The sequence below is a fragment of the Pinibacter soli genome, assembly GCF_029961145.1.
Lineage (GTDB): Bacteria > Bacteroidota > Bacteroidia > Chitinophagales > Chitinophagaceae > Pinibacter > Pinibacter soli.
In genome coordinates, this window is sequence record NZ_JASBRG010000001.1 from 1 (window position 1) to 230,686 (window position 230,686).

General features: G+C 40.5%; 188 protein-coding genes and 7 tRNA genes (1 of these 195 cut by a window edge). 58 read left to right on the plus strand and 137 right to left on the minus strand.

Annotation, left to right across the window (positions count from 1 at the left end; genetic code table 11):
* Positions 1 to 363: 363 nt before the first annotated feature.
* From QJ048_RS00005 to QJ048_RS00040, 8 genes are all read right to left on the minus strand, one after another.
* Positions 364 to 1,119: a DUF1573 domain-containing protein gene (locus QJ048_RS00005; RefSeq protein WP_282332204.1), complete on the minus strand. Its 756-nt coding sequence runs from the start codon at positions 1,117 to 1,119 to the stop codon at positions 364 to 366.
* Positions 1,120 to 1,198: 79 nt separating this feature from the next.
* Complete coding sequence (locus QJ048_RS00010) at positions 1,199 to 2,227, minus strand: discoidin domain-containing protein (RefSeq protein WP_282332205.1); 1,029 nt, start codon at positions 2,225 to 2,227, stop codon at positions 1,199 to 1,201.
* A gap of 29 nt (positions 2,228 to 2,256) precedes the next feature.
* Complete coding sequence (locus QJ048_RS00015) at positions 2,257 to 3,561, minus strand: BT_3987 domain-containing protein (RefSeq protein WP_282332206.1); 1,305 nt, start codon at positions 3,559 to 3,561, stop codon at positions 2,257 to 2,259.
* Between the two features lie 24 nt (positions 3,562 to 3,585).
* Positions 3,586 to 4,611 (minus strand): glycoside hydrolase family 18, encoded by a 1,026-nt coding sequence (locus QJ048_RS00020; RefSeq protein WP_282332207.1) that lies wholly within the window; start codon positions 4,609 to 4,611, stop codon positions 3,586 to 3,588.
* 25 nt (positions 4,612 to 4,636) lie between these two features.
* The gene (locus QJ048_RS00025; RefSeq protein ID WP_282332208.1) at positions 4,637 to 6,256 is read right to left on the minus strand and encodes a SusD/RagB family nutrient-binding outer membrane lipoprotein; all 1,620 of its coding nucleotides are present in this window, start codon (positions 6,254 to 6,256) and stop codon (positions 4,637 to 4,639) included.
* Between the two features lie 22 nt (positions 6,257 to 6,278).
* Entirely contained in the window at positions 6,279 to 9,584 is a 3,306-nt protein-coding gene (locus tag QJ048_RS00030) for a SusC/RagA family TonB-linked outer membrane protein (RefSeq protein WP_282332209.1), read from the minus strand.
* Positions 9,585 to 9,855: 271 nt separating this feature from the next.
* Positions 9,856 to 11,043, minus strand: a complete 1,188-nt coding sequence (locus QJ048_RS00035) for a FecR family protein (protein WP_282332928.1) — start codon at positions 11,041 to 11,043, stop codon at positions 9,856 to 9,858.
* A gap of 80 nt (positions 11,044 to 11,123) precedes the next feature.
* Complete coding sequence (locus QJ048_RS00040) at positions 11,124 to 11,729, minus strand: RNA polymerase sigma factor (protein WP_282332210.1); 606 nt, start codon at positions 11,727 to 11,729, stop codon at positions 11,124 to 11,126.
* A gap of 389 nt (positions 11,730 to 12,118) precedes the next feature.
* Between QJ048_RS00040 and QJ048_RS00045 the strand changes: the two genes are divergently transcribed.
* Positions 12,119 to 13,351 (plus strand): purple acid phosphatase family protein, encoded by a 1,233-nt coding sequence (locus QJ048_RS00045; protein WP_282332212.1) that lies wholly within the window; start codon positions 12,119 to 12,121, stop codon positions 13,349 to 13,351.
* 670 nt (positions 13,352 to 14,021) lie between these two features.
* On the opposite strand, the gene QJ048_RS00050 is transcribed toward QJ048_RS00045, so the two are convergent.
* Positions 14,022 to 14,095, minus strand: a tRNA-Pro gene (locus QJ048_RS00050).
* Between the two features lie 255 nt (positions 14,096 to 14,350).
* On the minus strand, positions 14,351 to 16,498 hold the full coding sequence (gene metG, locus QJ048_RS00055) for a methionine--tRNA ligase (protein WP_282332213.1): 2,148 nt from the start codon (positions 16,496 to 16,498) through the stop codon (positions 14,351 to 14,353).
* A gap of 206 nt (positions 16,499 to 16,704) precedes the next feature.
* On the opposite strand from metG, the gene QJ048_RS00060 reads away from it, so the two are divergent.
* The 3 genes from QJ048_RS00060 (at position 16,705) to QJ048_RS00070 (ending at position 22,405) form a co-directional block, all read left to right on the plus strand.
* The gene (locus QJ048_RS00060; RefSeq protein ID WP_282332215.1) at positions 16,705 to 17,730 is read left to right on the plus strand and encodes a S66 peptidase family protein; all 1,026 of its coding nucleotides are present in this window, start codon (positions 16,705 to 16,707) and stop codon (positions 17,728 to 17,730) included.
* Between the two features lie 898 nt (positions 17,731 to 18,628).
* A complete protein-coding gene (locus tag QJ048_RS00065) occupies positions 18,629 to 19,744 on the plus strand; it encodes a helix-turn-helix domain-containing protein (RefSeq protein WP_282332217.1) in 1,116 nt (371 codons plus the stop codon).
* A gap of 282 nt (positions 19,745 to 20,026) precedes the next feature.
* On the plus strand, positions 20,027 to 22,405 hold the full coding sequence (locus tag QJ048_RS00070; protein WP_282332219.1) for a 3-hydroxyacyl-CoA dehydrogenase/enoyl-CoA hydratase family protein: 2,379 nt from the start codon (positions 20,027 to 20,029) through the stop codon (positions 22,403 to 22,405).
* Positions 22,406 to 22,490: 85 nt separating this feature from the next.
* On the opposite strand, the gene QJ048_RS00075 is transcribed toward QJ048_RS00070, so the two are convergent.
* Positions 22,491 to 26,909 (minus strand): T9SS type A sorting domain-containing protein, encoded by a 4,419-nt coding sequence (locus tag QJ048_RS00075; protein WP_282332222.1) that lies wholly within the window; start codon positions 26,907 to 26,909, stop codon positions 22,491 to 22,493.
* A 274-nt stretch (positions 26,910 to 27,183) separates the two neighbouring features.
* Between QJ048_RS00075 and QJ048_RS00080 the strand changes: the two genes are divergently transcribed.
* The 3 genes from QJ048_RS00080 to QJ048_RS00090 all read left to right on the plus strand — a co-directional run bounded on the left by QJ048_RS00080 (position 27,184) and on the right by QJ048_RS00090 (position 29,881).
* Complete coding sequence (locus tag QJ048_RS00080; protein WP_282332224.1) at positions 27,184 to 27,849, plus strand: peptidase M10; 666 nt, start codon at positions 27,184 to 27,186, stop codon at positions 27,847 to 27,849.
* A 147-nt stretch (positions 27,850 to 27,996) separates the two neighbouring features.
* The gene (locus QJ048_RS00085) at positions 27,997 to 28,887 is read left to right on the plus strand and encodes an ABC transporter ATP-binding protein (protein ID WP_282332226.1); all 891 of its coding nucleotides are present in this window, start codon (positions 27,997 to 27,999) and stop codon (positions 28,885 to 28,887) included.
* A 178-nt stretch (positions 28,888 to 29,065) separates the two neighbouring features.
* Positions 29,066 to 29,881: an ABC transporter permease gene (locus QJ048_RS00090; protein WP_282332227.1), complete on the plus strand. Its 816-nt coding sequence runs from the start codon at positions 29,066 to 29,068 to the stop codon at positions 29,879 to 29,881.
* A 122-nt stretch (positions 29,882 to 30,003) separates the two neighbouring features.
* On the opposite strand, the gene QJ048_RS00095 is transcribed toward QJ048_RS00090, so the two are convergent.
* Positions 30,004 to 30,966: a TIGR01777 family oxidoreductase gene (locus QJ048_RS00095; RefSeq protein ID WP_282332228.1), complete on the minus strand. Its 963-nt coding sequence runs from the start codon at positions 30,964 to 30,966 to the stop codon at positions 30,004 to 30,006.
* A gap of 138 nt (positions 30,967 to 31,104) precedes the next feature.
* Here QJ048_RS00095 and QJ048_RS00100 point away from each other — a divergent pair, with 138 nt between their 5' ends.
* Positions 31,105 to 32,238, plus strand: coding sequence for a toxin-antitoxin system YwqK family antitoxin (locus tag QJ048_RS00100; protein WP_282332229.1), 1,134 nt, complete (start codon positions 31,105 to 31,107; stop codon positions 32,236 to 32,238).
* Between the two features lie 129 nt (positions 32,239 to 32,367).
* On the opposite strand, the gene ftsZ is transcribed toward QJ048_RS00100, so the two are convergent.
* The 13 genes from ftsZ to mraZ all read right to left on the minus strand — a co-directional run bounded on the left by ftsZ (position 32,368) and on the right by mraZ (position 49,562).
* The gene (ftsZ, locus tag QJ048_RS00105) at positions 32,368 to 34,308 is read right to left on the minus strand and encodes a cell division protein FtsZ (protein ID WP_282332230.1); all 1,941 of its coding nucleotides are present in this window, start codon (positions 34,306 to 34,308) and stop codon (positions 32,368 to 32,370) included.
* A 150-nt stretch (positions 34,309 to 34,458) separates the two neighbouring features.
* Entirely contained in the window at positions 34,459 to 35,934 is a 1,476-nt protein-coding gene (gene ftsA, locus QJ048_RS00110; RefSeq protein ID WP_282332231.1) for a cell division protein FtsA, read from the minus strand.
* On the minus strand, positions 35,903 to 36,973 hold the full coding sequence (locus tag QJ048_RS00115; RefSeq protein WP_282332232.1) for a cell division protein FtsQ/DivIB: 1,071 nt from the start codon (positions 36,971 to 36,973) through the stop codon (positions 35,903 to 35,905). The genes ftsA and QJ048_RS00115 overlap by 32 nt, the downstream gene beginning before the upstream one ends.
* 271 nt (positions 36,974 to 37,244) lie before the next feature.
* Entirely contained in the window at positions 37,245 to 38,615 is a 1,371-nt protein-coding gene (gene murC / locus QJ048_RS00120) for a UDP-N-acetylmuramate--L-alanine ligase (protein WP_282332233.1), read from the minus strand.
* Between the two features lie 82 nt (positions 38,616 to 38,697).
* On the minus strand, positions 38,698 to 39,792 hold the full coding sequence (murG, locus tag QJ048_RS00125) for an undecaprenyldiphospho-muramoylpentapeptide beta-N-acetylglucosaminyltransferase (protein ID WP_282332236.1): 1,095 nt from the start codon (positions 39,790 to 39,792) through the stop codon (positions 38,698 to 38,700).
* 113 nt (positions 39,793 to 39,905) lie between these two features.
* The gene (locus QJ048_RS00130; protein WP_282332238.1) at positions 39,906 to 41,156 is read right to left on the minus strand and encodes an FtsW/RodA/SpoVE family cell cycle protein; all 1,251 of its coding nucleotides are present in this window, start codon (positions 41,154 to 41,156) and stop codon (positions 39,906 to 39,908) included.
* 70 nt (positions 41,157 to 41,226) lie between these two features.
* Complete coding sequence (gene murD, locus QJ048_RS00135; RefSeq protein WP_282332240.1) at positions 41,227 to 42,567, minus strand: UDP-N-acetylmuramoyl-L-alanine--D-glutamate ligase; 1,341 nt, start codon at positions 42,565 to 42,567, stop codon at positions 41,227 to 41,229.
* 143 nt (positions 42,568 to 42,710) lie between these two features.
* Positions 42,711 to 43,985 carry a phospho-N-acetylmuramoyl-pentapeptide-transferase gene (gene mraY, locus QJ048_RS00140; protein WP_282332242.1) on the minus strand — a complete coding sequence of 425 codons (1,275 nt, stop codon included), beginning with the start codon at positions 43,983 to 43,985 and terminating at the stop codon, positions 42,711 to 42,713.
* Positions 43,986 to 44,075: 90 nt separating this feature from the next.
* The gene (locus tag QJ048_RS00145) at positions 44,076 to 45,542 is read right to left on the minus strand and encodes a UDP-N-acetylmuramoyl-L-alanyl-D-glutamate--2,6-diaminopimelate ligase (protein WP_282332244.1); all 1,467 of its coding nucleotides are present in this window, start codon (positions 45,540 to 45,542) and stop codon (positions 44,076 to 44,078) included.
* Positions 45,542 to 47,650 (minus strand): penicillin-binding protein, encoded by a 2,109-nt coding sequence (locus tag QJ048_RS00150; protein WP_282332246.1) that lies wholly within the window; start codon positions 47,648 to 47,650, stop codon positions 45,542 to 45,544. The genes QJ048_RS00145 and QJ048_RS00150 overlap by 1 nt, the downstream gene beginning before the upstream one ends.
* A 4-nt stretch (positions 47,651 to 47,654) precedes the next feature.
* Positions 47,655 to 48,014 carry an FtsL-like putative cell division protein gene (locus QJ048_RS00155; protein WP_282332248.1) on the minus strand — a complete coding sequence of 120 codons (360 nt, stop codon included), beginning with the start codon at positions 48,012 to 48,014 and terminating at the stop codon, positions 47,655 to 47,657.
* A gap of 91 nt (positions 48,015 to 48,105) precedes the next feature.
* A complete protein-coding gene (gene rsmH / locus QJ048_RS00160; protein WP_282332250.1) occupies positions 48,106 to 49,071 on the minus strand; it encodes a 16S rRNA (cytosine(1402)-N(4))-methyltransferase RsmH in 966 nt (321 codons plus the stop codon).
* A 26-nt stretch (positions 49,072 to 49,097) separates the two neighbouring features.
* Positions 49,098 to 49,562 (minus strand): division/cell wall cluster transcriptional repressor MraZ, encoded by a 465-nt coding sequence (gene mraZ / locus QJ048_RS00165; protein WP_282332252.1) that lies wholly within the window; start codon positions 49,560 to 49,562, stop codon positions 49,098 to 49,100.
* Between the two features lie 358 nt (positions 49,563 to 49,920).
* Between mraZ and QJ048_RS00170 the strand changes: the two genes are divergently transcribed.
* On the plus strand, positions 49,921 to 51,177 hold the full coding sequence (locus tag QJ048_RS00170) for an S-adenosylmethionine:tRNA ribosyltransferase-isomerase (protein ID WP_282332254.1): 1,257 nt from the start codon (positions 49,921 to 49,923) through the stop codon (positions 51,175 to 51,177).
* 265 nt (positions 51,178 to 51,442) lie between these two features.
* Here the strand turns inward: QJ048_RS00170 and QJ048_RS00175 are convergent, their stop codons facing one another.
* Positions 51,443 to 52,810, minus strand: coding sequence for a sensor histidine kinase (locus tag QJ048_RS00175; protein WP_282332256.1), 1,368 nt, complete (start codon positions 52,808 to 52,810; stop codon positions 51,443 to 51,445).
* 267 nt (positions 52,811 to 53,077) lie between these two features.
* Between QJ048_RS00175 and QJ048_RS00180 the strand changes: the two genes are divergently transcribed.
* Positions 53,078 to 53,629: a YqgE/AlgH family protein gene (locus tag QJ048_RS00180; protein ID WP_282332258.1), complete on the plus strand. Its 552-nt coding sequence runs from the start codon at positions 53,078 to 53,080 to the stop codon at positions 53,627 to 53,629.
* A gap of 90 nt (positions 53,630 to 53,719) precedes the next feature.
* Here the strand turns inward: QJ048_RS00180 and QJ048_RS00185 are convergent, their stop codons facing one another.
* Together QJ048_RS00185 and QJ048_RS00190 are read right to left on the minus strand one after the other, a co-directional pair.
* Positions 53,720 to 55,045, minus strand: coding sequence for an NCS2 family permease (locus QJ048_RS00185; RefSeq protein WP_282332260.1), 1,326 nt, complete (start codon positions 55,043 to 55,045; stop codon positions 53,720 to 53,722).
* A 119-nt stretch (positions 55,046 to 55,164) separates the two neighbouring features.
* Entirely contained in the window at positions 55,165 to 56,439 is a 1,275-nt protein-coding gene (locus QJ048_RS00190) for an ABC transporter permease (RefSeq protein WP_282332263.1), read from the minus strand.
* 387 nt (positions 56,440 to 56,826) lie between these two features.
* Here QJ048_RS00190 and QJ048_RS00195 point away from each other — a divergent pair, with 387 nt between their 5' ends.
* Positions 56,827 to 58,062, plus strand: coding sequence for a T9SS type A sorting domain-containing protein (locus QJ048_RS00195; protein WP_282332265.1), 1,236 nt, complete (start codon positions 56,827 to 56,829; stop codon positions 58,060 to 58,062).
* Positions 58,063 to 58,158: 96 nt separating this feature from the next.
* Here QJ048_RS00195 and QJ048_RS00200 read toward each other — a convergent pair whose 3' ends face one another.
* From QJ048_RS00200 to QJ048_RS00295, 20 genes are all read right to left on the minus strand, one after another.
* Positions 58,159 to 58,590, minus strand: a complete 432-nt coding sequence (locus QJ048_RS00200) for a hypothetical protein (RefSeq protein ID WP_282332267.1) — start codon at positions 58,588 to 58,590, stop codon at positions 58,159 to 58,161.
* A gap of 94 nt (positions 58,591 to 58,684) precedes the next feature.
* On the minus strand, positions 58,685 to 60,073 hold the full coding sequence (locus QJ048_RS00205; RefSeq protein WP_282332269.1) for an NADH-quinone oxidoreductase subunit N: 1,389 nt from the start codon (positions 60,071 to 60,073) through the stop codon (positions 58,685 to 58,687).
* Positions 60,074 to 60,194: 121 nt separating this feature from the next.
* The gene (locus QJ048_RS00210; protein WP_282332270.1) at positions 60,195 to 61,661 is read right to left on the minus strand and encodes a complex I subunit 4 family protein; all 1,467 of its coding nucleotides are present in this window, start codon (positions 61,659 to 61,661) and stop codon (positions 60,195 to 60,197) included.
* Positions 61,662 to 61,816: 155 nt separating this feature from the next.
* Positions 61,817 to 63,703, minus strand: coding sequence for an NADH-quinone oxidoreductase subunit L (gene nuoL, locus QJ048_RS00215; RefSeq protein ID WP_282332271.1), 1,887 nt, complete (start codon positions 63,701 to 63,703; stop codon positions 61,817 to 61,819).
* Positions 63,704 to 63,793: 90 nt separating this feature from the next.
* Positions 63,794 to 64,132, minus strand: a complete 339-nt coding sequence (nuoK, locus tag QJ048_RS00220) for an NADH-quinone oxidoreductase subunit NuoK (RefSeq protein WP_282332273.1) — start codon at positions 64,130 to 64,132, stop codon at positions 63,794 to 63,796.
* 212 nt (positions 64,133 to 64,344) lie between these two features.
* Positions 64,345 to 64,845 carry an NADH-quinone oxidoreductase subunit J family protein gene (locus QJ048_RS00225; RefSeq protein WP_282332274.1) on the minus strand — a complete coding sequence of 167 codons (501 nt, stop codon included), beginning with the start codon at positions 64,843 to 64,845 and terminating at the stop codon, positions 64,345 to 64,347.
* 167 nt (positions 64,846 to 65,012) lie between these two features.
* Entirely contained in the window at positions 65,013 to 65,555 is a 543-nt protein-coding gene (nuoI, locus tag QJ048_RS00230; protein ID WP_282332276.1) for an NADH-quinone oxidoreductase subunit NuoI, read from the minus strand.
* 52 nt (positions 65,556 to 65,607) lie between these two features.
* Positions 65,608 to 66,672, minus strand: a complete 1,065-nt coding sequence (nuoH, locus tag QJ048_RS00235) for an NADH-quinone oxidoreductase subunit NuoH (RefSeq protein WP_282332278.1) — start codon at positions 66,670 to 66,672, stop codon at positions 65,608 to 65,610.
* A 203-nt stretch (positions 66,673 to 66,875) separates the two neighbouring features.
* Entirely contained in the window at positions 66,876 to 67,958 is a 1,083-nt protein-coding gene (locus QJ048_RS00240; RefSeq protein WP_282332280.1) for an NADH-quinone oxidoreductase subunit G, read from the minus strand.
* A gap of 70 nt (positions 67,959 to 68,028) precedes the next feature.
* Positions 68,029 to 68,442 carry a four helix bundle protein gene (locus QJ048_RS00245; protein WP_282332282.1) on the minus strand — a complete coding sequence of 138 codons (414 nt, stop codon included), beginning with the start codon at positions 68,440 to 68,442 and terminating at the stop codon, positions 68,029 to 68,031.
* Positions 68,443 to 68,466: 24 nt separating this feature from the next.
* Positions 68,467 to 69,819, minus strand: coding sequence for an NADH-quinone oxidoreductase subunit NuoF (gene nuoF, locus QJ048_RS00250; protein WP_282332284.1), 1,353 nt, complete (start codon positions 69,817 to 69,819; stop codon positions 68,467 to 68,469).
* 86 nt (positions 69,820 to 69,905) lie between these two features.
* On the minus strand, positions 69,906 to 70,403 hold the full coding sequence (nuoE, locus tag QJ048_RS00255; protein WP_282332286.1) for an NADH-quinone oxidoreductase subunit NuoE: 498 nt from the start codon (positions 70,401 to 70,403) through the stop codon (positions 69,906 to 69,908).
* 161 nt (positions 70,404 to 70,564) lie between these two features.
* Complete coding sequence (locus QJ048_RS00260; RefSeq protein ID WP_282332288.1) at positions 70,565 to 71,806, minus strand: NADH-quinone oxidoreductase subunit D; 1,242 nt, start codon at positions 71,804 to 71,806, stop codon at positions 70,565 to 70,567.
* A gap of 196 nt (positions 71,807 to 72,002) precedes the next feature.
* Positions 72,003 to 72,533, minus strand: a complete 531-nt coding sequence (locus tag QJ048_RS00265; RefSeq protein ID WP_282332289.1) for an NADH-quinone oxidoreductase subunit C — start codon at positions 72,531 to 72,533, stop codon at positions 72,003 to 72,005.
* 203 nt (positions 72,534 to 72,736) lie between these two features.
* A complete protein-coding gene (locus tag QJ048_RS00270; RefSeq protein ID WP_282332291.1) occupies positions 72,737 to 73,318 on the minus strand; it encodes an NADH-quinone oxidoreductase subunit B in 582 nt (193 codons plus the stop codon).
* 102 nt (positions 73,319 to 73,420) lie between these two features.
* Entirely contained in the window at positions 73,421 to 73,825 is a 405-nt protein-coding gene (locus QJ048_RS00275) for an NADH-quinone oxidoreductase subunit A (protein WP_282332292.1), read from the minus strand.
* A 224-nt stretch (positions 73,826 to 74,049) separates the two neighbouring features.
* On the minus strand, positions 74,050 to 75,735 hold the full coding sequence (locus QJ048_RS00280; RefSeq protein ID WP_282332294.1) for a tetratricopeptide repeat protein: 1,686 nt from the start codon (positions 75,733 to 75,735) through the stop codon (positions 74,050 to 74,052).
* 50 nt (positions 75,736 to 75,785) lie between these two features.
* The gene (locus tag QJ048_RS00285; RefSeq protein ID WP_282332296.1) at positions 75,786 to 76,721 is read right to left on the minus strand and encodes a PstS family phosphate ABC transporter substrate-binding protein; all 936 of its coding nucleotides are present in this window, start codon (positions 76,719 to 76,721) and stop codon (positions 75,786 to 75,788) included.
* The gene (locus QJ048_RS00290) at positions 76,718 to 76,951 is read right to left on the minus strand and encodes a hypothetical protein (protein ID WP_282332298.1); all 234 of its coding nucleotides are present in this window, start codon (positions 76,949 to 76,951) and stop codon (positions 76,718 to 76,720) included. The genes QJ048_RS00285 and QJ048_RS00290 overlap by 4 nt, the downstream gene beginning before the upstream one ends.
* Before the next feature lie 376 nt (positions 76,952 to 77,327).
* Positions 77,328 to 78,161, minus strand: a complete 834-nt coding sequence (locus QJ048_RS00295; protein ID WP_282332301.1) for a TonB family protein — start codon at positions 78,159 to 78,161, stop codon at positions 77,328 to 77,330.
* A gap of 281 nt (positions 78,162 to 78,442) precedes the next feature.
* On the opposite strand from QJ048_RS00295, the gene QJ048_RS00300 reads away from it, so the two are divergent.
* Positions 78,443 to 78,901, plus strand: coding sequence for a low molecular weight protein-tyrosine-phosphatase (locus QJ048_RS00300; RefSeq protein WP_282332302.1), 459 nt, complete (start codon positions 78,443 to 78,445; stop codon positions 78,899 to 78,901).
* A 163-nt stretch (positions 78,902 to 79,064) separates the two neighbouring features.
* On the plus strand, positions 79,065 to 80,432 hold the full coding sequence (gene hisS / locus QJ048_RS00305; protein ID WP_282332303.1) for a histidine--tRNA ligase: 1,368 nt from the start codon (positions 79,065 to 79,067) through the stop codon (positions 80,430 to 80,432).
* A gap of 53 nt (positions 80,433 to 80,485) precedes the next feature.
* Here the strand turns inward: hisS and QJ048_RS00310 are convergent, their stop codons facing one another.
* Positions 80,486 to 81,679, minus strand: coding sequence for a thiolase family protein (locus QJ048_RS00310; RefSeq protein ID WP_282332304.1), 1,194 nt, complete (start codon positions 81,677 to 81,679; stop codon positions 80,486 to 80,488).
* Between the two features lie 236 nt (positions 81,680 to 81,915).
* Here QJ048_RS00310 and rlmN point away from each other — a divergent pair, with 236 nt between their 5' ends.
* The 3 genes from rlmN to QJ048_RS00325 all read left to right on the plus strand — a co-directional run bounded on the left by rlmN (position 81,916) and on the right by QJ048_RS00325 (position 85,023).
* Positions 81,916 to 82,971 carry a dual-specificity RNA methyltransferase RlmN gene (rlmN, locus tag QJ048_RS00315; protein ID WP_282332306.1) on the plus strand — a complete coding sequence of 352 codons (1,056 nt, stop codon included), beginning with the start codon at positions 81,916 to 81,918 and terminating at the stop codon, positions 82,969 to 82,971.
* Positions 82,972 to 83,079: 108 nt separating this feature from the next.
* Positions 83,080 to 84,228, plus strand: coding sequence for a pseudouridine synthase (locus QJ048_RS00320; protein ID WP_282332308.1), 1,149 nt, complete (start codon positions 83,080 to 83,082; stop codon positions 84,226 to 84,228).
* 84 nt (positions 84,229 to 84,312) lie between these two features.
* Complete coding sequence (locus QJ048_RS00325) at positions 84,313 to 85,023, plus strand: RluA family pseudouridine synthase (protein ID WP_282332309.1); 711 nt, start codon at positions 84,313 to 84,315, stop codon at positions 85,021 to 85,023.
* Between the two features lie 95 nt (positions 85,024 to 85,118).
* On the opposite strand, the gene QJ048_RS00330 is transcribed toward QJ048_RS00325, so the two are convergent.
* The 9 genes from QJ048_RS00330 to QJ048_RS00370 form a co-directional block, all read right to left on the minus strand.
* Positions 85,119 to 86,729, minus strand: coding sequence for a hypothetical protein (locus QJ048_RS00330; protein ID WP_282332310.1), 1,611 nt, complete (start codon positions 86,727 to 86,729; stop codon positions 85,119 to 85,121).
* Between the two features lie 83 nt (positions 86,730 to 86,812).
* On the minus strand, positions 86,813 to 87,547 hold the full coding sequence (locus tag QJ048_RS00335; RefSeq protein WP_282332312.1) for a TolC family protein: 735 nt from the start codon (positions 87,545 to 87,547) through the stop codon (positions 86,813 to 86,815).
* Positions 87,548 to 87,557: 10 nt separating this feature from the next.
* Positions 87,558 to 89,054, minus strand: coding sequence for an O-antigen ligase family protein (locus tag QJ048_RS00340; protein WP_282332314.1), 1,497 nt, complete (start codon positions 89,052 to 89,054; stop codon positions 87,558 to 87,560).
* Positions 89,055 to 89,227: 173 nt separating this feature from the next.
* A complete protein-coding gene (locus QJ048_RS00345) occupies positions 89,228 to 90,469 on the minus strand; it encodes a glycosyltransferase (RefSeq protein WP_282332316.1) in 1,242 nt (413 codons plus the stop codon).
* A 30-nt stretch (positions 90,470 to 90,499) separates the two neighbouring features.
* On the minus strand, positions 90,500 to 91,666 hold the full coding sequence (locus QJ048_RS00350; RefSeq protein ID WP_282332317.1) for an acyltransferase family protein: 1,167 nt from the start codon (positions 91,664 to 91,666) through the stop codon (positions 90,500 to 90,502).
* A gap of 79 nt (positions 91,667 to 91,745) precedes the next feature.
* A complete protein-coding gene (locus QJ048_RS00355) occupies positions 91,746 to 93,944 on the minus strand; it encodes an exopolysaccharide transport family protein (protein WP_282332319.1) in 2,199 nt (732 codons plus the stop codon).
* Positions 93,945 to 94,027: 83 nt separating this feature from the next.
* Entirely contained in the window at positions 94,028 to 100,441 is a 6,414-nt protein-coding gene (locus tag QJ048_RS00360) for a fibronectin type III domain-containing protein (RefSeq protein WP_282332320.1), read from the minus strand.
* 558 nt (positions 100,442 to 100,999) lie between these two features.
* On the minus strand, positions 101,000 to 101,395 hold the full coding sequence (locus QJ048_RS00365) for an RNA-binding S4 domain-containing protein (RefSeq protein WP_282332321.1): 396 nt from the start codon (positions 101,393 to 101,395) through the stop codon (positions 101,000 to 101,002).
* A gap of 116 nt (positions 101,396 to 101,511) precedes the next feature.
* Positions 101,512 to 102,876 carry a dipeptidase gene (locus QJ048_RS00370; protein WP_282332322.1) on the minus strand — a complete coding sequence of 455 codons (1,365 nt, stop codon included), beginning with the start codon at positions 102,874 to 102,876 and terminating at the stop codon, positions 101,512 to 101,514.
* Positions 102,877 to 103,204: 328 nt separating this feature from the next.
* Here QJ048_RS00370 and QJ048_RS00375 point away from each other — a divergent pair, with 328 nt between their 5' ends.
* The 3 genes from QJ048_RS00375 (at position 103,205) to QJ048_RS00385 (ending at position 105,678) form a co-directional block, all read left to right on the plus strand.
* Positions 103,205 to 103,441: a hypothetical protein gene (locus tag QJ048_RS00375; protein ID WP_282332323.1), complete on the plus strand. Its 237-nt coding sequence runs from the start codon at positions 103,205 to 103,207 to the stop codon at positions 103,439 to 103,441.
* Positions 103,442 to 103,446: 5 nt separating this feature from the next.
* The gene (locus QJ048_RS00380; protein WP_282332324.1) at positions 103,447 to 103,728 is read left to right on the plus strand and encodes a type II toxin-antitoxin system RelE/ParE family toxin; all 282 of its coding nucleotides are present in this window, start codon (positions 103,447 to 103,449) and stop codon (positions 103,726 to 103,728) included.
* A gap of 153 nt (positions 103,729 to 103,881) precedes the next feature.
* Complete coding sequence (locus QJ048_RS00385) at positions 103,882 to 105,678, plus strand: mucoidy inhibitor MuiA family protein (protein WP_282332325.1); 1,797 nt, start codon at positions 103,882 to 103,884, stop codon at positions 105,676 to 105,678.
* A gap of 97 nt (positions 105,679 to 105,775) precedes the next feature.
* Here QJ048_RS00385 and QJ048_RS00390 read toward each other — a convergent pair whose 3' ends face one another.
* The 3 genes from QJ048_RS00390 to QJ048_RS00400 form a co-directional block, all read right to left on the minus strand.
* Complete coding sequence (locus QJ048_RS00390; RefSeq protein ID WP_282332326.1) at positions 105,776 to 106,765, minus strand: cation diffusion facilitator family transporter; 990 nt, start codon at positions 106,763 to 106,765, stop codon at positions 105,776 to 105,778.
* A 159-nt stretch (positions 106,766 to 106,924) separates the two neighbouring features.
* Positions 106,925 to 107,686, minus strand: coding sequence for a superoxide dismutase (locus QJ048_RS00395; protein ID WP_282332327.1), 762 nt, complete (start codon positions 107,684 to 107,686; stop codon positions 106,925 to 106,927).
* Positions 107,687 to 107,784: 98 nt separating this feature from the next.
* Positions 107,785 to 109,212 carry an LptF/LptG family permease gene (locus QJ048_RS00400; RefSeq protein WP_282332328.1) on the minus strand — a complete coding sequence of 476 codons (1,428 nt, stop codon included), beginning with the start codon at positions 109,210 to 109,212 and terminating at the stop codon, positions 107,785 to 107,787.
* Between the two features lie 34 nt (positions 109,213 to 109,246).
* On the opposite strand from QJ048_RS00400, the gene QJ048_RS00405 reads away from it, so the two are divergent.
* Positions 109,247 to 109,852, plus strand: coding sequence for a hypothetical protein (locus tag QJ048_RS00405; protein WP_282332329.1), 606 nt, complete (start codon positions 109,247 to 109,249; stop codon positions 109,850 to 109,852).
* A 44-nt stretch (positions 109,853 to 109,896) separates the two neighbouring features.
* On the opposite strand, the gene QJ048_RS00410 is transcribed toward QJ048_RS00405, so the two are convergent.
* On the minus strand, positions 109,897 to 110,277 hold the full coding sequence (locus tag QJ048_RS00410; RefSeq protein WP_217794083.1) for an START-like domain-containing protein: 381 nt from the start codon (positions 110,275 to 110,277) through the stop codon (positions 109,897 to 109,899).
* Between the two features lie 307 nt (positions 110,278 to 110,584).
* Here QJ048_RS00410 and QJ048_RS00415 point away from each other — a divergent pair, with 307 nt between their 5' ends.
* From QJ048_RS00415 to rimM, 4 genes are all read left to right on the plus strand, one after another.
* Positions 110,585 to 111,460 (plus strand): sigma-70 family RNA polymerase sigma factor, encoded by an 876-nt coding sequence (locus QJ048_RS00415; RefSeq protein WP_217794082.1) that lies wholly within the window; start codon positions 110,585 to 110,587, stop codon positions 111,458 to 111,460.
* Between the two features lie 223 nt (positions 111,461 to 111,683).
* Complete coding sequence (gene ffh, locus QJ048_RS00420) at positions 111,684 to 113,006, plus strand: signal recognition particle protein (RefSeq protein ID WP_282332330.1); 1,323 nt, start codon at positions 111,684 to 111,686, stop codon at positions 113,004 to 113,006.
* Between the two features lie 225 nt (positions 113,007 to 113,231).
* Positions 113,232 to 113,684, plus strand: coding sequence for a 30S ribosomal protein S16 (gene rpsP / locus QJ048_RS00425; RefSeq protein ID WP_217794080.1), 453 nt, complete (start codon positions 113,232 to 113,234; stop codon positions 113,682 to 113,684).
* A gap of 184 nt (positions 113,685 to 113,868) precedes the next feature.
* Positions 113,869 to 114,384, plus strand: a complete 516-nt coding sequence (rimM, locus tag QJ048_RS00430; RefSeq protein WP_282332331.1) for a ribosome maturation factor RimM — start codon at positions 113,869 to 113,871, stop codon at positions 114,382 to 114,384.
* Here the strand turns inward: rimM and QJ048_RS00435 are convergent.
* The 3 genes from QJ048_RS00435 to QJ048_RS00445 all read right to left on the minus strand — a co-directional run bounded on the left by QJ048_RS00435 (position 114,347) and on the right by QJ048_RS00445 (position 116,262).
* Complete coding sequence (locus QJ048_RS00435) at positions 114,347 to 114,946, minus strand: DinB family protein (RefSeq protein ID WP_282332332.1); 600 nt, start codon at positions 114,944 to 114,946, stop codon at positions 114,347 to 114,349. The genes rimM and QJ048_RS00435 overlap by 38 nt on opposite strands.
* A gap of 144 nt (positions 114,947 to 115,090) precedes the next feature.
* Entirely contained in the window at positions 115,091 to 115,675 is a 585-nt protein-coding gene (locus QJ048_RS00440) for a Crp/Fnr family transcriptional regulator (RefSeq protein ID WP_282332333.1), read from the minus strand.
* A 113-nt stretch (positions 115,676 to 115,788) separates the two neighbouring features.
* Positions 115,789 to 116,262, minus strand: coding sequence for a hypothetical protein (locus QJ048_RS00445; RefSeq protein WP_282332334.1), 474 nt, complete (start codon positions 116,260 to 116,262; stop codon positions 115,789 to 115,791).
* Between the two features lie 271 nt (positions 116,263 to 116,533).
* On the opposite strand from QJ048_RS00445, the gene dinB reads away from it, so the two are divergent.
* Entirely contained in the window at positions 116,534 to 117,742 is a 1,209-nt protein-coding gene (dinB, locus tag QJ048_RS00450; RefSeq protein WP_282332335.1) for a DNA polymerase IV, read from the plus strand.
* Positions 117,743 to 117,766: 24 nt separating this feature from the next.
* Here the strand turns inward: dinB and QJ048_RS00455 are convergent, their stop codons facing one another.
* The 8 genes from QJ048_RS00455 to QJ048_RS00490 form a co-directional block, all read right to left on the minus strand.
* Entirely contained in the window at positions 117,767 to 118,873 is a 1,107-nt protein-coding gene (locus tag QJ048_RS00455) for a WG repeat-containing protein (protein ID WP_282332336.1), read from the minus strand.
* A 204-nt stretch (positions 118,874 to 119,077) separates the two neighbouring features.
* The gene (locus tag QJ048_RS00460) at positions 119,078 to 119,755 is read right to left on the minus strand and encodes a hypothetical protein (RefSeq protein ID WP_282332337.1); all 678 of its coding nucleotides are present in this window, start codon (positions 119,753 to 119,755) and stop codon (positions 119,078 to 119,080) included.
* 783 nt (positions 119,756 to 120,538) lie between these two features.
* Positions 120,539 to 121,204 (minus strand): hypothetical protein, encoded by a 666-nt coding sequence (locus QJ048_RS00465; protein WP_282332338.1) that lies wholly within the window; start codon positions 121,202 to 121,204, stop codon positions 120,539 to 120,541.
* A 4-nt stretch (positions 121,205 to 121,208) separates the two neighbouring features.
* On the minus strand, positions 121,209 to 123,269 hold the full coding sequence (locus tag QJ048_RS00470) for a hypothetical protein (RefSeq protein WP_282332339.1): 2,061 nt from the start codon (positions 123,267 to 123,269) through the stop codon (positions 121,209 to 121,211).
* An 11-nt stretch (positions 123,270 to 123,280) separates the two neighbouring features.
* Complete coding sequence (locus QJ048_RS00475) at positions 123,281 to 124,759, minus strand: T9SS type A sorting domain-containing protein (RefSeq protein WP_282332341.1); 1,479 nt, start codon at positions 124,757 to 124,759, stop codon at positions 123,281 to 123,283.
* A 41-nt stretch (positions 124,760 to 124,800) separates the two neighbouring features.
* A complete protein-coding gene (locus QJ048_RS00480; protein ID WP_282332342.1) occupies positions 124,801 to 126,102 on the minus strand; it encodes a hypothetical protein in 1,302 nt (433 codons plus the stop codon).
* Positions 126,103 to 126,233: 131 nt separating this feature from the next.
* The gene (locus QJ048_RS00485; RefSeq protein WP_282332343.1) at positions 126,234 to 127,763 is read right to left on the minus strand and encodes a transglutaminase domain-containing protein; all 1,530 of its coding nucleotides are present in this window, start codon (positions 127,761 to 127,763) and stop codon (positions 126,234 to 126,236) included.
* Positions 127,764 to 127,794: 31 nt separating this feature from the next.
* Positions 127,795 to 129,621: an O-antigen ligase family protein gene (locus tag QJ048_RS00490; RefSeq protein WP_282332344.1), complete on the minus strand. Its 1,827-nt coding sequence runs from the start codon at positions 129,619 to 129,621 to the stop codon at positions 127,795 to 127,797.
* A 532-nt stretch (positions 129,622 to 130,153) separates the two neighbouring features.
* Between QJ048_RS00490 and QJ048_RS00495 the strand changes: the two genes are divergently transcribed.
* Complete coding sequence (locus QJ048_RS00495) at positions 130,154 to 130,792, plus strand: peroxiredoxin (protein WP_282332345.1); 639 nt, start codon at positions 130,154 to 130,156, stop codon at positions 130,790 to 130,792.
* A gap of 190 nt (positions 130,793 to 130,982) precedes the next feature.
* Here QJ048_RS00495 and uvrA read toward each other — a convergent pair whose 3' ends face one another.
* A complete protein-coding gene (gene uvrA, locus QJ048_RS00500) occupies positions 130,983 to 133,799 on the minus strand; it encodes an excinuclease ABC subunit UvrA (RefSeq protein WP_282332346.1) in 2,817 nt (938 codons plus the stop codon).
* Positions 133,800 to 134,103: 304 nt separating this feature from the next.
* Here uvrA and QJ048_RS00505 point away from each other — a divergent pair, with 304 nt between their 5' ends.
* A complete protein-coding gene (locus QJ048_RS00505; RefSeq protein ID WP_282332347.1) occupies positions 134,104 to 134,688 on the plus strand; it encodes an RNA polymerase sigma factor in 585 nt (194 codons plus the stop codon).
* 360 nt (positions 134,689 to 135,048) lie between these two features.
* Here the strand turns inward: QJ048_RS00505 and QJ048_RS00510 are convergent, their stop codons facing one another.
* The 7 genes from QJ048_RS00510 to QJ048_RS00540 form a co-directional block, all read right to left on the minus strand.
* A complete protein-coding gene (locus QJ048_RS00510; RefSeq protein ID WP_282332348.1) occupies positions 135,049 to 137,013 on the minus strand; it encodes a protein-disulfide reductase DsbD family protein in 1,965 nt (654 codons plus the stop codon).
* A gap of 105 nt (positions 137,014 to 137,118) precedes the next feature.
* Positions 137,119 to 137,574 (minus strand): protein-disulfide reductase DsbD domain-containing protein, encoded by a 456-nt coding sequence (locus QJ048_RS00515; RefSeq protein WP_282332350.1) that lies wholly within the window; start codon positions 137,572 to 137,574, stop codon positions 137,119 to 137,121.
* 218 nt (positions 137,575 to 137,792) lie between these two features.
* Positions 137,793 to 138,458, minus strand: a complete 666-nt coding sequence (purQ, locus tag QJ048_RS00520; protein ID WP_282332352.1) for a phosphoribosylformylglycinamidine synthase subunit PurQ — start codon at positions 138,456 to 138,458, stop codon at positions 137,793 to 137,795.
* Positions 138,459 to 138,604: 146 nt separating this feature from the next.
* Entirely contained in the window at positions 138,605 to 139,591 is a 987-nt protein-coding gene (locus QJ048_RS00525) for a hypothetical protein (RefSeq protein WP_282332353.1), read from the minus strand.
* Between the two features lie 43 nt (positions 139,592 to 139,634).
* A complete protein-coding gene (locus QJ048_RS00530) occupies positions 139,635 to 141,179 on the minus strand; it encodes a hypothetical protein (RefSeq protein WP_282332354.1) in 1,545 nt (514 codons plus the stop codon).
* 238 nt (positions 141,180 to 141,417) lie between these two features.
* Positions 141,418 to 142,554, minus strand: a complete 1,137-nt coding sequence (darB, locus tag QJ048_RS00535) for a dialkylresorcinol biosynthesis protein DarB (RefSeq protein WP_282332355.1) — start codon at positions 142,552 to 142,554, stop codon at positions 141,418 to 141,420.
* Positions 142,555 to 142,688: 134 nt separating this feature from the next.
* Positions 142,689 to 143,609, minus strand: a complete 921-nt coding sequence (locus QJ048_RS00540) for a hypothetical protein (protein ID WP_282332356.1) — start codon at positions 143,607 to 143,609, stop codon at positions 142,689 to 142,691.
* A 213-nt stretch (positions 143,610 to 143,822) separates the two neighbouring features.
* Here QJ048_RS00540 and QJ048_RS00545 point away from each other — a divergent pair, with 213 nt between their 5' ends.
* From QJ048_RS00545 to QJ048_RS00555, 3 genes are read left to right on the plus strand one after another with little or no spacing between them, the layout of a single operon-like run.
* The gene (locus QJ048_RS00545) at positions 143,823 to 144,080 is read left to right on the plus strand and encodes a phosphopantetheine-binding protein (RefSeq protein WP_282332357.1); all 258 of its coding nucleotides are present in this window, start codon (positions 143,823 to 143,825) and stop codon (positions 144,078 to 144,080) included.
* Between the two features lie 5 nt (positions 144,081 to 144,085).
* Positions 144,086 to 145,297: a beta-ketoacyl-[acyl-carrier-protein] synthase family protein gene (locus tag QJ048_RS00550; RefSeq protein WP_282332358.1), complete on the plus strand. Its 1,212-nt coding sequence runs from the start codon at positions 144,086 to 144,088 to the stop codon at positions 145,295 to 145,297.
* Positions 145,290 to 146,354 carry a beta-ketoacyl synthase chain length factor gene (locus tag QJ048_RS00555; RefSeq protein WP_282332359.1) on the plus strand — a complete coding sequence of 355 codons (1,065 nt, stop codon included), beginning with the start codon at positions 145,290 to 145,292 and terminating at the stop codon, positions 146,352 to 146,354. Before QJ048_RS00550 ends, QJ048_RS00555 begins: the two co-directional genes overlap by 8 nt.
* Before the next feature lie 254 nt (positions 146,355 to 146,608).
* Here the strand turns inward: QJ048_RS00555 and rplL are convergent, their stop codons facing one another.
* From rplL to rpsU, 19 genes are all read right to left on the minus strand, one after another.
* Positions 146,609 to 146,977, minus strand: a complete 369-nt coding sequence (gene rplL / locus QJ048_RS00560) for a 50S ribosomal protein L7/L12 (protein ID WP_282332360.1) — start codon at positions 146,975 to 146,977, stop codon at positions 146,609 to 146,611.
* Between the two features lie 139 nt (positions 146,978 to 147,116).
* Positions 147,117 to 147,641, minus strand: coding sequence for a 50S ribosomal protein L10 (rplJ, locus tag QJ048_RS00565; RefSeq protein WP_282332361.1), 525 nt, complete (start codon positions 147,639 to 147,641; stop codon positions 147,117 to 147,119).
* A gap of 47 nt (positions 147,642 to 147,688) precedes the next feature.
* Complete coding sequence (gene rplA / locus QJ048_RS00570; protein ID WP_282332362.1) at positions 147,689 to 148,381, minus strand: 50S ribosomal protein L1; 693 nt, start codon at positions 148,379 to 148,381, stop codon at positions 147,689 to 147,691.
* A 26-nt stretch (positions 148,382 to 148,407) separates the two neighbouring features.
* The gene (gene rplK, locus QJ048_RS00575) at positions 148,408 to 148,851 is read right to left on the minus strand and encodes a 50S ribosomal protein L11 (protein WP_217794057.1); all 444 of its coding nucleotides are present in this window, start codon (positions 148,849 to 148,851) and stop codon (positions 148,408 to 148,410) included.
* Between the two features lie 236 nt (positions 148,852 to 149,087).
* Entirely contained in the window at positions 149,088 to 149,771 is a 684-nt protein-coding gene (locus QJ048_RS00580; RefSeq protein ID WP_282332363.1) for a DUF3575 domain-containing protein, read from the minus strand.
* A gap of 5 nt (positions 149,772 to 149,776) precedes the next feature.
* Positions 149,777 to 150,535 carry an LVIVD repeat-containing protein gene (locus QJ048_RS00585; protein ID WP_282332364.1) on the minus strand — a complete coding sequence of 253 codons (759 nt, stop codon included), beginning with the start codon at positions 150,533 to 150,535 and terminating at the stop codon, positions 149,777 to 149,779.
* Between the two features lie 10 nt (positions 150,536 to 150,545).
* Entirely contained in the window at positions 150,546 to 151,076 is a 531-nt protein-coding gene (locus tag QJ048_RS00590) for an LVIVD repeat-containing protein (RefSeq protein ID WP_282332365.1), read from the minus strand.
* Between the two features lie 332 nt (positions 151,077 to 151,408).
* The gene (locus QJ048_RS00595) at positions 151,409 to 152,623 is read right to left on the minus strand and encodes a hypothetical protein (RefSeq protein ID WP_282332366.1); all 1,215 of its coding nucleotides are present in this window, start codon (positions 152,621 to 152,623) and stop codon (positions 151,409 to 151,411) included.
* A gap of 141 nt (positions 152,624 to 152,764) precedes the next feature.
* Positions 152,765 to 153,328 (minus strand): transcription termination/antitermination protein NusG, encoded by a 564-nt coding sequence (gene nusG / locus QJ048_RS00600; RefSeq protein WP_282332367.1) that lies wholly within the window; start codon positions 153,326 to 153,328, stop codon positions 152,765 to 152,767.
* On the minus strand, positions 153,328 to 153,528 hold the full coding sequence (gene secE / locus QJ048_RS00605; protein ID WP_282332368.1) for a preprotein translocase subunit SecE: 201 nt from the start codon (positions 153,526 to 153,528) through the stop codon (positions 153,328 to 153,330). The genes nusG and secE overlap by 1 nt, the downstream gene beginning before the upstream one ends.
* A 170-nt stretch (positions 153,529 to 153,698) precedes the next feature.
* Positions 153,699 to 153,769, minus strand: a tRNA-Trp gene (locus QJ048_RS00610).
* Between the two features lie 91 nt (positions 153,770 to 153,860).
* On the minus strand, positions 153,861 to 155,048 hold the full coding sequence (tuf, locus tag QJ048_RS00615; protein ID WP_217794050.1) for an elongation factor Tu: 1,188 nt from the start codon (positions 155,046 to 155,048) through the stop codon (positions 153,861 to 153,863).
* A 327-nt stretch (positions 155,049 to 155,375) separates the two neighbouring features.
* Positions 155,376 to 155,447, minus strand: a tRNA-Thr gene (locus QJ048_RS00620).
* Between the two features lie 87 nt (positions 155,448 to 155,534).
* Positions 155,535 to 155,607: transfer RNA gene (locus QJ048_RS00625), tRNA-Gly, on the minus strand.
* A 100-nt stretch (positions 155,608 to 155,707) separates the two neighbouring features.
* Positions 155,708 to 155,790, minus strand: a tRNA-Tyr gene (locus tag QJ048_RS00630).
* Positions 155,791 to 155,893: 103 nt separating this feature from the next.
* A tRNA-Thr gene (locus QJ048_RS00635) sits at positions 155,894 to 155,966 on the minus strand.
* 410 nt (positions 155,967 to 156,376) lie between these two features.
* Positions 156,377 to 156,679 carry an HPF/RaiA family ribosome-associated protein gene (locus QJ048_RS00640; RefSeq protein ID WP_282332369.1) on the minus strand — a complete coding sequence of 101 codons (303 nt, stop codon included), beginning with the start codon at positions 156,677 to 156,679 and terminating at the stop codon, positions 156,377 to 156,379.
* A 176-nt stretch (positions 156,680 to 156,855) separates the two neighbouring features.
* Positions 156,856 to 157,755, minus strand: coding sequence for a tyrosine-type recombinase/integrase (locus tag QJ048_RS00645; protein WP_282332370.1), 900 nt, complete (start codon positions 157,753 to 157,755; stop codon positions 156,856 to 156,858).
* A 63-nt stretch (positions 157,756 to 157,818) separates the two neighbouring features.
* Positions 157,819 to 158,013 carry a 30S ribosomal protein S21 gene (gene rpsU, locus QJ048_RS00650; protein ID WP_217794047.1) on the minus strand — a complete coding sequence of 65 codons (195 nt, stop codon included), beginning with the start codon at positions 158,011 to 158,013 and terminating at the stop codon, positions 157,819 to 157,821.
* 202 nt (positions 158,014 to 158,215) lie between these two features.
* Between rpsU and QJ048_RS00655 the strand changes: the two genes are divergently transcribed.
* From QJ048_RS00655 to QJ048_RS00675, 5 genes are all read left to right on the plus strand, one after another.
* The gene (locus QJ048_RS00655; RefSeq protein WP_282332371.1) at positions 158,216 to 158,812 is read left to right on the plus strand and encodes a riboflavin synthase; all 597 of its coding nucleotides are present in this window, start codon (positions 158,216 to 158,218) and stop codon (positions 158,810 to 158,812) included.
* A 138-nt stretch (positions 158,813 to 158,950) separates the two neighbouring features.
* Entirely contained in the window at positions 158,951 to 159,553 is a 603-nt protein-coding gene (locus tag QJ048_RS00660) for a LemA family protein (RefSeq protein WP_282332372.1), read from the plus strand.
* 19 nt (positions 159,554 to 159,572) lie between these two features.
* Positions 159,573 to 160,031: a TPM domain-containing protein gene (locus tag QJ048_RS00665; RefSeq protein ID WP_282332373.1), complete on the plus strand. Its 459-nt coding sequence runs from the start codon at positions 159,573 to 159,575 to the stop codon at positions 160,029 to 160,031.
* A 41-nt stretch (positions 160,032 to 160,072) separates the two neighbouring features.
* Positions 160,073 to 160,864: a TPM domain-containing protein gene (locus QJ048_RS00670; RefSeq protein ID WP_282332374.1), complete on the plus strand. Its 792-nt coding sequence runs from the start codon at positions 160,073 to 160,075 to the stop codon at positions 160,862 to 160,864.
* 94 nt (positions 160,865 to 160,958) lie between these two features.
* A complete protein-coding gene (locus QJ048_RS00675) occupies positions 160,959 to 161,270 on the plus strand; it encodes a Dabb family protein (protein WP_282332375.1) in 312 nt (103 codons plus the stop codon).
* A gap of 111 nt (positions 161,271 to 161,381) precedes the next feature.
* Here QJ048_RS00675 and QJ048_RS00680 read toward each other — a convergent pair whose 3' ends face one another.
* Positions 161,382 to 162,098, minus strand: a complete 717-nt coding sequence (locus QJ048_RS00680) for a 3-ketoacyl-ACP reductase (protein WP_282332377.1) — start codon at positions 162,096 to 162,098, stop codon at positions 161,382 to 161,384.
* Positions 162,099 to 162,329: 231 nt separating this feature from the next.
* Entirely contained in the window at positions 162,330 to 164,822 is a 2,493-nt protein-coding gene (locus QJ048_RS00685) for a M1 family aminopeptidase (protein WP_282332378.1), read from the minus strand.
* Between the two features lie 117 nt (positions 164,823 to 164,939).
* Between QJ048_RS00685 and QJ048_RS00690 the strand changes: the two genes are divergently transcribed.
* The 4 genes from QJ048_RS00690 to lysA all read left to right on the plus strand — a co-directional run bounded on the left by QJ048_RS00690 (position 164,940) and on the right by lysA (position 169,204).
* On the plus strand, positions 164,940 to 166,349 hold the full coding sequence (locus tag QJ048_RS00690; protein ID WP_282332379.1) for a proline and serine-rich protein 1 family protein: 1,410 nt from the start codon (positions 164,940 to 164,942) through the stop codon (positions 166,347 to 166,349).
* Between the two features lie 60 nt (positions 166,350 to 166,409).
* Positions 166,410 to 167,045 carry a SanA/YdcF family protein gene (locus QJ048_RS00695; protein WP_282332381.1) on the plus strand — a complete coding sequence of 212 codons (636 nt, stop codon included), beginning with the start codon at positions 166,410 to 166,412 and terminating at the stop codon, positions 167,043 to 167,045.
* Positions 167,046 to 167,134: 89 nt separating this feature from the next.
* Positions 167,135 to 167,899, plus strand: a complete 765-nt coding sequence (gene truA, locus QJ048_RS00700) for a tRNA pseudouridine(38-40) synthase TruA (RefSeq protein WP_282332382.1) — start codon at positions 167,135 to 167,137, stop codon at positions 167,897 to 167,899.
* A 93-nt stretch (positions 167,900 to 167,992) separates the two neighbouring features.
* Positions 167,993 to 169,204, plus strand: a complete 1,212-nt coding sequence (lysA, locus tag QJ048_RS00705) for a diaminopimelate decarboxylase (RefSeq protein ID WP_282332383.1) — start codon at positions 167,993 to 167,995, stop codon at positions 169,202 to 169,204.
* A 190-nt stretch (positions 169,205 to 169,394) separates the two neighbouring features.
* Here the strand turns inward: lysA and QJ048_RS00710 are convergent, their stop codons facing one another.
* The 4 genes from QJ048_RS00710 to QJ048_RS00725 are packed head-to-tail and all read right to left on the minus strand — an operon-like array spanning position 169,395 to position 172,777.
* Positions 169,395 to 170,366: a DUF5777 family beta-barrel protein gene (locus QJ048_RS00710; RefSeq protein ID WP_282332385.1), complete on the minus strand. Its 972-nt coding sequence runs from the start codon at positions 170,364 to 170,366 to the stop codon at positions 169,395 to 169,397.
* Between the two features lie 20 nt (positions 170,367 to 170,386).
* Positions 170,387 to 170,944, minus strand: a complete 558-nt coding sequence (locus QJ048_RS00715) for a YceI family protein (protein ID WP_282332386.1) — start codon at positions 170,942 to 170,944, stop codon at positions 170,387 to 170,389.
* Between the two features lie 41 nt (positions 170,945 to 170,985).
* Positions 170,986 to 171,636, minus strand: a complete 651-nt coding sequence (locus tag QJ048_RS00720; protein WP_282332387.1) for a hypothetical protein — start codon at positions 171,634 to 171,636, stop codon at positions 170,986 to 170,988.
* 25 nt (positions 171,637 to 171,661) lie between these two features.
* Positions 171,662 to 172,777 (minus strand): c-type cytochrome domain-containing protein, encoded by a 1,116-nt coding sequence (locus tag QJ048_RS00725; RefSeq protein ID WP_282332388.1) that lies wholly within the window; start codon positions 172,775 to 172,777, stop codon positions 171,662 to 171,664.
* Between the two features lie 264 nt (positions 172,778 to 173,041).
* On the opposite strand from QJ048_RS00725, the gene QJ048_RS00730 reads away from it, so the two are divergent.
* A complete protein-coding gene (locus tag QJ048_RS00730) occupies positions 173,042 to 173,440 on the plus strand; it encodes a hypothetical protein (RefSeq protein ID WP_282332389.1) in 399 nt (132 codons plus the stop codon).
* A 65-nt stretch (positions 173,441 to 173,505) separates the two neighbouring features.
* On the opposite strand, the gene QJ048_RS00735 is transcribed toward QJ048_RS00730, so the two are convergent.
* Entirely contained in the window at positions 173,506 to 174,108 is a 603-nt protein-coding gene (locus tag QJ048_RS00735) for a hypothetical protein (protein ID WP_282332390.1), read from the minus strand.
* 147 nt (positions 174,109 to 174,255) lie between these two features.
* On the opposite strand from QJ048_RS00735, the gene QJ048_RS00740 reads away from it, so the two are divergent.
* The 4 genes from QJ048_RS00740 (at position 174,256) to QJ048_RS00755 (ending at position 178,580) form a co-directional block, all read left to right on the plus strand.
* Positions 174,256 to 175,887 (plus strand): C1 family peptidase, encoded by a 1,632-nt coding sequence (locus QJ048_RS00740; protein WP_282332391.1) that lies wholly within the window; start codon positions 174,256 to 174,258, stop codon positions 175,885 to 175,887.
* Positions 175,888 to 176,079: 192 nt separating this feature from the next.
* Positions 176,080 to 176,574: a thioredoxin family protein gene (locus QJ048_RS00745; protein ID WP_282332392.1), complete on the plus strand. Its 495-nt coding sequence runs from the start codon at positions 176,080 to 176,082 to the stop codon at positions 176,572 to 176,574.
* 47 nt (positions 176,575 to 176,621) lie between these two features.
* On the plus strand, positions 176,622 to 177,110 hold the full coding sequence (locus QJ048_RS00750) for a DUF4442 domain-containing protein (RefSeq protein WP_282332393.1): 489 nt from the start codon (positions 176,622 to 176,624) through the stop codon (positions 177,108 to 177,110).
* A gap of 66 nt (positions 177,111 to 177,176) precedes the next feature.
* A complete protein-coding gene (locus QJ048_RS00755) occupies positions 177,177 to 178,580 on the plus strand; it encodes an MBL fold metallo-hydrolase (RefSeq protein ID WP_282332394.1) in 1,404 nt (467 codons plus the stop codon).
* 138 nt (positions 178,581 to 178,718) lie between these two features.
* Here QJ048_RS00755 and QJ048_RS00760 read toward each other — a convergent pair whose 3' ends face one another.
* The 3 genes from QJ048_RS00760 to QJ048_RS00770 all read right to left on the minus strand — a co-directional run bounded on the left by QJ048_RS00760 (position 178,719) and on the right by QJ048_RS00770 (position 184,402).
* Entirely contained in the window at positions 178,719 to 182,225 is a 3,507-nt protein-coding gene (locus tag QJ048_RS00760) for a PKD domain-containing protein (RefSeq protein ID WP_282332395.1), read from the minus strand.
* Positions 182,226 to 182,615: 390 nt separating this feature from the next.
* Positions 182,616 to 183,785, minus strand: a complete 1,170-nt coding sequence (locus tag QJ048_RS00765) for an O-succinylhomoserine sulfhydrylase (protein WP_282332396.1) — start codon at positions 183,783 to 183,785, stop codon at positions 182,616 to 182,618.
* A gap of 188 nt (positions 183,786 to 183,973) precedes the next feature.
* Positions 183,974 to 184,402: an OsmC family protein gene (locus tag QJ048_RS00770; RefSeq protein ID WP_282332397.1), complete on the minus strand. Its 429-nt coding sequence runs from the start codon at positions 184,400 to 184,402 to the stop codon at positions 183,974 to 183,976.
* 85 nt (positions 184,403 to 184,487) lie between these two features.
* Here QJ048_RS00770 and metX point away from each other — a divergent pair, with 85 nt between their 5' ends.
* On the plus strand, positions 184,488 to 185,510 hold the full coding sequence (metX, locus tag QJ048_RS00775) for a homoserine O-acetyltransferase MetX (protein WP_282332398.1): 1,023 nt from the start codon (positions 184,488 to 184,490) through the stop codon (positions 185,508 to 185,510).
* 74 nt (positions 185,511 to 185,584) lie between these two features.
* Here metX and QJ048_RS00780 read toward each other — a convergent pair whose 3' ends face one another.
* Positions 185,585 to 186,886, minus strand: a complete 1,302-nt coding sequence (locus QJ048_RS00780) for a vWA domain-containing protein (protein WP_282332399.1) — start codon at positions 186,884 to 186,886, stop codon at positions 185,585 to 185,587.
* A 220-nt stretch (positions 186,887 to 187,106) separates the two neighbouring features.
* Between QJ048_RS00780 and QJ048_RS00785 the strand changes: the two genes are divergently transcribed.
* Positions 187,107 to 187,742 (plus strand): hypothetical protein, encoded by a 636-nt coding sequence (locus QJ048_RS00785; RefSeq protein WP_282332400.1) that lies wholly within the window; start codon positions 187,107 to 187,109, stop codon positions 187,740 to 187,742.
* Positions 187,743 to 187,893: 151 nt separating this feature from the next.
* Here the strand turns inward: QJ048_RS00785 and QJ048_RS00790 are convergent, their stop codons facing one another.
* The 5 genes from QJ048_RS00790 to QJ048_RS00810 all read right to left on the minus strand — a co-directional run bounded on the left by QJ048_RS00790 (position 187,894) and on the right by QJ048_RS00810 (position 191,194).
* Positions 187,894 to 188,622, minus strand: coding sequence for a tetratricopeptide repeat protein (locus QJ048_RS00790; protein WP_282332401.1), 729 nt, complete (start codon positions 188,620 to 188,622; stop codon positions 187,894 to 187,896).
* 217 nt (positions 188,623 to 188,839) lie between these two features.
* Positions 188,840 to 189,478: a toxin-antitoxin system YwqK family antitoxin gene (locus QJ048_RS00795; protein ID WP_282332402.1), complete on the minus strand. Its 639-nt coding sequence runs from the start codon at positions 189,476 to 189,478 to the stop codon at positions 188,840 to 188,842.
* Positions 189,479 to 189,719: 241 nt separating this feature from the next.
* Complete coding sequence (locus tag QJ048_RS00800; protein WP_282332403.1) at positions 189,720 to 190,631, minus strand: homing endonuclease associated repeat-containing protein; 912 nt, start codon at positions 190,629 to 190,631, stop codon at positions 189,720 to 189,722.
* Positions 190,632 to 190,832: 201 nt separating this feature from the next.
* Positions 190,833 to 191,042 carry a hypothetical protein gene (locus QJ048_RS00805; protein ID WP_282332404.1) on the minus strand — a complete coding sequence of 70 codons (210 nt, stop codon included), beginning with the start codon at positions 191,040 to 191,042 and terminating at the stop codon, positions 190,833 to 190,835.
* 80 nt (positions 191,043 to 191,122) lie between these two features.
* A tRNA-Glu gene (locus tag QJ048_RS00810) sits at positions 191,123 to 191,194 on the minus strand.
* 305 nt (positions 191,195 to 191,499) lie between these two features.
* Between QJ048_RS00810 and gap the strand changes: the two genes are divergently transcribed.
* The 3 genes from gap to QJ048_RS00825 all read left to right on the plus strand — a co-directional run bounded on the left by gap (position 191,500) and on the right by QJ048_RS00825 (position 194,205).
* On the plus strand, positions 191,500 to 192,513 hold the full coding sequence (gap, locus tag QJ048_RS00815; RefSeq protein ID WP_282332405.1) for a type I glyceraldehyde-3-phosphate dehydrogenase: 1,014 nt from the start codon (positions 191,500 to 191,502) through the stop codon (positions 192,511 to 192,513).
* A gap of 76 nt (positions 192,514 to 192,589) precedes the next feature.
* Positions 192,590 to 192,943, plus strand: a complete 354-nt coding sequence (locus QJ048_RS00820; protein WP_282332406.1) for a hypothetical protein — start codon at positions 192,590 to 192,592, stop codon at positions 192,941 to 192,943.
* A 62-nt stretch (positions 192,944 to 193,005) separates the two neighbouring features.
* Positions 193,006 to 194,205, plus strand: a complete 1,200-nt coding sequence (locus tag QJ048_RS00825) for a phosphoglycerate kinase (RefSeq protein ID WP_282332407.1) — start codon at positions 193,006 to 193,008, stop codon at positions 194,203 to 194,205.
* Positions 194,206 to 194,299: 94 nt separating this feature from the next.
* Here QJ048_RS00825 and QJ048_RS00830 read toward each other — a convergent pair whose 3' ends face one another.
* The 3 genes from QJ048_RS00830 to atpG form a co-directional block, all read right to left on the minus strand.
* Positions 194,300 to 194,902 carry an LURP-one-related/scramblase family protein gene (locus tag QJ048_RS00830; protein ID WP_282332408.1) on the minus strand — a complete coding sequence of 201 codons (603 nt, stop codon included), beginning with the start codon at positions 194,900 to 194,902 and terminating at the stop codon, positions 194,300 to 194,302.
* Positions 194,903 to 195,037: 135 nt separating this feature from the next.
* Complete coding sequence (scpB, locus tag QJ048_RS00835; RefSeq protein WP_282332409.1) at positions 195,038 to 195,955, minus strand: SMC-Scp complex subunit ScpB; 918 nt, start codon at positions 195,953 to 195,955, stop codon at positions 195,038 to 195,040.
* 362 nt (positions 195,956 to 196,317) lie between these two features.
* Positions 196,318 to 197,205: an ATP synthase F1 subunit gamma gene (gene atpG / locus QJ048_RS00840; protein ID WP_282332410.1), complete on the minus strand. Its 888-nt coding sequence runs from the start codon at positions 197,203 to 197,205 to the stop codon at positions 196,318 to 196,320.
* Between the two features lie 217 nt (positions 197,206 to 197,422).
* On the opposite strand from atpG, the gene QJ048_RS00845 reads away from it, so the two are divergent.
* Both QJ048_RS00845 and secA read left to right on the plus strand, forming a co-directional pair.
* Positions 197,423 to 198,667: a thioredoxin family protein gene (locus tag QJ048_RS00845; RefSeq protein WP_282332411.1), complete on the plus strand. Its 1,245-nt coding sequence runs from the start codon at positions 197,423 to 197,425 to the stop codon at positions 198,665 to 198,667.
* 328 nt (positions 198,668 to 198,995) lie between these two features.
* Positions 198,996 to 202,322 carry a preprotein translocase subunit SecA gene (secA, locus tag QJ048_RS00850; RefSeq protein ID WP_282332412.1) on the plus strand — a complete coding sequence of 1,109 codons (3,327 nt, stop codon included), beginning with the start codon at positions 198,996 to 198,998 and terminating at the stop codon, positions 202,320 to 202,322.
* A 164-nt stretch (positions 202,323 to 202,486) separates the two neighbouring features.
* Here secA and QJ048_RS00855 read toward each other — a convergent pair whose 3' ends face one another.
* The 3 genes from QJ048_RS00855 to QJ048_RS00865 form a co-directional block, all read right to left on the minus strand.
* Complete coding sequence (locus QJ048_RS00855; RefSeq protein WP_282332413.1) at positions 202,487 to 202,696, minus strand: hypothetical protein; 210 nt, start codon at positions 202,694 to 202,696, stop codon at positions 202,487 to 202,489.
* 355 nt (positions 202,697 to 203,051) lie between these two features.
* Positions 203,052 to 203,360 (minus strand): hypothetical protein, encoded by a 309-nt coding sequence (locus QJ048_RS00860; protein WP_282332414.1) that lies wholly within the window; start codon positions 203,358 to 203,360, stop codon positions 203,052 to 203,054.
* 297 nt (positions 203,361 to 203,657) lie between these two features.
* A complete protein-coding gene (locus QJ048_RS00865) occupies positions 203,658 to 204,317 on the minus strand; it encodes a response regulator transcription factor (protein WP_217794007.1) in 660 nt (219 codons plus the stop codon).
* A gap of 476 nt (positions 204,318 to 204,793) precedes the next feature.
* Between QJ048_RS00865 and QJ048_RS00870 the strand changes: the two genes are divergently transcribed.
* From QJ048_RS00870 to QJ048_RS00880, 3 genes are all read left to right on the plus strand, one after another.
* Positions 204,794 to 205,156, plus strand: a complete 363-nt coding sequence (locus QJ048_RS00870) for a hypothetical protein (RefSeq protein WP_282332415.1) — start codon at positions 204,794 to 204,796, stop codon at positions 205,154 to 205,156.
* 771 nt (positions 205,157 to 205,927) lie between these two features.
* Positions 205,928 to 206,767, plus strand: coding sequence for a sensor histidine kinase (locus QJ048_RS00875; RefSeq protein ID WP_282332416.1), 840 nt, complete (start codon positions 205,928 to 205,930; stop codon positions 206,765 to 206,767).
* A gap of 163 nt (positions 206,768 to 206,930) precedes the next feature.
* Positions 206,931 to 207,581 carry a response regulator transcription factor gene (locus QJ048_RS00880; protein WP_282332418.1) on the plus strand — a complete coding sequence of 217 codons (651 nt, stop codon included), beginning with the start codon at positions 206,931 to 206,933 and terminating at the stop codon, positions 207,579 to 207,581.
* 361 nt (positions 207,582 to 207,942) lie between these two features.
* On the opposite strand, the gene QJ048_RS00885 is transcribed toward QJ048_RS00880, so the two are convergent.
* From QJ048_RS00885 to aspS, 8 genes are all read right to left on the minus strand, one after another.
* A complete protein-coding gene (locus QJ048_RS00885; RefSeq protein WP_282332419.1) occupies positions 207,943 to 208,362 on the minus strand; it encodes a hypothetical protein in 420 nt (139 codons plus the stop codon).
* A 66-nt stretch (positions 208,363 to 208,428) separates the two neighbouring features.
* On the minus strand, positions 208,429 to 209,376 hold the full coding sequence (locus tag QJ048_RS00890) for a hypothetical protein (protein WP_282332420.1): 948 nt from the start codon (positions 209,374 to 209,376) through the stop codon (positions 208,429 to 208,431).
* A 288-nt stretch (positions 209,377 to 209,664) separates the two neighbouring features.
* On the minus strand, positions 209,665 to 210,117 hold the full coding sequence (locus QJ048_RS00895) for a GNAT family N-acetyltransferase (protein ID WP_282332421.1): 453 nt from the start codon (positions 210,115 to 210,117) through the stop codon (positions 209,665 to 209,667).
* A gap of 112 nt (positions 210,118 to 210,229) precedes the next feature.
* Positions 210,230 to 211,495 (minus strand): replication-associated recombination protein A, encoded by a 1,266-nt coding sequence (locus QJ048_RS00900; RefSeq protein ID WP_282332422.1) that lies wholly within the window; start codon positions 211,493 to 211,495, stop codon positions 210,230 to 210,232.
* A 117-nt stretch (positions 211,496 to 211,612) separates the two neighbouring features.
* Positions 211,613 to 212,176, minus strand: a complete 564-nt coding sequence (locus QJ048_RS00905; protein ID WP_282332423.1) for a hypothetical protein — start codon at positions 212,174 to 212,176, stop codon at positions 211,613 to 211,615.
* Positions 212,177 to 212,416: 240 nt separating this feature from the next.
* Positions 212,417 to 212,995 carry an outer membrane beta-barrel protein gene (locus QJ048_RS00910; RefSeq protein ID WP_282332424.1) on the minus strand — a complete coding sequence of 193 codons (579 nt, stop codon included), beginning with the start codon at positions 212,993 to 212,995 and terminating at the stop codon, positions 212,417 to 212,419.
* A 348-nt stretch (positions 212,996 to 213,343) separates the two neighbouring features.
* Positions 213,344 to 213,835: a hypothetical protein gene (locus tag QJ048_RS00915; RefSeq protein WP_282332426.1), complete on the minus strand. Its 492-nt coding sequence runs from the start codon at positions 213,833 to 213,835 to the stop codon at positions 213,344 to 213,346.
* Between the two features lie 161 nt (positions 213,836 to 213,996).
* Positions 213,997 to 215,820, minus strand: coding sequence for an aspartate--tRNA ligase (gene aspS / locus QJ048_RS00920; protein ID WP_282332427.1), 1,824 nt, complete (start codon positions 215,818 to 215,820; stop codon positions 213,997 to 213,999).
* A 265-nt stretch (positions 215,821 to 216,085) separates the two neighbouring features.
* Here aspS and QJ048_RS00925 point away from each other — a divergent pair, with 265 nt between their 5' ends.
* The 4 genes from QJ048_RS00925 (at position 216,086) to QJ048_RS00940 (ending at position 219,860) form a co-directional block, all read left to right on the plus strand.
* The gene (locus tag QJ048_RS00925; RefSeq protein ID WP_282332428.1) at positions 216,086 to 216,931 is read left to right on the plus strand and encodes a zinc-dependent peptidase; all 846 of its coding nucleotides are present in this window, start codon (positions 216,086 to 216,088) and stop codon (positions 216,929 to 216,931) included.
* A gap of 95 nt (positions 216,932 to 217,026) precedes the next feature.
* The gene (locus QJ048_RS00930) at positions 217,027 to 217,428 is read left to right on the plus strand and encodes a hypothetical protein (protein ID WP_282332429.1); all 402 of its coding nucleotides are present in this window, start codon (positions 217,027 to 217,029) and stop codon (positions 217,426 to 217,428) included.
* A 234-nt stretch (positions 217,429 to 217,662) separates the two neighbouring features.
* Complete coding sequence (abc-f, locus tag QJ048_RS00935) at positions 217,663 to 219,252, plus strand: ribosomal protection-like ABC-F family protein (protein WP_282332430.1); 1,590 nt, start codon at positions 217,663 to 217,665, stop codon at positions 219,250 to 219,252.
* Between the two features lie 137 nt (positions 219,253 to 219,389).
* On the plus strand, positions 219,390 to 219,860 hold the full coding sequence (locus QJ048_RS00940; protein WP_282332431.1) for a DinB family protein: 471 nt from the start codon (positions 219,390 to 219,392) through the stop codon (positions 219,858 to 219,860).
* Positions 219,861 to 219,980: 120 nt separating this feature from the next.
* Here QJ048_RS00940 and QJ048_RS00945 read toward each other — a convergent pair whose 3' ends face one another.
* The 7 genes from QJ048_RS00945 to QJ048_RS00975 form a co-directional block, all read right to left on the minus strand.
* The gene (locus QJ048_RS00945) at positions 219,981 to 220,418 is read right to left on the minus strand and encodes an SRPBCC family protein (protein ID WP_282332432.1); all 438 of its coding nucleotides are present in this window, start codon (positions 220,416 to 220,418) and stop codon (positions 219,981 to 219,983) included.
* 833 nt (positions 220,419 to 221,251) lie between these two features.
* Positions 221,252 to 222,715: a glycoside hydrolase family 30 protein gene (locus tag QJ048_RS00950; RefSeq protein ID WP_282332433.1), complete on the minus strand. Its 1,464-nt coding sequence runs from the start codon at positions 222,713 to 222,715 to the stop codon at positions 221,252 to 221,254.
* Between the two features lie 293 nt (positions 222,716 to 223,008).
* The gene (locus QJ048_RS00955) at positions 223,009 to 223,872 is read right to left on the minus strand and encodes a hypothetical protein (RefSeq protein WP_282332434.1); all 864 of its coding nucleotides are present in this window, start codon (positions 223,870 to 223,872) and stop codon (positions 223,009 to 223,011) included.
* 45 nt (positions 223,873 to 223,917) lie between these two features.
* Positions 223,918 to 225,609: a RagB/SusD family nutrient uptake outer membrane protein gene (locus QJ048_RS00960; protein ID WP_282332436.1), complete on the minus strand. Its 1,692-nt coding sequence runs from the start codon at positions 225,607 to 225,609 to the stop codon at positions 223,918 to 223,920.
* 24 nt (positions 225,610 to 225,633) lie between these two features.
* Complete coding sequence (locus tag QJ048_RS00965) at positions 225,634 to 228,495, minus strand: SusC/RagA family TonB-linked outer membrane protein (protein ID WP_282332437.1); 2,862 nt, start codon at positions 228,493 to 228,495, stop codon at positions 225,634 to 225,636.
* A 32-nt stretch (positions 228,496 to 228,527) separates the two neighbouring features.
* Entirely contained in the window at positions 228,528 to 230,447 is a 1,920-nt protein-coding gene (locus tag QJ048_RS00970) for a RagB/SusD family nutrient uptake outer membrane protein (protein ID WP_282332438.1), read from the minus strand.
* A gap of 24 nt (positions 230,448 to 230,471) precedes the next feature.
* Positions 230,472 to 230,686, minus strand: partial view of a SusC/RagA family TonB-linked outer membrane protein gene (locus QJ048_RS00975; protein WP_282332439.1) — the 3' portion only. It continues 3,490 nt past the right edge of the window; the window shows 215 of its 3,705 coding nt (coding positions 3,491–3,705); the start codon falls outside the window, past its right edge; it ends in the stop codon at positions 230,472 to 230,474.

A 230,686-nucleotide genomic window follows, 5' to 3' on the forward strand; every position in this document is an offset into this window, starting at 1 on the left:
GAACGATAAACTATAATCCTTCTGGGTCCTTTTTAGATTACCACTCTTTGTTGCTTTCATTGTATAAGTCAACTTTTGTGTCAACTTATTTCAGGACGAGGCAAGTCCTAAAATAAAAAAGTCCGTTGAGAATCACTCAACGGACTTTTTCAGCCCTCCTCACTGGACAATTTTCGAACCGGTTTATTGCAACTACATTGTTATTGGTTGGCAACATACTTCGGTTCGACCCTGACGATTGAACCAATGCTAATACAGGTTCATTATGGTTGCTCTAATCAAAAGCAGTGACACAGATGTTGCATAAGACCCAAAATCGCAATGTCATGCCGGCGAAGTAAACATCTTCTTAAATTATTGCAGCTAATTGGCGATTGAGGCTTTCCGTTTGTTACTATTCAACACTTTTATATCCAACGATTCTTTTGATTGTTTACCGTTAATCGTCGGGTATAAGCTCAACAATACATCATTCTTTGTGTCAGGCATGGTGAAAGTAAATGTCATTACACTTCTTTGTTTCGGTTTTAATTTGCCCGGGTTGGTAAATTTTAAGCCGGGATTTTTTCCTTTTGCAGTGAAGGTCAGGTTGATTGATTTGCTTGTATTATTTGCATAATGCAATTGCATTTGTTGGGTTTCTCCCGGCTTCATATAACCGAATGCCATCACTTTCAATCTGAGATAGATCCCGTTGCCGAAGTTGTAAGGATAATCTTCTTCCACCGGATGTTCCGCAGGTGTTACATTTCCCTGTACCCAAATGCGATTATAGTCTTGACTATTGTTGCTATACACAATGATCTCTTTGGAAAAAAAACCGGATTTGTATTCGGGGTCGAAGGTGATGACAACGCGTCCTTTCTCTCCCGGTTTCACAGGGTCTTTGGAAATAATTTTGCCTATGCATCCGCAGTCGCTTCGAATATCATTGATAACCACAGGTGTTTTGCCGTTGTTCTTAAACACAAATGCATGCGTCACTTTTCCGTTTTTTTCAAGCACAGTTCCGAATTCATGCGTACGTTCTTCAAAACTGATAACTGAAGAAGGCGTTTGCGCATGCAGGCATTGAACAAACAGAAAAACACTTATAAAAATTGAACAGCAAAGCTTCATAGAAAGTTGTGAGTAATGAGTTTTGAGTAATGGGTTTGAGTAGTGAGTAACTCAAAACTCACTACTCAAAACTCATTACCTATTGAGCATACACATCAAACTCCACTACTCTATAGTTTTGAGTATTGGTAGATGTTGGGTAAGATAGTTTCAATCTCACATACCTGGCCTGAATCGCCTGATAAAACAAGATGTAATTATAGCTCGATGCATATGTAAGATTGGCTTTTAACGGCGCACCGATGTAGTCATAGTTAATACCATCGTTACTCAGGTACACACCTATCTGTGAAGGCACATAAGTAGCGGAGTTAGCCGTATACAAACGTATGCCTGTTACATTTTTAGATGCCTGCATATCCACATCGATTTGACCCGGTGATGCGGACCATCTTGAGTAGGTTGTTAAAGAAGCATCCGTAACGCTGCCGGTTGTTGTCAACGCGGGCGAAAAAGATGCGACCCACGATGTACGTGGTGTTATCAACGCACCTATCACATCACTTGTAGTAGCTAAGTATTTTATTCTTCTTTGCTCAACGTTTGCTACAACGTATGTTATTTGTGTGGTGGTGTTGTCTGTTATTTTACCTGCGCTATTGTTTGATAACGTTGTCAGTTTTATAGGGGCCATGTACGCCACACCGGTCATCGCTCCCAAATTAGCAGGATCGGTAGGAATCGTAATTGAGTCCGTAGACATGGTATTGCCTTTGGCAATGTGTGCAAGTAATCCGTCCGTTTTTAATATACCGGCCGGAAACGGCAAGTAATTTGTGTTATGCGCAGCATTGTATGCACTGATCAATGATGTATCCAATACGGCACTAATCGTAGCGTCAGCCGTTGTAGCCTTTGTTGCAAGCACCGGAAATTGTATGTTAGCCGGTAGCGTTGATGACAGGTTTACCAAGCCGCTGCCGGCAGTATTTGGAATGTTTACCAAACTATAATTCAATGAATTTTGCGGTGCATTTCCCGGGCTTGTGATATTGGTGAAGAATTTTGTTTCTGTGTCACCCTTCACATCGTAGTTTGTTTCTTTGGTACATGATGCCATCACCAAACCTGACATGATACAAGCGGCAAAATATTTTCTGTTTAACATGTTTGCAGTTTTTGAATTTGATGATAGAATTATTGGCTGCATTTATTCAATGCATCGTTGGTCCATATTACATACTGGGATTTATCGGCAAGTGTCAGCTTATCATCACCCAAAGCATTCGGATCCCAATATACTTTTGTCCAGTCCATATCATACTTAGCCCCTGTTGCTGTTGCGGCATTGTGGAATATACTTCCGGCGCCTTCGTTCAATTTCCAATACGCCAGCAAACCGTTTGATCCCGGATCAGCACCGCAAAGGTTCAGCTTGATTTCGCTTGCAGTTAAAGCACGATTCCATACGCGGCACTCGCCAATCCTGCCATTCACGTATTGTTTAGTATCATAACCTCCCCATACTTGTCCGAAGGTCATACGGGAAAATTCCAATACCATGGAGCCGGTTACTTCTGCCTGTTTTACACCATCTACATACATGGTGCACTTGTTGCCGTCATACGCTAAGGATATCATGTACCATTGATTGGCATTGAAGTTATACGCGTATGCGCTACCTAGCGAACCTATCAATTGCAAAGAGTTGTTCGGGCTTCCTAATTCTGCGTAGCGCAAACCAATATCGGAACTCTCCATTTGATTTTGCCAATGCACCAATGTTTGTATCGGTTGCGGGTTGGTATTACCATCGCCTGTACGATAAGCATAAATAAGGTTCTTGATCTCCAATGTAAAGTTTGGTAGCAATACAGGGTTTGCTGGATCGAACAACGCGGAGGCATTGAAGCGACCACGTGTGCCGGGTGTGCCTGTGGTGCCTGCGTTTGAGTTGTTCATAGATACTGCATTGAAGCTGTATATCCTTGCTATTCTTAAGAAGATGGTTCTTGAAGATTCAAGCACGGTTGCATTTCCGCCGGTAACGGTTCTAATACTTAAAGGAATTAAGTAAGAACGACCGTCCAGTAATGGTGCAGTAGAAATTACTTTCACTGTTACCGCTGATGACACAGATGAACCCACTTTGATTACTGTTGTCAAATTGGATATATCGATGGCTGCAGCCGGCGCAGCAAAGTATGTTGTGTTATGTTCTTTATTGTATATGGCAACAGCCGCTGTATCCAATGCAAACGTAACAGTTGTATTAGCTGTTGTTTTGTAAGTGGATGTTGCGGTAACCGAGTATTGAGACGGTGTATTTTCCACCGCAAATTTTACGATGGGGCTTACTTCCGTACCGGTAGCAAGTATCACGGGTTGTCCGAAATCACCTCCGACTCCGGCCGTTTTTTTGGTACAATTAGAAAGGGTCAGCAACATGCAAGCTAACAGCAAGATGTTTGTGCCCAAGGATTTTTTTATATTGATATTCATATACCGTTTTTTTGATATTAAGTATTAATGAGCTGCCGGATTTACGATCTGAATACATCTTCTTACGTTGTAATACGGCCCCATGCTCGAGTAATAATCACGATCGAAATAAAATGCACCGAAACCGGCTTTCTTTCCTTGTGTAGGACTCCAACGTGCCATACCTTCCATCGAATACATTTGTGTGCCGTCTGTTGTTAGCGTATTGCCGTTAGCTTCCGTAAAAGGAGTACCGCCATTGGCAGAAAAATCACCAAAGTTTTCCTGCACAATAAATTTTCCCGGAGGAATTGCTGCGGCATTACTATTGTAATAGTTCTGAAGGTTGGTTGCATTTTGTACGCCGCCCGTTCCTTGTGAATATGCCTGGCGAACAAAGTAACTTGCATATTGCCCTGTTGCAGCAGGAGGATTAGATGAATAGAAATCGATACACAACAACTTACTTGGATCTTTGCCCATCGCCCCGAAAGATTGGCCCACGTATTTTATCAGGATCACAAAATTGTTGGAAGTGGTCCACACGCCTGACGATGGTTCATAGTCAAAGTCAACTCCGTCGATGTTGTTATTATTTACCTGGTCAATTACGTATTGGCCATACGCTACTATGGACGCGCTGTCTTTTATAGCCACGGTATCACCCGGTGCACGTACAAACTTCGATATGTTGCTTGCATCCATGTGCGCTACAAAGCGGGTGCCTTTCTTTTCTCTGCAATACTGCATATCGGAAAGCGCAAGTGGTTGCCAGTCTTTTGTGGGAATCCCCATCCACAGGTTTACTATGTCCAAACTATCGGGAAGTCCCATAATGCGCTCTCCCCAGGAGGCGGATTCTTTATTACCGGTAGCTCCCGCAATGGGTGCATACGCCGCATAATAGCCATAGAACATCTGGTGATTTGTTTGCTTGTATGCCTTTAAATTGGCATAGTATTGATCGTCGTAAGTGAAAGGCTTTTGTATATCCAAAGCCTTGGTGTCTTTATTGCAAGCCGTTACCGAAAGCAGCAATAGTGACAATATGAAGAATGAAAATATTTTCATAACAATTCGTTTTGTATGCAATTGATTATTTTTTATCCCACCACAATTTTGTTCCGCCGCCGTCTGCACCGCCTAAAAGGCTTACACCGGTTTTTACTCCAGCAGCATTGTTGTTATATTCCGATTGCGGAAAAGGAATGCGACGTACCTGGGTTGCGGTATTAATGGTACCATTGCTGTTATTGGCAACAACGGGCAGTAGTTTAGGATAACCGGTACGACGGAATTCTGCCCAACCTTCCGGCCCGTCGGGATAAAGCGCTAACCATTTTTGCGTGATGATCCTTTCCAGATTTGTTTCAAAAACATCGCTTGCATTCCATGCAATTTTAATGGTGCTCGGTGCAGTAATGTTGTTGCCTGATTGTCCGCTGTTGTCCGTAAATGCTGCGGGCAATGCTGTATTGTTTGCTGCATATGCAGCGGCATCTGTAGCTTGCAGGCCGTTCTCTGCAAATGATGCAGCGATACCCTGATTGTAAAAATCCTGTGCAATACCGCCCATGTTCCATCCGCGCAGTGCACCTTCTGCTCTTAAGAAATAAGATTCCGCAGCCGTCATCCAAACAATCGGTGTGGTACCCATGTTCATGTTTAAGCTTGAAATATTGGTGCCCGTGTAGGGTGTCCATGTAGTGGTAACGATACCCTGGCGCACGCCGTGATAGTTTCCGTCGGCCGCTTTGGTAAAGTAAGCAGGTCTGCGCGGGTCCGCATATCCGTTCATGAATGCATCCATTGATGCGCTCATGCGTGCCTCTCCGGCATTAAATGAATACGCAATTTCATACAACGGATGATAGTAGTTGATGAGGCTGTGTTGTATAACGGCCCTATCGTTTGTGCTTGTAATAACACCGTAAGGATTGGCAATTGATTTTTCTGCTTCGGCTTGCGCCAATGCTGCATTTGCATATACTACGCGCATTGCCAAACGCAAGCGAAGTGTGTTGGCAAATTTTATCCATGCGGCCACGTTACCGCCATAAATAAAATCGTAGCTTTTAAGCAATGTTGCAGAAGGATTGCCTTGCGCAAAAGGCGTCAACACATTGATAGCTGAATCCAATTCATTAAAGAATTTTGTATACACATCCTGCAATGAACTGTAGTTATTTTGCAAAGAACCGCTTTGGTAGTTGTTGTAAGGAATGGGCCCGTAAGCATCTGCTACGCGATGCATGGCTTCCACTTTTACGATAGTTGCCATCGCTGTTATTTCCGGCAGGCCATCTGCAGTTGCAGCCGTTTTAACGGATTGCCATGCCGGCATTATAGACGCAAATCCGGATGTGAATGTTCTTTCTATCCATGACTGAATAAAATAGTAGGAACCGTTGTGTACCCCACCGTACCATGTACCGGTAGGCGCTATATAATTGGAATACACATCGCTTGTTAAACCTTGTGCTACCTGGTAATCGCTGGAAAGATTAGAACCGTCTTTAAACAATACCACGTTGCGCTGCATTTGAGCAAAAAAGGTACCCGTTTTTAAATTATCGGTGGCCATCATCTCTTCTGTTGCCTCGTTTGGATTGGTATTGTATTCCGAAAAATTCTTGGTACAGCCGGCACATAATATCATTAACAATACACCCGAAAGTGTACGATATTTTTTAAAAATTGTTTTATCTGTTATCATAATAAAGATAATTGTCGAATGATCAGAAATTAAGTTTTACAGAGAACCCATATGAGCGAAGGCTCGGCATCATGAAATAGTCGATACCCTGGAAATACGTTTGCGTATTCGCCGTTAATTCAGGATCGAACGGAGCTTTGTTGTACAACATAAGCAGGTTGCGTCCGATAAATGATACGTTTGCTCCTTTTAAAAAGCTGGTCCATTTTGTTACCGGGAAGTCATATCCCAATACCAACTCTGCTAAACGAACGTTCGTAGCATCATAAGTGTACATAGATGCAATACCCCCTGTAGCGCCTGCACCAATAGTTGAATAATAATCTTTAGCGGGCACTTTATATCCGTTCAACATTGCTCCGCCCGCATCACGTGCATCTGCGGAAGCTTTTGAAACACCGAACGCATCCATAATAGCTTGTGTGTTGGATACAACAATTCCGCCTACACGTGCCGTGAACAGGAAGTTCAGGTTGATGCCCTTATATTTTAAGTCGTTTCCCCAACCCACATTGTACAGTGGATTGTTGTTGCCTGCATACACAAATTTGTTAGGCTCTGCAATTACTTTTTGAGAACCTGGGTCCACATAATATGCGCCGTGCTCATCTACCCTTAATGTATTTACATAAATATCTCCCATGGAGCCGCCTTCTTTCAACACCATTTTATAACTACCGGTACCACTCATATCCAATTCATGCAATGATGTTACCTGGCCCGTGAGAGGATTTGTCCAACCCGGCAATAGTTCTACGACTTTGTTTCTGTTGAGAGAATAGTTTACATACGTGCTCCAATTCAAGTGATTGAATTTTGTGGAGTATCTTACTGTTGCTTCCAGGCCTTTATTGTCTATACGGCCGCCGTTTACAATAACACTTTCAGAACCTGATGTAGAGCTTAGCGAAGGCTCAAAGTATTGATTGAAGGTACGTGAACTGTATGCTGTCGCATCAATCTTTAAAGCACCCTTGAACAATACCACATTCAAACCGACTTCCAATGATTTTGTCAACTCGGGTTTCAAATCAGGATTTGGCAAACGTATTTGTGTTCTGGGGTAACCGCCTGCCAGTGCGTACGTAGGAATGGTTAAGAATGGATCAGGTTCATTACCTACTGCGGAATAAGAAGTACGCAATTTCAAATAGTTCAACACATCGGATTTAATAGGCAACAGGTCCGTTAATATGCCTGAAAGCCCGACGGATGGATAAAAGAATGATTGACTGGTTGACTCTGCCAATGTAGATGCCCAGTCGTTACGCGCCGTTACATCCAGATAGATTTTGCTTTTATAACCCAGTTGCGCACTTGCAAAAACGGATTGTTTTTGTTTGTGGTAGCCAGTTTGAGAAACGTCTGTAAGTGATCTGTCAACGTTCGCATAGGAGTACAAATTTGCAACGCCCAATAATTTACCGCCGTACAGGTCCTGGTTATATTGTACATCTTCAATTGATGCACCTATGTTGGCAGTTAAATTGAAGTGGTTTGAAATAGCTTTATTGATGTTCAACAATACATCACCATAGATCTGACGAGTGTCCAGGTTGTTGAGTGAGTAGTACCCGTTGTTCGATGCAAATAGCGTATTGGTGGATGCGGCGAACTTCTTCTCATTTTTTTCATTGTCTTTATCCATCTTAGCACGAGCGGAAATGTTCATCCAGCTATTGATGTTGTATTTAAGCGACAACGAAGTCATGTAGCGTTCTTTTTTGTTTTGAAAAAGATCGCGTTGGGTTACCCAATAAGGGTTCTGCATCGTTAAACCATTGTCACCGTAGGGCCAGAACTGCGTCATCATGTTCCTTGAAGGGTCATATCTTTCAAAAGCTTTTACTCTGTTGAAATCATCCCCCGGAGGGAACAGGTACACTGCCACCAAGGGGTTGAAGTATTGACCCTGAGAAATCATGTTTTGCTCGTTCACCAATCCTGTCATAAAACTGACATCCATGGTTAGTTTATCGTTCAGGAAAGTAGTGGTATTACGCGCCGTGAAGTTTGTTCTTCCATAATTGTTATTCGGAACGATGCCGTGGGATGTTACGTTGCCCAACGAAACGTAAGTTTGACTTCTATCCGATCCTGCTGACAATGTTACACCCGTGGTAGTATTCATGCCTGTCTGAAAAAAATCTGCAGGTTCGTAACTTGAAGGAGTGTTCAATTTATCACCCCAACTGTAATAGCTTCCCACGTCAGATTGTCCGTAAGTATTTTGAAACTTAGGCAACAACAGCGGATTGGAGAACATAGTAGAATTGGAAACACTAATAGCCATCCTGTTTTTCGTTCCCTTTTTAGTGGTGATCATGATAACGCCGTTGGCGGCCGCGCTACCGTACAATGCAGCAGCAGAAGGACCGCTTAGCACTGAAATACTTTCTATATCATCGGAGTTTAGGTTTGATACAAAGTCACCTGTTTGGCCGGCACCGGAGAAGATGTCTTCTGCCTGACCTCTCACATTGTTGGGCATAGGAATACCATCAATAACATACAGGGCATTATTGTTTCCACTGATGGATTTTACACCGCGCATTACAACACGTGAAGAGCTACCCGTACCTGCGGAAGAGGCGTTGATGGTTGCTCCCGCAATTTTACCTGCAAGGCTATTTACAAAATTTGCATCTTTTACTTTCGTTACTTCATCGCCAGCTAGTTCCTGTACGTTGTAAGAAACGGCCCTGGCTTGCTTTTTAATGCCTAAAGCTGTTACCACGACACCTTCTATCTCCTTCTCGGCACTCTTCAATACTATGGTAATAGATGTGCGGCCGTCGATAGGTACTTCCTGTGTTGCATAACCTACGTAGCTTATTACCAATATTTGATTCGGCTCTGCATTGATCGTAAAGCTGCCATCGTTTTTTGTAAAAGTTGCGGCACCCTGCTTATTTTTAATCGCAACGGTCGCTCCTTCCAAAGGCGTTTTCTCCGCGTTGGTAACAACGCCCGTTATCTTTATTAATGCAATTGCCGGCGGCGGTAATGTGGCGGCATTATTCACCGTAGAAACATTTTTTTCTTTCAGGAAGATCGTGCGATCGTTGATCTCATAGTTTACCGGTTGGTCCTTGAATAAAAGCTCCAGGAAGTTGTCGAGCTTTGCATTCGTTACCGATAAAGTTACCGGCTTTGCATCGCGCAAAAGTCCTTTGTTGGCAAACACCGTGTAGCCTGTTTGTTTTTCTATTATAGTAAACACTTTGGTAAGCTCTACATCCTTACCAGAAAATGTAATGGTTTGGGAAAAAACATTTGCGTTCGCTTTCAGCAAACCCAATCCCAAAAAAAGAATAATCAATTTCATAATAAACAGCGTTTTGGTGAGTAACCGCTGCATCCGGGGTAATCTTCGCTGCAATAAAGCCGGTGGCTTTACGTCAATTAAAAATTCCCCTGCGCCCCGATTACAAAGAGCAGTTTTTTGCATAACTTAACGTGTGGTTTGGTTAATAAATACAGTTTTAGTCGACTAGCTTATGACCTGAACCATTCACCGTCGGGATTGCCGTCCCGGCGGCTTTTGTACAGATCAGCCTTTTTTGTTGTGTATTGTTTGTGAGTTAAAACGATTTTAATTAAGGCATAACTATCAGCTTGCGCCCTTCTATCCGGAAATGTACTTTGGAAATGCGTAAACCTTGCAATACTTCCGACAAGCTTAAATTTTTCTGCATCTTTCCAATGAACTCTATGGAAGGCACTCCTTTTTCATAAACGACGTCGATATCGTACCAGCGCTCCAATTGCCTCATCACTTGCTCAAGCGTGGCATCGTTAAAATCAAACACGCCATTTTTCCATGCCATCACTTTATCTGTATCCACATCTTTGTTTAGGCTCATGTGCGCATTGCCTGATACCTGCGCTTGCTGGCCTGGTTTTAATAATATTTTTTCATCTCCGTTGCTGACGCGTACGGAACCTTCCAACAATGTTGTTTTTAAACTTTCTTCATTTTGATAAGCATTAATGTTGAAGTGTGTGCCCAATACATCAACCTCTGTTTTATCATTCACTGTTACGTGAAACGGCATGGAGGTATTCTTAGCTACTTCAAAATATACTTCACCGGTCATCTCTACGTTGCGGATATTGCCTGAAAACGTTGTCGGGTAACGCAATGATGACGCGGCATTCAGCCACACTTTAGTGCCATCAGGTAACATAATTTGAAATTGCCTGCCTTTAGGTGTTGTTACCGAATTGTATGCAACGTTGCTTGCTTCTGTTGCATTGGTGGCATACTTTAATTGTCCGTTTGCCAAAGAAACTTTGGCTCCGTTTTGATCGGCTATAACTCCGTTTCCCAGGCTGTCCAGTACCATTTTACTGCCATCGCTCAATGTTAGGATGGCCCCGTTTTTACCGGGTGCTATATCTGTTTTGGCAACGACCTGTGTTGCTGTTTTTTCCTGCTGAGGTTGTTGATGATTGAGTTGGAAGTAAACTCCGGTTGCACCCAGCAGTACGATCAATACTGCAGCGTAACGCAACCAGGATTTGCGGAAAAGTTGAACAACGGGTGATGATGTTTTTGCAGAATGTGCCAATATATAAGGCAACTTGCTTTCCAGGCGTGCAATGATCGCGGGATCAATCTTATCGATGGAAACGGGCGTTTGCAGTTGTTGCATGATCAGTTCCGCCGCTGTGGGGTCCTGTTCGTGGGTGCCGAGCCAGTCTATTAAAATTTGGGCATCGCCGGGGGACAGTTTCCCTGCTAACAATTGCCTGAATAAACCGGCATATTGATCGGAAGTCATTTTCACGCTCGTTAGATTTGTTGTAACCGGGAACGGTCGAACAATGAAAATGGGGGGATACCCGAAAAAAAAAATTACAATTATTTATTATGAAGTTGTTCGGCGATTATCAAAACCAATGACAATGCGCCGTCGGCGCTCCGGCTGAGTATATATTTTTTGATGGACCTGGTAGTGGTTGCCAAATACTCCTTTACGGTCTGCGGCGAGATTCCCATTTTTTCCGCTGCCTGTTTATAGGTGTACCCTTCTTCTTTTACGAACTGGTAAACCTTCTTTTGTTGGGGAGAAAGATGCTCCAATGCAGCATTTAAGAGTTTCCTGGATTCATGAAAACTAACTGCTTCTTCTATATGCAAATAGTTTTGATCGGCAGCCTCCATAAATTTTTCAAACAATTTACGGTCGTGTTTAAGCCTTCTGAAATGGTCGTGCGCAAGGTTCTTCGCTATGCGGTACATGTAGCCGGTAAAATTTTCCGCAATGCCGATACTTTGTCTTTTTTGCCAGATCCGTGTAAAAAGTTCCTGCACCATCTCTTCTGCTGTTTCCTGATCGTGTATCATTCCGAGCAAGTTTACATACAATCGCGGGCTGTAATGCTTATAGAGCGAAGTAAAGGCAACTTCGTTACCTTCCTGCATTTGTTGTACAAGCAAAGACTCGTTATGTAAGAATTCGGACAAGCGATGGAAATTTGTCCTACAAATAACAGTGAAATTTTCATTTTCTCCCAAAAAAATCAACAAACGGCAAGTCCTTTGCAATTTACGGGTACTATTGGTCATTTAGAAGGTCAAAATTACAAGTCAATGTGCTGCCGGTAAGTCCTGATGTTTCTACAACCACGCTGTTCGACATGTTCCGCAGGACATGTCGAAGAAAAGATAACAACGGATTTTTAAATCCCAAATCAACCGATTATTTGTACAGGATGTAACATCCATTTTATCTGTCGTTCGAGATGTCCTGCGGAACATCTCGAACAGCATTGATTATAAATGGCACAAACGTTTGCGTATTATTTATTGTTTGTGTTAGTTTATTTTTCAGGCTTACTTAATATTCTATTTAAATGGAGCAATATAAAAATAATAGTCGTCGCAAATTTTTACAATCACTTTCCGTTTTAAGCGGAGCCACCATAGCTGGCAGCTTGTTGCCCGATACTTTGCATGCAGAGTCTACTCTTTTGAAACCTGCGAACCCTTTGGCTGGACATGTATTTACCGCTACACCATATTTACAACATCCTACGCCAGATTCTATGGTAGTGATGTTTATTACCAACCTTCCATCTTATAGCTGGGTAGAATATGGGGAAACAGATGCGCTCGGTCAAAAAGCGCAAAGCGTTACAAACGGGCTGGTAGATGCCTATACCCGTATTAACCGGATCAGGTTGAACAAGTTGAAACCAGGTACAAAATATTATTACCGGGTGGTATCAAAAGAAATTACTTATTTAAATCCTTACAGCTTAAGCTACAAAAGCACACTTCAAAGCGATGTTTTATCCTTTACCACCCCGTTGGAACATCCGGAGGCCATGACCTGCCTGATAATGAATGATCTTCATGACAAACCGGAGTCTATTCCGCATCTCATGAAATTAAACGGGGGCAATTCTTACGATTTCGTTTTCTTTAATGGTGATGTTTTCAATTGGCAGGTTGATGAACAACAAATAGTAGACCATATGCTGCAACCCTGCATCAGCACCTTTGCGAGTGAAAAGCCTTTCCTGTATGTAAGGGGCAATCATGAAACAAGAGGTCAATTCAGACGGGAATTGCATCATTACTTTTGTAATCCGCAAGGCAATCAATACTATACTTTTACCTGGGGGCCTGTTCACTTTACTGTGTTGGATACAGGTGAAGACAAAACAGATGATCACAGGGAATATTCCGGGATTGTTGATTTCGATGCTTATAGAGAACAACAACAACAATGGCTGAATGAAGTATTTCAAAGCCGGGCTTTTAAAAAAGCTCCATTTAAAGTGGTGCTAATGCATATACCACCTTTTTATTCAGGTGACTGGCATGGCACCATGCATTGCCGCGAACTGTTCAATCCGCTGTTTAATAAACATCATATTGATATGTGCATCAGCGGTCATACGCATACATATGGCGTTCATGCGCCGGAAAAAGGGCAGCACCAATACCCGGTTATAATTGGCGGTGGCCCTAAAGAAGGAACACGCACCCTGATTAAGTTACAAGCCGAAGCCAGAAACTTACGATTGACCATGCTGGATGATAGCGGAAAGGAAGTAGGAAATTATACCGTGTCAAAATAAAAAAAAGTGTGACCCTGTTTAATGGGGCCACACTTTTCCACGCTTCCACGCTCTTCGACATGTTCCGCAGGACATGTCGAAGAAATGATAACAAGGAATTTTTAATTCCTTAGTTCAACCGATTATTTGTACAGGATGTAACATCCATTTTATCGCTGTTCGAGATGTTCTGGGGAATATCTCGAACAGCGCGATAAATAAATGGGGCACAAATATTCCAATTATTCCAAGAACCAAAACCGAGCCGCCACGAAATGGATATGAAGCCATTACACCAAATATACACGCGGCGAATACAATTGCCCCAACTATTGAAAACAATAGAACGTGTTTTTTAAATATTGCTATCAAGGTTGATAAAATGGCTATAATAGCAACATATTCAGCCGTAAAAACTCGTAAAGATACACTCCATTCTACACCTCTTGAATATATAAGCCCCATTCTATGTGCTATATAATTCATCAATTCATATCCAACCACATAAAAAATAATTGAAAGAGAGGAACAATAAAATTGTAATGGCCTACTTTAATTTTTTTCATATGCGCTATAATTAAAAATAAAAAAGTCCGTCGAGAATTGCTCGTCGGACTGTTCCTTTAATTTTTTGCTTGCCTAAAGCAACTAAAAAAGCCAGCATCTCTGCTGGCCTTGTTACTTTTTTCCGTCGGGGTGGCAGGATTCGAACCTACGACCTCCACATCCCAAATGTGGCGCGATACCGGGCTACGCTACACCCCGATTGATTAATTTTAGCAGTTACTATCCTTAATCGTGGGGTGCAAAAGTAGGGATTTTGCCCAATACAAAACAAACATTTTTCGAAAAAAATTTCACCCTGCTAAAGAACTCCGTTTCAAATGCTTATCTGGCGTGAGATATAAAAAGAAATAAAATGTGTCAGAAAATTGAAAATTGAAAGTTGGCCTCCCTCAAACTTTCCACTCCATAATCTTTACACAATTTCAACTTTCAACTTTCAATTTTCAACTTCCCCTAGCTCACTCCTGAGCCAGCATTAATGACATTCTCAGGTTTTACAAAGTGTAATTTTCCGGAAGTGTCTTCTGCCATTAATATCATACCGTTGCTTTCGATGCCACGCATTTTTCTCGGCGCAAGATTGGCTACAACAACCACTTGTTTGTCGATGATCTCTTCTGGCTTAAAATGCATTGCAATGCCGCTAACAATTGTTCTCGTTTCAAAACCAAGATCAACGCTTAACTTCAAAAGCTTATCGGCTTTTTCAACTTTTTCTGCGGCCACAATGGTTCCTACTTTCAAATCGATCTTTGCGAAGTCATCATATACAATCTCCGCTTTAAGCGCAGGTGCAGGTTTCTCCACTGGCACTTCCTCTGCTTTCGCCGCGCCGTTTGCTGCGGCTTTGTTTTCTGCCGTTGCTTTGGCTAATCCTGCCTGCAATTTTTCTACCTGGGCCTTTACTTCATCATCTTCTATTTTTCTAAACAAAATTTCAGGCGCACGCAAGGTATAGCCCACACTCAGCAATTTCATTTTGCCTGCATTTTCCCAATCCAGCATCTTGTCTACCACCTTCATCATGTGCAGCATTTTTTGTGCTGTATTTGGCAAAAATGGATTGATAAGGATTGCAAGGTTTGCGCATAACTGTAAACTAACATGCAAACAGTTGTCAATCTGTTTCTGCAACTCGGGTTGTTCAGCCAGTTTTTTTTCAACTTTCCATGGCTCTTTTTCCTGCAAATATTTATTGCCGACGCGGGCCAGGTTGATTACTTCAAAAAGAGCGTCTCTGAATTTATAGTCTTCAATAAGCGATTCTACTTTCTGTTTTATCCTTATAATTTCATCGCCTGCAAACTTGTCTTTTTCATCAAAAACATCTGCATGCAGCGGTGGCACTTTTCCACCACACAGCTTGTGCATCAGCACGAAGGTTCTGTTTACAAAATTGCCGAATATACTCGCCAGTTCACTGTTGCTTGCATCCTGAAAACCCTTCCATGTAAACTCACTGTCTTTAGACTCCGGAGCAATTTGTGTAAGGTAATAGCGCAATACATCCACCATTTGAGGACCGCCGTTTTCTTTCTTCACAAAATCATCAATGTAATCCTGCATTTCAAGTTTCCAGTTACGGCTGGTGCTCATCTTATCCCCCTCCAGGTTCAGGAACTCATTTGCCGGCACATTATCAGGTAAAATGTTGCCATGCAGTTTCAGCATCACAGGGAAAATAATACAGTGGAAAACGATGTTATCCTTTCCAATGAAATGAACCAGTTTCGTGTCTTTATCGTTCCAGTATGGTGTCCAATCTTTACCATTATCAATCGCCCATTGTTTTGTTGCGCTGATGTACCCAATAGGTGCGTCAAACCACACATACAACACTTTTCCTTCAGCGCCTTCTACGGGTACTTTGATGCCCCAGTCTAGGTCACGGGTTACGGCACGAGGCTGCAAACCTCCGTCTATCCAGCTTTTGCACTGCCCTACCACGCTGGCCCGCCAGTCTTCTTTGTGATCCTGCAGTATCCATTTGCTTAAAAATTCTTCGTGACGGTTCAATGGCAGATACCAGTGAGTGGTTAATTTTTTAACAGGCGGCTGTCCGCTTAAAGTACTCACAGGATTGATTAGTTCGTCGGGGCTCAGAGCAGTTCCACATCTTTCGCACTGATCGCCATAAGCGCTTTCGTAGCCGCAATTGGGACAGGTTCCTTTTATATAACGGTCGGCCAAAAAAGTTTTAGCCTGTTCGTCATAATATTGTTCAGTTTCTTTTGTTTCCAATTCGCCGGCGTTGTTTAACGCAGTAAAAAACTCCCGTGAAGTTTCGTGATGCAAAGGAGAACTTGTGCGGTGATATATGTCAAATGAAATACTGAGGTCAGCAAAATTTTGTTTGATCAGCTCATGATATTTGTCGATGATTGCCTGCGGCGTTGTGTTTTCTTTCATCGCCTGTATGGGAATTGCCGTTCCATGCTCGTCGCTACCGCATACAAACGCCACATCGCGTTTTTGCGCACGCAGGTAACGCACATAAATATCCGCAGGCAGGTAAGCGCCGGCCAGGTGTCCCACATGTTTCAATCCGTTCGCGTACGGCAAAGCTGCCGTGATCAAATATCTTTTAGGTTGTGTCATCATATTCGTTTTTTGAAGAAAGCCCTGCTTTCAGTTATCTGCAAAAATACTAATTGAATTATTGAATTACTTAATTATTGAAAAGGCGCAGATGGCGGAAGGTAGCCAGTTCATTTTCAAATTCTTCCGCCTGCCATCGGATGATCGATCCGGCGGGAACCTGACGGGCAGGAAATTGCCACATTTTCAAATTAATATATCTTTAAATAATGAACCGTAAAAACTTCCTTTCTTCTACCATACTGGCTTCGGGAACCCTTTTTGGCTTCGCCAAATCACCGGCAGTCGAGCCTGCGGAAACGGGAAAACCAATGATCATTCCGCCATATCTAAAACCGGGTGACGTAATCGGAATTACCAGTCCTGCCGGATTTATTACTGCGGATGAAATTAAACCTGCCATTCAACAAATGGAAAATTGGGGATTTAAGGTAAAGGTCGGTCAAACTATAGGAAAAAGAGATTTTACATTCGGCGGTACCGACGCTGAACGGGCAAATGATTTGCAGGAAATGATGGACGACAACTCCATTAAAGCGATCATGTGTGCCAGGGGCGGCTACGGAATGGTAAGGATAATTGACAACCTAAACTTCAGCAATTTTAAATCAAATCCAAAATGGATCATCGGCTTCAGTGACATTACCGTTATGCATTCACAACTGAGTCACATGGGCATTGCTTCTGTTCATTCAAAAATGTGCAATAGCTTTCCGGATAATTTTGCGACAGCAGAACCTATTCAAATTGACACTATCTTATCAATTTCAAAAGCATTGAAGGGTGAGAAGATGCGTTATGAAATCACACCAAACGAAAAGAATGTTGTTGGCATTGCAGAAGGAGTGCTTGTAGGAGGCAATTTAAAAACTATTGAAAGTTTAGCAGGATCCGCCTCAGATATTAAGACGGAGGGAAAAATATTATTTGTGGAAGATACAGGCGAATATTTATATAGTATTGACAGAATGTTTTGGAACCTCAAAAGGACCGGCAAACTAAATAATCTTGCCGGGCTTATTGTTGGCGGTTTTAAAATTAAACCGGATGATCCGGGTGAAGCGTTTGGAAAAACTGTGCAGGAAATTGTAACGGAAAAAATAGCAGCGTTTAATTATCCCGTTTGCTTTGATTTTCCTGTTGGTCACCAAAAAAATAATTTCGCGTTAAAGTGCGGAATTAAACACAGATTAGAAATTGGCAGCGTTCGATGTTCATTACAGGAATTAAACTAAAAAGAGACTTCGTGCAACAGCCCCATAACCTAACAATAGAACCAACACAATAACAAGTCACAGTAGCTTGTGAGATAAATAATTTCAGGGAAAAATTATTATGCCGCCTTTCTTTTTGTCTTTTTCATAAAGGACAATTTATTATTTAATAGGGACGACCTCACTACATCAAGCAACACAGCAAACAGTCTGCCGCTCTCTTGATGGCTACCTTTTAATAAAATCCTTTTAATAAAATTTATTGTCCTTTTTAAAGACAACAGTTTTAAATGCGTATATACTTTTGCTATGCATTTGAAACAACCTTATCCAATGCAAATTTGAAACAAACCTTATCCAATGTAAAAAAACCGTTTCAAATAATCTATCCTTGAAAAGACAAGCATCCTAATAGACTTGTTAAACCTACATGCGGTGTGACATTAATCAAATAATCAGCACCTATTCTATGAAAAGCGGAGGGCCTCATGCGCCTCCGTTTTTTTTGCATTTCCATACAATAACTGAAAGCAGCTATTCTTGCATTCACTCCATTATTCAATTAGCCTTTAATAAAATTTCATCACAGAAACTGGTTATTCAGTTTTCCAACATTTTCGTCGCTTAAACACAACCTTTCTACTAGTTATCACATCTTAATCCGGATAAAACATTTTGAAGTCTTAATTGGATAAACCCAGACTCAAAATCACCACATTCGAAAACAGGCCAGTCCCATTTGGCAAATCAGATACTTACCACTGACAATAATTTTATATCTGATAACAAAACTGTTCTTACACCACGATGAAAATAATGGAAAGCATAATCATGCCTTTAAGAATTTAGGCCTGTCGTGTATTTCTTCAAAATAGGCGCCTTACTGACATTTACCTTAAATATCTTAATAAGCATTACTATGAAAATTCAATTTAGAAAAGACGACATAAGCAATAGATGGCTGAGTGACGTGGTTAGTCGTATGAACGAGACGTTAAATACGCATATAATCATAGAAAACAATCGAATGATCTTTCCTCCTGACATTGCAGAGGGCACTTGTTCATACCATAAATTGTCGGCAGACGTAGAAATCTCCATTGTTGATTTAACTACAAAATCACCTTTAGTATTCGAACGTCTTGCAACAAAAAATGATCTGTTTTACACAATGCATATTAATTGCAGTCCGCATCCTGTTGATCACTTTGTAAATGGCAAAAAACACAAAATTGGAGGCACTGCGAATTCTGGTATTTACTGGTCATCATCAGACGTTCCATTTGCATTTAAAATTGAGCCAGATAAAAAATTTCAGGCAGTTTTTATATGCATTTCAAAGGAATATCTGCAAAGTATACTTTGGGATTCGGACTCTCCTATCGGTGTGTGCACAATAAAAAATAAAATGGAAAGGGTATGTGTACTAAAAGCCAATGGAGACTATGAATGCGATCTCGACAAAGGGATCGAAAGATGTATCATCAACAAGGACGAACATATTATTGCAAGCAGTTTATATTGTTCTCTCGGCACAGCCAAATATAATCTTGTTCAGGAAATCATCAGGTTTGATAAAGACAGCACCGTTCCGGAAAAAATAGTTATAAAAGGAGACGTATTGAAGATCCTCGCACTGTTTATTAAAAAAGTAGCATCAGAAAAAAAGAAGCAATCAGAAAACAAAATGCAATTTGGCGACGCTGCGAGGATCATGACGATTAAAAAAACTATCGATGAGGGAGCACATTTTAAACATTTTTCATTGGAGGAACTTGCCAGACTTGTAGGCATGAGTAAGACAAAAATGAAGGTTAAGTTTAAAGAAATCGTAGGAACAAGTGTTTACAAATATTATATCGACATACGCATGCAACGTGCGAAGGACATGCTATACAGTAATCCCCGCTCTATTACAACGCTTGCTTACGAAATGGGTTTTAAAACAGTGAGCCACTTCTCACAATTATATAAAAAATACCATGGTATCAATCCTAATTCCATCATTGTAGAAAACAGGAAAAACTACTTTTAGAGTCAAAGTTAAATATTGAGAGTTGTTCGTTTTTTATTATTGGTAGTTGCCAGCTTTTATGGCGCTGCTTAAAATGAAATCTGACAACTCTCAACTTCAATTCCTACCCTTCCACTTTCAAACCTCAACTTCGCAACGCTACTTTTCGTTTATTAATTTTTGTTTGTTTTTTTCAAATCCTTTATTAAATTTATTTAATTTCGATAAATTAGTTGTTTAACTAACCTTTTTCAATTCCATTGCATTTTCAATTTTCAACTTTCAATTTTTAATTAAAAAAGTATGAAACGTACGATCAAAAAAGTTGCCGTATTAGGAAGTGGTGTTATGGGTTCGCGTATTGCTTGTCATTTCGCAGGTATCGGCGTGCAGGTTTTGTTGCTTGATATTGTACCCAAAGATGCTGCGGATAGTTCAGACAGGAAATTGAGAAATAAGATAGTTGATGATGCGCTTGCTGCTACTTTGAAAAGCAATCCTTCTCCAGTTTACACCAGGGATGCGATCAAAAAAATAACCACCGGAAATTTTGATGACAACATGAAAGACATCGCCGGTTGCGATTGGATCATCGAGGTGGTGGTAGAAAGACTTGACGTTAAAAAAATCGTATTCGAAAAAGTGGAGCAGTTCCGTAAGCCGGGTACTTTGATCACTTCAAATACATCAGGCATACCTATTCATTTAATGACCGAAGGCAGAAGCGACGACTTTAAAGCACATTTTTGCGGGTCGCACTTCTTCAATCCTCCTCGATATTTAAGACTGCTGGAAATTATTCCAACGCCGCACACTTCACCTGAGGTAGTTGATTTCCTCATGCAATATGGAGATCTGTACTTAGGAAAAACAACTGTTCTTTGTAAAGACACCCCAGCTTTTATTGCCAATAGAATTGGGGTGTATGGCATCATGGCCATCTTTAAGCTGGTTGAAAAAATGGGCTTGAGTATTGACGAGATTGATGCATTGACAGGGCCAATTATCGGTCGTCCAAAATCAGCAACTTTCCGCACCGCAGACGTGGTGGGCATTGATACGCTTGTAAAAGTAGCAAACGGCGTTGCAGAAAATTGCCCGAATGATGAGCAAAAGGATACATTTAAAATTCCTGCGTGGCTGGATAAAGTTGTAGCCCACAACTGGCTGGGCGATAAAACGGGACAGGGATTTTTCAAGAAAACAAAAGGCGGTAGTGGTGAAAAAGAAATATTGGTATTGAATCTTTCTACACTTGAATATGAGGCCCGCAAGAAACCAAAATTTGCAACCGTAGAAGCAGCAAAACCAATCGACGATCTTAAAACAAGATTGAAAGCATTGGTTAGCGGAAATGATAAAGCAGGTGAGTTTTATAAACAGTTTCACTATGGTTTGTTCTCCTATATTTCTCATCGCATTCCGGAAATCAGCGATGAGCTTTACCGCATTGATGACGCTATGATGGCGGGCTTTGGCTGGGAGATCGGTGCATTTGAAAGTTGGGATGTTTTAGGCGTTGCCAAAACAGCGGAAGCAATGAAGGCCGGAGGATACACCGTAGCTCCATGGGTGGAAGAAATGTTGCAAAAAGGATTTTCATCTTTCTATAAAGTAGAAAATGGCAAGCGCCTGTACTATGATATTGAAAGCAAATCTTACAAGCCATTGCCAGGCGGAGAAGCATTCATAGTAATGAAGAATTACGAAAACCAAACTGTATGGAAAAACAGTGCCTGCCGCACTTATAATTTAGGTGGCGATGTACTTGGACTTGAATGGAACACCAAACTAGGAACGATTGGTGGTGAAGTATTGGAAGGCATTCAAAAATCGATAGCACTTGCTGAGGAAAAATATAAGGGCCTCGTAATTGCTAACGATGCTCCGAATTTTTCTGCGGGTGCAAATGTAGGTATGATATTCATGTTTGCCATTGAGCAGGAATATGATGAACTGGATATGGCGATACGCATGTTCCAGAACACAATGATGCGTGCACGGTATTCTTCGGTACCGGTCGTAGTGGCACCGCATGCATTAGCACTCGGCGGTGCATGCGAACTGAGTCTCCACAGCGATAAAGTTTGTGCTGCCGCAGAAACATATATTGGCCTGGTGGAACTTGGAGTTGGACTTATTCCCGGTGGTGGCGGTACAAAAGAGTTTGCGCTTCGCGCAGCAGACGAAATGCATGAAGATGAGCCAGAAACCATTACTTTAAAGAATCGATTCTTAACTATTGCAACGGCAAAAGTAGCTACGTCAGCCGCCGAAGCGTTTGATATGGGCATTCTGCGAAAAGGTCATGATGAGATTGTAATGAATCCCGGAAGAAGAATTGCCGATGCAAAAAACAGTGTGATAGAAATTTTCGATCGCGGCTATACAACACCTGCTCAACGTACTGATGTGAAAGTCCTTGGCCGTTCTGCGTTGGGTGCATTGTATGCAGGAATCAACGGAATGTGGCGTGCCAACTATGCAACCGATCATGATGTAGTGGTTGCAAAAAAACTCGCTTACGTGATGTGTGGCGGAGACCTTAGTGAACAAACTCTTGTTAGCGAACAATATTTGCTTGATCTCGAGCGTGAAGCTTTCCTTAGCCTTACCGGTGAAAAGAAAACACTCGAGAGGATACAGAGCGTGTTGAAGGGAGGAAAGCCGGTGAGGAACTAGAAATAATTGAATAACTGAATAACTGAATAAGAAAGCCCCGTAAACACGGGGCTTTGCTTTGCTTATGAAAATTTACAACCAAAATTTATTGGAACAGCACTTTCGTCACTGTTGTAACACCTGTTGAAGTATTGTATACTCTCAACACATAGATGCCGGGACGAATGTTTCCTCTTTCATATTTTAAAGTAGCAGTTTGAATATTCACTTCCTGTTTAGTAAATACACATTGACCCGCTACATTGTAAAGAGATAATTGATAGTTCTGCGTTTTCTTTCCTGTAATGCTTACATTAAATTCTGTTGTTACAGGGTTTGGCATTACCACAATGTTATCCTTATCTTCTTTTTTAATGGTTATCTTATTGGTGAATGTTGAATTTCCATTTGCCTCCACCACTCTTACTCTATAGTTGCTTACCGAAGCACTCGTCCCTTTGTCAACAAATGCATATCTGCTGGAAGCGTTTGTGTTTTTTGCGCTTGCAGTTGCGATAGCTATATAATTGTCGCTACCAAATACGCTTCTTTCAATAATATAGTTCTGTACGTTCGTTTCGCTATTTGCAACCCAGCTCAACTGATTACCCTGATCGTTTTGTTTACCTGACAGCGTTACTTTCATGGAGAGTACACCGTTGCAATCTCCTGTTACATTGAAATATGCCAGCTTGGTTAAACAACCGCTGTTTACCGACATTTTGCTAACGTACACACCTGCTTCATCAGGCATCAGTGCGGGCATATGCAATTTGGTGCCGGTGCCTACAAGCGTACTGTCTGTATTGGTGTTGATCTTGTACCATTCGAATGTTGCATTTGCAACAGTATCTACACTTAATATCACATCTTTATAGAAACAGTTTGCAGATGCAGTTACGATCGAGTTTGCCAAAGGCAGTATGTTGACGTCGTTCAATGTAGCGTTACCACAAGCATCTACCGCACGTAAACGAACAAGTGAATATTCTACGCCATTGTTAAAAGTAAACACAGGGTTGCTTTGCGGTGGTGCCACAATAGAAGGGAATTCAGGAGAGCTTCCGATTACTTCGTAGGTAAATGGCCCGATTCCTCCTTTTGGTGATGCGCCTACGCTAAAACTGTTGTTATCGCACTGATATGCAGCAGACTGCGCCAGGCTTGGATACGCGTAAGGCGCTACTGTTACTGTATCATATACATGTCCTGTACAACCAGAGATTGCATACTCCAAAATGTAACTTGCAGGCTCTATATCAACAAATTGAAATCCATTTCCCGTTGTGATCGAATAATTGATCGTAGTAGCTGTTCCATTTTTGGAAATGATTGTTGGTGTTGCTGTTCCCAGGTTTGATGACGTTGTAATATTGATTAATGCTGCGCCATTTTCCCATTGCGCCGTTGGGCATTTGGACTGGAAAGTAATGTTACGGTTTACATAACTTGTTACCGGCGTTATTTTCGCAGTGTCCGCAACGCTGCATTTATCACTTCCGATAATTGTGTATTGTTTGTTATTATCCAAACCAGGCAAATTGTTCAGCATAACTGTTTTGCTGGTAGATGTTTGAGTGGTTACAACATCACCATATGGATCATACACTGTAACTGTATATGGAGACGAGCCTGACCCAAATACCACTTTGATATTTGTTGCACCTATTGCGCAGGATTGTGCGGCAGACAATGAGATGCTTATAGGGTTCGGCTGCATACTAAAGCAACGCTTGATTGTGGTATCATAACATCCATCTTTAATCATGATACAATAGTCTCCGTACGGAATTGCCGTAAACGTACCAGTTGTATTTTGTGTTCCAAACTGATTACCATTCTTATCATACAAGGTGTAAGTAGGATTAGTAAGATTGGTTTGTCCCGTGATCTTCACATCCATGGATGCACAACCTTTGGTAATATTTACGTTTTGATTTACAGACAGCATCGGATGTGCTGCTGCAAAATAACGCGTCATTGATGTATCATAACATGGGTCGTTCTGAATTTTCACACTATAAGAGCCATAGGGTATATTGGTGAAATCACCTGTGGCTGAAGTTCCAACCTGGTTGCCATTTGCATCATACAGGGTATATGTAGGGTTTGTAAGATTCGACGAGCCGGAAATAGCAGCATCAAATCCTGTACAGCCCTGGTTGTTTAATGTATATTGTCCTGCGCTTGGCAACAGCCTACTCGCAGTGAAACACGTTTGCATGGTGGTATCGTAACAGGAAGGATCGTTTTTCAACAGCACACAATACTTACCATAAGGAATGCCGGTGAAAATACCTGTTGTGTTTGTTGTACCAACCTGGTTGCCATTTGCATCTACCAATGTATACACCGGATTGTTCACTGAAGTACTACCTGTGATCTTAACATCAAATGTTGCGCATAATCTGGTAAGTGTGTACGTACCCATTGCCGGCACAGGACGGCTTTGCGTAAAGCACTGCATCATTGTGGTATCGTAACAACCCGGATCATTTTTTATTTTGATACAATAAGAACCGTAAGGCACATTATCAAACACCCCTGTAGCATTACAATCGCCTACCTGGTTGCCATTTCCATCATACAAGCAGAATGTAGGATTGTTCAGGTTTGTAGCACCGCTGAGGACAACTTTAAATCCGCTACATGTCAAATTGGAAATCGTATAGTTTCCTTTAGTCATTGGGTTTCTCGCTACGGTAACTTCATTCACTAACGTAGTGTCGTAACAAGTAGCATCATTCTTAATCTTGATGTAATAATGACCATAAGGCACGTTGGTAAACTTACCGGTCGTATTACAATCCCCAACCTGATTTCCACCGTCATCATACAAACAATACAATGGGTTTGTCAAATTGGTTGTTCCTGTAATAGTAAGCGTAAAGCCATTACAATCTTTATTTGAAATACCGTAGCTTCCTACTGTTGGCTTCTTTCTTTTTCCTGACACAGCAATATACATTGTGGTATCGTAACAGCTTGCACTGTTTGTTACTTTTATTTTGTAATCACCGTAAGGCATGTTATCAAAAGTAGGCGTAGTAAGGCATGTACCAATTTGATTGCCATTCAAATCCACAAGGCAATAAAGAGGATTACTCAAATTATTGCCGGAAGCTGTTGCAGAGAACGTTGTACACTTCTGATTGCTGATTGTTGCATTCGCATTTACACTTGGCTGTGTGGGCGCTTGTGCAAACTGCAACGTGATGGTTGTGTCATAACATGCATCTTTAATTTTAATAGAATATGATCCGTATGGAATGGCAGTGAACGCACCCGTGGTATTGTTTGCAACCTGTGTTCCATTTTTATCATACAAATAAAATTGAGGACTTGATAAGCTAGATTGACCAGTTACAGTCGCATCGAATGTAGAACACTGTTTTCCGCTCACACTCACCGTTGCATTTACTGAAGGCTTTATTGGCGTTGCAGTAAAAGTGCGTGTGATAGTTGTATCAAAACATGCGTCGTAGGCCGTTACTTTATACGTTCCGTAATCAAGGCCGGCAAATGTTCCGGTTGTATTACTCGCTATTTGTTGATTTGAGCTGTTGTATAGTTTGTATTGTGTAGGTGATGTGAAATTAACCTGTCCGGTCACTTGTGCCGTAAACGTTTTACAAGTTGGTGTTGTAGTAACATTAGCAGCCAGGGATGGAATCAGATTGTTTGTCCAGTTGATCGTCTGAATGTTTCCGCAAGGATCTTTTACAACAATAACTGCACTTCTTTTATTTGCCAAATGAAATGAAAAACCCGGAGAGTTAACAAACGTCGTGTCTCCTTTTGATAAAGTATAGCCAAACCTAAATCCACTAAACAGTGTACCTGATCCGCTTGTGTTTCCTTTGTTGTCTTTAAGACCAATTGCAACGTTTACCAGGTCACAACCGGCATTAGTAATGGATTGACTATCGATCCACCAATCGTAGTTAAGAATGGTGATACGTCTTGTTTGCTTACCGCCGCAGGAATCCTGCAATTGTACTACATACTCTCCGCTTAACAGATTTGTAAAGTTACCAGATGTATTTGTTACTCCTACAGAAGAAGGAGAAGGCGCTATGATGCTATAAATAAACGGCGTTCTGCCATTCACAGCTCCTGTTACAGAAATGGTGCCATCACTTCCGTTTTTACATGTCACATCTGTTTTAGACAATGCAAAGCGAGGATCGCTATAGCTTCCTGATACAACTACGTTGGCAACCGTAATTTCACATCCCTTAACAATGTCTTTTACATAGACAGTATAGGTACCTGCTGATAGACCAGTTAATAAACGGGATGATGTATAAGAGGTTGTTACAGGCCCGTCGACTCTATAGTTATAATTGTTGCTTCCACCTGTTGCTGTTATTTCAATAGAACCTGTGGCCGTGCATCGTGATTCTGTGGTTACTGTGGTGGCCTTCAGACTAGAACATTCTTGGGAGAATGTCAACTGAACTAAGACCAGTTGGATAATAAGCGGCAGGGCCAGCTTAATTAAAGGGTAGAGTTTTATCTTCATAGGTACACGGATTTGTGAAACGGATATGGATACGACACTACAAAATAAGCCACTTCCAGCGTGTTTTACAAGCGTAAAAATGATTAGGGCAAAAGTGCGCGAACGGTGGTAAATCTACGACGAGGGTTTTTACTCGCCGTTTGTAGAAACACTTAGCCATTTTTCAGCATAACCAATTAGATTTGTTGTGAGTTATGATAATAAGTTCTGAGGTTGAAGCTGGAAATTCAGAAAGGTTAATTATTTGTAACTCCCACTCAAAACTCAAAACCCAATGGGAGAAGCTTATCTTGATCATCAATCAGAATTGTTAACTATTCACTCAAGGTTATTTTTTTATGGTGATGCCGCAAGCGAAATTCTTACAATTCAGTTGGCACAAGACATTCAACAACAGTGGAACGAGTTCCACAAAATAGTTGTTGTAAAGAAAAAGGTCTTCTCATTCGAGCTTCGCATCGAAGGCTTTTACAAACCCTATCTCACGCCTGAGGAAGTTTGGTACAATGATGACCCGAGGAATAATTATTTCCGCATTGAAGAATACTCCAACCAGGATATTTCATTTGTGGATGGCATCGGCAGCAACACTGGTTATTTCAAGCTCGCCAACATACTTGATCATTCCACAACCGCTGCTCACGAGTATGGACATACGCTTGGTTTACTGCATCCCGTTCAATTGGATATAAGAGGAAAAGGCGCTCCGGGAATCATGTACCCCCGCGGCACCATTTGCGATCCGATGTATCAATGGAATCCAGCGGCCGCGCCGGCCACGCCGGGAGGAACGCTAAATCCTGTTCATAGAAAAGTGCTTCAAAGTGATGTCGACAATCTTCAACTACCTAAACTTTCCTTTAGAGACGACAGAGCCATAGTGGGTGAATTTACGAGTGTCTTTCATGAAAAGCACGGAGGCGCAATTAAGAATGAATAATTAATAATGAATAATTAATAGGGCATCATTCTTTGTCAGTTACTCCACCTTCTGTAATATTCTTTTTGCTTTAAAAAATTATAGACTTACATTTAATCATGCTGCAACTCTATTAATTATTCATTATTAATTATTAATTAAAATACCGTGATCCTTTCTATTCAAAACATTTCAAAATCGTATGGAAACATCAAGGCGTTGAATGGCGTTTCATTTGAAGTGCCACAAGGTGCTATATTTGGTGTACTGGGCCCAAATGGAAGTGGTAAAACTACTTTGTTAAGCATTGTTGTTGATGTACTTAAAGCAGACAATGGCAGCTTTCTGTGGTTCGGCCAGCCGGGCTCTCCGGATACACGCAAGAAAATTGGCACATTGCTGGAAACACCTAATTTCTATCATTATCTCTCTGCATTTAATAATTTGAAAATTACGAACAGCATCAGCAGCCGTGGTAATATTAGTGACATAAACCTTGTGCTGGAAAAAGTAAAGTTGCAGGAAAGAAAGGACAGCCGTTTCAGCACATACAGCCTTGGCATGAAACAAAGGCTTGCTATTGCAGGCGCATTGCTAGGATCACCACAAGTGCTGGTGCTTGACGAACCTACTAACGGGCTCGATCCTGTAGGTATTGCAGAAATAAGAGATTTGATCAAAGAACTCAGCCTTGCGGGACATACCATTATCATGGCAAGCCATCTTTTGGACGAAGTGGAAAAAGTTTGTACCCATGTAGCCATTTTGAAAAAAGGAACATTGCTTATGACCGGAGCTGTAGATGATGTACTGATAGACAATGACATAGTTGAAATAAGCGCAAGCGACAACGATAGTTTAGTAAATATTTTACGATCATATAACGGATATGATCAGGTTATTTTAGAAAAAGGTTTTGTGCAAATTCATTTGCCGAAAGGCTCTGCCCGCCCGGAGGAAATAAATGCATTTTGCTTTAGCAAAGGAATAACCCTGAATCATCTTGTTATTAAAAAGAAAAGACTCGAGGCGAAATTTTTTGAACTAACAAACAACTGAAAAATTAAGAATTAGGAATTAAGAATTGTTGGTGATTGAAAGCTCTGCCACGAATGTAGCCTCCCGGATTTGCAAAAATTTTGAGTGTCACTATCTGTAATGAATGCTACACCGGACGAATTCTTAATTCTTAATTCCTAATTCTTAATTGAATTCCTAACCTCTAACAACCACACATATGTTGAATCTCATTAAAACAGAATGGCTGAAGATCAAGAACTACCCTGCATTCTGGTGGATCATTTGTATCACGGCACTCTCTTACCCAGGCATTAACTATACCTTCCTTAGTATTTATCATAAGATCACTGCTCAGAATTCCATGCAGAGCCAAATTGTAAAAGCGTTGGTGGGTAATCCTTTTTCTTTCCCCGAAGCATGGCACACTGTTGCTTTTTTTTCATCGCTGTTTATTTTCATCCCCGCCATTGTAGTGATCATGCTTATTACCAATGAGTACACTTACAAAACGAACCGTCAAAATATTATCGATGGTTGGAGCAGGCAACAGTTTATGTGGAGTAAATTCATTAGTGTAGTTATCATTACACTGATTGTTTCTGTTATTTATTTTGTTGTTAGTCTTATTATTGGTTCTACAAATACTGACAACATTACTGCCAGCAAGTGGGATCAATTTTATTATGTGCTGCTATTTGCCTTTCAAACATTTGCCCAACTTTCCATTGCTTTTTTGATCGGCTTACTTGTTCGCAAATCTTTTATTGCGCTTGCGATTTTCATTTTTTACTTTATCATTCTCGAACCAATATTAGTAGGTGTATTGAAATATAAAGCAAACGATATTGGTCGCTTTTTACCGCTTGAAATTTCCGATCGCCTGATTCCCATTCCCGCATTTATGGGAAAGATTGATGCAGAAACTTATAAGGCGTCACTCGCGGCCATTCAATCGCATATCTTTTTAACGCTAATCGGATTGATGATCACGTGGAGTTTGAGTTTGTTTGTGTACATGAGACGTGATTTGTAATTAATAATTAATAAAGAATAATTAACAAGGCCACATTCAGTAACGAATGTGGCCTTATGGTTTCTTAAAATACCGGAACGTCTCTAACCAACTATGCTGCCACACCTATTAATTATTCTTTATTAATTATTAATTAAATCGGCAATCGCTTTCTCCACGTCCGGAAATATAAACTGAAATCCTGCCCTCCTCAATTTATCGTTGGTTACGGTAGCGCTTTTCAATACCTCAATGCTCATCTCACCAATGGCGATCTTTAGTATAAAAGAGGGGACATAAATAGGTATATAAAATTTGCCGCGTTGCTTAACAGCAAGTATTTCGTTAAGCTTTTTGTTGCTTACGGGATGAGTTGCAACTGCATTGTAGACTCCTTGCATTTTATCGTCCTGTATTGCTTGCATGTATATTCTGCACAAGTCATCGATGTGAATCCAGCTGACTACCTGGTTGCCGGTTCCAAGTATAGCAGACAGCCCGAACTTCAAAGGTTTTTTGAATTCTTCGAGCGCCCCGCCTCCATTTGCCAACACAATACCGGTCCTCAATTTCACGAGACGGATATTCATCTTTTGTACAGGGTCGATACTCTGTTCCCATTGCACACATGTTTGCCCGAGAAAATCGCCATCGGCTTTGTCAGCTTCAACAAAGGGACTCATATTGGGGATCGAAGGATCCGGTCCGTACCAACCTATACCTGATGCGCTTAAAACCGCTTTTACATGATGAGTCCTTTCTTGCAGCGTCTTCACAATTAATTCTGAACTATGGGTTCTGCTGTCTACAATTTCTTTTTTTCTTTTCTCCGACCATCTTTTATCTGCTACACCTGCGCCGGCGAGGTGAATAATATAATCTGCTTTTTCAACTGCGCTACACTCAATTGTTTGCTCCTCGATGTTCCACTCTGCGAATGAAAGATTATGATAGCTGATTGATTGAGGATCCTCTAATTTGAAATTTTCCGAGGCTTCAATTTTATTTCGCGTAAGGATGATAACACTATGTCCGTTTTGCAATAATAATGATGTGAGTCTTTTTCCAATTAATCCGGTGCCGCCAGTAATGAGGATCGTTTCCATCCGAGATGATTAAAAAGTGAGGGTAAAATAATATTGAAAAGGTAAGATAATTTAAAGACTTTCTATTTTACGAACGAGATTTTCTTCTATATTTATACGATCTAAAACTTGCCCCAACGCCGATAAACCTATTACCTTATGACCCCCAGAAAGCTGTTTTTTTCTCTGCTATTACTATGTGGCTTCAACAGTATCTTTTGTCAAACCAGCGGAAAATTTTATGAAGTAGACAGCATTACAAATCGTGTAAGATTATTCTTCAACAGCAACTACATTTTAGTCCCCAAAAAATGCGCAAACTTTGTACGCTTGACAAAAATTGATAGCAATGCAAACTTCAACAGCGACTTTGTTGACTCTACTTTCGACAACAAAATATTGGGTAAGGGCCATTATTCAAATGGCATTAAGGACGGCTATTTTGAATTTTACTATCCAAATGAAGTCTTGCAATGCAAAGGCTATTATTCAGAGAATGAACCTGTGGGCCAGTGGCTATTTTATTATCCTGACGGTAAACAGGAAAGAATATTATCCTTTACAGAAACCGATACCTTATTAACTGATTATAACGATCCTTCCGGCAACCCGGTTGTTGTAAAGGGAAAAGGAAATTTTGTTGGGCAGGTCGCTTATCCCGGGGGTTGGCCCAATCAATTTTTAGTGAGCAAAGGAAATATTGAAAATGGCAAACCAGAAGGCACCTGGACAACAGAGTTTCCCAACGGCCATGCTATTTCCAAAGAAGAATTTAAGGGAGGAAAATTTGTAAAAGGCATTTTGGAAGGTACCCCAAAAGAATCATCTGCTTATCATTTGAAAAATTCAAAGGCTACTACATTTTTTTTAAATAACTACCTTGGGAGGCTGGAAGATTTTGTAGTAGATAGCTGCCACGATTATCTGAGCAGAAGAGTTACCGCTCCTACACAATTTAAGTTCGACTATGGTAAATTTCAAGCAGACATGAGGTCGCGGCTTAATAAGAGTATTGATAAATTTTTAAGTGGAGCAGATAATTTAGAAGGGGCACAAACAACAAAATATTTAACGGTTGAGTTTACCGTTAATAAATCAGGCAAGGCAGAAGATTTCAAGATGAACGGCTTTTGGGGCAATGAGCTGTTCTACGATATTAAAGAATGTATTCAATTAAATACATCATTTCCTCCGGACATTGGTAAAATGTATTTTCACCTTAAAGTAGATTACTCAGGGGGAAATCAGTTTAGCTACGGCTTTTCTCTTTCCCAGGATGCAAACCCACACTAAGGAAATTGCTTATTCGAAAACAAAAAACCGCGATACAAAGAACCTACTCAAATATTAAAAAAAGAAATCCCCTTGAAAAATCAAGGGGATACAACTAAAAACAAACATGGTAGCTAAGCGACCAATAATTTAGTCGGGCTTGTTACCGTCCAAAAAAGTATTTATTGTGCTGATTTTTGCGTTATTATTTTCGTCAGACTTTACAGTGTAGTTGCTGTAAAAATTCTCTACCGGATTTGTGTTGTTGTAGAGTTCCAGGTTGCGGCGGATATATGCCGGCACAGTTTCGAACTCATTGTTTGGATCGGCTGAGTTTACGGTGAATGACAGATTACGTAGTTTCTGTATTCTCTCTGCCGCTCTGCGTCGCTGGTCCTCTGCTTCGTCCGGCATTGCCGGTTCCTCAACAAAAGAGTTATTGCTGGCAGTTGAATAAGTCTGTTCTGTACGCTGCACTTCCGCCGCAGGAACTTCATCCTTAATCACCAATTGCATGTCTAAAGAAGGTTCCTCTTCTTTTGGAACAGACGTTGCTTCCGGTTGCTGAGGGATGTTAGGCTTCGCGTAAGGCGCGGCCTGCGCTTTTGGCGCACCTTGGTCTGCCTTTGGTTCCGCATAAATATTGGATGGCTTGGCCAAGTATCCTCCAGACGCTGCAGACGCTGAAGAATTATTTTGAGTAGATTTCGACTGTTGTGATTGTGACAAGTTCTGTCCTGGCATCTCCGTTTTGGCTGGATGTGAATATACTAACTGAAAAAACTCCGGACCATTTTCATCTGCCTCTTTTTTATCCACAGTATTTTTACTGTCGTTTTCGTCCGTAAAAAACACAACAGAACTCTTATTTGATGGGACTTCTACGAGGGTTGGTTGAAGATCCTCTCTCAACTTTTCTGTTGGTTCTTCCGCCACAAAAGAGATGATACCGCTATCCATTTCATTTTCAGCCACTTCTTCCACCCTCTCATCCAAGGGCAAGGAAAAAGACGTTGAAACGTATGCTTTCGGCTCTTCACGCTGAGGTTCGAGCTTCATGATGATCTTCTCTTCTCTTTTCGGTTGTTCCGGTATTTCCTTTTCTTCTGTTCTGTAAAAAGGATCTTTATATTCAAAACCAGTTGCAATCAGTGTGATGCCAATTTTTCTTTCCAGAGAATTGTCATAACCCAAACCAAGAATCACGTCCGTTTCTTCTCCGGCCTGGCTCAACAAATAATTCTGAATGATGTCCACTTCGTCCATTGTGAACTCGTGGTCACCTTCTGCAGAGTTAATGTTGATCAATATCCATCTTGCACCTTTAATTTCATTGTCGTTCAGCAACGGAGAATTCAATGCTTCTTCAATTGCTTTCTGCGCACGATTTTCACCTTCAACTGCAGCGTTACCCAAAATAGCAACACCACCGTTACGCATTACTGTGCATACGTCGGCAAAGTCAACGTTGATCTGCCCTGTACTGTTGATCACGTCTGTGATACATTTTGCAGCTGTTGCCAAAACGTTGTCCGCTTTTGCGAATGCATCTTTCATTTTTAAGTTACCAAACTGATGACGCAATTTATCATTGCTGATCACCAACAAAGTATCAACGTGGTTCTTCAAATGACTGATACCTTCTTCCGCCTGTAGTTGTCTTTTCTTTCCTTCGTAAGAGAACGGTGTGGTTACTATGCCTACTGTCAATACACCGAGATCTTTACAGATCTTAGCAATGATAGGTGCCCCGCCTGTTCCTGTACCTCCGCCCATACCGGCAGTGATGAAGGCCATTTTGGTATTTACTTCCAATATGCGTTTTATCTCTTCTAAACTTTCTTCTGTTGCCTGCTTACCAATTTCAGGATTGGCGCCTGCACCAAGCCCTTGAGTAAGATGCGGCCCCAGTTGTATTTTATTCGGCACATTGCTTTGTGAAATAGCCTGCGCATCAGTGTTACAAATAATAAAGTTCACGCCCTCAATACTTTGACTGAACATGTGATTAACAGCGTTGCTGCCACCACCACCCACACCTATCACCTTTAAGATAGATGATTTTTCCTTCGGTAGATCAAAGTGAATCATAATTAATAAATTTCGCCAACACCGTAAATGCCGGCTGTGAATAAAATGGTTAGTTAGTATGAAACCCAGTTGTAAGTTTGGAGTTTTAAGTTATAAGTGTTGGAAATGAACGAGCCAAAACTTATAACTTACTACTTCTAACTTAAAACTCTACAAAGCCTTATCTTCTTCTTCCTGGAACAGATCGATCAAACTGTGTTTGAATTTGCCCCAGATATCTTTGAATCCTGAATTGCGATTGTTCATTTTATCTTTCTGAATAACCTGCTCTTGCTGCGGCTCTTCTTCGATTACGATAGGAGCTGCTTTCACCGCTTCCAGTTTTTTCAAATTATCAGGAACAGGAATTTTCTTGAAATCTTTCTCGAATACTTTCAGATTGTTCTCGTAATCGTTGTATCCTTTTAAAATCAGGCCAAGACATGTTGCGTACATTGGTTTTGCCAATTCTTCAATATGACCCGGAGCAAGATGTTCTGTAGGATAACCAATGCGAGTATTTACGCCGGTTACATATTCCGTTAACTGAATTAAATGTTTCAATTGAGAGCCACCACCTGTTAACACAATCCCGCCATTCAGCACTCTGCTATCCATACCAACTTGTTTCAAGTGATAGGTAACAAAATCCATGATCTCACTCATACGTGCCTGTATGATGTTTGCAAGATTCTTCACGCTGATCTCTTTCGGTGGCATACCGCGCAAGCCAGGAATAGTAATGAACGCGTTTGCTTTTGCTTCGTTTGCCAAAGCGCTACCAAACTGCACTTTCATTTGCTCTGCCTGTGTTTTCAAAACACCTAAGCCAGTTTTAATATCATTGGTAATGTTTTCACCACCGAACGGTATTACTGCCGTGTGTCTTAAAATACCATCGCAGAACACAGCAAGGTCAGTTGTACCACCGCCGATGTCAACAATGGCAACACCAGCTTCCATATCTTCATAACCCATTACTGCAGCAGCAGATGCCAGTGGTTGCAACACCAGATCTTTGGTGTGCAATCCGCTTTTTTCAACCGCACGGTTGATATTGCGAATCGCGTTTTTATCACCAGTGATGATGTGGAAATTTGCACCCACTTTTACGCCACCGTACCCAATTGGGTTTGGAATATTTTGAAAATTGTCTACCGTAAATTCCTGTGGTATCACATCAATGATCTGATCACCTGCAGGGATATACGTTTTATATTGGTCAGCTACCAACTGATCGATTTCACGCTGACTGATTTCTTCGTTGTTGTCATGGCGAACGATGTCTCCACGGGTTTGCAAACTTTTAATGTGATGTCCGGCAATACCTACATACACTTCATTGATCTCTAAATTAGGATTGCTGGCATAACAATTTTCAAGTGCGGTACGAATGGCTTTGATGGTTTCATCAATGTTCAATACCTGCCCGTGCTTAACGCCATTAGAGTTGGCACGTCCGAAACCAAGGATCTCGAGCTTACCGAACTCATTTTTTCTTCCCGCAATGGCAGCTATTTTGGTAGTACCAATGTCGAGGCCGACAATAATGGGTTGTTCGTTGTTCATAAATATATGTTTGTTTATAGTTGTTACGTTTTTGAATATGGTGTTGTTATCGTCGTTGTCTGTTACTTCTTGCGGCACCAGCCCTTGTTTGTGTTGAAGGCTTTGGTGCATTGCTTCTTACATTGCCCGCCGTTGGCGCAACCGCATTTACTGCTTGCCCTGCAGGTGCACCTGCATTGCTGTCTGCATCAATCAGTGATAGCGTTGAATCGCTCAAAGTTTCAGGTTGCATTTGCTTCACCGGCGTTGTTGTTGTTGAAACACTATCGCTTCTCATTTGTCTTGCTGCCAGCAACATTTGCTGAATGTTTCTCAGGGCCTGCAGCGAATCGATTCTGTTATCCGCGCCACGTCTCATTCCTATCACTTGTTTTTCGTACTGCACGTTCACCGATTCATATTTGTTCAGTCCTACTTTCGGTAAAATGTTCCTATAAAAAATCATCAACCTGTCAAACTTCGCTTCCACATTTTCACCGTTACCAAATATGATGACGTGGCTACCAACTGTTGGTACCATTTCGAATGTTCGATTTGGTGTGATATCCACTTGTGCAATTTGCGCCGTCCAGAACGAGTCTTTGGCAATAAACAAACTCACTTGTTTGATGTATTGCATCAGCGTGCTGTCTGCCTTACTTAGTTTCACCGCATCAGTCGGAAACCCTGTAAACACTGGTAACTTCACACTCATTTTAGGACTCAATGGCAATTTCGCAAAAGCGCTGTCGATGTAATATGAATTTCCGTTCACCGCAAAAATTCTCGCTATCGGCTCACGCTCTTCTACTTTTACGTGCAGTATCGCTTTGTTATCAAAGAACAGTTCGGCGTCTTTTACCCACAGATTTTTTTCCAGCGTCTCTTCTAATTTCCTTAAATCAAAGCCTGTGATGGCTCTACCTTTCACGCTTCTGTTTGGTGAAACAACATTCATTACATCTGTCTTGTCTACGAAATAATATTCACCAACTCCTCTTATATCAATTTCAATGCCTTTGCATTGTTCGTTATTCTTTTTACCAATTGCAGCTACCAACAATACCACAACGCCACTCGCCATTGCTACCCAAAGCATGGCAGTTAAAACGCGTTTGATATTTATTTTCTTCGCCATAAATCTTACCCCAAGCCTCTCCAAAATGAGAGCAGTCTCTAAGGGCGTAAAAGACTTTATTTAGTTCTAAATATTATTTCCTGATCGCTTTTAACACAGACAAGGCAATGCCTTGTCTCAACTTTGGTGTCCCGCCCAACAGTCATTTTTACAATTATGGTCGACAGTTGGACGGGTACCTGTTGCACAGCAGCCCACTGTGCAGAATATTTTTCAGGAACTAGGAATTAGGAGTTAGGAACTAGAAAAACCTGTAGCGCTCATCTATTTCTTAATTTCTAATTCCTAATTCCTTTCCTATAGGTTCCACCAGTGCATCAATATCTCCTGCACCTGCAGTAATGATTACCTTACCACGCGGATCGACTTCTGATGCCCATTTTAAAAGATCTTCTTTGCTTAGCACTTGCTTGTGCTGGTTCTTCATTTTGTTCAAAATCATTTCACTGCTTACTCCCGGTATTGGTAATTCCCTTGCCGGATAAATCGGAAGCAGTATCACTTCATCAGCTATATCAAGACTTTCGCCAAATGCATCCTGCAGGTCGTTTGTTCTGCTGTATAAATGCGGTTGAAAAACAACCACACATTTTTTATCAGGAAACAAACTTTTCGCACCGGTAAGCAATGCTCTTAACTCTTCCGGATGGTGCGCATAATCGTCTATCAAAATTGTATCGGCATCTTTTCTGATATACTCGAATCTCCTCTTCACTCCTTTGAAAGACGCGATTGCTGCTTTAATTTTTTCTTTTTCTATTCCCAGTTCGTACGCTACAGTGATTGCCGCGATTGAATTCTCTACGTTGTGTTGTCCACCCATATGCAATGTCAATCCTTCAATTCTATCGCCGTTGATCACTACGTCAAATGAATAACTGCCGTTATGCATTTGAATATTTTCCGGATAAACATCTGCTTTGTTGTCGCTTACACTGTAGCGAAGTTGTTTATCCGTGTTAAAATCTTTTTCTCTTGGCAAACCGTATTTGCTTATCAGCAAACCGCCAATCTTGATCTTTTCACTGAACTGAACGAATGTGTCTTGCAACGCTTCTTCAGTTCCGTATATATCCAAATGGTCGGCATCCATGGATGTGATGATCGCCACATCAGGACTTAATCTCAAAAAGCTTCTGTCGTATTCGTCTGCTTCTATCACACACACATTTCTTTGGTTGCTCCAAAAGTTTGTATTGTAGTTTACAGAAATACCACCTAGAAAAGCATTACAACCATAACCGCTGTCCCGTAGCAAATGCGCGACCATTGTGGTGGTAGTTGTTTTGCCGTGCGTTCCTGCTATACAAATATTAAAAGAGCCTTCGCTGATGATCTGCAACACCTCACTTCTCTTTCTCACTTCGTAACCATGTTGCTGATAGTACACCAATTCTGCATGTCCCTTCGGAATGGCCGGTGTGTACACTACCAGTTGTACATCTTTCGGAATGAGGTTCACGTCTTCAGTATAGTGAACCGCCATGCCGCTTTCTTCCAGTGCCTTCGTCAATGGTGTTGCCGTTTTATCATATCCGCTTACTTCAATCTGCTGAGAATGAAAATATCTTGCTATTGCGCTCATTCCTATGCCGCCGATACCGATGAAGTAAATTTTCTTTATATCCCTTAGTTGAATCATTTCATTTTTTTTGAACGCAGATCTTCATGATTGTCAAGATTATTATGATTAGAAAAATCATATTCAATCATGATAATCTGCGTCATCTGCGTTCCATGTTCTCTAATATCGCCTTGGCGATGACCTCATCTGCATTCTTCACTCCCAAGTTGCCAATATTCGTTTTCAATTCATTTTGCAATTGTGCATCTTTTGCGAGATTCACTATTGCTTCTACCAGTTTGTCTTTAGCCTCGCTGTCTTTGATCATTATGCCGGCGTGTTTGGCAACCAGGTTCTGTGCATTTACTGTTTGGTGATCTTCGGCTGCAAAGGGATAGGGTACGAATACAACCGGTTTTTTCACTACACACAATTCCGCGATCGCCATGGCACCGGCTCTTGAGATCACCACATCTGCCGCAGCAAATGCATATTCCATTTTGTTTATAAAGGTGTTGGACCAAACATTTTTATTATCGACTGCTACTTCTGCACCTCTTGCTGCATAAGGCTTTCCGGTTTGCCAGATCAACTGCAGCCCATTTTTTGCAAATGCTGCAATGCCGTTGTCAATGGCTGTGTTGATGCTTTGTGCTCCTAAACTTCCACCAATTGAGAGCACTGTTGTTTTCGCAGGATCCAATCCGAAAAACTGAATACCTTCTTCACGTGTTACGGTTGAGTTGGCAATTGTCGCACGAACAGGATTTCCAGTGATCATGATTTTTGCTGCAGGAAAAAATTTCTCCATTCCGTCACTTGCTACGAAAACTTTTGTTGCGTTTTTTCCGAGCATAATATTTGCCCTTCCGGCAAATGAATTTGACTCATGAATGAATGTTGGAATATTTTTCTGCTGTGCATATTTCAACACCGGAAAACTCGAATAACCACCAACGCCAATAACGGCAGCCGGCTGAAACGAGTTAACGATCTTTCTAACCTGGAAAAAACTTTTGATCAGCTTAATCGGCAGCCCGATATTTTTTATCAAAGAACTTCTGTTGAATCCTGCAATGTCCAGCCCTTCTATTTTATAACCAGCCTCAGGCACTTTTTCCATTTCCATTTTCCCCTTCGCTCCTACAAACAATATCTCAATGGATGAATCTATTTTCTTCAATGCATTAGCGATCGCTATTGCGGGAAAAATATGTCCGCCTGTGCCGCCTCCTGCTATGATTATCTTTTTCAAATTCAAAAGTCAAAAGTTAAAAGTCAAAAACTGTGTCCGATGTACGGAGTACGATGTACGAATTTCTTCACAGCGTACCTTTCTTTTCTATCGGCAACTCACCCTGTTAATTCTTAATTATTAATTCCTGCTTGCTCTGCCTTTTCCACATTCCTCGCCACACTCAGTATAATCCCTATCGCCAGACAAGTGAACAAAAACGAACTACCTCCCATGCTCACCAGCGGAAGTGTTACACCCGTTACCGGAAACAAATTCACATTCACCGCCATGTTAGCCAGTGCCTGTATCACCAAAGTGAAGCTCAGCCCTAACGACAGAAAGGCCCCAAATGCATAAGGGCATTTCCGGAAGATCTGTATGCTTCGGAATAGGAAAACCATGTACACAAATAAGATGAGTGCCCCTCCCACCAAACCGTATTCTTCTATGATGATCGCGTAAATAAAATCCGAATAAGGGTGTGGCAAAAAATTTCGCTGCTCACTATTTCCAGGGCCAAGGCCCATTACACCACCTTTAGCAATGGCAATTTTTGCCTGGTTGATCTGGTAGTTATCATCATCGTCAATATCTTTTCCTCCGTACATGAAGTGTTCAACGCGACTTCTCCATGTGGTCACCCGTACAAACAGCTTTCCTATGCCATGTGCTTTCTCAGTCGAGGCGGAACTCGTCACTTCACTATTGCTACCATGGTGAAAAACTGCTGCCATTATAAGAATGATGATCGGTACCATTGCAATACCAATGATCAGCATCAGATGTTTCATGCTCACACGTCCAATGAACATCAGCAACATGCTTGTTGCACCAATCAGCAAAGCCGTTGAAAGGTTTGCCGGTGCAATCAGGATACACACAATACCAACGGGAATAACGATTGGTAAAAACCCTGTTTTGAAATCTTTGATCACATCCTGTTTCTTGCTCAACAATCGGCTCATGTACATGATGAGTGCAAGCTTCGCCAAATCAGATGTTTGAAATGTAAGGTTGATGATTGGCAGCTTGATCCATCGACTGCCTTTATTCAACTCCGTACCAAAGAACAATGTATATACGAGTAAGGGGATGGCAACAAGAAACAATATCCGCGCCACTTTGGAGTAAACGTTATAGTTTACCATGTGAGCGAAATATATGATGCCGATACCTATTGAAATAAAAACGATCTGCTTGAACAGGTACACCTCCGTGTTGCCTTTGTACATTTTATATGCAAGCGAACCCGTAGAGCTGTACACTACCAGCAGCGACACGAGGGCAAGCAGTATCACAATGGACCAAATCACTTTGTCTCCTTTGGTTCTGCTGCTTAACCCCTTGAAAGCATTTTGTTCTATGTCAGCAATGTTGTTCATTCTGTTCTTAAAGTGTTGCCTGTTTTAGTTACCGGTGGCCCCTAGCCAGTTGCCGGCACTTTGTGTAACCTTATAAATTCTTAACTGCGTCTTTGAATTGTTTTCCTCTGTCTTCGTAATTTTTAAACAAGTCGAAGCTTGCACAAGCCGGGCTTAATAAAACCACATCTCCTTTGTTTGCCAAATGAAATGCTGTGTGCACTGCTTCTTCAGCACTTGATGTACTTGCTATTACGGCTACATCATTTTTAAAAGCGTTCTGTATTTTCAAATTATCCAACCCCATGCACACGATCGCTTTTACTTTTTCTTTTATCAGGTCACGAATCGAATCATAATCGTTTCCTTTATCTACTCCACCCAAGATGAGGATGGTTGGTTTTTCCATGCTCTCCAAAGCGTACCATGTGCTGTTGATGTTGGTTGCTTTGCTATCGTTGATAAAATCCACTCCACGCACGGTTGCAACAAATTCCATTCTGTGCTCAAGTGCTTCGAATGACTGAATGGCGTCACGTATCTTTTCTTTTCTCAGGCCAATGGATGAACCGGCCAGTCCTGCTGCCATAGTGTTGTATTGATTGTGTTTACCTTTCAATGCAAAATCATATACACTCATCTGCATTTTTTCTTCTTCCGTGGCTATTACGACTTCTCCATCCTTAATGTAAGCGCCTTTTTTCAGTTCATTTCTCATAGTGAATGGTAATAAGTTAGATTTAATTGAAAAGTTGTTTATGTTCTGCATGGTTACTTCATCATCCGCACAATAGATAAATGTATCGCCCTGCTGTTGATTCATTATTATTCTGAACTTGCTGTCTATATAGTTCTGAAACTTATAATCGTATCTATCTAAATGATCCTCCGTGATGTTCGTCAGCACTGCTACATCTGGTCTGAATGTTATAATATCATCCAGTTGAAAGCTGCTTATCTCTGCTATGTACCACGGCTTCGGATCTTCCGCCACCTGCTTTGCAAACGAGTAACCAATGTTGCCCACCAACGCACAATCCAATCCAGCTGTTTTACAAATGTGGTAGATCAGCGATGTGGTGGTTGTTTTACCATTACTACCTGTTATGCCAATGATCTTGCTGTTTCCTTTATATCTGTATGCCAGTTCTATTTCACTTATTACCTGTATTCCCTTTGCTCTTATCTTCTTCATCATTTCGTTCTTCTCAGGAATGCCGGGGCTCTTCATCACCTCATCTGCATTCAGAATTTTTTCTTCCGAATGTTTCCCTTCTTCGAATTCTATCCGGTGTTGCTCCAGTTCTTTTTTGTAAACGTCTTTAATGCTGCCACCGTCGGATACGAACACAGCATACCCTTTCTGTTTTGCGAGGATGGCTGCGCCAATCCCGCTTTCACCCGCTCCGAGAATTACAATACGTTTGCTCATAATTTGCTTTCCCAATTGGATTTTGGGGTTCTTCAAAAGAATGGATTTGTTAGTAACTGCACCTCAATGTCTTTTGATCGCCTTAGGGTGGTCATTCAAGAATAGGATTTTAAAACACTTGATCCGGTTTTTCAATGTTACTTCTAGCGGATCTTCAATGTTACAATTGAAAACACAACGCATAATATTGTTACTATCCAAAAACGGGTTACGATTTTACTTTCATGATAACCCAGCTTTTGATAATGGTGATGCAATGGACTCATTAAAAATATCCGTTTGCCTTCGCCATACTTCTTCTTGGTATATTTGAAATAGGAAACTTGTACTACTACACTTATATTTTCTACTAAGAACACTCCACAAAAAATAGGTATCAACAATTCTTTTCGCACTATGATTGCCAGCGCTGCAATGATGCCTCCCAATGTTAAACTTCCTGTATCGCCCATGAACACTTGTGCAGGAAATGCATTGTACCAAAGGAATCCGATACATGCACCCACAAGCGCTCCGATGAAGATGGACAACTCACCAAGGTTAGGAATGTACATGATGTTTAGATAATCGGCTAGCCTGAGGTTACCACTTGCATACGCAAACACGCCCAAACACACACCAATGATCGCCGAGACGCCGGTAGCCAATCCATCAATTCCGTCTGTTAAATTCGCGCCGTTGGAAACTGCTACTACGATAAAGATTATCAGAGCTATATACAGAACCCATGTAAAACTTCTCAATGCCGGTGGTAACAATTTCGCGTAGTTGAACTCGTGGCTTTTTACAAACGGAATGGTTGTTACCGGATCTTTCGCCTCTACAAAATGTCTTTGTACATTGTCAAACTTTACAGTTTTCACATCTTTAACACCAGTGATGTCACCGGTATATTCCCGCCAAACTTTTACGTTTTCGTTAAACAACAGCGTGCTGGCAATGATAACACTCAAACCAACCTGACCAAAGATCTTGAACCAACCCGCTAAACCATCTTTATCACCTTTTTTATAAGGAACGCCTTGTTGTTGTGCAATGCGTTTTGCCCTTAGTTTTAAATAGTCATCTATGAAACCAATTATTCCTAACCAAATAGTGCTGAGGATCATCAGCCTTACATAAGCCTTGTGCAAATCCGCCAATAATAATGTTGGGATTAAAATGGCAAGAATGATGATGATACCGCCCATTGTTGGCGTTCCTTTTTTCTGTTGTTCGCCCGCAAGACCGAGGTCGCGAACTGTTTCACCAACTTGTTTACGACGCAAATAGTTGATGAGTGATTTTCCAAACACCGTCGTAATTACCAGGGACAAGATGATGGCCAGCAAAACACGAAATGTGATAAACTGGAACAATTGTCCTCCGGGAATTTTCCACCCTTCAGATTTAAACCATTCAAATAATTGATAGAGCATTTATAATGACTGAATAATTGAATAACTGAATAACTGAGTTTGTCGCCGAATACCAGGACTCTCCGTTTTTTACTTTTACTTTTTTACTTTTTACTTTCCAAACAACTCGAACATTTCCATTAGCACTTCTTTGTCATCAAAATGATGTTTTACACCATTTATTTCCTGGTACTTCTCATGGCCCTTTCCTGCTATGAGAATGATATCTTCCGGCTTCGCCAAACTCAATGCTGTTTTGATCGCTTCCTTTCTATCTACTATTGAAATAAATTTTCTTTTTGCCGCAGTGTTCAATCCTTCTTCCATTTGTTTGATGATCTCGTTGGGATCTTCGCTTCTCGGATTGTCCGACGTAAAGATCACCCTGTCGCTGTAGTCACATGCTTCCTGCCCCATCACCGGACGTTTCGCCGTATCTCTGTCTCCGCCGCATCCAACAACAGTTATAATTTGCTCGTGACCTTTTCTCAATTTTTGAATGGTTGTCAACACGTTCACCAAAGCATCCGGAGTGTGCGCATAGTCAACAATTCCGATTATTCTTTCTTTTGGTGACACGATATAGTCGAACCTTCCTTCTGCACCGCTCAATACGCTCAGGCATCTCAGCACTTCATGTTTGTCTTCATGCAAACAAATCGCAGCGCCATAAACAGCGAGCAAATTGTAAGCATTGAATTCGCCGATCAATCTGAAATGCACTTCCTGCTCATCGATGATCATCACCAAACCCAGCAAACCATTTTCAAGGATCTTGCCTTTGAAATCTGCCAACGTGCGCAGGCTGTAGAAATACTTCTGTGCGTTGGTATTCTGCAACATCACAGAACCATTCTTATCATCCTGGTTTGAAACAGCGAATGCATTTGTTGGCAATCCGTCAAAGAACGATTTCTTTACGCGCAGGTATTCTGCAAATGTTTTGTGATAGTCCAGGTGATCGTGCGTGATGTTGCTAAAAATGCCTCCGGCAAATTCCAACCCGCTGATCCTATGCTGGTCTATCGCATGCGAACTCACTTCCATGAATGCATGTGTACAACCCGCATCTACCATTTTTTTCAGTAATGCATTTACACTGATCGCATCCGGCGTGGTATGTGTTGATGCCAACACTTCACCGCCTATCTGGTTTTGAACAGTGCTCAGCAAACCTGTTTTGTATCCCAACGCTGTAAAGAGCTTGTACAACAATGTAGCGATGGTAGTTTTTCCGTTTGTGCCCGTAACACCTACCAGTACTAGCTTTTCAGAAGGCTGTCCATAAAAATTATGAGACATGTTACCTGCTGCCACACCACTGTTTTCTACCTGCACATAAGTAATACCTTCTTTCAAGCTCAGCGGAAACTGCTCACAAATGATAGCAGTCGCGCCTTTTTCAATTGCTGTATCTATATATTGATGTCCATCTACATGAACACCTTTGATCGCTATGAATGCCGAACCTTCGCTTATCTTACGCGAATCGATCTGCAGGTCGTTTACATTTACCTGCATATTTCCCTGCACCGAGCGAAGGCTAACCTTGTATAATATATCCTGCAATAATGCCATTAACTCAATTCTATTATTACTGTTGATCCTTTGGCAACGGGCGTTCCGGCGTCCTGCGATTGTGCCGTTACTTTCCCTCTACCTTTTGTAATTACTTTTATTTTCATATTCTCCAGCAGATACAATGCATCCTTCAACCCCATTCCTTTTACATTCGGCATTATATTTTTCTGCACAGGCCTGGCTGTTAGTACAGAGCGGTTGTCGTTTGTTGCAACCGATGTGTAGTCAATTCTTTTTACTGAGTCCACGTAAGGCAGTTTCAGTGTTCGCATTACACATTTCACTTCATCAGTATTGCCAGCTCCGTTGAAAGCAGAACTGTCTTTCCTGATCGCGCTCATTGTGATATTGAAAGAACTTTTGTCTACATTCATCGCGTACAACTTGTCGGCAACTTCTTTAAACACGGGCCCTGCTACTGATGCGCCGTAAAACTTTTTCGCAAACGGTTTATTTTTTATCACCACTATACAAGTGTATTTCGGATTGTTTGCCGGAAAATATCCTGCAAATGATGACTGATAAATTCTGTCTGCATAACCACGACTGCCATTTGCAACGAGCGCCGTTCCTGTTTTACCCGCCGCTCTATAATATGGTGACTGCAAGCCTTTACCTGTTCCTTCCAACATCACTCCTTCAAGGCAAGACTTCAATTGTCTTAATGTTTGTTCGCTGCAAATTTTTTCTTCCAACACCACCGGCTGATTTTCCTTTACCGTAATTCCATCTTTCTGGAAGGAATTAACGAGATAAGGTTTCATCATTTTTCCATTGTTCGCCACCGCGTTATACAACATCAATGTTTGCAGCGGGCTCACCAGCACCTCGTATCCAAAAGCCATCCATGGCAGCGATGTAGCACTCCATGTTCTTGACTTCGGCGTTTTGATCACAGGACTTGTTTCTCCTATGAGATCAACTCCTGTTAGCTGGTTCAGCCTTAATCTTTTTAAATGATTGATGAACTGCTCAGGATTTTTGGTATAGTAAGTTGTTGCCAGCTTAGCCATTCCCACATTTGAACTTTCTTCAAATGCCTCCTTGATGGTTACATCATATTTCCCGTGTTTTTCACTGTCAAAGACCGTTCTGCGCCCGTATTGCCATTTGCCACCTTCCAAATTCACGTGTGTACTTAATGTCGCGTATTTATCTTCCAGCACTGAAAGCATTGTTGCCAGCTTGAAAGTAGAACCGGGTTCTGTTGCCCGCAGCCCGTAATTCAGATCTTCCCAGTAATTACCCTCAGGTGTTCTTCCAAGATTGGCGATTGCTTTTATCTTTCCTGTCGCCACTTCCATCACCATGCAGGTTCCATGCTCACATTCATTTTCGATCATCATCTTCAGCAAAGCATTCTCTGCTATGTCCTGTATGGTTACGTCGATGGTCGTTGTTACATCTTTTCCGTTTTCCGCATCTACTTCATAACCTTCAACGGGTACGGCTACACCACCTGCAATGAATCTTACGAGCTTCTTTCCACTTTCCCCTTTCAGCAAACTGTCGTAAGTTCTTTCCAATCCCACGTTTTGTGCATTTTCACGAGCCAGGCCGATCGTTCTGTTTGCCAGCAATCCAAAAGGATTTAATCTTTTAGATTGTACATCCGGAATGAATCCGCTCTTGTTTCTTCCGAGTTTCACGAGTGGAAAATCACGCAGCTGTTTGTATTCTTCAAACGAAATATTCTTCTTTAATAAAAAAAACCTATTCTTATCTCTGTATCCTTTCTGCAACATCTTTTTATAATCTTCCGTTGAAGCATCTTTAAAAAGGCCTGCTAAAGACAAACTAAGCGAATCCAGATTTTCATTGAATCTCTTACCTCCTTTTTCACGCAATCCTTCTGCACCAAAGTCTATGTAAATGTTGAAGTAAGGAATTGAGGTGCTCAACATGCTGCCGTCTTCACTATAGATCGTTCCTCTTTCTGCTTCAAGGTTTACAATTTTTGTGTGTAAACTATCGCTCTTACTTCTCCAATAATGCCCTTCCACATTCTGAATGTAAAAAGCGCGGCCAATTACAGCTATGCCCAGGAATACAACTCCCAGGAAACTTAAATACACCCGCCATAGTATGTCGCGTTTTACCTCCATAAAATCAGTCGTCCTTTTGTGTTGAACTATCTGCGAGTATCACCGGCGGAGTTGACAATTCTTTTAATCCCAATGGCTCAACCGCTTTTGATAATTCACTTTGCTTGCTGCGAAACATCACTTCACTTTTCAGTGTTTTGAATTCAAATTGCAGCTCCTTTAAATCCTTGTTCGTTTTGTTTATTTCCTTAATCGTTTTGTCCGAATAGTGTCCGTTGTATATATAAATGATCGCCAGCACACTTAGAAAAAGAAAAAAAGGAATGTTCTTGACCACCCACGCATACTTGAACCATCTGCGCCAGGAGGCTTTTTTCTGTTTAACTTCAGGTTCCTTAGTATCGTTTTCTACAACCTCGCTCATTTAATAACTGATTAACTGAATAACTGATGTCTCCGATTTTTGGTGGCCTATATTTTATTTACATTTCCCACACTCAAACAATTCTTAATTCCTAATTCTTAATTGCGTCTACTCGCTCCGCCACTCTCAACTTCGCACTTCTCGATCTCGAATTCCTCTTCATCTCTTCATCTGTTGGAAGGATCGGCTTTTTAGTGGTTGGCTTCATCAAGCTTTCAATCTTCTTACTTTCAAACGGATGCTCTTCTTCTTCCTCAAATGTGCCTTTCTTAAAAAAGCTTTTCACAATCCTATCTTCCAAAGAGTGAAATGTTATGATCGCTGCTCGTCCACCTGGCTTCAAGACTGTCGGCAGTTGCTCCAACATTTCCTTCAGCGCACCAAACTCATCGTTCACTTCTATCCGCAATGCCTGGAAGACCTGCGCGAAATATTTGTTTGGATTTCCTTTTACCACTCCTTGCAAAGCGTTTTTAAAGTTGTGGATCGTTTTAAGCGAAACCGCTTTTCTTATTTCTACAATTTTTTTCGCCAGCGTTTTTGAATTGGTTACTTCACCGTATTGTTCAAACAGCTTGTGCAATTGCGATTCGCTGTAAGTATTTACAATATCGAAAGCCGTTGTCGTTTGTCGCTGATCCATTCGCATATCAAGGTCCGCATCGTAACGGATAGAAAAACCTCTTTCTGCTTCATCAAACTGATGGCTGCTCACGCCAAGATCCGCCAACACTCCATCGACCTGTGTTATTTTATGCAAACGCAGAAATCGTTGTATGTGACGAAAATTGTGTGGTACGAAAATCACACGCTCATCGTCGGGCAAATTCTTTTTCGCATCGGCGTCCTGGTCAAAAGCGATCAGCTTTCCTTCCGGACCAAGTTTTGACAAAATTCCTCTTGAGTGGCCCCCGCCCCCAAAAGTGCAATCCACATATATGCCATCCGCTTTTATTACAAGATTATCCAACACCTCGTTGTATAGTACGGGTATGTGATAATCGCTGCCAGCGTGTTGCGCATCATCTCCGGCCGTTTCTTTTTTATCTTTCTTCATCACTACTTTTTTAAATGCTTAAAGAATTAGCTTTTTGCCGGAGGTGGCGGTGCCATTACTTGTTGCGCCAGGCTACTGAATGCATCAGGCGAAACGGTGTCAAAGAACTGCTGATATTTGTTTTTGTCCCAGATCTCAATTTTATCGAAGGCCGCGACCAACACAATGTCCTTTTCCAATTCCGCATGTGCCTTAAGGTTTGGCGGCAACAACAACCTTCCTGCACTATCCAACTCCAAAGTCGTGGCTCCGTTTAAAAAATACCTGCGGAATTCACGTACCTTCGGATCAAAATCATTCAGCTTGCGTAACTCATCATATACTGGTTCCCAACTCTTCATCGGGTACAATGTCAAGCACTTTTCAAATCCCCTGTTTATGACAAAACGGCCATCATCTTCTTCTGGCAACTGCTTTTTAAAGCCAGCCGGAAGGAGAAAGCGACCTTTTGCGTCCAATGTAGCCTCATATTCACCTAGAAATCCGTTCATTTACAGGAATTTGACACAACTCAAACATTTATTACCACAAAATAACACTTTTTCCCACTTTTAATAGAAATTTTGATTTCATAATTTTTTCCACATGCCCAAAATGGGCTCAAACGCAATGCAGATAAGCGATTAAAGGGTGGGAAGTGACATTAAAAACACTAAAATGTGAATTACGTGTGAATATTCGGTGAATTACGGAGAGGAAATTGTGAATAACTGAAGAAGCGAGCACGCAGATGACGCTGATTAAACTGATTTACATGGATCTTTTAATAACTGAATAACCGAAAGCTTATGTTCAGTCAACCTCTTTAACTTTGACGATTCAGTTATTCAATTATTCAGTTATTACAGCATGCACCCTGAAAAATTATCTATCAACGACTATACATATACGCTTCCCGAAGAGCGAATCGCGAGGTTTCCATTGCAGGAAAGGGATGCTTCCAAGCTTTTGGTGTATAAAAGTGGGAAAATCGAGCAATCAACCTATAGCAATATTTCATCATTTGTTCCGGAAAATAGTTTGCTCGTTTTCAATAACACCAAAGTGGTGGAGGCAAGAATTCTTTTTCAAAAACCTACAGGTGGCATCATTGAAATTTTTTGCCTGGAGCCATCTGATATTTACCCGGACCTCACGACTGCAATGTTGCAGAAAAATAAAGTGCAGTGGAAATGTTTGATTGGCGGTGCGAGCAAATGGAAACATGGGCAGATCCTGGAGAAATCGCTTTCGCATAATCCCGCCGATAATGGAGACAAAGCAATGCCTTGTCTGTATGCAAAAATGATCGAACGTTTGCCTGATTGCTTTATGCTGGAACTTTCGTGGGAGCCGGCATCATTGAGTTTTGCAGAAGTGCTGCACACATTTGGCATCATTCCTATTCCGCCTTATTTAAAAAGAGAAACGACTGCAGACGATAGCAGCACTTACCAAACTATTTATGCGGAACATGATGGTTCGGTAGCTGCGCCTACTGCGGGTCTGCATTTTACTCCTGCGATTTTTGATGCATTGAAAGAAAAAAATGTTGAACATACTTTTGTTACGCTGCACGTTGGTGCCGGTACATTCAAACCTGTAAAAGCAGAACGTATGCAGGATCACGAGATGCATGCGGAGTTTATTGACGTCGATAAAGCAACGATTCAAAAACTAATAGATTTTCATTCAAACATTTTTGCAGTCGGTACCACTTCTCTGCGAACGCTTGAAAGTCTTTACTGGATGGGCGTTAAAGCATTGATGCATTCTGATACCAATATGCATGAACTTGAAATTCATCAGTGGGATGTATACGGTGAAGCGTTGCAACAAATGAATGTAACGCTTATCGACTCAATGATTGCATTACTGCAATGGATGCACAAAAATAATCTCGAAAAGATTTTATGCAAAACGCAAATCCTCATTGCGCCTGGTTATTGTTTTAAAGTGATCAAAGGATTGGTTACTAATTTTCATCAACCGCAATCTACTTTGTTGTTGTTGGTCGCTGCGTTGATTGGTGAGGATTGGAGAAAAGTTTATGATTATGCGTTGGAGAATGATTTTAGATTTTTGAGTTATGGAGATGGCAGTTTGCTGTTCAATTCTCAGGTATAAAATCAGGTCCGATAAACAATGGTGCGCGTCATTGCGAGCCTCCTGCAAAGAATGAATGACCTCTTTAACCAGGCGGCTTTGCATATCAAGAAACGGGGCGAAGCAATCTCCGGTACACCATTTGAGATTGCTTCGCCCTGCTCGCTGTTTGCTCATCTTGATTTTTGTATTTCGAACATTCTTTCTCCGCAGGGCTCGCAATGACGTTAGGCTCGCGGAAAAAAGAAGAATACTCCATTGTTCAACGATTCAATGAATTCGTTAATTACACTTCCTCTTCCACCACCTCCTCTTTCGTCTGCAACGGCAACTCTATCGTAAACACTGTGCCTTTACCAAGCACGCTATCTACCTTGATCTTTCCATTGTGCGCATCGATGATCGTTTTAACGTAGCTAAGGCCAAGCCCAAAACCCTTTACATTATGGACGTTGCCCGTGTGAGCACGATAGAATTTTTCGAAAATCTTTTTCAGCGATTCTTTGCTCATACCAATACCGTTGTCTTCAATTTTGATTTGCAACGACTCGCCTACAATGGTCGTGCTCACGCGTAATATCAAGTTGTCTTTTGAATACTTAACCGCGTTATCAATAAGATTAGAGATAAGATTTGTTATATGTACTTCATCACCGTAAACAAGATCGTTGGTGGCATTTAGATTCATGAAAGCCTGACCATTTTTATCCTGTAATTGCAAGTTGAAATTATCTATTACATGTCCGATCACATCGTGTACATGAAGTGATTTTCTGTTTAGCTTTATTTCCTGCCTGTCCATGAGAGCTGCCTGCAAAATGGTTTCCACCTGCTTATTCATGCGACGGTTCTCTTCTTTAATAATGTCGCTGAAGTATTGCATCTTCTCTCGGCTTTGCATCACCTTTTCATTTTTCAACGCATCAACGGCGAGCGAAATTGTCGCAAGCGGCGTTTTAAACTCGTGCGTCATGTTGTTGATAAAATCGTTTTTGATCTCACCCAAATTTTTCTGTCGCAACATGGTCCGAACGGTTATATAAAATGTGCTAACGAGAATTAGTGTGAATAAAATCGAAGCCGGTAATATCCATCGTAGTTCCCGCCACGCCTGGTTTTTTATATCAGGAATAATCACCACCAAAAGTTCGTTTGAAACGGACTGCTGAAAATTTATATTGTCTGAGTTTTGAAGGAATGGGTAAAGGAAACGCTTGTTACGTATCGTGTCGTTCATTACCTCCACAAACTTTTTTGATTTCAATTCCAAATTAAACAAACCCGCAGTGGACACAACGGCAAACTCAAATCGTGTGGATTTTAAACCAATTTTTTTAAAAGTATTGTTGATCTTTTCATTGATCTCAAACTCAGTAAATTTCTCCGCAATGGTAGGCGGTTTCATCAACTCCTTCATCATCTGATCTGAAGGAAAAGAAAATGATGGACGCAATCTTGAATTGCGCAGTGAAGGCAGTGTTCCCTTTTGCTCTGTAAGATCTGATGCCACCTGGCTGATCGCATCAATCACTTTACGATCGAGCTCTTCCTCTTTGTTCTCCATCATTGATCTGAACCAGGACACCTGGATGATAATGATTCCTGCAAGAGAAAGCGTGATCAGTAAAATTATAACGGGGAAAATTTTCTTCATCTACAAAATTATTTATCAAATAAGTTTTGGAGCGACAATATAGCAAATTGCGGAGTGTTTTAACGAAGGTTTTGCAAAATAGGGCGCCAAATTTGAAAATTTGAAGACTGTTTCCGTTTGGCTTATCAGCTTTGAACGAATCTCTTTGACTATTTGAGCGTTGGAATATTTCGGGAAGAAGTACCTGCAGCATTTTCAAATTTTCAAATCCTCAAATTTTCAAATTTTGAATTTCGGATTCTTAAATTAATAGCTTAATTTGATAGTATGATTGAACCCGCACCAGGCATATTATTAGTAGCCGATCCATTTTTAAAGGATCCTAACTTCATGCGAACAGTGGTGCTGTTATGCGAGCACCGTGATGAAGGCAGTTTTGGTTTTGTTATTAACCGTTTTTACGAATATAAGCTCAACGAATTGATCAATAATGCCGATGGCCTCGAAATACCCGTGTATTATGGCGGCCCGGTACAAATGGATACCATTCATTTTCTCCATCAATATCCCAACGAGATCGAAGGCAGTATGATGGTAAGCGAAGGTATTTACTGGGGCGGCGATTTTGCCAGTGTGTTGGAACTATTGCGCAATGGAGAAATCAGTGCGAACAAGATCAGATTTTTCGTTGGCTATTCAGGCTGGGGAGAGGGTCAGCTGGACGGGGAGATTAAAGAGAAATCATGGCTCACCGTTGAAGCCACGCGTAATATTGTGTTCCACAACGATACAAACGAAATCTGGAAAGATTCTCTGCGACATATGGGCGGCAAGTATGAGATAATGATCAACTTTCCAATAGACCCGCAGTTAAATTGAAAATTGAAAGTTGAAAATTGAAAATGATGTTTTTTATGATGCACTAAGACACATAAGCATCATTTTCAATTTTCAACTTTCAACTTTCAATTATCTCAAAAACAGACTTATCAAAAACAACGCCGTCAACACATACATCACCGGTGAAATCTGGCGGTAACGGCCACTTAATATTTTCAGGAACACATAGGAAAGCATTCCGAATACGATACCTTCTGCAATGCTGTAAGTATAAGGCATCATAACGATCGCGAGAAATGCCGGCACCGCTTCTGTGATGTCGGAGAAATCAATTTCTTTTACCGCACTCATCATCAACATTCCTACAATAATCAAAGCAGGAGCTGTTGCAGCAGCAGGAATGGCCATGAATACCGGAGCAAAAAATAAAGAAAGAAAAAACATGCAGGCCACTGTAAACGCCGTTAAACCCGTTTTACCTCCTGAAGCTATACCGCTGGCGCTTTCAACGTAAGCCGCTACCACACTGGTTCCCAGCAATGCACCGGAAGTAGTTCCAATAGCATCAGCCAGCAATGCTTTTTTGGCAACGGGAATTTTTCCGTCTTTATCGAGGAGTCCCGCTTTGCTGCACAATCCGATCAACGTTCCTACAGTATCAAAAAGATTTACCATCAGGAGCGTAAATAAAATCACCAACATATCAACGGTAAAGATCTTATCGAACTCCAGTTTAAAAAATGTGGCAGAGATAGAAGGCGGTAAACTTATGAAATGACCATTTGCCGGAAGTTTGGTGATGCCTAACGGAATGCCGATAATTGCAGCAACAACGATTCCGATCAACAATGCGGCATTCACATTTTTTGACATGAACACTGCACTTACCAGCAGACCAATAACAGCAATGATGGGCCCTGCAGACTTTACATCTCCCAGTTTTACAATAACGCCATCTAAATTATTGTGGCCGATATGCTGCATGCCCGTTTCCACAATGCCGGCATTTACCATTCCTATTAACGCAATGAATAATCCAATGCCAACTGAAATTGCATGTTTCAAATTGATGGGAATACTGTTGATAATCGCTTCCCGCACTTTGAACAGTGAAAGCAGTATAAACAAAACGCCTTCGAGAAAAACGGCAGTGAGCGCAAATTGCCAGGTGTAGCCCATTCCCAATACAATGGTGTAGGCGAAAAATGCATTTAAACCCATACCTGGTGCCAGTGCGATAGGAAGCTTTGCATACAAAGCCATTACCAATGTTCCTACTATTGCGGCTAATGCTGTTGATACAATTTGTGCTTCGAAAGGCATTCCGGCTTTTGAAAGAATTACTGGATTTACAACCAGTATGTAAGCCATGGTTGAAAAGGTAGTGAGCCCCGCAAGAACCTCTTTTTTTACAGTGGTATTGTTTTCTTTTAAACGGAAAAAGGATGCCAGCATTACAATTTGGAAATTTGAAGATTTGAAAATTAATAAATTGACAGGTGCGGCATTTGTCGTTGGTTGCTTTTTTGCGGGATTAAGAACCATTAGCATTAAGGTCGGTAAATTGTCGGTTCTTATTCATATCTCAGGGCCTCGATCGGGTTTAGTCTTGAGGCTTTAAATGCAGGGTAGAGGCCGGCCAATAATCCAACTACACTACAAATCAGCACGCCTAATGCAACCCACACCCATGGAATAACAAAGCCGGTGCCCATTAGTACACTGACTATGTTTCCAAGCAATACACCGATGATAATTCCAAAAAAAGCTCCGAGCAGACTGATAATGATAGATTCAAAAAGGAACTGCTGTCTTACATTGCGTTGCTTGCCTCCTATGGCTTTGATCAAACCTACTTCTTTTGTGCGTTCGGTCACTGCCACGAGCATAATGTTCATCAATCCGATCGCTGCACCTATGAGGGTTATAAATCCAATTACCACGGCTGCTCCCGTAAGCCACCCCAATTGCTTCATTAGCATTTCAACGAAGCTGTCACTTTTATCGATCAAAAAATTATCATCGTCTTGAACGCTTACTTTTCTAATGGCCCTGAATGTACCGTCCGCTTCGCCAATGGCAACATCCATGCTGCTCACATCATTGACTTTCACTCCTATTGAAAAAGAAGCATTGGTTCCCGTATTGAAAAAACGACGCACATTTTTGTAAGAAGTTATGATGAGGTTGTCAAGACTCATCCCAAACGTCGATCCTTTTGATTGCAAGGTTCCAATCACACGATAAGAAATGCCGTTTATGCTGATTACTTTGTCAACGGCCAGATCATTATTACCTTTGAATAGTTTGTCTAGAATATCCTTTCCGATGATGCACACATTCCTTGCGGACGTTACATCAAGCGTATTTATGTTACGCCCTGCAGCAAGATCGTAGCCATTCATATCTACATAGTTTTCATCGCCTCCGTTTATGCGCACGGTAGGATTCGTTTTCAGGCTGCCATAGTTCACAATATTGTTTCCGCCACCTCCGATAGAAATGCTCACTTCGGAAGGATATTTATACATTTCCTTGAATGCTTCTGCTTCCAGGATGTTGATTGTTTTGTTTGCGTTGGACGTTTTGAGTTTCCTGCTTTTCCTGCTTTGCATTTTTACGCTTGGCCTTCCAAACTGAACGTTCACCTGCCTGTAGCGGATGGTAAATCCGTTGGCACCCATTGAAGAAAAGCTCTCCTGAAATTTTTGCGCAATGGCTTGAATGGCAGTGTTGATACCTATTAACGCAGCGATCCCCAGAGCAATTATGGCAACTGTAATTGAGGTGCGAAGAAAATTGCTTCTGATTGTGCGAAACGACAGCGAAAAGGTATCAGTCAACTTCATAGGTCTAAAATAAGAAATGATTTATAGATCAAAGAATTGCGAGATGAAATTTCGGAAGAGAGCACGCAGATGACACGGATTGGACTGATTTGCACTGATTTTTTCCTGTTAACTCGAACTTTCTATTTCAATTATAAAAGCGATGATTTTTTTAGTGCGATCTCGTCAACAAATTGCCTGCAAAAGTTGTTGTTACAATAAATTGTTCGAGTGTTAAATAGACTTGATAAGTTGCTCGCCCTTTATAAAACAATGCAATAAAATCAGTTAGTAGAGACGTATCGAACTCGTCTCCCACACCCGCGAAACGAGCCTCCGCACCCATTGACTAAGCGTACCAAAAAATGTATTTTTATAGTATTGAACCACCCATAAAACCTTATTATCATGAGGTATAAAATTTTACTTACCACCATCTCGCTTGCTGCTTCCTTTCTTTCATTTTCACAACAAAAGAGCAATTATGCTTATGTGATCACTTCTCCGGGTAATAACAAAACAGTTGGCTGGACAGAAGTTAAAATGATTGATCTTACCACCGGTCAATTGCTTCAAAATGTGTATGAAAGCAATATGAGTTATTCGCTTTTTGATGCGCGTTCAAAAAAATTATTGAAAGAATCTAACAAGGCAAGTGCATTAAATCAAACCGCGCCTTCCGCTGCAACGCCATTGATTCGAGAGCCGTTTGATACCTATAGCGCGGCTGCAGCTTATGATGCAAAACATCAAAGGCTTTATTATACACCGATGGGTATTAACCAGCTTCGTTATATAGAGCCAAATACGGGTAAGATCTACTATTTCAATAATGAGACATTTGGTGTGGCAAAAGACCTGAATGATCTGCCAAATCATATCACGAGAATGACATTTGACCCTAATGGAATTGGCTATGCGCTTTCAAACGACGGTAACCACTTCATCAGTTTTACAACTGATAAAAATCCTGTGATTACTGATCTGGGATCAGTTTCAGATGCTGCGTCAAATAAAGATGTTTCAATCCACAGCCAGCAAACAAGCTGGGGTGGAGATATGGTGGCTGACAGAGTCGGCAACCTGTATCTTATTTCCGCGCACCAGGCTTTGTTTAGAATAAATATCCAAACACAAGTGGCAACATACCTGGGAACAGTGACTGGTTTTCCTCAAAACTTTTCCAGCAACGGTGCCGCTGTGGATGATGATGGCAATCTTGTTGTAAGCAGTGCAAGTTCTACTGCAGGATATTATGTGGTAGATATTCCATCTCTCACCTGCAAGAGATATGGCTCCTGCGATTCCAGTTATGTAGGTTCGGATCTTGCAAACGGCAATTTCTTATTTGAGAATAAGAACCTGAAAAAAGTTGATAATAGTAAATTATCAGTGTATCCAAATCCAGTTGTGAATGGCCTTGTTTATACAAACTTCAACAATCTCCCGACAGGTAAATATTCTATTCAGTTGCTTGACCAATCCGGGAAGCTATTGTCTCAAAAAACAGTTGATATAAAATTCGCTGGGCAAGTAGAGTCAATTGCAACAGGTTCACAGCTTTCGAGGGGTGAATATGTGGTGAAGGTTATGCCGGTTCAGGGAAGTAAGAATGTAACAGTTACAAAAATTTTAGTACAATAAATTGTCTTTTTAGTGCAAATCGCACTAACGCAAAACGGCAGAAAGAATCAACCTTCTGCCGTTTTGTTTATAAAAATCTATCCTGGAATTCTTTGTTTACAACCTCTTCAACAACTGTCCAAATTTTTTGAGCTCAGCAACTTCCTGCGATGACAGCATTTCGTTGTTATCATATTTTGCTTTGAAAAAAAGCACCCTTTTGTGTTGCGGATATTTTGCCAAAATGTCCTCGATCATTTGTCCGTGCGTTTCATCTTTTTTTTCATAAAGAGGTGTAGGTGCTGGTGCTTCGGATTTGAAGCGGGTAGGCATTTTCTTAATCAGGGCCTCGAGTGTAGCCAGTTTAGCTGGCGATATTCCTTGTATCTTGGAAGCTTTGCCATGTAACCCTTCTAATTGCTTTTTACTCAAACTTCCACGCTTGATATACTGCTGATACAAACTGATAACAAATGAAGAAATCGGATACGCAACAATGCATTCCTCCAACACTTCATTTACTATATCTATTTCCGGTTTTCTTATCATTATTAGAGCAAATGTACCAACCTTTGATCGCTCAAAAACAAAGCCGGTTAACTTTTTGCTAACCGGCTTTATTTCTATTATAATATCATTCTTTTTAGAAATACATTTGATTCAGTAACAGTTGCGGGAACACACCCAGCAAGATCACAATACCTGCCAACACGATTAACACATATTTAAATGCCGGAGTAATAGTGGCAGTTTCAGCATTTCCTGTTTTGAAATACATGGATTGTATCACACGGAAATAGTAATACACGCTCACCGCGGCACACAATACAGCAAAGATCACCAGCCAGAACTGAGTGCCATTTTTAATCGCAGCAGCCAGCATGTAATATTTGGCAAAGAAGCCTGCTGTTAAAGGAATTCCAGCCAATGACAACAAGAAAATTGTATTTGTCGCGGCAAGTACCGGTTGCGATTTCCCCAAGCCATTGTAACCTTCGAAAGTATAGTCTTTCATTTTGATCAAAATAGCAAAAATGCCAATTGTCGCGAGGCTATATGCTGCTGCGTAAAGAATGATACCTTCTTTCGCAAAGTCGTTGAAACCGAACAAAGCAAACAACATGAACCCTGCCTGTGCTATTGACGAATAAGCGAGCATGCGTTTAACACTTTGCTGAAATACAGCGGTAATATTTCCTATGAATAATGTCAATAAAATTGTAATGGAAATGATTGATTGCCATGCGCCTTTCATTTCGCCATATGCACCGTCAAACAAGCGAAGGAATGCCACAAAAATAGCAGCCTTTACAATGGTCGCCATGAATGAAGTGAACACAGAAGGAGCACCATCATATACGTCTGGTGTCCAAAAGTGAAAAGGAGCTGCCGATACTTTAAAGGCCATTGAGATGAACAACAATAGCAAACCTGAAACCAACCAAACGTTCAATGGTGCATCAGCGGCACCGGTAACAAGTGGAGCAATGCCTTTCAACATGAAGCTTCCAGTTGCACCGAAGATCAGCGTGATCCCCATCAACATGATACCTGTAGAGAAAGAACCCATCAGGAAGTATTTCAAAGATGCCTCATTGCTTTTCAGGTTGCGTTTGTCTGCACCTGTCAAAATGTACAGCGGGATAGAAATGATTTCAATACCGATGAACAACAACAACAAACTATTGAATGATGTTACGATTGCAACACCGCACAAGATGAAAAATATAAGAGCGAAATATTCCGCTACATACACGCCCACTTTTTCAACGTCACGACCAGACAGTAAAAAGTAAATTAGAGTGGATGCAAATGCAATGCTGTTGAACAACAAGCCGTATTTTTCAAAGCTCATCATTCCCTTTGTGTTGATATGAAATAGCTGGTAGCCGCAACCTTCGGCCATGTTTAGACCAAGCAAAACAATAAGCCCGACAATTGCGACATTGCGTATAGCAGAAGTATTTTTAGTCAATACTCCGCTGTACATCATAACAACTCCCAGGATAGCAGAAATAATAATCGCGTTCATAATATTGATAACTTGAAGTCAAAATTCAAAAGTCAAAATTCAAAAAACCTACACGATGCTTTGATAGAATTTTGATGTCAGCTCTTGATTTTTTACTTTTTACTTTTTAATTTTTACTTGTTTATTTACCCATTGTCAGTGTCATCTTGCTCAGTAACACATCTACCAATTCATTCGTCACACCAAGCATTGGTTTTGGATATACTCCGAATAACAATATCGCTCCAACAATAATCACCAGTGAAACTTTTACAGAGAAACTGATATCTGTTGTCTGAGCCGTAACAGCACTTGTTTCGCCAAATAAAACTTTCTGCAGCATCTTCAATGTGTAGACAGCGGCAAGAATTATTGTGAGTGCCGCACACACAGTAAACGCAACATTGAAGCTGGTAACAGTTGACGCAAATACACCGTTGAACATCATGAACTCACCAATAAATGCGTTGGTAAGTGGCAGTGCTATATTTGCAAAGGCAACAATTACTAACAGTATTGCAAGGCCCGGTGCTTTTTGTGCAATCCCGCCCAGCTGAGACATCTTTCTTGTTCCGAATTTCTGCTCAATCGCATTTACCACAATCCACATTCCGATGATGTTGATACCGTGGTTAAACATCTGGATCATTACACCTTGCATACCGCTTTTTGTAGTTGCGAATAATGCGACAACCATCAAGCCGATATGCGCGATCGATGAATACGCCACTAAACGTTTCAAATCGTCCTGTTGCATTGCAACAAGAGACGCGTATATCATGCCGATGATCGCCATCCATGTGATGGTATCACCATATTGATAAAAACTTATTGGCAATACAGGAGCCACCCAGCGGATCACACCGAACACACCCATTTTCACCATCACACCGCTCAGTATCATCGTAACTGCTGTTGGTGATTGTTCGTAAGTATCGGGCTGCCATGTATGAAAAGGAACCAAAGGCATTTTGATGGCAAATGCGACAAACATCAACCAGAACATCAACGCGTCTTTGGAAGAAGTCAATTTGATGTTGTAGAATGCTTTGATATCAAAGTTCTGACCTGCATGGAAATACAAATAGATCAATGCAGTCAGCATTAATAGTGAACCTACAAATGTGTACACGAAAAATTTGAAAGTAACCTGTATTCTTCGTTCGCCGCCCCAATGAGAACATAGGAAGTAAACCGGGATCAGCGCCAATTCCCAGAAGAAGTAGAATAACAATGCGTCCATGGCCATGAACACGCCCATCAAACCGGCTTGCGTTAATAACATAAGCGCATAGAATCTGTTTGAATCTTCATAGCGATTGCCTGATGTTGCCGCAAAAACAATTGGGAAAGACAATGCGGTAAGTAAAGTCAATACTTTACCCATTCCATCTATCTCCATATGAAAACGGCTGTTCAAAGCAGGAAGCCATTCTTTATTTACAATTAAATATTCGCTTCCATTGGCGCATGTCATGCCATATAGCGCTACAGCTAACGTTACAATACTTGACAGCAACGCCAGCGTCTTCACACTATTTTCGTTCTTCACTGCAAACAGTGCAAGCCCGCTAAATAAAGGAATGAGTAATAATAATACAGGAACCATAATTATATTTTCAAATTCAAACAGGTAATTAATTATCGATTTGAAAATTTGAAGATTTGAAAATTCTGACGATCGGACTTCTCTTTTTAACTCAACGTGTCGAGCTTAATAACATTTTCAAATTTTCAAATCACCACATTTTCAAATTGTCGTTGTTACTTTTTAAAAAAGAACTGCATCACAAAGAACAACACAATACCAATGATCATGAACAACACATAGCTTCCAACTTGTCCGCTTTGTAGCAAACGTAATTGGCGGCTGCCGTACTGCACACTTCTTCCCACACCGTTTATTATCCAGTCAACCAGTTTTTCTAATACATTGTTGCAGAATCTGCCCAAACCATACACAGGTTTTACAATGATGGCATCATATAATTCATCGATGTACCATTTGTTGGCCAATACTTTTCCAAAACCCTGAGGGTCTTCAACATCTGCTTTCTTAGCAAATTTTGACCAAGCTGTAACAACTACGATAACGATCAATAATGTAGATATACCAGTTAGCATCCATTCTGTGTTATGTTCCAATGGATGGTTCCCCAATACTTTCTTAGACTCAGCGAAGATTGGAGAAAGGAAATTATCCAAAGCGTGTGCATCTGGTTTTATGAATTCAGGAATGCCAACATAACCGCCTGCAAATGCCAGTACAGCCAAAATGATCAATGGAATGGTAATCGCTGCAGGACTTTCATGCAAGTGATGCTCCTGGTCATGTGTACCGCGGAAAGAACCTTTGAAAGTAGTCGCATACAAGCGGAACATATAAAATGCAGTAAGCAATGCGCCAAACAGGCCAATGCAGTACATTACAGGACTTTCACTGAATGTATGCGCCAATATTTCGTCCTTTGAAAAGAAGCCTGAAAAACCAGGAATACCAGCAATTGCCAAACATCCGATCAGGAATGTGATGTGCGTTACAGGCATGTATTTTCCTAAACCACCCATTTTACGAATGTCCTGTTCGCCACCCATCGCGTGGATAACACTACCAGAACCAAGGAACAACAAGGCTTTGAAGAAAGCGTGTGTCATTACATGGAAAACCGCACCTGTGTAAGCTCCTACTCCAAGGGCAAGGAACATATAACCCAGTTGACTTACGGTAGAATATGCCAATACTTTTTTAATATCGTTTTGCTTTAATGCTATTGTTGCAGCAAATACAGCTGTTGCTAAACCAATAACTGCCACTATATGCATCGTAACATGCGCATGAGAATACAATATGTTACTACGGGCAATCATATAAATACCTGCCGTAACCATCGTTGCAGCGTGGATGAGTGCAGATACAGGAGTAGGACCCGCCATCGCGTCCGGTAACCATGTGTATAAAGGTATCTGTGCACTTTTACCGGTAGCACCAACAAACAACAGTAATGTGATAACTACCAGATCAGTTGTGCTGAACTTATTTAAGCTTGAGAAAACATCGGTATAGTTTACCGATCCGACTTTTGAAATGATCCAGAAGATAGCGATCAAAAAGCCAAGGTCGCCAATACGGTTCATGATGAACGCTTTGTTCGCGGCATTTGTATAAGGAATGCTTTTGAACCAGTAACCGATCAGCAAGTAAGAACATAAACCTACGCCTTCCCAACCGATGAACATGATCACATAGTTTGCGCCCAACACCAGCAAAAGCATAGAGAACACAAACAAGTTGAGGTAAGCGAAATATCTTGCGAAGTGCTGGCTCTCTTCTTCATGCATGTAAGAGGTAGAGTAAAGATGTATCAGAAAACCAACGCCGGTAATGATAAGAAGGAATAAAGAAGAAAGCTGGTCGACCTGGAACGCAAACGGGATGGCAAATTTTCCAAGATTGATGAATTCAAAGTAGCTCACAACACCTGTGTGTCCGGCTTTAACATCAAAGAACACAATAAGGCTCACAATGAAAGACGCCAGGATGCTGCCACTGCCAATGATTCCCACCAATGATTTGTTTAGATAGTTTCTACACAAACCATTTAACAAAAATCCTACGAGCGGAAATAGTGGTACTAAGTAAATTAAGTTCATACTATAAAAAGTCTAAAAAGAAAAAATTAAAAAGAAAAACAACTCGGCATTCTCGCCTGTCTGTACCTTTTATTTTTTACTTTTTATTTTTTAGTTTTTAAGTCTGTTTAAGAAATTAACGTCTACAGAATGCGTATTTCTGTACATCATCACTATAATCGCCAATCCCACACTTACTTCTGCTGCTGCAACCACCATGATAAAAAATACAAACAACTGTCCATCGATACCCGATGTTACTGCTTTTGCAGGATTCGCCAGATAGGCCATGTGAAACATTTTTGAAAATGCCACCAGCAACAAGTTTACCGCGTTCAGCATTATCTCAATGCACATGAAAATGATAATTGCATTGCGACGAGTCAATACTCCCGTAATTCCAATACAGAACAATGCAATAGCTGTGATGATGTAATAATTTATCGGCATGTGATTAATTAGATAATTTGAAAATTAACGGAACGCAGATTTTCATGATTTTGATGATTAGTATTGATCTTAAAAAAAATCATCTCTTCACAAACATCTCATTCCATTTTCTAATTCAAATTTTATTTATTCAAAAAATTTAATCTTAATAATCATGAGAATCTTGAAAATCTGCGTTCCTTCTCTCGTTTTCAAATTCCCACATTTTCAAATTATTCCTTCTTTCCAATGACAACCGCACCAACCATCGCACTCAGGAACAGCACACTGCTTATTTCAAAGGGAAGTACGTAGTCATTAAACAAAGCAGTACCCAGGTTCTTGATCAATCCTATATCACCGCCGGCCAATTGTGCAGCTTGCGTTTTAGCTTCGGCGTTTTTAATAGCCGCTACTATGACAAGGAACAAACATAGGCCCGCTATAAAACCTGCGAACTTTAATATTTTACTTTTTTGTGGTTCAACCTCCGCATTGAGGTTCATCAACATGATCACGAAAAGGAACAACACCATGATGGCACCTGCATACACGATGATGTTTACGATGGCGAGAAACTGCGCATTTAATAGAATGTAATGGCCGGAGATGGCAAAGAAGGTAACAATCAGGCAAAGCACACTGTAAACAGGGTTTTTGCTAAGCACAACTCCCAGTGCACTTCCCAGGGCCAGCACCGTTAAAATCCAAAATAATATTTGCGAAATATTCATACTGTTCAATTTGAAAATTTGAAAATTTGAAAATTTGAAAATGACGGTTGGACGCTCTCAAAAAATTCAACTTTCCAATTTCCTTTACGTAAATAAATTCTGTCGTATAACATTCAGGGAAGTACCGTTCTCACATTTTCAAATTTTCAAATTCCCTCATTTTCAAATTAACTCTTCTTCCTATCTCCCAAAGCCTTTGCATACAACTCAGGATCTTTGTTTGGATCAGGAATCAAAAGATCATCTTTCTTATATATAAATTGCGCTCTCGTAAGATTAGATGGAGTAAACGTCTGGCTCAGATAGATCGCATCTTTAGGGCAGGCTTCTTCACAAAGTCCACAGAAAATGCAACGCAACATATTGATCTCGTAGCGTGCCGCATATTTTTCTTCCCTGTATAAATGCTCTTCGCCTTTTTTTCTCTCAGCTGCCTCCATTGTAATGGCTTCAGCCGGACAAGCTACAGCGCAAAGTCCGCAGGCTGTACATCTTTCACGACCCTGTTCATCTCTGTTTAAAATGTGCAGACCGCGAAACACAGAACTGAATTCCCTTGTTTGTTCAGGGTATTTGATAGTAGGCTTTTTCCTAAAGAAGTGCTTAATGGTAATCATCATGCCTTTGGCAATTTCCCAGAGATAGATTTTCTCCAGAAACGTCATTGGCTTACGATCAACCGGTTTTACCCTGTTAGTTAATGATTGCATGATCTATAATTTCATACGCAACGATAATGCTGCGCAAATATATTTTTTTAAGTTAAAAATGCCAGTTGTTGTACTTTAATAATGCTACAACCGCCGTAATCACCATGTTTGCCAATGCTAATGGAATAAGGCCTTTCCAGCCCAGATTCATCAATTGGTCATAACGGAAGCGTGGCACTGTCCAACGGATCCACATGAAAATAAATATTCCAGTTATTACTTTCCCCATCAAAAAGAATACTTGCAAGAATGCGGCCCAGTTGCCCCATATGTCATATAAATGGGCATCATTTACAAACGGAATATCATACCCGCCCCAGTACAAAGTCGCCATGATGACACAGCTAATGAACATGTTCACGTATTCTGCGAACAGGTAAAAACCAAGTTTCATTGAAGAATACTCCTGGTGATAACCAAAGTTCAATTCGCTCTCAGCCTCAGGCAAGTCAAACGGCGTACGGTTACACTCAGCCAAAGCACACACGAGGAATATGATAAACCCTAGTGGTTGATACCAGATGTTCCAATGGCCGGTAGATTGTTGCTCTACGATTGTTCTTAAACTTAAAGTACCTGTTAGCATCAGCAATGCGATCAAAGAAAGACCCATTGCCAGTTCATAAGAAATCATCTGAGATGCACCGCGCAATGCAGCCATCAAAGAGAATTTGTTATTACTTGCCCAGCCACCGATCATAACTCCGTAAACTCCCAAACTCACCACACCAAACACATACAGAATACCAATGTTAATGTCTGCAATTTGCAAAGGCACTGTTCTGCCCATTATTTCAAGATGTCCGCCCCATGGAATAACGGCACTGGTCATCATTGCCGTTAACATCGCGAGGCCCGGTCCCATCACGAACAAAAACTTGTTGGAAGAATTAGGAATAATCTCTTCTTTCATGAAGAGTTTCATACCATCAGCCAGCGGTTGGAACATACCGCCAAAACCTGCTCTGTCCGGTCCAATACGATCCTGAATAAAGGCCGCGACCTTTCTTTCGCCCCATGTTTCATACATCGCAATTACGAGCGACGCAACAATCACGATAGAAATTAGTATCGCTTTCTCAATAATTAAAAACCAATCGAAAGATAAGAGTACCATAATCTTTTATTAAGTCAAAAGTCAAAAAATCAAAAGTCAAAATTTGGTCGCTGTTCGACTGTTTCGCTTTTTATTTCCAACTCATTTTATGTTATGACTGCTTTTGTAACCAGCGGTAGAATAAAATTGAACATCGTTGTGTCACACACTTCAGCGAATGTACTTTATTCGCCAACTCTCAACTTTCAATTCTCAACTTCCTTCTACTGCTTTTTAAAATCGTCCGAATGTGCCGGACCTTCTATCTCACTCAAATCCACATTGGGATCGTTTACACCACTTACCGTATGGATATCCATTAACAGTTGTGGCTTTCTTCCCATCACTTTATCGATTGTTTCAGCCGGTTTTGTAATGCCAACATAATGCCCTTGCGAAATCACAGAGTGACGGCTCACTTGAGTTGGACCTTCTATTGTCCAGTCGCTTACCTTCTTTCTTTCGAAACGACAAGTGTTACATATCCACTCTTCCACTTCACCCCACTCATCTTTGCGTGCCGTTACGCGGAACACTTCGTCACCACGCATCCACAAAGTTACTTTACCGCTGCACTTATCGCAACCGCAATGTGCATCCACCGGTTTAGTAAACCAAACACGGTTTTTAAAGCGGAAAGTTTTATCTGTCAACGCTCCTACCGGGCAAACGTCGATCACGTTTCCGATGAAATCATTGTCTAAAGCCTTCTCAATATAGGTAGCTATTTCGGCATGGTCGCCTCTGTCGAGTACGCCATGTACGCGTTTGTTAGTCAGTTGGTCGGCTGTGAACACGCAACGGTAGCACAGAATACAACGGGTCATGTGCAGTTGGATGTACGGGCCGAGATCATGTTTTTCAAATGTCCTTCTTGAAAACTCATAACGGGTGCCTGCTTTACCGTGCTCGTAGCTTAAGTCCTGCAAGTGACATTCACCGGCCTGATCGCAGACAGGGCAATCCAGTGGATGGTTCAACAACAAGAACTCTACCACACCTGCTCGTGCATCAATCACTCTTTCGCTGGTAATGTTCTTTACGATCATACCATCCATTACAGTGGTGCGGCAGCTTGCAACGAGTTTAGGCATTGGCCTTGGGTCAGCGGTAGAACCCGCAGCTACTTCTACAAGGCAAGTACGGCATTTACCACCACTGCCTTTCAGTTTGCTGTAATAGCACATGGCAGGGGGCGCCACATCACCGCCAATTTTACGTGCAGCATTCAGGATCGTAGTCCCCGGCTCCACTTCCACGGTGATGTTGTCAATTGTAACCTTAAAAAGTTTTTGTTCTTCAGCCATAATATGTCAATTCAAAATTCAAAAGTTAAAATTCAAAAGCTTCGCACTCTTTCCTCTTAGTTCCGAATTTTTACTTTTTACTTTCTTTCGAGTTAATAATAACGGAAGCTATGATCTTTGAAATTTCATTCGCTTCTTCGATCAGTTCATTGACCCTGTCTTTTTGAACTGTTATAGTATCCCTTATTAAACACAGCCAATATTTAGTTTCGTTGGCTGACTTTAATGCTATAGAATAATAATTCTGCCAATCCTTTTTTGTGCTTCCCGCCTTCCCTTCTATAACATTCGCTCCAATAGAAGTTGCACTTCTCACCAATTGATTAAATAAAGAACTAAACACGTTTTCATACTCAAAGTCTTTTACAAAAAGTATGACCTCCTTCGAAAAATAAAAACATCTATGTCGGATATTATAGGGCTTACTATCTTCCTCTGACAATCCACTCAATATTTCATCGCTCCTATACTCGGGAATCTCCAACTTTTGACTTTTTAATTTTGACTTTTAACTTACTACAACCTCGCGGGCATCCGCATAGTGTGCCAGCCCGTAATTTTGCGTGAGGCAAAGTTCTGGATTGTTTACATGCCACTCAAACTCGTCTCTGAAATGTCTTATCGCGGCAGCTACTGGCCATGCGGCGGCGTCGCCGAGTGGGCAGATGGTGTTGCCTTCGATCTTTCTTTGGATGTCCCAGAGAAGATCGATGTCGCTCATTTTGCCTTTGCCGGTTTCGATGTTCTTAAGAATTTTTTCCATCCAGCCTGTTCCTTCGCGGCACGGAGAACACTGTCCGCAGCTTTCATGACGATAGAAGCGAGCTAATGTCAATGTATGTTTTACCACGCACTGATCTTCGTCCAGCACGATGAATCCACCGGACCCCATCATCGAACCGGTAGCAAAGCCACCGTCGCTGAGACTTTCGTAGTTCATCATTCTTTGTTCGCCTTTCGCTGTCTTGAACAACAGGTTAGCAGGCAAGATAGGAACGGAAGATCCGCCCGGGATACAAGCTTTTAATCTTTTTCCGTTTGGAATTCCACCACAATATTCGTCGCTGTATACAAATTCTTCCACGCTGATGGTCATATCAATTTCATAAACACCAGGTTTGTTGATATTACCGCAGGCAGAGATCAATTTTGTTCCGGTTGATTTACCAACACCAATTTTCGAATACTCTTCGCCACCCATATTGATGACCGGAACAACAGCAGCTAAAGTTTCTACGTTGTTCACTACGGTTGGTCTGTCCCACACGCCCTTCACGGCAGGGAACGGTGGCTTAATACGAGGGTTGCCGCGTTTCCCTTCCAGGCTCTCAATCAGTGCAGTTTCTTCACCACAGATATAAGCGCCTGCTCCACGTTGTACATAAATTTCACAATCGAAGCCACTGCCCTGTATATTTTTTCCCAACCAGCCATTTGCTTTTGCTTCATTGATTGCTTGTTCAAGAATATCAGGGATCCATGCGTATTCACCGCGGATATATATGTATGTTGCATTAGAGCCTAATGCAAAAGATGCTACGATCAATCCTTCTATTAAAAGATGCGGCAGGAATTCCATCAGGTACCTGTCTTTGAAGGTACCCGGCTCGCTCTCATCTGCATTACACACAAGGTGACGCGGAACGCCTTCTGGCTTGGCAATAAAGCTCCATTTCATACCTGCAGGGAAACCAGCACCACCACGACCGCGAAGTCCGCTCTTTTTCACTTCTTCCACGATATCGGCGGGAGACATTTTCAACGCCTTTTCCACGCTACGGTAACCACCTTCGCGACGGTAAACATCGTAATAACGAATTCCCTCAACATGTGCTTTGTCTAATAAAAGTTTTACTCCCATATCTGTAAAGCTTGCGCTTTTTAATAGTTCTGATCTGTTTTGTCGATGCGTAAATCTCTTTCCCGCTTAAATGCGACCGCGGTTCTTTAGTTGTTCGCGGCTGCGTTTCTTCTGCACTCGTCAATTATAGCGTCCACTTTTTCTTTTGTAAGATGTTCGCGATAATGTTTTCCAAGCTGCATCATCGGCGCGTAACCGCATGCCCCCAAACATTCTACTGTTTTCAACGTAAACAAACCATCAGAAGTTGTTTCGCCTACTTTAATGCCCAGCTTCTGTTTGATATATTCTATAATGTCCTCACTTCCACGCACCATGCAGGGGCCGGTTTGGCAAACTTCAAACATATATTTGCCAACAGGTTTTGTATTGTACATGCTGTAGAAAGTGGCCACCTCGTACACTTCAATTGGTTCGATCTGCAACAGGCCCGCAACATAATCCATCGTTTCTGAACTGAGCCAGCCGAATTGCTCCTGAGCCAAATGCAACACAGGCAGCAATGCACTCTTTTGTTTCCCATCCGGATAACGTGCAATGATCTCTTTTACTTTCGCCAGCCTCTCTTCTGTAAATTGTGCCATGTTAATTTGAAAATTTTAAGATTTGAAAATTTGAAAATGACTGATACAGTCAGGTTTTCTTCATTTCAAACTCAAATATTTTAATAATTGAAAGCTATTTATTCATTGGGCGATTTGCAACTTCATTTTCAAATTTTCAAATCACCACATTTTCAAATTGCTTAAGCATCCATCTCCCCTGCAATCAGGTTCAATGAACTCATTGTGATAACCGCGTCTGATAACATTCCTCCGCTTGTCAATTCAGAATAGGCCTGGTAATAAATAAAACAAGGTCTTCTGAAATGCAGGCGGTACGGAGTTCTTCCACCATCGCTGATCAAATAGAATCCCAATTCTCCATTTCCACCTTCAACGCTGTGATAAACTTCACCTTTAGGGATTTCCGTTTCACCCATCACTATTTTAAAGTGCCAGATGAGCGCTTCCATTTTGGTATAAACGTCTTCCTTTTTAGGAAGATAATATTCAGGAACATCGGCATGATACACTTCCGCATCCTTGCCTTTGAACTGTTTTACTTTCGCATAAGCCTGTTCGATAATTCTGAGCGATTGCCACATCTCCTGGTTTCTCACAAGGAAACGATCGTAGCAGTCACCTGTTGAACCCACCGGTACTTCAAATTCAAAATCTTCGTAACTGCTGTATGGTGTGTGAACGCGAACGTCGTAGTCAACACCGGCTGCTCTTAAATTAGGTCCTGTAAAACCGTAGTTCAGGGCTCTGTCAGCACCAATAGGCCCTGCGCCAATCAAACGCTCCATGAAGATCCTGTTGCGGTTGAAAAGGTTTTCAAACTCTTTCAGCACTGCGGGATACTCGGCCAGGAATTTTTCCAGTTTAGCAAATGCTATATCATTAAAGTTTCTTTCGAAACCGCCGATGCGGCCAATGTTTGTTGTAAGACGCGATCCGCAAACCTCTTCGTAAATTTCATAGATCAGCTCACGGTATTGCATCACGTAAAGGAAACCAGTAAATGCACCGGCGTCAACACCCACGATTGAGTTACAGATCAGGTGATCAGAAATGCGGGCCAATTCCATGATGATGATGCGCAGGTACTCGACGCGCTTTGGAAGTGTAATGCCCAACAGTTTCTCAACTGTCATGTGCCAGCCCATGTTGTTGATAGGCGAAGAACAATAGTTGAGCCTGTCCGTAAGTGGAGTGATCTGGTAAAGCGGACGTCTTTCTGCAATTTTCTCAAAAGCCCTGTGGATATATCCAACAGTTTGCTCTGAAGAAACAATGCGTTCGCCATCTACTTCCAAAATATTTTGGAACACACCGTGCGTAGCCGGGTGCGTAGGACCAAGATTAAGCGTTGTAGTCGTCTTTTCTATGGACCCATCCGGAAGTACAATGTGCGGATCTTTTATATGTTGCAATTCTGACATAGAATCAATTAGGTAATTTGAAAATTTGAAAATTTGAAAATTGGGAATACCGCATTTCAAACCTCCCCTACTTTATGTTACATTTTCTTTTTGAAAAATTGGATAATGGGACAATCATTTTCCCCGCCTGCCGTCTATTGATCGGTCTGAATGAATTTCGTCGGGCAGGAAATTGCCACATTTTCAAATTTTCAAATTAAATCACACTTCCCCCGCGTCCGAACATCTCATCATCCTTGTCAACTCTGGATTGATCTTCCAGCGGGTATTGTTTAAGCATCGGGTAGTAGTCCATTTCCTCTACGTTCATTATACGTTTAAGATTTGGATGGCCCACGAAATTGATACCGTAGAAATCGAACGTTTCTCTTTCCAGCCAGTTGGCTGCTTCAAACAATTTTGTTGCTGTATAGATGTCTGCCGTGTAAGCAGCACCAGCTTCATTTATTGGTGAAAATACTTTGAAACGGATACGTACATTATCAACGAGGTTGTGTAGCAGGTACACAATGGCGAGCTCTCTTCCTTTGTTGTCCGGATAATGTACAGCGCAGAGGTCTGTCAGAAAACGGAACTTCAAATGCTCATCATCGTACAGGAATTGCAGCACTTTCAGGTTCATTTCCTTTGGTGCTTCAAAAGTCAACATTCCATACGGTGATTCAAAACCTGTAACAGCTTCTCCGAATTTCTCTATCAGCCTTTGTTTTATATAATCTTGATCCATGAGATAACTCAAAATTTGAAAATTTGAAAATTTGAGAATTTGAAAATGTGCTTGACATTCAAAGGCCAAATCTCTTATTCTGTTATTTCTCTATTCTTAAATTCTTAGCGTGTCTATCTTAAATGAGGCAGGATTCTTTCCGTAGCATTTTCAAATTTTCAAATTCTCAAATTGCCACATTCGCCCGTTGCCACATTTTTAAATTATTGAATACCATAACCATTCAGCAATGCCTTGTACTGGTCGCCGTTGCGGCGGCGTATGCTTTCCTTTCCTACCAGATCCTGCACTTTCATAAACCCATCCAGAATAGCTTCCGGTCTTGGAGGACAACCGGGAACATAAACGTCTACCGGAATGATCTGATCGATACCCTGCAACACGCTGTAGGAGTCAAAAATACCGCCAGAACATGCGCAAGCGCCTACTGCCATTACCCATCTGGGCTCTGCCATTTGTAGGTAAACCTGTTTTACAATTGGTCCCATTTTCTTCGCAATCGTTCCCATAACCATCAATAAATCACACTGGCGCGGAGAGAATCCAACTCTTTCAGCACCGAAGCGGGCAAGGTCATAATGAGAAGCCATGGTCGCCATGAATTCGATTCCGCAACAAGATGTAGCGAATGGTAATGGCCAAAGTGAATTTTTTCTTCCCAAACCTACAACGTCACTCAATTTAGTAGTAAAGAAGCCTTCACCGGTAAAGCCGGCAGGGGCATCAACTATATTTATAGGCTTACCACCTTCATTTTTCACATTAAACGAAACAGGACGAGACATAATATTTTTCTTTTTAAGGCACTGCTTGGTTAACAAACAGGCTCTCTTTTAGTTGTAATTTCAAAATCAGCTAATTAACACCAAACCGGTATTAATTATTGCTTAATCTTCCCAGGTAAGGGCTCCTTTTTTTATAATATAAATGAACCCAAGAATAAAGAAGGCCACAAACATCAATACAGCACCTAAACCGTGCCAGCCAAGTTCCTTGAAATTTACTGCATAGGGATAGAAGAAAATAACTTCCACATCAAACAACACGAAGAGAATAGCAACCAGAAAGTATTTAATAGCCATTGGCTGACGGGCGTTTCCCACACTTTCAATACCACTCTCAAATGTAGCGAGCTTATCACTAGTGTTACGTCTTGGCCCCAGGAAGTTGGCGATACCTAATGTACCCGCCACAAAAAGAGCAGCGAATATCAGTTGCAATGCAATAGGGATGTAGTTGGCAGAGGTATTGGCAACTACAGGAGTACTTACTTGCAAAAGGAACAAGTTCATAATGAGAAGATTGCTTAAAGCGCAAAAATAGGTTAGCCAATGATATAAACCTCAATAAAATGAAATTATCTACCTGATTATTATCACCGGCTAAGTCGAAAGCGTTTTTTACCCTATTTCAGATTAGAAAAACTTGGGAAAGCACTTAGTCAGCGAAGGTTTTTGAAAAACAAAAAACTGCCCCGAAGGACAGTTTTTCTATTTTATAGAAAGAAGATGATAATCTACTTTGCGGTATGCCCGTCAGCACTCTTAGTTGAAGTACCGGAGTTGCCGGTTGCTCTGCGCGGAGCCGGTGCTGGTTGTTTAGCCGGCTTTTTCAATTTTTCGATGATTTGAGTAGCGTCGGTGTTAGTTGGATCAAGCGCTACCACTTGTTGCAAATAACCGATCGCTGCATCTTTATCTTTTTTGATATCGTTTGAATAAGAAGCCATGTAATAAAGAGACTGAATGATCAAGCTCTTCATTTTTACTGAATCTGTCTTCTTTGCCACTTCGATAAATTTCAGATAATCAGGAACAGCCAATCCTTTTTCCATTGTAGTGTCTACAGCTGCATAAGAACGTGCGGACCACAGATAACCATAGATTTCCTCAGGATACAATTCTTTATATTTTCCGAAAACAGCTATTGAAGAATCATATACTTTCGCCTGATAGTAAGCATATCCGTAGTTGTACAAGTCCGTTTTTGTAGACTTAGGATCAGTATAATAGATTTTACCCAACCATTTTGCTTCTTCTGCTCTGTTGCCCAATTTCTTAGACAGGGCAGCTGCACTGTTCATCAGCTCTATTTTTTCAGTTCTGGAAGTATCTGCATTTATGGCCTGCTCATAAGCCTGAAGTGCTTGTGTTTCGTTTCCAGGGAATTTGCTCAACAACTCAGCCTTGAAAGCGTAGTCTTTCGGCACGAAATTTTCGGCTTTTTGTTTTGCGAAATATTGATCCAGATAGTTTTTAGCATTTGTTGAATCTTTTTTCGCATCATAAGCGTAAGCGATCAGTTTGTAATAACGTGGATCTGCTTTGTCGCCTTGAGAGTTGATATATCCTTTTGCAGTATTGATTGCATCATCATAATTGCCTGAAGCGAAAATGATACTTGTTTTTTCGTAATCATTGCTAGGATTAGGATCAGACACTGCCATAAATCTCTCATAAAATTCTTTTGCTTTGTTGATATCACGGTTGAACCAATAGTAGTACAACTCATAATATGCCGGAGCAAAACCTGGATCCATTTGCACTGATTGCTCCAATGCAGGAAGGAATATGTCTTTGTTTCCTTGTGTCATATACAGTTTCGCAATTCTGTATTCGGCACCTGCATATTTTGGATCTATGTTCAATGCTTTCTGATAAGATTGAACCGCACTACCGCCGTCGCCTAATTTGCGGTAAGCATCCCCAATTACTGTCCAAACTTCAGGACTTTTGAAGTCTTTAGCCTGCGTAATTGGAGTCAGTTTTTCAATTACAAACTGGGCATCTCCTGTTTTGGAATCTACGATAGCATGGCCAATTGCAGCCATGATATTTACGTCTTTATTTTTAGTAAGGTTAAGTGCAGTTTCAAAACGCTGGCGAGCATCGTCTTTTTTACCTTCGTTCAATTCAATCTGCCCCATGCCCACTAGCATTGCCGGTGCATTGTTGCTGGTTGTCAGGCCTTTTTGATACAGGGCTTTTGCTCCTGCAGTATCTTTCAATTCAAGCAATGTTTGACCCAACCAATAGGTAGCAATCACATCGTTAGGGTTTGAAGCCAGTGCTTTTTCAAATTCGGCTTTAGCGCTGTTGAACCTTTCATAGTAATAGAACTTCTTGCCTTGTTCAACTTGCGCAAACAAAGAAGTAACGGACATAACCGCTGCCACTGCAATGCTTAAGGTAATTTTCTTCATTGTTTTTTTTTCTGATTTACTAAATATAGTTTTTATTGTAAGTCTATTTTTTACATTCCCGCGTCGCGCACAATGAACTGCATCTTTGCAGGCCACAGGTACGCTCTTTGGAAAATCAATTGTCCTCTTTCGTACATCATAAAATTTGCAAACCCGCTTCCAAGACCATCATAATTTTCCTTCAGCACATAGTACAAACCACGTACCATTGGATAGCGTCTCATCGCAATATTTGCTTGGTAAGGCTTTACATACGTTTCCTGCGGACATATACCGCAACGAACGGATGCTATTCTAACTTTTTTCAAAAAACTAACCTGAGTTGTGTCCTCCGGATTTCCAATCCAACTTACACCAATGAAACCAATAGCATCAGGATTATTAGATACGTAGTCTATCACGCCCTGGCTGGTTGTAGCTGCTGTAACATTTTTTCCGATGGGCTGCCCCTGCAAGATAGAGTCCATTGCATAACGAACTGTACTTGTTGCAGAAAGCCCGTCCAAAACCGGTCTCAATTTGTAGCCGCTTGTGCCTTTTAAAATTGACCTTACGTCGGTCATGTCAAAGACTGAATCTTTTGCCTGGTTGTTTACGATCAATGCGACAGCGTCATAGGCAATTTTTCCCTGGAGTGGTGAGGCCTTTTCCTTATTTGTCAAAAGTTCTACTTCCTTATCCGTCAATCCCCTGGTAATAATAACCATCCTTACGCTATCATTATTCAGATCCTTCAAACATTCAGCTTCCGGCTTGTAATGAGCTATTATTTTTGCGTCTTTATAGGAAGCCTCAAATACTTTGATTTGAGAATCAATTACCGGTTTAAAGCTTTCATCAACGCTTATATTAATTGTTCCCGAAATGGTCGTATCTCCAAAAGGTTTTTGCGTACCGTTGTTGCAACCCGCAAGCACACTTACGAAAAAAACAACCACCCAGGTTGAAATAAATTTAATTCTTCCAGAGACAATATTTAATCTCATTTGAAATAGTTCTTTTGATAACCCCGATAAATGCGCCAACCTCCGTAAATGATACACATTGCTGCGAAAAAATATTTTAAAAAAGGTTCAATTGAAAAATAAAAACCGAGTTTTTCTGCAAATACTAAAAAAATTCCGAAACAAAAGATGATCACGCCTCTTCCATAGTCTCCAATGGCCCTCATCATGCTATAGTTTTTCTCTTTCCTCTCCCGAAAGTTATCTTCCATATGACCCTATTTTAAATAGAATGGGGCAAGATAATAAAAACATGTCTTTTTCGAACGCTAATTCTTCAAACTCTTTTACATTTTTCAATTTTACGTTTCTTCTTTTAAATTTTACCATTTCTCATTGTGTCCCATTCTGTTAAGTGGAATTTTCGTGGTTAAATTATATTAAAAAAATACGCAATCAAACGATCGCTACGCTAACTTCAGATGTGTTATATTATTGTAAAAAACCATATCAGCTTATGTTTCAAATCCAGAAACGGCTATGCGGCCAGCAAGGAAACAAACTGCCCCGGCTGACCGCAATAGTTGAAGGTTTAAATAGGGGTTAATGATCCATCATCCAAAGTTTACCGTTACATATTTTGTATTACTATTCAGACTCGGTTTGAAACACCACTGGCAGACTCATGTACACATTTACAAGATTTCCGTTTTGAGAACCTGGTTTCCAGTGTGGCATTTTTTTCATTACTCTTAAAACTTCTTTGTCATATTCTTCTCCACCCGAGTTCACTATTTCAAATCCTGTTACTGCACCTGTTTTATCGACTATGAAACGAACCAGCACTTTTACGGTGCGCTCTTCCTCGTTTGTGATCTCATGCAGATTCTTTTTAAGGAAACGTATCATAGCACTTGTGCCACCAGGAAATTCAGGCATGTTCTCTGCAAACTGGTGGATGCTGTTATCTTCTACAACGGGAGGCGTGGTTACGTTATCGTTTCCAGGGCCAGTACCAGAACCATTACCTTGCGATGGAACGGTGCCATCGGAGGCTTTACCATCCTTTGTTTCGGTGCCTATCGCTTTGTTCTCCATTGCGTCAACAGGCGGCACAGAAGTTTCGTCATCCGTTATTACCGGAACTGTATTCCGTATTGTAGCAAGGTCTTGTTTCGGTGCTCCCGCATCCAGTTTGGGTTTTACTATTGGCACAACAGGCTCCTTTTTGTGCGGCGGTGGAGGGGTTGGGTTAGATGCGAGCGTTATGACAGGCCCTTGCGCATCAAAAATGACAGGTTTCTCTTTGCCTTTAAATGATAAACAAACAACTACAATCGCCACCAGCGAAAACATTCCTCCGATAGCAGTCATCAGTCTTTTATTGTACTCTTTCCTTAATGTGTATGCGCCATATTGTTTGTTACGGTTTTCAAATAGTATGTCAAGCACATCACTGTGTAAAATTGAATTGGCATTCATAATAGTATGTTTTACTTGGGAAAATTCGTTTTGTACAAACCAGCGCTGTGTTCTTAATAATGAGATGCGGGGATGGAATTATTCCATAAACATTTCTCAAAATCAATAACTGAATGGACTGAATAAACTGAATAAACTGAGTAGTCGAATGTCGAAGGGTTCTGCATTTATAAAACATTCAGTCTATTCAGTTTATTCAGTCCATTCAGTTATTTGATCATTTCTCGACCTGCGTTAAGCGTTAGGTGTTAAGCATTCCGCGTTTTCCTATCTTTGCGCCCATGAACATTTTGATGGTATGCCTGGGCAATATTTGCCGGAGCCCATTAGCAGAGGGAATTTTACAGGAGAAAGCAGCAAGTGCAGGATTGAATTGGTATGTTGATAGCGCCGGCACAAATGGCTATCATGTTGGAGAGGCGCCGCATCCATTGTCACAAAAAGTTGCATTGATAAATGGCATTGATATCAGTGCGCAACGGTCAAGGAGGTTTGTGGCAGAGGATTTTGATAAGTTCGACAAAATATATGCAATGGCAGAAGATGTGGTGAGTGATATACGTCGCATTGCAAAAAATAAATTTGATAAAAGCAAAGTAGAGCTTTTGTTAAATGAATTGTATCCGGGAAAAAATATGGATGTGCCTGATCCGTGGTATGGTGCAGAACCAGGTTATCACGAAGTGTATTCGTTGATAGACAAAGCGTGTGATATGGTAGTGGAGAGGCATAAGGTGTAGGACGTGAGATGTACGGAGTACGATGTAAGATATACGGAGTGCGATGTACGAAATTCATTGTTATGGCTCACCCGAAACACTATCGTACACCGTACCTCGTACATCGTACACAGCAATAGCAACAAGACTTTAATAATTAGAAAGAATATACAAATAAACGTCAATGAGCAAGCCTTCTTTACCGCAGGGAACAAGAGATTTTAGTGCGGAAGTAGTTCGTAAACGCAATTATATTTTCAATACCATTCGCAGCATTTTTGAGTTGTACGGATTTCAGCCGCTGGAAACTCCGGCAATGGAAAACCTTGAAACATTGATGGGCAAGTATGGTGAAGAGGGTGATAAACTCATTTTCAAAATATTGAATAACGGATTGAGTGATTCTAAAAACATTGATAAAGCGAAAGCTGCTTTTGAAAATGTGTTGTTGGGAAAGAACGATAAGAATCTTACCGAGCGTGCTTTGCGTTATGATTTGACCATTCCTTTTGCAAGATATGTGGCGATGAATTTTACTCAATTGCCAATGCCTTTCAAGCGCTATCAAATACAACCGGTGTGGAGAGCCGATCGCCCGCAACGTGGCCGTTACCGTGAGTTTTATCAGTGTGATGCTGATGTGGTTGGAAGTAAAAGTTTGTTGAATGAAGTTGAGTTGACGAACATTTATTCAGGTGCTTTTGAGAAACTAAATATTCCAGTTGAAATAAGAATCAATAGCAGAAAGGTATTGGCTGCACTGGCTGAAATTTGCGGAGGCGCAGATAAAATGATCGACATTACCGTTGCTATTGATAAGCTTGACAAAATTGGTATCGAAAAAGTAAAAGAAGAATTGCAACAACGAGGTTTAAGCACAGAGCAGATCAACACAATTGAGCAATACCTCAATATTACAGGCTCTAACGAAGAAAAGATTGAAGCTTTATCAAAACTGATTGGAGATAATGAAACAGGTAAAGCAGGCTTGAATGAAATAAATTATTTGCTTAACAATAGTCGTTTAATTTCTGCAACAAGTAAGATCGTTACTGACTTTACACTTGCACGCGGCCTGAATTATTACACCGGAATCATTTTCGAAATCAAAGCCATTGGCGCCAACATGGGCAGCATCGGCGGCGGTGGAAGATATGATGACCTGACAGGTTTATTTGGTGTTCCAAATGTTCCTGGCGTGGGTATCAGCTTTGGTGTGGATAGAATTTATGATGTAATGGAGGAACTTAACTTATTCCCTTCAGATGTACATACGGGAACACAAGTATTGTTTTTTAATTTAGGAGAAGCAGAGAGCAGTACTGCATTTCAACTGGCGCAACAATTGCGCAACAAAGGTGTTCGTTGTGAACTCTTCCACGAGAACAGCAAATTTGACAAACAATTCAAGTATGCAGAGAAGAAAGCGATTCCTTACATTGTAATATTGGGCAGCAAAGAACTTGAAGAAAAGAAGGTGAACATAAAAAATTTATCTACCGGCGAACAGCAGACGATAGGTTTTGATGAATTACTGAACTTTGGATTTTGAGAAACCCGGAACGCAGATTTTCATGACAATCATGAAAATCTGCATTCTTTCTCTTACATGCGCTCCACGATCATCGCTGTGCCCTGCCCTACACCCACGCACGCGGAAGCCAATCCGTAACGAAGTTGTGATCGAAACATTTCGTGCACCAAAGTGGTAACTATTCTCGCACCGCTCGTACCCAAAGGATTTCCTAAAGCAATGGCACCGCCGTTTATATTTACAATGCTTTGATCAAGTCCCAATTCTCGCATGCACGCGATACTTTGCGAAGCAAAAGCCTCATTCATCTCTGCGATGTTAATATCCTTGATTGTCAGGTTGGCGCGTTGCAAAGCCTTTTGCGTAGCAGGAACTGGAGCGATGCCCATTACAGAAGGATCAACGCCAGCGATGGCCATAGAAACAATTTTTGCCATTGGCCTCAATCGGAAAGCTTCGACCGCCTCTTCGCTCGCCAATAATAAGGCCGAAGCACCATCATTTATGGAAGAGGAATTGCCGACTGTTACAGTTCCGTTTTTTACAAAAGCGGGTTTCAATGCTGCCAATCTTTCTAACGTGGTGGATCTTGGCGGCTCGTCTTTGCAAACAATTTCCGGCTTGCGGGATGTTGAAATATCAATACCGATGATCTCATTTTCCCATTTACCGGCGGCTAAAGCTTTCTCGTATTTTATTTGCGAAGCGTAAGCAAACAGGTCTTGCTCTTCCCGTGAAATGTTCCACTGCTGCGCTACATTTTCTGCTGTTTCACCCATGTTATAGGGGTGATACATTTCAGCGAGCTTTTTATTGGTAAAGCGCCATCCGATGGTGGAGTCGTGCATTTCCTGCGCCCTGTTCCATGAACCTTCACCTTTTGACAAAATGAATGGTGCCCTGGTCATACTTTCAACACCTCCGGCAATGTAAATATCGCCTTCATTACACATGATGGCGCGAGCCGCGTCCATGATGGCCTGCATGCCTGAGCCGCAAAGCCTGTTTACGGTGTTGCCTCCCACAGATACGGGAAACCCAGCCAGCAAAACCGCCATTCTTGCTACGTCACGGCAATCTTCGCCGGCCTGGTTGGCATCGCCGGCGATTACATCTTCAATAGCCTGTAACGGAACATTCGACTGGCGTTTCATCAATTCCTTTATGGTATGCGCCAACATATCATCCGCTCTCACATTTGCTAAAATGCCGCCATATTTGCCTATTGGGGTTCGAACTGCGTCGATTATGTAAACTGGTTTCATGGGAAGTTAAAAGTCAAAATTAAAAAGTCAAAAAGGTTCCAAATTCTTTGATTTGCTTACGGTTTGAATCGACTCACTGCTGTTCAAGCTATTGTGAGTCAACCGATAAAACTCCTTTTTGAAGAAAATCATATGCAAATATAGTCGCTGAAAACACAGCTGCTCTTTTAACTTTTTAATTTTGACTTTTGCCTTCCTTCCTTGACCCTCCGCCCCTTTTATCGTACCTTTGCACGATGTTAAACACAGACAAGAAGAATATTCGTCATTTATCGCAGGATGAATTGACGCAGTATTTTGAGGAAATGGGGGAGAAAAAGTTCAGGGCAAAGCAGGTTTACGAATGGATTTGGCTTAAACACGCACACACTTTCGATGCCATGACAAACCTGAGTAAAGAGCTTCGTGCCAAACTTTCTGAGCACTTTTCTTTACCGGCATTGACAGTGGATGCAACACAATACAGCGCCGACGGTACCGTGAAAAGCCGTTTCAGAACAACTGACGGTCATTTGGTGGAAGGCGTTTTGATTCCTACAGAAAACAGGCAAACGGCCTGTGTATCTTCACAAATTGGATGTTCCTTAAGTTGCAAATTCTGCGCTACGGGCTATATGGACCGCAAGCGTAACTTGTCTTACGACGAAATATACGATGAAGTTGTTTTGATCAACCAGCAGGCAGAACGCGTGCATGGCAAAAAGCTGAGCAATATTGTTTTTATGGGCATGGGTGAACCTTTGCTGAACTATAAAAACGTGCTAAAAGCGATTGAAAGAATTTCTGCGGAAGATGGTCTTGGCATGAGCCCACGCCGCATCACGGTTTCTACTGCAGGTGTTGCAAAAATGATCAGGCAGCTGGGTGATGATAAAGTGCGTTTCAAACTGGCTTTATCGCTTCACGCGGCGAATGATGAAAAGCGCCACGAGATCATGCCGATCAACGATACCAATAATATCAAGTCATTGATCGATGCCCTGAATTATTTCTATCAGCAAACCGGCAATGAGATCACGTTTGAATATATCCTGTTCAACAATTTCAATGACTCTTTGAAGGATGCGGATGAATTGATAAAGATCTATCGCCAGGTGCCTGCAGATCTGATCAATATCATCGAGTACAATCCAATTGATCTTGCACAGTTCAGCAAACCCGATGAAGCTACCACAGACAAGTTCATGCAATATCTCGAAAAACATCGCGTAAACGTTCGCCTGCGCAGAAGCCGTGGCAAAGACATTGACGCTGCATGCGGACAATTGGCGAACAAAGAGGTTGACGTATAAAATCAAAATTCAAAAGGCAAAAGTCAAAAGGGGTGTCCCGTTTTTGAATTTTTACTTTTGAATTTTCACTTTCATAACTACTGTTGAAAAACAGCAAACTTTAAAATCATGGGAAGAATTTCACAATTCGAGAAATTTATCAACAAGAAAAAAGCGGGTACTGTAAAAGAAAAGTACAAGCAAGACAGAAAAGCAGCTAAAAAAGAAAGAGCTGCAGCCATTGACAAGCACTTCGAAGACAAGAGAAAGCAGAAAGCTGAGGCGTACGAACTGAAGAAAGCGGGCCTTGCAGCTTCCGGATCACCTAAAGTAAGTAAAGAAGAAATCAGGGCACTTAAGGGCGGAAACGCGAAGAATCCGAAAGACACAAAATTCAAGAAAACCGCTGAGCCTATTACAAATAATACAAAGCCGGCAAAACCCACAGGCAAAATTTCCATTTCAAAAAATACTGATGTAAAACCAAAAGCCGCTCCCGCCAGTAATAAAGATGTGCAAGAAGAGATCATGGGCAACCATGCCGGAATGCCTTTGAACAAATACATCGCACATGGTGGTGTGTGCTCACGCAGAGATGCTGCTACTTTGGTAAAAGAAGGAAAGGTAGAAGTAAATGGCAAAGTGATCACTGAACCAGGTTATAAGCTTGGTGAAAAAGATGTAATCAAAGTGAATGGCAAAAAGGTTATTCCTACAAAGAATCTCGTTTACATTTTACTGAACAAGCCAAAAGATTATATCACTACAACTGATGATCCGCAGGGAAGAAAAACGGTTTTGCAATTGATCAAAACAGCTACAGAAGAACGTGTTTATCCTGTTGGCAGACTGGATAGAAATACTTCTGGTGTTTTACTGCTTACGAACGATGGCGATCTTGCACAAACACTTAGCCACCCAAGCCACGAGATCAAAAAAATATACGAGGTAACGCTGGACAAACCTCTTACTAAAAATGACTTCGACAGCATTGCCGCCGGTCTCACATTGGAAGATGGTTTTATCGCTCCGGATGCTTTGGGTTATGTTGATCCAAAAGACAAATCCATTATCGGCATCGAAATTCACAGTGGCAGAAACCGCATCGTGCGCCGCATTTTTGAACATCTGAAATATGATGTGAAAGGTCTTGACCGTGTTATGTATGCAGGTCTTACCAAGAAAAATGTGAACCGGGGCAAATTCCGTTTACTGAACGAAAAAGAAGTAAGAACACTTAAACATTTCAACAGATCGGTGAAGAAAGGTCAAAAGTAAAAATTCAAAAATCAAAAGCCTCGGAGCTTAATGATTATGGATGACTGCCCTTTTTGAATTTTTAATTTTGAATTTTGATTTAACATGAAGCTGGAAATTATTTTTGAGAACGACAATTTTATTGCTGTTAACAAACCTTCGGGTCTTTTATCTGTGCCCGACAGAATGCAATCCGAAGTTTCTTTAAAAGATATTTTACTCGATAAATACGGAGGCATTTTTACCGTTCACCGTCTTGATAAAGACACAAGTGGTGTCATTGTTTTCGCAAAGAATGAACAAACACACAAACATCTCTCACAACAATTTGAACAACGGGAAACGGAGAAGTTTTATGTTGGTCTGGTGTTGGGAAGATTGTCTGTACCAAGTGGTCTTATTGATATGCCAATCATCGAGCACCCTGTAAAGAAAGGCGTGATGACTACAAATAGAAAAGGTAAGGCATCTCAAACTGCATACCAGGTGTTGGAAGAGTTTAATAACTATTCATGGATGCAGTTTCAGATCTTCACCGGACGTACGCACCAGATACGTGTACACATGAAGCATCTTGGCCACGCTATTGTTTGCGATGAAGTATATGGCGACGGCCATCCTGTTTTGCTTTCTGCAATCAAGAAAAAATTCAAACTAGGCAAAGATGTTTTGGAAGAAAAGCCATTACTGAATCGTCTTGCTTTGCATGCGCAAAAACTGATTATTAAAGACGAAGAAGGAAACCCACATGTGCTGGAAGCTGCAGTACCAAAGGATATGAGAGCGACGCTGAATCAGCTGGAGAAGTGGAACTAGAGATAATTAAAAGGTCAAAAGGAAAAATTCAAAAAGCGGAGTTCCCAATTTTGAATTTTTCCTTTTGACCTTTTCACTTTATGAAGAAAGGAAATCTATCGATAATACTCCACTCTATTCTCATTCGGCAAATGCGTTTCTGCGTACTGCAAAAGATTTTGCTTTAGCATGGCTGCAGCTGCAGGATTGGGTGCATAGAATGTAACCATATCATCTCCGCAAATAACATTGTAAGGTAAATACCATCTTGCCACTTTCACCCAATCTTCTGAAATATCCGGTTTGAACCATGAATCATAAATCATGATCAGCTTGGCATCATTCTTTTTTACCAGCTCGCGCAGGAAAGCAGTGTTGTAATAATTGTCTTTGCGTGCTTTTGTCACTTCGTTGTTGGCAAGGCCCCAAAGGTCGAGCGTTTTGATATCGCCGAAATAACTGATCGCCCCAATATCATTCGCGGCAATGGCCTGCCCGTTGTAATATTCTTCTACAAATTTACCCATTTGATACTGCTGATCATAAATGTTGTGAATAGCACCGGCTGTTTTGCGTTGTGCATTGGCCACACGCAATACCAAATTTGAACACATGACGATGGAGAATGCACCGAAAATCAGGTTGGCCGGCTTTCTCCATTCTTTCCAATTAAACTCTTGCAGGAACATTTTTGACAATTGCAGAACTGCTAACACGATCAAATATGCTTCGTAGCGGAAGAACCAACCGAATTGGGCAAACACACTATGAAAGAATGTTGTGATGATGAATATAGCTACGAGGTAAAAATCACGATCATACAAACCTCTTCTGATTCTGTCGTACGCCACTAAACAAGCAACTATCAAAATCCCACCAAGGCTCATAGACAATGCAGGCAGCGATAATTGCCCACCTGCAATGGATTTAAAGTTTGTATTTCCTTTGATCAACACTGAATTCGGAATGGGGAAGCCCCCTTTGCTGTAAAAGAAAATACCAAACAATACAACGGGCACAATACTTACTGCGCCAATAAGAAAAGCAGGAGCAATTTTCTTTCTCAATAATAATATTCCGCAAACAGCGCCAACCAGAAACACATTTTCGTATCGCGTAAAAACCATCAGGGCGGCTAATAGTGCAACGGGCCAAAACGATTTCTTTTTATCTTCTGAAACAATGTAAGTAGCTGCAGCATGCACAAAAAACAACGTGAATGATATTTGCAGTGTATGCTCCATTCCCGCCAATGATAAAGATGGAATCACAGCGAGAATCATTGTAACAATCATTACCAATATTTTCTGTTGATTGGTAAGTGTGCTATTGCTGTTCAGCTCTCTTGATAAGGCATACATGACCATTATGCCGCCGAGTAAACTAATGATAAACGGAGAGTAAAGATTTACGCCTGCAATGATATAGCTTAACGTAAGCACAAGTGTGTAAAACGGAGAGGACGACGTAGACACCCATTCGTTTTTTGAAACGCCCCACACATGATTCACCGCCAGGTTTTTTGCTACAGACATGTGAATAAACGAATCATCCAACGGATAACAAAAATGGCCGCCGGTTCTATGAAGTGCCTGCATTTCCAATAGAGCGACACATACCAGCAATAACGCTGTACAAGTGAAAAAAGGGAGGCTCACCCCAACCCCTCTCCGGATGAGAGGTACTTGCCCGTCGCTGGTTCGAGGCGTATTGAGTAAATTAAGCATCTGGTTATTTTTACAAATCTTACAACCACATATAAATGCAGCGTGTTCTACCTGTTAATTCTTAATTATTAATTCCTGACTTCTTAGTGTTTGTCTTTTTCGTAGCCGGAAAGCAGCTCGTCGAAAGGCATGCCTATCATGGCTTCAATGTTAAGTTTTATGACATTGAGGTTGCGTTGCATTTCAATTTTTCTAGACTGCTCCTCAGTCCATTTTTTAAAGCCAGCGTTGTACTCCTTTTGCTCAATGATGCCATCAGAAAAATCTCTTTCCTGTTGTTTGTATTCCTGGAAAGCGTCTTGTGTAATCTGACTTTGAAATTCCACTTTTTGTTTTGCCATCAAATAATCTTCGTAAGCAGTAAGCACTTCTGCTTTGATAAGGCGATAGCGTTCATTTCTTTCTGCTTGCGCTATACCAAGATTTTCTTTAGCAATATTGATCTCCTTGCTTCTGGTGATGAACAGGTCCAAAGGCAAAGTGGCGCCGATATTATATCGTGGATAATATACGTTGTATCCGTCTTTAGGTGGATTTATGGAGAGCTCATTCAAGTTACCAGAAAGAACGACCTGTCCAAGTATTTTGTTTTTTGTTTTGGACAACTCCTGATTTGCTATCGCTACTTTTCTATCTGCCACTTCATATGTAGGGTTTTGAATTGCCAGTTGTACAAGTTTTTCACGAATGTCACCTTTCTTCGCAGTGTCGTTAGAAAGATAAGTGCTGCTGCTTCCAGAAGAATTCTGCTTGCGCTGCGCAAATCCACTAATAAACAATCCAAACGATAAGAGAAGTAAGCCTAAGTTTCTTTTCATAACACGGTATTTATATGTTGCTTTTTTCCGGTGTTGGTGTGTCATAGTCAATTAATTTGTAAATAATAACCAGCAATGGGTAATAGAAATATGAATAGGGATAGCCACCGTTGGTTATCTGGGAAATTTCACCCACCAATAAAATAAATAAAAAAACGGTTATTGCAATATATGCGTTCTTAATTTCCGGCCTTTTTGCCTTATAAAAACCTTCAAGTCCGGCTTTAAGCACTATAAAATAGAAAAGCATGTGAATGGCATACCCCAGCCATCCCTGTTCTGCCAATATTTTCATGTATCCGCTGTCGGGTGGATAATTGGCCAGAAAGTGACCTGGATTGTAATTCAGTCCTTCAGCACCCGTCGTGTTAATACCGCCTCCCAGAGGATGCGCACGAATGTAAGGCTGAACGTTGTGCCTGTTAACATCGCGAATAGTTGCGGATGCATCATTACTCCCTTCCAGGGTGGATTTCATCCGGAATACAACAGGATTGTTTTGAAACGGACCAAACAATAATGCTGCGGTGACAAATACGAAAGCTACAATCAGTGCAGCCGTTCTTTTTTCGTTTATGGTAAATATTCCGTACCCTGCAATGCCTGCCGCGATCATGAGGTTGGCCGTACGCGTACCCGAATAGCTGGATGAAAGCAGAATAAGAATGCCGGCGATAATGAGCAACATGCGATTTCTCTTGTGGTTGCTTCTGATTCCCAATATCAAGGTGAAGACACCTGTCGACGACATACAGACCCCAAATCCCGCGGGATCACTAAGTATGGAGAACTTACGCATGAACCCGGTTTGAAAAAATAAATTCACCCTTTGCTCATCTGAGTAGATCCATCTTTCTTCAAATTCAAAGAAACCGAACCATTGCTGCTTGATTCCCCACAGCGCGATCATCAATGAGATACACACCCAAACGGTAAGAAAGTCGAATATCTTTTTTTCCGAATCGAGGAGTAAATAAGTAATGTAATAAAACATGAGGAAGCTAAGCTGCTTGCGGAAAAAAAGCGACCAGCCAAACAAGCTTTGTGTTTCCGGATTAAATGCTTCAATGAGGAAAAATGAAAACTGAAGGATCATGATAACTGAGATAGGATTTCTCCAAAACTCACTTACATTGATGCGTTCCCGATATTGCTTGGACAATACTCCAAAGAACACGACATAAGAAAGCACCTCAATCAACAATCCAAGCGGTAATGAAACGTGCACCAGCCGGTCCGGCAGGTATATAAAGGTGGAAATAAGAATAACCATGTAGTAGCCCCACATTGGTTTCTTAAGGCAAAGTATCACAATAAAAACGCCCACTGCACAAAAGCAAACGATAACGGCGGTTGTAGCTTCGCCTATTGTAGTAGCGTATGCGAGTGCAACACCTACGACGGCCATGATCAGCCAGCCCAGAGGTGAATCCATTTTTTTAGCTACGATCTGGTCACGCAGCCACGAAATAACAGAGTCTGTATATAGTTTCAGTTGGTCGAACATTCGGTTGTTTTTCAGAAAAATAAAAAGTGTGCATACATGTACACGATGTAACCTCCCACAAATAGAAGCGAGATGATACGTAGTACTTTGGTTTCCGTTTTTTGTTCTTCTGACATTTTTTAAGTAATGAGTTTTGCGTTCTGGGTTTTGAGTGAATGGCGCGTATTCCCGACTCACAATTCAAAACCCAATTCCTGATTCATAATTCCTAATTGATAAAATGCATCTCCCATCAATCCAATACTATTTTCCCACGTATGGGTTTTGGCAAACTCACGACGCCTGTTTTGTTGGTCTAAGCTATTGAATTGTTCCGGGTGTTGCAAGATATTGTTTACGTGTGCCGCATAATCTTCTTTGGTTTTACACAAAAAGGTATAAGGGGCAAACATTTCCATAGCTTTTGTAGCGGTTGCTACCACAGGTTTGCCCGTGGCCAGGTATTCGTCTACTTTTCTTGGATAATTACCTGCAGTTACTTCATTAAACATTTGCGGATTTATGCAAATGTCGAAATGTGCAATGTATGCCGGTAATGTTGCAGGATTTCTTCTTCCTAAGAAATGTACGTTCTCCAACTTATTCAACTCGCTTTTTTGGAAAAAATCGTCAACCGGCCCCACAAGCACTATCTGGTGCTGGAGATTGTTCTTTGCCAGGTGGATCAATACTTTTTCATCGAGCCTTACTTCGCTGATGAATCCAACATAGCCGATGATCGGTTTTTTGATCGGTTTTAAATCATCCGGCATTGGCAGGTTTTGTACAAGGAAAGGTGTAAGATCGCAACCCTGCCCTATATCGAAGCTGTTTTTATTGAATTGCCTCGAATAGTCTGCGAGATAAGATGAATTAGCCACTACAAGATCTGCCTTTTTCATTACGCCTCTTTCCAGTCTTGCGCCATGTCTTTTAAAGAAATCCACTGCCAGCATATAATCTCTTATGTAGAAAATATATTCTTTGCAATCGAGCATTTCTTTTAAATAAAACCCCCGGGTAAAATCATTGTCGTTGATGAGCAAAACATTTTTAAAATTCAATCGCTGAACGGCTTTTTTAATTTCATCAGCAATTCTTTTATTGTTCATTTTATTCAACGCATCATGCACGGTTGCCACCGGCACCCAATTGATCGATTCTACTATTGTTCTTGGATTGTGTACCCAAATGTTTTTGTTTACTTCTGTCAATTCGCCTTCGCCGTTTTGAATGCTGGCAAGTCTGGCAAACACTTTGGGATCGTTTTTATCGCGCAGGCGTGACCTGCGGTCGAGCGCACGGTTCACAAAAAGAACCCTGTTCCTTTTTGCCAGCTCGAGCGCCATATCTTTAAAGTTGCTTCCAATTTCTGTATCCCATGGCTGGAAGCTGAACATAACAATATCTCTATCGTGTATAAACTTATGCTCCATAAGGTTCAATTGTTGCTAGGCGGTGCGTGATTAATTATGTTCCACAGTTTCATACACTGTTTTAGTGGCCAGCAATTTTTTTTTGAATTTTTCATTGGTATAATTTATTTCATCCACAGGCTTCTTCAAACTGAACAGCCACCATGCACCCGCTTTCGATAGAATATTATAAATAATTATCGGAAGAATAATGCCCATTAAAATACCCGCGCCTAATAACAGAGGTACACTGGTTACGTTAAACACGTGTGTCAGCAGTGTTCTTGTAGCCGCAAGCACGATAAGGTGCATTACATAAATGAACAAAGAATGATAACCAACAACACGCAAAAATTTCAAGACACCTGTTTTCTCCAGCAAAAAACTTATCTGCACAACAAAACAGCAACCCGTTAATGCAACAACAAGGAAGAACAAAGGCATATAGTGCTCTATGTAATAATCCTGGTTGTGTCTTATATTGATCTTCGTGAAAAAGTAGTGCGTGATAAGAAACAAAACAAATACCGGAAAAACATACTTAGCTTTTGTAAAATATTTTGCTTTGTCTTTATCTAAAACAAACTGTGAAATGTTATCGCCAATGGCAAAGAACAAGTAGTAGTGAAATACATCTGTAAAAATGAATGCGCCCGTTTTTATTGCGTGCAAATAACCACCAATACCATAGAACACAAATGCCACTGCAAGATGTTGTAAATTGGTAAGTTTTAGTTTCACTTTTATAAATGCGTAAATCACTCCTACTACAAACAAAGCATTCAGGTACCAGAATTGCTCTATTTTGCGTGGGTAAATAAGTAGATTGAGATAATCAACTATTTCCCTGTGTGCATTTACATATGGCGCAAACTCCAGTTGCAAGGTTATTTGAATGGTTCCCCAAATAAGCAACGGATAAAAAATAATTTTGAACCTGTCTGAAATATAATTGCTCAAGCCTTTCTTGCGCAAGCTTGCCGCCACGAACAACCCGGAAACAATAAAGAACAAAGGCATGCGGAAACTAAATAGGAACACGTTCAGGTACTTAAATAAGATAAAGCCCTGAGTTCGTATATCGGCATTTGTCAGGCCATCAAAGCAGTGCCGGTAGCACACCATAATGATGCAGATGCCTCTGGCATAGTCTATCCACGGTTGTCTCTTGCTGTTTAATACAAAGTCTGCATTAAACAAATAGTTCTTAATTCCCACAGTATTCGGTTTACTTACGGCAGCGAACTGCCTTCACATTTGAACCAATAAATTTCGGATCCAGGTGGTTTGTCAAATACTAAAGCTCGATATTGTCTTTTTCGATGTTGTTCAATACACTTCCCATTACCTTGTTGTCAATGGTTTTCAGGAACTGTAAAGATTCTTTGTCCAATTGGTTCAGCGTATTATCTGCGGAGAATACAACTACTATGCCTTCCACATATCTTGACAACTCGCGGCTGTCTGAGTGCATGTTTAAACCGGCGCCTTCAATAAAAATGTAGTCATACTCACGCTTAATAAGCGCAAGGTGCTCAAGCAGGTTGTGCTTTGGCAATATCTCCAACGGAGAAAAATTACCTTGCTTACAGCCAATTATGTCAACACCGGGTATGGGAGTTTTGCTGGCGATGTCGTAAACGCCTTTTTCGTGTACGGATTTATCGGGATTAAAGTTTACACTCTCCAGTGTAGATTTCGGGACGAATTTTTCAGTAAGGGTATTATGCGGAAAGTTTGTGTCTATCAAAAGTAACTTCTTTTTCGCAAGACTCATGCTATAAGCCAATGCTTCTATCAAAGTTGATTTGCCGACATCGGATTTTGTGCTTGTAAAGAGAACAATTTTCTTTTCGCTGTTCTCAATTTCGTAACGAAGCTTTCTTACACTTTCAATAAAAATGTTTTCTGCAGAGTTAATGATTCTTGTTGTTTCAGGTACATTTTCAAACTGATCTGCAACTGTTCTTGTTCTCAGGTTGATCTTGGAAGCGGTTGACAACAGTTTCAGTTTCACATTTTTATGATAGATAGAAGGTGCTCTCATCGAGTTATCAAGAAAGTCGATAATAATCACCACAAGCGACGACACAACAAACGTCGTTAACGCACACAGCAACAAGATCGTTTTCTTTTTGCCCGGCTCTGGTTTGATAGCAGGTTGACCAACAATGGTTTGTTTAAAGTTGATCTCCGGTGCCACATCTACATCCTGCGATGTTTGCATTCTTCCAAGTAATGCCTGGTATTCAGTGTTAAGGCGGTCAACTTCGTTTTGCAATTTCTGCACTTCTACTTCGTCGCCACCACCTGTATAAGCCATGCCTTTGTAAAGGTTGATCTTATCGTTGATCGATTTTGACGTTTGAGACAGAGAAGTTATTTCATACTCAATATCACTCTTATCCCTCATCAATTGACTTCTAAGGCCGGAAACATCGCCTTTTCCTGCTTTAAATGTCTCAAGCTTTTGAATCTGTCTTGTATTGTTGTCGATCTGGTTCTGCAAATCTTTATAAGTTACAGCACCGGCAGTTGTCTGCTGCGCCGCCAGGTCTCTGTTCTTTTGTGTCAACGCTATAATGTCGGAATTTGCATTGGAAGCGGTAACAGTTCCTGAGCTTAATCCGGCAATCTGATCTTTCACAGAACTAAGGCGTCCTTTCAAACTATTCAATTTACCCTCGTTGTCGTTCAACTGGGTCGTGAGGCTCTGCATCATTTCCATCGCAGCTTTTGCCCTGTCGCCCACATTCGGTGAACCAACCTGCTCTCTGAATTTTTGCAAAATAGTAACTGCATTGTCATACTCCTGTTTCTTCTGCTGTGTAAGCGAAGAAAGCTTAGTCATAGATTCCGTGGTACGGGTTGCATTGATCTTTGTAAAGAAGTTAAAGAACTCGCGACCAATTGAGTTTACCACATAAGCAGAAAGCTCAGGATTTTCCGATTGGAAAACGATGTTCAAATAGTCAGTTCCCTGAACGCGATCAACACTTAATTTACCGAGCAATGCATCATGATCGTATTGATACAATTTGATTAGCTCAAATACTTTTGATTCTGAAGGTTCATAAGCAACCAGCAATTCCTGGTTATCTACCTTTTGATGCAACACTTTTTTTGCCTCTTCCAGGTTAAGGCCGGCAATTATCGGACTTGTTTTCTCTTTTTCGGTAAGCGTTCGGAAAGGTCTTTTTTGTTCGAGATCGTGCAGCATTAATTCGTATGACAACATGCCAATCACCACCGGAGATTTGAAAGTTTCAATTACGTTTTTAAACCGTTGATCCGCTTCAGCGAAACTATATCCAACATCATCCTTGATCTTTACCTGTTGTTTCATGGTAAAGCCAGTGGAGTACTGAGCAACAGAAAGATAATACTGATCTTTAGAGAATACGAAAATGAGCCCTGCAAGGATACCTGCAATAGTACAAATGAGTATCACCCATTTTTTCTTCAGCAGAGCGTGTAACAAAAAGACTAAATCCATTGGTAAGTTCTTTGTGGTTTGGTGTCGAAAAATAAAAAAAGAATCCGGGAATACGAAACTCCCGGATTAAAGGTAAGTTAAGGCTACTTAATTATTTTGATCAACTTGATCATACTATTCGTTGAACCATCATTACTATGAACACGCATGAAGTATATGCCTTGCTGCAGATTTGCTTCTGCGGTTGATATTCTGATGGTATTCGTTCCTGAAGGTACACTGCTAAACACTTTTGCAAACATTATTTTTCCGTTACTATCATAGATCTCTATAGCAAGTTTGTCAATTGTATTTGCAGATTGAACCATAAGATTCACATAGTCACTGAATGGATTTGGATAAGCCTTCAGCTCTGCAGGAGTTCGTACGACTGAATCTCTTCTTGCTGCGCTATCTGCTGCAGTTCCGGTGTTAATTCTTATCGCCTGGCTGGCCACAGGAATATCAGTTGCAGTACCACCGGCAACATAAGTGTATGCCTGCAGTACAATCGCATTCAGCATACCACTAGATGCGTCTGATGTGGTAGAAATATTAGCCGTAATTTCTCCGTTTACGTTTGGTATTACACCATCAATGTACACTGCTTTTGTTGTATTGTACAAACCGCTCAAATAAACAGTGCGATTGCCAATTGAATAAGTAGTGTTATAAGATGGCGCCCAGTTATTATTACTTCCGGCGAATCCTACGCGATAGCGCTTGCTTTGATCAAGGTTACTGAATTTAACAGTTGCAGTTGTACCAGCTCCAACAATATAATTGGATAACAGTACGCTATCCGGGAACACACCACTGTTATTTCCTGTACTTGATCCAATATTACCGGAACCACCAGTAAAGTTATTTACGATGGTCATTGTAGACCCTGTTACATTACCTTTTGCATCTTTTAATGCAAATGCATCTCCTGTAGCAGGTACTTTACCAGTGTTGTTCCATGGATAACCACCAGGACCAGCGTCTTTCATATTCACATAAATCACATTGTTGAAGGTTATCGTACTTGCAATGTTGCTGTACGCAGAGAAAACACTGGTACTCATCTTCGATCGTACTTTATAGTAATACCTTGTATTAGGAGAAACGGTTGCATCTGTATAAGTACCCGTGTTGTTTGCTGCCAATGTAGTTATCAGCGTATATGCGCCACCGAAAGACGTTGCTCTGTATACTTCAACACCTGTCTCACCGTCTGCACGATCGCTAAATGTAAGCTTGATCTTGTTTGTGTCTATTGGCTCAACTATCAGGTTAGTTGGGCTGAGATTTACTCCGGCAGCATATTCCTGAATGATCATTGCACTGATATTTGCAGAATTACTGCTAGCTGTTTTCTGTATATTGATAGAAACGCTACCGTCTGCTGCGGGTGTAAGGCCATTCAATCTTGCCAGTGTGTTAGCATTATAAGCTCCATTGAATGTCGCGCTTTTTGAACCCGAGCTTACAACTGCAGTGAAATCGTTTCCTTGGTTTACAGCAGAAACAAATCCTACAGAATACCTCTTAGTCGGATCCAATCCCGTCAGTTTTAATGTACGAGGCGTACCACTTGTTTGATTAGAGTAGATGCCGCTGCACATTACTGTGTCCGGCACCACGCCCGCATCATTACCTGTTTTAAAACCTCCGGCAAAACCAGGGCCTGCCGCCCAATAGCCATCGAACTGAGTTACCAGTTGTACACCCCAACTCACAGCTGCACCACCGTCATCTGTCATTGCTGCCGTTTGCGTTCCTACCAGTGGGAATCCGCTTGATAAATTGTTCCATGGTTTTGGCAAGGTGAAGCCATCGCCGCCAAATTTCACAAGCGCAGTTTTTACAGTGTTATCGCTTACAAGAATATTAAAGGTCTTTTTCGAAACCAAGCCTTTATTATCTACTACATTGATAGTTACAGTGTAGAATCCTACATTGTCAATGCCCGGATTGGCTGTAATAGTGTAGTTTGTAGGGCCGCCCGTTAATGCAACGAATGAAGTTGGTAAGTCTGGGCTTGTTGCGCTCAACGTTGACAAATCACTCGGATCATCGCTTGCTGTAAAGTTTACAGAAGCTGAACTACCCGCCTTAACATACAGGTTGGTAATTGCTCCAATGATCGGTGGATTATTTCCTGTTACCAGCGTAGTTGTATCTGATGACGGAGAATTACCAACGCTATTCGATGCTACAACATAATAATAGTATGTTGCGCTAGCTGTAGCAGTAGCATCTATATAGCTTGTATCATTCGGATTTGTTGCACCAGGATTCAATTGAGTGTAAGGTCCCGCGCTGTTTGATGAGCGATATACATTATAGCTTGTTTCGTTATAAGCGATATCTTTCCATGTCACTTTAGCACCGGTACCTGGAATAAATGTAGAGGCAATGCCTTGTGCTTTTACAGGCGCAGTTCCATCGTTATAAATCTGTTCTATTTCAAACGCATTGATGTATGCATTTTGTGTTCCTGCAGCCGCTCCTTTGTACCACTGGATATTTACATTTCCTTGCCCATCCGGCGTAATGCCACCGAGATATGCAGTCATTGTTGTATTGTTCTTATCTAGCACAGAATCTGCTTTGCTGCCTATTTTGAATACTGTTCTTGAAGATGCATTTTCAGAACCGTTGACTGTTGCAGACAACAATCTGAAATTGTAAGTCAATGCCGGATTCAGGTTCGAGATCCGAATGTTTCCAATATCAGTGGCGCTTGACAAGTAGAAACAGTCTTGCAATACAGCATCAGGATAAACACCACTATTATTGCCTGTTGATGTACCATATGAATACAGTGAAATGTTGTTAGGCGCAGAAATCGCAACACCTACCGGAGTTGTCTGACCCGTAGCATTTAGCAGATTATTTGCCACGCCGCCGATATTGTTCCATGGTGCTGATGCAGGGTGGTTGTAATTAATCTTCACATACCATTTGGTATTTGGTGATTTATCGTTTACTGTAATCGTAAAGGACACCGGTGTTTTTCCACCAACACCATCATTAGCTGTTGCTGATATATTGTACACACCTGCCGCTGCATAACCAGGCGCCACAGCGATGGTACCGGTACCATTTCCTGTTCTTGTGTACGTTGCAAATGATGGAAGATTAGTAAATGTCCATGTTATATTATTGCTTCCTTCCTGGTCTGTAGCAGACAAGTTGATGTTGGTTGTTGATCCTTCATCAATTGTAACGTTGCTAACCGGTGTGGCTGCCGGCGGATAGTTTGTGTTTACAACAAGGTTAAACCTCGCTGTATCGGTCCTACCATTGTTGTCATTTGCCACAACACCTATAGTGTAAGCACCTTGTGCTATTACATTTGGTGAGAAAGTAATTGTAGCATTACCATTTGAAGTGGTTGCTGCCGTTGCAAATGCAGGCAGTTTCAAATAGGTAAATGAGATATCATCATTATCCGGGTCAGTTGCTTTGACTGGCAACACAAACTGCGTTCCGTACCTCATCGTGAAATCTGAGATTGTAATGATAGAAGGTTTAGTGTCAAACGTTCTTCCTGTTACCTGGTTTGAGTAACCTGACGCATTTCCTGCTATAATCGCTCTTACTTTGTAGAGATACGTTTCGTTTGGCGATACAGTTGCATCTACATAATTAATCGTATTTGGATTCAAAGTTGCAATTACTCTGTAGTTAGATGCATCGTTAGATGATCTCCATACTTCCATACCAGTTTCGTTACCGGCATTATCTACCCAGTTAAGCGAGATTTGTTTGTTGGAATTAACAACCATATTTAATCCGCTTGGCGCAGAAGGTGCACCCGGTAAAGCTTGCGTAGAATTATTCGCCACTGAAGTAAATGCAGAAGCACCATTGGCATTTACTGCTCTTACTTTGTAATAGTAAGCAGTTGAAGGACTCAATGCGAATGTATCAACGAAACTGTTTATACCTGCAGCAGTTGTAGCCAATGGATTGAACGGACCGGCAGCAGCTGTGCTTCTTACAATTTCAAAGCCGGTTTCAGTCGAACTGTTGTCTGTCCAGCCTAAATTTATTCGTTTGTAAGAAACCGCGGTTGCATTCAAAGCACTTGGCGCCGTAGGTGTCGAACCAAGGCTAACATTGTCAGTAAACGCACTGTTTGGAATAGTTACATTTCCCCCCGTTCCACTGCCTTGCCATGTTAGAGCAATTGATTCGGCACCTCCTTGCTCAAAATAGGAAACAGCTATCGGATATACTCCTGCTGCGGGGAAGTTATAGGTTCCGGTAATTACTGAGCCGGCACCATGTGCCCCATCGTTATTTACAGTTGCGGGTGTATTAAAGTTGTAGAACGAATTTACATACATGGCACTTCCATCATCAGAGTTCAATCCAAAAGTATATATACCAGACCCTGGTATTTTAATATAACCCTCCCAAACGAAACCAAACTGGTCATCTACCCCTGCCGGACGAACACCAATATTCACATTTGGAGACACCCCTGTAAGTATAATTTTTGCCGTATCAAAGTTTGGCAAACTGTAATAGTAACCCTGGTAGAATCTCCACTTCAATCCATTTAATACTGTGGATCCAATTGCCTGGTTACTTGGCTGAGATGAGTTGCCGGCTTTATCTCTCGCTTTTACAGTAAACGTATAGGTGGTGAGGCCTGTAAGATTGTATATGGTTGTAGACAGTGAATCAGTAGTATACGATTTCACACCGTTTATATACACGTCATACTTGTACACGCCCACGTTGTCAGTAGATGCACCCCACGAAAGATCAACAGTTTGACGTGTTGTCCATCCCACCGTTAAATTTGTAGGGGCAGTCGGAGCAATCGAGTCTCTCACAGCTGTAGCGGAAGCTTCATTACTAACGGTACCTGCCGCCACACCGCTTACTGATCTTACAATGTAGTAATAGGTATTAGCCAGCAAACCATTATCTGTGTATGAAAATGTGTTGCCAGGCACGGTAGCTGCATATGTGTAAGGGCCGCCAGATTTAGTACCTCTGTAAATTTCATAACCGGTTGGCGCATTTACAACGGTTGCACTATTTGTCCAGTCAAGTAAAATGGCAGCTCCGCCTTGAGGAGTAGCATTAAGATTTTTGGGTCTGTCCGGTTTAGGAAAACCATTTGCATTTACAACTGTGTATACTGGTGTGAATGATGAATAACAAGCCGATGTGTCCATAACGGCAGCTTTAAACTGACCAATACCAGTTGTAAACACCTGCGAAGAACTTACAATGGAATTATCAGAAGCTCGTACCCATCTGTAAGATTGATAATTTAAATTAACACCATAACTCGCAGGTTCCATCAAAGGAACTGTGTAGCTGCTATCGGCACCTGGCAACACATTAGTGTGGACTCCTTGAATGGCGATTGCCGGCGCATTATATCTCGGTTTCATTGATATAATGACAGGAGTAGGAGACCATGCCGACCAAGCTGATGTGGAAGTGCGTTGAAACCTTGCACGGTACGTACCGTATTGTTTTGCGTAAAGTTCTGAGCGGGTAGAATCTTGAATTATTGTTCCATTATACTCCCACTGGTAAGCATAAAAACCTGCAGTCAATCCCATACGCACATTAATCACAGAGTCAGGGCAAAGCAGATTTTTTTGATAATAAACAAGTGGATTGGCTTTATGCGCCGTACTTAATTGCGTAAGGAAATAAGGTTTTGCCCATTGGTCATCCCACGTATTGTGAGCGTCGTTAGGAAAGAAATCGTAGAGTATGTTGCCTCCCTGCCCGGCAAAACTCGTATCAAACTGATAGGCTGCAAGAGGAGTAGGGTTGACGTCCAGACCACCGGAAGCCATCCATAACGGTATTTGCAGGTATGAAGGAATATGTGGAGTAATAGAACCTACAGAAGCGGGAGACGAAGCAATCATCTTCGCAACTCTCATCGGGTTTTCATCTGCATAACTTATTGTTCCGTAACCACCGGAAGACAGTCCCATTGATATAACACGATCTGGATCAACTTTACAGTACTTTACCAAAGTATCTAATACGCTGTTTACACGACTGAAGTAGGAAGTTTCCCAGCCAATCTGGGTTTCCTGCGGGAAAAGCATAAATCCGTCGTACCCGCTATTTGCTATTTGCGTTGCGAAATAGTTACCGCCGTTGAATAATTGTATTTCGTTGTTGGTTATTGGCCCAATTTCACCACCACCATGCCAGAAACACACAATGGGATATGTTTTACCATCTACCACATTCTGCTGATATGATTTTGGATAAATAAGACGGAAGGCCATTCCATTCCATATGTATGGTTTGTAGGGTCTGCTATCCCAGGTTACTTGTGTGCCATTATAAGCTGCAGTAGTTCTGATCCATTTTGCCATTGTTCCATTCGGGGGAAGAACAGGATTGGTAACACTACCTGAGGGCGCCGCCGAATTATAGGTATTGACTACATCGTTTTGGTCGAACACATTTTGTGCAGAAAGTTTTCCTATCAGCAGTAAAACTGCAGTTGTGGTAAGAAGTACAATTCGTTTCATACGAAATACATTATTAAAATAAATGGTAATCGCGTGTCCCTGCTGAGTTACAATTGTCGTAACAGGTTAAATGCAAGGAAACACATGCGGTATATTGGAGAATAAAACGAAATTGGCTTCTCTAAGAATAATAAAGGTATTAGCACAGCTAGTTTTCCGATGGGGATAATGAATGTACGATTCTACTATTTATGATGTGAGAGTTAATCCAGAAGTCGATCTCAAAAATAATATAATTTTTCAATTGTTAAAATAAATTGCCTAAAAAGTGAACAATTCGATTTCCAATTGAAAATGAATTAATTAATATACCCAATTTATGGTAAAAACGCGAAAACAGCAGCGTATTTTTACGCTTATTTTTTTAAATAATATCAGGAATCTGAAATCTGCTGATTGAAAGTATGTGGATACAATTGGGTTTGCGAGACAAATCGCAAGGGCCATTCACGACTCGTTTGATTACAAGTCATAAGCAGGCGAGGTATAGAAACATACCAAGGAGCGGGCCTGATTAATTCACTTGAAGACGCCTCAAATCATTTTCAAATTTTCAAATTATTCTTCCCCCTCATCGATGAAACCCTCAATGTCGCGGCGTTGTTTTTTGGTGGGACGTCCTACCTTGCTAAGGCGCTTTCCAGTGTGGAACGATGCTGCCTGGAAGCGAACTCTTTCCATTTCTTCCGGCGGGGTAAGATCCTCGTAGTATTTTATCGCTTCTGCATATTGCACGCGATTAGCGAGTAAGCCTGTTACTTTTATTACCCATTTTTTTACCTCGGTCTTTACCTCATACTCATCTCCCACATTAACTGCGCGTGAAGCTTTTACAGACTCACCGTGCATTTTCACACGGCCTTTCTCAAGCGCGTCGGCAGCAATGCTCCTTGTTTTAAACAAACGGATTGCCCAGAGGTATTTATCAAGACGAAGTTTTTCTTTATCGCTCATTCTATTCAAGTTTATAGTTGCTGGTTGTTAGTTGTCAGGCTTTATGTGAAACAAATGAAATAAAACCAATGCCGCACAGAAAGTCTGACAACCAACAACTATCAACAAACAACTATTTACTGTTCCGCAAAGTACTTATGGAAATACGGAATGGTTTCAATGCCTTTGTAATAGTTTGCCAGATCATATTTTTCATTAGGGCTGTGCAAATTGTCGCTGTCCAGTCCAAAGCCCATGAAAATAATCTTAACGCCCAGTTCTTTTTCAAACAATGCACAGATAGGAATACTTCCGCCACCACGCACAGGAATTGGTTGTTTACCAAAAGTTGTTTCAATTGCTTTCGCGGCAGCTTTATATCCGTTGCTGTCAATCGGCGTCATATAAGGCTCACCGCCGTGATGCAATTCAGCTTTGATCTGAATATACGGCGGAGCAATTTTTTTAAGATGGTTGATCAAAATTTCAGTGATCTTATCAGATGTTTGATTTGGCACCAAACGGCAACTGATCTTCGCATATGCTTTTGATGGCAATACAGTTTTTGCACCTTCGCCTATGTAGCCGCCCCAAATGCCATTCAACTCAAGCGTAGGACGAATACCTGTGCGCTCATTGGTGGTAAATCCCTTTTCTCCCCACAGTTCATTTACACCTAAATCTTTTTTGTATTCTTCTTCGCTGAACGGAGCTTCCGCCATTAGCTTTCTTTCTGCTGCAGACGCTTCTACCACATCATCATAAAAACCCGGAATGGTAATGTGATTGTTTTCATCATGCAATGAAGCAATCATTTTTGCAAGAATAGTAATCGGGTTGGCAACTGCACCACCGTACACACCACTGTGCAAGTCACGGTTAGGACCGGTAACCTCCACTTCAATGTAGCTCAGGCCACGTACACCAACATCCATAGAAGGTGTATCCAAACTGATCAATGCAGTGTCGCTGATTAAAATCACATCAGACTTTAAAAGTGCTTTATTTTCTTTTACAAATGTTGCAAGGTTAGGGCTTCCAACTTCTTCTTCCCCTTCAATTAAAAATTTAATATTGGTTGCAAGCGTATTCGTTTTGCTCATGGTTTCAAAAGCTTTCACGTGCATGTACACCTGGCCTTTATCATCACATGCGCCACGGGCATATATTTTTCCGTCTTTGATTACCGGTTCGAATGGGCCGCTGTGCCATAGGTTCAGCGGATCTGCAGGTTGTACATCATAGTGACCATACACCAGTACAGTTGGCTTGGAAGGATCAATAATTTTTTCACCATATACTACCGGATGGCCCGCTGTTGGATAAATTTCAACTTTATCTGCACCAGCTTCCTGCAAGCGTGTTTTCAGTGCTTCAGCACAAGCCTGCATATCTTTTTTATGCTCGCTTCTTGCGCTCACACTTGGAATGCGCAATAACTCAAGCAATTCATTTAAAAACTTGTCCTTATTTTTTTCCTGATAATCTTTCCAGATTTGCATAACAATCAGTTTAATTTAGGTGAAAAGTAAACGAAATTAGGGGTTTACGCGGAAAAAAAAGAATGGCACGCAGATGACGCAGATTAGATGGATTTATGCGGATTTTTCAACCGCAAAGCTGGCGCAAAGGAAGCAAAGATGAAACTCCGCTTTGCTTCCTTTGCGTTTCTGCGGTGGCCCTCCTTTCAAAGTAATGCCGCATTGCAATCTTTGCGGTTAAAAGCATCATCAGTATGCACGTGCAATTCAAATATTTGCCATTTAACCATTCTTAATTCTTAGTTTTCTATTGACGATATAAAACTTTAAATTTGTCCAAAGGTGTGTTATGCAAGTAGTAAATATTCGCCAAAAACTTCATCAATATATTGACAACAGCGACGAAAAGCTTTTAAAGCTTATGTATGCTATTGCAAAAGAATATTATGAGGACGACGATTTTGAGTATTCTTTTACCGACCAAGAGATTAATGAATTTGAAAAAAGAAGAGCCGACAGAATAAGTGGCCAAAGTAAGCTTTATAGCTGGAAAGAAGCAAAGGATAAAATTATTGGTAAAAAATAGTTTAGATGAGTTACACCCTGGAATTGCAGGCTGAAGCTGTAATTGACATACAAGATGCCTTTGAATGGTATGAAGAACAAAAAAGAGGATTAGGATTTGAACTTTTAGACGAAATAGAAGCAGGATTTGAAAAAATCTGTGAAAGTCCCTTCCATTATTCCTCAATTAATGAGAGTTTCAGAAGATTTAAAATTAAGCGCTTTCCATATTTAATTATCTACGAAATTGAAACCTTTAAAGTCATTGTTATTGCGGTAAGACATTCGAGCAAAAAGCCAAAAGACTAATTATACTTTCTTCAAAAATTCCTCAAGATCATATACTTCAAATTCGAAACGAATATTGGCACTAGAGCACTCCTTAATTCTTAATTATTAATTCTTAATTGTTTTATGTAATCCTCCTCTCCCACGCATCCTCTGCATACAAAATTGGTATTTATGAAAAAGAAGATGCTAGGATGGATGCTCGTTGCTTTTGCATTTACCGCCAAAGCAGAAGACAAAGTAACTGTTACCGCGACGCTGAAAACAGTTACGATTTACCGTTCCGGTGCAGAAATGAATCACATTGCAAGTGCCACGCTTAAGCCCGGTAATAACGAATTGATTATTGACAATATTAGCAACAAGATCGACATCAACAGTATACAGGTAAAAGCTCCTGCAGCTGTAACCATTATGGGTGTTGAGTTTTCCAACAACTATCTTGTTTCCACAGAAAAAACACCACGCATAAAAATGCTGGAGGATTCAATTGAAACTGTGCGAAATAAAATTTCAAGAATTGATCTTGCCATAAGCAATACGGGTAAACTCATTGACGTGTTAAATGCAAATCGCGACATTAAAGGAGCACAAACCGGCCTGAGCGTTGCAGAGTTGATGAAGCTAATGGATTACTACAAAGCCAAACTTAATGAACTACAGGATGATTTGTTACAGCAAAACGCCAGGAAAGAAAAGGAGCAAGAGTTAATCAGCAAACTTCAATCACAATTAAGAGAAGAACAAAATAAAAACGTTGCCACCTCCGGCAGATTAATATTGCAGCTTTCAGTAGCAACCGCTGGAAAATTTGATTTCAACATTTCATATATCGCTCAAAATGCTTTCTGGACGCCTTACTACGACATTCGTGTAGAAAGCACAGACAGGCCGCTTAAAGTTGTGCAAAAGGCGAAGATCAATCAATCAACAGGCATTGACTGGAAACAGGTAAAATTATCGCTGTCTACTTCGATGCCCAACCAGTGGGGCGATGCGCCAATCTTGACGCAATGGTTTTTGGGCTATATAAATCCAGTTGTAGTCATGGACAAAAAACTTTCTGCTCCCAGCGCGATGAATTCCATTTCCGGATGGAAGGAAGAATCGGCAGTTGGCGCGGCAAGTAGTATTAGAGTTAGAGGTTCGGCAACAATACAAAAAGATATAAAACCTCTCTATGTAGTAAATGGAAATATTATGGATGCAAATGACGCCGCTAAAATCGATCCCTCTTCCATCAAGAACATAGAGGTATTGAAAGATGAAGCTGCCATGGCCTTATATGGTTCGAGGGCAACTAACGGAGCGATTCTGATCACACTAAAATCTGGCCTCGAAGATTATGTTTCAGTGGCTGATAATACGATGGATGTAACATTTGATATCTCCATTCCATTCGACGTTCCCACCAACGGAAAGGAACAAACAGCAACCATTCAATCATTGGAAGTACCTGCAAACTATAAACACTACTCTGTGCCTAAGCTTGATAAAGATGCGTATCTGCTTGCACAAGTGAAAGGCTGGGAAAAACTGAACTTACTGCCCGGTAACGCGAATATTATTTTCGAAGGCACCTATGTGGGCAAATCCTTTATTGATCCGAACTCTGTGCAAGACACACTAAACCTAACGCTTGGAAGAGACAAGCGTATTGCCATCAAACGCGATAAGCTCATCGATTACAGCAGCGTTAAGTTTTTAGGTTCTAACAAACTGCAAAAATTCACTTATGAAATCACGGTAAAGAATAACAAGAACGAAGCAACAAAAGTATTGCTGAAGGATCAGTTCCCAACTTCCACTAATAAAGAAATAGAAGTGGAACTGCTTGATGCAGGCGGCGCCGAAATCAACAAAGATCTTGGCGTACTAAACTGGCAATTACAACTCGCAGCTAATGAAACGAGAAAAGTGCGCTTCACATATAGTGTAAAATATCCAAAGGACAGAACGGTTAATCTTTAATTGATAATTGAAAGTTGAAAATTGAAAATGGTTCTAAAAGCAAGAGACACTTCACAGAAACAATCATTTTCCATTTTCAACTTTCAACTTTCAACTTTCAATTATCCAAACTGTGTTTCTTATTCGAAATAATATTCTCCAGCGTCCATTCAATGCGCTTTTCAAAGGGGTGCAGGCGCTCGTCGCAGTCTTCTTTTATGCAAATGGCGCAGGAGAAATCCAGGCATGCATCTGTGTGCACAAAGAACTCTACACTTTCGCCAAAATTCTTTGTGATGAGTTCTATCAATCCATCGATTTCTTTGTGGGCTTCAATCACATTTAAATACCAGGGAACAGTAAGGTGGCAATCGATATGCAACACGCTGCCATACTTGATTACACGAAGATTGTGAAGATCAACCCAGTTGGGTCGACGGTTTTGGTTAAGCACTTTTACCAGCTTTCCGAGCAATTCCATGTCAGCTTCATCCATAATGCCGGCGATAGACGAACGGATGATCTTATAACCGGTGAAAATGATGATCAATCCGAAAATGGCGGCAACTATACTATCGATGATCACAAGGTGCGTGAAATAGATGAGCACGAGACCAACCACAATCCCGATCGTAGAATAAGTATCGGACTGCAAATGTTTTCCCCCTGCAATCAATGCAGCGGAATTACTTTTCTTGCCCTGTTTAATAGCGTAGGCTCCCACAAACCAGTTTACCACTCCTGCAAAAACAATCATCAGAATACCGTAGTCAACTTTGTGTATCTCTTGTGGCTCGATGAAATTAAGAATCGATTTGTATATGACGAAAGCACCCGCAATGCTTATCAACGTGCCTTCTACTGCGGCAGATAGAAATTCGGCCTTGCCATGTCCGTACGGATGATCGATATCTCTTGGCTTCGCCGCTACAAACAAGCTGTACAAGCCAATGCAGCCGGCTACCACATTCACAATGCTTTCCAAAGCATCCGTTAATATCGAAACAGATTTTGTGAGGAAATAAGCTATGATCTTAACTATGAAAAGAAAAATCGCAACAGTAACAACTATCTTTTGTATGCGAATATTTACCTGCGCTGAATTCAAGGGAAACCAGTTTTAAGTGTTAAGTTGTAAGTAATAAGTTTATACTGAATCGTTGGCTTTTATGCCTGAGCAAGAGTTGCTTTAAGTCTTCCAATCATAACCTTCTCGTATCAGCAGTTCACCAATACTAAAAACTTACAACTTATTACTTAAAACTTACTACCCTACTATTGTCTTATATCTATCCTGGACAAATTGCCAGTTTACCACGTTCCACCAGTTTTCAATGTAGTCGGGGCGTTTGTTCTGATATTTCAAATAGTAAGCATGTTCCCAAACATCAAGTCCCAAAAGAGGAATCCCTTTCTTTTCAGAAATGTCCATCAGGGTGTTGTCCTGGTTTGGTGTGGAAGTTATTTCAAGGTCCTTGTTGTTGTTTACGATAACCCATGCCCAGCCGCTTCCAAAGCGACTCTTGGCAGCATCATTAAACGCAGTTTTAAAATCTGCGAAAGATTTGAATTTGGTCTCAATAGCAGTAAGTAAATTTCCCGAAGGAGTACCGCCGCCATTTGATTTCATGCTTTTCCAAAACAATTCATGGTTGTAATGGCCGCCTGCATTGTTGCGCATTTTGGTGGAATATTTGGAAATATTCGCCAGCACATTTTCAACAGAAGATGTATCTGTTACGCCTTCGGCTTGTGCGGCGTCTTTTAGATTTTTTGTATATCCGGCCGCATGTTTTGTGTAGTGTATTTCCATCGTCATCGCATCAATGTATGGCTCCAATGCTGCGTATGAATATGGCAAAGCTTGTTGATCGAAAGGTGTTTTGATTTTTGAAGGAATTGCAGCAGCTGTTTTCTTGCTTGACCCGCATCCTTCAATGATAGAACCGCCTACCATGGCGCCAACACCTAAGATAACTGTAGTTTTTGCTGAATCTTTTATGAACGTCCGGCGAGAAGATTGTTTCATAACAGGGAAGTTTGGTCAAAATTAATTATTTAAAACCAGTCAGTTATAGAAAAAATTATGCCGCTGAAAGTTTAACCTTAATACCTCGTTGCAATACCTTAAGCGCTATTTTTCTTACGGCTTATTTTTTGAAGAAAAGGGCCTATCTGCTTAAAAATACGATGATAAAACTCCTTGTTGAACAACTGGGAATCCCTCATTGCTTTGTAAGTTAAAAATGCCCCTACCGGCACGAGCACAAATGTGGCCATCCACATTCCTACAAACGGCGTAAGCACGTCTTCCTTTACAAACTTTTGCCCGAAATTGTTCAAAAGGAAAAATACCACGAAGAATATCACCGCAAAAACCAGTGGCATTCCAATCCCTCCTTTTCTTATGATGGAACCAAGTGGCGCTCCGATAAAAAACAAAACAAGACAGGCGAGTGACATTGAAAACTTCTGATGCCAGCCAATTTTATAGTAGCGCAGTTCCTTTCGTCTATCGTCATACGCAGGAAGAATACTTTCAATCGTGGATTTAATGCCCGTCGCCTGCGAAACCAATCTTTCATTGGTTGACGCCCAGGCGCTGTCCGGAATAATGTCTTTGATAGATTTTACTTTTTTTACCGAATCAACTTTCGCCCAACCAGAATCAACGTACTTGGCAAGAGGCAAGTAATTCATAGCCGTCACTTTTTTCTGATGATCAATCATTTTACCAACGGAGTCAATAGATATCGAAAGCTGTCGCACACTCAACATTTGCCAATTGTTCTTAAAAGCACTGTCGCTCGTAGAGTTAAATAAAAACGAGCTCATGTCAAATGATTTCTGAAACTCCTTAAAACCAAGCCTTATGTATTCTGTTCCACCACCGCGGCTTCCCCGTTCCTGGTACCGCCATCCATTTTTAAATTTGAATATCAGGGACCGTTTGTCAGGCGACAATGTGATCACACCTTTATCGGCAACAATAAAATTGTCCTGCAGATTATAATCCTTTTCGTAGATGACAACATTTGTTACCGTGGAGTCATCTTTTTCCTTCTTACCCACTTTGATCGCATAACCCGGAATGCTGGTGTAGAATGACCCTTCCTTTAAATCAAATGCTGGTTTCTTGTTGATTATATCATATTTCAACCTGTTGAAACGAAGATTACAAACAGGAATAATGTAGTTGTTGAACATGAACGCGACGCCGCAAATAAAAAGCGTGGTAACAAAAAGGGGACGCATAAATCTTAGTAGTGGAATGCCGGCAGATTTTATGGCCACCAACTCAAAGGTTTCGCCAAGATTACCAAAGGTCATAATGGAAGACAACAACACAGCCAGCGGTAATGCCAGTGGAACCACTGTAGCAGCCACATACATCACGAATTTAAGAATAGTGAAAAGATCAATACCCTTACCAACAATATCATCAATGTACAGCCAGAAAAACTGCAGCACCAACACGAATGATGTAATGAAAAGAGTGGCAATAAATGGTCCTACGAAGGCTTTAACGATTAGTTTGTCTAATTTTTTTATCACGGGCCGTAAATAAATTCGTGAATATCTTTATGCTATGGTCGTAACAAAAATAATGCTTTCAGAAGACGAATTGCAGTTAGTTCAAAATAGCGGGTGGATTTTAACAAAGAATGCCATAATTGGGAAAGTCTACACGATGTTTGGAAATGTTGCAGAACTGTTGCATGATCATGTAAACGAGCGTCAGCACTCACTTCCGGAAAATTGCTCAACCAACAACCCTAAAATTTCCAAAGGCGAAAAGTACGAAGATCTGCCTTATGTAATGTTGGACTATCCGCGTTTTTTTACGAAGGAAGAAATTGTTGCTGTAAGAAATTTTTTCTGGTGGGGAAACTATTTCAGCACTACACTACATGTGCGCGGCCTGCATAGGCACAAAGTCGCGGCAAGTATTCTTGAACAATTTGAATACTTAGCGGCAAAGCAATTTTATTTGTCTACAGGAGGAAGCGAATGGGACCACAATATCGATGGCAGCAACTATTCTTTGCTGAATGGCTACAGCAAAACTGCTTTGTCAGATGTTTTGGAGAAAAGTAATTTTATAAAACTTGCTGTAAAATTCCCTCTTAAAGAATGGTCTATTGCGGAGAAACAATTGGAAAATTCTTCAATTGAAATGCTTACGCTTTTATAAAAAGTAGTAAAGCTTTGAGGCTTTACCGCTTTTTACTTTATCAATTAACTTCCAATACGGTGCAATAGGTCCTTAACCTGGTAGCTCCATAATTGGCTTTGATCCTTAATGTCTTTTTTGTCAGCAAAATCCTTCACAACCAAAATTGTTTGATTGCTTACTTCAGATTTTTCAATGCGAAATTCAAAGTACTCTTCAGCCGGCGCATGCTGCCAATGAAAACGAATGAAACTCTCTTCCTCGCTTTCCACAACATCTGCTTTTTCAACAGAACCGTTCCATGAAAAGCTAAAAATATTATCTCTTTCATCCACTTTGTCTGCGAACCATTCCTGCAACCCGGAGGCCGTGCTCAGGAATTCAAAGAGTATCGATGGTGAACACCTAACGGGATACTCGAGTGTAAAAATTTGTTTTTTGCTCATCTACCTTATTCAATTCAAAAAATTACCAATGCGCAATAATAGAAAAATAATTAATGTAGAAAAGAGATTTGCACAATAAATTTTACTAGAAATTAGTTTTCATATGATTATACAACGTGTTTTTTCTAATTTTTCGGGAAAATACTATCCAAAATAGATTTTTTTGGTCGTGTTATAATATTTGTTAAATTGCTAATGCATAGGGAGGAGTGGAGAAAGACACTTTGTGAGTAGCAAAAACTTAACCATAATTTTTTTAAAATATACCATTCATAACCAAAACAGCTTTAGATAAAAAACCTCACCTATGAGCATGCGACAACTCAAAATCACGAAATCTATCACCAATCGTGAATCACAAAGTCTGGAGAAATATCTCCAGGAGATTGGAAAGGTAGAATTGATCAGTCCCGAAGAAGAGGTCCGTTTGGCCCGCCTGATTAAAGAAGGCGATCAAAGGGCACTCGACAGACTTACCAAAGCAAACCTCCGTTTTGTTGTATCCGTTGCAAAACAGTACCAGAACCAAGGCTTATCACTTCCCGACCTGATTAACGAAGGCAACCTCGGCCTCATAAAAGCAGCCCAACGTTTCGATGAAACTCGCGGCTTTAAATTCATCTCTTACGCCGTTTGGTGGATCCGCCAAAGTATTTTACAAGCTCTTGCAGAACAATCACGAATCGTTCGTTTACCACTCAACAAGGTTGGCTTGACGAATCGTATTCAAAAAGCATTTTCGCAGCTTGAACAGGAATATGAACGTGAACCATCCCCTGAAGAACTGGCTGAAATGCTGGAACTCGATATTGATGAGGTTTCATCAACGCTCGGCGTTTCTGCCCGCCATGTAAGCATGGATACTCCCCTTTCTGAAGGCGAAGACAATACACTGATTGATGTTCTTGAAAACCCCAACGCCGAAAGAACCGAAAAACGCATTGAGCACGACGAATCTTTAAAACAAGAAATCGATCGATCCCTAAAAGCGCTTACTGAGCGTCAGAAAGAAGTTATCTGCTTTTTCTTTGGAATTGGTGTAGATCATCCGATGAGCCTTGAAGATATCGGCGAAAAATTCTGCTTAACACGCGAACGCGTTCGCCAGATAAAGGACAAAGCGATCACTAAATTGAAATCAAATTCCAGATCAAAGGTTTTACGTAGCTACCTGGGCGTTTAACCGTAAAGACGATATTCTATAGAAAAAATTTACTTTATTGAGCCTCAACCAGGCTCTCGTACTTTTTTATACCTAATTGATTGAGAAGAAGGGAAATGACCCAAAAACCATTTTCAACTTTCAACTTTCAATTTTCCATTCTCAATTAACATTTATATTTGCAAACTTATTAAGGTGAATGTATCGTTACATTCACCTTTTCATTTTAGAAAATTGAGAAAATATGTTTGAGTCATTAAGCGAACGGCTTGATTCGGCCTTTAAGAGTTTGAAAGGTGAAGGCAGAATTACGGAACTTAATATTGCGTCTACTGTAAAGGAAATTCGTCGTGCGTTGATCGACGCTGACGTTAACTATAAAATTGCCAAAGAATTTACCGATAAAATAAAAGATGCTGCAGTCGGCGAAAAGGTTATTACGGCCATCAGTCCCGGCCAGTTGATGACGAAAATCGTGAAGGATGAACTGACCCAATTAATGGGCGGTAACGAAGTGGAACTCAACGCAAAGGGCAACCCTGCCATCATTTTGATCGCCGGTTTGCAAGGTTCGGGTAAAACAACCTTCAGCGGTAAACTCGCTAATTACCTGAAAAGCAAAAAAGGCTTTTCTCCTATGCTCGTTGCAGCGGATATCTACAGACCTGCGGCGATCGATCAGTTGAAAGTACTTGGTGGCCAGATAGGTGTGGATGTGTACAGCGAGCCTGAAAACAAAGACGCTGTTGCCATTGCACAAAACGCTGTAAAAGAAGCCAGAACAAGAAACAAGAACGTTCTGATCATAGATACTGCCGGCCGTTTAGCCGTTGACGAGGTGATGATGACCGAAGTGGCGAATGTAAAAAATGCTGTGAATCCTCAGGAGATCCTTTTCGTAGTGGATTCAATGACCGGTCAGGACGCTGTAAACACTGCAAAAGCGTTCAATGACAGATTGAACTTCAGTGGCGTTGTTCTTACAAAACTCGATGGTGATACTCGTGGTGGTGCCGCTCTTTCCATTAAGTACACGGTTGATAAGCCCATCAAATTCATCAGCAGTGGTGAAAAAATGGACACGCTGGATGTGTTTTATCCTGAGAGGATGGCACAGCGTATCCTTGGCATGGGTGATATCACTACCCTTGTGGAAAAAGCGCAAGCTCAGTACGACGAGGCACAAGCTAAGAAATTGGAAAAAAAGATCCGTAAAAATCAGTTTGATTTTGAGGACTTCAAACAGCAATTGGACCAGATCAAAAAAATGGGTAATTTGAAAGACTTGATGGGTATGATTCCTGGCGTGGGAAAAGCCATTAAGGATATAGAGATCAGCGATGATGCGTTCAAAGGCATTGAAGCAATGATCAATTCAATGACTCCTTACGAAAGAGCAAACCCGGATTCCATAAATCCTAGTCGTCGTACAAGGATCGCTAAAGGAAGTGGCAAGGAACTTGTAGATGTAAATGCCTTCATGAAGCAATTCGAACAAATGAAGAGCATGATGAAGATGATGAATAAAATGCCAATGGGCCGCATGGGCGGGTTTGGTAAGAGATAAGTTGATAGTTAATGGTTATTAGTTGTTAGATTTGTAACAACGGAAAATTGCAGAGTACAGTTGACTGGTTGATAATCAATGCTAACAACTATCAACCAAAAGCAAACAACTATTTAGAAAATTCTTAGCATTTATTAAATTTGCTAAAACGAAAAGGATTGGTATTTTTGCAATCCTTGAAAAGAGTAAACCCTATTTGTTCAAGCATTTAAATTTCTATTTAAGATGCCAGTAAAAATGAGACTTCAACGTCACGGCTCAAAAAAAAGACCATTCTACTTTGTAGTGGTAGCCGATGCACGTGCACCAAGAGATGGTAAATTCATCCAAAAAATCGGTACTTACAATCCACAAACAGTTCCTGCTACAGTACAGCTCGATCGCCAAAAAGCGCTTGACTGGTTGCACAAAGGTGCTCAACCAACTGACACTGTTCGCAGAATCCTGTCTTTCAAAGGCGTATTGTACCTGAAGCATTTACTGCGCGGAGTTAAATTAGGCTTGTTCGACGATGCTACAGCTATGATTAAATTCGAAGCTTGGCATAAAGAACACGAAGTTCAAATTAAACGTCGCCAGGAAGAGCACAGAAAAGCAAGATTTTCCAAAAGACCACAACAACCAATCGTAAAGAGAGTTGAACGCAAAGCTGAAGGCGATGCGGGTGCTGAAGGATAAATCAATTTTTTGCGAAAAAAATTAAAATCCCGGTGATTTATCATCGGGATTTTTTTCTTTACAAAAGGCAAATGGAACGCAGATCGTCATGATTTTTATGATTTGCCAAGATTTTTTCTAAATCATCATAAATCATGACAATCTTGAAAATCTGCGTTCTCGTCGCATTTTCAACTTTCAATTAATGACAAACTATAACACTCTCGGTAAATTCGTTGCCACCTTTGGCGTGAAAGGAGAATTGGTTCTCCAGCATCATCTTGGCAAAAAAACGGCGCTAAAAGGGCTGGAAGTTCTGTTTGTAGAGGTTAAGAAGGATGAATTCCTTCCCTACTTCATCCAGGAAGCTCGAATGAAAAACGACAGTGAAGTGTACATTAAACTCGAAGGCGTTGACACAAAGGAAGTCGCACAAAAACTCACACAAAAACAACTTTGGCTTCCGGAAGAAGACTTTCAGAAATATGCCGGCAAATCTGCGCCGGTTTCGTTACTCGGCTATCACCTGATTGACGAAGGAAAAGATCTTGGAGAAATCCTTGAAGTGATCGAGCAACCGCACCAGGTGCTTGCCAAGATAGATCTAAACGGCAACGAAGCGCTTATTCCTATTCATACAGATACACTCGAAAAAATAGACCGCAAGAACAAAAAAGTGCATGTTATATTGCCGGATGGATTGCTGGAATTGTATATGTAATATTTTCTCCCAAAGCTATCGCAGCATTTTTTATCTGAATCATGTGTCTTTGCTCATGGGCAATTAAGAAGCGAAAAGTATCGCCAAGCTTAAGTTTAATGAGTTTTGTGAGCGTAATTGCAATTCTCCATTTGCCCAGATCAATATTCTCAGCTTTGGATAATAGCAAAAGCAAATAGCGCTGTTGTTCCATAAACTCCTCCACCACTTCTTTTGCATTTAACTTCGCGGGAGGAATATGTTTGGCCGGTGTTTTCATTTTCGCAGGCTTCAACATCATTTTTGTAAAATAGTCGCCCAGCCAGCCCGGCACAAATGAAGCAGTATTCTTATTGTTGAGCAAAGCAGCTTTATCAATCGTTTTTTCAATCGCCAGCAAATAATATCTGCCGTAGGTATTCATATGTTCTAACGCTTGAGCAATGCTCCATTTACCTGCTGCAGGCTGCATGAGTAACATATTTTCCGGTAAATGTGCATAGTTCTTCTGCACTGCTTCCAGAACGTCGATAACGTCTGTTTTCAATTGTTGTAATAGAGATTTAGAAGAGTAAGATGGCATTGTTGTAAATTTTAAACAAAGCTATAAAGCCGGTTTTTATAAAATCTTGGTCTGCGCCAAGATTATTGATATCAGAGACGGAAAGAGGGAGTTGGCACGCAGATGACACAGATTAGACTGATTTACGCTGATTTTCTGGAATTGTTATATTCGTACGGTTGCCATGAGCTTGCTGAATGTTGTTGGGTCGAGGCCAAGGTAGGAAGCCAGGTATTTGTGTGGAACGATCTGTAAAATGTGTGGGCTGCGTTTTAGTAAGGTGCGGAATTTTTCTTCAGCAGAAAAACAGCTCAATTCTATTTGTCTTTCCAATATGCCGGACACAATGAACGACAACGATTTTCTTACATATCGCTCAATGCCCAAGCAAGTTTCCATTTGTTTTTCAATGTGTCCGTAAGGCGCTCGCAACAGGGTGCTTGTCGTCAGTGTTTCTAAAAAATATTTCGAAGGTTGTTGTAATAGAAAAGAATCGATGATGCCGGAAAATGAATACGGATATGAAAAAACAATGGTCACTTCTTTTTCTCCATTCGCGTAAAAGCCGCGCTGTACACCATCTACTACGAAATACAAATACTTCTCCGTTTCGCCGGTAGCAGTCAAAATAGTTTTTCGTTTGTACGAAACCGTTTGCCAGCCTTCCAGAAAACTTTCCCATTCATTTTCGGCAAGAGGTTGCAAAGCGAAAATTGTTTTTTTCAAAGCCTGTGCATGTGCTTCTTCCATAAACTTACGAGGGTTTGTTTAAGGGCAAAATGTTCTTTTCAGTGTCTTGTAAAAATCGCTTCAATACCACACTACAGCGTTTTTACTTTTTATTTTTTACTTTTTAGTTAAACCTAATGGCCTGCTTTAATAAAATCAGCCAGTAGCTTCATACGGTAATACAAATTGCTCACCATTAGAGAAACGTTATTTTTTACCTGTGTCAAAGAGTTGTTGTTCATCCTTTTAAGGTTTTTCAACTCTTCTATTTTTTCATCAATTTTTTCGAGCAGTTTCTCCGCCGTCCAGCCGATATAGCGCTTGTTGCGTTCCTCATAAATATTCTGTGCTTCAATTTTTCCCTGATGCAGTTTCTTAAAATTGAAATTGGCGGTTATCGCCTGCTTAATGGCATCGTTAGACAGCATATCGATCAACACATCGTATGCCACATTGTTCTTAAAGCCGTTTTTAAAAACGTTCAGGTTATTCTGCAATTCACGAATCACCTGCCTTTTATGAACGTCGTTTGTGTCGGATTTTTTCTGTAAAAAGGTTATTAAACTTTGAAGCGGACCTAATCCCGCTTTTAGCCATTCTAATTGCATCTATAAAAATATGAATTTTAGCCATATGTGAAAGACCAATTTCAGAACAATTTTATCTCTCATTAACACTCAAATACAAGCAGTTAAATAAACTAATATATTAGTTTTTGATAAAAATTGTAGCAAAAAACTAAAAAATCCTAAGCCCGAAAATTGTGTAACTTAGGGGCGAATAATTGAATTATAGAATCATTGAATAATTGAGTATTTCGGCGATTCATTCGGTTCGTTTAATCAATTATTCAATAATTCAGTCATTCAATCATTCGCCTTGTCTCAGCGTTACATAGCACATTTCGATTTGGATTCATTTTTCGTAAGCGTAGAGGTTATAAACAATCCATCGCTTAAGGGAAAACCTGTGCTGGTGGGCGGGCACAGCGAAAGAGGTGTTGTGGCCGCTTGCAGCTACGAGGCACGGAAGTTTGGCATCCATAGTGCCATGCCAATGAAAAAGGCGATGCAGCTTTGCCCGCATGCCATTATTACCAATAGCTCCCGCGGCGAATACAGTCGCTATTCACGATGGGTAACCAATATTATAGCAGAAGAAGCACCTGTGTTTGAGAAGGCTTCGATTGATGAATTTTATCTCGATCTCATGGGAATGGATAAGTATTTTGTTCCTTTCGAATGGACGCAAAAGCTTCGCCAACGCATCATAGATGAAACACATTTGCCTATTTCTTTTGCACTGGCAAGCAATAAATTAATTGCAAAAATTGCTACAGACGTGGCGAAGCCAAATGGTTTTATTTGGGTAAGGCCGGGTGAAGAGCTTGCATTCCTTGATCCGCTACGTGTAAACAAAATTCCGGGCGTTGGGGAAGAGACTTATAAAAAACTTGTTACCTACAATATAGAAACGATCAAAGACATACGCCTTCGTAAAAGAGAGGAGATGGAAATGATTCTTGGGAAATACGGTGGCGATCTTTGGGAAAGGGCCAATGGTATTCATACCCGGATCGTGCAACCTTACCATGAAGCGAAATCCATTTCCACCGAAAATACCTTTGAAGAGAATAAAACCGATGTGGATTTCCTGCTGGTGGAATTGGTGCGAATGGCCGAAAAGGTGGCTTATGAATTAAGGCAAGATGATAAAACAGCGGGATGCATTGCAGTGAAAATAAGATACGCCGATTTTGAAACAACGACTAAACAAGCCACTATCCCCTACACTTTTTATGACGACGAATTGATACGTTCGGCCAAAGAATTGTTTCATAAATCTTATCGTAAAGGACAATCTGTAAGGCTTATTGGCGTTCGGCTCAGCGAACTTACAGATGAGGCAATGCAAACAAGTCTTTTTACAGATGTACAAAAGAAATCCGGGCTTTACAAGGCCATTGATGACGTAAAAAACAAGTTCGGCTCTGACTTGCTCACAAAGGCTGCTGTAAAACAAAATGAGCAGTTTAAAAGTGAGCACGCTGCCTTTAACAGGACGGGAAGAAAGAATTTGAAAAAGTAAGTATTTGGTAAGATTCAAACTGCGTTAGTCTTCCCAATATTGATTCCCCTTGCGATCTATATAGCCAAAGGTGTCATCGTTAATTTTCACAAGCGCCAGACCTCTATTAAAACTAAAAACATCAGAATACTTATAAGGTATAATCAATTTGTTAGTTAAATCAATATATCCAAACTTATCTTTGACTGCAGCATCCAGAAGCCCTTCGGACAGTCCTTGTATTTTATGGTATGTAAAAGGAATTATCGTTTTTCCTGCAGTGTCAATAATTCCCGATTTGGTTTGATCGTTTACAAAAATAGCCATTCCATTATACAGCGGACTAACTTTAACCGGCCCCTCTCTAAAAATCACTTCTCCTCTTCTATTAATACACATTGCGCTGTCTCCAATTTTTACTGTAGCAAACCCACCGCAAAAACTATCGGCAAGATCGTAGTGATTTTTTCCAACAGGGTGTCCCTTAGAGTTAATATAATACCATTTGTTATCTAGCCTGACATTGGCAATGCCTTCCGAAAAGCTTCCGGCCTGATCATATATGAAGGGAATAACGACATGTCCGCTGTGATCTATGTAACCGTATTTACTTCCAACTTTTACTTTTGCCAGCCCTTCTGAAAACGACTCGGCGGAATCATATTTACATTCAATCACTATTTTCCCTAAGCTATCCAGAAAGCCGTATTTATGATATGCGCTTACACAAAACATACCTTCCGAGACAGTATTAATCAACCAATAGGCACGATTCGTGATTGTTCTACCATGCCTGTCAATTAATGCAAATAATTCTCCAAACTGAACGACTGCTATGCCCTTCTCAAAAGGTGACACATAATCGTACTGCGGTGAAGCAATCAATTTATTTTGTAAACTAATGATACTCCATTGCCCTTGGAGAAGAACGGCAGCCCTATCTTCCTGAAAATGAAAAGGCTTATCATAGAGACATTTGACAACTTCCATTCCGGTACTATCCACCATACCCCATTTATCATAGCTGCAAACCAGTGCATGTCCGTTTTCGAAAGCATAGGCAAATTGGTATTTGCAAGCAACTACAATTTTTTTATCCGGTGTGCAGAAGCCCCACTTATCGCCTTTACGGTATGGGATAAGCGAAGGCACACTTTGGCAAAACAATGCTACAGTCTACATAAGCAACACTGCGATTAAAAACGCCTTTTTCATAAGAAGACTTTTTCTACAATGATTAATTTAATAAACTAGGTAAGTATTAATCATATATAAGTCGCCTGCGGCATTTTGAATAATACAATAATACAGAACTACCGCATTAATGTAATGCAGCAGTTCTGTAATTAGGGAATATCAATAACCATTTATTGAAGTTCTAGTTCTATAAAAATAAACATTCGAGTCAACCTTATAACGCTCTCGGCTTGGTAACTTATAGCCATTTTGCAAAAAACTAAACCCATAGAAATAAGAAAACCCAACGGGAAAGTGTTTGTAGGTTATGCCAATGACGTATGGCTCGTTGGGATATTTTACATCTGTAATTCCATGTGGAGACTTGGAAAGCTCTTTGCACCCGATACTAAGTAATGAATTAACTAAAATATCCAATTCCCTTTCTGATATTTCACCTCTTCTCAATAGTTCCTTTTTACATACAGAATCAAAAGATGATTCGGGATAATAATTAAACATTTTGTAAGGTTCTGTAGAATCTGGTGATAACCCAATATTCACATCATTATCACCTCCAATCCAAATGTTATAAGCAACCTTTGCAGAAGTTTGTTGATATAGCAACACTATTTTTTCAAGCTCATCTTTATGCTTTTTATAGAAGCGCTTAGCATTCAGATAAGAATCGCCATTTAAATAAAAAATAAACCCAATTAAAAATCCCACAGCTAGAGCAAGTAGCTTACGACGCTTATAATTTCTCAAGGCAAAATATAAAATTGCCATTATGATTATAGATACCAACAACGTGGGGAATAAATGTAAAATATCGAATAAAATTTGGGGGTAAGGCATAATTAATTATTTTGAAATTTTCAAAGTTATAACTCCAAACAATAACTTGGATATTTGGTCCCAAGTATACTTCTTTTCGGTCTTCATACCATAGTCCCAATACGTTAAGCTATAAACGCTCGGGTTAGATGAAACCTTATGAATATCTATCAGCTTTACGAAATGAGTTGCAGGGCCACTGATCACGGGATTTGTCTGCCTCAGCGTAGGGCCGTTTACAAAAAAAATGACGGTGCCTTTTGTCTTTGTTCATTCAATCAAGCTCAGACTTATTTACGTAAAAAGTCAAGTCTTTATTGATAATTCCTTCCACCTAAGTATTTATTCAGTATATACATAATTGCAGACTATAATATAGTAGAACCGGTATAAGAAATGTCAAAACGATTGATGTTATTAGAATTTTATAAATCATTGGAATTCTAATGCTGGAGAATTGTCTTTTGCGAAATATATTAATACTTCAATTTAAACTAATTACAAATGAAGCGGCGAATATCACAACTAAGACTGTATTTTGCTGTACAGTTGCTTCTGTCTGCATAGCTTCAACAGTAAACCTTAAAAGACAAAGCATTAATCCTAAAAAAAAAGCAATTATTGCAAGCTTGAATCCAATGGGCAACTTTGATTTCCAAATTTTGCTTGCGAGCCCTAATAAGTTTATTGCTAAAAAGCAAAGGCCAATGAATATCATGGTATATACAAATAAAATCATATTCACTTTTTTAAAAATTAGAACTACTGCATTAAACAAATGCAGTAGTTCTAACTTAGTTATTATTAATAGCCATTTATCGGGGAATAACGCCCCTTATAGAAATATACATTTTCACCAACCCATTGTTGCTCTGACCTTTCAATTTGGTATCCGTTTTGCACAAAGCCTAAACCATAATAATAGCAGAAAAGAAATGGGGTATGCTTATAAGTGACGCCTACAACCTGGGGATCGTCGGACGATTTTGCCCCTCGTGAGTTGTATAACTCAATATAGCCTGTTTCTAACATTAATGCGACCAAACTATCCATTTCATTTTTGTTTACCCCTGCTTTAATAAAAGCATTTTGGCATACAATATCCTCTTGTTCTTTTGAACCATATTTAAAAAATTGATAAGGACACTCCGTATTACCAATCGGCTCTATATTAAACTTGTTATTTGGGCCTAGCCATAAGTTGTAATTGACCTTTGATGAAGTGCGTTTATATAAGCTAACAACTTGTTCCAGCTCTTTTTGATGCCCTTTGTAGTAACGCTTCGCATTCAAGAAAGCGTCACCATTTAGGTAAAGCAAAACGCCTGCTATCAAACCGATGCACCAGGCTTTAATTTTACCTTTCTCCTTTTTTCTAAAAACAAAACGCAACACAATTACTATTATAATAGACAATAATAGTGTAGGCAAAAAATGCATAAAATCACACAAAAATTTTGGAGTTGACATAGTTTTACTTTTTTACTTTTAGTGTTATCACTGCATATAACAAATCACATAATTCCTTCCATGAAAGTATTCTGGGTTTAGCCTCTCTACCGTAATCCCAATAGGTTAAGTTGTACTTGCCATCCGGTAATTTATGAATGTCTACCAACTTGACGAAATGCGTACCAGAAACATTAGGAGGAGGATTTACCTCGTTTCTTAATTTAGGCCCATTTACAAATAATGTAACTGTTCCTTTGCTCTGCTGCTCTACAAAGTAATTCATACCTGTAACTTCATCATCGCGAACATTCTTAAGATCGTCGCCTCTCCAGTCAATACTATAACTTAAAAACTCTCTTGCAATGTCCTTAAACTTGTTTAGGGTAGTACCCGCCCATATCGGGGATGATTCTTTCCCCTTATCATAAAGAGTTCGATCAATATTGAGAGCTCCTTTATATTTTTTAGAAAAAACAAGAAACATTAACTGATCAGCATGATTATCATATAATGGAGCATTGCTTCCACTTTTGCATCCTTGAGGCAATGTGCCTGCTAATTCATCTATCTTATAATCTGAAAATATTTCCACCTTGTTATAAAAAGCTATTCCAGTCTGATATAAATCTATCATAAAATCTACATAACCTACTGGGTCTGTCGCCATCCATGAATTAAATAAAGCTGCTAAACCACAAAAATCGGTTCCCTTAATATTGTTTAGCGGGATGTCCGCACCCTGATTAAGCCTATCCGGATTTTTTACGTTTTCTATCAGGTTAGTCAAATACTTTTTAGGGTCTATATTTTTCCATTTATTGTTTGGCTGGTCAAACACCCATTTTCTTGCTTCTATACGTTTAAGTGCATCTTCTTTGGAAGATTGGGGTGTAGTGCCATTAGGTGTTTCTGTCCCACCACCCACACATTCGCGCTTTGCAACATCTATTTCAACCAGATATTTCAATACATTATACAAGGCCTCATTATATTTTCCAGGAGTAGTCTTCGCTTTCGTCCTATACCAAGCTGCGCGAAGCATTTGATCATAGTCTTCAGTTGACACCATGCGAGCAAAATACGGGTCATATTTGTTCAATAGCCCATAACAGTATAAAGGATCTAGAGAGCCTCTAATATGCACGTTCAAATCCTCTCCATTAAGCATACTATTCATTGTCATAAGAAATGCTGCTCGGGACAGTTGGTCGTAGTCGTTTTGTTCCAGGTTTGCTTTTAATTCGTTTGCTACATCCGGACACATCATACTAAGAATATTCAGATAGTTTGCCTGCGATATAGTAAGAGGCATCTTTATTAAAAAGAGCCTTGTAAAAGGAGTATAGTTTGAATAATTGTAAGGGCCATACAAGCTATAGTAAAAAGAGACGTCCCTCCCATAAATTTCATCGTCCGGTTCATTATCACCCCAGGGAGTTTGGGAGTTATCGCCGGGATTGTTTGCCTTATCACCCCAGGAAAAATCGGTATCAAAAAATTTATATCCGTCCTGGCCTGTCATTCCTGAACCAGAACCATCAGGATTATTAATAGACTTCCATAGCTCTTTGTACTCGTTCATAAATCTTACATTATCAGCCTGCGAGAATATTTTCGCTATTTCTTCAAACGGCCTACCCTCGTTATTGGGCAAATACACTGTAATATAGTACTCCGATCCTCCTTTGATAAAATAAAGATCTGGAAAATGAGATTCTAAATACGTAAATATGGTGGCGATAGACCCCTTGGATAATCCTTCGTTGTATTCAGAAGTTGAAGTACTGCCTACATTGCTGTTATAATTGTTATCGTCATTATCCATATAAGGATCCCAATAGCCTGGATTGTCCCTTCGAAAATCATCCGCATCTGTATAGATATTGTAATCGATATCATATTCATTTCCATGATTATTTAACCAGTCTGCTATATCATCTATGTTGTTGAGATCTCCCCACCCATAGTCATTATCCTCGTCTCCATAAGCATAAACCCGTGTGCCGCTTATTTCAAGCCGGCCTTTATTTATACATGGTATAAGCCCAAGACTTAATACCAATAGCAATATTATTTTTTTCATTTGGGTACCATCTATTGTTTTAAAATTATGGAGCTTGTAATCGCATGCTCATATCGCAGACTAATCACATACACGCCGGTGGGCACATTGAGTGGAATATTTATGTTATGCTTTCCGGCCGGCAACTGCTGCGGGTTGCCTGTGTACACTAGTTGCCCACCCGCATTGGTTATTTGCAACTGCACAGTTGTGGCTTTTGATAATGTTATGGCTGCATTAACATTATTTTCAAATGGATTTGGCCATGCCAGTAAGGTTGTGCCTTCTGGCATAACATCTTTGGTAACGGACGACGACAAAAGCAAGGAAGATTCGTCTTTTTTAGCTTCACTTCTTGTAAGCACCACATACAAGGGTCTTGCAGGCTCGTTAGACTCGGTTGAAAACTGCTGGATGTTTCCAGCCAGATAAATGGTATCTTTTTTTTGCACCAGTCTTAAACTGGCATCTTTAAAAAGAATGGGTGTTGTCTTACCACGTGTGTAGTAACTTGAGCGGTCGTACCGCATATTGTGAAAGGTTATCCCATGCTTGCCAATACTACCGTGTATAGGCACTTGCAGCGAATCTTCTTCCAGCCACAGACCAGTAAGCACTGTATCCTTATAAGCGAGCTGCAAGGCGAGCTTTCCTGTGCTTATTACATGCTGCCCGCTCCAGTCGTACTTCATAATGTAGCCTTCCCATATACCCTGTATATTATAAATAGTGGCAGGCACATGTTTTACCTGTCTGTAGGTGGATATATTATCGTCAGTTCCCGGCAACGCTTTGTGCCTTGCCGCTGCAATCCGCTGAGGAATTGAAGAAGACTCTCCGGCAACTTCTGGCTCTTTGGCTTCCAGCTCTCTTACGGCCCTTTCATAACCTAAAGCAGTAGCCTTGACCAGCCAATAGCGTGCACTATCAATATTTACGGTGGTTCCATAGCCATTGCGCAGGGCTAGCGCGAGATAATACATGCATGCAGCATCTCCTTTTTGCGCTCCCTTTTGAAAAAGCGCTACCGCTTTTTTGTAGCTCTGTTTACATCCCAGTCCCTTGTACAGCATGTAACCCTGGCCGTAATAACCAGCTTTATTGTCGGCAGTTGCTGCTTTTTCCAAACACTCGTAAGCTTGTTTGAAATCCGGTGGAGTTTTGAGTTTATAATACAACCCCAGGTTATACCACGCCGCACTATATCCCTCTTCCGCAGCCTTTTTAAACCAGCGCTCTGCTTCAACATTGTTACTGTCAACTCCTAAACCACGCTGGTATTGAATGGCCACTGCATTCATACCTTGCGCGCTACCCGCCTGCGCGCATTGCATATTCAGTTGAAAAGCTTTTGCCGGATCGTATGGATAAGTAATACCAGTTAAATAAAGCTTTGCCTTTTTTAGATTGGACGTTATTATTGAATCTTGTGCATCATCATACTTAGTTTGTGCATGCACATTAATAAGCAGCAACAAGATGCTGCTGAAAACGATTAGTATCCGTTTCATATATTCAATCCTTTTTTAATTAATGTTTATTGCGTACTGTTTTACCATTGAAAACTTCCTTGTGGTGTGTTGGAGGGATTGTTGTACTTGCGTGCAGATTTCAAAGCCTTCAATGCTGCAGGCATATGGTCATCTATACTACGCACGTTGGCTTTTTGCTTTTCTCTGTCGTAGCTATACTTGTAAGTAGCGCACGCACGTGCAATATGGTAGGAGGTTAATTGCTTTATAGTTGCCTCTTTATCATAGTTAGTGGCGAGGCCTGCAGTTTCGAGTTCCTTCCAATCACGCTGCGCATCTTGCTCCGCCTTGCTTTTGTTATTAAGCACCATTGCTTTGGCATATTGTTCTTCTGTAAGTATGCTTGGCAATACGGTACTTTCATACGGCTTGCTGTCGTACTTAGCCACCGGGTCTTTTAATGCCAGTTCATCTTTTGCTGCTTGTATGGTGGCAGCCATTACCATGATTGAATCTACCTGCGTTTCAGAAAGATTTAGGACGCTGCGAAGTTTTATTAACGTGGTTAGCTGAGATGCCGATAGTGAACCGCCGTATCTTTTTTGAGAAACTGCTATTGACGATGTGTACAGGTTTTCGATAGCGGTAATAAGGCTGTCTTTCTCTTTTGTAAACAGCGGATACATTTTATCTACGATAGCCAACTGCCGCTTTTTCTCATACACGATAGGGAACAGCGCGTCGCGGCCAGCCTTTGTAATTTTTTTACTTTTTATAAGCGGGTAAAAATATTGTTTTGCATTGCTTGTGGCTGTTTGATCTATTTCGTTACTATAAAGCTGGGCGAAATAAAGAGTGTCGGAAATCGTTTTGCGCATGGCTTCATTAAAGTTGGAGGCCCAGCCATCATCTTTATGATTGGTCAACTCTTTTTGAAAGGCTTTTTCGAGTTTGATTTTAATAATATTGTCGAGCGGTTTTATGGCTTGCAACTCTTTTGTGCGACGTTTCAAATATTCGCCGGAAGCACTGTCGCAATTGCATTGTTGAACAACTGAACCTGTGTTAATTTTTTTATACCGCTCCTTTCCAATAATTGTCATCACCGCCTGTGCGCATTCACTGCGAACCTTTTCCAATTCCTGTAATGTTTTTCCCTGCCGGGCCATTGTAAAAAGAGTGCTGTCTTCTTTCCTGTACTGCACAGCAAGCTGCAGCATTTCGCCATCTGTGAGGTTTACTTTATTCACCGCTTCATACATTTTTGTAATGACCGCTGGTGGATAGTAATTCAAAATCTTTTCGGGCAGTTGCTGTTGGGTTTGAGCGAATGATGGCGCAGTAGATAAGCACGCAATGAAGCCAAAGAATAGTTTTTTCATAAACTTCTTTTAGTAGTGAATAAATTAAAATGATGGTAAGAGATGGACGGCTACTAAAAGGAGGGCAAGAAGAACTATTGCTAATTCATATATTGAGTCATTCAGCTATTCAATAATTGGTTACTCAACTGTTACCACCACTCTCTATCTCCATTATCGGAAATAGTAAATGGCCTTTCTTTCTTTTGACTGTATTCAGGAACAAGTAACAGCAGGGCATTGCGTGGCACTTTTTCAAATACCAGCGATTTTTGTTCTGCATTGACTGTTGTTTCTGCTATCGATGTCCATTTATTGTTCCAGTAAAAAAGTTTGTATTTCTTTCCCTGTCTGAACACCAGGTATTTATCCTGTTCATAAACTGAAATTGAACGTAAGTTGGCAGTATCAGGCTTAAGCAAAAGCGTTGTATTACTATTGTTTACCGCTATTGGCCAGCCAACTGGCTTCATTTTTTTATTTTCATAACTCATTGGTAAAAACACAGCACCTTTACACATGTCGGTAAATACCACCTGATTGTTATTTACGTTTCCCCACCAGGCCGGTGTCCAATTAAGAAAATTTAATACGCATGCGTAGGCCACTTTAGGCATTGAAGCAGCGGGAAATAATGATAGCTTCACATCTCCCGTTGCCCAATATTCCCTTGTCACATCAACATAGTTGGCCTTTCGCAAAATGCCCGGAGGTATCAGATTTGTATCAATAAAAGAAGCGAGAGCTGAAGCTTGTTTTGAATAAGTTGTCCGCAGAACCTTTGCTGGCTCTCTCGGCAACTTATCGAACATTGTCGCAGTATTCGACACATCAAAACTCAGAGGTTTATTATCGTCTAACGTCTCATTTAAAAAATGCTTTCCTGATGATGTTGCCCAACACACAATGTTATCAATAGTTGCAGGCATTCCTTGTGATCTTAACATAAACACGTTCAAATCTGCAATATCCTCACATGGGCCCTTTTTGCGGGTCAGTAGTTGCAGAGCACCTAAGCGAGGTAAAGGCTCTTTCCTTTCTTCTATGCTGTAGGTATTAGTAAACCATTGATAGCAACTTTTTGCTATCACCGCGATTTTATCTTTGCCGGCCTTACTTGCAAGGCTATCGTTATTTATCCATTCAAATTTTTCGCGATAAACTTTGCGCCAGTCTTGCAGAGGTTCTACACTTATCCGGTACGGCAAAATATATTCGCAGAAATCTTCAAAACAAATTTTCTGTCTTGGTGTTTTTCTCCAAATATCAAACGCAGCTTCAACATTATTGATTAAATACGAAGACGCTATTGTGTCTATATCATAATATTTAACCTGTACAGGATGCAGGCCAGGATGTACTTTTCTCAATTCTTCAAAGGCTTTTAGAGCTGTAGAAAAATCTGAATAGGAACGCTCATTAAACACAACCTTTTCTTCATTACTATTTGCCCAGTAATAATCTACTGAATAATGTATATCCATATTTGCAATGAGAAAATAGATTGCTTTTAATTTTAACGTATCTCCCGTTGCCGAAAAATATTCTATCGCTTTTTTAAGTTCTGTTTTATTCTTTCCAGCCTTGCTCAACACTATTTGCACATCGTTTGGATATGACAGTTGAGCAAACGATGCTGCCGATACGATCAATATCAGACCGGTTAAAATCAACTTCTTCATAATGCAATTGAGGTTAAAAGGTGTACGAAATTTATTTATGTTGTTGAATCACTATTTTATAAGCCGGACGAGCCGTATCAGTTTGCTGAACGAGCGAATATGTTTTTAGCAATTCACTAGCAGCTTGTTTATACCGTTCCGCATTGGCAGATATTCCTCTCGGTTTCATTTGTAGTACGGTCCGCGCCATCTGGCTGGCCTTTGCATGGCTTCCGATTTCTTTATACAACTCCATAAGCCCCACAACCGGCTCCATTTTATAGGGCTCCAAATTGCATGCGTCATTGAATTTTTGTTCTGCAGCATTATATTGTTTGAGTTGAGCGTGAATGCGAGCTGCCTGCAAGTACAAACCCGGGTCGGGAGTCAGGGAAATAGCTTTTTCTATAGCTGACAAACTTTGAGTGTAGTTATGATTTTCACACAGCAGCCTGGCATAGGTTTTCCAAAAAAGGGATTCATTGCTTAACTCATTTTCTAAGAAAGTCATTTTAAGCAATGTGTCATTCCTTTTTTGAGTAAAAGCCAGTCTGTTTATTTCTTGCAGGCTGTTATATTCTCTAGCGAGCTTCCACTGCCTTGCACCAAACAGTAACCCAATCATAAAAAGTGCTCCACAAGTAATTCTTCTGAATATCGACAGGTTGTTAATCTTTTGAACTGGATCAACAATATAAATGGTAAGATATATAACCAGTAAGCACATAACCGGGATGGCTTGCACTGTAAAATTTGCAATACTCATCACAAAAAATCCAGCTATGCCCGCATATGCAGCAATACCAACTGTATTTGTTTTTGAAGGCGGTTTTATAAGCACCGACAGCAACATCGCAATAAACAGCAGAGCAGCGACAAAACCACCCTCTACAAAATTCTGCAACGGCTCACAATACGCCATCCGAATGTATGAAGCAATTTGTTTTTCACTGTTCGTTGCAATGCCACTGTCAAAATAAGAGGCTTGATATAAATTATAATTACGTTCAAATGTTCCCAACCCATGTCCTGTAAAAGCTTGCTCCATTCCCAGACTTACGCATAGTTTCCAAATCAGCAGGCGTCCTGCAGTGGAATTTTCCTTCTCGTAATACCCTCCAACAACGACCAGCGCCAACATTAAGGAGCACAGCACAACTGAAGCAATTCTTTTCTTGCAACTAAGTTTTCCTATTTTTTGAAACAATGAATATCGGTAAGCGAAAATAATGCCTATAACTACTCCAGCCGCAAGCAATGCCGCCCGGCATTGCAGTAAAAGCAATGCAACAAATAAAAAAACGGTTGCCGCAAAACTTATATATCTATAGTTTTTTCCTTCATGCCACAAAGCGGTATAACAAATGGCGGGTAGCGACATTGCTAAAAACATTGCCGTCACATTGGGATTTACCCATGTACCTGTAACACTAAAAAATTTATTGAAAGGCTTGACAAAGCCGACCAACTGTAGAAAACAAATAACACATTCTGCAACTGCAAACAAACTTGCAATTAAAAATATCATTGATGGTCTGAGCCTATCAATCCCGAATAACAGAACTAATGATACGAATAAAAATAAATGAGCAAGAAAATATGCATGATCCAGATTAACTGAAAAATGACACAGCAGGGGCTGCAAAAGATAAAATATTATCCAGCCCAAAAACAATCCTGTTGTCAATCGCTTTTGCTTATCAATTAAAGGGACTTTTTTTGAAATAAAAATTACCGCTAATGTTAGAAGTACTAGTAATGTAACAGTTATTGTATAACAAAAATAGGCCGTCAGTGTCGGGCTTAAAAAAGTGCCTGAATTAGCAAGGGACCCACAAATAATTGTCGCTACCAGGAGCGTAGAAAAAATTCTATCCATAATCAATAAAACATAAAGACAGCTACAATAAACTGTTTCAATATTCGCATATACATAACAGTTATACATATTCGCGAACATATGCGTTCGCAACATGCACCGGCATGCATACGCATAGCAACATTCTGTAGCCATCGATGAATTAAGAAATAGTAAAAAAGAAATTATGTATGGATGAATACTATTTAGAGAAGAATTCTCCTGAGAGCAGTTCATTCATACGGCACACAATCAGCAAATAAGTTGAGTATTGGGATATGAAACTAATGGAGTAAAACGAGTCTGTAGCAAATACAAATCTCGTCTTGTTAATAGCTTGCCAATGTATTGTTAACAGCTTGCTAATCAAATTTATACTATTTTTTCATTTTTCAAAAAAATGGGCACCTTTTTTTCTAACTATCTTTAATGGCGAATAATCATAGAACACACTCATTGAGTGAAAAAAACCAACGATTAATCCACCTTTTTAGTAGAGAAATAATATCTTCGTACTCAACTTTATAAACAATAATCAATAAACTATCTAACTATGAGCTTACGTTTGGGCGATGCTGCTCCTAATTTTAAAGCAGTTACTACTGAAGGTGAAATAGATTTTTACGAATATCTTGGCAATAGCTGGGGTATCCTTTTTTCTCATCCTGCTGACTACACTCCGGTTTGTACAACAGAGCTTGGCAAAACTGCGTTGCTGAAAAGTGAGTTTGATAAACGTAATGTAAAAGTTCTTGCTGTAAGTGTTGACCCAATTGAAAAACACCACGGCTGGAAAAAAGATATCAACGAAACTCAAAATTGTTCGGTTGAGTTTCCAATCATCGCTGATGAAGACAAAACTGTAGCTAATCTTTACGGCATGATTCATCCTAACGCTTCTGAAACTTTTACGGTGCGTTCTTTGTTTGTTATCGGACCAGATAAGAAAGTTAAATTGACTTTGACTTATCCAGCTTCAACAGGTAGAAACTTCGTTGAAGTTCTGCGTGTAATTGATTCTCTTCAGTTGACAGCAAATCACAGCGTGGCAACTCCTGCTGACTGGAAACACGGTGAAAGAGTAATCGTTGTTCCTGCAATTTCTACAGAAGACGCGATCAAAAAATTCCCTAAAGGTGTTGAGGTTGTAAAACCATACTTGCGTTATACGCCGCAACCAAACCTGGATTAATTGAAAATTGAAAGTTGAAAATTGAAAATGACGAGTGCTATTACTCTGTTTTTTTGATTGATACTTAGTAGAAATAAAGAAGAAGGGCTTCGACAAATTGTCGAAGCCCTTCTTCTTTATTTACAGAAAGTTGCGAAACCAAGGCTTGTCAAACTCAACCCATTTTCAACTTTCAACTTTCAATTTTCAATTACATAAACTTTGCCGTATAGCTCTCTTTGCTCTTCTTCAAATCTGCCGGTCTTCCTGCAAATACAAGCGTACCGCCACCGTCGCCAGCTTCAGGCCCCAAGTCGAGTACCCAATCCGCGCTTTTTATAACGTCTGTGTTATGCTCAATTACAAGAATGGAATGCCCTTGTTCAATCAATGCATTGAATGATGCCAACAGCTTTTTAATATCGTGAAAATGCAAACCTGTTGTCGGTTCATCGAAGATGAAAAGTATATGACCCTGAGCCTTTTCTTTTCCTAAGAATGAAGCCAGCTTTACACGTTGTGCCTCACCCCCGGAGAGCGTATCAGATGATTGGCCCAGCTTTACATAACCAAGGCCAACATCGCTCAGAGGTTTTATTTTTTTAGAAACATCTTTCACATCTGCGAAAAATTCGATTGCCTCATCAACACTCATTTCCAAAACGTCGTACACACTCTTGCCTTTGTAGGTTACTTCCAGCACTTCTTCTTTAAACCTTTTACCACCACATACTTCGCAGGTCAAATGCACGTCAGCAAGGAATTGCATTTCCACAATTTGTTCGCCCTCACCTTTACAAGCATCACATCTTCCTCCATCTACGTTGAAAGAAAAATGCTTTGGCTGAAAGCCTCTTATTTTGCTTAAAGGTTGTTTCGCAAACAGGTCCCTTATTTCATCATAAGCTTTGATGTATGTAACAGGATTGCTTCGTGAAGATTTGCCAATCGGATTCTGATCTACCATTTCAATTTGCGAAATGTAATCAATGTCGCCGGTGACGCCTTTGTGTAAACCAACTTTATCCGCAAACTCTCCTTTTATTTTTTGCAATGCAGGATACAAAATTTGTTTTACCAAGGTTGTTTTTCCGCTACCGCTCACGCCGCTAACCACGCACATTACATTCAACGGGAAGGTCACATCAATATTCTGCAGATTGTTTTGTCTTGCACCTTGAACAGTTACAGATCTTGTCCATTTACGTGCATTTTTCGGCGCATCAATGGTCAGTTCCCCGCTAAGGTATTTACCGGTAAGGCTTTTCTTGTTGGCAACAATTTGATCATAGTTGCCGGTCGCAATTACTTCACCACCTAAATGTGAGGCCAGCGGCCCCATGTCAATGATATAGTCCGCTTCACGCATCATCATTTCATCGTGTTCAACAACTACGACAGTATTGCCAAGATTGCGCAACTCTTTCAACACCTCGATAAGCCTTGCCGTATCTCTTGAATGCAGGCCGATAGAAGGTTCGTCAAGAATGTATAGCGAGTTTGTAAGATTACTTCCCAAACTTCTCGTTAGTTGAATACGCTGGCTTTCACCACCGCTCAATGAATTGGCGAGGCGGCTTAGTGTAAGATAACCGAGTCCAACATCAAGTAACGTCTTTAATCTCGTATTGATTTCGATCAAAATTCTTTTCGCCAATTGCCTGTCATGCTCACTTAACTTAAGGTCAGCAAACCATTGGTTGAGATCTTTTACCGGCATATCACACAATTCGCCAATATTCTTCCCTCCTATTTTTACATACAATGCTTCTTTGCGCAGGCGATATCCGTTACAATCGGGGCATTGCGTGCGGCCACGGTAACGGCTCAGTAACACGCGATATTGCACTTTATACAGGTTCTGTTCTACCTCTTTAAAAAAATCATCAATTCCCTGTGCATGTGCATTTCCTTTCCACAACGTATTATATTGTTCTTTTGTAAGATCAATTATTGGGCTGTGGATGGGAAAATCGAAGCGTTTGGCACCTTTGATAAATTGTTCTTTCCACCATCCCAATTTTTCACCTTTCCACGGGGCCACGCCACCTTCGTATACACTTAAGCGTTTGTCGGGAATTACAAGATCGGCGTCTATCCCCAAAACCTGTGAAAATCCTTCGCAGGTAGGGCATGCGCCAAAAGGGTTATTGAATGAAAAAAGATTCGGTACGGGTTCTTCGAACGTCAAACCGTCAAGCTCGAACTTATTCGAAAAATGACGAGGTTTGTCACTATTTACCTGGATGTACATTTCGCCTTCCCCCTCAAAAAATGCAGTATTCACAGAATCTGCCATGCGGTGAAGATCATCTTCCTCAAAATCCTTTGCAACAAGACGATCGACCAGTACATATACCGGAGCTGCTTTTTTAGATTTTGGAGTCAATACGGAAACGTCTTCCAGTGTATCTTCTATGTGTAATGTTTCGCCACTTGCATACAGCCTGGAGAAACCCTTTTGTATTAAAATATTGAGTTCTTCTTTAACGTCCCTGTTTTTATGCTGACGAAACTCCACCATTATCAGCACTTTGTCTCCATGAGGAAGCGATTTAATGGCATTCACCACATCGGTAACGTCGTCTTTTTTAACTTCATTTCCGCTTACGGGAGAAATCGTTTTGCCGGCACGGGCAAATAAAAGTCTCAAATAATCATAAATCTCTGTCATAGTGCCCACGGTTGACCTGGGCGTGCGGGAAATCACCTTCTGCTCTATGGCAATGGCCGGGCATAAGCCTTTGATAAAATCAACGTCTGGTTTATCCATACGCATAAGAAACTGTCTCGCATAAGCGCTAAGGCTTTCCGCGTAGCGTCGCTGTCCTTCAGCATATAATGTATCTATTGTAAGAGATGATTTTCCTGAGCCGGAAACGCCGGTCACCACTACCAGCTTGCTGCGAGGTATTTCAACATCCACATTTTTAAGATTGTGAACCCTCGCGCCTTTTATCAAAATTGAATTGTCTGAATTGGTAACACCTGCCTCTGCTATTTTCTTTTTCTTTGTACTCGTATTCATTTATATATGTGTGTAGCTATAAAGAAGCTATAGACAAATTTATTGCAAATATGACCAATAACATGCCGTAAAATGAACGTTGGGTTACGGGATTGTAATTTTATTGTGCAGCTCAAATAAAAATTTCGCAAAAATTTGCTTCTTAAAAAAATAACAGTATTTTTAATTATCATTTGTTATTTACATGAAAAACCTAAAACTTGCGCCTATCGCTTAAAATACTACTAAATTTCGTCTAAATCACCCTAGACATTGAAGACTGTAACCAATATCCAATAATAACAAAACTCCAGTAGTTAAGTTTATGAAATCACATTTGCAAAAAACTGATCATGAGCTGATCCATCTGTTTATGGACGGCGAAATGGATGCCCTTGAATGCCTTGTAGTAAGACACAAGGATAAACTGTACACATCCATACTCTTTCTTGTAAAAGATAAATATCTCGCAGAAGATATTTTCCAGGATGTTCTCATAAAAATTATCGACACCATTCGCAGCGGCCGCTACACAGAAGAAGGTAAATTCCTTCCATGGGCTATGCGCATCGCTCACAACCTTTGCGTGGATCATTTCAGAAAGGTTAAACGCACTCCTTCTATCAAAACAGGTACTGACCAGCAAGACATTTTTGACGTTCTCAACTTTACAGAAGAAAGCGCAGACGTAAAAATTATGAAACGTCAAAGCCACGATCGCGTTCGCAGATTACTTGACCTTCTTCCCGAAGATCAAAAAGAAGTAATCATTCTTCGTCACTATGCAGAATTAAGCTTTAAAGAAATCGCATCTTTAACAAATTGTAGCATCAACACTGCTTTGGGTAGAATGCGCTATGGCTTGATCAACCTGAGAAAAATGATGATTGAAAAAAGTATCGCTCTATAATTTGAAATTTTATTAACATATTAAATGCGGGGCAATTAAGAAATAACTTATTTTGCACCCGCATTTATCTTTTTAGAGAAACAACCAAACATATTGTCATTCCGTTTCTCCATCTAATAAAACATCGAATGCTTCGCCGTTTAGAAGGCTGACCCGGAATGACGCCTAATTGAGTCCCGCAGTAATGCGGGATTTTTGCGTATACGGAAAGTTGTTAGTTGTTGGTTGTTAGCCCTTATTTTCGAATAGTCGTCATTGATGCCTAACAACTATAAACTAACATCTAATAGCAACGTCTTTAAATGAAAAAGGCTTGGGCTATGCACCCAAACCTTTTTCTGCTTTATCTCAGTTTAATTCTTATTTCTTTTTAAAACCCTCTTTTACTTCGTCGAGGATTTTGATAAATCTTGGAATGCCAGGTTCATACCCTCCGGCATTCTTGATTATTTTGCCGTCGAGATCAACGAAAACGTACTGGGGTTGAGATACCGCGCCTGTAAGTGTAGCTTCGAAATCCAGGTTTTTATCGCCCATATTCTTGACCTCTCTGCCGTCACGTTTAGATGTATAACGTTCTTCTTCCGGCAGTTTGAATTTATCGTCCACATAAAGCGACACCACGATAAAATCTTTCTGCAATTTGGAGCTCACATCGGCACTGTTAAGCACCTCTTGCTCCATTTTACGGCAATTTGCACAGCTGTGTCCTGTGAAATCAAGCATAACAGGCTTGTTTGCAGCTTTAGCAGCCTTCATAGCCTCTTCATAATCAAAAAATGCATCTACACCGTGAATTTCAGATTCAAGGAAATCGGTGTATTTAATAGGTTTAATTGCGTTGCTATTTCCTTCAACTGCAACCGCACTTCCTGCAGACACTTTATTCAGGTTGAAATCCTGGGTTTTCATTTCAGGCAACCAAGCGCTGATTCCTTTAAGAGGCGCACCCCAAAGACCAGGAACCATATACGTAGCGAACGTCAATGCACCAATTGCAAAGAACAATCTTGTAACGGTCAAATACGGATGGCCATAATCATTTTTAGGCAACTCGTCGTCGTGATGAAACTTCAACTTACCCAAAAGATATAAACCAAGTAATCCAAATATTACTATCCACAGGCTCAAATAAACTTCTCTGTCAAGCAATCTCCAGTGGTAAGCTAAATCCGCACTTGACAAAAATTTCAACGCAAGCGCCAATTCAATGAATCCAAGCACAACTTTTACTGTATTTAACCATCCTCCGGATTTTCCCATTTTATTTAATAGTGCCGGGAAAAACGCGAACAAAGCAAAAGGTAAAGACAAAGCCATTGAAAATCCAAGGAAACCGATCAACGGAGCCAATTTACCGCCTTGCGCTGTCCAAACGGTTAACAGTCCAATGAATGGAACTGTGCAAGAGAAGGACACGATAACCAACGTCAGTGCCATAAAGAAAATACCTGAATAGCTTGACAAATTGGCTTTTGAATCAACTTTATTACTAAATGCTGATGGCAATGTTATTTCAAAGGCTCCCAGGAACGAAATTCCAAAAACCACGAACATGGCAAATACAAACACATTGAACCACGCACTGCTTGCCATATTGTTCAAGGCAGAAGAGCCAAATATTGTTGTAATCAGGAACCCGATAAGTGTGAACACGAACATAATGGATCCTGAATACACTAGCGCATTTTTAATACCTTGTTGACGTGTAGTACTTCTTTTGGTAAAGAAACTAACTGTCACAGGAACCATCGCATAAATACAAGGCATGATGAACGCTCCCAATCCTGATAAAAACCCTCCCAGGAAAAACGACCATAAAGAGTTATCCTGTGGATTGGAGCCTGGCGCAGCAGAAAGCTCAGCTTTTGTTACAGTCACATCAAAGCTTTCGTCTCCGTTTTTATAATCATCTCCCACTTTTACCATGTAGCTGATCTTTCCTTCAAATTCTTTTTTGTCAGCAGGGGTTTGTACCGTTTGTGACCAAATCACGGAGTCTTTGTAATATTTTACGTCAGCCAGAAGGATAGAATCCTTTTCTGTAATGGCTTTACCGGATTCCTGTATAGGTCCTTTCAATTCTTTTTGTACTGATGAATCGAATAAAACAGAAGAGCTTACTGACTCTTCAGATTTTTTGTCGATCGAATAAATTTTATTTCCCGGAGCAGTCGTTACTTTCAGGCGAATAACACTTTCCTTGTCATTCAGCCGTTCCTGAGTGGCAGTTACTTTGATTACCGAATCTTTTTGGGCAAAAAGATTGCACCCTACCAGCAGTAAGAAAGCAGTTAGTATTGTATGTGTATATTTTGAAAACATAGATGTTACAAAAATTAGGGCAGTTAAAAAGAAACGAGTTCCTTTTGCAAGAACTCGTTTTCACTATTTTATTGAGAGATGCATTGTGGGCAGTGTGGAAGTCGATTAACCGCCGATTGCCACTTTGAAATCAACATCAGCTGGTGGTAAGCATTCTTTATCGTTACAAACCATAAATTCTACTTTACCTGCAACATTTGTTTTTGCTTTCCCTTTTACTTTTACAGTCTGAACAAAGTCTACGCTTTTCTCGTAGTAACGTACTTCAGAGCTAAAAGACTCTTCGTACACTTTTTTCATTTTACCCACTTCTTTCACTTTACCATCCATTGTCAACAAAGGATTTTTTGTGAATGTGAAGCTTGTTGATACGGGGCCGTCGCCGCCGTCCTGTGCATACATGTGCCAATTACCGTTGATGGTTGCAGTCATATGTATTTCGTAGGTATTATCGGCTACTTTTTTGCTGGAAAAGTTCCACTTTACCTGAGTTGTACTCTGTGCACTCAGACTAAGGGTGGTAACCAGGGCCGCTACTAAAAAAAGCGCTATTTTTTTCATCAGTTTAATTTTAATTTCTTAACCAAAAATCGACGATTGATTGCTAATAAAAATCTAAAATTGTACAAACCCGTTCTTATTCTTTACAAACTCCGATTTCCACGTTTTCAAGCCCATTTTAGTTATGGGTTTTAAGTAATAAGTTGCAGGTATTGTACTAAAAAACAAAGCATTTCCCGTCTTTAACTCTTAAAACTTCTAACTCATAACTTACCACTCTACTTGTTCATCAACAGCGTCTTCAATATAATTTGTCCGTCAATATTGCCCAAAGCATTAGAACTTGCTCTTTCAGGGTGCGGCATCATACCAAATACGTTGCCGGCAGCGTTTCGGATTCCGGCGATATTGTTAGTAGTTCCGTTTGGATTTGCTTCGGCAGTTATATTGCCATTTTCATCGCAATAGTGATATATAACCTGGTTGTTTTTTTCCAGTTCTTCCAAAGTTTTCTGATCGGCAAAATAGCGGCCTTCCCCATGCGCAATTGGGATTTTCAGCGCTTTATCGCTTCCAACACCTTTCAGGTAAACATTTTTACAGATAAACTGCTGATTCGCATTGCGTAAAAGCACGCCAGGCAACAGCTGCGCCTCGCACAAAACCTGGAAACCGTTACAAACACCCAGTACTTTTCCGCCTTTATTTGCAAACTCAATTACGCTTTGCATCATTGGGCTGAAACGTGCGATGGCACCGCAACGCATGTAATCACCATAAGAAAATCCGCCGGGGAGAACAATACAGTCATTTGTTGTAAAACTGCTAATGTCTTTATCCTTGTGCCAAAGCATTACAACTTCCTGATTTAGATCATTTTGCAGCGCTTCCTGCATATCTCGGTCACAGTTAGAACCTGGGAATACAACCACTCCAAACTTCATATTATAAGAGGGATTAAATTTTGAAAGGGCAAAGTTAGGAATTGAAAATGGAAAATTGAAGGTTGAAAGTGAATTGATAAGCAATACCCGCTAATTTTTAACGGAATTGGCAGAAGCATTTTCAACTTTCAGCTTTTAATTTTCCATTAAAAAAGGCCCGTGTACTGCAATAAAATCACAAATGCGAAAATGAACCAGTGAAGGATTAAAGCGAAAAATTTTGAATTGGCAAAATAATACACTGCCGCATGGAAAGCTGCTAGCGGAATCGTGATCATCAGCCAATGCTGATATCCTGTTCCGGGATTGATCAGAATGATAAGTAAAGAAACAACCAGCAACACCAGCAACAAGCTCCACGTTTTACGAACCTGTATGAGCATTTTATTGAGATTGTTTTGCACGTAAAATGCGCCGACAAGGAACGGCAACACCAACAAAACAATCCCCCCCGTTATCCACAATGACGTGGTAAGTTTTGGCAAATAAAAATGTATCGGCGATATCAGTTTTTGCCATTGCCATTTATTAACCAGATATAGTATTACAAACAGAAAATAATAAGGTGTAATCAATCCTAATATTGAAATGAACCACTCTGTAACCCTGAAAGGTCGCGTAATAAGCAAAGCCAATACGAGCACAAGAATGAAAGCAATGGACGGACTATAAATAAGCGGCAAAATGCCCACCAATATACTTGTATTGAAAATGTTGGTTTTGGGCTGATTGCTATTGTACCATCTGTTCGTTAAATACCATATCCAGATTAGCAGAAAATTAATGAGCAAAGGTGCTGAAAAATAACTCCACTCTTTTACCAGCGATGTTATTAAAAGATAGGACATTCCGACCAGGTAGCTTGGCTTGGGGAATAACTTAAGAGTATTGCACAATCGGTTGATCAGTGTGCTTTGTGCAAACAGCAGGATGAATGCAATTATAGGAAACAACACCGGCGCTGACGATGTAAGAGGATTCAAAAATTTAATCACCAGATGGTAAATGTAGTTATCGCCCTCTAGCTGCACAGCATACTGGCCGTGAATGAACATTGGAAACTTTATTACCAATGCATACAGCAAAAGGAAAAAGGCATTACCAAGGTTATTTTGTTTAAAAACTCCTACCACTGTTGTTAGTTTTTAGGGTTGGGTTGTTTGAATAATGGATTACTTAAAAATCAATTTTTGCGAAGCACAAATAATTCTTATACCAGCACGGAATTATTATTTGCTTACTGCTTACCTGTTTCGCAAAGCGCGGCATGAACTCATAGCCTCTGTCAAGGTTTTTGATTGTCGGATGACGCGAAATTTTTCCATCAGGTGCTATGCTTTGATCTGTTAATATTTGTACTTTCTTGTCCATCTGATTGAACAGAAAATGAAGCTCTCCGCCAGTATTAATAAGACCATAAGAAATCGAATTATCCGATTGATCATCGAACTGCTCCTTTGGTATTATATTGCTCCACTCCATCTCTCCCTCATTTGTAAATGAAAGTACCATTATATTATCGGCAAAGAAACGTGTGTTTGAATAATCCGGATATCCGAAGCGGTTCCAGGGCATGTATCCCGAGCCATAATACGGATAACTGTAGTAATCCATTGGCGATGACCATGGATTCATATAGGGATTATTCCATCTGTTATAGTTGTTTCCACTACTGGATGAATACAGTGACTCGGCCAGAAGCAGGTAGCCTCCGTCTTTCCTGACAATTATACTTTTTATATAGAAATCATCAAAGGCTGTTTTTTTGTTTCCGCTTTCGCCTTTGGCAGCCGTTCGCAGATCATCGTTAAAGAAATAAGTAATATCCCTTATTTTCTCTCCTTTTGCCATATCCCATGTAAGCGCATACAATCCTTCTACGCTACCCCTTTTTTGTTTGTAGTAAAAAGAGGTTAGCGCCGCCCGGCGTTTGGAGTTATCGATTTTGAGTCTTAACTCATCTAATATTTTTGTTCCTATATCCACAGGTCGCACGGAAAAGTCAAGAGAATCCGGATATTTGGTTACCAAATTTACATTGGTTACGGCCTCTGTATTGTTTCCGTTTTTAATGAATTTTGCGAATATCAGTTCGCTTTTATTGCTTAAGTAGAAGTCGGTAAAATTATTGTTGCGCTCTTCCATTGCGAGATCAGCTCTGCTCTTATCTATCAATTGCATGTTGTTGTCGAAAAGAAGCATAGTAAATACATAACTCTTTGGATTTTGGCTGTTAATTTTCAACAACATTATACGCTGTTTGTCGTCGCTGTAAATAACGGTATATACTTTATCTGCAGAAGTATTGAGGCCACTAAGGTGTGTGCTGTCTAGCTCTACGGGCTTGCCGATAACTTTTCCCATTCCGTCGAGCTTTGCCACATTGCAGTAAACAACGTTTTTGCGTTGATATTGGTAGATAGCATAGAAGTAATCCGGATAAGCAATGAAATCAACATTCATGAAACGGTTCTCGTCAATGAATTCCATTTGGGAACGAGTAACCAGTTTCATTTCATTATCGTAAACGCATATGGAGTGGACGGTACGGTTATTTTTATAGGTAACGAAATTGGGGCCCATTTTTCCGATCACCTCAAAATTCGTTCTCTTCGAATCATCCCTTTCAGGCTCTGAATAATAGACCCTAAAATTATCTTGGGCAATCGTCGAAATAGTCAAAAGCAAACAACCTACTAAATATAAAAGCCTGTTTTTCATACTTATCCAATTTCTTGTCAACTAAATATACAGGATCAACGGCAAAGGGAAAAGTAAATTTGATAAAAGTGCCAGTTACGGGTTGATAGTTGTTAGTTATTAGTTATCAGGCTTCGAGGTCTTACAAACCCTCTAACTACAAACAACTTAAACAAACAAGCCGTGAAGATCCTTTCAACTGAATCAATCTCCACGGCTTGCACTTTCTTTTATGCAAACGAAAAAATATCCCTGAATATTATACCACGGTCAAATGCACATAAACATAAGTGAACCGTGCACTTTCCGGAATCATCAGCATAAGTGTATCCCCTTTTTTTAATTTTTCGCTATTGAATAATTCTTCCAGCATTACATAAGGAGCTGCACTGCCTATGTTTCCAACGCGAACAAGGTTCGTATACCATTTTTCAGCCGCCACAGGAATGCCTGTTTTCACCATTTCCTCAGCAATTTTATCCCTGAAATATTCTGAAGAAATATGCGGAAGGAACCAGGTAAGCTTATCCAGATCTACATTGTGTTTTTCTACTACTTCTTTCATGAAAACGCCACCCATCGGCACAATTTTCACGCCCAGTAAACGGGTATCTTGTTTGAAAGAAAATATACTTTGATTGCCCCACTCTTCCGGTTCGAAATCGGGGAAACCCGTCATCGTGCCGTTAGGTTGTTTTACCGCGCCGGAATACATGCAGGTTGGCAATTCGTTGGCATAAGATTTTATTTCTACCCAATCCACTTTCAGGGAAATACCTTTTTCGTTTGGTTTATCCTGTAGCAGGGCAGCACCGGCACCGTCGCTCAACATCCAGCGCATGAAATCTTTTTCAAACGCAATGATCGGATTGGTTTCGATCTCCTTCAATTTTTCAGCTTCCTGGTTAAATTTCTCGCCGCGTAACCAGGTTGACACTTTTTCGGAACTGCAGGTTGCCGCTATTTTCTTATCTCCACTTTTGATCGCCATGTAAGCATACTTGAAGGCTTGAAAACCTGCTGCACAGGAACTGCTTATTGAAGCAATTTCTATAGGTTTACAAGCAAGCTCACCGTGCACCATTGCTGTGTGGCTCGGCAATAATTGATCTGGTGACATAGTACCGCAAACAAGCAGTTCTATATCATCTTTAGTGATCTTATCATCAAACAATCCCCGGATAGCCGTTGCAGCAAGCTGAGCATTGGAGTGTGTACTTTTTCCACTTTTGTCCATTGCATAATAGCGGGAAGTAATTTTGTTATTGCTCAAAATCTTTGTTCGCGCCCTCGAAGGTTTGTTATCCACCATTCCCAACACCTCTTCTATCTCATCATTGCTCACTGGCTCATTGGGTAGGAACTTCGCCATCCTTGTAATAAACACTTCTCCCATAGTAATATATAATAGTTATGTTTTACACTTTTAAGTTGTTACTTGTTGGTTATTAGTTGTTAGCTAGAGTACCTCAAATATGGGCAGCAAAAAAAATAAAGCCTAACAACCAACAACTATAAACCAACAACTCACTAAATAACTCCCTGTTTATATTCAATGCCTTTAAAATAACTCAACAGACTTTTAAAGGATCTTCTTTTAAAAATACTCTGCAATTTAGCTGTTGCGCCTGAAATGGGAGACAATACAAAAATACCCGTTAATAAAAGGCGTTTGAAAAGCATAACACGCGATTTTCTTTCAGGATTTCCTCTATCTCCTTTTTCTCTTATGTACTTCGCGAATTTCCTAAAATTAGTAATGCCACGTCGCTCCAATACAATAAGAGTCGGTTTTAATTCTACAGCTTTTTGGGCAAGCAATGCAGGCTGTAATTCATCCAATTTTTGGGATTGCAAACTATTTAAAATAGTTGAACCAAAACGCGTTGCTGCATTAATATCTGCTGTTTGCACCCCTGCCTCAGGCAACATTCCCGACGCTTCTTTTTTACCCGTAAACATCCAGCGGATGATGGTAAACAAAGCCACCAGGTTATGATTGGTATCTGCAAACACTATATTACCTACTATTCTCGCGCCAACATTTTGCAAACTTGCTTTGATTCTCTCCTGTGCATTCAACCACATGTTCCGGCAGCCAACTACCGTAAGCACCGGTTTTCCTTTTAATACTTTTGCGTAATCGCTCTTCAAGAAACTTGTTGTAGGTACTGACGGAGAAAGGAACCAGGGCTGATAGCCAAGTATTACAAGATCATAATTTTTGTCAGGAATTGACATTGGTTTAATGGCTGCAGGGATTTCTTCAACACATTCCGGCATGGCATCAAAGAATGAATCTGATGACCATGGAAACGGAAATGGATGTTCAAGCTCAATTTCTGAGTAAGTAATATCGAGCTGATCCTTAACCGGAGCCAACATGTTATCAATAATGGTACGTAATTGGCCTGACTGCGAAAAATAAACTACTAATACGCTTGGCTTCATAAGTTGGTGTTAATATAAGCCGCCTAAATTAAGACAATAGCGGAAATGCAAAAAATACTAAATCAATGCCACGCAAAATTTCTGCTTTAAATACCTATCTAAACTCGAAACGATACGGCAAAACATTTCCATGGCATATAATTAGCAACAAATAAAATCAACTTTGGGAAATATGCCTATTTTTGTTTGCTTTGTTAAAATACTCAATCACACATGGACGACTTCAAAAAAGACCTGAAACTGCAGATCATAGAGGCGCTGAACTTACAAGGAATGAACCCTGATGATATTGACAATACCGCACCTCTTTTTGGAGAAGGTTTGGGACTGGATAGCATAGATTCTCTCGAACTAATGGTTTTGCTGGAAAGAAACTACGGCATTAAAATTGAAGATGCTCGTGAAGGAAGAAAAGTGCTTGAGTCAATAGATGCAATGGCAGCGTACATCGAGGCCAATAGAAAAAAATAGTCGTCATGCCAGGAAAGCGTGTGTTTATCACCGGTATGGGAATCATTTCTGCGATAGGAACCGGTGTTGAGGAAACATTGGTGTCCCTGCGAAATAATGCATCTGGCATAGGTCCTATTGAAATAGTCGATACGCTTCTTAAGAGTAAGCTGATTGCAGGCGAAATAAAAGTGCCGAATGAAAAGCTGGCCGAATTGACCGGCGTAAAAAAAAACGCTTACTATACCCGCACATCTCTTTTAGGAATTGCTGCATTGCAGGAGGCTATGCAGATGAGCAAACTCGATCCATCCCGTCAAAAAACCGGATTCATTAATGCCACTACCGTTGGTGGTATGAGTGACATGGAAAAATATTATTTCGATCTCGTTGATCCCACCACAAAATCAAATGAGAACGGACTCGCAGATTGTCTCGACTGTGCAGACTGCACGGAAAAAATCGCAGATCATTTCAACATAAAAGATTGGATCGCTACGATAAGTACCGCTTGTTCGTCTTCTGCGAACGCCATTTTATACGGCGCAAGACTGATCAAATCCGGCCAATTGGACGTTGCAGTTTGTGGTGGAACAGATGCACTTACCCGTTTTACTTTGAACGGTTTCAACAGTCTTAAAAATATTGATGCTTCGCCTTGTATGCCCTTTGATGAAAACCGAAACGGTTTAAATCTCGGCGAAGCGGCTGCTTATGTAATCATGGAAAGTGAAGAACAGTTGCAACGTTCCGGAAACAAACCTCTTGCAGAATTGAGTGGCTACCAAAACTTCAATGAGGCGTTTCACCCAACAGCTCCATCACCAAATGGAGAAGGTGCTTTAACCGCAATGCAGGAGACAATACAAATGGCAGGCTTGCAACCAGCCGATATCTCGTATATTAATGTTCATGGCACTGCTACACTTAACAATGACCTTTCTGAAGGAATTGCTTTGAAAAGATTGTTCGGAGAAAACGTTCCTTTGTTCAGCTCTACCAAACCCTTTACCGGCCACACACTGGCCGCAGCTGGCGCCGTAGAAACTGTTTTCTCACTACTTAGTCTGCAGGAGCAAATAATTTACGCAAATCTTAATTTCAAATCACCAATGCCAGAACTTGGTTTATATCCTGTTACTTCACTACAAACAGACAAAGCTGTCATGCATGTACTGAGTAACTCTTTTGGATTTGGCGGAAACAACGCCAGCCTTCTATTTAGTAAATATGTTTAATCCGGTTCACATAACATCTGCCCGCGCAACTTGTGCGCAGGATACTTTCAGCAACAATAATTTGCCAGAAAACATAAAGGTTTTTGAGCAAAACATCCTCAATTATCACGAACCGGATTACAGGCAGTATTTTACTATTATGCAGCTGCGCCGGATGACACGTATAATTAAGATTGGTTTGGTTACTGCGATAGAAGCGTTGAAAGATGCAAAACTTGAGCAGCCACAGGCTATCGTTACCGGAACAGCAAAAGGCAGCATGACCGACACTGAAAAATTTCTGCATGACATTGTAGATTTCAATGAAGGCACGCTCAATCCCACAGCATTTATACAATCTACATACAACGCATTGAATGGCTTGATTGCCCTTCATCACGACGCAAATGGTTACAACTCCACTTATGTTCATCGGGGTTTTTCCCTGGAAAATTCTTTGATGGATGCCATTATGCTTTTTGAAGAAAATAGAATTGAGAACGCATTGATCGGATGTTTCGAAGAAATGACGGCCGAACATTATGAGCTTAAGAAAAAGATGGGTTACTGGAAAAACGAGTCCATGAAAAACATCGATTTACTTAACTCGTCAACAGAAGGAACAATTGCAGGAGAAGGAACATTTTTCTTCACCTTAAACAAAGCGCCGGAAAATGCAATCGCGAAACTCAGCGGGCTACGCATGTTGTATAATGCGGATGAAGCGTTAGTAAAAACAACATTCAATAACTTTCTTGCAGAACACAGCCTGGAGCTAAACGAAGTAGATGCCGTGTTTTTAAGTTATAATGGAAATATCCAAACACGCCACTTTGAAGATGCTATTTCAGAACAGCTTTCGTCCAATACAAATCAGTTAGCCTTCAAACATCTTTGCGGTGAATTCGATACCGCTGCAGGTTTTGCGCTATGGGCCGCTACAAAAGCTTTACAACATCAGGTTCTACATCCATCTTTGATTCTTAAAAAAGGCACTTCTTCTAGCCTTAAAAATGTAATTATCTACAATCAATACAACGGAAAGGAACACGCATTTTATTTACTGGAGAGAATCTAGCACACAGATGACACTGATTGGACTGATTTGCACGGATACTCAAGAGTAATAGAATTACCGAATCATCGAATAATTGAGCAATAACTGAGTAAAAAAAGCGATGAAGCTTTTTGAATATGAACCCTCAGTCATTCAATGATTCAGTTATTCAACTCATAATCTGTGTAAATCCGTCTAATCAGTGTCATCTGTGTGCCAACAAATAAAAAACCCTCCGATTTTCGGAGGGTTCTATTATATTGAAATTCTTAGAATTAAGCGATTTCAACATCAGCACCAGCTTCTTTCAATTTAGCTGCGATGTCTTCAGCTTCCGCTTTAGAAACACCTTCTTTTACATTCTTAGGTGCACCGTCAACTAATTCTTTAGCTTCTTTCAATCCCAAACCAGTCAAATCTTTAACGATTTTAACTACGTTCAATTTAGAAGCACCACCGTTTTTCAAAACTACGTTGAAAGCAGTTTTTTCTTCAACAGCAGCAGGACCTGCTTCAGCGCTAACTACAACTGCAGCAGCAGCTGGTTCGATACCGTACTCAGCTTTAAGTACGTCTGCTAATTCTTGAACTTCTTTTACTGTTAAGCCTACTAATTGTTCAGCTAATGCTTTTACGTCTGCCATGATTGTTAAATTTTTTCCGCCTTCATCGATACCTCCGGCGGAGAGTTTAAAAAAATTTGTTTTTGCCTTTATTTAACCATCCGGCCAGGTGTATTATTTAAGATCTGAAATCAATTTCAAATCTATCTCAAATTTCAAATTACTCAGCTGCTGCAGCTTCTGCAGGAGCACCTTCTTTCTCAGCTTTGTTAAGCAATGCAGAAAGTACGCGTTTTGCAGGAGATTGCAACAATCCAATAACGTCGCCGATAAGCTCGTTTTTGGTTTTGATTTGAGTAAGCGCTTTCAATTGGTTGTCACCTACAAACAGGTCACCATTGATGAAAGCAGCTTTCAAAATTGGCCTTTCACCATTTGTTTCTTTACGGAAAGAAGAAATGATTAGAGCTGGTTCTTTAGGGCTTTCGCTGAACAACAATGCAGTTACATTGTGCAGAGATTCGTAAACCCCGCTGTATTTTTCAGCATCGATAGATTCCAATGCTTTTTTAATCAAAGTGTTTTTAGCCACTTTCATTTCCACTTGCTTGTTAAAGCAGTGACGACGCAGTTTGCTAACTTGTTCTACAGTTAAGCTTTCTGTATCGGCGATATAGAAATTATTATATTGAGCGAACTTACCTTTCAGCAGTTCAATCACTTCATTTTTTTGATCTTTATTCATGACGCTTTTTTTATCTGTAACGCTTACGCGGCAACAGTATTAACTAATTAGTGAATAAAAGTTTTGGTGTCTACTGTAATACCAGGGCTCATTGAGCTTGCCATGCTAACACCTTTCAGGTAAGTACCTTTAGCGGTAGCTGGTTTCAATTTGATAAGCGCGTTGATTAATTCCTGGCTGTTTTCTGCGATTTTGTCAGCACCAAAACTTACACGGCCGATAGAAGCGTGTACGATACCCGCTTTATCAACTTTGAAAGCGATTTTACCGCCTTTTACTTCGTTAACTGCAGCAGCTACATCATTTGTAACAGTACCTGTTTTAGGGTTTGGCATCAAGTTACGAGGTCCCAATACTTTACCCAGTTTACCAATTTTAGGCATTACAGATGGAGTAGCGATGATTACATCGATATCAGTCCAACCGCCTTCAATTTTTTGGATAAATTCATCTAAACCTACGAAGTCAGCACCAGCACCTTTTGCATCGTTTTCTTTATCTGGCGTGCAAAGCACAAGTACGCGTTTAGTTTTACCAGTACCGTGTGGCAATGTTACAGTACCACGTACAGCCTGGTCAGCTTTTTTGGGATCAACACCCAAACGGATGTGAACGTCAACAGAAGCATCAAACTTTGTGGTGTTAATTTCTTTCACCAAAGTAGAAGCGTCTTTTAGAGAATATATTTTGTTTTTGTCAACTTTAGTATTTGCTACTTTTCTTTTTTTACTGATAGCCATAGCTCAATTTTTTTACGGTTTCAGAATTAGTTTTCCCACGGAGCTTTACCTTCTACAGTCAAGCCCATGCTGCGAGCTGTACCGGCAACCATGCTCATAGCGCTGTTAAGCGTGAAAGCATTGAGGTCAGGCATTTTGTCTTTTGCAATTTCTTCCACCTGAGCCCAGGTTACTTTACCAACCTTGTTACGGTTAGGCTCTTTGGAACCGCTTTTAATTTTCGCAGCTTCCATCAACTGAACCGCAGCCGGAGGAGTTTTAATTACAAAGTCAAATGACTTATCAGAATAAACAGTGATTAATACAGGTAGAACTTTACCCATTTTATCCTGAGTTCTAGCATTAAATTGCTTACAGAACTCCATGATATTAACGCCCTTAGAACCCAGAGCTGGACCAATTGGAGGTGCAGGATTGGCTTGACCGCCTTTGCACTGCAACTTTACGAAACCTGAGATTTCTTTTGCCATTTTAAAATATTTTTTTGGTGATAACGTACTGCTTAAAGCAGCACTCCCAAAGCCATTCAAATCGAAAGAACTTTATTTTGGGGATGCAAAAGTAATTAAATTTCCCAATAAATAAACATTCTTTGCCGGCTAATTTTTGTGAAACAATGGATAATGCTGGTTTCCAAGCGAATGCAAAAATAATACATCGGTAAATATGCCATATCTAAATCATTGATATAAAATATACTACTTATTTAAGGCGATGTCTTTTTAGCAATGCTTTTATCTACCAACCTGTATACCAGAGTAATACCTACTTGCGGGGTTAAAGCAAATTGTGATAAACCGGGAAATGGGAGAAAATCATCTGTTGCCGCAATGCCTGCAGGCTTTGTTTCATCATAATAATGAAAACCTACGCCCCAATAGTATTCAAACTTCAGCCGATTCAAACGGTCCCACTTCGCGCCACCGGGTTTTCGCATAGGCAACTGTGTACCACAAAGCAAATTCAGACTATAGGAACTCGCATGCATCCTGACATTTTCATACTTTTCATAAGTTGGAATATCATTTTGTACATCATGCGGCACCCAGGCCTGCCCCTTTTTCTGAATGTATTTGTAATGAAACTGAGCTTCGAAGAAAAAGAAATGCCGCAACGAAGGATAATATCTTGCGGCGGGCCTGATAAGATACCCGCTTACCTTACCGCCTTCACTTGGTGAAGCAAAGATCCAACCGGCATCTGCAACAAAAGACCAGTGGGGTAAAAAACGATATTCTGCACCCATCGTAAGGTTACAGTTCAAAGGATCAATCAAGCCCGGAAAATTCCAGCGAACACTTAGGTCCCCTTTTTGATCATACTTCGATTGCGCAGAAAGTTGGGCTACAATGACGAGGTATAACAGTACACAAATGGCTTTGTTTTTCATTGTAGTCAAATGTTGGAGAGGAATACAGGGTTTCGGTTATCTGAAATATCATACAGCTTAATGCCTGCGTCTGTCCAGCAAATGAGCATATGGTTGTAGGGAATTACGTCAGAAAACGTAGCATCTGTTATGGTTTTTATCACCACAGGATTGTATGGTCTTCTAATATCAATAACCAGTAGGCCCACCATCTTATCGCATACATAAAGCACGTCATCATCGTAGCCGAGACCGTACGGCTCCTGAAGTGTAAGCGTACCTTTTTCAATAGGATTTGTAATTTCCTTTATATCGTACACAGCTAAAATACTTCGGGTGCCACCGCAAGGGGCATTAGCCCTGAGTGTTGCAAATGCTACGGTATCTTTTGCCACGACCGGATCGCAACGTCGCATCACAGTTGGCGATAGTGCCGTACCCAACGCTGCAGGCTTTGCTGGATCCTGGATTGAATAAATATAAACGGCCGTGCTGGAGCCAATAAATAGTTTATCATTGAACGGAAATATGGTCTCAATGCTAAAGCCCACTGACACGGTATTTTTCAAAACGGGATGTATTGGATCGGAAATATCAAATGCCTTCAAAGAGGTTTCATCTACCGAGTACAAATAGTTTCCTGCAATAGCGAACCTGGCAGTAGAGCCCCCTTTACCATCAGTCGATGCTGATGCTGTTGTGCTTAGCGTTGAAGAAGATGTGCTAGATTTAGTGCATTGCATAAGCAAGCAGCTAAGTATTATAAGTGTAAAATTTCTTTTCATAATTATGTTTTTAGCGCCTGCATTTAGGAGATTTAACCATTTCTAATTTCCAACCCACAACTACGCCTTTGCTTGCGTCTGGGCATTCAAATAATACATTGATATAAGGCGGGTAATCCTGGTTGACGGGTTTGAATACATTTTCCATTCGTTTAATCATTACAGGTCGCTCAGGATCACTGATATCAAATACCACCATGTCTTTATAATTGTCGGCATATAGGTAATGGCCTTTAACGGCTAGCTCGTTGCTAAAAGGAATGTTTATAAAAGCTGTTTTCCGGGGATGTTTTTTGTCACTCACATCAATGATATGAATACCGGAATTTTTATCATTTTGAAAAATGTAGTTTCCGTAGGCGTAAATCTTTCCGGGATCAGTCGTTACTTTGGGAAGGTCTGTCGAAATCTGTTGAATATTTTGTTCTGAGTAGTAAACCGGCACATAGGCCTGCCCTTCCATGGGCGCATTTTGGTCAGGCGTGCAGGCAGTCAGGGCAATAACTACGCACGCAGTAAAGGGGATCATTAAGCGTTTCATAAATGGTGTTTTGTAAAAAGTATAAAAGTCACAGCTACGGAAAGTCGCCACATAGGAGTGATCTTTCCGCAGATTAATTTTTCTGCAGATCAATTCTGTTATTCACTTCACACTTATATCCGGAACACGAAGTTGCCTAATGAGAAGCCTTGTTGATGGTTCAATATTATTCAGCGTAGGGTATGCTGTTGTATCATTTCCTACTTTAACGTAATAGCTGGCATTGGCAACTTTGTAGCTTTGACACAGCAGCAAATTCAAACGTTGCTTGCCAATAGTCGCCGTGTTAGAATTAAAGGAAATTTAACAATTATAACTGCTTATTGCTTTTGCTATTGAGCCATGTAATGAATGATGAATGCCGCAACGTTGAGAACACAGGCATATACTACCATGATTCTAAGCAACCAACGGGGAATTTGATCAGCGCCGAGAGCAGTGAGGATAAACAGTAGAGGTAAGAAATCCAAAGTAAAGCGCATACAGTTCACTTGCGAGAAGCCGTTATTGTGATAAAACAAAATGCCGGTCAACATTATTAAGATTGTTATCCAGCTAAACCACAATAATTTTTTCGGCCAATTTGCTTTGACGCTTGCAATTAAAAAAGGACTGGCAGCAGTTAGAGATGTGCCCCATAAATCTATGTCCACAATTTTCATCTGGTCTGCTCCAGCCAAAATGATCGTAAACCCTTTGAAGAACAAACTGTAAACATTAAACCAGAAATATTTTACACTGAACACACCATGGGCCGCAACCCGGTCTTTTAATATTCCCGCATACTCGATGTAATTGTAGCCCGCATTTAATGGTTGGCCAAATCTAACGTAGTTGTAAGTAAGATACAATCCTACAAAAACACCAATGGACACACACAGACTGAGGGCCTTTTTATAAAATGTTCTATCCAGTTTATCCCGGCTTATATAGTACAGATATCCCAGTGCAAACACGCCATAAAATAATGTGAACTGACGCGTAAGGAAACTGCAGCCAATAAAAATTCCGACCAGCCACCATCTTTGTTTACCCAGTATTTCGGTTATGCTAAGGAGAATTAAACTCGTTGCGATGATATGAGCAAATTGGTATACGTGATGACTAGTTACTAAAACATACCAATAACCCGTGCCGAAAAAAAATGCGGGAATTAATAATGATTTGATGGGTTTACTGATCTCCAGCTTTAGAAACACCGTGTAAAGCAAATACAGATTCGCACAACTGCATATAAGCGCAATAAGTATGGTATTTACATTTGGGCCAAAAATGGCAGCAAAGGGTAAAAGTATAAGGGAGGGAAACGGAGGATAGGGCAAATAATGTTTCCCGTTATAAAATATCATATCCAGGTAATCGTAATTATCTGCCTGGAGTGAAATATGACCTTTTAATAAAGAATTTGCATAAAGCAAATAAGCGTTTACTCCTTCGTGATGTAAAACAGCAGGGATGTGCAGCAAAGCGAAGAACCCAAAATAGATAAGCCACTGATATCGGGTGGGATTCTCGAAATAGATTAGTCTTCTCAATGCTTCTTGCATGTTTTGGTAGTTAGATTAAGGTACAAATTACAGGAAAAGGGTATCTTGACAACAAGATAGAGAATGATTTTTCAAAAAAATAATAGAGACAAAAAAACCGCTCTAAATGAGCGGTTTTTCACAATATTTTGAAAACTAAGATTATCCTAGCTTTTCAACTTGCATGTAGTTCAATTCAACCGGAGTAGAACGACCGAAGATCTTCACGGTTACTTTCAGCTTCTTCTTCTCGTCGTTAACTTCTTCGATAATACCATTGAAATCATTGAAAGGTCCTTCGATAATCTTAATGGTTTCACCAACGATGAATGGCTCGCTCATGGTAACACCACCAGCTTCCTGCATTTCATCCATTTTACCTAACATTTTATTTACTTCGGCTTTACGTAAAGCGATAGGATCATCTTTACCAAGGAAGTGAATAACATTGGTTGTATTTTTTATCAGGTCGCGTAAATCATCAGACAATTTACCATCGGTAATTTCGATCATAACATAACCAGGATAGTAGTTGCGTTCACGCATTACTTTTTTACCATTCTGTACCTTATACACTTTTTCAACAGGTAAAAAAACTTGCTTAACCACTTCTACCCAACCGCTACGTGAAATTTCCTTATCGAGGTATTCTTTCACTTTACGCTCTTTGCCGCTTACAACACGCAGCACATACCATTTGGTCTCCGTTTGATTTGCTGCTTCCATTATTGGTGTTTAAGGAAAGAATATATAAAATTCAAAAAGGTGTGCGAAGCAAAATCCATTACACCTACAACAAGGGTGATCAAAAGTGTAGCAATCAAAACGATTACAGTTGCTTGTTGCAATTCACTCCATGTAGGCCAGGTCACTTTCTCAACCAACTCTTTGTATGACTCGCTAAAGTATGTTCCGATTTTATTCATAGAGAATAATTGTGAATTTGAAAATTTGTGATTTAAAAATTTGAAAATACTGCTTTTCCAACTTGCCTGATCGCTCAAATTTCAGTTGCTCTGAAAGCGCAAAAAATGTGAAAACCTGAAACTTATTTCATTTTCAAATTTACACATTTCCCAATTTACAAATTAATCAGCACGGGCACTAGGATTCGAACCCAGATCAAAGGTTTTGGAGACCCGTATGCTACCGTTGCACCATGCCCGTGTAAAAAGCCATTAGCAAAAAGTCCTTTATTACAATCAGCAAATTTAAGAAACCTGCTAAAGATAGGCTTAAAGCTAATGGCTTAGCTATATTATTTCACAATTTCAGTAACCTGACCAGCACCTACTGTACGTCCACCTTCGCGGATAGCGAATTTAAGACCTTTTTCCATCGCAATAGGTTGGATCAAAGTAACTTTCAATGAAGTGTTATCGCCTGGCATAACCATTTCAGTTCCTTCTGGAAGAGTAACTTCACCAGTTACGTCTGTAGTACGGAAGTAGAACTGAGGACGGTATTTGTTAAAGAATGGAGTGTGACGTCCACCTTCTTCTTTGCTCAATACGTAAACTTCTCCTTTGAATTCAGTGTGCGGAGTGATAGAACCTGGTTTGCAAATTACCATACCACGACGGATATCTTTTTTCTCAATACCGCGCAATAACAGACCTGCGTTGTCACCAGCTTCACCTTCGTCCAATAATTTTTTGAACATCTCAACACCTGTAACAGTAGAAGTAAGTGGTTTTTCGATCAAACCTACGATTTCAACACCTTCACCCACTTTAATACGACCTCTCTCGATACGGCCTGTAGCAACAGTACCACGACCAGTGATAGAGAATACGTCCTCAACGCTCATCAAGAATGCTTGATCAACCGGACGTGGAGGTAGAGGAATATAAGTATCAACAGCTTCCATCAATTCGTTGATTTTCTCAACCCATTGTGCTTCACCAGCCAAAGCGCCAGTTGCAGAACCTTTGATGATAGGAGTGTTATCGCCGTCAAAACCTTTTTCAGTCAACAACTCACGAATTTCCATTTCCACAAGTTCCAATAATTCAGGATCGTCAACAAGGTCAACTTTATTCATGAATACCACCATACGAGGTACACCTACCTGACGAGCAAGCAGGATGTGCTCACGAGTTTGTGGCATAGGACCATCTGTAGCAGCAACCACAAGAATAGCACCATCCATTTGTGCAGCACCAGTAATCATGTTTTTCACGTAGTCAGCGTGACCTGGACAGTCAACGTGAGCATAGTGACGACTAGCAGTTTGATATTCTACGTGAGCTGTGTTGATAGTGATACCTCTTTCTTTTTCTTCAGGTGCACCATCAATTTCGTCATAATTTTTCTTCTGCGCCAAACCTTTCTTGCTCAGAACATCGGTGATAGCTGCAGTCAAAGTTGTTTTACCGTGGTCAACGTGACCAATAGTACCAACGTTAACGTGGGGTTTATCCCTCTTAAAGGTCTCTTTTGACATCGTTATAGTTTTTAGTTGCGGTTTTAAATTTGTTTTCTAAATATGAATACTGTTTTTAACAACAGGAAACATCTACTGATTTGCCATTTACCTAAACCTCAGTTTCCGAAAAAATGGCTAGCCGTTGATAAACCCCATTTTTTAAGTGAGATAAATTCACGGCTTTGTGCTTGAGTCGTTGAAGAGAATGATTTCTCTATCTTCCCGATCAAGATCGGGATGCTCATTTCTGAGCCCGGCTTTATACTAAGCCGTTGAAGAGAATTAGCTTCTCGACCTTCCCGATCAAAATCGGGATGCTCATTTCTGAGCTACGGCTTTATTATGAGCCGTTGAAGAGAATTGAACTCTCGACCTCTTCCTTACCAAGGAAGTGCTCTACCACTGAGCTACAACGGCATATACTCAGTTGGCAGTTTTTTTTCAGCTTTGCAGCACCTAACAATTGAATATTAAACGACTGCCGACTGCTAACTGAAAACAAAGAGCGGAAGACGAGGATCGAACCCGCAACCTATAGCTTGGAAGGCTATCGCTCTACCAATTGAGCTACTTCCGCAGATACAATTTGAAAATATAAAAATTTGAAAACTTGAAAATCAAACTAGCTTTAAACTTTATTTTCAAATTTTCAAACGCTCTAATTTCAAATTTGTCTGTGGGCAGGAGAGGATTCGAACCTCTGAAGTCGAAAGACAGCGGATTTACAGTCCGCCCCATTTGGCCGCTCTGGAACCTGCCCGACTTTAATTTGAAAATTTGAAAATGTGACAATTTGAAAACTAAAAGAACATGATGCCTTTTGTTTTCAACTTTACATATTCAATCTTTCAAACTAAATTAAGAGCCGAAGATGGGACTCGAACCCGCGACCTACTGATTACAAATCAGTTGCTCTACCAACTGAGCTACTCCGGCTTACTATATTTTTAACTGGATTTTTACTACCTTTTTTGGAGATAGTAACTCCTTGCTATAGTTTGAAAATCAATATTATCTAAGAGCTTTTTTCGTTTCGCAACGCCCTATGTTTTTTGGGAAGGCAAAGGTAAGAGAATTCGAATAATACCCAAATTTTGACTCAACTTTTTTTTAGCTTTTTTAATTATTGCTTCCGAATTGCGATTCTAAAAGCCGCTTTTTTGATATAAAAACTCAATTCAAATTCGCTGAAACCGTTGAAAACACTGCAAAATTAAGCATGTGTAATGAATTAAAGATGCAATGAAATTATTTTTGAAAAAAGTAGCGCTCGCTTGATAAAATTCTACTTTATGAAGAGGTCATATTAAAAAAAAGACCTCCTTTCGGAGGTCTTGAAATATTTTTTATGCTGCTAAACGTTTTTCTTTTTTTCTTTTCATTTGATTTACGAGTGAATCAAGAGCGCAGTCAAAAGATTCTTCAAATGATTTTGAACTGGCCTTTACAAAAAAATTGTGTTTGGGGACATGAACCCTGATCTCTGCGATTTTGTCTTTAATTGTATGAATTACATTGTCAAGTTTTAAAAACACATCAACCTTAATAATCCTGTCATGAAAGGTAGGAAGTTTTTGAATTTTAGAATTTACGAAATCAATCAATTTAGAATCTGCGTCGAAGTGCACAGTCTGAATTTTAACGTCCATAACAATCGCAATTTTAAACGTGAAACAATAAATTAAAGAACTAACATTTTCACACTCATTATTTAATAAAATAATAATGTTAGAGGGACTATGAAGATAAACCAACGTAGTATGCTTTCCAAATAAAGACTTCTGATTTTTCTCAAGTTTGCCAACTTTTTAACAACGTCTAATTTTCACGCCTTGGGGTGTGCCTTTTTGTATGCTTCCTTTAATTTTTCGATGGAATTATGGGTGTAAACCTGTGTGGACGCTAAACTACTGTGACCCAGGAGCTCTTTTATTGCATTGAGATCGGCACCGTGATTGGTGAGGTGGGTGGCGAAAGTATGACGCAAAATGTGAGGGCTTTTCTTCTGAAGCGTTGTTACCTGCGAGAGGTAAGATTTCACCCTGAGGTATACATACTTGGCATAGAGTTTTTTGCCTTTGGGGGTTACAAAAAGATATTCGCTGTCAAAGTCTTCAAAAGACTTCCGCTTGTCTTTCTGATAGCCTATAAGATTCTCTATCAACTGTTTGTTTACAGGAATGATCCGTTCTTTATTTCCCTTTCCCAAAACTTTGATTGAATTTGAATTGCGGTTGACACCATGTTCTTCCAGGTTTACCAACTCGCTTAAACGAATACCTGTGGCGTAAAAAACTTCAATGAGCAACTGGGTTGTTTTACCGTCCCAGTCATCTGGAAAAGCAATTTCCTTTAATAAAACATTCATGTCGTCTTCCATGACGAAGGAAGGCAGTCTTTTGCCGATTTTAGGGGCGGAGACGTTGGTCATCGGTGTTGACTCGATATTGCCAAGTTTCAACTGGTATTTAAAGAATGATTTTAGTGAAGATGCTTTCCGGTTAATCGTTTTGGAAGTGAGTTTTTCATCTTTCAATGATGCCATCCAGGTTCTTACCATGGAAGAATTGATTTCTCCAATTTCGGTTTGCTCAAAATTCTTGTTCAGATAGTCGAAAAATTGCGTGAGATCGTCTTGGTAAGAGCGGACGGTGTGTTGAGAATAACGTTTCTCAAACTGCAGATAATCAAGGAATGGCGTAAGAATGGATGGTGCTGTTTCCATAAACTAAGATAGCCACAAAGCTAATACTTTGCAGCTATCCCACTATGAAAAAGCTTAAATAACTTAATCGAATTTACCTGTTGCTACTTGTTGCTTGTAAATTGCCTTAAGTACTTGCGTACGGCGTTTTACAGAAGGCTTAGTAAAAGTTTGGCGCTCTCTCAACTGAAGCAAAGTTTTTGCTTTCTCGAACTTCTTCTTGTACTTTTTAAGCGCTTTGTCAATGTTTTCGCAATCTTTTGAGTCTATGATTAACATATTTTATATATACCTCCTTTAGGCGATTTTGGAGTGCAAAGGTAAATAGTTTCAAATAAAAAAACAAGAGGAATTTGAAATTTGAGATTCGAAATTGGAGCCTACATGACTTCGATTGGTTTACATCCTGATTATTAACCTTTAATAAATAAATCGAACGCCTAATTTCTATTTCCTAACTCCTAATTCCTAATTTGCATACATGTTTACAGGAATCATAGAATCATCAGCAAAGGTACTGGAAGTTATTACTTCGGGTACGAATAAAAGTTTCTGGCTGCAAAGCGCTATTTCTGATCAATTTAAAGTGGATCAAAGCGTTTCGCACGATGGTGTTTGTCTTACAGTGGAGGCAATTGCAGAAGACCGCCACCGCGTAACTGCCATTTTAGAAACATTGGAGAAATCCAATCTTGGGAAATGGGAAGCAGGAACAATAGTCAATATAGAAAGATGCTTGCAAATGAATGGACGCCTCGATGGACATTTTGTTCAGGGCCACGTTGATACAACCGGAACTTTGCAGGAAATAAAGGAAATGGATGGCAGCTGGCAACTTACTTTCTCCTACCCTAAAACTTTTGCACATTTAATGATCGAAAAGGGCTCCATTTCTATGAATGGTATCAGCCTTACAATTTTTAATGTAACAGAAAACACTTTTTCGGTAGCGATTATTCCATATACGTTTAACCATACCAATATTAGAAATATGCGAACCGGTGATACGGTGAATCTTGAATTTGATGTGGTGGGAAAATACATTGCGAGGTCACTGGAGCTAGGGCGTAACATTTAATAATGTCAGGCACAGATGAGCAATGCGGCGATGGCACCGCGACAAATCTGCGCCAACATCAGGCATGTCTGCGCTAATATCATTTTAAACAATTAATCATCTTAGATTGTATCTTTAAATCATAAACTTTAAACAACCATGAGCACTAATAAACTTATTCTTGTTGTTATTATTGGACTTATTGTACTTCTTGTTGGATGCGGCGGATGTGGCGCCATCAATTTCCAAAAAAATGCCGTTACGATGGATGAAAATGTAAAGGGAAAATGGGGAAATGTTCAAAACCAATATCAACGCCGTTCTGATCTTATACCTAATCTGGTGAATACCGTAAAAGGTGCCGCAAACTTTGAGCAGGAAACGCTAACTAAAGTAATTGAAGCAAGAGCAAAAGCGACTTCTGTTCAGATTAATGCAAATGATCTTTCACCTGAAAAAGTTGCCCAGTTCCAGCAGGCGCAAGGTGAGCTTTCAGGCGCACTTAGCCGCTTGTTAGTGACTGTTGAGCAATACCCTGATTTAAAGGCAAATAAAAACTACCAGGATCTGCAAGCCGAGCTTGCGGGAACAGAAAACAGGATAGCGGTGGCACGCCGAGATTTTAATGAGGCCGTTCAGGGTTACAATTCTTCCATCCGCACGTTCCCAAATAATTTCTATGCTGGATGGTTCGGTTTTAAATCGAAGGGATATTTTGAAGCAACACCTGGATCTGACAAGGCTCCAGAGGTGAAATTTTAATTATTAAATTTTATTTCTGATGCCATTTTTTTCTTCTTCCAAAAGAACCTTTCTTGATAGCCATGAGTCAGCTGATGTTATCGCAGCAATAAAACAGGCAGAGAGAAGAACGAGTGGGGAAATCCGTGTATACATCGAAAGTAAATGCAGATATGTGTCAGCTATTGACAGGGCTGCAGAAATATTTGATGTACTTAAAATGGAAAGGACCGATAACCACAACGCCGTTCTTATTTACCTGGCGGTGAAAGACAGGCAGGTTGCGATATTTGGCGATCACGGTATTCACCAAAAAACAGGTGATGAGTTTTGGGAAAAAGAAGTGGCGCATATGCTTGAGCATTTTAAGCAAGAGCATTATGCTACGGGGCTTTGCAAAGCAATCAGTGATGTCGGAGAAGCATTGCATTATCACTTTCCATACGATAATGAAACAGATAAAAATGAATTGCCCGACGATATAGTTTTCGGGAAATAATTATCATAAGCAGGTCGAAAGGCCTGCTTTGAATTTTACGCATGAAAAAGTTACTTTTTTATTTATTGTTTTTTTTAACCGGTACATTTTGCTTTGCGCAAAATATTCCTGCGAGACCAAATCCGCCTCGCCTGGTCAATGATTTTGCAAACGTTCTCACGCCGGATCAAAAGGCCGCGCTTGAAAGCAAACTTGTTGCGTACGACGACAGCACTTCCAATCAGCTGGTGGTAGTGACATTGAAATCTGTTGGAGACTATGATGTGCAGGATGTTGCCTTGAAAATTTTGCGAGACTGGGGCGTGGGCAACAAAAAAACAAACAACGGTATTGTTTTGCTTGCTTCAATGGACGACCACAAGTTAAGAATTGAAGTTGGTTATGGTCTTGAGGGTGCAGTTCCAGATTTAATTGCAAAAAGAATTATAGAGAATGAACTAGTTCCCAATTTCAGAGCCGGAAATTATTACCGGGGATTTGACGAAGCGACAGATGCGATTTTCAAAGCTGCGGCTGGCGAATACAAAGCACCGGAAGGTTATGATCAAAGAGGACAGCACCAGGGAAGTGGCCACGGCAGCAGCATTATTTCTATCATTGTAATCATCATCGTACTCATTGTCATTTTCTCGAGCAGAGGTGGCGGCGGTGGTGGCGGAATGATGAGCAGGCGTGGCTATCGTGGTTGGGGTCCTCCCATTTGGTTTCCAACCGGTGGAGGCGGCTGGTCCGGTGGAGGCGGCGGCGGTGGCTGGTCCGGCGGTGGAGGTGGTGGCTTTGGCGGCTTCGGCGGTGGTAGTGGTGGTGGCGGTGGTGCCAGTGGTAGTTGGTAATGCAACAGATGTCAAGTGGGTATGATGGTTGCAACGGGATGGCCGTAGTTAAATTTTACAGTATAGAAAAACAATAGTTTATAAATCAATAACCATGGAATTAAAACAAGTATTTATTCATCACGTATTTTTTTGGTTGAAAAATCCGACTGATCAAAATGATTTGGTACAATTGGAAAAAGGCTTGCGAACACTCACTGAGATTTCAACCGTCAAATCTTTTCATATTGGCAAACCCGCAGCAACCAACCGTGGTGTGATTGATAATACTTACTCACTATCCTGGATGATCATTTTTAATAATGCAGCAGATCAGGATAGTTACCAGGTTGATCCTATTCATTTAAAATTTGTGGAAGACTACTCGCAGCTGTGGCAGAAGGTGGTAGTGTATGATGCGATCTAATAATTGAATAACTGAATCATTGAATCATTGAATTATTGAAGGTTGAAGACCGGGATTCTTCGGCAATTCAATCAATCAATTATTCAATGATTCAATAATTCTATTATTTGTCTATGGATTAGTCGACCACATACTGGCATCTTTAATGAATATCCGTTTGTTCAATTTTAGCTGGGCAACTATCAATTCCGCAATATCCTCCGGCTGCATTACTTTTTCAGGATTTCCGTCAGTAAGTTTTAAATTAACCGCCATATCCGTTGCAACGGTACTTGGGGTGAGTGTTGTTACGCGAATATTATGTTTTCTTACTTCATACATAAGCGATTCAGACATTCCGATCAAACCAAATTTTGAAGCACTGTATGCGCTCGTTACAGCTGCACCACGCAAACCTGCTGTGGAAGCAATATTGATAACATCTCCTGTTTTTCTTTCGATCATGGATGGCAATACTGCACGGGTTACATAATACACTCCAAGCAGGTTTACTTTTATAATTCTCTCCCACTCTTCCGGTTCAAGCTCCATAAAACCACCGAACGCTCCAACGCCTGCATTGTTGATAAGAATATCAATATTACCAAGATCTTTCGCAATGCTCTCAACTGCCTTGTTGACTGCATTTATATCTGCAACATCTGCCGTTGCAACTGCAGCATTTACTCCAAATGATTTTACTTCTGTTGCCAGTTTTTCAAGATCTCCGGCGCTTCTTGCAACAAGACCAACATTCACCCCTTCCTTTGCTAAAGCCAATGCAACAGCTTTTCCTATTCCCTTTCCTGCCCCTGTTACGAGAGCTATTTTACCTTTAATTGATTCCATAATTTTTCGTTTTTGTACAGCGAAATTAGAATGAATTAAGAATTAATAAAGATAAATAACATTGCTGCTTGCTGAAATAAATGCCGCAGTCGGTAGGCGAACAAACTTTGCAAGTTTTATATGCCGGTCTCATAAACTACAAGCGACTGAACCAAACCTTTTAGGCCTTTCATAAATAAAAAAACTCCCGGATTTCTCCGCGAGTTTTTTTATTTATGAAAGCGAATAACGCTATTTCGCTTTTGATCTAATGTATTCAATTTGTTCTTGTGTGGCGGTAGCATTTGCCCCTGCCAGCTGCGCTTTCTTCTTCCCTGCAATTCCCATTAACACCATGTTGTTAATGTACGGAGTAAGTTGTGATTTATACGCTGCGGGAATGCTTTCACGGAAGTCAACAATCATGTCAACACCTTTTTTTACCAATGCCGTGTTGTTCACTTTTGCGATGTAATCAGCTACTGGCTGCAGCATTTCCATTTTTGCTTGTGACAATGGCATTTTTGCGAAATTACCAGCTACATAATCGAAATCAGCTTCTGAACCTGCATCAATCAATACACCACTGATTGATTCCATCAGTTTTCCTTTTGCGGGTTGTGCTTTCAATTGCTGTGCTTTTTGCAAAGCCAATGCCGGATCTATTTTTGTCAGGGCTTCTAATGCCTGACCTGATACGCTGTAAGAAGAATCCATAACAGATTTCTCAAACAATGTCTTGTATTCAGGTTTGTTGTAAGCGGCCAATAAGCTAAGCGCCTGCGCACGAACCGTTGAGTTTTTATCAGTTTTTGCAATGTTTGCAATTATTGATTCGAAGCCATCTTTAATTGCCGTGTTATCCATTTTCAATTTTGACAATGCGTAGTTACGCAAGCCAAAATATTTATCATTCACCGCCAATTTCAACAATGCCTGTGCATCTGTGTTATCAGCATTTTTTGCGCAAGCATCAATTGCTTCTCTCCTATCGAGATAGTTGCCAGCGAATTTGTACTGGTGGATGAAGTTTGCCAAAGATTTATCGTCTGTTTTTTCGCAAAGCAAAATTTTATCTCCGTCTACGTTCACTAAGTCTGGTTTTGAACTTCCGTAAGAGAAAGTAAATTGCTGCTCGCGTTCAGTCATTTCAACGCTATGGCGAACTTTTGCCGATCCGTTGTAAACGTCGATAGCAAATGGCAAACGGAAAACTTTATCACCATCTTGTGTTTGTTTTACAGTTACAGTTACTTGTTTTGCCGCATCATCGTATGCATAACTGATGTTTAATTTCGGATGACCCGCGCCGTAATACCACTGATTGAAGAACCAGTTTAAATCTTTACCTGTCACTTCTTCAAAAGCCAAACGAAGGTTTTGCGCCTCAGCTGCTTTGAATTTGTTTGTTGTAAGATAATTGTTCAATGATCTAAAGAATGCGCTATCTCCAACATAGTTGCGAAGCATGTGCAGGATACGACCACCTTTGTTATAGCTTACGGCATCGAACATGTCTTCTTTATCTGCATAGTAAAAACGAACAAGATCTTTCTTCTCGCTATTGCTTTGCAGGTAACCATGCATGTCATTATAATTTTGCGCATCGCCGGCGTCTTTACCATGCTTGTATTCGTCCCACAATGTTTCGCTATAGTTTGCGAATGATTCATTCACTGTGAGGTTGCTCCAGCTTTCAGCAGTCACTAGGTCACCGAACCAGTGGTGGAACAATTCGTGAGCGATGGTGCTTTCCCAACCATTGCCGTCGACCAGTTCGCGGGCATCTTGCTGAGCGCTTTCCTGGTGCAGTGTAGCTGTAGTATTTTCCATGGCGCCACTTACGTAGTCACGGCCAATAATCTGCGAATATTTTTGCCATGCGTAGTCAATACCAGTAATACGTTTGTAGAAAGCCATCATTTCCGGAGTATAACCAAAAATTCTGCGTGCTACAGGTTCATATTCTTTTTCTACATAGTAGTTTACTTCTTTATTGCCGTATTTATCTTTTACTATCGAATAATCGCCTACGCCCATAAACATTAGGTAAGGAGCATGGGGCATATCCATTTTCCAATAGTCTGTTCTTGTACCGTCAGCGTTTTTCTTTTGGCTGATCAATAAACCGTTGGAAAGTGTAACGTATTTCGCCGGAACGGTCATTGCGATTTCGTCCGTTGTTTTTTGATTTGGTTTGTCAATGGTGGGGCACCACACTGAGTTTGCCTCGGTTTCACCTTGTGTCCAGATTTGTGTTGGTTTATCTTTTTCTTCACCTTTTGGATTGATAAAGTACAAACCTTTGGCATCTGTGATTGCTGCGCTGCCTTTTACTTTAAGCTCGTTGGGTTTTGCAGTGTAGTCAACGTACACCGTATATTTTTCGCCGCCTTTGTATTTTTTGTCAAGTTTAATGTTCAACATCCAGCCATCGTATTCATATTTCAATGGAGTTGTTGCACCGCCTTTTACAATGGCAACTTTTTTAATCTCCATGCCTTTGGCATCGAGCGCCAGGGTATCTGTTTCATAAAAATGTGGCTGTAAAGTGATCCATGCTTTACCATACATATAGGATTTATCATAGTCGAATGAGACTTCCAATTTTGTATGTACAAGATCGTTAATCTTCGTGGCAGTTGCCTGATAAGTTAAGGCTTGGGTTGTAGCTTCTGATTGCGCGTTTGCCTGTGCAAGCATTAAAAGACCGCAAGCAGTAAATAGGAAAAGCTTTCTCTTCATACTGATTTATTAAATAGGGCTTAAAGATATAGTTTCGGATGATTCTCTTTTTAAAAAAAATGCTAAATGGCAAGCTAAACTGCATTTTCAAGTAGTTTTGCTGTAACATTGGATATTATGAAATCAGGTTTTGCAATACTATTGTTCCTTTTGACGGGCCTTGGCGCATTTTCACAGAAAGACTATTTTATATACATACAAACAGACAACAATCAACCCTTCTATGTTTTAATGGATGGGAAAACATTCAGTTCAAGTGATCACGGATATCTCATATTATCCGGTTTACAGGAGCAGGCGTACCAGTTTGCAATTGGTTTCCCGAAAAACGCATTCCCAGAACAGAATTTCACGTTAAATATTTACGAGAAAGACGCAGGTTATCGTTTAAAAAACTTCGGAGATAAAGGTTGGGGATTATCTAACTATCAAACTTCGGAAGTAACGATGAACCGCAATGGCGAGAAAGGAAGTTCGATGATTTCCGGGACGAGAAAAACGGATAGTTTTTCAGTGCTGTTATCGAATGTAGTGAACGATACGAGCATTTTGTATGAGAGCGTCCCACCGCAAATGCCGGCTACCTCAACTGCCGCAGTGGCCGTGCAGGAAAAACCTGCTGCCCAAATCGATACAGCCCAAACCTCTAAGGCGCAGGCTGTAACGCAGGCCCCAGGTGATTCAACAACAAGCACGAATGCTAAAAATGTACCTTTGGCACCTGTTGCCGCTGTTACAGCCGCAGTCGCTGCACCAAACAATGCGACCGATACCCACAAACAAGTTTCAGACACAGCTTTCAAAGCAGCCGCAATTGTGGCTGTGCCAATAATTGCTGCAAAAAGCGATACAGTAGCGGCTGAGAAAAAAGTTGTAGCAGATTCTGCCATAGCAATAGCACCCGCCAAAACAGATTCAGTGGTCGCAGTTATCCCGGTTAAAGCAGCACTTTCATCTGTCAGGAAAATAAGCGAAATATCTACTGAAGCGACTTTGGAGGAAGTATATGTTGATAGTACAAATGCCGGTGTTGACACCATTCGAATTGCTACCCCATTAATGAAAGAGACTGTGATTCAATCTGCGGCTGTAGTTCCAGTTGCAACTACAGCTGCGGCTGCGCCACCTATGCAAACCGAGATTACAAAAGTGGACACTGTCATCAGGAAAGAAATAACAGATGCTGGGATTGTAGCTAAACCTATTTCAAGCTCACCTCAAATCAACAACTCCGATTGTAAGAACACGGCGACTGATGCCGACATTGACAAACTACGCGTTAAACTTTTGTCGATAAAGAATCTGGATGAAAAAATAGGAACGACAAAAAAACTATTAAAGGCGAAGTGCTTTACGGTAAAACAACTCAAAGCAATTAGTGAGTTGTTTGCTGAAGACGCAGACAAATACCAGCTTTTCGAAACGGCCTATCCATTTACTTTAGATACTTATAACTATACCACACTTGAAGATTTGATCAAATCTGATTATTATCGTGACAGATTTAAAGCGATGATCAGAAGATAGTGGAAAGTGGAGAGTTAAAAGCAATTCTCAATTCTCAACTATTCCTAAAACCTCTTTCCAATGATAAAGAAAATAATTTGGGCCACTGCATTAGCTATCGTTGTGGCAGTTGCTTTTGTAGTTTTTGCAAATGCAAATATTAAAAGTGTGGCGAGTAACAAACTTTATAACGATACCGCATCTATTCCATATAACAAAGTGGGATTGTTATTGGGTTGTTCCAAACTGCTTAGCAATGGCTATCCCAATTTATATTATCAATACAGGATAGATGCCGCAGCGGATTTGCTGAAAGCGGGAAAAATAAAATATCTTGTCATTAGTGGTGACAATGGCCGAAAGGAGTACAATGAACCCGAGGACATGAGAAATGACCTTATTCGCAGAGGCATTGATTCTTCTGTTATCATTCTTGATTACGCAGGTTTCAGAACATTTGACTCGGTGGTGCGTTTAAAAGAAATTTTCGGTCAGCAATCGGCAACTGTTATTTCACAGCAGTTTCACAATGAAAGAGCGATTTTTATTGCGCAAAAAGAAGGCATCGATGCGATTGGTTATAACGCGAAAGACGTTGTAAAATACGCTGGCTTTAAAACAAAACAACGTGAAAAACTGGCGAGATGCAAGGCTTACATTGACTATTTGATTGGAACAAAACCGAGGTATCTCGGGGAGAAAATAAGGATAGAATAATTGAAAAATGAAAGCTGAAAATTAGAAGTCACTTCTAACTCTTCATTTTAATTTTCAACTTTCATTTTTCCACTTTCAACTAAATCAGAATGAGGTATTTCATAGAAGTAGCATATAACGGAGCCGCCTATAGTGGTTTTCAGATACAGGAAAATGCACATTCTGTTCAGGCGGAAGTGGAGAAGGCGTTTGGCATCATTCACAGAAAACCTGTTGCATTGACCGGCTCTTCCCGCACGGATGCGGGAGTTCATGCGTTACAGAATTTTTTCCATTTTGATTATGACGACGAAATCAATCCACGTGCGGTATATAAAATAAATGCCATTTTACCGGCGGACCTTGTTGTAAAAAATATCTACTCAATGCCGCAAGAGGCCCACAGCAGGTTTGATGCATTGAGCCGCGAATACAAGTATTTCATTTATGGCGAAAAAAATCCCTTCCTGCACGACAGGGCGTATTATTTTCCCTATACACTTGATATAGACCAACTGAAACTTGCGGCCCAGGTTTTAAAAGAATACACCGACTACACCTCTTTTTCGAAACGTAATACGCAGGTTAAAACGTTCAATTGCAACATTTCTGTAAGCGAATGGATCGAGGAAAATGGCTGCCTTGTGTATCATGTAAAAGGAAACCGTTTTCTACGTGGCATGGTGAGGGCCCTGACAGGAACCATGCTACGAGTGGGGCGCGGGAAATATTCCATAGACGATTTCCGAAAGATCATCGAGGCCAAAGACTGCACTCAGGCAGATTTCTCTGTGCCTCCACACGCTTTGTTCCTGGTGAATGTGCAATATCCTGACGGCTATTTGCACCAGGTAGAATCACCTAAATTCTCCTGAATTCGGGAACGGCTTCCGGCGCAGATTGCTTCGTTGCGCTAAAATCCTGTAAATTCGCAAATTCTATTTAGTCAATAGATTAATCAAACAATTATGTCCAGTTTATCCAAAGAGTATTTAGTACAGTTAGCCAACCAGTTTGGAACGCCCCTTTATGTATATCATGCAGAAAAAATAAAAGAACAATACAATAAGTTAAACAGCGCGTTTAAGGATGTTAACGCCCGTTTCTTTTATGCATGTAAGGCTTTGTCTAACATCAACGTACTGAAGTATGTGGAAAGCATCGGTGCTTCTTTGGATTGCGTAAGCATTAACGAAGTTAAGCTTGGATTAAAAGCAGGTTTTACACCTGATAGAATTTTATTCACTCCAAATTGTGTGGATTTTGAAGAAGTTGTGGAAGGAAAGGAATTGGGTGTTCACCTGAACATCGACAATATTTCCATCCTCGAAAAATTCGGAACACGTTTCGGCAACTCCTATCCTATTTGTATCCGTTTTAACCCACATATCATGGGCGGTGGCAATTATAAAATTTCAACCGGCCATATCGATAGCAAATTTGGTATTTCTATTCACCAGATGCGCCACATTGAGCGTGTTGTGAAAAGCACCAAATTGAATGTAAGAGGCATTCACATGCATACAGGAAGTGATATTAAAGACGTGAATGTTTTTCTTCAGGGTCTTGAAATAATGTTTGAACTGGCCACGCATTTCCCTGAGTTGGAGTTCATCGATCTGGGTAGCGGCTTTAAAGTTCCTTATCAGGAGGGTGATGTGCAAACAGATATTAATTTGCTTGGCAAGAAAGTAGCAGAAGCATTTCACGCTTACGAAAATGAAACGGGCAAAAAAATCCAGGTTTGGTTTGAGCCGGGTAAATTCCTTGTAAGTGAGAGCGGTTATTTTGTGGTAAAGGCAAACGTTATCAAACAGACTACAGCTACAGTATTTGTAGGCGTTAACAGTGGGTTCAATCATTTGATCCGTCCTATGTTCTACGATGCTTACCACCGCATTGAGAACATTACGAATCCAAACGGTCACGAAAGAATTTATACTGTTGTAGGTAACATTTGTGAAACAGATACTTTTGCATGGGACAGAGCTTTGAATGAAGTTCGCGAAGGCGATTTCCTTGTCTTCTACAACGCAGGCGCTTATGGATTTGAAATGAGCAGCAACTTTAACTCAAGATTGAAACCCGCTGAAGTAATGGTAAAAGACGGTGAGGCAATTTTGATCCGTAAGAGAGATGTGTTTGAAGATTTGATGAAAAACCAGATTGAGGTGTTGTAGAGAGTACGCAGATAACTCAGATTAGACTGATTTACGCTGATTTTTTAGCTGAGTTCACGCATTTGATCTAGGCTTTGATGGGCATTCCAATAAAGCATCTCGTTCACAGGAAATAACTACAATTGAAAATAACAGCAAAAGGCCATGAAGCATAACGCTCATGGCCTTTCTGTTTTTCATATGTCAAGTACTATGGAGCAGTTTTTACCACTTTTTTTACACCAAAACTTCTGTTGATGGTGAAGCCAAGTGAGAAATTACCTTGTTTGAAATCACTTGTATTTCTTGATAGCTGAGTAATATTGCTTGCTGCTGTTGTGCTGCTTACGTAGAATTGGAAAATATGTCCACCGGTATCCCAATCATAACCGAGAGATATCAGATCGGGATTGTAATTAACCAATCCTCCTGTTTCAGTAGACAATAGATTTTTATAGCCGTTCAACTGACGGGAATATTCAAATGTCAACGCTTTTTTAGAAGTGAATTTGTATCGTCCGCCTATTCCTACAGAAAACACATTGTTAGCATCTTTTCCGCCTGCGGTTTTAGGGCCATAGTACGGAGTATAATTGTAGTGTACATAAGAAGGCGTTAACTGCAATGAAAGCTTGTCGCTGAACTTACGTGCAATCAATAGTTGATGCAGGTATGACATTCTGTTCCAAACAAAATCCTCGGGACTTGCACCTTCCGAGCAATCAATGTGCATGGTAGAAAACCAGTCGAGTGTAACAGGAATATTGTGCTCCCCGGTTTGTTGTCTCAGTAATTTTAGTTTACCCCACAGTTCATACTGGGCCTTCCCTGTTAATGCAAGACCGACGTTACCCCAGGTTGTAGGAGAATAGTCAAGAGATAGTAGCGTATTTGCAACACCCCCGTTCAAGCCAGCGAACTCTGCAAGATTGGACCAGCCTTTGCCGTTTTCCCAAATGTTGCCAAAGTGGTGTGAGATCATGAACTGCAGGTTGCCTTTCCCAGTTATCTCAACGCTTTGCATGTTGATTACGCGGGTTGATTTAAAGGTACCTGTGGTTATGTTCTGTTTGGGTTTCGCATTATCCTCTTTCTCTAAATCTCCCAACAAGTCATCCTGTGCCATTGCTTTGAACTGCCCAAGCAGCAAGCATGCTATTATAAATAATGTTATTTTTTTCATCTGAGTAAATATTTTTAAACCTATTGGTTTAGTTGAAACTTAATGGTAGCGCTAATTGGAGTTTGGTCAGCCAATTTTGGTTTTACTACCGCAGGAATGTCAATATTAAATTTGTCAGCCTGGATTGGAAAGTCGCAATAGAATGTTGCTACTTTGTTTTTCACTTCAAGCTTTACCGGAGATTTAAACGAATTAGTAACACCGTGCAATGTTATCTGACCTTCAGATGAAATGTTATAAGTGCCATCTTTAGCCAGCATGTCTTTTGTAAAACCAATCAACTTGCCTTTATAAGAAGCGTTTGGAATTTTATCTGTGTGCAGATAGTTCTCGTTAAAGTGTTCTTCCAACAGCGCATTATTAAAGTGGAAAGTTTTCATTGGCACAAGCAGTGCAACTTCAGCGGTTTCAACTTTGAGCACAGCTGTTGCTTCTTTTGAAGCTGCTGCATAGTCCTTGTGACTTTGGTCTTTGTTTGGATTGAATGTCAGGTAACCCTCTCTTGTTTTATATGTTTGAGCATTTAATACACTTGCTCCTAAAATGATTGACAATGTCAATAAAAGAATGTGTTTCATAATACTGATTTTTGAGTTTATACTGTTTACAATCTGATTAGTTATTGAGGCATACCGGCAGACAACCATGCATTGATAGCAGCCCACGTTGAACTACCAAAAGTCAATTTCCCGCCAGGGTGTCCTGAAGCACCTTTTGAGCTTACCATGCTTGTCAGTTTGTCTTTATCTCCAACGAGTTTTGCGAAGGTTAATGTTGGCCCAAGACCACTATGACAAGAACCACCGGCACATGTGCTGCTGACCATTGACTGAATAGTGTTTGAGTACGTAACATTGGCAGGAGTATTACCGCCACTAGGTCTATCATCCTGTGAACCTTGATTTATCCAGCTTTTTAGGACGCTTACTTCCTGTTGTGTTAGATACACATCACCACCACCCGGATGCGCACCTCCATTGATCCACGTTTCTATTAAAGAGGTTTTCCCCAGTATTGCATCATAAAGAATGGTGTCTTTTCCGTTGTAGCCACCATTAGAAAACCTTACCGCACTAGCACTACCCAATGAGGAACTCATGCCTAGTGTATTGTGGCATCCGCAGCCGCCAGACACATATATTGGCACTACTGATTTTGTAAACGAAATGGTTGAATCCGGCAATACTATATCTGCTTTATTATTGTAGCATGAAGGTGTATACAAGGCAATACCAACCAATACTACCATCGCTATAATTAATTTTTTCATTGTGCTTGTTTGAATGTTTTATTAATTATTTCCTAGTTATAGTGTTACCACCTTTGTCTTTAAACATACCTCTGTTATTAGGACCATATTTCCAGGTGTCAGGCACATTGGGATCCATAAAATACCAGCCTTTTATGATCGCTATTTCAGATGGATTTAAGTGCCCGTCTCCATTAGACATGTTACTGGCATTTGCTTTCGTTACAGTACCATTACCACTGATGAAATAAATGGTTGAATCTATTCTTGTTAACAACGTATTTGAAATGCTGGCAAGATCAGGCAGATTCGAATATTTGTTTGTTCTTAACCCTTTTGAGTAGTTAATATCAAATAACAAGTTTGCGTATGTATTAAGCGGTCCCATCGCGGTTCCAAGTGATTTCTTTGGTTTATAGGCCGCATAGTTTAAAGTATCGGAATAGAATTTTACAACGCTATCCTGGTAAGATTTCCATACGCGATTTATCAGTGTGTCATTTACGGCAACACAACCTGCTTTACCAAACGATATCCCTGTTATTGTATCCTGTGCCGTAAGAGTTCTTCCAAAATCTTTGTAAGTTCTCGCCCATGCACCGATTGCTACGTTTTGATTGTGGCACTGCGCAGTACAGCCCCCTGTGATCAATCTTACTGCTGTCGGTCTGTAGTCAGCCAGTGCAGGAGTTTCGTTGGCACCATTTTTAATCCAGTTGTAGATAGAAATTTTGTCTTCTGTGGAAACTGTTTTTTCAGTTGCAACAGGCGGCATTGCTTTGTTCAGGTCGTTTGTGGTAATCGCTTGCCAAAGTTTGCTGGCTTCTGGATTTCCTGGAACTACCAAACTCTTGATGTCACTGAATGTAACCAGGTTTGGTTTAATGTTGTTATTGTGACAGTTGGCACAATTGGCTTTTATGATCGACTGAATACCGGTTGTGATAATGCTGTCATTAATAGACTTCGCAGAAGAGATACTCAGAACCGTTGTGTCATAAAATGGCGAAAAAATCGTAGAGTCAATGTCTGAGGACGCCAACCCTCTAAAAATAGAAGATGCATTCTTGCCTTCCTTTTTGCACTGCACCGCCACTATTGATATTAGCACAGCGCACAGCATAAAGGCCAGTGTTTTGATTGTAATTAAATGTCGTTTCATTTTGCTTAAAGATTGAGATGTATGAAAGCGATAATGCCTTTCCAAGCAGCAAGCGTTATTAGCGTGAACTTGTTATGACAAAACTATGACGGTGAAGAACGGTTTTTCATGACAACCATTTTCCAAAAAAATGATTGTGGACGTATAAACGAAGCCCAAAACCCTGACTATTGTTATCTATTAGAATGAGTACTATTATAAAATCTTAGAAATGCTGCATATACTTTTGAGTCAGATTTATTAACGAAAAATCATCGAACCGTTATGAATAAGAAAAAATTTTTACTCCTTGTTTTGGCGATGGGTATCGCAGTTGGCAGCTGGGCCACATGGTATGTTTTCTTTAAACCACACAGAAATGTGGGTGCAGAAAAAGCTAAATACGACGTCACATCAACTACACTTTCAGGCGAATTCAAAACCGATACAGCAATAGCATTGAAAAAGTATATCAACCAGGCTGTACTGATTGAGGGAAAGGTTACAAATGTGGATGGAATCACTGTTTCGCTGAATAATATCGCATGCAATATTGATTCAACAGATGTTGCTAAAATAAGCGGCATTAAAGCTGGTGACAATATTAAGGTACAAGGCTTGCTGGTGGGCTACAATGATTTAATGGAAGAAGTAAATATCGCAGAATGCGTTATTAAAAAATAAATTGTATTGTTTTTAAGGTTTGATTAAAACGGTCCCGTTCACAAATGATCGGGACGTTTTTTTATTTAGAAATCGTACACAAGGCTCACTCCACGCACTGTCAGTTTCGAACCACCCGGAAAATCTCCTGTTCCGGGAATATTTATGTAATGTAAAAATCTATCCTGAATTACTCCCGCGTTTGGAAATGTGGTGTCTGTCACCGATAAATAATTATCCGGAGGCAATGTACCCGGAGGCAAATTAATGAACGACATTTCAATTTCACCGGACGGTGAATGCCTGTCTGCATGCTTACGCAAAAAGAAAGCGATCACTGTATTGGCAGTAGTATTCATGTAGTGAATAGAAATAGATTTCAATATCGCTCCCACCGGAATTGGTAACGCTACACTAAGATCGCCTCCCGCAACAGCTGCGCATCTGCCATCCTGGAAATGATCAATGTAACCGGTCGCACTATTGAGCGGGAAAAATGCAGCACTTTCAATGTAGACTGTGTGCCGTTTCTTTAAAACTTTGTCCATAATTCCTTTAGCAGGAGTTGTCTTGGGAGCAGTTTTTTTTGCTGCTTTTTTTGCGGGTACATTTTTTTTAGCGGGAGCTTTCCTGATTGCTTTTTTAACGGCGCTCTTCTTTGGAGCGGCCTTCTTTTTTGTTGACGCCATAGAATAAGTTTTTTAGTCTACTAAAAGGTTTAAGCATTAAGATAGACATATATTTTCGCTAATTAAAACTCTTGGCTTTATTGACATGTTAAAGGAAAAATTTCTACCTTTCTTTACACTTATTATTTACCAAAAAAGAATACAGTTATGCCAATCCGAATGACAGATGATCAACCGGAAGAACAATATAATGACGACAATAGTGGCGGCGGCGGCCGTGGTGGCGGAGGCTTTGGAGGAGGAGGTGGTGGATTGCTGGCATTGTTGCCTTTATTGTTAAGCTTATTCAGAGGAAAAAGAATTTTTCTTTTGATCCTTATTCTTATAGGCGGCTATTTCCTTTTGGGGCGCGGAAGTGGCTGCGGCATTGGTGGTGGAGCCGTTACAAACCAAATTGCAAATGGTCTTGCGACCGGCGGCTTCCTCGATCCAAAGCAATTTGAAAAGGCAAATATTTATGAATCATTGGATGATGACGATGGCAAGAATCCACTGCCGGAAAGCTCCAATCTTCAAAAATTTGCACCTACAGTTGGCGACCAGGGAAAGCAAGGCAGCTGCGTGGCGTGGAGCAGTGCCTATGCAGCAAGAAGTATTCTCGAATCTGCCAGAACCGGCCAATCCGGCGACGCTGTAAAATTCAGCCCCGCTTTTTTATACAATCAAATCGGACTCGATAATTGCGAAGGCTCATATATTATCCGCGCAATGGAATTTATGACGCAAAGAGGGGCCGTTCCTTACGACCAATTTCCTTATACGGATCAAAACTGTAGTAAACAACCGTCTCAACAACAAATGCAGGATGCTTCTCAATTCAAAATGAGAGGATTTAACAGGCTCTCTTTGGGTGATAGGAATGACGTGATTGACCTCCGTGCCATTAAAGAAAATTTATCACAAGGTGCGCCAGTTGTTATCGGAATGATGGTGGGCGAAAGTTACATGCAGGACATGAAAGGAAAAGACCTGTGGACACCTGCGCCGGGAGATCAGCAAATGAACGGATTTGGCGGCCACGCCCAGTGTGTGGTGGGTTATGACGATAAAAAATATGGCGGTTCTTTTTTGATCATGAACAGCTGGGGACCTGAGTGGGGAAATAATGGCTTCGCATGGGTACGCTATGGCGATTTCAAATATTTCGTCCGTGAAGCTTACGGACTTGAACCGATGCAAAAAGTTGGCGCCGCCGCAAACGAGCCGCTCACCTGCGAAGTGGGTCTCGTAGAAGTTCAGTATGACAACAACCAGAAACGCACGATCGCAAGAGGTTATATTCCTTTAAAGTTAAACGGCGGCAATACATTTGAAACCGTTTCTCCATTAAAAAGAGCGGGGACGCGTTTTAAAATGGAAGTGAAAAACAGCACCGAATGTTATATCTATGTTTTCGGAAAAGAAACAGATGGCACTTCCTACACATTATTTCCTTACCCCAAAAAAGACGATCCTACAAAAACGAAATACTCTCCATTCTGCGGAATCGCCGGATATCGTTTGTTTCCAAAAGATAAAAGCATGCAACCTGACAGCATTGGCACAAAAGATATCATGGCTGTTGTAGTAAGTAAAAAAGAATTGAACTGGAACCAACTGAATGCAAGCATTGCCCAAAACCCTTCACAGGACTACGGTGCGAGATTATCGAAAGCATTGGGATCTGCGCTTGTACAAAATGTAAGGTTCCAGCAATCATCGAAAGGCAATATTGCATTTTCGGTACCTGCGACAGATAACCAGGTGGTTGCGTGCGTGGTGGAGATCGATAAGCAATAAAAATACAGGAACGCCCGCCTGAATGACTTTAGTCGGGCAGGCAGATTGTCATGATCGTCCAGATTTGTTATGATTTTTTGATTTGAGGTTTAAGGTTAACAGACAGTTGCTCCCTTTAATTTCAAATCATAATAAATCAGAAAATCTTGATAATCTGCGTTCCCTTCGCGTTCTTATTTTAACTTAGGAGGTATGAAACGACTTACCTTTATTATCATTATTTGTCTTTTAGGTTCATCATTTGCCTTTGCCCAGGATTCGACTTTCAATATCTACAAACCATCTGAAAATGCAGTGCTTGCTTTGAACAAAGCCATCAAGCAGGCTAAAGAAGAAAAGAAACACGTATTCGTACAAATAGGTGGTAACTGGTGCGTTTGGTGCGCTAGATTTTACAAGTTCACTACAACGGATGCGCAGATAGATTCACTTATCAAAGCAGACTATGTCGTATATCATTTAAACTACAGCAAGGAAAATAAAAACAGTCAAATGCTGGAAAAACTGGGCTATCCGCAACGATTCGGTTTCCCGGTGTTTGTAATTTTGGCTGAAAATGGGGAGCGCCTAAATACGCAAAATTCGGAGTACCTTGAGCAGGGACACTCCTACAATAAAACGAAAGTGATGGAGTTTCTTCAAAACTGGAATGTAAAAGCTCTCGATCCGAATCAATACAAATATTAGCGAGAAAGCATACTCAAAAACTGGAACTCATAACTCACAACTTGCCTATGCCAAATGAAAATAAGTTTCTCCAACTCGTAAACAATTCGTTTAAGTACAGGCTTTTTCTTTTATCGAATTTACCCGCTGCTTATTTCAGCGGTGTTCGTGTAAAGCACGCGGATGAAGCATCTTGCATGGTTACGGTTCCTTTCAAATGGTTTTCAAAAAATCCGTTCAGGTCAACCTATTTTGCCTGCCTCAGCATGGCTGGAGAACTGAGCACAGGTGTATTGGCAATGGCACATTGTTATCAATCTGATCCTGCTGTTTCTATGTTGGTAAGAAACATGGAAGCGAGTTTTACAAAAAAGGCAACCGGCATAACGACCTTCACTTGCAATGACGGTGAAGCAATTAAAAACATTGTTGCCAAAGCAAAACAATCTGGTGAAGGAGAAACATTGAAGGTGAAATCAACAGGCGTAAATGAAGCCGGAGAAGTAGTTGCGGAGTTTTATATTACATGGGGATTTAAAGTCAAAATGCAAAAGTAAAAATTCAAAAAGGATGCAACTGTTGACTTTGATTTTTCACTTTTTTACTATTAAAAATTTGCTTTTATGAAAATAGCATTCCACGGCGCGGCCAGAACAGTTACGGGTTCTAAACATTTATTGACACTTAAGAACGGGAAAAAATATTTGCTGGATTGCGGTATGTTTCAGGGTATGGGCAATCAGACAGATGCGCTCAACCGCACATGGGGCTTCGATCCTGCGGAGGTAAATTACTTAATTCTTTCTCATGCCCACATCGATCACAGCGGCCTGATTCCAAAGCTTGTTAAAGACGGTTTTCGCGGAAAAATTTTCTGCACACCTGCGACAAGAGAATTGTCGCAAGTGCTATTACTTGATTCGGGCGAGATCCAGGAGGATGATGTAAAGTATGCAAACAAAGTGCGTGCATCGCAAGGTGCGCCTTATTTACAGCCGCTGTATACAATAGAGGATGCAAAGAACAGTTTCAAGTATTTTAATGAAGTAGATTATGATCAATGGTTCCGCATTGATGAAGATGTTGAAGTGATGTATACAGATGCCGGTCACATCATAGGCAGCGCTGCCGTGCATTTGCGCATACAGGAGAATGGCAAAAGCAGCCGTCTTTCTTTTAGCGGCGACGTAGGAAGATATCGCGATGCGATCCTGCGGTCACCGGAGGACTTCCCCCAAACAGACTATATGATCATAGAATCCACGTACGGCAATAGTTTGCACGATATGGAAATCACTACGCCTGATCAATTGCTACATTGGATCGAAAGAACATGTCTGCAGAAAAAAGGCAAACTGATCATGCCTGCGTTCAGTGTTGGTCGTACACAGGAGATTCTTTATTATCTTAACCAGCTTGAAATAGAAAGGCGCCTTCCCGATCTGGACTACTACGTTGATAGTCCGTTAAGCATTGAAGCAACAGAAGTGGTGAAACGCTATTCCCGCTATTTCAATAAAACAATACAGGATTTGTTGAAAACGGATAATGATCCATTTGGTTTCAAAGGATTAAAATATATTAAATCAGTTGAAGAATCAAAGCAACTTAACTTCCGTAAAGATCCTTGCGTTATCATTTCGGCAAGCGGCATGGCCGATGCAGGAAGGGTGAAGCACCACATCAGCAATAACATTGAGAATAGCCGCAACACGATTTTAATGACAGGTTATTGCGAACCAAACTCATTAGGCGGTCGATTATTAGCCGGCAAAAAAGAGGTTTCCATTTTTGGTGTGGAACACGAAGTACATGCTGAGATCGGCGCTGTAAAAAGCATGAGTGCACATGGCGACTATGAAGATCTTTCACAGTTCCTTGCATGCCAGGATGCCAGGCAGGTGAAAAAATTATTCATCGTTCACGGTGAATATGATGTACAACAACATTTCAAACAAAGACTGATAAAAAAAGGATTTCTGGATATAGAGATTCCGGAAATGCATTATGAGGTAGGGCTGGGATAAGACTGGATAACTGATTAACTGAATAACCGAAGGGTTGAAATTTCGAAATGCATTTCGATTTTCAACCCCTCAGTTATTTTATCGTGGGCAAATACAATTCGCCCAAACCATTTTCAACTTTCAATTCTCAATTCTCAATTACATAATAATCGCCACATACCCGCTTATCGGCTGTCTTCCATTGTGGGGTTTTATCACCCAATAATAGGTTCCCACGGGCAATTTGCCTCCATTGTACGTTCCATCCCATGGAGTACCATAGCCAACCGAACGATACACCAATTGACCGTAGCGATTGTATACCTCCACTTCACAACCAGGATAATCAGACAATGAGGTAATGATCCATGTATCATGAATGCCATCACCGTTTGGAGAAAACGCATTGGGCACTTTCACATACTTCAACACTTTTACATTTATTTCTGCGCTTGCGGTACAGCCATCGGCAGAAGTTGCAACAAGCGTATATACTATATCATTAGACGGTGAAATAGTTGGCGTAAGCAAATGACTATTATCCATTGCTGTGGGAGGTGTCCAGCTGTATGACAAATTATTTCCTGCTGCTACGGCGGGCAAAAGTGTAGTGCCGCCCTCAAGCGATGTAATGTTTGACTGCAGGTTTAAAACAGGCGTAGGATTAACGGTTATAAAACGAATCGAATCTGCGCTACATCCATAAGTGGCCGTAAATGTGAATTTAATTGGAAACTTGCCCACTCCCGCCCTGCGGGGATCAAATGTTTTTCCTGAAACAATTCCGGCTCCTGTATATATTCCTGTGCCGCTAAACCCATCGGTATTAGATGCCGCTGTTAGTACAATTGGCGCGGCCTCCTGGCACATTGGAGATAATGAATCATATGTTAGCAATGGCGTTTGCTTTAATGTAATGGTTGTATCAAACTCATCAAAGCAACTTATTCCCGAGTATGCCTTATAATGCACCGCAAATGATTTTGTACCATTTGCAGACGTAAAGCTTTTATACAAATGCGTGTATTTTTTACCGTAATAAGGATTATCGTCAGTCGTTTTATCTGATTGATCATTATTATAATCCCACCAGATTTCAAGCCTTACTATATTACCAAAAGCAATCTGCGTGGTATTGCTGATATCAAGGGCTGTATTACTACAAAGATTGGTATTGTTAAGAGAAAACTTTGCCTGCTTTACGGCACCATTTATAGTAAAATTTTTGATGGTGTCAGACGTACAACCTTTGGCTGATGTGACGGTGAGCCTTGCCTGGTAATTTCCAATTGCGGTATAGTGCCACTGGGGATTTGCATTTGTAGGATATGTTCCTGTTGGCGATGTGCCATAGTTCAGGTCCCATTTGTAGGTTAGTGTAGAATTATCTCCCACGGAAGAAGAATCTGTAAAGGTTGCCAGGCCATCGTTAATACAGGTTCTGGGAACGCCAAAATTTGCCAGCGGTTGATAGTTGACAGTTACAGGAAGCACTTGAACACTGCTCCTGCAGCCACTGTCTGACTCAACAAGCAACGATACATTATAGGCGCCCTGTTTCGCATAAATATGTGTAGGGCTTTGTACAAACAAGCTGTCCGTACCATCTCCAAAACTCCAATGCCATTTGGTTATATTTCCCTTTGCTACAGACGATAGATTCGTAAAGGTCATCATCTTCGTTTCACACGCAGGTTGCGATGTGCTAAATTGGGCAACCGGTAAAGGGTTTACCGAAATTGTTTTCACTGCTGTATCAGACAAACATCCGATATCGGTGATGTAAGAATATTTAACTATAGAATCTCCAATTCCTTTAAAAACATATTTTGGGCCGGCAGTGTCGATAATTTTTCCATGACCCATATCCCATTGCAGCAATATGGATTGCCGGGAATTATTTGGATCTGCAATTTCCTTAAAGCTTACCATGTCTTTAAAGCAACCGCTGAAGTTGTATGAAAAATCAGCCTTGGGTTTGTCGAAAACTTCCAGATCATAATCAATTTCCTGCTCACCTGTACAACCGTTTGTAACCGTGGGATTGTTTACTATAACAGAGATGGGATAGGTGGCCGGCGTATGCACCGTGTAATATCTGTCGATCTTATAACGATACAGCGTTTTTGCACCAACAGTCCATGTAGAATCATACACAGGGCTATTGATGGTTGTATCATTAAACAAGCCATTGAACTGGTATTTTAAGCTCAGCGGTTGATATGGGAAAACATTGTAAAATTGAAACGGCGCATCTTTACACGCTGCCGGAAAATTTACAGATGCATATGTATTCTTGATTGTTATGTATTGGTAAAGATCAATCAGATTGGTGCCTGCAGAATAACCGTAGGTTTCATGGTCACCCATGCCATAGGCTATGGCATTAAAGCCCGAATCGCAATCAAGGTTATGCGTGCCTTGACCAACAGAAATTTGCGCATAAGAATATTTTGGATCCTGCGGCAAAGCACTGAAATAACTGGCTATGGGGCTACCATCCAAACGCATACTGCTTAAAGCATTTCCTTCATTTTTAACCGCAATGTTTATATAATGCTCCTTGATCAAATAATGCCCTGTAGAACTTAAAGTGACCTGTTTAATAGTTTGCTCAACAGGGTTTATAAAAATCATTTCAGGATCGTTGTAAGTTCCCAATGTTCCGGTACCGCCACCTGAACAAGACTGAGTAGGAAAATATTGCGCCACCATGATGGGCATATCAGACTCAATAATGTTAGTTGTCTTATCGTAGAACTCGTAATATAAATTGTTAACAAAACTGCTCGCCGGTACTGCAGTTCCATTCACATACACCTGGGCAGCAGGATCTGATTTTACAACGCGGTAAATATTAAGCGGCCTTCCGCTCTGGGGCACCGTAATATATTTTTTGCCCCATGTGTTCGTTGGATACATTTGTTGATACAAGTTGTCCGCAGTGTTACATCCCTGGTTTTCCGGCGTGCTTATATAAACCTTTCCGCTTCCGCTGTAGACGGCGATGCGCTTACAACTACCTGTTCCACTCGCAATAGATTTAATCGTCGAACCTGTAAGATCCTGGTCAGCAAGAACCTGGTAAACCTGTCCCGTATTTAATGTTACAGTATTTAAAGACCCTGCGGCCCAGCCGCCTCTGGTTGTTTGCGACGGTGTAATTTGAACAGTCGTATTGTCTTCAGTAGCGATTACAAAAAAATAAGAATAGGCAGGCTGCTCGTTACTCTTTTGCGTGTAGTTGATAGAGTAATATTCTTTTCCCAACGTGTTGGTGGGTAAACAAACAGTAGCACCCGATACAGCCGAAGCGTATATGTGAGCATACACCACCACTCCTTTTGCGGCGGTAACATGGATGCCATAATTCGAAAGACCATCATTCAACAGCCGTGCAGACTGCGGAATAGCGATCTCAGTTATCTGATTGGCAGTTACATTAAAGTTTTGACTAAAAATTCCACTGATAGCAACCGTCCCTGTTGTATTTACATCAGACGTAATATAGAGGGCCATCTGCTCCTGCTGACCGGCATTAGTGGCAAACATTTTTACGTGGTTTCCATAGCCGATCCAGAAATCTTTTCCTTTATTTGAAAAGTCCTGCGCCTTTGTTCCCCAAAAGCCTAATATTAGTAGAGTAAAGAGACATATTTTCTTCATGACCAAGTACGGTGTTCAAGCAATTATCCAATAATACAAACAGATTCCCATTCGCGGAACCGGTTAACAAGCCATTTAGCAATAAGGTAGGTCTTAGGAAGGAAAAGCCATCAAATGGTAGTGTCCTGTTACGAATTAACAGTTTTCATAAAATTAGGTCCAGGCACTTTGCAAAGTACAAAGTATCGGTAAAATAAGGAATTATGCAGACGAGCAATAATATTTTTTGAAAAATTGATGCTGAGATGAAAAAACATTAACCTGACTGACTTTTTGGAAGAAGAAAGGTCCCCACACGAGGGGACCAAATCAAAATACACAATTTTTATACAGGAGTTTCCGGCTTATCGCTCTACTCAGAACTCACAACACATTAACTCAAACCCTTTCTTAGCTCTTATCTATCGCCTGTAAAATATCGTTTAAGATATCGCTGATATTTTCCAACCCAACAGAAATGCGAATAAGTCCCGGCGTGATGCCGACTTTTTCACGCTCCTCATGTGTAAGTTTAGCATGCGTTGTACTTGCAGGATGCGAAGCGATGCTTCTGGTGTCCCCAAGGTTAGCAGTAAGCGTCAACATTTGCAATGCATCCAGGAAATTGCGGCCTGCTTCCAAACCACCTTTTAATTCAAAACATACGATGCCGCCGCCGTTGGTCATTTGTCTCGTTGCAATCCCGTGTTGAGGATGCGAATGTAAAAATGGATAGCGAACGGAACTAATTTTCTCATGGCCCTCCAACGCCTTTGCTAATTTCAATGCATTGGATGCGTGGCGCTCCATGCGCACCTCAAGGGTTTCAAGGCTGCGACTCAATACCCATGCATTGAACGGAGACATTGAGGGCCCTGTGCTTCGGCAAAACAAGTACACTTCGTGAATCAATTCTTTTCTGCCCAATACAACGCCGCCAAGTACACGTCCCTGCCCATCGAGCCATTTGGTAGCAGAATGCACGATGATATCCGCACCGTAGTCAATAGGACGCTGCGCTATCGGCGTAGCAAAACAATTATCTACGTTCAGTAAAATTTTATGTTTTCTGGTAAATTTACCCGCCGCTTCCAGGTCTATCACTTCCAATGCAGGATTGGTAGGCGTTTCCAGGAAAAACATTTTGGTGTTTGGTTTTACAGCCGCTTCCCAGCTTTCCACTTCACTTGCCTCTACATAAGTGTACTCAATTCCGTATTTGGCTAAATATTTTGTAATAACCGTATGTGTGCTTCCAAAAATGGCACGGCAGGAAATTAAATGATCACCGCTTTTTAAAAAGGTCATGAACGATGCAAAGATGGCGCTCATGCCACTCGCTGTTGCAAAGCCGGCTTCTGTACCTTCCAGTGCTACCATTCTGTCAGTAAACTCCTGAACATTGGGATTACTGAAACGCGTGTAAATATTATTGTCGTTTTCGTCCGCGAATGTTGCACGCATCTCCTCTGCATCATCGTAGCAAAAGCTACTGGTAAGAAATAAAGGCGAGGAATGCTCCATCTCATCAGTGCGTGGCACTTGTGTACGGATGACTTTAGTTATAGGATGATGTGACATTTTTTTAATTAATAATTAATATAGAATAATTAACGGGACTGCCTTCAAAATAAATTGCAAGAACAGGACTGTCGAATTAATAATTAATAAAGAATAATTAATAGCGCAGTCTTCAAAACTGGTCGTGAGAGATGGTGAATTAATAGGGCATATACTAGTAAGCACTCAGCCATATTAATTCTTAATTATTAATTAATCTCAACCATTCTCACTTCCCACGTAATCTCACAACCCGCTCTACGCAATGTTTCAGCCACGGAGCAATATTTTTCCATTGACAATTGAGCGGCACGTTTAGCCTTGTCTTCATCTACTGAATCGCCCAGTTCAAACACTATTTTGGCGCTTTTCCAAAGGGCAGGCTCTTTACCGGTTTCTCTTTCCGCTTCTACGAACATTTTAAAGTGGGTAATTTCCTGGCGCTGTTTCTTTAAAATACTTACCACATCAATGCCACTACAACCGCCAAGCCCCATTAAAAGCACCTGCATTGGTCTGGCTCCATAGTTATTACCGCCTGTTTCGGGACTGGTGTCCATTTTTACCACATGTCCCATGCTGTCTGTTGCTTCAAAGCCGTACCCGGGCTCAGAAAGGTTTATCTCAATATTTACCATGGCGAAGAAATTTTAAAAGAAAAAAAATTTTAGCAAAGGTAACATCACACGCCGTTACTTTGCACCCTAATTATTTTGATTTTAAATGTTGCAAACGCTACATATTAAAAAAAGTTTTGAACTTGAAAGCGGTGATAGCCTGCCGGAAGTGACTATTGGATACCACACTTATGGCACCCTCAATGCCAGCAAAAGTAACGTGGTATGGGTTTGCCATGCACTTACAGCCAATAGTGACGCTACCGACTGGTGGCAGGGAGTGGTGGGCGAAAATTCAGCCATCGATCCCAATAAATATTTTATCGTCTGCGCCAATATCCTGGGATCTTGCTATGGCAGTACCGGCCCTCAATCTATTAATCCGATGACGGGTCAATCTTATTTTGCCGATTTTCCGCTGATTACCATTCGCGATATGGTAAAAGCGCATATTCTTTTAAGGGAGCATTTGGGCATTTCCTCTGTTCACCTATTGATGGGCGGCAGCATGGGCGGCTACCAGGTGCTGGAATGGAGCGTAATGGAACCGGCAGTGATCAAGAATATTTTCCTTATTACAACCTCTCCGGCCGAAAGTGCCTGGGGAATTGCCATTCATACCGCGCAGCGACTGGCCATTGAGGCGGACGAAAGCTGGAAAGAAAAACGCATCGGCGCAGGTGAAAAAGGCCTGAAAGCTGCCAGAGCCATTGGCATGCTAACCTACCGCAATTACGATATGATGGTTCATCAGCAAGCCGATCACGACCACGAAAAACTGGATAATTTCAAAGCCTCGTCATACATCAACTATCAGGGTGATAAACTGGTAAAAAGATTTTCTGCTCAAAGCTATTGGGCGCTTACCAAAAGCATGGACTCGCACAATATTTCCCGCGGCCGCGGTGGTAATCTTGCATCAGTTTTGAGGCATATTCCGCAAAGGACTTTGGTAATGGCAATAGCAAGCGACATTCTCTGCCCACCAAAGGAGCAACAGTTTATTGCCGAACATTTGCCCAACGCAACTTACATAGAAATTGATTCATCTTACGGCCACGATGGATTCCTGGTAGAGTTTCACATCATTTCTGAGGCATTGACGAGATGGCTGGGCCGTGGAGAATAATTGAATAACCGATTAACTGAGTGATTGAACATTATCGTGAACTACAAAATGAAACCATTCAGTCATTCAGTAATTCAGTTATTGGCTTTAAGCTTCTTCATCTCATAATTCGCCGACTTGTTTGATTTCTGATAAAGGCTTACGTCCTCAGGTTTCATAGCTTTTATACCATCGAGATGTTTTGCGTAGTCTTCCAAAAGAAGTTGTTGCTTTTGGAGCTTTTCAGAATTGTATTTATCCTTCAATATCCCGATCTTTTTTAAAGTACTGTCTATTTTCTTTTTGGCAGTCTCGTAGCCGCCGCGATCAACGTCGGCAAGTATTTCATCAAATTCTTCCGCATTAGTAAATACAGCGATAATTTCCTGTACCAAGGGGTCCTTATTTTTTTCTACTTTTTCTTTCTCTTTAGTAAGATTAATCGTCGCGTTTTTAATCATGCTTCTTTCTCGAAAGGTTTCTACATCGGTATAGGTAAGGTTACAACTAAAAGAAATAGCGTCCTTGAGATGGATTACAGGCTTTAGCTTTATCAGCAAAGCCTTCCCATCGCTGGCATAAATATCATTGAGCCTGACTTGAATGTTGTTATTCTTAATTTCGTATGGATAACCGTACACCTTTTCACATACAATACCATCTGGTAAGGCAACCGATAGCGTCGCATTTTGCGCAACCACACTCAGCAAGCCTTTCAACTCGCTGGCGAAAATATTGGGGATCTGGTCTGCTTGTTTAATGAAATAATAATTCGCCCGTCCCGTCTCTGCTAACGAAGTCAACAGATCTTCATTGTAATCGGATCCCAGTCCAAACGTTGAAAGGGCAATGCCTTTTTCATTGTATCTGCTATCAGTCAATTTTTTCAATTCTATAGCGTCAGTAATGCCAACATTCGCGAGACCGTCAGTTAACAGAAGTACACGATTCACATATCCAGCTTTCCTTGCTTTTTCTACCTGCCAGTAACCTTGCAACATCCCGCCGGATAAATTCGTAGACCCACCTTCACAAATCTGGTCGATAGCAGCCTTCAACATCTCCTTATTTTTCACCGGCTGAGACGCGCTTGTCACCTGCACTTTATCGTCGTAGTTCACAATTGATAAAATGTCATCGCTGTTCAATTGGTCCACCACAAACATAGCCGCCTGCTTTGCGTAGTCGATCTTATCTCCGGCCATCGAACCGCTGCGATCCAGTACAAGAGATATGTTTAGTGGCACTCTCTTTCTATTGGCCTTGAGCTCACCACTCCCAACGTTGATATACAGATAGGGGTTGTCATTCTGATCATAGAGCAAATAAGTGCCAGATGCCCGCATTTGCAAATGGACAAGATCAGAAGAATCGACCGGCGAAATTTTTGAGGCCATGGGAGAACTTTTCTGTTGCCCGTAGGAAAAACAACAGCATATCATGAAGCAAGCCGCAATTGCAAAACAAAAGCCAGGCAATTTCATTTTGAAGAGGTTTAAGCTAGTGGGAAAATGTCTCTGAGACAACGAAGATGCGGAAAAATTTGGCTGATAGAATTAACTATTCTATTATTCTGATAATCAATTATTCGATTATTTTTATAGAATGAAGAACCACATGAAAAAAATACTGATTCTCTCCGGCACATTATTCGTTGCCGCAACATTCGTAAAAGCGCAGGACCTGGACTATCCTGATTTTCGTCAGAAAAAGGACCAGTGGGCCCGCATGGCAGAAAAAGACCTCAAATCTGATTTAGCGACTTTTACAATGGCCGGTATTGAAGAAAGCATTAATAGGAAACCATTCCCTAAACTTCCGTTGCGAGATGTGAACGACAATTCTGTTACTTATGCCGGAAACGGGATTACGGTGTTTATACAAACGGGAAGATTTGTTGCTGCGAAACATAAACTAAATTCTGTAGAGGAACATTTGGTGAAAATAGATGGCCGTCCGTTTTATGGATGCTATGGCGTAACGCCGCAAACAACCATTGATTCGATCAGTGTGATTATTGATAAGGACACCGTAGCAATTCCATCCATTGCATACAAGGACATTTACAATCCAAGTTTTTCTTTTTCAAATGAGGGCGACCAAAAAACACGCAATGCCGTTTACGTTACACCAGACAAGAAAAATATTTACATCTACATGCTGGGCATGGGCGATCGCGGAACGGAATATACTTTTATAATTCGTGATAAAAAGTATGCGAGAAGAGTGTTGGATTGGGGAGTGTTGAGGTAGGGAAGCTTTAAATTTATAAATAAAAGTTCACTATCATTGATGTCACCAGATTTGTAATGTCGCACTGAGAACAAAAGCTGAGTGCCAAGCAAAAGTTGGTGTTGCGTTCCATCGCGCCGGTTTTTTGCCAAACTGCTTTGTTGTGTGCCTTTTATTTAGTCTTGCATTGTTCTGTCAACGCTTTTGTATAGTCTTCTGTTATCGGTTGCCCGCCAACTGATTTACAGTCGTTATAGTATTTCCACGCATTTGTACAGTCCTTTTTTTGGTAGTAGCAAATTGAAAGTTTAAAACTTGTATTTGGGTCGGTCTTGTCCAATTGAAAAGATTTTGTCAAGTAGATTATTGCAGAATCTAAATATGTCAAAGCCATTTTCTCATCTAAAGGTTGCTGTCCATAATATTGTGACATAAAATAAGCTCCAAAGTCTGTCAACAAATGTGTGTTTTTGGAATTAATAGCAAGCCCTTCCAAATATTGTTTTTGAGCGTTTTCAAAATCGCCGAATACCATATAAACACCACCATAACCCCAATAAATGTCAGTATTTGTTGAGTCCAAAAGATAGGCTTGATTGAAACGATACATTGCTGTTTTAACGTCACTATACAAATACTTAAATCCTAATTCAATCAAATGGTCCGAAGCTTTACGATTTGTTGGATATTGTCTAAGTGTCGTTTCAATAAATTCTTTATCGGCAGCTTTTTGTCCTTCAGTTTTAGCAACATGTCCATACTTTGGCAAAAGACGTATGTTAGTTTTGGCTTCTTCATTCCACTGCTCGAAAGTCATTTTATTGCCCATTAAATCACTGTACTTCTGCCCAAAAGTTGTCAATGAAAATAATGTGATTATGACTGTTAGAATTTTTTTCATTTTATGATTTCTGTTTAAATGGCACACAACGAACAGGGCTTTATACAGTTGGGAAAAGTATTCCGTCTGCCGACAACCACTGCTGATAAAATATGAAGTTGAATTTAAGAACTAAAGTTGAAATTTATTCCTCCAGCTCGAACTACAGATGGGATTTGCAATTAGCTAATGTTACAATGTTCTGCCCAACTTGCATAAAACCCCATGTTGGCGGTAGCTAATCGTTAGCCTCAACTGATTTGATTGTTTTTAAATACTCAATCGGTTTGGGATTTCCTTTGCTGTCCCAGCATTTTTCTTCAACGATGCTTCCATTTATCGAATGCCGTTCTGAAAGCTCCTGCCCATTTGTGTAAAAAAGTGTCTCAATTTTATGAAATTTAAAGTTAGCCCTGTCTTTATAATTTCCTTCATAATATTGGTATGTCTTACTTAATGGCTTACCATTTTTGAAATACATAAAATTCAACTCATTGACCTTTCCTTCTTGTGTAGATGTTTCCTGTTTCATTAGTTGGCCTGCATCATTGTAATAATTCCAAATACCATCACGGTAATCTTTAGGACTGGCTTTAGTTACCTTTCCTTCCATTTGCAATTTGCCATTTGCATAAAAATATTTTCGATAACCGGTTAAAGTGTCAATTTCTGATTTTGTACCATCACTATTATTTTCAACAATATGAGCAATAAAATGAAGGCTTTCTGGAGCTACTTTAGGGTTTGTGTCAACCGATTTGATTGCATCTTCGCTTGATTGTGAATTGCAACTGCAATAAATTACAATAGTCAATATAATTGAAAATGCCTTGCAAAAACTATTTAAAGCAAATGTCTGCTTGTCTGTTTGTATCATATTGAAGTTGAATATAGTTACCGCTAACGTCCAGGGCTTGGTGAAGAACTGATATTAGCATTCCCGTCAGCCCGAACCGCTGCTAAATTTATAATTAAAAGTTCATTGTTATTGATGTCGCCAAAGTATAGAGTCCAGCTGATTACTACTGCTGAGTAGCCGACAAAAGTTGAAGTTGCGAATTGTCAGCCAGTTTTTTGCCAAACCGCTTTGTTGTGTGCCGTACTTGTTAGTGTGTATGTCATAACAAGTTGCTTTTACCTAAGTTGCAATTTGTGCACAACGTTTCTAAGTTATCAAGTACAGTTTCTCCGTTTTTACTCCATGGGATAATGTGGTCAACGTTCAATTCAATTGTCTGATCTTTTGCTGGCGAAGAACCACACTTTTTACAAGTGAAATTGTCACGTTTAAGAACTGTCCATCTTAACCGCAGATTGATACTTCGAGGTGTCCTTTTTACTTTTACTTTATTCAGTTTTGCACCATCATTGGGAACGTCTTGTCCTGTAATTTCTATTAAATTTTGTTCTTCTGAATTTTCTGTGTCAGAGTTCACAAATTCAATAAACTGTTCCAAAGCTGCACGCCACGTTCCAAATTTTCTTTCATAAGAACTTACATGATATTTTGAAAATGGTGAAACTACTTCTGCATATTTAGGTTGTCTTCCGTAATGTGTCCACAACTCTAATATGTTTTGTAAATACTGTTCAGTCGTGGTGTTGTAAATACGTCCTATTTCAAGGTTTGCCGCTTGCTTCGCCTTATTCCAGCCACCAAATCTTTTATGAATTGTTGCGCCACCATACTTTCCAAACTTTTCGTAGTCTGCCAGTGTGATTTTTGAATTATTTAATTCTTCTGCCACTCTTTTTATGTCAGCCAATAGCAATTCGCTATTTATAGAAGTTTCTCCGTACTTAATTCCGTGAATGCTATTTTCAGTTTTAAGTTCGGCTTTTGCTAATGCGGCTTCCCAATTTCCAAATCTCTTTTTTGCTGTTTGATAAGAATACAATGCTCCATTGTTTTTTACATAATCTCGAATTTTGAGAGAAGTCTTACCCAAATTATTTGCAACCTGACGCAAGTCATTTATAATTTCTAAGTCCGTAATTTGTTTGTGTAAATCTGTTAACTCAAATTTCATTTTTGACTGTCATTATGGTTGTCTCGTAGGGTCGTCTGTATTGCACATAACTCATAAATATACGCATGTTTCTCATCCCTTAATACTTGCGGAAATATTTTTTAAACATGGACGTCCAACAAGATATTTGCGGGCAATTTGCAGTTTTGTTGGTTCGGAGTTGGAATAGGAATAAACAACAATGTTGATATCCAAAACACTTTATCGCTCATTTGCTTCGTCGCGGTTAAATTTAAATCCTCTCGTGTCTAATGATATTGCATTAAATGTAAGCTCCTTTTGTATGTCGTCGCTACGTTGCTTTCCCTCCTCTTTTGCAAACGCTATGATTTCTATTTCTTTCCCAACATAGTCCTGGGGGATTTGAAAAGAAATCACTTGCTGGTTTGGCCTTATTGTAGTTCGTATCATAATCGAAAAATCAGGTCAGGTAAGTAAATTGCGACTACTTGTTTAAACGAAAAAAGCTCCGAATTTCTTCGAAGCTTTTGTACCGCGTACGGGAATCGAACCCGTCATTCATCCGTGAAAGGGATGCGTCTTAACCGATTGACCAACGCGGCGTTTCCGTTAAGGGAGTGCAAAGATAAGCATGTGTTTCTTTCTACCAAAAATTTCTTAAAAAACTTTCAAATTATTTTTTCAATCATCTGTAAATAAATGTTTTCGCTTGTTAAAAGCGCATAACCACGGTTAGAAAATTTTCAAATACCATTCACAAATATTGAAAGAACGGTGATTAAAATCAGGTTCTGCCTAATAACAAAAAAATATCTCTCAAATAATTTTGCAGATTTGTAACTTCGCAACGCCCAATATTAAAATAACATTTGCGCTATTGCAAAAACATTAAAACGACATTTAAGTTATGAGCACAGTTAAAGTTGCCATCAATGGTTTCGGAAGAATAGGAAGATTGGTTTACCGTCAGATTTACAACATGCAAGGAATTGACGTGGTAGCTATTAATGATCTTACCAGCCCGAAAGTATTGGCACATTTATTAAAATACGACAGTGCGCAGGGAAGATTTGATGCTGATGTTAAAGCAACTGACGACGCTATCCTGGTTAACGGCGAAACTGTAAAAATATACGCACAAAAAGATCCTGCCCAAATTCCATGGGGCCAGCACGATGTAGATGTTGTTATCGAAAGTACTGGTTTCTTTACAGATAAGGATAAAGCTGCTTCTCACCTTAAAGCCGGCGCAAAAAGAGTAGTAATTTCTGCTCCTGCAACAGGCGACTTGAAAACTGTTGTTTTCAACGTAAACCACAACATTCTTGATGGTAGCGAAACTATCATCTCTTGCGCTTCTTGTACCACAAACTGTCTTGCTCCAATGGCTAAAGCATTAAACGATGCTTTCACTATCGAAGTTGGTAGCATGACAACTATCCACGCTTACACTAACGACCAAAATACTTTGGATGCTCCTCACGCTAAAGGCGACCTTCGCCGTGCAAGAGCTGCTGCTGCGAACATCGTTCCTAACTCTACAGGTGCCGCTAAAGCTATCGGCCTTGTATTGCCTGAGTTGAAAGGTAAATTGGACGGGGGTGCACAACGTGTCCCAACAATCACTGGTTCTGTTACAGAATTGACAGCTATTCTTGCTAAGAAAACTACAGCGGAAGAAGTTAATGCTACAATGAAAGCTGCAAGCAACGAAAGCTTCGGTTATACAGAAGACGAAATCGTAAGCACTGATATCATCGGTATCCACTACGGTTCTTTGTTTGATGCAACTCAAACTAAAGTTGTTACTGTAGGCGACAAACAATTAGTAAAAGTTGTTAGCTGGTACGACAACGAAATGAGCTATGTATCTCAGCTTGTTCGTACAGTAAAACACTTCGCTGGTTTGATCAGCAAATAAATTTGTAAAAGCGGAACCGGCCTGGTTCCGCTTTTCTATTTAACCTCTAACGATTACTCCGCCAGGAGTCTAACCTATGCAAATAAAAAACCTGGGCAACCTCAGCCTGGATCAGATTTCGCATGAACTTGATCAGGGCGGTCGCTTTGTATTGTACCACTACTGCATTTCTGCATTGGTAATAACATTTAAGCGACGATCCGACATCTATTATATCCCTCCGGGGCAAAGCCGCTACATAAAAGGCTTTCGCTTTGCCGCGTTGTCTTTACTATTTGGCTGGTGGGGTTTGCCGTGGGGTCCTATTTATACAGTAAGCACGCTGGCCACAAACTTTCAGGGTGGAAAAGATGTTACCATGGAAGCGATGTACTTGCTTCGGCACCGGAACGACAAAATGATAAATTACGACAATCCGGACACCAACTGATCTCTACTGCCGACTACGACGGAATTAAATTATTATTGCAGAAACGAACCTAACTTTACTTTATGTCACAATTCTCCGAACACAACTTTAAAGGTGAAAAAGCCTTGATCCGCGTTGATTTCAACGTGCCTTTAGACAAACAAACGCAAGCCATTACAGACGACACCCGCATGAGTGCGGCAGTTCCTACTATAAAAAAAATATTGAGCGACGGTGGCAGCGTTATTTTAATGAGCCACCTCGGCCGTCCGAAAGATGGTCCTGAAGACAAATCTTCGCTTAAACATCTTGTAAAGCACCTGAGCGAATTGCTTGGTGGCACTACTGTTTTGTTTGCGAATGATTGCATTGGCGAGCAAGCTTTCATGACTGCCAATATGCTGAGATCAGGTGAAGTATTGTTGCTTGAGAATCTTCGTTTTTACAAAGAAGAAGAAAAAGGCGATGAAAAATTTGCCGAGAAACTAAGCAAACTGGGTGATGTTTATGTGAACGACGCATTCGGTACCGCTCACCGCGCACACGCCTCAACTGCAGTTATTGCTAAGTTTTTCCCTAAGGAAAAAAGGATGTTCGGTTTGTTGATGGAAGGTGAAGTTAGCAGTGCAGAAAAAGTACTGCACAGCGCTCAAAAACCTTTCACCGCAATTATTGGTGGCGCGAAAGTTTCTGATAAAATACTGATCATTGAAAACTTATTGGAAAGAGCAACTGACATCATTATCGGCGGCGGTATGGCATACACTTTCTTTAAGGCGCAAGGCGGCAACATTGGTAATTCTCTTTGTGAAGATGACAGACTTGAGATGGCAAAGGAACTACTTAAGAAAGCAGAAGCAAAGGGTGTTTGCATTCACCTGCCTTCTGATTCTGTTATAGCAGACAAATTTGCCGCCGATGCAGATACTTCTGCATCACCAAGCAATAATATTCCTGCAGGCTGGATGGGACTTGACATTGCAGAAAATGCATGTGCACAGTTTAGCAACGTAATTAAAAATTCAAAAACCATTTTGTGGAACGGACCAATGGGCGTTTTTGAAATGGAAAAATTCCAGCACGGTACTAAAGCCATTGCTACTGCCGTTGCAGAGGCCACACAAAAAGGGGCGTTCTCTCTTGTAGGTGGTGGTGATTCAGTTGCAGCAGTTAACCAGTTTGGTTTTACTGATAAAGTTAGCTACGTATCTACCGGCGGTGGTGCTATGCTTGAGTATTTCGAAGGAAAAGAATTGCCAGGTATAGCTGCAGTGAAAGCATAGAGAAGTTTTGGGTTGTGAGTAATGTGTTCTGAGTAGAAATTTAAACATAAAAAGTAAAGCCATCTTTCGGGATGGCTTTACTTTTTATGTTTAGTTATTTTGATTCGTTGAACACCATATCAATAGTAATAGCACTTGCAAGAATTGCCACCTTCTTAAAATCTTCTTTATACTCTGGCACAATAGACACATGATATTTATCTGCTGTTGTGAAAATTTCTTTCATCGCTCCTGCCCATTTCTTGTTGATACTTCCAATTGAATTGCCGGACGGATTTTCAATAGAAAAATTCCATGCTTTCCAGTCTCCTGTTATCCTGGCAATTGTATTTTCTGCGCTGTCGGATATTTCAAAATTTGGTTTAAAAAATCTGAATTTTTGCGACACTTTGCCCAGAAGGTTGCCACTGGCATCAGATATTGAAATTTTAGACATCCAAAATGTCCAGCCGCGTTGAATTGTCACCTGTACATTGTCATTCATATCTTTAATATCCAGCATGAACGGCATCATTTGCTTATTAAAAATGAGGCGCAATACCTTGTGAAAGCCAGGAACATTTTGAACGATGTTTCCAATTTGAACACCTTGATCATTATACAATTTGTAGGCATTTGAAAACTTGAAAAGTCCTACTTTTTCGTCTATGAAATAATTGTCCGGACTAAAAAAGGATACGGTTGAGTTTGTATTCATGATAACGTAAAATTGCTATTTATTTAACTGTTTTACTAGCCTAAAAAAGGCAACACAATTTTAGAAAAAGATGAATAAACAAAACCCGCAACTTTCGCTACGGGTTTGCTAATTGTTATAAGGATGCAAAAGAGACTATTGTTTTTCTTCTTCATCGGTGCTTTCTTCGTCTTGTGAATCGTCTTTGTCATCGTTATTTTCATCGGCATCGCTTTCGTCAGAGGATTCCTCTGAACCTTCTTCTGTAAAATCAGCCTCTTCCATGTCCGCAATTTCTTCGTCTCCGGTTTCACTGATTTCCATTTCTTCATTCAAAACATCAGTAATTTCTTCTTCTGTATGATTTTGAGAAATATGATTTTCTACCAATTCACCGTCTTCTGTTACTTCAAATACCAGTTCTTCATCAATTTCGGTTTCAGTTTCAGTAAGCGTATCTACAATTACTTCGTCGTCTTCTTCACCTTGCGTTTGTCCATTTACAATCGCAGTCGGCATAATCTGGTCTGCCAATACTTCCTTGATCTTTGGAAGATCTTCCGGAGAATTTAGACCGAAATAATCCATGAAGGATTTAGAAGTCTGGTATAGCAAAGGTTTGCCGGGCAATGTTTCACTACGGCCGCAAATGATAATCAATTCTTTTTCCAGCAGTTTTTGAATGCTGTAATCAGTGCTCACACCGCGAATGGATTCTATTTCCCCTTTTGTGATTGGCTGCTTGTAAGCGATGATTGACAGTGTTTCCAAAGCAGCTGCACTAAGGCGTTTCAGAAATTTATCGCCATTTAACTGTCCCACAGTTTTGTGGTAAGCTTTTTTGGTAAGAAACTGTAAACCGCCGCCGCTTTCACGAATTTCAAACGGATAAAACTCAGCGTCATATTTCTCTTTAATACCTTCAATACAGCTCTCAATCTGGTCCAGTGTGATCTTGTCTTCCATGAAACCAAAAGCGTTGTTGATCAGCTCGGTAATTTCCAAAGCAGTCAACGGCTTATCACTCGCAAAGATCAGCGCCTCTATATGTGGTATAATGTGTCCTATTTCCATGTAAAAAATTAAAAAGTCAAAATTAAAAAGTCAAAAACAGTGCCTCATTGCCAAATAACCACCTGTGACTAATTACAGCTGCAAGCTTCAAAAAAAAACGATAACATCGAAAGTAGTTTATTCACAATGTGAATAACAGCGGAGAGCAGATGTGAGAACTTGAAGATTTGAAAATGGGAGAGCGGGCTGCGTATTGCTCTGTAAGGCTTGTAGCCTTGCAGATTTATTTCATCGCCTTTGGCGAATATTTCGAAAATCAGCAAAAAAAGGGCCGCCTTATTTCGGCGACCCTTGTCATTTATTTTAGGACTATACACTTCGTTGATCTCACTAATTCCTAACCTCTAATTTCTAACTCCTAATTAGCCCGCTAATGCTGCTGCACCGCTTACAATCTCCGTAAGCTCTGTAGTAATAGCTGCCTGACGAGCGCGGTTGTAGCTGATCTTCAGGTTGCGCAACAATTCGTTTGCATTTTCACTTGCTTTATCCATCGCTGTCATACGGGCTCCATGCTCAGAAGCATGTGCATCCAAAACAGCTTTGAATAATTGCGTGTTCAATATTTTAGGGATCAATTCGGCGATCAGTTCTTCTTTGCTAGGTTCGAAGATGAAATCTGTTTTAAGATTTTTGTTGGTAACTGCTGGCTTTGCCAAAGGCACAGGTAAGAAGCGGCTAGCTAAAAACACCTGTGTAGCGGCATTTCTAAATTCACTGTAAATAATTTCCACTACATCAAACTTATGGTCTCTGTAACCTTGAACTGCAGCTTCAGCACAAGCCTGAACGTTTTCGAAAGTCAGGTTAAGGAAAATATCTTTATATGTATCAGTTACCTTGTAGTTGTTTTTTGCAAAATGCTCAAAACCTTTCTTACCAATAGACCAGATGGTAACATTACCTTTTGCTTCCTGAGCAGCATAGTGCTCTTTAATGGTAGCTTTAGCCAGTTTAATAACATTACTGTTATATGCACCTGCTAATCCACGGTCACTGGTAATAACGATCAACAGCACTTTTTCAGGAGCTCGTTCAGTTGCAAGGTCGCCACCTATAGAACCTTCTGTATTGCTCAAAATATTGCTCAGCACTTCCTGCATTTTTTGTGCGTAAGGGCGCATTTGTGTTATGGCATCCTGTGCACGACGCAATTTTGCAGCACTTACCATTTTCATGGCCTTTGTGATCTGCTGAGAACTTTGTACCGATTTGATTCTACCGCGAACTTCTTTTAAAGCACCTGACATATATAATATTTATATTGATCTTTTAGGTAAAAACGGGTGTTTAATACACCGCCTACGAAAATTTGCGCAAAGGTAACAGAATCGAGTTAAAATGGAACAATTAAAAGTACTATTTACTTCACAGATTTTTAAAATGTTAATTCAACTACAATTTGGGACAAACGGTTTGGATTTTAGCCTCCTATCCAATTATTTTAGCATACTTCAAAACTTAAAAATGAGAAAAATAGCAGCACTTCTTGCCTTCCTGCCACTTTTTGGCCTTGCACAGGACAAAGGCATTCATTTTCAACATGGCCTTAGCTGGAAAGAAATCCAGGCAAAAGCCAAAGCCGAAAACAAATATATTTTCATGGACTGTTTTACCACCTGGTGCGGCCCATGCAAGTATATGAGCTCAACCATTTTCCCGCAGGAATCGGTAGGAAACTACATGAACGACAAGTTCATCAGCGTAAAAGTTCAGTTGGATACTTCTAAAAATGACAATGAGGACGTGAAAAAATGGTATGCTGACGGTCACGATATAATGCAGAAATATAACGTTCGCGCCTTCCCTACTTTTCTGTTTTTCGCTCCGGATGGTTCCATTGTGCACAGAATGGTGGGCAGTAGCGAAGCTAAAGAGTTTGTAGAAAGAGCTTCTGCGGCACTCGATCCCGCTAAACAATACTATCCGCTGATCGAAAAATATAATAAAGGTGAAAGAAATCCGGACTTTTTGAGAAAAGCGGCAATGGCGGCAAATGACGCGTACGACCAAACAACAGCCAAAAAGATCTCTACGGAATATTTGCAAACGCAAAAAGATCTACTTACAAAAGAAAACATTGAGTTTTTAGATAAATTTACCAACAGCAGCAAGGACAAGGGTTTCGAAGTTTTCATGAAAAATCCTGCTAAAGTAAATGCCGTGTTGGGTGCTGGAAAAGCAGAGGAAAAAGTGAAAAACATTGCGCTGAGGGAAGATGTTATTCCCAAAATTTACGATAATCAAACAGGTCAGTTTATAGAGAACGTTGACTGGGTAGTGTTGGAAAAAAATCTGACTGCAAAATACCCTACTCTGGGTGGTGAATTGGTCGCTTTTGGTAAAGTAACTTACTACAAGTACAAAAAAGACTGGAAAAACTTCCAGGCAGCAATCATTCCTTACATGGAAAAATATAGCTTTAAGGCCAGCGACAACGACCTGAACGAGTACGCTTGGGCAATTTTTGAAAACTGTAACGATGTTGCTTGTCTGCAACAAGCATTGGAATGGAGCAAACGTTCTTTCCAAAAAGATAACAATCCCGGCTTTATGGACACCTATGCAAATTTGTTGTACAAAATGGGCAAAAAAGACGATGCAATTGCATGGGAAACAAAGGCTATGAATGCGGCATCCGAAGGTGACAGAAAAAACTACCAGGAAACGCTGGAAAAAATGAACAAGGGAGAAAAGACCTGGAAAGATTAATATAAAACCGAACGTAATTATTGTCTGAATTTAGGCCAGGGGAATGATAGAAATGTCATTCCCCTTTTATTTGGCGGAGAGGATTAAAAAATCATCATTTTCCTTAACTCTAAATTATTTTATAATATTTTATCTAACTGAACAACAGTCAATTGCATTCAGTAAAACAATTTTAAAAAGCGTCAGCAAGGTAATATTATTTATTCCCTGTTTGGCCCTTGCTTTTCCTTACCTTTGCTACCCTGTCAAATTGGCCTTAAAAAATTTGTAGCATCGTATTTGACAGCCTGTTATATCAAAATAATTAGAATAATTATAATTAATAAATATGCTAGGGTTCATTCAAAAGCTATTTGGTGGAACAAAGTCAGAAAAAGACGTAAAGACGATTCAGCCGATCGTTGAAAAAATCAACAGTTTTTTCGTGGCTTACCAACCCCTCACTAACGATCAGCTACGCGCCAAAACTCAGGAATTCAAACAACGCATCCAGTCTCACCTTACGGATATTGATAAAGAAATAGCAGATCTTAACGCGCAAGCTGAAGCTTTGCCTTTTAGTGATTTTGCAGGCAAAGACGCCTTGTATCAAGAGGTAGACAAGCTGAAGAAGGACCGCAACGATAAAATTGAAGAAATTCTTAAAGAAATAGCTCCGGAAGCATTTGCTGTGGTGAAAGAAGTGGCACGCCGCTTTAAGGAGAATACGGAAGTTGTATCAACTGCAACTGATCTTGACCGTGATCTTTCCGTTAAAAGAGATCACGTTCGTATTGAAGGCGACCAGGCTATTTATAAAAACACATGGACGGCTGCCGGTGGTACCGTTACTTGGAACATGCAGCACTATGATGTGCAGCTGATCGGGGGTACCGTTTTGCACCAGGGTAAAATTGCCGAAATGGCAACTGGTGAAGGTAAAACACTTGTGTCTACCCTCCCTGCTTACCTGAACGCGCTTGCTAGCGCCGGTGTGCACATAGTAACGGTGAACGACTACCTTGCACGACGTGATAGCGAGTGGAACGGTCCTATTTTCGAATGGCTGGGCTTAACGGTTGATTGTATCGACAAGCACCAACCAAACAGCGAAGAAAGAAGAAAAGCTTACATGGCCGACATCACTTATGGTACCAACAACGAATTTGGTTTTGACTACCTGCGTGATAATATGGTGCACAATCCTGAAGAGATGGTGCAGCGCAAACACCACTTCGCAATGGTGGATGAAGTGGATAGCGTTTTGATCGATGATGCACGTACGCCATTGATCATTTCTGGTCCAATTCCAAAAGGTGATGATCAGCAATATCATATTCTGAAACCACGTGTGCAACAACTATTCGAAGCACAAAAACAAGTGGTAAATAAATTCCTGAACGAGGCTAAAAAGAAAATTGCAGAAGGCAACGACGATCCTAAAGATGGTGGTTTGGCCCTGATGCGTTCTTTCCGCGGTTTGCCTAAGAACACTGCATTGATCAAGTTCCTGAGTGAGCCTGGTATTCGTGTGAAACTGCAAAAATCAGAAAACTACTACCTCGCAGATCAGCAAAGAGAAATGGGCAAAGTGGATGAAGAACTTTATTTCCACATCGACGAAAAAAATAACTCGGTTGACCTTACAGATAAAGGTCTTCAAATGATCACTAAATCTGGTGAAGACCCAGAATTCTTTATACTTCCTGATATCAGCGTAAAGCTTGCTGCTATTGAGCAGGGCCCCGGCACACCGGAAGAAAAACTGCAACAGAAAGAAGAGCTTCTAAATGACTATTCTACAAAGGCAGATCGCATTCACTCTGTACAACAATTGTTGAAAGCATACACTTTGTTCGATAAAGACGTGGAGTATGTGGTAATTGATGACCAAGTGAAAATTGTAGATGAGCAAACAGGTCGTATTATGGAAGGCCGACGTTACAGCGATGGTTTGCACCAAGCGATCGAAGCGAAAGAAAATGTGAAGATCGAAGCAGCAACACAAACGTATGCTACGATCACTTTGCAGAACTACTTCCGTATGTATCACAAACTTTGCGGTATGACCGGTACTGCGGAAACAGAAGCAGCAGAGCTTTGGGATATTTACAAACTGGATGTGGTTACAATACCTACCAACGTTCAAGCTGTTAGAAAAGATGAGCAGGATCTTGTATATAAAACAAAACGCGAAAAATATTCTGCAGTAATCGATGAAATCGAAAGACTGCGTAATGCGGGCCGTCCGGTACTTGTGGGTACAACATCTGTAGAGGTGAGTGAATTGCTGGGGCGTATGTTGCAGGTGAAAAAAATTCCGCACAATGTATTGAACGCAAAACAACACGCGAAAGAGGCGCAGGTAGTAGCAGAAGCAGGTTTTGCAGGAGCCGTTACTATCGCTACGAACATGGCGGGTCGTGGTACGGATATTAAACTCGGACCTGGTGTGAAAGAAGCGGGTGGTTTGGCGATCATTGGCACAGAGCGTCACGAGAGCCGTCGTGTAGACAGGCAGTTGCGCGGTCGTGCCGGTCGTCAGGGTGATCCGGGAAGCAGCCAGTTCTATGTGTCATTGGAAGATGATTTAATGCGTATGTTTGGTAGCGAGCGTATCGCAAGCCTGATGGATAAAATGGGCTATAAAGAAGGTGAAGTGATTCAGCACAGCATGATCACAAAATCTATCGAAAGAGCTCAGAAAAAAGTAGAAGAAAATAACTTTGGTATCCGTAAGCGTTTGCTGGAATACGATGACGTTATGAACAAACAAAGAAATGTTGTTTACAAAAAACGTAACCACGCTTTGTTTGGCGACAGACTTGCTCTTGACCTTGATAATGCCTTCTACACTGTTGCTGAAGGCTTGATCAATTCATTCAAAGAGCAGGAAGATTACGAAGGTTTCAAACTGGCTGTGATTATGAACTACGGCATTGAAACTTCTATTACTGCGGACAGCCTGAAACAAGACAATCTTGCTAAGCTTACAGAAGTTTTGTACAACGAAGCGTCTTCTAACTATCAACGCAAGCAGGAAAATATCCAGCAGCATGCTGTTCCTGTTTTCCAGAATATTCGTCAGACACAAGGCGAACATATCGAAAATGTGGTAGTTCCGTTTACTGATGGCAGAAGAGGCGTAAACGTGTTGAGCAACATGCGCAAAACACTTGACACCAGCGGAAGAGAGCTTACAAATTCTCTGGAAAGAACAATCACTCTTGCATTGATCGATGATGCATGGAAAGAGCATTTACGTGCAATGGATGATTTGAAACAAAGTGTACAAACTGTATATCTTGAACAAAAAGATCCATTAGTAATTTATAAAGTGGAAGCGTTTGATCTGTTTAGAAACATGGATAGTGAGGTAAACAAAGACATCGTTTCTTTCCTTTGCCACAGCGGTATTCCAATGGAGCAACAACAGTCTGGACATATTCGTGAAGGCCATGAAGAAAAGACAGATATGAGCCGCTTACACGCGAATAAAGAAGAAGTTGATGCTGCGGGTTCTGACTACGCGGCAAATGAAAATGATTATTACGATCCATCCGGCGCTGCAGTAAAACAAGAGCCGGTACGCGTGGGACCAAAGGTTGGCAGAAATGATCCTTGTCCTTGCGGAAGCGGAAAGAAATTCAAACAGTGTCACGGAAAAGATTTATAGGTGTAAAAAGCCGATCCTTTTGGGTCGGCTTTTTTTGTCGAATTAAGAATTGTTCGTGACCCGTAGAGACGCATTGAATGCGTCTCCCTCCTCAACAATCAATGTGTCAAAATAAAAAAGGGAGCTGATCGTATTTGATCAGCTCCCTTTTTGTAAATAATTTTCTAGCAAAACGCTTTTTGAAATGCGGCTTTTGATAGTTGCAATTCGTCGAGTAAACTAATTATGTTCCACTCTGCAACACCGTCTGTATTTTGACGTGAGTCTTTTAGCAATAATAAATGCAAGAGGCTGCGTTGAAGGTCGTACAAGGTTTCACAAGGCGATGATGTTTCAATCTCAATGATGAGTTTGTTGTCTGAAATTTTAACCATGATTTTTGTCGGTTAACGAATAAAAAAAATTGTTTCATCTTATGTGAATTAGGAACTGCAAATTTAATTTCTCATCACAACTAGCTTTTATTGAATCGGTCATTTTTTATTGCTGAATCAATCAAACACGTTGCAATGCCAAAAGTTCGCATTACACACTGTTGGCGCAGATATGCAGCTTAGCTGTGCGGATGCGTATCTGTGCCGGCGACTTCTAATGCCGGCACAGATACGCCCTTGCGCAAAGGCAGCGCCGCATATCTGCGCCAACTTCGTACATGTGCACCAACCCGCCTAAAAAGAAAAGCTGATCACAAGTAACCAGCGTTTTTCATTTCTCATACAGCAAATATTATTAAGGCTTGCCTTTAGGAATCCGATCATTTCTAAAACTGAAGTCAAAAGCTCTTATGATTTCTCCATTTTCTTTTTGCAGGCAAATTATTTCCGAGGATATTATTGGAGTAATTAAGTACAAGGTCTCCGAATCTCCAATGATATTAAAGTCGTCGGGCGAAACTTCAATATACATATGCTCTTTTCCGGGATAATCCAGCAGATATTTGTTGACCAACGCATGATAGAACTTGTGTGCCTGAAATGCCAGCTTTTTGCATTTATTGTTTCTGATGTCTTTTTTTAATTCAATAACATCAGTTCGCATATCTTTTATAAAGTAGAAAGTGTAGAGCAGAAAGGCTGGAACCATTACAGCTTCAAAGGCGTGTAAAAATTTGGGATTTATATTATCCACGTCATAATCAACCCTCCATAAAAGCAATATGACGAAAATTACAATACCTCCAAACAGACGACTATAAATAGAAAATATTCTCCTGGAGTTCAGTCTTAACTTTTCCTCCAAAAGATTTTTATAATCAGTGTTTAAACTTACTTCAGAACGGGGCGCAGAAAACATTATAAGAAAAGTGTAAAAGTCTATTTTCTGGCTAAAAGCTTTTTAGTCAATAATTTTATTTCTCATACCGTACATAATCAGGCCGGCGATTGTCTTCGCTCCCACTTTCGTCTTCATGTTCTGCCTGATTGTTTCTATTGTACGCGGACTAAGAAACACTTCTTTCGAAATTTCCTCTGTGGTTTTATCCTCAGCAAGCAATTTCAAAATGCGCACTTCTTTTTCTGAAAACTTAACGGGATTCGGGTAAAACTGGCGAACGGTGCGACGGGTTTGTAACCTCGACAGCACGGCCTTGTTTACCATGTCGTTAAAATAGAAGTCCTCGTTCATACAGGTGAGAATAGCCTGATAGATCTCTTCCGGATCTGTAGTTTTTGTAAGATAGGCGTTAGCACCCATTTCCATCATTTTGGTGATCATTTCCTGATCATCATACATGGTGAGCACTATAATGCGGACATCCTCATACTCTTTACGCAAAAGAGGAATGGCGTTTATGCCGTCTACTTCCGGCATTCTGATGTCCATAAGTAGCACATCAGGTTTTTTCAATTGCATTTTATGCATCAGATCCTTACCATCCTCGGCCTCCCACAGGATTTTCAGGTAGTCTCTGCCTTTTAGAGCCATCTTAATGCCGTCCCGAAAGATCTTGTGGTCATCGGCTATGGATACTCTAATAACCAATTCAGAACTCATAAGGTTGGTTGTATTGGGTTTGGTTTTTTACTAATAGGAAATTCTATTTATTACGAAAGTACAATGTCTAAAATACGTTTAAAAAATTGTACAAACATTAAACGCATTAAGAAAAGTACTATTGTATTAACTAAGCTACGTTTTTTAAAGTCATGTACAAATTAACAGGTCAATAACCTGAATAATATTTACCCGGATCAAGTCAATATCCTCAAAAAAAGCAACAAATTAAAGTTTTTTACCATAAACTCGGGCAAAAAATAAAAACACGGCAATAGTAAATTTACTATTATTGCATCGTCTTTTTACTTATTTTAGACTAGTAAGCATACGAACAAACAAATCGTAAAAGCCCCATAGCGATTGAATCGCAGGCAATTTAGCAATTAAACTGCGCAATTTACGCTGTTGGATTTTTTTTTTTTTGGTGGGTTATTCACGGTCTCATTAGTCTAAAATTCAAAAAACTTACTGGAATGCAAAAAGAACTTTTACTCTCAAACCCTGCCGCTGTTGGCGAAGAGATCGGACAAGAATTAGGTGCAAAATTTGTGAAAGATTTTCAGGATGCACATCCTGATGAAGTTTCGGCTTATTTTATCGGCCGTAACATTATCGACCAAATTCTTGCTCAACCTGACTGTGTTGGTATCCGTTTCTACAACGCTTTGAATGAAGCTGGCCAGAAAACTTTGGTTTATGTTGGTATCGATTCAAAAGATAGCATCATTAAAGAAATTACTTCTATTAACGAGTTTGGTAAATTGGAAACAAAACCAGGCATTACTGCTGACAGAGTTGCTCCAGATGATGAGTCTGTAGAATGGACTTGGTTCTAATCTTGAAAAATAATTATTTTTATATCATACCGTTTTATATTTTTGGATATAAAAATTCATAATTATCACGGTATTACAATTTATAAGCACATTTTCAAGCCTGATACCCATAATGTTTTTTCTTTTTTCTGGTAAAAAGGAAAGAACATTATGGGTCATCTTTTTTTATTGCTTGTATACCTTTGTTAGCGACTGCCTGTTGATGTCGTCTATACCGAAAAGGATGCCCACAGGGATTCTCTCACGCAACTGGCTTCTCAATATTTTCACCGTTGTTGAATTTATCTTATTTGCATCTTTCTTTTATTTGACACTTCAAAAGAAGCTGGTAAAAAGAATATTATTGGTAATATCCCCCATTTTTCTCTTTTTTTCCATATTTTATAATTTTTTTACGACGACTACGTTTGAATCTATTCCGGTAACTATTGAGGCTATTCTGATCTTATGCCTTTGTATATATTATTTCTTTGAACAGCTGAACCAAATGAACAACGAGTTCATTTATGCAAAACCCGAATTCTGGGCAGTAGCAGGAATAATGTTATATTTAGCAGGAACTTTCTTTCTTTTTGTGCAGGCGGGAGAGTTATCGCACAATACCCGAAGAACTTTTTGGGTAATCAACCTAGGATGTAATGTGTTGAAAAACATTATGTTCGCTGTCGCGTTTTTAATAAAAAAAAACAATTTTCAAAACTTAAGAAGTAATTCGAGGATATCGCAAACCCAACTTAATTAAAGTAACAACCAACCCTACCCGAAGTCAACATGGTTCTGCTTCAAATACTTAATAGCGCCAGTCCGGTTTCGCAGATGATATTCTTCGGGACTATCGGGATGCTTATCCTCACGATAGGGTTGATCTTTCTTATAATCTTCCACCAGAAAAAGATTATCCGATATCAGATGGCTTTGCAACAGATGGAATTTCAACAACAAAAAATGTTGCTGAATGCTTCTATTAAACTGCAGGAAGAAGAAAGACAGCGTCTGGCGGCAGATCTCCACGATGATGCAGGCCCGCTTCTTGCCACCGCACGGTTATACCTCAACGAAAACCTGGTTAACCTAGATAAAACCACACAGCTTCAGAATATTTATAATGCAAAGCAAATTATAGACGAGACAATTCAGCTGATAAGAAACATTTCTCACTCGCTTATGCCGCCTACGCTAAAGAACTTTGGTCTTGAATCAGCGGTGAATGATCTGTTCCAAAAAATAAGCGGCGCGGGCACCATCACCGGCAGCGCAAGATTCCATGATTACAAGGAAAGGATGCCGGCGGAAAAAGAACTCATCGTATTCAGGATCATCCAGGAGCTCGTAAATAACATCCTTAAACATAGCAATTCAAGCTTCATTCATATCACTCAAAACATTAACGGCAACAGCTTCTTTATTCGCTTGCACCACGATGGAAAAGGCCTTACTCAGGCCGATTTTGAGAAACTAAATAAGAGTTCTGGCGGGTTGGGTCTTAAAAATATCCAAAGCAGGTTGAACGTGTTACAGGGAAAGATTTTCTTTGAACGCGACAGTTCGCAAACCTACTATAAGATCACAATCGAATTAAACCTTAATGATGAGGATATTAAGACCGATTAATACCGAAGATCAAACAACATAAATCAATTTGCATCCCATTGTTATATTTGTTTGATCTCTATGCGGTCAATTTGAAATTTATTTTTTGAATGATAGTAAATTTCAAATTGGCAGAATTTGTATCTTTAGTAATCGTAATAATAGCCAATATCATTTTTCACCTATGAGAATAATCAAAGTTGCCATTGCAGATGATCACAAAATTTTCCGAAAGGGGGTTATTCTTTCTTTAAGGCCTTATACCAACCTAAAGTTTGTACAGGAAGCCGAAAATGGCGAAGAACTTATTAACGGACTTTTACAGGCAGACCCCGACGTGGTGCTGATGGATCTTCGCATGCCACAGAAAGACGGGATCGAGGCGACTAAATTTATTACAAAAAATTATCCTCACATTCATATAGTAGCACTTACCATGTTTGAAGACGAACGATTCGTTGGTCACATGATGGAAATTGGTGCCAATGGTTATCTCCTGAAAAGCGCTGACCCATCCGAGATCAGGAGAGCGATTATGGATGTTATGAACAAAGGCTATTACCTCAATAACTTCGTAAATAGAATTCTTCTCAAAAAAGCACACGCTAAACAAAAAGTAATTCCAAACCTCAATTCTGAAATTACCCTGAGCGACAGGGAGCGTGATGTTATCAAGTACATCTGTATGGAATTTACAGCCGCAGAAATTGCCACAAAAATGGACGTGAGCCCAAGAACCGTCGAAGCCATCAAAGATCGCTTAATGGAGCGCTTTGGTGCCAAGAATACGGCTGGACTCGTCTTTTATGCAGTGAAAAATAATCTGGTGGACTAAGGGAATGGAAAATTGAAAATGTTAGGCTTCACTTGAAAGACTTGGCGTTTCTGCGTTTCAGTTTTCCCCAAATGAAAGCATCTTAAAAAACTGCGAGATTTATTTCTCAATTTTTCAATCCCATTTTCAGCTTTCAACTTTCAATTTTCAACTATTTAAAAACAAATAGCCGTCAACTACTCGTCGGCGGCTACTAAGGATACTGGGGTTAAACCAAAAAGTTTTCCAATAAGCTGTACAGGGATTGATTAATAAAATCTTTTATTAAGGGTACTAAACGAAAACAATAGGGAACGGATCAGGTCATAATTAACCGGATATTAGATTCTACCAATGTCCCTGTACGCTTATTGGAATTAAATTATTTCACAACAAGATTACCTTTTTCAATTTGCTCTTCGTCACTATACACATGAAACTCATATGTACCCTTTGGTAATTGTGCTATTAAACTTGTTTGACGATTGTGTAAGTGCAATTCTTTGATCTTGTTATTTTCCTGGTTGAAGATTGCAAGCTCATAAATCTTGTTCTCTTCGCCATTCACTGAAAAGAACAACACTTTATTGGAAGCATTTGTATAGAGTTTTACATCATATACTTTGCTGGTTGTTACTTTGGTAATTATTATACTATCTCTTAAAACACCCCTTTTACTTTGATCAGGAAAAACATTTTTATCTTTTGTTTTTAATACTGCGTATGCCAGACACGGAACCAGTACAATTAATAACAGATAAGAATACTTTCCTTTTCCACTGGTAAAAGAGGATGTTTTCATAAGGTTATTTTTAGTTAACAAAACCAAGCTCGTCTGTCGCAATCGTCGCAACTTTTCCTTACAGGACTAGTAATGCATAGAAGGACAGCGTGTTGAGTTGCTCCATGGATCTGATGATTGCAAACGGAAACTAAGTTTCAAACCGACTGTATAGTACGCGTCTTTATTTTCAGGAGTTCCGCGTTTGTTATCGCCTGGATGTATTTGCAACCTCTGATCAGCGATTCTCTTTGCCATTTCTGCTTTCTGAGAACCTGCGCCAAAATGTTGATCAAATAATGCAGGATTGATGTAGTCTGTACTTACATCATCAATGTAGTCGGTAAATGTTTTGCGATAGATTATCTCAAGACCCATTGCAAAGTTGTCGTTGAAATAATATTTCAAACCAAGACCCATAGGAATACACAGCTGTGTAAGATTGTAAGGTTTTCTTTCAGGGTATTCTGAAAAACCCTGGCCTTCAGTACTTAAAGGTTTTAAATAAACCCAGTTACCTGTTAAAGGATCTTTACCTTGAGGATTGAAGTGGAATGCACCCACACCAATTAAACCATAAGGACGAAGTTTGTGATATACGTCATCAGGATTTTCTTCGAACATAACCGTCGGAAAAATTTCTGCAGCCAGAAAACCTTCCCACAATGTAGATTTGAAACGTTGGTTACGATTTAATCTCGCTTCTTCATAACCGCCTTTAGGTTTGATGATCGCATCATCGCCTACGAGAGTACCATAATTAAGTGCCAGACGAACTCCAATCAATGGACTCGGATTGAAAGTTAAGTGCGCACCAACAGTAAGCTTTGTCATTGGGAAGTTGTTATCCTTAAGGAACGTTGTTCCTTTACCGGCATTACCGCCAAGGTCTCCTAAAAAGTTAGATGGTCCTATAGTTATACCAGCTTCTGCATTATCAAACAGACGAACCTGGCCAAAGGACATAATAGATAGGCATAGGGCGCATATAGACAGAACACACTTGCACGCCAAAGCATGTACACGGTTTTTCATGTGAATATGTTTAAGTTTTCGAATAGTATTGGATAAATGGTATACTGTAACGACTAGCTCTTTTTTTAGTCGTTATATATTAGTTATGTGATTCTATAGATGATTGATTATTTCGCGAAAGACACTTCGCATAATGATAAAGACTGACGGATAGGCGTAGAGTTATTTTCATACTAATGGATTTTGTTTTCGAATTTTGTTTGTACCCTACCCTATAAACGGAGCATTTTAAGTTTTGGTGTGTTTGGTTTAACTTTTTTTTTAAATAAGTATTATCGCATCGTATAATTACGAAACAGTTAGTAACATTTCGATATGGTCAATGCCGTCTTCTACGTAAATTTCACTGCTTTGACTAAAACCAAATGATTCGTAAAACTTTTTTAAATAGAGCTGCGCACCTATTTTAATTATGTCCACATCAAAAAGTTTTATGCATTCATCTATCGATTGTCGCATTAGTAATTTGCCAATACCCAGTTTCCTTGCCCTTGGCGCCGTAACCACGCGGCCGATTGATGCATACTCGTATGCAAAACCCGGAGGTAACAATCTTGTATAGGCCAAAAGATCGTTCTCCCCCCAACACATGTAATGATGTGCGACCTGATCTTTATTATCCGCATCCAGAAAAACGCAATTCTGCTCTACAACAAATACTTCACTGCGTAAACGAAGAATGTGGTATAATTCATTTGGAGTAAGATCGTTGAATGGCTTTAATGTCCAGGTTAGTTGCATTTTGTTTAATTGAGAGTTGAAAGTGGAGAGTTGAGGTTTTCTAATTGAAAATGGAAAGTTGAAAATGATGTTTTCTCGTAAAAATTAGTTTTCAATTTTCAACTCTCAACTCCTAGTATCTGTATTTCTCCTTCCACCTGTCTTTCAAAAATTTTCTTATTTCGTTTTCTCTTGCATTCTCACCGGGCTCGTAGAATTTGCTGCCACTTATGTCTCCGGGCAAATATTCCTGCTCTGAAAAATTGTTTTCGTAACTATGAGAATATTTGTAGTCCTTACCATAATTCATATTCTTCATAAGTTTTGTAGGTGCGTTTCTAATGTGCAAAGGCACAGGCAAATCTCCATAATTGCGCACCGCAGCGAGCGCAGCGTCTATCGCCATATAGGAGGCATTGCTCTTTGGTGAAGTGGCAAGATACACGGCGCATTGAGATAATATTATTCTTGCTTCGGGATATCCAATTTTATTCACAGCTTCGAAGGTTGCATTGGCCAGTAGCAGCGCATTAGGGTTTGCATTGCCTATGTCTTCACTTGCAAGGATCAACATTCTTCGTGCAATAAACTTTACATCTTCGCCACCTTCAATCATTCTTGCAAGCCAGTATACGGCACCGTTAGGATCGCTGCCACGTATCGATTTTATGAATGCTGAAATGATATCATAGTGTTGTTCCCCTTTCTTGTCGTATAATGCTATGCGTTGCTGCGCAATCTCCATTACCTTCTCGTCGGTTATTTCGGCATTTCCATCCAGAGCATCAGTTACCAGTTCAAGCAGATTCAACAACTTTCTTGCGTCGCCGCCAGATATGTTTATTAACGCAGATGTTTCTTTAAGAACAATATTCCTCTTCTTAAGTTGTTCATCATTCTTTAAGGCAAAGTCAAGCAAAGAGACAAGATCCGCTTCGTCCAATGGTTTGAGTACATATACCTGACAACGGCTAAGCAAAGCACTGTTTACTTCAAATGAAGGATTTTCCGTTGTGGCGCCAATTAGGGTTATCGTTCCTTTTTCCACTGCGCCGAGCAACGCATCCTGTTGTCCTTTATTGAACCGATGGATTTCATCAATAAATAAGATGGCGCGTTCTTTTGTTTTCGCATCTTCAATAACCTCACGCACATCTTTCACACCGCTGCTAATGGCACTCAAGGTGTAAAACGGAACATTCAATGCGTGTGCAATGATATTGGCAATAGTTGTTTTGCCCACTCCCGGAGGTCCCCATAAAATCATACTCGGAACTTTTCCCTGCTCTATTGCTGTACGTAAAATGCTTCCTTTACCGGTGAGGTGTTTTTGACCGGCCAACGCGTCAATGGTAGAAGGACGCAATCTCTCTGCTAAGGGAATCGCTTCATTACTCATGGTGAGTCAAAAGTAGTTGAAAATTGAAAGTTGAAAGTTGAAAATTAAGAGTTATAGGTTAATGTTGGCGGCTAGTTTCCTTGAAAAGATCATTTTCAACTTTCAATTTTCAACTAATTATTTTTTACCACCGAAATTTTTAGAAAGCCCCAGAGAAATATTGTTTCCGAAGTTAAGTGCGAAGCTGCTAACATTGTCTTTGTCCTTTACCTTGCCGGACATAAAGTCAATGCTGCCGAAGCCAAAGTTTATACCAAAGCTGTTTTTAACGTTAATGAACACCGTAGGGCCGGAAAGGCCGATGTACATTCCACTGACATTTGTATAGTCAATATTACTATTCAAATAGGCCTCTCCCTGGTGAAAGTAGCCGAGCCCCAATTGAGTATAGATCGCAAATATGTTGCTAATTGGCCATGCATAACGCAAAAAAGGCCCCACTTTAAACGACGGCGTTTCCGATTTGCCGGCACCCACTCCAAATTCAAGACCAGTGGTCATGTTTTTGTTAAACTGATACCCTACAGCGGGGGTAAAAATAACTGAACTGGTTTTAGTGTCTGTGTTTTTGTCATTGGTTGAATAAAAATTTAAGCCCCCAAACAACAAAATGCTTCCCGGCTGTGATTTTGCAGTGAAAACAATTACTGCCACGAAAGCAGTCAGTAGTAGTTTTTTCATAACAAAAATTTAGTAGTTAGGAATCAAGTAAAAAGCCAAGTTTGAAAGACCTTAATAGCATAACAATATTGCCATCGCATTGTTTACATTATAAACTGTTTAAATAATACTCCGACAGTTTTGATGAAATAATGTGCCGGTTAGCGTTATATTGAGCAACCCAGTTCTTCAGTAACCGGGCATTAAACAAAAAGCGCCTGACTTAGTGCCAGGCGCTTTTGACGAATTACTTGGATAAAACTATTTTTTACCACCGAAGTTTTTGGAAACTCCAATGTTGAAAGATTTTCCAAAGTTTACGCCAAATGAAGAACCAGCGTCTCCGTCTTTTACTTTAGTGTTTTCAAAACTCAACCCACCAAAGCCAAAGTTCAATGCGAAACCATTCTTAATGTTTGCGGAAATTGCAGGAACTACACTAACATACACGCCTGAAGCTTTTGACTGATCTTGCTTATAAGATTCAAAACCAACACCTGCCTGACCATAAATACTAAAGATGTCAGAGATAGGCTGTGAATAACGAACAAAAGGACCCACATTAAAAAGATTTTCAGCTTTTGCATCACCAGATTTGTTGCTGCTAAATCCCAACTCCAGACCCGCTGTCCAATTTTTGTTGAATTGGTAACCAACTCCAGGGGCGATCGAAAAACAAGTACCCTTACCTGATTCTCCGTCAACATTTCTGAGGTTAACATAGTTAGCACTTTGAGTTTGTAGTCCCAAACTACCATACACTAAAACACTTCCTTGTTGAGCTTTTGCAGAGAATGCAGCGCTTGCTAAAACGAACGCAGCCAATAACAGTTTTTTCATAAATAAAGTTTTTGTGCTTTCTAAGAATCAAAATCACAGCCAAAGGTTGCAGAGACTTGACGAAACAATAACATTGTCAGTTTTATTTGTCACATCTTCATGTTATTAGGATTAATTTTATTGCATTTGCGATTTTTTTTCATGTACAAAAATCTCTTTTGATAAATAGTCGAACCGTTTTAATAAAACAGTGTGCACATAAACGTTATACACAACTACTAAGTAGGAGAATAGCAAGACGAAAGCATTTTTGCAACGCGATCCCGATTGAATTAGTCAGTCAGCAAAAAGCCCGACGAGCATCTGCTCTCGGGCTTTTAATTTATCATTCGTTCAATATAATTTCTGTTACTGATTTTGGTCTTGACTTCTATACCATCTTAACAACGACATGCTCATCAATACATTTATCAAAATTGCCAATCCAAAAACAACCATACCAACTGCCATCATTTGAAACATTAGCGCCAAGTCAACTTTTTCGTATGGCTTAAAGTATTCGACAAGCATTTTCCTATTTTCCTGCGCAGTTTCCTTTGCATGACGCAACAGAGTAAATCCATTTGTAACTACAACAAAAGAAAAGAACATTGCAATAAAACCCATTACCTGCAAACTTAATGGTGTTTTCTTATCCATTGGACTGTTATAGATAATGCAGTTACGGAGCCTTAACGATTCATAGCTGTGCAAACCAACTGCACCAAACAGTACAACGATCACAAATCCTGCTTGTGGCCCGACTATCAATGAACCAATTAATCCCAGCAATACAAATCCACAAGACACTACAAGGATTATCCAGGATAATATGACGGACGCTTTTAGTGCGGTCTTCATGTGCTTTTGTTTAGAATACGTGTGGTGAATAATTAAGAATTGGGAATTAAGAATTCTTTAGAGGCGTCTTTGGTTTCTATTTTTAGCACCCAAAGTAATCAACGATAGTAAAGGCTGATGAACCAAAGCATTCTTAATTCTTAATTCCTAATTCTTAATTCCTACCCTAATTTTATTTGTAATTCCTTCAATTGTTTGTCGTCAATTGATGAGGGTGCATCCAGCATTACATCGCGACCGCTGTTGTTTTTAGGGAACGCAATGAAATCGCGAATGCTTTCGCTACCGCCCAAAATAGAGCATAAACGATCGAAACCAAATGCGATACCACCGTGTGGTGGTGCACCGTACTCAAACGCTCCTAGCAGGAAGCCGAACTTGTGTTGTTGCTCATCTTTATCCATACCCAATGCTTCAAACATTTTTTCCTGCAATTCACGTTGGAAAATACGGATAGAACCGCCGCCAATTTCGTTTCCGTTCAGGACCATATCATAGGCGTTTGCCTTGATGTTAGCATAAGGATGCTTCAAATATTCTGCCGCATTTTCAATGCGTGGATTATTGTTGATCATTGTTTGAATATCACTTGGTTTCGGCGCTGTAAATGGGTGGTGCCTTGCTACCCAGCGATTTTCTTCTTCTGCATATTCAAATAATGGGAAATCAAGTACCCACAATAATTTGAATTCATCTTCTTTACGCAAACCAAGACGTTTGCCCATTTCCAGGCGCAATTCGCTCATCGCTTTACGTGTTCTTTCTTCCGCACCTGCGAGGATCAAAATAAGATCCCCGGCTTTTGCTCCTGTTGCTTCTGCAATGGATTTCAGTTTATCTTCTGAGTAAAATTTGTCTACACTGCTTTTGAAAGTTCCGTCTGTATTGCATTTAATATTTACCAATCCCTGCATGCCTATTTGCGGACGTTTTACCCATTCTGTCAGCTCATCAATTTGCTTACGGGTATATTCTGCAATACCGGGAACTGCAATAGCCACCACTGTTTCAGCATTGTCGAATACACCGAAATTTGCGCCTTCCAGTACATCGCCTGCGGCTTTTGCTTTTGCAGGAAATGTATGTTGAGGGAATTTCAGGTTGGCGATCTTCATGCCGAAACGGATGTCTGGTTTATCGTTACCATACGTCCACATCGCTTCTTCCCATGTGGTGCGCTCCACTTTTTCAGTAATTTCTACACCTTTTACTGTTTTGAAAATATGCTTGATCATGCCTTCAAACATATCCAGAATATCTTCCTGCTCTACAAAACACATTTCGCAATCGATCTGTGTAAACTCCGGCTGTCTATCGGCACGCAGGTCCTCGTCACGAAAACATTTTACCACCTGGTAATATCTGTCGTAACCGCTCACCATCAGCAACTGCTTAAAGGTTTGCGGAGACTGAGGGAGTGCATAAAACTGGCCCGGGTTCATTCTTGATGGCACCACAAAGTCCCTTGCGCCTTCCGGTGTAGATTTGATCAGGAACGGCGTTTCTATATCCATGAAGTTCTTTTCATGCAAATAGTTTCTTGCCGCACGGTTCACAGAATAGCGAAGCTCCAGATTTCTCTTTACGGCGTTTCTGCGAAGGTCAAGGTAGCGGTATTTCATGCGCAGGTCATCTCCTCCATCTGTATCGTCCTGGATAGTGAAAGGAGGGACCGCAGATTTATTTAAAATAGAAAACTCTTGTACCAGTATTTCAATATCGCCGGTGGGAATGTTGGCGTTCTTATTGCTTCTTTCGCTTACTTTTCCTTTTACCTGGAGCACAAATTCTCTTCCCAGCGGATTTTCATCCAATTGCTTGTTGAGTTCTTCTCCAAACAAAAGTTGGGTAATGCCGTAACGGTCGCGGAGGTCAATAAAGGTGATGCTCCCAAATTTGCGCACTGTTTGCACCCAGCCCGCAAGCGTAACTTCATTGTTTACATTGGTTAGTCGTAATTCGCCACAAGTGTGTGTTCTATACATGAGATTCCGGTTGATATTAACATTAAAGGGCAAAATTCCCCGAAAATAGAGGCGCAAAGGTACAATTGGGAATTAATAATTAATAATTAATAATTAACGGAGTAACGTTCGTTATTGAATGCGGTTTTTAAGATGCTAAGTGATAAGAATGCAGCCTGATTTAACGGAGAGCCCCCTATTAATTATTAATTATTAACTGTTCCCGGCTCTTATCTTCGATAATAAATTTCAATTTTAACCGTTTACCCCAAATACTAAAGTCCCAATGGAAGGAACTTCTTCTGACCAGCTTTTTACTACATTGATGCTTGCAGGCGGCATATTTTTGGTGGCAGTCTATTTTTTTGCTTCGCCACTACGTCGATTTTTTTTCAATAGAAAAATTACCGCCATTGTAGAAGCAGAGCTCACTTCCAACTGGAAATACTATGACAACCTGCTTTGCAACCACAACATTTATTACAAAAAACTGGATGCGGAAAACAGGACCAAATTTATTTCCCGGGTGCTTCACTTCAGGCATAGTAAAGAGTTTGAGTTTGTGCAGATCGAGGCCCAACCGGAAATGCCGATCCTTGTTTCTGCCGCGGCCATTCAGCTGACTTTTGGCCTGGATCATTACCTGCTCGATTTTTTCAAAAAGATCTATATAACAGAGTGCGATTACTATTACGGGCTGAATCAGACACCTTTCCAGGGACATGTGAGCAGCCAGGGCATTTATCTTTCATGGAACAACTTCCTTAAGGGCTACAGGTACTACGATGATGCGCAAAACCTTGGCCTGCACGAAATGGCCCATGCGCTTGCTTACACAAACTTTGTGGCGCATGAAGATATGGACTACGATTTCATTGCCAGATTTTACCGTTTTTCTAAAACAGCAAGGCCCATTTTCAATCGCATGCAGATGTACAGCGATGCGCAAATATCCAACGATACCTTACTGGACAACTACGCAGCCACCAATTACAACGAATTTTGGGCGGTTTGCGTGGAAACCTTTTTCGAAAAGCCCACGCAGCTATATGAGCAAATACCCGAGTTGTATACAGCGCTGAGTGATTTGCTGAATCAGAATCTGCTAGCGACAACAGGAATCAGCAACTAGGAACTACAAAGTATACACAGTTGCAGTCTCCACGACATACTGAAGACTCGCCTTCTAATTCCTGATTTCTAACTCCTAATTCCTAATTTCGCCTCATGCTCAATAGTTACCTAAAGAGCCTTTACAGTAAGGTGGATCAGGCTGTGAAGGAGACCAATACATTTATAGACTTACTGGAAACCAATGTTAAGAATATTGCATCTTCAGAAGCAAAAGAGAAGCTCAGCCTTGAGTTCAATGCTTATTGTGAGCTGTTATCCGATATACAAGACACCGCCCAAAATCCTCCCGTAGTTGATAACAGAGATATACAATTTATAACAAAGCAATTGAAGGAAATGCCGGAATTGTTTGCCAATGACTTTAAGCTTCAGGCGGCACTTCCTCTTTTTGGTATAGTGAAACTAAGACGCATTACATCTCTCATCAAAAAATTGCGTGAGATTGATGTAAAGCTTCAGGCGGCAGCGTTTAGCTTAAACATGAACATTCGGTAGATAATAATTGAAAGTTGAAAATGCGGACGTTCATCAGATGATATTTTCCTTGTCTCATTAATATCAGATTTCGTACTGCAAAAATCCAGTCACTTAGTTATTCACTTACTCAAATATTCGGTTATTCATTTTTTTCTTATTTTTGCACCCTCAATAAAAACAAATCGATGTAATAGTTTCTTTTCGGAAAAATAAAATTGACAATCAATTGCTCACTTTTTAACGAAAGAAATTATGCTTATTCTCCAAGGTATAACCTATACCCATCCGAACAGGGATTTGTTGTTCGACAATCTGAGTTTTACTATAAATCAACAAGATAAGATTGCTTTAATTGGCAATAATGGCACCGGGAAATCCACGCTTTTGAAAATAATTGCGGGAGACATTTTTCCCGCGAAAGGCGCTGTAAAAACAAACTCCAAGCCGTATTATGTTCCTCAAATTTTCGGGCAGTACAATGATGTGACTGTTGCACAGGCACTGCAAATTGAAGACAAACTGCACGCACTGAAAGAAATTCTTGATGGCAACATGACGGAGAAAAATATTGCCGTGCTAAATGACGATTGGACAATCGAAGAACGATGTGCAGAGGCGTTGACTCACTGGGATTTAAAAGATATCGATCTACAACTAAAAATGGAATCGCTTAGTGGAGGCCAAAAGACGAAAGTGTTTCTTGCCGGAATTATTATTCATCAACCCTCGATCGTATTGCTCGATGAACCAAGCAATCATTTAGACGGTGCTGCAAGAGCAATTCTGCATGACTACATACAATCGACCACGGACACGCTTGTTGTGGTGAGCCACGACAGAGCGCTGCTGAATCTTCTTGACATTGTATATGAATTAAGCGAAAAAGGAATTACAGCGTATGGCGGCAATTATGAATTTTATGTGGAGCAAAAACTAATCGAAGAAAATGCTTTTGAGCAGGATTTGAAGAGCAAGGAAAAGGCGCTGCGCAAAGCAAAAGAAACGGAGCGAGAAGCGATGGAACGAAAGCAGAAACTTGATGCACGCGGAAGAAAGAAACAGGAAAAAGCAGGTCTGCCAACCATTTCCATGAACACATTCAGAAACAGGGCGGAAAAAAGCACTGCTCAAATGAAAGATGTTCACGCTGAAAAAATCGGATCGCTATCGGATGCTGTCGACAAAATGCGCAAGCAGCTGCCGGACATTGATAAAATAAGAATCGGCCTGAATAATTCTTCGCTTCATAAAGGAAAAATCCTGATTAATGCAAGAAACATCAATTACAAATACAACGATGAACTGCTTTGGAAAAACAATTTAAACTTCCTTATTACAAGCGGTAAACGTATTGCTATCAAAGGTTTTAACAGTTCAGGAAAAACAACTTTGATAAAAATAATTCTGGGGAAATTTGAGCCTTCAACAGGAGCAATTGACCGTGCAGCTAATAAAACAATTTATATTGATCAGGATTATTCATTGATCGACAATGGACTTACTGTGTACGAGCAGGCTCAAAAATACAATTACGATCATCTGCAGGAGCATGAAGTGAAAAACCGTTTGAACAGATTTTTATTTACAAGACCCTACTGGGACAAATCATGCGGCTCATTAAGTGGCGGAGAAAAAATGCGGTTGATGCTTTGCTGCTTAACAATGAGCGATGAGGCACCTGATATAATTGTACTTGATGAACCAACTAATAACCTGGACATTCAAAACATTGAAATACTTACGAGGGCGATAAATGAATATAAAGGCACATTGATTGTGGTTTCGCATGATGAATATTTTTTGCAGCAAATAGGCGCGGAAGAAGAATTGATTGTTGGTTGATAATTGTTTGATTGAAAGAATCTGAACGCTAAACGCTTAATGTGGAACGCAATTGTACCTTACTTGATATTAGATGATTGAATGACTAATTTTACTTCAACCTGGTCTGCATTAGCATCAGGCATTAAGCATTTTCTATGGACAAAAGAGTTGAAAAAATAAAAGGATTCAGGACTTTTCTTTTGCAGCAAATTGAGGAATTGACAATTGATCAGCTGAATAAAATTCCGGATGGTTTTAACAACAACATCGTCTGGAACATCGCTCATATGATTTGTACGGAGCAGATCGTGTGTTATGTAAGATCTAACCTACCTGTTATCGTTGAGGATAAATATTTCTCACCTTATTTGCCAGGCACGAAACCTACGTCATTTGTCGATGTAGATGACGTGGCAATCATCAAACAGTTTTTCACCGGCACCAGTGACCAGTTAAATGCCGATCTTGATCATAAGTCATTTGCTAACTATTCTCCTTCGGTGGCGATTCCCAAAACTTACGGATTTGAAGTAAACAATATTGACGATGCGCTTGAATATCTATTGTATCATGAAGGGCTTCATTCCGGTTATGTTATGTCTTTGAAGCGAATGGTGACGGCGTGATTCTCACCACTAAGAATACACTAAGAAAGCACTAGGCATTGCTCAAATGTTGCGGTTTTTCTTAGTGTATCTAAGTGGCCTTAGTGTCTTAGTGGTAAACCTTAGAGACCATGCAGTCATTCAACTCACCGCCCCATCGAGGGCATTCAGCATCTTACTCCACGCAGCTTTTGCCTGTTCGACAAAATTTTCTGCTTCCCTGGCCATTTCGTGTGTAAGCGTTATAGCGCAGCCGATGCCACGCGGCTCAATGTCAATAACGATCTGCGATTTCGCGGGAAGGTCTTGCCGCACAGCCCATGTAAACACAAGTTTTTTGGGTCTGTCTATTTCAACGTATTCGCCAATGTGTTCGTAATCGTTGCCCTGGCGACGCACGATAAAGGAAAATGAATCTCCTACTTTTTTACCGGGATGAATACTTATAATTTGTTCATCGCGCAGTTGCGGACCAAACATGAACCTGCTGATCATCGCAGGATCGAACCATGCATCAAACACTTTTTCAGCAGGAGCCGCAAATGAATGCGTAACAGTGGCTTTTACAGGAAGTTCCATGATGATGTGTTTTTGTATTGCATAATAAAGATATTCGTTATAAATCTGCAAAAATATCGTTCCGCAAAAAAATATTTCCCCGGACAACACCCAAGCGAAAAGTGTTTTCATCATAAAATCACCCCTTTATAAAGATAGCCCAGTGTGGTCAATACAAGTTTGAAAAAACAACTATCGAACCTTGCTTCTATTTCAGCGAATTCTTTAAATCATTGACTTCTGGAATACGATTGATTCAAGTGTTTTAAAAATCAAAAAGGCACTGTTGCCGATAGCGCCGTTTTTATATGGTAGCCAACAGCCATGCGCACAATTATTGTTGGTACGCCATTTCACAAAGTATGGCCTTCTATGCCAACAATGGCATCAAAATATGAAGTAACTTGGGTCGCGTGAATGATAAGTATTGGGGCGAGTGATGGATAAAATTTACAATAGCAGTTTCAGAAGGCTCTTCCGAAGACGATGCAGGATTTAGTTTTTGCTTTTACATCTATTATAGAAAAGAATCAAAGACGGTCTCTAAAGCGACTTATAGTTGCGACACTACGTTCAAAACTTTTTACTACAAAAATAATAAGCTCATAAAAATAATCACAGACGGCGATTCGTATTATTATATTCAAAACGCATTGTATGCTGCTGATGGCACAATTGCTGGCAAACCTGTTTCAGATGAGTTGCTTGAGCTTAGCCATATGCCTGTGAAAGGCATGGAGGATTTTTTCAAGCGAGGTTAAAAAAATTTCTTCAGAATAAATTGTAACTGAAAAGGCCTGACAGGTTCTTCGAACCATGCCAGGCCTTTTGCAATATTCGTTACGATAATCTTTCTACCACACGTACGTTCCCACGGCTCCGCTGGACAACGCGGTCGTAACGATTTTGGTTCCAACTTTAATATTGAACATTTCCTGTGCGGCTCCTTTATTCAGCACGATCAACACTTTCTTTCCGTCGGGATTTTTAAAGGCAACGGTTGAAAGATTTGTCGTTTGTGCAGATGAAATGCGCACGGAACCTGGCCTTGCAAATTTTGATGCGTGTGCAATGATATAGTAAGACACATTGCGAGCCACAGCATCGCCGGAAATAGTCAATGCACCCTGGCAAGTATTACAGCCACCGTTTGTGTGCGGGTTGTAGCTTGGGTCTGAGGCGAGGTTCCACTCGAGAACATTTCTGCTCCAGTTGCGGGTAGCGCCAATGATCAGGTTTTGTACGTGCCATTGCAGATCGCCGCTAAAGTTGCCGGGACCGCCTACCCATTGTTCTGTGAAGTAAACGCTTTTATCAGGGTATGCATCATGCACTTGCGACAATGCAGTGATCGACCCGCTGTATAAATGGAAGGCCGAACCATCCACATATTTTTTTGCATCAGCATCACCAAGGATCGCAAGAGGATATGTGGCAACATCTGCATTGTGGTCCCACACAATAATCTTTGTGGTAAGGCCGGCGGCTTGAAATGCAGGTCCCAAATTATTCTTCACAAAATTTGTCTGTTCGGCGGATTGCATTACAAGGCTTGGATTGTTGTTACCGTTCAGCGGTTCGTTTTGCACTGTTATAGCATCTATCGTAATACCTTGCGCTTTCATCGCCTGGATATATTTTACGAAGTACTGTGCATAGGCCCCATAATATTCAGGTTTTAAACTCCCTCCTTTAAAAGAATTGTTGCTTTTCATCCATACAGGCGGCGACCATGGGGAGCCCAATATTTTTATGTTGGGATTAATGGCAATTATTTTTTTCAGGATCGGTATCAGATCTGTTTTTTCTGCATCAATGCTGAAATGATCGAGAGCCAGATCTGTTTGTCCGCTTGGCATATCATCATATGTAAATGTGTTTGCGCTTAAATCGGAAGCACCAATGCTGATGCGCAAATAGCTCACGCCAATGAATGTGCTGTCAGAGGCAAACAGTTCTTTCAAAACATTGTCCTTAGTAGTAGACGTAAGCGAGTTCAGCAAGCTGGCACTGCCGCCTGTGAGGCAATAACCAAAGCCGTCGATCTGCTGATAGGTTTGTGTTTCATCCACGTCAATATTAGTGTATGAATTGCTGGTGGTTGAAAATATCAAACTGGTGTTTTGTTTTTTGAACAACACTGTTTTGTCAGACTGTGTGAGCCAAAGTTCAACGTCAGATTTAGGAGGCACTACTACCGGCGGAGGGTTAGAATTATCGCCGCCGCCGATTGGATTACTATTGCCGGATGTTTTTTTTCCGCAGGCCAAGGCGAGGCTCATGAATAATGGTAATGACCAAAACATTTTTGTTCTCATTTTTATAATTTGAAAATGCATTAATTTGAAAATTTTGGGAATTTGAAAACGTCCGGGCACAACATTCCTGACCGTAGTTTCGTGTTGCCACAAACTACCGGACTTCGTGATTATGGTTCGTGGTGACATGAACCATGACATCGGACATTAATAAACACGGGCTGCTAAATCAGATTCTCAGAGAAGATTAGAAAGGGGTTAAAGAGAGTTGCCGTGTCTAAACACGGCAACTGTATGACTGGTTCAAGGTTAAGAGAATTTGAAAATTTGCATATTTTCAAATTTTCCCTCCTCTAGTTATCGCTGTAAAGACTTACGTTAGAAATAGCAATCGAGCTGAATGAACTTCCGGTACCTACTTTTATTGTGAAATAATAAGTTCCTGCAGTAGTTGGCGTAAACGTACTCGTTTTGGTACCCGATGTAAACGCAGTGGTGCTGCTTGCCCAACTCACAAATGTTGGCGTTTGAGTAGTTGCGTTTCCTGCAGCCGGAGCGGCGGCACCATAATCAGAACCATTAACCGGTTGATTTTTGCCTATCCACACTTCACCCCATGTGCTGTTATATGAAGTAGCCGCAGAAGTTATTGAAATATTATATTTCTTACCGGCAACCAATTGTACAGCCTGGTAGATGCCGCTGTTCTTAGGATTTCCGGTTACTGTATAATTTCCACCAGCCAATACCCACACCCCATTCGGTGCGCTCTGGTCGAAACGGCTCCAGAACGCGTCATCACCGGTTCTCATTTGGCCGCCTTTTAATAAATATCTTGGATCATTAGCTGTGGTAGTTACTTTTACCGGAGGTGCGGTATACAAACGTCCCCGCTTGTCTGCAGCCTGCATTGTAATACTGTATGTTCCCGCTAGTGGAAAGAAAACAGTGTCTGACACTTTACCCCCAGCATATCCGGCTCCCTGATCCAGGTTCCAGTATGTTCCCACGCATTCGCCTTTGGTTGTATTTGTAACAACAAATTTTGTATCACTTCCCGGCACTGGCGTTGCGGTAAATGTGGCAGTGAGGCTGTCTACAGGAGCGTAAACCTCGTAACTGTTGTTTGCTTCCTGCTTGCTACAACTAAACATCAGCGCAGCACCAACCAAAGGAAGTATTGTGTTGAATATTTTTGAATTTATTGACGACTTCATAATCATAATTGTATTAGGGTTTATGAATCCTTAATTAAGTTTTTATTACCAGCCGGCGTTTTGCGACCAGCCTGTTTTTACAATTTCATTTTGAGGGATCGGATACCAGTTCATTTTCTTGTCATCATACACCCTGTCTTCCAATTTCTTCACTGCATAAGTATATGAACTACCGTTGAACGTAATCTCTATTCTGTTCAAAGGCGCGTTGAAATAAGTGCCCCCCAGTTTCCATCTGCGTACATCCCAGTAGCGCTGGCCTTCAAATCCAAGTTCTACTCTGCGCTCGTGCATAATAGCAGCTGGCGACAAGTCTGCAAGAGCCGGCATTGCTACACCGGTACGAGTTCTTACTTTGTTGAGCGCTTGCAATGCGGTCATGCTATAACCTTGTGGATTGCCATTTGCACCATATGCGTTGTACATTGCTTCAGCATAGTCGAGCAATAAACCACCGTATCTGAAATACAACCACTGGTGTTTTGTTTTAGTGGCATTAGTAAGGCTCACCGTTTGGTTTACGTATTTTGACAAATAGTATCCTGTTTTAGTAGAGTTCAATTTTGGCTGACCACTGTTTCCGCCAACATATGTTTGAACAACGCTGGAACTGAACGTAGCTCCGTTGTACACTACTGTTGCGGCCATGCGCGGATCTCTGTTAGCGTATGGATTCGCTGCATGAGTTGGATTGTTCCAGTCAAAAGGAGCAGATGTAGTACCTGTTTTTACTTCAAACTCATCTACGAAATTTTGACTTGGTGTAACACTGTTCCCGTTGCTTTTTTCAAACATAATGGGAAAGTTATTAAACTCAAAACCGTTTTGATCGCTATATCTTTTGAAGAAGATCGCTTCGGTAGATGTTCCATTGGTTGCTCCAAATAAATTTGCATATGAAGCATCAAGGCTAAACACGTTCATTTTAATAACATCATTCGCAGCGGCAGCGGCGTCGGCCCATGTATAAGTAGAGCCTGCATCTTTGAACAACGGACTTGCTGCAAACAACAGCGCTTTTGCTTTCAGTGTTTTGATCGCCGCGTAAGTAGCTCTGCCGGATTCATACCATGTGGTAGCTGCGCTCGTGCGTACGCTATCCGGAATAATCACCGCAGCTTTGTCGCACATTGAAACGATATACTTGAAAACGTCATCTACTGATTTTCTCGGAAGGTTCTTCCATGTAGCAGTGTTGTTGTAGTCAACTGCAGTATCGATAATAGGTACAGCACCGTAGCGTTTTACCAGTTCAAGATAAAAGAACGCTTTCAGGAAATAACATTCACCCTGCATATAAGCCACGTTCAACACTGCCCTTTTGTAGTTAGTAGAGTCGTTGTTTACGATACCATTTGAAAGGTAGTCAAGGCTTATTTCTTTCCTGTGTGCCAGGTGAAGATTTGCCTGGTAAATGCCGTCAAAGCAATTTGACCAAACGCCATCAGGATTATAGAATTGCGTCCATGTGCCAGTGTTGAAAACATGGGAACGGTTGTTAACGTTTGTATGGTAGGCATCATCTGATGCTGCTTCCATATCCACTGTGTTGTAGCTGTCCGGTAAAAAGCTATATGCCTTCCACACAACATCCTGTGCGTAGTCGTATGTTTTGTACATCATGCTGATGGGCATGTCGGCCGGTACGCTTTTTACATCCAGGAAGTCTTTTTTACAGGAGACTAAGGAGAATGTAGCGACCACTATTATAATGAGGAGATGATAGTACTTTTTCATTTTTCGTGTCTTAAAATGTTCGTGCTAAAATTTTGCTTTCAATCCAATTGTCACTGTCTTCATCAACGGATATCCCATTGAAAGTCTTTCAGGCTCTAACCCATCGATTTTGTTACCCAGCAAATTGTTGCCATTCAGGAATATTCTGATTACATCCATTTTTTTCAGGGCGCCTGTGCGAGGCAGAGAATATCCAACTTCAATACTGCGTAGCTTCCAGAAGTTGCCATTACGAAGCCAAAATTCTGCAGGCAGATTGTTGTTGTTGTTTACCAACGTAGACAATCTTGGTGAGGTAGCAGTAGTTGCTGTTGCAGGTGTCCATGGATTGTTTGAAAAAGCTGTGATATTGATGTTATTGGCTAACGGGTGCGTATAGTTGAAAGCGTCATCCATTAAGCTTACTGTTCTGTTCATCACGCCTTGTAAGAACGCATCAAAATCAAACCCTTTGTATTTGAAGCCCAAATTAAATCCTAATGTAACTTCAGGAAGTTTTGCGTACTTCATTGGAGCGAGGTCATAGTTATTGATCAATCCATCACCATTTAGATCCACATATTTCAGATCGCCCGGATGCACTGTTCCGTAGGTTGATTTTACAACGCCCGGATTTAAATTTCCGCTGGCATCAAAATCTGCAACCTGATAAAAACCGGCATTCTCAAATCCCTGCATCTGACCAATGCGACGCCCTTGGGCATAGAGATAATCATAGGGCTGCGGATCTTCAGCTTTCTTTGTTATTTTATTATGTGCATATGACATGGTAGCACCACCATAATATTCAAAGCCGCTTTTGGTTTTATCACGATATTGAAGAGCTACTTCAAATCCACTATTCTCTACTTCACCGGTGTTAGTGTTTCTGAAATTGAAGCCAGTGTAGTCAGGAACTCCAACAGGCTGTTCAAGGATACCTGTGCGTTTCTCTTTAAACACATCCAATGTTGCATTCAATTTGTTCAGGATGGTCAGGTCAACGCCGAGGTTAGCAGTTTGCTTAGACTCCCATGTAAAATTAGAATTGGGAATAGCACCTTCTGTTCTTCCGTTTCTGCCACCATCTGTTGTACCAAGAATATAAACACCGCCAGTATAACTTGCCCATTGTTCATATTGGAAACGATAATCTTCGTTTGCGTTGGCAGTTTTACCGTAAGATCCTCTAACCTTTAAGAAACTGATGACTTTATTATTTTTCAAAAAGTCTTCATTGCTTGCTACCCATCCCAAACCTATTGCAGGGAAGAATCCATAACGATGGCCGTCCTGAAAATCAGCAGAGCCTAAATAAGAGTAAGAGAAATCAGCGATATATTTTTTGTTGTAGTCATAAGTAACATTGCCGCGTAAGCCTTGTTCCGCCACAGGATATACCTGCCCGTCATGCGTATAACTTGAACGGGTGTATTTTATCATTCCTGTAAAACTGTGTTTGCCGAAGCTTCTGTCGTAGTCAAAGCCAAAGATGGAAGATGACCTGTTCCAGTGGTCGTTACCTCCGTCGTTGATGCTCTGGCCCGTAGCGCCCAATGTTTTATACACCACATTACCTTTAGCATCTATCACAGGGTTGTCGTAAGCGTCTTTAGTAATTTCATAAGAAGGTACTGTAAACGTTGTTTGATAAATGCCCGTGTATACGTTGGCAAATGAAACACCACCACTAAGCGCCAATCCTTTCGTGAGTATATCCAATTTTTCTTTGAAGCTCACGTTTGTTTGCAGGTATCTTGTGTGTGAGCTATAAATACCATTTTGTCTCAGCAATTGAACCGGGTTGAAATTATACACGGAACCATTGCCCCATGTACCATCCAGGTTCTTTACAGGAAACGCCGCCGATGGCAACGACATGATAGCACTGAACACTGAAGCAGCTGTAAAACCCGACGGCGTTTTACGATCTTCTGTAATACCGGAAACAGTAGCCTTTACAGAAAGATTTTTGTTCAGGTTCAAATCGATGTTAGCTCTCAAACTAAGCCTGTTATATTTTGCATTCGTACCAAAATCTTTGTCAACATCAGTTGCGTCTTTGTAAATACCGGTGAAACTTGTGTAGCCGCCGAGCACAAAAAATCTTGCCTTGTCATTACCACCACGGAATGATAAATCGTAGTTCTGTGTGGCAGATTTATTGGTCAACATTTTATCGTACCAATTCACATTTGGGTGAAAAGGATCGTCTGTAGCCTTATACAAATTTGTATTGTAGTATTTGATCGGCAATCCGTCATTTTGCAAAGCCTGGTTGTAAGCAGTTGTGTATCCGTAAGCATCCATCACTTGTGGCAATGCGATTGGTCGCATAGAACCATATCTTGCATTTGTTTCAATTTTTGTTTTGCCGGATTTTGTTCCTTCTTTCGTACGAACACTCAATACGCCCGCACCACCGTCAAGACCATACACCGCAACTGCAGCCGCATCTTTTAGGAGCGTTACAGATTCGATTTCATTAGGTGATAATGCAGAAAGAGAATTCATGTCTACCTGGAAACCATCGAGGTAGATAGCTACTCTGTTCCCTGTAATGTTCCAGCTGCTCACGCCACGTACATAAAGCGTTGGCGCATCATAACCGGGTTCGCCCGAACCTGTACTTACTGTTAATCCGGGGATTCTTCCCTGCAATGTATTCAGCAAATTACCTGCATTCGTCTTTACAAGATCTTCGCCAGAAATCGTAAATGTGGCCCCTGTATTTCTCCAGCTTTGTTCGCTTCTGATACCTCCATCAATAAGTTTTACAGTATCGCTTTTTGCAGTCAGCAATATTGCAGATTCTAACTGGGCTGTCTTCTTTGTTTGCGCCTGAGTTACATCCAGCCCGGCGAGAAAGAGCAGTCCTATAAAGAGTTTAATATTTATATTTTTCATGTAGTTTATGATTGTCGATTTTCAAACCTTAGTTACCATCCCGGGTTTTGACCATCCCAGCCTTTTCCTCCCAGGTACAGCATACTTATTTGATCCAGTGGGAACGGAACATAATAGTACTTCGCAGGGAATACTCTTGTTCCGTAACTGATCGTTACCCAGTTGAGGAATGGATTGGTTGGCTTCGGAGTAACACCATTTGTTGACGCAGTAACCGCGAATCCATGAAAAGTTTGATTCATTACAGTTTGGGCTGTTAACCAACGGTGCAAATCATCGTACCTCTTATTCTCAAAAGCAAATTCTACCGAACGCTCGTTTTGAATGGCAGTGCGGAAGTCAGCAGTTGATGCAGGTGTTTTAGCAGGCATACCCGCTCTCGCTCTGATCAGATTCAGATAAGAAGTAGCATCCCCATTTGCTCCTGAATATTCATTTATCGCCTCTGCATAGCTTAGATAAAATTCTGCCAAACGGAAAACAGGCCATGCAAAGTGGTTGTCATTCATGTTGTCAACGCGTGCAACAAATTTTGTAGTCTCAATGGCGCTTCCGGTAGCATCACCTGCGTTAGTATCATCGCAAAGAGCTCCTTGTGAATAAGACAGAGGTACATCTCCAGAACCTTTGTAGTAAGTAACAAATGTTCTGGCACTGTTCCAGCGTTGTCCCGCATAAGCAAGGCACTGGTATGCACGAGGGTCAAGATTCAATCCTTCGAAATAAGCTTTGAAATCTTTTCCTGAAGGAGTAGCGGTCCATTTGGTACCATCTGTTTTTTCATACATCTGCAGGAATTCAATTGGCACATTGTTCTTAGCACCCCATTGATTCATGCGGATCTTAGAAGTGTTATAAAACCCCCACTCATTCCACTGGCTCTTATCGGGATCTTTTTGGTTGAATGTATTTACCAAAATCATTTCAGGATTACCATAAGCACCAGTAGTACCATAAACGTTGTTGCAAACTGCTTCGTAATCACCAAGGCCTGCATAAGTATCTGTGTTAACAGTAGTCGTCGGTTTTCCAGTGTTGTACAAAGAAACACCTGCAGCAGGAGCCGCATCTATTACTGCTTTTGCAGCATCAGCAGCTTTTTTCCAACGTTCTTTATCATAAGTAGCATAACACAAAACAGTGTCTCTGCCATCACCGAATCTGGCTCCGGCGATCAAAGACTTCATCTCGCTTGGAGTATTATAAAGCGGGCTAGCAGCGTACAATAAAATTCTTGCTTTTAAAGCTAATGCGGCGAGACTTGTTACTCTGCCATAATCAACTGAACCACGTGTAGCAGGAAGTAAAACAGCTGCCTGATCGCACCATGTAACGATGCTGTCGACTACAGACTGAACAGAAGAACGTGGAATAGAAATTTTCCCATCACCTGCCAATACTGCTGTTACGATTGGAATACCGCCAAACATACGGAATGCACTGTAATGCGCCATTGCGCGGCAAAATAGAGCCTGGCCTTTCACATCTGAAATCCACTGCGGAGTTGCATCAGTTACGGCGTCTATATTTTTTATAACAAGATTCGCTTTTCTGATCGCTTTGTACCATCCGTTAAAAGACGGAGCATCTCCGCGGCCAAGAGCAGTAGGCCCTCTGTCAATAGTGCCCGCCGGAGTCATGGTGCCGGATAAATAATATTGATAGTTGTAGTTGCCACCCACCCACGCAGCGCCGGGTAGTGTCAGGTACACGTTGTCTGTAAGTGCGTCCTCACGGCAATCTGCAGACTCAGTTAATACAAAGCCTGAAGGGATACACCACTTGTACATTTCGGCAACAGCGTACTGTGCCTGCATTTGCGTATGGAAAATGGTATCAACAGTTACCGCGCCACCTTTAGGCTTTTCCAGGAAATCTTTATTGCAACTACTCATCACGCCCGCCGAAATAGCACCGGCAAAAAGCAGAAGAGGTAAATATATTTTTTTCATCTTTTTTTCTTTTGGAATTAAAAATTAGAAACTCACTTTGAAACCAGCGTTATATGTGCGTGTAAGCGGATAGCCCATGTAACCCATGTTTTCAGGATCGCCCCAGATAGAGTTCTTGCTCCATGTATACAGATTGAATCCATTCGCATAGATGCGAACCGAACCAATGCCCGCTTTTGAAAGAATTCCTTTTTGGAATGTATAACCAACCTCAAGGTTTTTCAAACGCACGTAAGAAG

What these genes read in the sequence shown, in the direction of transcription:
- QJ048_RS00005 (WP_282332204.1), bottom strand. Translation starts at nt 1,119, where the DNA reads ATGAAGCTTTGCTGTTCAATTTTTATAAGTGTTTTTCTGTTTGTTCAA.
- QJ048_RS00010 (WP_282332205.1), bottom strand. Translation starts at nt 2,227, where the DNA reads ATGTTAAACAGAAAATATTTTGCCGCTTGTATCATGTCAGGTTTGGTG.
- QJ048_RS00015 (WP_282332206.1), bottom strand. Translation starts at nt 3,561, where the DNA reads ATGAATATCAATATAAAAAAATCCTTGGGCACAAACATCTTGCTGTTA.
- QJ048_RS00020 (WP_282332207.1), bottom strand. Translation starts at nt 4,611, where the DNA reads ATGAAAATATTTTCATTCTTCATATTGTCACTATTGCTGCTTTCGGTA.
- QJ048_RS00025 (WP_282332208.1), bottom strand. Translation starts at nt 6,256, where the DNA reads ATGATAACAGATAAAACAATTTTTAAAAAATATCGTACACTTTCGGGT.
- QJ048_RS00030 (WP_282332209.1), bottom strand. Translation starts at nt 9,584, where the DNA reads ATGAAATTGATTATTCTTTTTTTGGGATTGGGTTTGCTGAAAGCGAAC.
- QJ048_RS00035 (WP_282332928.1), bottom strand. Translation starts at nt 11,043, where the DNA reads ATGACTTCCGATCAATATGCCGGTTTATTCAGGCAATTGTTAGCAGGG.
- QJ048_RS00045 (WP_282332212.1), top strand. Translation starts at nt 12,119, where the DNA reads ATGGAGCAATATAAAAATAATAGTCGTCGCAAATTTTTACAATCACTT.
- metG (WP_282332213.1), bottom strand. Translation starts at nt 16,498, where the DNA reads ATGATGACACAACCTAAAAGATATTTGATCACGGCAGCTTTGCCGTAC.
- QJ048_RS00060 (WP_282332215.1), top strand. Translation starts at nt 16,705, where the DNA reads ATGAACCGTAAAAACTTCCTTTCTTCTACCATACTGGCTTCGGGAACC.
- QJ048_RS00065 (WP_282332217.1), top strand. Translation starts at nt 18,629, where the DNA reads ATGAAAATTCAATTTAGAAAAGACGACATAAGCAATAGATGGCTGAGT.
- QJ048_RS00070 (WP_282332219.1), top strand. Translation starts at nt 20,027, where the DNA reads ATGAAACGTACGATCAAAAAAGTTGCCGTATTAGGAAGTGGTGTTATG.
- QJ048_RS00075 (WP_282332222.1), bottom strand. Translation starts at nt 26,909, where the DNA reads ATGAAGATAAAACTCTACCCTTTAATTAAGCTGGCCCTGCCGCTTATT.
- QJ048_RS00080 (WP_282332224.1), top strand. Translation starts at nt 27,184, where the DNA reads ATGGGAGAAGCTTATCTTGATCATCAATCAGAATTGTTAACTATTCAC.
- QJ048_RS00090 (WP_282332227.1), top strand. Translation starts at nt 29,066, where the DNA reads ATGTTGAATCTCATTAAAACAGAATGGCTGAAGATCAAGAACTACCCT.
- QJ048_RS00095 (WP_282332228.1), bottom strand. Translation starts at nt 30,966, where the DNA reads ATGGAAACGATCCTCATTACTGGCGGCACCGGATTAATTGGAAAAAGA.
- QJ048_RS00100 (WP_282332229.1), top strand. Translation starts at nt 31,105, where the DNA reads ATGACCCCCAGAAAGCTGTTTTTTTCTCTGCTATTACTATGTGGCTTC.
- ftsZ (WP_282332230.1), bottom strand. Translation starts at nt 34,308, where the DNA reads ATGATTCACTTTGATCTACCGAAGGAAAAATCATCTATCTTAAAGGTG.
- QJ048_RS00115 (WP_282332232.1), bottom strand. Translation starts at nt 36,973, where the DNA reads ATGGCGAAGAAAATAAATATCAAACGCGTTTTAACTGCCATGCTTTGG.
- murC (WP_282332233.1), bottom strand. Translation starts at nt 38,615, where the DNA reads ATGATTCAACTAAGGGATATAAAGAAAATTTACTTCATCGGTATCGGC.
- QJ048_RS00130 (WP_282332238.1), bottom strand. Translation starts at nt 41,156, where the DNA reads ATGAACAACATTGCTGACATAGAACAAAATGCTTTCAAGGGGTTAAGC.
- murD (WP_282332240.1), bottom strand. Translation starts at nt 42,567, where the DNA reads ATGAGCAAACGTATTGTAATTCTCGGAGCGGGTGAAAGCGGGATTGGC.
- mraY (WP_282332242.1), bottom strand. Translation starts at nt 43,985, where the DNA reads ATGCTCTATCAATTATTTGAATGGTTTAAATCTGAAGGGTGGAAAATT.
- QJ048_RS00145 (WP_282332244.1), bottom strand. Translation starts at nt 45,542, where the DNA reads ATGGCATTATTGCAGGATATATTATACAAGGTTAGCCTTCGCTCGGTG.
- QJ048_RS00150 (WP_282332246.1), bottom strand. Translation starts at nt 47,650, where the DNA reads ATGGAGGTAAAACGCGACATACTATGGCGGGTGTATTTAAGTTTCCTG.
- QJ048_RS00155 (WP_282332248.1), bottom strand. Translation starts at nt 48,014, where the DNA reads ATGAGCGAGGTTGTAGAAAACGATACTAAGGAACCTGAAGTTAAACAG.
- rsmH (WP_282332250.1), bottom strand. Translation starts at nt 49,071, where the DNA reads ATGAAGAAAGATAAAAAAGAAACGGCCGGAGATGATGCGCAACACGCT.
- mraZ (WP_282332252.1), bottom strand. Translation starts at nt 49,562, where the DNA reads ATGAACGGATTTCTAGGTGAATATGAGGCTACATTGGACGCAAAAGGT.
- QJ048_RS00170 (WP_282332254.1), top strand. Translation starts at nt 49,921, where the DNA reads ATGCACCCTGAAAAATTATCTATCAACGACTATACATATACGCTTCCC.
- QJ048_RS00175 (WP_282332256.1), bottom strand. Translation starts at nt 52,810, where the DNA reads ATGAAGAAAATTTTCCCCGTTATAATTTTACTGATCACGCTTTCTCTT.
- QJ048_RS00180 (WP_282332258.1), top strand. Translation starts at nt 53,078, where the DNA reads ATGATTGAACCCGCACCAGGCATATTATTAGTAGCCGATCCATTTTTA.
- QJ048_RS00185 (WP_282332260.1), bottom strand. Translation starts at nt 55,045, where the DNA reads ATGCTGGCATCCTTTTTCCGTTTAAAAGAAAACAATACCACTGTAAAA.
- QJ048_RS00190 (WP_282332263.1), bottom strand. Translation starts at nt 56,439, where the DNA reads ATGAAGTTGACTGATACCTTTTCGCTGTCGTTTCGCACAATCAGAAGC.
- QJ048_RS00195 (WP_282332265.1), top strand. Translation starts at nt 56,827, where the DNA reads ATGAGGTATAAAATTTTACTTACCACCATCTCGCTTGCTGCTTCCTTT.
- QJ048_RS00200 (WP_282332267.1), bottom strand. Translation starts at nt 58,590, where the DNA reads ATGATAAGAAAACCGGAAATAGATATAGTAAATGAAGTGTTGGAGGAA.
- QJ048_RS00205 (WP_282332269.1), bottom strand. Translation starts at nt 60,073, where the DNA reads ATGAACGCGATTATTATTTCTGCTATCCTGGGAGTTGTTATGATGTAC.
- QJ048_RS00210 (WP_282332270.1), bottom strand. Translation starts at nt 61,661, where the DNA reads ATGGTTCCTGTATTATTATTACTCATTCCTTTATTTAGCGGGCTTGCA.
- nuoL (WP_282332271.1), bottom strand. Translation starts at nt 63,703, where the DNA reads ATGAACTTAATTTACTTAGTACCACTATTTCCGCTCGTAGGATTTTTG.
- nuoK (WP_282332273.1), bottom strand. Translation starts at nt 64,132, where the DNA reads ATGCCGATAAATTATTACATCATCACAGCTATTGCATTGTTCTGTATT.
- QJ048_RS00225 (WP_282332274.1), bottom strand. Translation starts at nt 64,845, where the DNA reads ATGAATATTTCGCAAATATTATTTTGGATTTTAACGGTGCTGGCCCTG.
- nuoI (WP_282332276.1), bottom strand. Translation starts at nt 65,555, where the DNA reads ATGCAATCATTAACTAACAGGGTAAAACCGGTTGATCGTAAGCCAATG.
- nuoH (WP_282332278.1), bottom strand. Translation starts at nt 66,672, where the DNA reads ATGGTACTCTTATCTTTCGATTGGTTTTTAATTATTGAGAAAGCGATA.
- QJ048_RS00240 (WP_282332280.1), bottom strand. Translation starts at nt 67,958, where the DNA reads ATGGCTGAAGAACAAAAACTTTTTAAGGTTACAATTGACAACATCACC.
- nuoF (WP_282332284.1), bottom strand. Translation starts at nt 69,819, where the DNA reads ATGGGAGTAAAACTTTTATTAGACAAAGCACATGTTGAGGGAATTCGT.
- nuoE (WP_282332286.1), bottom strand. Translation starts at nt 70,403, where the DNA reads ATGGCACAATTTACAGAAGAGAGGCTGGCGAAAGTAAAAGAGATCATT.
- QJ048_RS00260 (WP_282332288.1), bottom strand. Translation starts at nt 71,806, where the DNA reads ATGTCAGAATTGCAACATATAAAAGATCCGCACATTGTACTTCCGGAT.
- QJ048_RS00265 (WP_282332289.1), bottom strand. Translation starts at nt 72,533, where the DNA reads ATGGATCAAGATTATATAAAACAAAGGCTGATAGAGAAATTCGGAGAA.
- QJ048_RS00270 (WP_282332291.1), bottom strand. Translation starts at nt 73,318, where the DNA reads ATGTCTCGTCCTGTTTCGTTTAATGTGAAAAATGAAGGTGGTAAGCCT.
- QJ048_RS00275 (WP_282332292.1), bottom strand. Translation starts at nt 73,825, where the DNA reads ATGAACTTGTTCCTTTTGCAAGTAAGTACTCCTGTAGTTGCCAATACC.
- QJ048_RS00280 (WP_282332294.1), bottom strand. Translation starts at nt 75,735, where the DNA reads ATGAAGAAAATTACCTTAAGCATTGCAGTGGCAGCGGTTATGTCCGTT.
- QJ048_RS00285 (WP_282332296.1), bottom strand. Translation starts at nt 76,721, where the DNA reads ATGAGATTAAATATTGTCTCTGGAAGAATTAAATTTATTTCAACCTGG.
- QJ048_RS00290 (WP_282332298.1), bottom strand. Translation starts at nt 76,951, where the DNA reads ATGGAAGATAACTTTCGGGAGAGGAAAGAGAAAAACTATAGCATGATG.
- QJ048_RS00295 (WP_282332301.1), bottom strand. Translation starts at nt 78,161, where the DNA reads ATGAATGCCAATTCAATTTTACACAGTGATGTGCTTGACATACTATTT.
- QJ048_RS00300 (WP_282332302.1), top strand. Translation starts at nt 78,443, where the DNA reads ATGAACATTTTGATGGTATGCCTGGGCAATATTTGCCGGAGCCCATTA.
- hisS (WP_282332303.1), top strand. Translation starts at nt 79,065, where the DNA reads ATGAGCAAGCCTTCTTTACCGCAGGGAACAAGAGATTTTAGTGCGGAA.
- QJ048_RS00310 (WP_282332304.1), bottom strand. Translation starts at nt 81,679, where the DNA reads ATGAAACCAGTTTACATAATCGACGCAGTTCGAACCCCAATAGGCAAA.
- rlmN (WP_282332306.1), top strand. Translation starts at nt 81,916, where the DNA reads ATGTTAAACACAGACAAGAAGAATATTCGTCATTTATCGCAGGATGAA.
- QJ048_RS00320 (WP_282332308.1), top strand. Translation starts at nt 83,080, where the DNA reads ATGGGAAGAATTTCACAATTCGAGAAATTTATCAACAAGAAAAAAGCG.
- QJ048_RS00325 (WP_282332309.1), top strand. Translation starts at nt 84,313, where the DNA reads ATGAAGCTGGAAATTATTTTTGAGAACGACAATTTTATTGCTGTTAAC.
- QJ048_RS00330 (WP_282332310.1), bottom strand. Translation starts at nt 86,729, where the DNA reads ATGCTTAATTTACTCAATACGCCTCGAACCAGCGACGGGCAAGTACCT.
- QJ048_RS00335 (WP_282332312.1), bottom strand. Translation starts at nt 87,547, where the DNA reads ATGAAAAGAAACTTAGGCTTACTTCTCTTATCGTTTGGATTGTTTATT.
- QJ048_RS00340 (WP_282332314.1), bottom strand. Translation starts at nt 89,054, where the DNA reads ATGTTCGACCAACTGAAACTATATACAGACTCTGTTATTTCGTGGCTG.
- QJ048_RS00345 (WP_282332316.1), bottom strand. Translation starts at nt 90,469, where the DNA reads ATGGAGCATAAGTTTATACACGATAGAGATATTGTTATGTTCAGCTTC.
- QJ048_RS00355 (WP_282332319.1), bottom strand. Translation starts at nt 93,944, where the DNA reads ATGGATTTAGTCTTTTTGTTACACGCTCTGCTGAAGAAAAAATGGGTG.
- QJ048_RS00360 (WP_282332320.1), bottom strand. Translation starts at nt 100,441, where the DNA reads ATGAAACGAATTGTACTTCTTACCACAACTGCAGTTTTACTGCTGATA.
- QJ048_RS00365 (WP_282332321.1), bottom strand. Translation starts at nt 101,395, where the DNA reads ATGAGCGATAAAGAAAAACTTCGTCTTGATAAATACCTCTGGGCAATC.
- QJ048_RS00370 (WP_282332322.1), bottom strand. Translation starts at nt 102,876, where the DNA reads ATGCAAATCTGGAAAGATTATCAGGAAAAAAATAAGGACAAGTTTTTA.
- QJ048_RS00375 (WP_282332323.1), top strand. Translation starts at nt 103,205, where the DNA reads ATGCAAGTAGTAAATATTCGCCAAAAACTTCATCAATATATTGACAAC.
- QJ048_RS00380 (WP_282332324.1), top strand. Translation starts at nt 103,447, where the DNA reads ATGAGTTACACCCTGGAATTGCAGGCTGAAGCTGTAATTGACATACAA.
- QJ048_RS00385 (WP_282332325.1), top strand. Translation starts at nt 103,882, where the DNA reads ATGAAAAAGAAGATGCTAGGATGGATGCTCGTTGCTTTTGCATTTACC.
- QJ048_RS00395 (WP_282332327.1), bottom strand. Translation starts at nt 107,686, where the DNA reads ATGAAACAATCTTCTCGCCGGACGTTCATAAAAGATTCAGCAAAAACT.
- QJ048_RS00405 (WP_282332329.1), top strand. Translation starts at nt 109,247, where the DNA reads ATGGTCGTAACAAAAATAATGCTTTCAGAAGACGAATTGCAGTTAGTT.
- QJ048_RS00410 (WP_217794083.1), bottom strand. Translation starts at nt 110,277, where the DNA reads ATGAGCAAAAAACAAATTTTTACACTCGAGTATCCCGTTAGGTGTTCA.
- QJ048_RS00415 (WP_217794082.1), top strand. Translation starts at nt 110,585, where the DNA reads ATGAGCATGCGACAACTCAAAATCACGAAATCTATCACCAATCGTGAA.
- ffh (WP_282332330.1), top strand. Translation starts at nt 111,684, where the DNA reads ATGTTTGAGTCATTAAGCGAACGGCTTGATTCGGCCTTTAAGAGTTTG.
- rpsP (WP_217794080.1), top strand. Translation starts at nt 113,232, where the DNA reads ATGCCAGTAAAAATGAGACTTCAACGTCACGGCTCAAAAAAAAGACCA.
- rimM (WP_282332331.1), top strand. Translation starts at nt 113,869, where the DNA reads ATGACAAACTATAACACTCTCGGTAAATTCGTTGCCACCTTTGGCGTG.
- QJ048_RS00435 (WP_282332332.1), bottom strand. Translation starts at nt 114,946, where the DNA reads ATGCCATCTTACTCTTCTAAATCTCTATTACAACAATTGAAAACAGAC.
- QJ048_RS00440 (WP_282332333.1), bottom strand. Translation starts at nt 115,675, where the DNA reads ATGGAAGAAGCACATGCACAGGCTTTGAAAAAAACAATTTTCGCTTTG.
- QJ048_RS00445 (WP_282332334.1), bottom strand. Translation starts at nt 116,262, where the DNA reads ATGCAATTAGAATGGCTAAAAGCGGGATTAGGTCCGCTTCAAAGTTTA.
- QJ048_RS00460 (WP_282332337.1), bottom strand. Translation starts at nt 119,755, where the DNA reads ATGCCTTACCCCCAAATTTTATTCGATATTTTACATTTATTCCCCACG.
- QJ048_RS00465 (WP_282332338.1), bottom strand. Translation starts at nt 121,204, where the DNA reads ATGTCAACTCCAAAATTTTTGTGTGATTTTATGCATTTTTTGCCTACA.
- QJ048_RS00470 (WP_282332339.1), bottom strand. Translation starts at nt 123,269, where the DNA reads ATGAAAAAAATAATATTGCTATTGGTATTAAGTCTTGGGCTTATACCA.
- QJ048_RS00475 (WP_282332341.1), bottom strand. Translation starts at nt 124,759, where the DNA reads ATGAAACGGATACTAATCGTTTTCAGCAGCATCTTGTTGCTGCTTATT.
- QJ048_RS00480 (WP_282332342.1), bottom strand. Translation starts at nt 126,102, where the DNA reads ATGAAAAAACTATTCTTTGGCTTCATTGCGTGCTTATCTACTGCGCCA.
- QJ048_RS00485 (WP_282332343.1), bottom strand. Translation starts at nt 127,763, where the DNA reads ATGAAGAAGTTGATTTTAACCGGTCTGATATTGATCGTATCGGCAGCA.
- QJ048_RS00490 (WP_282332344.1), bottom strand. Translation starts at nt 129,621, where the DNA reads ATGGATAGAATTTTTTCTACGCTCCTGGTAGCGACAATTATTTGTGGG.
- QJ048_RS00495 (WP_282332345.1), top strand. Translation starts at nt 130,154, where the DNA reads ATGAGCTTACGTTTGGGCGATGCTGCTCCTAATTTTAAAGCAGTTACT.
- uvrA (WP_282332346.1), bottom strand. Translation starts at nt 133,799, where the DNA reads ATGAATACGAGTACAAAGAAAAAGAAAATAGCAGAGGCAGGTGTTACC.
- QJ048_RS00505 (WP_282332347.1), top strand. Translation starts at nt 134,104, where the DNA reads ATGAAATCACATTTGCAAAAAACTGATCATGAGCTGATCCATCTGTTT.
- QJ048_RS00510 (WP_282332348.1), bottom strand. Translation starts at nt 137,013, where the DNA reads ATGTTTTCAAAATATACACATACAATACTAACTGCTTTCTTACTGCTG.
- QJ048_RS00515 (WP_282332350.1), bottom strand. Translation starts at nt 137,574, where the DNA reads ATGAAAAAAATAGCGCTTTTTTTAGTAGCGGCCCTGGTTACCACCCTT.
- purQ (WP_282332352.1), bottom strand. Translation starts at nt 138,458, where the DNA reads ATGAAGTTTGGAGTGGTTGTATTCCCAGGTTCTAACTGTGACCGAGAT.
- QJ048_RS00530 (WP_282332354.1), bottom strand. Translation starts at nt 141,179, where the DNA reads ATGAAAAACAGGCTTTTATATTTAGTAGGTTGTTTGCTTTTGACTATT.
- darB (WP_282332355.1), bottom strand. Translation starts at nt 142,554, where the DNA reads ATGGGAGAAGTGTTTATTACAAGGATGGCGAAGTTCCTACCCAATGAG.
- QJ048_RS00540 (WP_282332356.1), bottom strand. Translation starts at nt 143,609, where the DNA reads ATGAAGCCAAGCGTATTAGTAGTTTATTTTTCGCAGTCAGGCCAATTA.
- QJ048_RS00545 (WP_282332357.1), top strand. Translation starts at nt 143,823, where the DNA reads ATGGACGACTTCAAAAAAGACCTGAAACTGCAGATCATAGAGGCGCTG.
- QJ048_RS00550 (WP_282332358.1), top strand. Translation starts at nt 144,086, where the DNA reads ATGCCAGGAAAGCGTGTGTTTATCACCGGTATGGGAATCATTTCTGCG.
- QJ048_RS00555 (WP_282332359.1), top strand. Translation starts at nt 145,290, where the DNA reads ATGTTTAATCCGGTTCACATAACATCTGCCCGCGCAACTTGTGCGCAG.
- rplL (WP_282332360.1), bottom strand. Translation starts at nt 146,977, where the DNA reads ATGGCAGACGTAAAAGCATTAGCTGAACAATTAGTAGGCTTAACAGTA.
- rplJ (WP_282332361.1), bottom strand. Translation starts at nt 147,641, where the DNA reads ATGAATAAAGATCAAAAAAATGAAGTGATTGAACTGCTGAAAGGTAAG.
- rplA (WP_282332362.1), bottom strand. Translation starts at nt 148,381, where the DNA reads ATGGCTATCAGTAAAAAAAGAAAAGTAGCAAATACTAAAGTTGACAAA.
- rplK (WP_217794057.1), bottom strand. Translation starts at nt 148,851, where the DNA reads ATGGCAAAAGAAATCTCAGGTTTCGTAAAGTTGCAGTGCAAAGGCGGT.
- QJ048_RS00580 (WP_282332363.1), bottom strand. Translation starts at nt 149,771, where the DNA reads ATGAAAAACAAAGCCATTTGTGTACTGTTATACCTCGTCATTGTAGCC.
- QJ048_RS00585 (WP_282332364.1), bottom strand. Translation starts at nt 150,535, where the DNA reads ATGAAAAGAAATTTTACACTTATAATACTTAGCTGCTTGCTTATGCAA.
- QJ048_RS00590 (WP_282332365.1), bottom strand. Translation starts at nt 151,076, where the DNA reads ATGAAACGCTTAATGATCCCCTTTACTGCGTGCGTAGTTATTGCCCTG.
- QJ048_RS00595 (WP_282332366.1), bottom strand. Translation starts at nt 152,623, where the DNA reads ATGCAAGAAGCATTGAGAAGACTAATCTATTTCGAGAATCCCACCCGA.
- nusG (WP_282332367.1), bottom strand. Translation starts at nt 153,328, where the DNA reads ATGGAAGCAGCAAATCAAACGGAGACCAAATGGTATGTGCTGCGTGTT.
- secE (WP_282332368.1), bottom strand. Translation starts at nt 153,528, where the DNA reads ATGAATAAAATCGGAACATACTTTAGCGAGTCATACAAAGAGTTGGTT.
- tuf (WP_217794050.1), bottom strand. Translation starts at nt 155,048, where the DNA reads ATGTCAAAAGAGACCTTTAAGAGGGATAAACCCCACGTTAACGTTGGT.
- QJ048_RS00640 (WP_282332369.1), bottom strand. Translation starts at nt 156,679, where the DNA reads ATGGACGTTAAAATTCAGACTGTGCACTTCGACGCAGATTCTAAATTG.
- QJ048_RS00645 (WP_282332370.1), bottom strand. Translation starts at nt 157,755, where the DNA reads ATGGAAACAGCACCATCCATTCTTACGCCATTCCTTGATTATCTGCAG.
- rpsU (WP_217794047.1), bottom strand. Translation starts at nt 158,013, where the DNA reads ATGTTAATCATAGACTCAAAAGATTGCGAAAACATTGACAAAGCGCTT.
- QJ048_RS00655 (WP_282332371.1), top strand. Translation starts at nt 158,216, where the DNA reads ATGTTTACAGGAATCATAGAATCATCAGCAAAGGTACTGGAAGTTATT.
- QJ048_RS00660 (WP_282332372.1), top strand. Translation starts at nt 158,951, where the DNA reads ATGAGCACTAATAAACTTATTCTTGTTGTTATTATTGGACTTATTGTA.
- QJ048_RS00665 (WP_282332373.1), top strand. Translation starts at nt 159,573, where the DNA reads ATGCCATTTTTTTCTTCTTCCAAAAGAACCTTTCTTGATAGCCATGAG.
- QJ048_RS00670 (WP_282332374.1), top strand. Translation starts at nt 160,073, where the DNA reads ATGAAAAAGTTACTTTTTTATTTATTGTTTTTTTTAACCGGTACATTT.
- QJ048_RS00675 (WP_282332375.1), top strand. Translation starts at nt 160,959, where the DNA reads ATGGAATTAAAACAAGTATTTATTCATCACGTATTTTTTTGGTTGAAA.
- QJ048_RS00680 (WP_282332377.1), bottom strand. Translation starts at nt 162,098, where the DNA reads ATGGAATCAATTAAAGGTAAAATAGCTCTCGTAACAGGGGCAGGAAAG.
- QJ048_RS00685 (WP_282332378.1), bottom strand. Translation starts at nt 164,822, where the DNA reads ATGAAGAGAAAGCTTTTCCTATTTACTGCTTGCGGTCTTTTAATGCTT.
- QJ048_RS00690 (WP_282332379.1), top strand. Translation starts at nt 164,940, where the DNA reads ATGAAATCAGGTTTTGCAATACTATTGTTCCTTTTGACGGGCCTTGGC.
- QJ048_RS00695 (WP_282332381.1), top strand. Translation starts at nt 166,410, where the DNA reads ATGATAAAGAAAATAATTTGGGCCACTGCATTAGCTATCGTTGTGGCA.
- truA (WP_282332382.1), top strand. Translation starts at nt 167,135, where the DNA reads ATGAGGTATTTCATAGAAGTAGCATATAACGGAGCCGCCTATAGTGGT.
- lysA (WP_282332383.1), top strand. Translation starts at nt 167,993, where the DNA reads ATGTCCAGTTTATCCAAAGAGTATTTAGTACAGTTAGCCAACCAGTTT.
- QJ048_RS00710 (WP_282332385.1), bottom strand. Translation starts at nt 170,366, where the DNA reads ATGAAAAAAATAACATTATTTATAATAGCATGCTTGCTGCTTGGGCAG.
- QJ048_RS00715 (WP_282332386.1), bottom strand. Translation starts at nt 170,944, where the DNA reads ATGAAACACATTCTTTTATTGACATTGTCAATCATTTTAGGAGCAAGT.
- QJ048_RS00720 (WP_282332387.1), bottom strand. Translation starts at nt 171,636, where the DNA reads ATGAAAAAATTAATTATAGCGATGGTAGTATTGGTTGGTATTGCCTTG.
- QJ048_RS00725 (WP_282332388.1), bottom strand. Translation starts at nt 172,777, where the DNA reads ATGAAACGACATTTAATTACAATCAAAACACTGGCCTTTATGCTGTGC.
- QJ048_RS00730 (WP_282332389.1), top strand. Translation starts at nt 173,042, where the DNA reads ATGAATAAGAAAAAATTTTTACTCCTTGTTTTGGCGATGGGTATCGCA.
- QJ048_RS00735 (WP_282332390.1), bottom strand. Translation starts at nt 174,108, where the DNA reads ATGGCGTCAACAAAAAAGAAGGCCGCTCCAAAGAAGAGCGCCGTTAAA.
- QJ048_RS00740 (WP_282332391.1), top strand. Translation starts at nt 174,256, where the DNA reads ATGCCAATCCGAATGACAGATGATCAACCGGAAGAACAATATAATGAC.
- QJ048_RS00745 (WP_282332392.1), top strand. Translation starts at nt 176,080, where the DNA reads ATGAAACGACTTACCTTTATTATCATTATTTGTCTTTTAGGTTCATCA.
- QJ048_RS00750 (WP_282332393.1), top strand. Translation starts at nt 176,622, where the DNA reads ATGCCAAATGAAAATAAGTTTCTCCAACTCGTAAACAATTCGTTTAAG.
- QJ048_RS00755 (WP_282332394.1), top strand. Translation starts at nt 177,177, where the DNA reads ATGAAAATAGCATTCCACGGCGCGGCCAGAACAGTTACGGGTTCTAAA.
- QJ048_RS00760 (WP_282332395.1), bottom strand. Translation starts at nt 182,225, where the DNA reads ATGAAGAAAATATGTCTCTTTACTCTACTAATATTAGGCTTTTGGGGA.
- QJ048_RS00765 (WP_282332396.1), bottom strand. Translation starts at nt 183,785, where the DNA reads ATGTCACATCATCCTATAACTAAAGTCATCCGTACACAAGTGCCACGC.
- QJ048_RS00770 (WP_282332397.1), bottom strand. Translation starts at nt 184,402, where the DNA reads ATGGTAAATATTGAGATAAACCTTTCTGAGCCCGGGTACGGCTTTGAA.
- metX (WP_282332398.1), top strand. Translation starts at nt 184,488, where the DNA reads ATGTTGCAAACGCTACATATTAAAAAAAGTTTTGAACTTGAAAGCGGT.
- QJ048_RS00780 (WP_282332399.1), bottom strand. Translation starts at nt 186,886, where the DNA reads ATGGCCTCAAAAATTTCGCCGGTCGATTCTTCTGATCTTGTCCATTTG.
- QJ048_RS00785 (WP_282332400.1), top strand. Translation starts at nt 187,107, where the DNA reads ATGAAAAAAATACTGATTCTCTCCGGCACATTATTCGTTGCCGCAACA.
- QJ048_RS00790 (WP_282332401.1), bottom strand. Translation starts at nt 188,622, where the DNA reads ATGAAAAAAATTCTAACAGTCATAATCACATTATTTTCATTGACAACT.
- QJ048_RS00795 (WP_282332402.1), bottom strand. Translation starts at nt 189,478, where the DNA reads ATGATACAAACAGACAAGCAGACATTTGCTTTAAATAGTTTTTGCAAG.
- QJ048_RS00800 (WP_282332403.1), bottom strand. Translation starts at nt 190,631, where the DNA reads ATGAAATTTGAGTTAACAGATTTACACAAACAAATTACGGACTTAGAA.
- QJ048_RS00805 (WP_282332404.1), bottom strand. Translation starts at nt 191,042, where the DNA reads ATGATACGAACTACAATAAGGCCAAACCAGCAAGTGATTTCTTTTCAA.
- gap (WP_282332405.1), top strand. Translation starts at nt 191,500, where the DNA reads ATGAGCACAGTTAAAGTTGCCATCAATGGTTTCGGAAGAATAGGAAGA.
- QJ048_RS00820 (WP_282332406.1), top strand. Translation starts at nt 192,590, where the DNA reads ATGCAAATAAAAAACCTGGGCAACCTCAGCCTGGATCAGATTTCGCAT.
- QJ048_RS00825 (WP_282332407.1), top strand. Translation starts at nt 193,006, where the DNA reads ATGTCACAATTCTCCGAACACAACTTTAAAGGTGAAAAAGCCTTGATC.
- QJ048_RS00830 (WP_282332408.1), bottom strand. Translation starts at nt 194,902, where the DNA reads ATGAATACAAACTCAACCGTATCCTTTTTTAGTCCGGACAATTATTTC.
- scpB (WP_282332409.1), bottom strand. Translation starts at nt 195,955, where the DNA reads ATGGAAATAGGACACATTATACCACATATAGAGGCGCTGATCTTTGCG.
- atpG (WP_282332410.1), bottom strand. Translation starts at nt 197,205, where the DNA reads ATGTCAGGTGCTTTAAAAGAAGTTCGCGGTAGAATCAAATCGGTACAA.
- QJ048_RS00845 (WP_282332411.1), top strand. Translation starts at nt 197,423, where the DNA reads ATGAGAAAAATAGCAGCACTTCTTGCCTTCCTGCCACTTTTTGGCCTT.
- secA (WP_282332412.1), top strand. Translation starts at nt 198,996, where the DNA reads ATGCTAGGGTTCATTCAAAAGCTATTTGGTGGAACAAAGTCAGAAAAA.
- QJ048_RS00855 (WP_282332413.1), bottom strand. Translation starts at nt 202,696, where the DNA reads ATGGTTAAAATTTCAGACAACAAACTCATCATTGAGATTGAAACATCA.
- QJ048_RS00860 (WP_282332414.1), bottom strand. Translation starts at nt 203,360, where the DNA reads ATGCGAACTGATGTTATTGAATTAAAAAAAGACATCAGAAACAATAAA.
- QJ048_RS00865 (WP_217794007.1), bottom strand. Translation starts at nt 204,317, where the DNA reads ATGAGTTCTGAATTGGTTATTAGAGTATCCATAGCCGATGACCACAAG.
- QJ048_RS00870 (WP_282332415.1), top strand. Translation starts at nt 204,794, where the DNA reads ATGCAAAAAGAACTTTTACTCTCAAACCCTGCCGCTGTTGGCGAAGAG.
- QJ048_RS00875 (WP_282332416.1), top strand. Translation starts at nt 205,928, where the DNA reads ATGGTTCTGCTTCAAATACTTAATAGCGCCAGTCCGGTTTCGCAGATG.
- QJ048_RS00880 (WP_282332418.1), top strand. Translation starts at nt 206,931, where the DNA reads ATGAGAATAATCAAAGTTGCCATTGCAGATGATCACAAAATTTTCCGA.
- QJ048_RS00885 (WP_282332419.1), bottom strand. Translation starts at nt 208,362, where the DNA reads ATGAAAACATCCTCTTTTACCAGTGGAAAAGGAAAGTATTCTTATCTG.
- QJ048_RS00890 (WP_282332420.1), bottom strand. Translation starts at nt 209,376, where the DNA reads ATGAAAAACCGTGTACATGCTTTGGCGTGCAAGTGTGTTCTGTCTATA.
- QJ048_RS00895 (WP_282332421.1), bottom strand. Translation starts at nt 210,117, where the DNA reads ATGCAACTAACCTGGACATTAAAGCCATTCAACGATCTTACTCCAAAT.
- QJ048_RS00900 (WP_282332422.1), bottom strand. Translation starts at nt 211,495, where the DNA reads ATGAGTAATGAAGCGATTCCCTTAGCAGAGAGATTGCGTCCTTCTACC.
- QJ048_RS00905 (WP_282332423.1), bottom strand. Translation starts at nt 212,176, where the DNA reads ATGAAAAAACTACTACTGACTGCTTTCGTGGCAGTAATTGTTTTCACT.
- QJ048_RS00910 (WP_282332424.1), bottom strand. Translation starts at nt 212,995, where the DNA reads ATGAAAAAACTGTTATTGGCTGCGTTCGTTTTAGCAAGCGCTGCATTC.
- QJ048_RS00915 (WP_282332426.1), bottom strand. Translation starts at nt 213,835, where the DNA reads ATGAAGACCGCACTAAAAGCGTCCGTCATATTATCCTGGATAATCCTT.
- aspS (WP_282332427.1), bottom strand. Translation starts at nt 215,820, where the DNA reads ATGTATAGAACACACACTTGTGGCGAATTACGACTAACCAATGTAAAC.
- QJ048_RS00925 (WP_282332428.1), top strand. Translation starts at nt 216,086, where the DNA reads ATGGAAGGAACTTCTTCTGACCAGCTTTTTACTACATTGATGCTTGCA.
- QJ048_RS00930 (WP_282332429.1), top strand. Translation starts at nt 217,027, where the DNA reads ATGCTCAATAGTTACCTAAAGAGCCTTTACAGTAAGGTGGATCAGGCT.
- abc-f (WP_282332430.1), top strand. Translation starts at nt 217,663, where the DNA reads ATGCTTATTCTCCAAGGTATAACCTATACCCATCCGAACAGGGATTTG.
- QJ048_RS00940 (WP_282332431.1), top strand. Translation starts at nt 219,390, where the DNA reads ATGGACAAAAGAGTTGAAAAAATAAAAGGATTCAGGACTTTTCTTTTG.
- QJ048_RS00945 (WP_282332432.1), bottom strand. Translation starts at nt 220,418, where the DNA reads ATGGAACTTCCTGTAAAAGCCACTGTTACGCATTCATTTGCGGCTCCT.
- QJ048_RS00950 (WP_282332433.1), bottom strand. Translation starts at nt 222,715, where the DNA reads ATGAGAACAAAAATGTTTTGGTCATTACCATTATTCATGAGCCTCGCC.
- QJ048_RS00955 (WP_282332434.1), bottom strand. Translation starts at nt 223,872, where the DNA reads ATGAAGTCGTCAATAAATTCAAAAATATTCAACACAATACTTCCTTTG.
- QJ048_RS00960 (WP_282332436.1), bottom strand. Translation starts at nt 225,609, where the DNA reads ATGAAAAAGTACTATCATCTCCTCATTATAATAGTGGTCGCTACATTC.
- QJ048_RS00965 (WP_282332437.1), bottom strand. Translation starts at nt 228,495, where the DNA reads ATGAAAAATATAAATATTAAACTCTTTATAGGACTGCTCTTTCTCGCC.
- QJ048_RS00970 (WP_282332438.1), bottom strand. Translation starts at nt 230,447, where the DNA reads ATGAAAAAAATATATTTACCTCTTCTGCTTTTTGCCGGTGCTATTTCG.